General features: G+C 69.8%; 225 protein-coding genes, 4 tRNA genes, 5 pseudogenes and 4 riboswitches (1 of these 238 cut by a window edge). Of the genes and pseudogenes, 96 read left to right on the top strand and 138 right to left on the bottom strand.

Annotated elements, in window-relative coordinates; genetic code table 11:
• Positions 1-161: 161 nt before the first annotated feature.
• From ACIQWX_RS19265 to ruvC, 7 genes are all read right to left on the bottom strand, one after another.
• Positions 162-680: an adenine phosphoribosyltransferase gene (locus tag ACIQWX_RS19265; RefSeq protein ID WP_400872406.1), complete on the bottom strand. Its 519-nt coding sequence runs from the start codon at positions 678-680 to the stop codon at positions 162-164.
• Between the two features lies 1 nt (position 681).
• On the bottom strand, positions 682-1,911 hold the full coding sequence (gene secF / locus ACIQWX_RS19260; protein ID WP_400872403.1) for a protein translocase subunit SecF: 1,230 nt from the start codon (positions 1,909-1,911) through the stop codon (positions 682-684).
• 1 nt (position 1,912) lies between these two features.
• Positions 1,913-3,709 carry a protein translocase subunit SecD gene (secD, locus tag ACIQWX_RS19255; protein WP_400872400.1) on the bottom strand — a complete coding sequence of 599 codons (1,797 nt, stop codon included), beginning with the start codon at positions 3,707-3,709 and terminating at the stop codon, positions 1,913-1,915.
• Positions 3,710-3,929: 220 nt separating this feature from the next.
• The gene (yajC, locus tag ACIQWX_RS19250; protein WP_400872398.1) at positions 3,930-4,334 is read right to left on the bottom strand and encodes a preprotein translocase subunit YajC; all 405 of its coding nucleotides are present in this window, start codon (positions 4,332-4,334) and stop codon (positions 3,930-3,932) included.
• A gap of 119 nt (positions 4,335-4,453) precedes the next feature.
• Complete coding sequence (gene ruvB, locus ACIQWX_RS19245) at positions 4,454-5,521, bottom strand: Holliday junction branch migration DNA helicase RuvB (protein WP_400872396.1); 1,068 nt, start codon at positions 5,519-5,521, stop codon at positions 4,454-4,456.
• Between the two features lie 8 nt (positions 5,522-5,529).
• Entirely contained in the window at positions 5,530-6,123 is a 594-nt protein-coding gene (gene ruvA / locus ACIQWX_RS19240) for a Holliday junction branch migration protein RuvA (protein ID WP_400872393.1), read from the bottom strand.
• Positions 6,120-6,704, bottom strand: a complete 585-nt coding sequence (ruvC, locus tag ACIQWX_RS19235; RefSeq protein WP_400872391.1) for a crossover junction endodeoxyribonuclease RuvC — start codon at positions 6,702-6,704, stop codon at positions 6,120-6,122. Before ruvC ends, ruvA begins: the two co-directional genes overlap by 4 nt.
• Positions 6,705-6,778: 74 nt before the next feature.
• On the opposite strand from ruvC, the gene ACIQWX_RS19230 reads away from it, so the two are divergent.
• On the top strand, positions 6,779-7,219 hold the full coding sequence (locus ACIQWX_RS19230; RefSeq protein ID WP_400872388.1) for a cupin domain-containing protein: 441 nt from the start codon (positions 6,779-6,781) through the stop codon (positions 7,217-7,219).
• Here the strand turns inward: ACIQWX_RS19230 and ACIQWX_RS19225 are convergent.
• From ACIQWX_RS19225 to ACIQWX_RS19205, 5 genes are all read right to left on the bottom strand, one after another.
• On the bottom strand, positions 7,216-7,764 hold the full coding sequence (locus ACIQWX_RS19225) for a DUF4262 domain-containing protein (protein WP_400872385.1): 549 nt from the start codon (positions 7,762-7,764) through the stop codon (positions 7,216-7,218). The two genes, ACIQWX_RS19230 and ACIQWX_RS19225, sit on opposite strands and share 4 nt — an antisense overlap.
• 86 nt (positions 7,765-7,850) lie before the next feature.
• Complete coding sequence (locus ACIQWX_RS19220; RefSeq protein WP_086675256.1) at positions 7,851-8,606, bottom strand: YebC/PmpR family DNA-binding transcriptional regulator; 756 nt, start codon at positions 8,604-8,606, stop codon at positions 7,851-7,853.
• A 41-nt stretch (positions 8,607-8,647) separates the two neighbouring features.
• A complete protein-coding gene (gene pdxT, locus ACIQWX_RS19215) occupies positions 8,648-9,265 on the bottom strand; it encodes a pyridoxal 5'-phosphate synthase glutaminase subunit PdxT (protein WP_400872381.1) in 618 nt (205 codons plus the stop codon).
• 220 nt (positions 9,266-9,485) lie between these two features.
• Positions 9,486-9,806: an AzlD domain-containing protein gene (locus ACIQWX_RS19210; protein WP_400872378.1), complete on the bottom strand. Its 321-nt coding sequence runs from the start codon at positions 9,804-9,806 to the stop codon at positions 9,486-9,488.
• The gene (locus tag ACIQWX_RS19205) at positions 9,806-10,498 is read right to left on the bottom strand and encodes an AzlC family ABC transporter permease (RefSeq protein WP_400872375.1); all 693 of its coding nucleotides are present in this window, start codon (positions 10,496-10,498) and stop codon (positions 9,806-9,808) included. Before ACIQWX_RS19205 ends, ACIQWX_RS19210 begins: the two co-directional genes overlap by 1 nt.
• Positions 10,499-10,567: 69 nt before the next feature.
• Between ACIQWX_RS19205 and ACIQWX_RS19200 the strand changes: the two genes are divergently transcribed.
• Positions 10,568-11,131, top strand: coding sequence for a helix-turn-helix domain-containing protein (locus tag ACIQWX_RS19200; RefSeq protein ID WP_086675259.1), 564 nt, complete (start codon positions 10,568-10,570; stop codon positions 11,129-11,131).
• Between the two features lie 252 nt (positions 11,132-11,383).
• On the opposite strand, the gene pdxS is transcribed toward ACIQWX_RS19200, so the two are convergent.
• From pdxS to ACIQWX_RS19185, 3 genes are all read right to left on the bottom strand, one after another.
• Positions 11,384-12,307, bottom strand: coding sequence for a pyridoxal 5'-phosphate synthase lyase subunit PdxS (gene pdxS, locus ACIQWX_RS19195; RefSeq protein WP_400872371.1), 924 nt, complete (start codon positions 12,305-12,307; stop codon positions 11,384-11,386).
• Between the two features lie 90 nt (positions 12,308-12,397).
• Positions 12,398-13,381 carry a DUF5937 family protein gene (locus tag ACIQWX_RS19190; RefSeq protein ID WP_400872368.1) on the bottom strand — a complete coding sequence of 328 codons (984 nt, stop codon included), beginning with the start codon at positions 13,379-13,381 and terminating at the stop codon, positions 12,398-12,400.
• A gap of 31 nt (positions 13,382-13,412) precedes the next feature.
• Positions 13,413-14,855, bottom strand: coding sequence for an FAD-binding oxidoreductase (locus ACIQWX_RS19185; RefSeq protein WP_400872366.1), 1,443 nt, complete (start codon positions 14,853-14,855; stop codon positions 13,413-13,415).
• Positions 14,856-14,983: 128 nt separating this feature from the next.
• Between ACIQWX_RS19185 and ACIQWX_RS19180 the strand changes: the two genes are divergently transcribed.
• On the top strand, positions 14,984-17,092 hold the full coding sequence (locus tag ACIQWX_RS19180) for an elongation factor G-like protein EF-G2 (RefSeq protein ID WP_400872363.1): 2,109 nt from the start codon (positions 14,984-14,986) through the stop codon (positions 17,090-17,092).
• 59 nt (positions 17,093-17,151) lie between these two features.
• Here the strand turns inward: ACIQWX_RS19180 and ACIQWX_RS19175 are convergent, their stop codons facing one another.
• The 14 genes from ACIQWX_RS19175 to ACIQWX_RS19110 form a co-directional block, all read right to left on the bottom strand.
• On the bottom strand, positions 17,152-17,655 hold the full coding sequence (locus tag ACIQWX_RS19175; RefSeq protein ID WP_400872360.1) for an XdhC family protein: 504 nt from the start codon (positions 17,653-17,655) through the stop codon (positions 17,152-17,154).
• A gap of 13 nt (positions 17,656-17,668) precedes the next feature.
• Positions 17,669-17,935, bottom strand: a complete 267-nt coding sequence (locus ACIQWX_RS19170; protein ID WP_400872357.1) for a hypothetical protein — start codon at positions 17,933-17,935, stop codon at positions 17,669-17,671.
• 32 nt (positions 17,936-17,967) lie between these two features.
• Positions 17,968-18,225, bottom strand: a complete 258-nt coding sequence (locus ACIQWX_RS19165; protein WP_400872354.1) for a hypothetical protein — start codon at positions 18,223-18,225, stop codon at positions 17,968-17,970.
• Positions 18,222-18,491: a hypothetical protein gene (locus ACIQWX_RS19160; protein WP_400872351.1), complete on the bottom strand. Its 270-nt coding sequence runs from the start codon at positions 18,489-18,491 to the stop codon at positions 18,222-18,224. Before ACIQWX_RS19160 ends, ACIQWX_RS19165 begins: the two co-directional genes overlap by 4 nt.
• Position 18,492: 1 nt before the next feature.
• Positions 18,493-18,975: an NUDIX hydrolase gene (locus ACIQWX_RS19155; RefSeq protein WP_400872348.1), complete on the bottom strand. Its 483-nt coding sequence runs from the start codon at positions 18,973-18,975 to the stop codon at positions 18,493-18,495.
• Complete coding sequence (locus ACIQWX_RS19150) at positions 18,972-20,117, bottom strand: glycosyltransferase family 4 protein (protein WP_400875818.1); 1,146 nt, start codon at positions 20,115-20,117, stop codon at positions 18,972-18,974. The genes ACIQWX_RS19155 and ACIQWX_RS19150 overlap by 4 nt, the downstream gene beginning before the upstream one ends.
• Before the next feature lie 18 nt (positions 20,118-20,135).
• A complete protein-coding gene (locus ACIQWX_RS19145; RefSeq protein WP_400872345.1) occupies positions 20,136-21,053 on the bottom strand; it encodes a phosphatidylinositol mannoside acyltransferase in 918 nt (305 codons plus the stop codon).
• Positions 21,050-21,676, bottom strand: coding sequence for a phosphatidylinositol phosphate synthase (pgsA, locus tag ACIQWX_RS19140; protein ID WP_400872342.1), 627 nt, complete (start codon positions 21,674-21,676; stop codon positions 21,050-21,052). Before pgsA ends, ACIQWX_RS19145 begins: the two co-directional genes overlap by 4 nt.
• Before the next feature lie 89 nt (positions 21,677-21,765).
• Entirely contained in the window at positions 21,766-22,296 is a 531-nt protein-coding gene (locus ACIQWX_RS19135; protein WP_400872339.1) for a MarR family winged helix-turn-helix transcriptional regulator, read from the bottom strand.
• Between the two features lie 62 nt (positions 22,297-22,358).
• A complete protein-coding gene (locus ACIQWX_RS19130; RefSeq protein ID WP_400872336.1) occupies positions 22,359-22,901 on the bottom strand; it encodes an HIT family protein in 543 nt (180 codons plus the stop codon).
• Entirely contained in the window at positions 22,898-24,925 is a 2,028-nt protein-coding gene (thrS, locus tag ACIQWX_RS19125; RefSeq protein WP_400872333.1) for a threonine--tRNA ligase, read from the bottom strand. Before thrS ends, ACIQWX_RS19130 begins: the two co-directional genes overlap by 4 nt.
• A 133-nt stretch (positions 24,926-25,058) precedes the next feature.
• On the bottom strand, positions 25,059-25,673 hold the full coding sequence (locus ACIQWX_RS19120; RefSeq protein ID WP_400872330.1) for a malonic semialdehyde reductase: 615 nt from the start codon (positions 25,671-25,673) through the stop codon (positions 25,059-25,061).
• A 326-nt stretch (positions 25,674-25,999) separates the two neighbouring features.
• Positions 26,000-27,526 (bottom strand): sugar transferase, encoded by a 1,527-nt coding sequence (locus ACIQWX_RS19115; protein ID WP_400872327.1) that lies wholly within the window; start codon positions 27,524-27,526, stop codon positions 26,000-26,002.
• 702 nt (positions 27,527-28,228) lie between these two features.
• Positions 28,229-28,300 (bottom strand) — tRNA-Val (locus ACIQWX_RS19110).
• A gap of 393 nt (positions 28,301-28,693) precedes the next feature.
• Here ACIQWX_RS19110 and ACIQWX_RS19105 point away from each other — a divergent pair.
• The 4 genes from ACIQWX_RS19105 (at position 28,694) to ACIQWX_RS19090 (ending at position 29,499) form a co-directional block, all read left to right on the top strand.
• Positions 28,694-29,119, top strand: a complete 426-nt coding sequence (locus ACIQWX_RS19105) for an SsgA family sporulation/cell division regulator (protein WP_033293569.1) — start codon at positions 28,694-28,696, stop codon at positions 29,117-29,119.
• 136 nt (positions 29,120-29,255) lie between these two features.
• Positions 29,256-29,328: transfer RNA gene (locus ACIQWX_RS19100), tRNA-Gly, on the top strand.
• Positions 29,329-29,352: 24 nt separating this feature from the next.
• A tRNA-Cys gene (locus tag ACIQWX_RS19095) sits at positions 29,353-29,423 on the top strand.
• A 1-nt stretch (position 29,424) separates the two neighbouring features.
• Positions 29,425-29,499 (top strand) — tRNA-Val (locus ACIQWX_RS19090).
• A 49-nt stretch (positions 29,500-29,548) separates the two neighbouring features.
• Here ACIQWX_RS19090 and ACIQWX_RS19085 read toward each other — a convergent pair.
• Both ACIQWX_RS19085 and ACIQWX_RS19080 read right to left on the bottom strand, forming a co-directional pair.
• The gene (locus ACIQWX_RS19085; protein WP_400872324.1) at positions 29,549-30,883 is read right to left on the bottom strand and encodes a tyrosine-type recombinase/integrase; all 1,335 of its coding nucleotides are present in this window, start codon (positions 30,881-30,883) and stop codon (positions 29,549-29,551) included.
• A 36-nt stretch (positions 30,884-30,919) separates the two neighbouring features.
• Positions 30,920-31,246, bottom strand: coding sequence for a helix-turn-helix domain-containing protein (locus ACIQWX_RS19080; RefSeq protein ID WP_400872321.1), 327 nt, complete (start codon positions 31,244-31,246; stop codon positions 30,920-30,922).
• Positions 31,247-31,469: 223 nt separating this feature from the next.
• On the opposite strand from ACIQWX_RS19080, the gene ACIQWX_RS19075 reads away from it, so the two are divergent.
• Both ACIQWX_RS19075 and ACIQWX_RS19070 read left to right on the top strand, forming a co-directional pair.
• The gene (locus ACIQWX_RS19075) at positions 31,470-31,901 is read left to right on the top strand and encodes an Lsr2 family protein (protein WP_400872318.1); all 432 of its coding nucleotides are present in this window, start codon (positions 31,470-31,472) and stop codon (positions 31,899-31,901) included.
• Positions 31,902-32,070: 169 nt separating this feature from the next.
• A complete protein-coding gene (locus ACIQWX_RS19070) occupies positions 32,071-32,256 on the top strand; it encodes a hypothetical protein (RefSeq protein WP_400872315.1) in 186 nt (61 codons plus the stop codon).
• 189 nt (positions 32,257-32,445) lie between these two features.
• Here the strand turns inward: ACIQWX_RS19070 and ACIQWX_RS19065 are convergent, their stop codons facing one another.
• Positions 32,446-33,780 (bottom strand): helix-turn-helix domain-containing protein, encoded by a 1,335-nt coding sequence (locus ACIQWX_RS19065; protein ID WP_400872312.1) that lies wholly within the window; start codon positions 33,778-33,780, stop codon positions 32,446-32,448.
• Between ACIQWX_RS19065 and ACIQWX_RS19060 the strand changes: the two genes are divergently transcribed.
• A complete protein-coding gene (locus ACIQWX_RS19060; RefSeq protein WP_400872309.1) occupies positions 33,779-34,369 on the top strand; it encodes a DUF6919 domain-containing protein in 591 nt (196 codons plus the stop codon). The two genes, ACIQWX_RS19065 and ACIQWX_RS19060, sit on opposite strands and share 2 nt — an antisense overlap.
• A gap of 252 nt (positions 34,370-34,621) precedes the next feature.
• On the opposite strand, the gene ACIQWX_RS19055 is transcribed toward ACIQWX_RS19060, so the two are convergent.
• Positions 34,622-35,884 carry a helix-turn-helix domain-containing protein gene (locus tag ACIQWX_RS19055; protein ID WP_400872306.1) on the bottom strand — a complete coding sequence of 421 codons (1,263 nt, stop codon included), beginning with the start codon at positions 35,882-35,884 and terminating at the stop codon, positions 34,622-34,624.
• A 422-nt stretch (positions 35,885-36,306) separates the two neighbouring features.
• On the opposite strand from ACIQWX_RS19055, the gene ACIQWX_RS19050 reads away from it, so the two are divergent.
• Positions 36,307-36,471, top strand: coding sequence for a hypothetical protein (locus ACIQWX_RS19050; RefSeq protein WP_400872303.1), 165 nt, complete (start codon positions 36,307-36,309; stop codon positions 36,469-36,471).
• Here ACIQWX_RS19050 and ACIQWX_RS19045 read toward each other — a convergent pair whose 3' ends face one another.
• The gene (locus ACIQWX_RS19045) at positions 36,472-37,326 is read right to left on the bottom strand and encodes an NAD(P)-dependent oxidoreductase (protein ID WP_400872300.1); all 855 of its coding nucleotides are present in this window, start codon (positions 37,324-37,326) and stop codon (positions 36,472-36,474) included.
• A gap of 59 nt (positions 37,327-37,385) precedes the next feature.
• Here ACIQWX_RS19045 and ACIQWX_RS19040 point away from each other — a divergent pair, with 59 nt between their 5' ends.
• The gene (locus ACIQWX_RS19040; protein ID WP_400872297.1) at positions 37,386-37,907 is read left to right on the top strand and encodes a MarR family winged helix-turn-helix transcriptional regulator; all 522 of its coding nucleotides are present in this window, start codon (positions 37,386-37,388) and stop codon (positions 37,905-37,907) included.
• Positions 37,908-38,285: 378 nt separating this feature from the next.
• Here the strand turns inward: ACIQWX_RS19040 and ACIQWX_RS19035 are convergent, their stop codons facing one another.
• The gene (locus ACIQWX_RS19035) at positions 38,286-38,660 is read right to left on the bottom strand and encodes a class I SAM-dependent methyltransferase (protein ID WP_400872294.1); all 375 of its coding nucleotides are present in this window, start codon (positions 38,658-38,660) and stop codon (positions 38,286-38,288) included.
• Between the two features lie 66 nt (positions 38,661-38,726).
• A riboswitch (cobalamin riboswitch) is annotated at positions 38,727-38,839 on the top strand.
• A gap of 162 nt (positions 38,840-39,001) precedes the next feature.
• Between ACIQWX_RS19035 and ACIQWX_RS19030 the strand changes: the two genes are divergently transcribed.
• Together ACIQWX_RS19030 and ACIQWX_RS19025 are read left to right on the top strand one after the other, a co-directional pair.
• Positions 39,002-39,214, top strand: a complete 213-nt coding sequence (locus tag ACIQWX_RS19030) for a hypothetical protein (RefSeq protein ID WP_400872292.1) — start codon at positions 39,002-39,004, stop codon at positions 39,212-39,214.
• A 181-nt stretch (positions 39,215-39,395) separates the two neighbouring features.
• On the top strand, positions 39,396-39,671 hold the full coding sequence (locus ACIQWX_RS19025) for a winged helix-turn-helix transcriptional regulator (RefSeq protein ID WP_400872289.1): 276 nt from the start codon (positions 39,396-39,398) through the stop codon (positions 39,669-39,671).
• Between the two features lie 49 nt (positions 39,672-39,720).
• On the opposite strand, the gene ACIQWX_RS19020 is transcribed toward ACIQWX_RS19025, so the two are convergent.
• The 4 genes from ACIQWX_RS19020 to ACIQWX_RS19005 all read right to left on the bottom strand — a co-directional run bounded on the left by ACIQWX_RS19020 (position 39,721) and on the right by ACIQWX_RS19005 (position 44,392).
• Positions 39,721-40,677, bottom strand: coding sequence for a 3-hydroxyacyl-CoA dehydrogenase NAD-binding domain-containing protein (locus tag ACIQWX_RS19020; protein WP_400872287.1), 957 nt, complete (start codon positions 40,675-40,677; stop codon positions 39,721-39,723).
• Entirely contained in the window at positions 40,674-41,762 is a 1,089-nt protein-coding gene (locus tag ACIQWX_RS19015) for an NAD/NADP octopine/nopaline dehydrogenase family protein (protein WP_400872284.1), read from the bottom strand. The genes ACIQWX_RS19020 and ACIQWX_RS19015 overlap by 4 nt, the downstream gene beginning before the upstream one ends.
• A complete protein-coding gene (locus ACIQWX_RS19010; protein ID WP_400872282.1) occupies positions 41,763-43,136 on the bottom strand; it encodes a spinster family MFS transporter in 1,374 nt (457 codons plus the stop codon).
• A 371-nt stretch (positions 43,137-43,507) separates the two neighbouring features.
• Positions 43,508-44,392, bottom strand: a complete 885-nt coding sequence (locus ACIQWX_RS19005; RefSeq protein ID WP_400872279.1) for a LysR substrate-binding domain-containing protein — start codon at positions 44,390-44,392, stop codon at positions 43,508-43,510.
• A gap of 206 nt (positions 44,393-44,598) precedes the next feature.
• Between ACIQWX_RS19005 and ACIQWX_RS19000 the strand changes: the two genes are divergently transcribed.
• Genes ACIQWX_RS19000 through ACIQWX_RS18975 form a run of 6 tightly spaced genes read left to right on the top strand, consistent with a single transcriptional unit; the run spans position 44,599 to position 51,050 of the window.
• Positions 44,599-46,005: an APC family permease gene (locus tag ACIQWX_RS19000; RefSeq protein WP_400872276.1), complete on the top strand. Its 1,407-nt coding sequence runs from the start codon at positions 44,599-44,601 to the stop codon at positions 46,003-46,005.
• A gap of 32 nt (positions 46,006-46,037) precedes the next feature.
• Positions 46,038-48,014 (top strand): primary-amine oxidase, encoded by a 1,977-nt coding sequence (locus ACIQWX_RS18995; RefSeq protein ID WP_400872273.1) that lies wholly within the window; start codon positions 46,038-46,040, stop codon positions 48,012-48,014.
• Positions 48,001-48,393 carry a hypothetical protein gene (locus ACIQWX_RS18990; RefSeq protein ID WP_400872270.1) on the top strand — a complete coding sequence of 131 codons (393 nt, stop codon included), beginning with the start codon at positions 48,001-48,003 and terminating at the stop codon, positions 48,391-48,393. Before ACIQWX_RS18995 ends, ACIQWX_RS18990 begins: the two co-directional genes overlap by 14 nt.
• Positions 48,390-49,838, top strand: a complete 1,449-nt coding sequence (locus ACIQWX_RS18985) for an aldehyde dehydrogenase family protein (protein WP_400872267.1) — start codon at positions 48,390-48,392, stop codon at positions 49,836-49,838. The genes ACIQWX_RS18990 and ACIQWX_RS18985 overlap by 4 nt, the downstream gene beginning before the upstream one ends.
• A gap of 10 nt (positions 49,839-49,848) precedes the next feature.
• Entirely contained in the window at positions 49,849-50,406 is a 558-nt protein-coding gene (locus ACIQWX_RS18980; protein ID WP_400872265.1) for a nuclear transport factor 2 family protein, read from the top strand.
• Complete coding sequence (locus ACIQWX_RS18975; RefSeq protein WP_400872264.1) at positions 50,403-51,050, top strand: response regulator transcription factor; 648 nt, start codon at positions 50,403-50,405, stop codon at positions 51,048-51,050. Before ACIQWX_RS18980 ends, ACIQWX_RS18975 begins: the two co-directional genes overlap by 4 nt.
• Here ACIQWX_RS18975 and ACIQWX_RS18970 read toward each other — a convergent pair.
• The 4 genes from ACIQWX_RS18970 to ACIQWX_RS18955 form a co-directional block, all read right to left on the bottom strand.
• Entirely contained in the window at positions 51,047-52,270 is a 1,224-nt protein-coding gene (locus ACIQWX_RS18970) for an amidase (protein WP_400872261.1), read from the bottom strand. The genes ACIQWX_RS18975 and ACIQWX_RS18970 overlap by 4 nt on opposite strands.
• Positions 52,267-52,530: a hypothetical protein gene (locus ACIQWX_RS18965; RefSeq protein ID WP_400872259.1), complete on the bottom strand. Its 264-nt coding sequence runs from the start codon at positions 52,528-52,530 to the stop codon at positions 52,267-52,269. The genes ACIQWX_RS18970 and ACIQWX_RS18965 overlap by 4 nt, the downstream gene beginning before the upstream one ends.
• Before the next feature lie 13 nt (positions 52,531-52,543).
• The gene (locus ACIQWX_RS18960; RefSeq protein WP_400872256.1) at positions 52,544-53,056 is read right to left on the bottom strand and encodes a flavin reductase; all 513 of its coding nucleotides are present in this window, start codon (positions 53,054-53,056) and stop codon (positions 52,544-52,546) included.
• Positions 53,057-53,173: 117 nt separating this feature from the next.
• Positions 53,174-54,652 carry an ATP-binding protein gene (locus tag ACIQWX_RS18955; RefSeq protein WP_400872253.1) on the bottom strand — a complete coding sequence of 493 codons (1,479 nt, stop codon included), beginning with the start codon at positions 54,650-54,652 and terminating at the stop codon, positions 53,174-53,176.
• Between the two features lie 131 nt (positions 54,653-54,783).
• Between ACIQWX_RS18955 and ACIQWX_RS18950 the strand changes: the two genes are divergently transcribed.
• The 11 genes from ACIQWX_RS18950 to ACIQWX_RS18900 all read left to right on the top strand — a co-directional run bounded on the left by ACIQWX_RS18950 (position 54,784) and on the right by ACIQWX_RS18900 (position 64,276).
• On the top strand, positions 54,784-55,899 hold the full coding sequence (locus ACIQWX_RS18950; RefSeq protein WP_400872250.1) for an acyl-CoA dehydrogenase family protein: 1,116 nt from the start codon (positions 54,784-54,786) through the stop codon (positions 55,897-55,899).
• 19 nt (positions 55,900-55,918) lie between these two features.
• Positions 55,919-56,299, top strand: a complete 381-nt coding sequence (locus tag ACIQWX_RS18945) for a hypothetical protein (RefSeq protein WP_400872247.1) — start codon at positions 55,919-55,921, stop codon at positions 56,297-56,299.
• Between the two features lie 13 nt (positions 56,300-56,312).
• Positions 56,313-57,587: a Rieske 2Fe-2S domain-containing protein gene (locus ACIQWX_RS18940; protein WP_400872244.1), complete on the top strand. Its 1,275-nt coding sequence runs from the start codon at positions 56,313-56,315 to the stop codon at positions 57,585-57,587.
• Positions 57,580-58,086, top strand: a complete 507-nt coding sequence (locus tag ACIQWX_RS18935) for an aromatic-ring-hydroxylating dioxygenase subunit beta (RefSeq protein WP_400872241.1) — start codon at positions 57,580-57,582, stop codon at positions 58,084-58,086. The genes ACIQWX_RS18940 and ACIQWX_RS18935 overlap by 8 nt, the downstream gene beginning before the upstream one ends.
• Positions 58,083-58,823, top strand: coding sequence for an SDR family NAD(P)-dependent oxidoreductase (locus tag ACIQWX_RS18930; protein ID WP_400872239.1), 741 nt, complete (start codon positions 58,083-58,085; stop codon positions 58,821-58,823). Before ACIQWX_RS18935 ends, ACIQWX_RS18930 begins: the two co-directional genes overlap by 4 nt.
• Positions 58,824-58,836: 13 nt before the next feature.
• A complete protein-coding gene (locus ACIQWX_RS18925; protein ID WP_400872236.1) occupies positions 58,837-59,793 on the top strand; it encodes a PDR/VanB family oxidoreductase in 957 nt (318 codons plus the stop codon).
• 67 nt (positions 59,794-59,860) lie between these two features.
• The gene (locus ACIQWX_RS18920; RefSeq protein WP_400872233.1) at positions 59,861-60,415 is read left to right on the top strand and encodes a TetR/AcrR family transcriptional regulator; all 555 of its coding nucleotides are present in this window, start codon (positions 59,861-59,863) and stop codon (positions 60,413-60,415) included.
• 138 nt (positions 60,416-60,553) lie between these two features.
• Positions 60,554-61,657, top strand: coding sequence for a mandelate racemase/muconate lactonizing enzyme family protein (locus ACIQWX_RS18915; RefSeq protein WP_400872230.1), 1,104 nt, complete (start codon positions 60,554-60,556; stop codon positions 61,655-61,657).
• Positions 61,658-61,677: 20 nt separating this feature from the next.
• Entirely contained in the window at positions 61,678-62,532 is an 855-nt protein-coding gene (gene catA / locus ACIQWX_RS18910; RefSeq protein ID WP_400872227.1) for a catechol 1,2-dioxygenase, read from the top strand.
• Between the two features lie 16 nt (positions 62,533-62,548).
• Positions 62,549-62,827, top strand: a complete 279-nt coding sequence (catC, locus tag ACIQWX_RS18905; protein ID WP_400872225.1) for a muconolactone Delta-isomerase — start codon at positions 62,549-62,551, stop codon at positions 62,825-62,827.
• A gap of 42 nt (positions 62,828-62,869) precedes the next feature.
• On the top strand, positions 62,870-64,276 hold the full coding sequence (locus tag ACIQWX_RS18900) for an MFS transporter (RefSeq protein WP_400872222.1): 1,407 nt from the start codon (positions 62,870-62,872) through the stop codon (positions 64,274-64,276).
• A gap of 106 nt (positions 64,277-64,382) precedes the next feature.
• Here ACIQWX_RS18900 and ACIQWX_RS18895 read toward each other — a convergent pair whose 3' ends face one another.
• On the bottom strand, positions 64,383-64,547 hold the full coding sequence (locus ACIQWX_RS18895) for a hypothetical protein (protein ID WP_400872219.1): 165 nt from the start codon (positions 64,545-64,547) through the stop codon (positions 64,383-64,385).
• A 106-nt stretch (positions 64,548-64,653) separates the two neighbouring features.
• On the bottom strand, positions 64,654-66,192 hold the full coding sequence (locus ACIQWX_RS18890; protein WP_400872216.1) for a PucR family transcriptional regulator: 1,539 nt from the start codon (positions 66,190-66,192) through the stop codon (positions 64,654-64,656).
• Positions 66,193-66,282: 90 nt separating this feature from the next.
• Here ACIQWX_RS18890 and ACIQWX_RS18885 point away from each other — a divergent pair, with 90 nt between their 5' ends.
• The 3 genes from ACIQWX_RS18885 (at position 66,283) to ACIQWX_RS18875 (ending at position 69,832) form a co-directional block, all read left to right on the top strand.
• The gene (locus ACIQWX_RS18885) at positions 66,283-67,803 is read left to right on the top strand and encodes a CoA-acylating methylmalonate-semialdehyde dehydrogenase (protein ID WP_400872213.1); all 1,521 of its coding nucleotides are present in this window, start codon (positions 66,283-66,285) and stop codon (positions 67,801-67,803) included.
• Positions 67,804-67,820: 17 nt separating this feature from the next.
• Positions 67,821-69,209 carry an aspartate aminotransferase family protein gene (locus ACIQWX_RS18880; protein WP_400872210.1) on the top strand — a complete coding sequence of 463 codons (1,389 nt, stop codon included), beginning with the start codon at positions 67,821-67,823 and terminating at the stop codon, positions 69,207-69,209.
• Positions 69,210-69,274: 65 nt separating this feature from the next.
• Positions 69,275-69,832, top strand: a complete 558-nt coding sequence (locus ACIQWX_RS18875; RefSeq protein ID WP_400872207.1) for a DUF1707 domain-containing protein — start codon at positions 69,275-69,277, stop codon at positions 69,830-69,832.
• A gap of 12 nt (positions 69,833-69,844) precedes the next feature.
• On the opposite strand, the gene ACIQWX_RS18870 is transcribed toward ACIQWX_RS18875, so the two are convergent.
• The 15 genes and pseudogenes from ACIQWX_RS18870 to ACIQWX_RS18800 form a co-directional block, all read right to left on the bottom strand.
• Positions 69,845-70,432: a TetR/AcrR family transcriptional regulator gene (locus ACIQWX_RS18870; RefSeq protein ID WP_400872204.1), complete on the bottom strand. Its 588-nt coding sequence runs from the start codon at positions 70,430-70,432 to the stop codon at positions 69,845-69,847.
• 95 nt (positions 70,433-70,527) lie between these two features.
• Positions 70,528-72,108, bottom strand: coding sequence for a class I adenylate-forming enzyme family protein (locus ACIQWX_RS18865; protein WP_400872202.1), 1,581 nt, complete (start codon positions 72,106-72,108; stop codon positions 70,528-70,530).
• A complete protein-coding gene (locus ACIQWX_RS18860) occupies positions 72,105-72,647 on the bottom strand; it encodes a hypothetical protein (protein ID WP_400872199.1) in 543 nt (180 codons plus the stop codon). Before ACIQWX_RS18860 ends, ACIQWX_RS18865 begins: the two co-directional genes overlap by 4 nt.
• A 75-nt stretch (positions 72,648-72,722) precedes the next feature.
• Positions 72,723-73,493: an ABC transporter ATP-binding protein gene (locus tag ACIQWX_RS18855; protein WP_400872196.1), complete on the bottom strand. Its 771-nt coding sequence runs from the start codon at positions 73,491-73,493 to the stop codon at positions 72,723-72,725.
• Positions 73,490-74,473, bottom strand: a complete 984-nt coding sequence (locus tag ACIQWX_RS18850; protein ID WP_400872193.1) for an ABC transporter ATP-binding protein — start codon at positions 74,471-74,473, stop codon at positions 73,490-73,492. Before ACIQWX_RS18850 ends, ACIQWX_RS18855 begins: the two co-directional genes overlap by 4 nt.
• On the bottom strand, positions 74,470-75,327 hold the full coding sequence (locus tag ACIQWX_RS18845; RefSeq protein WP_400872191.1) for an ABC transporter permease: 858 nt from the start codon (positions 75,325-75,327) through the stop codon (positions 74,470-74,472). Before ACIQWX_RS18845 ends, ACIQWX_RS18850 begins: the two co-directional genes overlap by 4 nt.
• Positions 75,324-76,274: an ABC transporter permease gene (locus ACIQWX_RS18840; protein ID WP_400872188.1), complete on the bottom strand. Its 951-nt coding sequence runs from the start codon at positions 76,272-76,274 to the stop codon at positions 75,324-75,326. The genes ACIQWX_RS18845 and ACIQWX_RS18840 overlap by 4 nt, the downstream gene beginning before the upstream one ends.
• Positions 76,261-77,907: an ABC transporter substrate-binding protein gene (locus tag ACIQWX_RS18835; RefSeq protein ID WP_400872185.1), complete on the bottom strand. Its 1,647-nt coding sequence runs from the start codon at positions 77,905-77,907 to the stop codon at positions 76,261-76,263. Before ACIQWX_RS18835 ends, ACIQWX_RS18840 begins: the two co-directional genes overlap by 14 nt.
• Positions 77,908-77,944: 37 nt before the next feature.
• Positions 77,945-79,360: an amidase gene (locus ACIQWX_RS18830; protein ID WP_400872182.1), complete on the bottom strand. Its 1,416-nt coding sequence runs from the start codon at positions 79,358-79,360 to the stop codon at positions 77,945-77,947.
• A 116-nt stretch (positions 79,361-79,476) separates the two neighbouring features.
• The gene (locus tag ACIQWX_RS18825) at positions 79,477-80,670 is read right to left on the bottom strand and encodes an FAD-dependent oxidoreductase (RefSeq protein WP_400875816.1); all 1,194 of its coding nucleotides are present in this window, start codon (positions 80,668-80,670) and stop codon (positions 79,477-79,479) included.
• A 135-nt stretch (positions 80,671-80,805) separates the two neighbouring features.
• Positions 80,806-80,982, bottom strand: a pseudogene (locus ACIQWX_RS18820) (ferredoxin family protein); the annotation flags it as partial.
• Positions 80,979-82,319: a flavin monoamine oxidase family protein gene (locus ACIQWX_RS18815; RefSeq protein WP_400872179.1), complete on the bottom strand. Its 1,341-nt coding sequence runs from the start codon at positions 82,317-82,319 to the stop codon at positions 80,979-80,981. The pseudogene ACIQWX_RS18820 and the gene ACIQWX_RS18815, both read right to left, overlap by 4 nt.
• A 5-nt stretch (positions 82,320-82,324) precedes the next feature.
• The gene (locus ACIQWX_RS18810; protein WP_400872176.1) at positions 82,325-83,749 is read right to left on the bottom strand and encodes a gamma-aminobutyraldehyde dehydrogenase; all 1,425 of its coding nucleotides are present in this window, start codon (positions 83,747-83,749) and stop codon (positions 82,325-82,327) included.
• A 14-nt stretch (positions 83,750-83,763) separates the two neighbouring features.
• Positions 83,764-84,075, bottom strand: coding sequence for a cupin domain-containing protein (locus tag ACIQWX_RS18805; RefSeq protein ID WP_400872173.1), 312 nt, complete (start codon positions 84,073-84,075; stop codon positions 83,764-83,766).
• Positions 84,072-85,457, bottom strand: a complete 1,386-nt coding sequence (locus ACIQWX_RS18800) for an NAD(P)/FAD-dependent oxidoreductase (RefSeq protein WP_400872170.1) — start codon at positions 85,455-85,457, stop codon at positions 84,072-84,074. Before ACIQWX_RS18800 ends, ACIQWX_RS18805 begins: the two co-directional genes overlap by 4 nt.
• Positions 85,458-85,642: 185 nt before the next feature.
• On the opposite strand from ACIQWX_RS18800, the gene ACIQWX_RS18795 reads away from it, so the two are divergent.
• Genes ACIQWX_RS18795 through ACIQWX_RS18785 form a run of 3 tightly spaced genes read left to right on the top strand, consistent with a single transcriptional unit; the run spans position 85,643 to position 89,084 of the window.
• Positions 85,643-86,902 (top strand): flavin monoamine oxidase family protein, encoded by a 1,260-nt coding sequence (locus ACIQWX_RS18795; protein ID WP_400872167.1) that lies wholly within the window; start codon positions 85,643-85,645, stop codon positions 86,900-86,902.
• Positions 86,899-87,708 (top strand): MOSC domain-containing protein, encoded by an 810-nt coding sequence (locus ACIQWX_RS18790; RefSeq protein ID WP_400872164.1) that lies wholly within the window; start codon positions 86,899-86,901, stop codon positions 87,706-87,708. The genes ACIQWX_RS18795 and ACIQWX_RS18790 overlap by 4 nt, the downstream gene beginning before the upstream one ends.
• Positions 87,705-89,084, top strand: coding sequence for a M28 family peptidase (locus tag ACIQWX_RS18785; RefSeq protein ID WP_400872161.1), 1,380 nt, complete (start codon positions 87,705-87,707; stop codon positions 89,082-89,084). Before ACIQWX_RS18790 ends, ACIQWX_RS18785 begins: the two co-directional genes overlap by 4 nt.
• Here the strand turns inward: ACIQWX_RS18785 and ACIQWX_RS18780 are convergent.
• A complete protein-coding gene (locus ACIQWX_RS18780; RefSeq protein WP_400872158.1) occupies positions 89,017-90,558 on the bottom strand; it encodes an MFS transporter in 1,542 nt (513 codons plus the stop codon). The two genes, ACIQWX_RS18785 and ACIQWX_RS18780, sit on opposite strands and share 68 nt — an antisense overlap.
• Positions 90,559-90,630: 72 nt before the next feature.
• On the opposite strand from ACIQWX_RS18780, the gene ACIQWX_RS18775 reads away from it, so the two are divergent.
• Positions 90,631-91,158, top strand: a complete 528-nt coding sequence (locus ACIQWX_RS18775; protein ID WP_400872155.1) for a TetR/AcrR family transcriptional regulator — start codon at positions 90,631-90,633, stop codon at positions 91,156-91,158.
• Here ACIQWX_RS18775 and ACIQWX_RS18770 read toward each other — a convergent pair.
• From ACIQWX_RS18770 to ACIQWX_RS18745, 6 genes are all read right to left on the bottom strand, one after another.
• Entirely contained in the window at positions 91,152-91,490 is a 339-nt protein-coding gene (locus tag ACIQWX_RS18770) for a cupin domain-containing protein (RefSeq protein WP_400872153.1), read from the bottom strand. The two genes, ACIQWX_RS18775 and ACIQWX_RS18770, sit on opposite strands and share 7 nt — an antisense overlap.
• Before the next feature lie 27 nt (positions 91,491-91,517).
• Positions 91,518-92,894 (bottom strand): NAD(P)/FAD-dependent oxidoreductase, encoded by a 1,377-nt coding sequence (locus tag ACIQWX_RS18765; protein WP_400872150.1) that lies wholly within the window; start codon positions 92,892-92,894, stop codon positions 91,518-91,520.
• A 98-nt stretch (positions 92,895-92,992) separates the two neighbouring features.
• Positions 92,993-94,147 carry an MFS transporter gene (locus ACIQWX_RS18760; protein WP_400872147.1) on the bottom strand — a complete coding sequence of 385 codons (1,155 nt, stop codon included), beginning with the start codon at positions 94,145-94,147 and terminating at the stop codon, positions 92,993-92,995.
• 44 nt (positions 94,148-94,191) lie between these two features.
• Positions 94,192-96,279: an AMP-binding protein gene (locus tag ACIQWX_RS18755; RefSeq protein ID WP_400872144.1), complete on the bottom strand. Its 2,088-nt coding sequence runs from the start codon at positions 96,277-96,279 to the stop codon at positions 94,192-94,194.
• A gap of 139 nt (positions 96,280-96,418) precedes the next feature.
• Complete coding sequence (locus ACIQWX_RS18750; RefSeq protein ID WP_400872141.1) at positions 96,419-99,508, bottom strand: bifunctional cytochrome P450/NADPH--P450 reductase; 3,090 nt, start codon at positions 99,506-99,508, stop codon at positions 96,419-96,421.
• 20 nt (positions 99,509-99,528) lie between these two features.
• On the bottom strand, positions 99,529-101,073 hold the full coding sequence (locus ACIQWX_RS18745; RefSeq protein ID WP_400872138.1) for an MFS transporter: 1,545 nt from the start codon (positions 101,071-101,073) through the stop codon (positions 99,529-99,531).
• Between the two features lie 114 nt (positions 101,074-101,187).
• Here ACIQWX_RS18745 and ACIQWX_RS18740 point away from each other — a divergent pair, with 114 nt between their 5' ends.
• Positions 101,188-101,823 (top strand): TetR/AcrR family transcriptional regulator, encoded by a 636-nt coding sequence (locus tag ACIQWX_RS18740; protein ID WP_400872136.1) that lies wholly within the window; start codon positions 101,188-101,190, stop codon positions 101,821-101,823.
• Between the two features lie 16 nt (positions 101,824-101,839).
• Entirely contained in the window at positions 101,840-103,093 is a 1,254-nt protein-coding gene (locus tag ACIQWX_RS18735; protein WP_400872134.1) for a cation:proton antiporter, read from the top strand.
• A gap of 171 nt (positions 103,094-103,264) precedes the next feature.
• On the opposite strand, the gene ACIQWX_RS18730 is transcribed toward ACIQWX_RS18735, so the two are convergent.
• The 3 genes from ACIQWX_RS18730 to ACIQWX_RS18720 form a co-directional block, all read right to left on the bottom strand.
• The gene (locus tag ACIQWX_RS18730; RefSeq protein WP_400872131.1) at positions 103,265-103,543 is read right to left on the bottom strand and encodes a hypothetical protein; all 279 of its coding nucleotides are present in this window, start codon (positions 103,541-103,543) and stop codon (positions 103,265-103,267) included.
• 230 nt (positions 103,544-103,773) lie between these two features.
• Entirely contained in the window at positions 103,774-104,340 is a 567-nt protein-coding gene (locus tag ACIQWX_RS18725) for a CocE/NonD family hydrolase C-terminal non-catalytic domain-containing protein (protein ID WP_400875814.1), read from the bottom strand.
• Positions 104,280-106,043, bottom strand: coding sequence for a CocE/NonD family hydrolase (locus tag ACIQWX_RS18720; protein WP_400872129.1), 1,764 nt, complete (start codon positions 106,041-106,043; stop codon positions 104,280-104,282). Before ACIQWX_RS18720 ends, ACIQWX_RS18725 begins: the two co-directional genes overlap by 61 nt.
• 130 nt (positions 106,044-106,173) lie before the next feature.
• On the opposite strand from ACIQWX_RS18720, the gene ACIQWX_RS18715 reads away from it, so the two are divergent.
• The 4 genes from ACIQWX_RS18715 to ACIQWX_RS18700 all read left to right on the top strand — a co-directional run bounded on the left by ACIQWX_RS18715 (position 106,174) and on the right by ACIQWX_RS18700 (position 109,861).
• Positions 106,174-106,806 carry a TetR family transcriptional regulator gene (locus tag ACIQWX_RS18715; protein ID WP_400872126.1) on the top strand — a complete coding sequence of 211 codons (633 nt, stop codon included), beginning with the start codon at positions 106,174-106,176 and terminating at the stop codon, positions 106,804-106,806.
• A gap of 162 nt (positions 106,807-106,968) precedes the next feature.
• Complete coding sequence (locus ACIQWX_RS18710) at positions 106,969-107,271, top strand: hypothetical protein (protein WP_400872123.1); 303 nt, start codon at positions 106,969-106,971, stop codon at positions 107,269-107,271.
• Between the two features lie 456 nt (positions 107,272-107,727).
• Positions 107,728-108,633, top strand: coding sequence for a hypothetical protein (locus tag ACIQWX_RS18705; protein WP_400872121.1), 906 nt, complete (start codon positions 107,728-107,730; stop codon positions 108,631-108,633).
• A gap of 961 nt (positions 108,634-109,594) precedes the next feature.
• The gene (locus tag ACIQWX_RS18700; protein WP_400872119.1) at positions 109,595-109,861 is read left to right on the top strand and encodes a hypothetical protein; all 267 of its coding nucleotides are present in this window, start codon (positions 109,595-109,597) and stop codon (positions 109,859-109,861) included.
• A gap of 258 nt (positions 109,862-110,119) precedes the next feature.
• Here the strand turns inward: ACIQWX_RS18700 and ACIQWX_RS18695 are convergent, their stop codons facing one another.
• The 5 genes from ACIQWX_RS18695 to ACIQWX_RS18675 are packed head-to-tail and all read right to left on the bottom strand — an operon-like array spanning position 110,120 to position 116,025.
• A complete protein-coding gene (locus ACIQWX_RS18695) occupies positions 110,120-111,025 on the bottom strand; it encodes an anchored repeat-type ABC transporter permease subunit (protein WP_400872116.1) in 906 nt (301 codons plus the stop codon).
• The gene (locus tag ACIQWX_RS18690) at positions 111,022-111,744 is read right to left on the bottom strand and encodes an anchored repeat-type ABC transporter ATP-binding subunit (protein ID WP_400872113.1); all 723 of its coding nucleotides are present in this window, start codon (positions 111,742-111,744) and stop codon (positions 111,022-111,024) included. The genes ACIQWX_RS18695 and ACIQWX_RS18690 overlap by 4 nt, the downstream gene beginning before the upstream one ends.
• Positions 111,741-112,589, bottom strand: coding sequence for a TIGR03773 family transporter-associated surface protein (locus ACIQWX_RS18685; protein WP_400872110.1), 849 nt, complete (start codon positions 112,587-112,589; stop codon positions 111,741-111,743). The genes ACIQWX_RS18690 and ACIQWX_RS18685 overlap by 4 nt, the downstream gene beginning before the upstream one ends.
• A complete protein-coding gene (locus tag ACIQWX_RS18680) occupies positions 112,586-114,106 on the bottom strand; it encodes an anchored repeat ABC transporter, substrate-binding protein (protein ID WP_400872107.1) in 1,521 nt (506 codons plus the stop codon). Before ACIQWX_RS18680 ends, ACIQWX_RS18685 begins: the two co-directional genes overlap by 4 nt.
• Positions 114,106-116,025, bottom strand: coding sequence for a TIGR03773 family transporter-associated surface protein (locus tag ACIQWX_RS18675; RefSeq protein WP_400872105.1), 1,920 nt, complete (start codon positions 116,023-116,025; stop codon positions 114,106-114,108). The genes ACIQWX_RS18680 and ACIQWX_RS18675 overlap by 1 nt, the downstream gene beginning before the upstream one ends.
• 135 nt (positions 116,026-116,160) lie before the next feature.
• On the opposite strand from ACIQWX_RS18675, the gene ACIQWX_RS18670 reads away from it, so the two are divergent.
• Entirely contained in the window at positions 116,161-116,811 is a 651-nt protein-coding gene (locus tag ACIQWX_RS18670) for a choice-of-anchor M domain-containing protein (protein ID WP_400872102.1), read from the top strand.
• A 28-nt stretch (positions 116,812-116,839) separates the two neighbouring features.
• Positions 116,840-117,481, top strand: coding sequence for a choice-of-anchor M domain-containing protein (locus tag ACIQWX_RS18665; RefSeq protein WP_400872099.1), 642 nt, complete (start codon positions 116,840-116,842; stop codon positions 117,479-117,481).
• A gap of 45 nt (positions 117,482-117,526) precedes the next feature.
• On the opposite strand, the gene ACIQWX_RS18660 is transcribed toward ACIQWX_RS18665, so the two are convergent.
• The 3 genes from ACIQWX_RS18660 to ACIQWX_RS18650 form a co-directional block, all read right to left on the bottom strand.
• Complete coding sequence (locus ACIQWX_RS18660; protein WP_400872096.1) at positions 117,527-117,976, bottom strand: TIGR03943 family putative permease subunit; 450 nt, start codon at positions 117,974-117,976, stop codon at positions 117,527-117,529.
• Positions 117,977-118,198: 222 nt separating this feature from the next.
• A complete protein-coding gene (locus ACIQWX_RS18655; RefSeq protein WP_400872093.1) occupies positions 118,199-118,390 on the bottom strand; it encodes a copper resistance protein CopC in 192 nt (63 codons plus the stop codon).
• A 91-nt stretch (positions 118,391-118,481) separates the two neighbouring features.
• Positions 118,482-119,225, bottom strand: a complete 744-nt coding sequence (locus ACIQWX_RS18650; protein WP_400872090.1) for a class I SAM-dependent methyltransferase — start codon at positions 119,223-119,225, stop codon at positions 118,482-118,484.
• A 66-nt stretch (positions 119,226-119,291) separates the two neighbouring features.
• Positions 119,292-119,404: riboswitch (cobalamin riboswitch) on the top strand.
• Positions 119,405-119,483: 79 nt separating this feature from the next.
• Here ACIQWX_RS18650 and ACIQWX_RS18645 point away from each other — a divergent pair.
• The 17 genes from ACIQWX_RS18645 (at position 119,484) to ACIQWX_RS18565 (ending at position 137,683) form a co-directional block, all read left to right on the top strand.
• On the top strand, positions 119,484-120,995 hold the full coding sequence (locus ACIQWX_RS18645) for an ABC transporter substrate-binding protein (RefSeq protein WP_400872087.1): 1,512 nt from the start codon (positions 119,484-119,486) through the stop codon (positions 120,993-120,995).
• Between the two features lies 1 nt (position 120,996).
• Positions 120,997-121,947 (top strand): ABC transporter permease, encoded by a 951-nt coding sequence (locus ACIQWX_RS18640; RefSeq protein ID WP_400872084.1) that lies wholly within the window; start codon positions 120,997-120,999, stop codon positions 121,945-121,947.
• Positions 121,944-122,714 carry an ABC transporter permease gene (locus ACIQWX_RS18635; RefSeq protein WP_400872081.1) on the top strand — a complete coding sequence of 257 codons (771 nt, stop codon included), beginning with the start codon at positions 121,944-121,946 and terminating at the stop codon, positions 122,712-122,714. Before ACIQWX_RS18640 ends, ACIQWX_RS18635 begins: the two co-directional genes overlap by 4 nt.
• On the top strand, positions 122,711-124,159 hold the full coding sequence (locus ACIQWX_RS18630) for an ABC transporter ATP-binding protein (protein WP_400872078.1): 1,449 nt from the start codon (positions 122,711-122,713) through the stop codon (positions 124,157-124,159). The genes ACIQWX_RS18635 and ACIQWX_RS18630 overlap by 4 nt, the downstream gene beginning before the upstream one ends.
• A 173-nt stretch (positions 124,160-124,332) precedes the next feature.
• The gene (locus tag ACIQWX_RS18625) at positions 124,333-125,538 is read left to right on the top strand and encodes an IS701 family transposase (RefSeq protein WP_400872075.1); all 1,206 of its coding nucleotides are present in this window, start codon (positions 124,333-124,335) and stop codon (positions 125,536-125,538) included.
• A gap of 333 nt (positions 125,539-125,871) precedes the next feature.
• A complete protein-coding gene (locus tag ACIQWX_RS18620) occupies positions 125,872-127,182 on the top strand; it encodes a PucR family transcriptional regulator (protein ID WP_400872073.1) in 1,311 nt (436 codons plus the stop codon).
• Between the two features lie 119 nt (positions 127,183-127,301).
• Positions 127,302-128,597: a hypothetical protein gene (locus tag ACIQWX_RS18615; RefSeq protein WP_400872070.1), complete on the top strand. Its 1,296-nt coding sequence runs from the start codon at positions 127,302-127,304 to the stop codon at positions 128,595-128,597.
• Positions 128,598-128,638: 41 nt separating this feature from the next.
• Positions 128,639-129,445 (top strand): class I SAM-dependent DNA methyltransferase, encoded by an 807-nt coding sequence (locus ACIQWX_RS18610; protein WP_400872068.1) that lies wholly within the window; start codon positions 128,639-128,641, stop codon positions 129,443-129,445.
• Positions 129,438-130,142, top strand: coding sequence for an HAD family hydrolase (locus tag ACIQWX_RS18605; protein WP_400872065.1), 705 nt, complete (start codon positions 129,438-129,440; stop codon positions 130,140-130,142). The genes ACIQWX_RS18610 and ACIQWX_RS18605 overlap by 8 nt, the downstream gene beginning before the upstream one ends.
• Positions 130,143-130,158: 16 nt before the next feature.
• On the top strand, positions 130,159-130,599 hold the full coding sequence (locus ACIQWX_RS18600; RefSeq protein WP_400872062.1) for a discoidin domain-containing protein: 441 nt from the start codon (positions 130,159-130,161) through the stop codon (positions 130,597-130,599).
• A 23-nt stretch (positions 130,600-130,622) separates the two neighbouring features.
• A complete protein-coding gene (locus ACIQWX_RS18595) occupies positions 130,623-131,060 on the top strand; it encodes a cupin domain-containing protein (protein WP_400872059.1) in 438 nt (145 codons plus the stop codon).
• Positions 131,057-132,367, top strand: a complete 1,311-nt coding sequence (locus ACIQWX_RS18590; RefSeq protein WP_400872055.1) for an aspartate aminotransferase family protein — start codon at positions 131,057-131,059, stop codon at positions 132,365-132,367. Before ACIQWX_RS18595 ends, ACIQWX_RS18590 begins: the two co-directional genes overlap by 4 nt.
• A gap of 29 nt (positions 132,368-132,396) precedes the next feature.
• The gene (locus ACIQWX_RS18585) at positions 132,397-133,707 is read left to right on the top strand and encodes an acetyl-CoA carboxylase biotin carboxylase subunit family protein (RefSeq protein ID WP_400872053.1); all 1,311 of its coding nucleotides are present in this window, start codon (positions 132,397-132,399) and stop codon (positions 133,705-133,707) included.
• Positions 133,704-134,945 (top strand): MFS transporter, encoded by a 1,242-nt coding sequence (locus ACIQWX_RS18580; protein ID WP_400872050.1) that lies wholly within the window; start codon positions 133,704-133,706, stop codon positions 134,943-134,945. The genes ACIQWX_RS18585 and ACIQWX_RS18580 overlap by 4 nt, the downstream gene beginning before the upstream one ends.
• Positions 134,942-136,063, top strand: a complete 1,122-nt coding sequence (locus ACIQWX_RS18575; RefSeq protein ID WP_400872048.1) for an Ldh family oxidoreductase — start codon at positions 134,942-134,944, stop codon at positions 136,061-136,063. The genes ACIQWX_RS18580 and ACIQWX_RS18575 overlap by 4 nt, the downstream gene beginning before the upstream one ends.
• A 19-nt stretch (positions 136,064-136,082) precedes the next feature.
• Entirely contained in the window at positions 136,083-136,478 is a 396-nt protein-coding gene (locus ACIQWX_RS18570) for a VOC family protein (RefSeq protein WP_400872046.1), read from the top strand.
• Entirely contained in the window at positions 136,478-137,683 is a 1,206-nt protein-coding gene (locus ACIQWX_RS18565; RefSeq protein WP_400872044.1) for a pyridoxal phosphate-dependent aminotransferase, read from the top strand. Before ACIQWX_RS18570 ends, ACIQWX_RS18565 begins: the two co-directional genes overlap by 1 nt.
• A gap of 42 nt (positions 137,684-137,725) precedes the next feature.
• On the opposite strand, the gene ACIQWX_RS18560 is transcribed toward ACIQWX_RS18565, so the two are convergent.
• From ACIQWX_RS18560 to ACIQWX_RS18525, 8 genes are all read right to left on the bottom strand, one after another.
• Positions 137,726-138,760 carry a peptidase gene (locus ACIQWX_RS18560; protein ID WP_400872041.1) on the bottom strand — a complete coding sequence of 345 codons (1,035 nt, stop codon included), beginning with the start codon at positions 138,758-138,760 and terminating at the stop codon, positions 137,726-137,728.
• Positions 138,757-139,614 (bottom strand): ECF transporter S component, encoded by an 858-nt coding sequence (locus ACIQWX_RS18555; RefSeq protein ID WP_400872038.1) that lies wholly within the window; start codon positions 139,612-139,614, stop codon positions 138,757-138,759. The genes ACIQWX_RS18560 and ACIQWX_RS18555 overlap by 4 nt, the downstream gene beginning before the upstream one ends.
• A complete protein-coding gene (locus tag ACIQWX_RS18550) occupies positions 139,611-141,203 on the bottom strand; it encodes an ABC transporter ATP-binding protein (RefSeq protein ID WP_400872035.1) in 1,593 nt (530 codons plus the stop codon). The genes ACIQWX_RS18555 and ACIQWX_RS18550 overlap by 4 nt, the downstream gene beginning before the upstream one ends.
• Positions 141,200-142,321 (bottom strand): CbiQ family ECF transporter T component, encoded by a 1,122-nt coding sequence (locus tag ACIQWX_RS18545; protein ID WP_400872032.1) that lies wholly within the window; start codon positions 142,319-142,321, stop codon positions 141,200-141,202. The genes ACIQWX_RS18550 and ACIQWX_RS18545 overlap by 4 nt, the downstream gene beginning before the upstream one ends.
• Positions 142,321-143,259 (bottom strand): ABC transporter substrate-binding protein, encoded by a 939-nt coding sequence (locus tag ACIQWX_RS18540; protein ID WP_400872029.1) that lies wholly within the window; start codon positions 143,257-143,259, stop codon positions 142,321-142,323. Before ACIQWX_RS18540 ends, ACIQWX_RS18545 begins: the two co-directional genes overlap by 1 nt.
• Positions 143,256-144,101 carry an ABC transporter substrate-binding protein gene (locus ACIQWX_RS18535; protein ID WP_400872026.1) on the bottom strand — a complete coding sequence of 282 codons (846 nt, stop codon included), beginning with the start codon at positions 144,099-144,101 and terminating at the stop codon, positions 143,256-143,258. Before ACIQWX_RS18535 ends, ACIQWX_RS18540 begins: the two co-directional genes overlap by 4 nt.
• Positions 144,102-144,105: 4 nt before the next feature.
• Complete coding sequence (locus tag ACIQWX_RS18530) at positions 144,106-146,565, bottom strand: hypothetical protein (RefSeq protein ID WP_400872023.1); 2,460 nt, start codon at positions 146,563-146,565, stop codon at positions 144,106-144,108.
• A gap of 59 nt (positions 146,566-146,624) precedes the next feature.
• Positions 146,625-146,770, bottom strand: a riboswitch (adenosylcobalamin (AdoCbl) riboswitch).
• A gap of 58 nt (positions 146,771-146,828) precedes the next feature.
• Positions 146,829-147,131 (bottom strand): hypothetical protein, encoded by a 303-nt coding sequence (locus tag ACIQWX_RS18525; protein ID WP_400872020.1) that lies wholly within the window; start codon positions 147,129-147,131, stop codon positions 146,829-146,831.
• A gap of 171 nt (positions 147,132-147,302) precedes the next feature.
• A riboswitch (cobalamin riboswitch) is annotated at positions 147,303-147,367 on the top strand.
• Positions 147,368-147,667: 300 nt separating this feature from the next.
• Between ACIQWX_RS18525 and ACIQWX_RS18520 the strand changes: the two genes are divergently transcribed.
• Positions 147,668-148,444 carry a CbtA family protein gene (locus ACIQWX_RS18520; RefSeq protein ID WP_400872017.1) on the top strand — a complete coding sequence of 259 codons (777 nt, stop codon included), beginning with the start codon at positions 147,668-147,670 and terminating at the stop codon, positions 148,442-148,444.
• Between the two features lie 156 nt (positions 148,445-148,600).
• Here the strand turns inward: ACIQWX_RS18520 and ACIQWX_RS18515 are convergent, their stop codons facing one another.
• The 4 genes and pseudogenes from ACIQWX_RS18515 to ACIQWX_RS18500 all read right to left on the bottom strand — a co-directional run bounded on the left by ACIQWX_RS18515 (position 148,601) and on the right by ACIQWX_RS18500 (position 155,134).
• Complete coding sequence (locus tag ACIQWX_RS18515; RefSeq protein ID WP_400872014.1) at positions 148,601-151,951, bottom strand: hypothetical protein; 3,351 nt, start codon at positions 151,949-151,951, stop codon at positions 148,601-148,603.
• Between the two features lie 488 nt (positions 151,952-152,439).
• Positions 152,440-152,919 (bottom strand): annotated as a pseudogene (locus ACIQWX_RS18510) (HU family DNA-binding protein); the annotation flags it as partial.
• A gap of 287 nt (positions 152,920-153,206) precedes the next feature.
• Positions 153,207-154,265: a TRM11 family SAM-dependent methyltransferase gene (locus ACIQWX_RS18505; RefSeq protein ID WP_400872011.1), complete on the bottom strand. Its 1,059-nt coding sequence runs from the start codon at positions 154,263-154,265 to the stop codon at positions 153,207-153,209.
• Positions 154,266-154,294: 29 nt separating this feature from the next.
• Complete coding sequence (locus ACIQWX_RS18500; RefSeq protein ID WP_400872008.1) at positions 154,295-155,134, bottom strand: hypothetical protein; 840 nt, start codon at positions 155,132-155,134, stop codon at positions 154,295-154,297.
• A 318-nt stretch (positions 155,135-155,452) separates the two neighbouring features.
• Here ACIQWX_RS18500 and ACIQWX_RS18495 point away from each other — a divergent pair, with 318 nt between their 5' ends.
• The 9 genes from ACIQWX_RS18495 (at position 155,453) to ACIQWX_RS18455 (ending at position 167,197) form a co-directional block, all read left to right on the top strand.
• Entirely contained in the window at positions 155,453-156,394 is a 942-nt protein-coding gene (locus tag ACIQWX_RS18495; RefSeq protein WP_400872005.1) for a sigma-70 family RNA polymerase sigma factor, read from the top strand.
• A gap of 137 nt (positions 156,395-156,531) precedes the next feature.
• Positions 156,532-156,837: a pilin gene (locus tag ACIQWX_RS18490; protein WP_400875811.1), complete on the top strand. Its 306-nt coding sequence runs from the start codon at positions 156,532-156,534 to the stop codon at positions 156,835-156,837.
• A gap of 498 nt (positions 156,838-157,335) precedes the next feature.
• Positions 157,336-159,027 carry a hypothetical protein gene (locus ACIQWX_RS18485; protein ID WP_400872002.1) on the top strand — a complete coding sequence of 564 codons (1,692 nt, stop codon included), beginning with the start codon at positions 157,336-157,338 and terminating at the stop codon, positions 159,025-159,027.
• Between the two features lie 11 nt (positions 159,028-159,038).
• A complete protein-coding gene (locus ACIQWX_RS18480; RefSeq protein WP_400872000.1) occupies positions 159,039-160,076 on the top strand; it encodes a PrgI family protein in 1,038 nt (345 codons plus the stop codon).
• A gap of 5 nt (positions 160,077-160,081) precedes the next feature.
• Positions 160,082-161,905: a VirB4 family type IV secretion system protein gene (locus ACIQWX_RS18475; protein WP_400871997.1), complete on the top strand. Its 1,824-nt coding sequence runs from the start codon at positions 160,082-160,084 to the stop codon at positions 161,903-161,905.
• Positions 161,902-164,406, top strand: coding sequence for a type IV secretory system conjugative DNA transfer family protein (locus ACIQWX_RS18470; RefSeq protein WP_400871995.1), 2,505 nt, complete (start codon positions 161,902-161,904; stop codon positions 164,404-164,406). Before ACIQWX_RS18475 ends, ACIQWX_RS18470 begins: the two co-directional genes overlap by 4 nt.
• Before the next feature lie 18 nt (positions 164,407-164,424).
• Entirely contained in the window at positions 164,425-165,480 is a 1,056-nt protein-coding gene (locus tag ACIQWX_RS18465) for a replication-relaxation family protein (protein WP_400871992.1), read from the top strand.
• 18 nt (positions 165,481-165,498) lie between these two features.
• Positions 165,499-166,461, top strand: coding sequence for a C40 family peptidase (locus tag ACIQWX_RS18460; RefSeq protein WP_400871989.1), 963 nt, complete (start codon positions 165,499-165,501; stop codon positions 166,459-166,461).
• Positions 166,462-166,636: 175 nt separating this feature from the next.
• The gene (locus ACIQWX_RS18455) at positions 166,637-167,197 is read left to right on the top strand and encodes a hypothetical protein (protein ID WP_400871986.1); all 561 of its coding nucleotides are present in this window, start codon (positions 166,637-166,639) and stop codon (positions 167,195-167,197) included.
• A 57-nt stretch (positions 167,198-167,254) separates the two neighbouring features.
• Here ACIQWX_RS18455 and ACIQWX_RS18450 read toward each other — a convergent pair whose 3' ends face one another.
• Positions 167,255-167,635, bottom strand: a complete 381-nt coding sequence (locus tag ACIQWX_RS18450; RefSeq protein ID WP_400871983.1) for a winged helix-turn-helix transcriptional regulator — start codon at positions 167,633-167,635, stop codon at positions 167,255-167,257.
• 88 nt (positions 167,636-167,723) lie between these two features.
• Here ACIQWX_RS18450 and ACIQWX_RS18445 point away from each other — a divergent pair.
• The 3 genes and pseudogenes from ACIQWX_RS18445 to ACIQWX_RS18435 form a co-directional block, all read left to right on the top strand.
• Positions 167,724-168,203, top strand: a pseudogene (locus tag ACIQWX_RS18445) (SDR family NAD(P)-dependent oxidoreductase); the annotation flags it as partial.
• Positions 168,204-168,228: 25 nt separating this feature from the next.
• A complete protein-coding gene (locus ACIQWX_RS18440; RefSeq protein ID WP_400875808.1) occupies positions 168,229-168,468 on the top strand; it encodes an SDR family NAD(P)-dependent oxidoreductase in 240 nt (79 codons plus the stop codon).
• A 115-nt stretch (positions 168,469-168,583) separates the two neighbouring features.
• Complete coding sequence (locus ACIQWX_RS18435) at positions 168,584-168,739, top strand: heme-binding protein (RefSeq protein ID WP_400875806.1); 156 nt, start codon at positions 168,584-168,586, stop codon at positions 168,737-168,739.
• Between the two features lie 52 nt (positions 168,740-168,791).
• On the opposite strand, the gene ACIQWX_RS18430 is transcribed toward ACIQWX_RS18435, so the two are convergent.
• The 12 genes from ACIQWX_RS18430 to ACIQWX_RS18375 form a co-directional block, all read right to left on the bottom strand.
• Positions 168,792-169,226, bottom strand: a complete 435-nt coding sequence (locus ACIQWX_RS18430) for a hypothetical protein (RefSeq protein ID WP_400871980.1) — start codon at positions 169,224-169,226, stop codon at positions 168,792-168,794.
• A 26-nt stretch (positions 169,227-169,252) separates the two neighbouring features.
• Positions 169,253-169,888, bottom strand: coding sequence for a hypothetical protein (locus tag ACIQWX_RS18425; RefSeq protein WP_400871977.1), 636 nt, complete (start codon positions 169,886-169,888; stop codon positions 169,253-169,255).
• Between the two features lie 233 nt (positions 169,889-170,121).
• Complete coding sequence (locus tag ACIQWX_RS18420) at positions 170,122-171,069, bottom strand: hypothetical protein (RefSeq protein WP_400871974.1); 948 nt, start codon at positions 171,067-171,069, stop codon at positions 170,122-170,124.
• Between the two features lie 95 nt (positions 171,070-171,164).
• A complete protein-coding gene (locus ACIQWX_RS18415; RefSeq protein WP_400871971.1) occupies positions 171,165-171,443 on the bottom strand; it encodes a hypothetical protein in 279 nt (92 codons plus the stop codon).
• Between the two features lie 36 nt (positions 171,444-171,479).
• Positions 171,480-172,529, bottom strand: coding sequence for a hypothetical protein (locus ACIQWX_RS18410; RefSeq protein ID WP_400871968.1), 1,050 nt, complete (start codon positions 172,527-172,529; stop codon positions 171,480-171,482).
• 41 nt (positions 172,530-172,570) lie between these two features.
• Positions 172,571-173,806 (bottom strand): AAA family ATPase, encoded by a 1,236-nt coding sequence (locus ACIQWX_RS18405; RefSeq protein WP_400871965.1) that lies wholly within the window; start codon positions 173,804-173,806, stop codon positions 172,571-172,573.
• A gap of 49 nt (positions 173,807-173,855) precedes the next feature.
• Positions 173,856-174,158 (bottom strand): hypothetical protein, encoded by a 303-nt coding sequence (locus ACIQWX_RS18400; protein WP_400871962.1) that lies wholly within the window; start codon positions 174,156-174,158, stop codon positions 173,856-173,858.
• Positions 174,159-174,872: 714 nt separating this feature from the next.
• The gene (locus tag ACIQWX_RS18395; RefSeq protein ID WP_400871959.1) at positions 174,873-177,308 is read right to left on the bottom strand and encodes a transcriptional regulator; all 2,436 of its coding nucleotides are present in this window, start codon (positions 177,306-177,308) and stop codon (positions 174,873-174,875) included.
• Positions 177,309-177,379: 71 nt separating this feature from the next.
• On the bottom strand, positions 177,380-177,787 hold the full coding sequence (locus ACIQWX_RS18390; RefSeq protein ID WP_400871956.1) for a hypothetical protein: 408 nt from the start codon (positions 177,785-177,787) through the stop codon (positions 177,380-177,382).
• Between the two features lie 19 nt (positions 177,788-177,806).
• Positions 177,807-178,244: a pilus assembly protein TadG-related protein gene (locus ACIQWX_RS18385; RefSeq protein WP_400871953.1), complete on the bottom strand. Its 438-nt coding sequence runs from the start codon at positions 178,242-178,244 to the stop codon at positions 177,807-177,809.
• On the bottom strand, positions 178,241-178,693 hold the full coding sequence (locus ACIQWX_RS18380; RefSeq protein WP_400871950.1) for a TadE/TadG family type IV pilus assembly protein: 453 nt from the start codon (positions 178,691-178,693) through the stop codon (positions 178,241-178,243). The genes ACIQWX_RS18385 and ACIQWX_RS18380 overlap by 4 nt, the downstream gene beginning before the upstream one ends.
• Positions 178,690-179,562: a hypothetical protein gene (locus tag ACIQWX_RS18375; RefSeq protein WP_400871947.1), complete on the bottom strand. Its 873-nt coding sequence runs from the start codon at positions 179,560-179,562 to the stop codon at positions 178,690-178,692. Before ACIQWX_RS18375 ends, ACIQWX_RS18380 begins: the two co-directional genes overlap by 4 nt.
• Positions 179,563-179,673: 111 nt before the next feature.
• Between ACIQWX_RS18375 and ACIQWX_RS18370 the strand changes: the two genes are divergently transcribed.
• The gene (locus ACIQWX_RS18370) at positions 179,674-180,819 is read left to right on the top strand and encodes a DUF6236 family protein (protein WP_400875803.1); all 1,146 of its coding nucleotides are present in this window, start codon (positions 179,674-179,676) and stop codon (positions 180,817-180,819) included.
• 252 nt (positions 180,820-181,071) lie between these two features.
• Here the strand turns inward: ACIQWX_RS18370 and ACIQWX_RS18365 are convergent.
• The 8 genes and pseudogenes from ACIQWX_RS18365 to ACIQWX_RS18330 all read right to left on the bottom strand — a co-directional run.
• A pseudogene (locus tag ACIQWX_RS18365) lies at positions 181,072-181,254 on the bottom strand (TadE/TadG family type IV pilus assembly protein); the annotation flags it as partial.
• A gap of 1 nt (position 181,255) precedes the next feature.
• A complete protein-coding gene (locus ACIQWX_RS18360; RefSeq protein WP_400871944.1) occupies positions 181,256-181,450 on the bottom strand; it encodes a hypothetical protein in 195 nt (64 codons plus the stop codon).
• Positions 181,451-181,470: 20 nt separating this feature from the next.
• Positions 181,471-182,358 carry a type II secretion system F family protein gene (locus tag ACIQWX_RS18355; protein ID WP_400871941.1) on the bottom strand — a complete coding sequence of 296 codons (888 nt, stop codon included), beginning with the start codon at positions 182,356-182,358 and terminating at the stop codon, positions 181,471-181,473.
• Complete coding sequence (locus tag ACIQWX_RS18350; RefSeq protein ID WP_400871938.1) at positions 182,355-183,266, bottom strand: type II secretion system F family protein; 912 nt, start codon at positions 183,264-183,266, stop codon at positions 182,355-182,357. The genes ACIQWX_RS18355 and ACIQWX_RS18350 overlap by 4 nt, the downstream gene beginning before the upstream one ends.
• Positions 183,254-184,615: a CpaF family protein gene (locus ACIQWX_RS18345; RefSeq protein ID WP_400871935.1), complete on the bottom strand. Its 1,362-nt coding sequence runs from the start codon at positions 184,613-184,615 to the stop codon at positions 183,254-183,256. Before ACIQWX_RS18345 ends, ACIQWX_RS18350 begins: the two co-directional genes overlap by 13 nt.
• Positions 184,612-185,472, bottom strand: coding sequence for a carbon monoxide dehydrogenase maturation protein (locus ACIQWX_RS18340; RefSeq protein WP_400871932.1), 861 nt, complete (start codon positions 185,470-185,472; stop codon positions 184,612-184,614). Before ACIQWX_RS18340 ends, ACIQWX_RS18345 begins: the two co-directional genes overlap by 4 nt.
• Positions 185,472-186,170, bottom strand: a complete 699-nt coding sequence (locus ACIQWX_RS18335) for an SAF domain-containing protein (RefSeq protein ID WP_400871929.1) — start codon at positions 186,168-186,170, stop codon at positions 185,472-185,474. The genes ACIQWX_RS18340 and ACIQWX_RS18335 overlap by 1 nt, the downstream gene beginning before the upstream one ends.
• Before the next feature lie 1,095 nt (positions 186,171-187,265).
• A complete protein-coding gene (locus ACIQWX_RS18330) occupies positions 187,266-187,808 on the bottom strand; it encodes a hypothetical protein (RefSeq protein ID WP_400871926.1) in 543 nt (180 codons plus the stop codon).
• Positions 187,809-187,967: 159 nt separating this feature from the next.
• On the opposite strand from ACIQWX_RS18330, the gene ACIQWX_RS18325 reads away from it, so the two are divergent.
• On the top strand, positions 187,968-188,588 hold the full coding sequence (locus tag ACIQWX_RS18325; RefSeq protein ID WP_400871923.1) for a prepilin peptidase: 621 nt from the start codon (positions 187,968-187,970) through the stop codon (positions 188,586-188,588).
• Positions 188,589-188,604: 16 nt separating this feature from the next.
• Here the strand turns inward: ACIQWX_RS18325 and ACIQWX_RS18320 are convergent, their stop codons facing one another.
• Positions 188,605-188,940 carry a DUF6355 family natural product biosynthesis protein gene (locus ACIQWX_RS18320; protein WP_400871920.1) on the bottom strand — a complete coding sequence of 112 codons (336 nt, stop codon included), beginning with the start codon at positions 188,938-188,940 and terminating at the stop codon, positions 188,605-188,607.
• 337 nt (positions 188,941-189,277) lie between these two features.
• Between ACIQWX_RS18320 and ACIQWX_RS18315 the strand changes: the two genes are divergently transcribed.
• Both ACIQWX_RS18315 and ACIQWX_RS18310 read left to right on the top strand, forming a co-directional pair.
• Entirely contained in the window at positions 189,278-191,530 is a 2,253-nt protein-coding gene (locus ACIQWX_RS18315; RefSeq protein ID WP_400871917.1) for an ATP-binding protein, read from the top strand.
• Complete coding sequence (locus ACIQWX_RS18310) at positions 191,527-192,861, top strand: FAD-binding protein (protein WP_400871914.1); 1,335 nt, start codon at positions 191,527-191,529, stop codon at positions 192,859-192,861. Before ACIQWX_RS18315 ends, ACIQWX_RS18310 begins: the two co-directional genes overlap by 4 nt.
• A 192-nt stretch (positions 192,862-193,053) precedes the next feature.
• On the opposite strand, the gene ACIQWX_RS18305 is transcribed toward ACIQWX_RS18310, so the two are convergent.
• The 3 genes from ACIQWX_RS18305 to ACIQWX_RS18295 form a co-directional block, all read right to left on the bottom strand.
• Positions 193,054-193,227, bottom strand: a complete 174-nt coding sequence (locus ACIQWX_RS18305) for a hypothetical protein (RefSeq protein WP_400871911.1) — start codon at positions 193,225-193,227, stop codon at positions 193,054-193,056.
• A gap of 81 nt (positions 193,228-193,308) precedes the next feature.
• Positions 193,309-193,485, bottom strand: a complete 177-nt coding sequence (locus ACIQWX_RS18300) for a DUF397 domain-containing protein (RefSeq protein WP_400871908.1) — start codon at positions 193,483-193,485, stop codon at positions 193,309-193,311.
• Entirely contained in the window at positions 193,482-194,318 is an 837-nt protein-coding gene (locus ACIQWX_RS18295) for a Scr1 family TA system antitoxin-like transcriptional regulator (protein ID WP_400871905.1), read from the bottom strand. Before ACIQWX_RS18295 ends, ACIQWX_RS18300 begins: the two co-directional genes overlap by 4 nt.
• A gap of 179 nt (positions 194,319-194,497) precedes the next feature.
• On the opposite strand from ACIQWX_RS18295, the gene ACIQWX_RS18290 reads away from it, so the two are divergent.
• The 3 genes from ACIQWX_RS18290 (at position 194,498) to ACIQWX_RS18280 (ending at position 196,318) form a co-directional block, all read left to right on the top strand.
• Positions 194,498-194,728, top strand: coding sequence for a hypothetical protein (locus tag ACIQWX_RS18290; RefSeq protein ID WP_400871902.1), 231 nt, complete (start codon positions 194,498-194,500; stop codon positions 194,726-194,728).
• Positions 194,729-195,327: 599 nt separating this feature from the next.
• The gene (locus tag ACIQWX_RS18285) at positions 195,328-195,528 is read left to right on the top strand and encodes a hypothetical protein (RefSeq protein ID WP_400871899.1); all 201 of its coding nucleotides are present in this window, start codon (positions 195,328-195,330) and stop codon (positions 195,526-195,528) included.
• A gap of 19 nt (positions 195,529-195,547) precedes the next feature.
• On the top strand, positions 195,548-196,318 hold the full coding sequence (locus tag ACIQWX_RS18280) for a Scr1 family TA system antitoxin-like transcriptional regulator (RefSeq protein WP_400871896.1): 771 nt from the start codon (positions 195,548-195,550) through the stop codon (positions 196,316-196,318).
• On the opposite strand, the gene ACIQWX_RS18275 is transcribed toward ACIQWX_RS18280, so the two are convergent.
• Both ACIQWX_RS18275 and ACIQWX_RS18270 read right to left on the bottom strand, forming a co-directional pair.
• On the bottom strand, positions 196,315-197,436 hold the full coding sequence (locus ACIQWX_RS18275) for a helix-turn-helix domain-containing protein (RefSeq protein WP_400871894.1): 1,122 nt from the start codon (positions 197,434-197,436) through the stop codon (positions 196,315-196,317). The genes ACIQWX_RS18280 and ACIQWX_RS18275 overlap by 4 nt on opposite strands.
• Before the next feature lie 131 nt (positions 197,437-197,567).
• A complete protein-coding gene (locus tag ACIQWX_RS18270) occupies positions 197,568-198,008 on the bottom strand; it encodes an NUDIX domain-containing protein (RefSeq protein ID WP_400871891.1) in 441 nt (146 codons plus the stop codon).
• Positions 198,009-198,146: 138 nt separating this feature from the next.
• Here ACIQWX_RS18270 and ACIQWX_RS18265 point away from each other — a divergent pair, with 138 nt between their 5' ends.
• The 5 genes from ACIQWX_RS18265 to ACIQWX_RS18245 are packed head-to-tail and all read left to right on the top strand — an operon-like array spanning position 198,147 to position 201,175.
• Positions 198,147-198,905, top strand: coding sequence for a TauD/TfdA family dioxygenase (locus tag ACIQWX_RS18265; protein ID WP_400871888.1), 759 nt, complete (start codon positions 198,147-198,149; stop codon positions 198,903-198,905).
• The gene (locus tag ACIQWX_RS18260; protein WP_400871885.1) at positions 198,902-199,225 is read left to right on the top strand and encodes a hypothetical protein; all 324 of its coding nucleotides are present in this window, start codon (positions 198,902-198,904) and stop codon (positions 199,223-199,225) included. The genes ACIQWX_RS18265 and ACIQWX_RS18260 overlap by 4 nt, the downstream gene beginning before the upstream one ends.
• Before the next feature lie 37 nt (positions 199,226-199,262).
• Positions 199,263-199,721, top strand: coding sequence for a glycine-rich domain-containing protein (locus ACIQWX_RS18255; protein ID WP_400871882.1), 459 nt, complete (start codon positions 199,263-199,265; stop codon positions 199,719-199,721).
• A gap of 13 nt (positions 199,722-199,734) precedes the next feature.
• Positions 199,735-200,628, top strand: a complete 894-nt coding sequence (locus ACIQWX_RS18250) for a phosphotransferase family protein (protein WP_400871879.1) — start codon at positions 199,735-199,737, stop codon at positions 200,626-200,628.
• Positions 200,629-200,680: 52 nt separating this feature from the next.
• Positions 200,681-201,175, top strand: coding sequence for an NUDIX hydrolase (locus ACIQWX_RS18245; protein ID WP_400871876.1), 495 nt, complete (start codon positions 200,681-200,683; stop codon positions 201,173-201,175).
• On the opposite strand, the gene ACIQWX_RS18240 is transcribed toward ACIQWX_RS18245, so the two are convergent.
• Positions 201,165-201,779 carry a GNAT family N-acetyltransferase gene (locus tag ACIQWX_RS18240; protein WP_400871873.1) on the bottom strand — a complete coding sequence of 205 codons (615 nt, stop codon included), beginning with the start codon at positions 201,777-201,779 and terminating at the stop codon, positions 201,165-201,167. The genes ACIQWX_RS18245 and ACIQWX_RS18240 overlap by 11 nt on opposite strands.
• 40 nt (positions 201,780-201,819) lie before the next feature.
• Positions 201,820-202,524, bottom strand: coding sequence for a hypothetical protein (locus ACIQWX_RS18235; RefSeq protein WP_400871870.1), 705 nt, complete (start codon positions 202,522-202,524; stop codon positions 201,820-201,822).
• Positions 202,525-202,782: 258 nt separating this feature from the next.
• Here ACIQWX_RS18235 and ACIQWX_RS18230 point away from each other — a divergent pair, with 258 nt between their 5' ends.
• Complete coding sequence (locus ACIQWX_RS18230; protein WP_400871867.1) at positions 202,783-203,004, top strand: DUF2188 domain-containing protein; 222 nt, start codon at positions 202,783-202,785, stop codon at positions 203,002-203,004.
• A gap of 66 nt (positions 203,005-203,070) precedes the next feature.
• Here the strand turns inward: ACIQWX_RS18230 and ACIQWX_RS18225 are convergent.
• A pseudogene (locus ACIQWX_RS18225) lies at positions 203,071-203,334 on the bottom strand (SOS response-associated peptidase family protein); the annotation flags it as partial.
• 42 nt (positions 203,335-203,376) lie between these two features.
• The gene (locus ACIQWX_RS18220; RefSeq protein WP_400871864.1) at positions 203,377-203,760 is read right to left on the bottom strand and encodes an STAS domain-containing protein; all 384 of its coding nucleotides are present in this window, start codon (positions 203,758-203,760) and stop codon (positions 203,377-203,379) included.
• Positions 203,761-204,173: 413 nt separating this feature from the next.
• Between ACIQWX_RS18220 and ACIQWX_RS18215 the strand changes: the two genes are divergently transcribed.
• On the top strand, positions 204,174-205,001 hold the full coding sequence (locus tag ACIQWX_RS18215; protein ID WP_400871861.1) for a SigB/SigF/SigG family RNA polymerase sigma factor: 828 nt from the start codon (positions 204,174-204,176) through the stop codon (positions 204,999-205,001).
• A gap of 15 nt (positions 205,002-205,016) precedes the next feature.
• On the opposite strand, the gene ACIQWX_RS18210 is transcribed toward ACIQWX_RS18215, so the two are convergent.
• A complete protein-coding gene (locus tag ACIQWX_RS18210) occupies positions 205,017-205,118 on the bottom strand; it encodes an ATP-binding protein (RefSeq protein ID WP_400875800.1) in 102 nt (33 codons plus the stop codon).
• Positions 205,119-205,451: 333 nt separating this feature from the next.
• Between ACIQWX_RS18210 and ACIQWX_RS18205 the strand changes: the two genes are divergently transcribed.
• Entirely contained in the window at positions 205,452-206,249 is a 798-nt protein-coding gene (locus tag ACIQWX_RS18205) for a GAF and ANTAR domain-containing protein (protein ID WP_400871858.1), read from the top strand.
• Between the two features lie 387 nt (positions 206,250-206,636).
• A complete protein-coding gene (locus ACIQWX_RS18200; protein ID WP_400871855.1) occupies positions 206,637-207,083 on the top strand; it encodes a CBS domain-containing protein in 447 nt (148 codons plus the stop codon).
• Here the strand turns inward: ACIQWX_RS18200 and ACIQWX_RS18195 are convergent.
• Positions 207,070-208,368, bottom strand: a complete 1,299-nt coding sequence (locus ACIQWX_RS18195) for an SLC13 family permease (protein WP_400871853.1) — start codon at positions 208,366-208,368, stop codon at positions 207,070-207,072. The genes ACIQWX_RS18200 and ACIQWX_RS18195 overlap by 14 nt on opposite strands.
• Positions 208,369-209,000: 632 nt before the next feature.
• On the opposite strand from ACIQWX_RS18195, the gene ACIQWX_RS18190 reads away from it, so the two are divergent.
• Positions 209,001-209,252, top strand: a complete 252-nt coding sequence (locus tag ACIQWX_RS18190; protein WP_400871850.1) for a hypothetical protein — start codon at positions 209,001-209,003, stop codon at positions 209,250-209,252.
• Here the strand turns inward: ACIQWX_RS18190 and ACIQWX_RS18185 are convergent.
• From ACIQWX_RS18185 to ACIQWX_RS18160, 6 genes are all read right to left on the bottom strand, one after another.
• Complete coding sequence (locus ACIQWX_RS18185) at positions 209,206-209,724, bottom strand: chromate transporter (protein ID WP_400871847.1); 519 nt, start codon at positions 209,722-209,724, stop codon at positions 209,206-209,208. The two genes, ACIQWX_RS18190 and ACIQWX_RS18185, sit on opposite strands and share 47 nt — an antisense overlap.
• Positions 209,721-210,104, bottom strand: coding sequence for a VOC family protein (locus ACIQWX_RS18180; protein WP_400871844.1), 384 nt, complete (start codon positions 210,102-210,104; stop codon positions 209,721-209,723). Before ACIQWX_RS18180 ends, ACIQWX_RS18185 begins: the two co-directional genes overlap by 4 nt.
• Complete coding sequence (locus ACIQWX_RS18175) at positions 210,101-210,835, bottom strand: ArsR family transcriptional regulator (protein WP_400871841.1); 735 nt, start codon at positions 210,833-210,835, stop codon at positions 210,101-210,103. The genes ACIQWX_RS18180 and ACIQWX_RS18175 overlap by 4 nt, the downstream gene beginning before the upstream one ends.
• A 98-nt stretch (positions 210,836-210,933) precedes the next feature.
• Positions 210,934-211,164: a heavy-metal-associated domain-containing protein gene (locus ACIQWX_RS18170; RefSeq protein ID WP_400871838.1), complete on the bottom strand. Its 231-nt coding sequence runs from the start codon at positions 211,162-211,164 to the stop codon at positions 210,934-210,936.
• A gap of 14 nt (positions 211,165-211,178) precedes the next feature.
• The gene (locus ACIQWX_RS18165; RefSeq protein ID WP_400871835.1) at positions 211,179-211,304 is read right to left on the bottom strand and encodes a hypothetical protein; all 126 of its coding nucleotides are present in this window, start codon (positions 211,302-211,304) and stop codon (positions 211,179-211,181) included.
• A gap of 359 nt (positions 211,305-211,663) precedes the next feature.
• Complete coding sequence (locus ACIQWX_RS18160; RefSeq protein ID WP_400871832.1) at positions 211,664-212,260, bottom strand: hypothetical protein; 597 nt, start codon at positions 212,258-212,260, stop codon at positions 211,664-211,666.
• Between the two features lie 344 nt (positions 212,261-212,604).
• Here ACIQWX_RS18160 and ACIQWX_RS18155 point away from each other — a divergent pair, with 344 nt between their 5' ends.
• Positions 212,605-214,995 carry a molybdopterin-dependent oxidoreductase gene (locus ACIQWX_RS18155; protein ID WP_400871829.1) on the top strand — a complete coding sequence of 797 codons (2,391 nt, stop codon included), beginning with the start codon at positions 212,605-212,607 and terminating at the stop codon, positions 214,993-214,995.
• A 4-nt stretch (positions 214,996-214,999) separates the two neighbouring features.
• On the opposite strand, the gene ACIQWX_RS18150 is transcribed toward ACIQWX_RS18155, so the two are convergent.
• From ACIQWX_RS18150 to ACIQWX_RS18115, 8 genes are all read right to left on the bottom strand, one after another.
• Entirely contained in the window at positions 215,000-215,842 is an 843-nt protein-coding gene (locus tag ACIQWX_RS18150) for a helix-turn-helix domain-containing GNAT family N-acetyltransferase (RefSeq protein ID WP_400871826.1), read from the bottom strand.
• 48 nt (positions 215,843-215,890) lie between these two features.
• Positions 215,891-217,105: an ATP-grasp domain-containing protein gene (locus ACIQWX_RS18145; protein WP_400871823.1), complete on the bottom strand. Its 1,215-nt coding sequence runs from the start codon at positions 217,103-217,105 to the stop codon at positions 215,891-215,893.
• A complete protein-coding gene (locus ACIQWX_RS18140) occupies positions 217,102-217,455 on the bottom strand; it encodes an ArsR/SmtB family transcription factor (RefSeq protein WP_400871820.1) in 354 nt (117 codons plus the stop codon). The genes ACIQWX_RS18145 and ACIQWX_RS18140 overlap by 4 nt, the downstream gene beginning before the upstream one ends.
• A gap of 9 nt (positions 217,456-217,464) precedes the next feature.
• The gene (locus ACIQWX_RS18135) at positions 217,465-218,502 is read right to left on the bottom strand and encodes an anion permease (RefSeq protein ID WP_400871817.1); all 1,038 of its coding nucleotides are present in this window, start codon (positions 218,500-218,502) and stop codon (positions 217,465-217,467) included.
• Positions 218,503-218,538: 36 nt separating this feature from the next.
• On the bottom strand, positions 218,539-219,297 hold the full coding sequence (locus ACIQWX_RS18130) for a methyltransferase domain-containing protein (protein WP_400871814.1): 759 nt from the start codon (positions 219,295-219,297) through the stop codon (positions 218,539-218,541).
• Between the two features lie 14 nt (positions 219,298-219,311).
• Positions 219,312-220,424 carry a GTP-binding protein gene (locus ACIQWX_RS18125; RefSeq protein ID WP_400871811.1) on the bottom strand — a complete coding sequence of 371 codons (1,113 nt, stop codon included), beginning with the start codon at positions 220,422-220,424 and terminating at the stop codon, positions 219,312-219,314.
• Between the two features lie 32 nt (positions 220,425-220,456).
• Positions 220,457-221,692: a GNAT family N-acetyltransferase gene (locus ACIQWX_RS18120; protein ID WP_400871808.1), complete on the bottom strand. Its 1,236-nt coding sequence runs from the start codon at positions 221,690-221,692 to the stop codon at positions 220,457-220,459.
• Between the two features lie 64 nt (positions 221,693-221,756).
• The gene (locus tag ACIQWX_RS18115) at positions 221,757-223,010 is read right to left on the bottom strand and encodes an RCCLKC-tail radical SAM protein (protein ID WP_400871805.1); all 1,254 of its coding nucleotides are present in this window, start codon (positions 223,008-223,010) and stop codon (positions 221,757-221,759) included.
• Between the two features lie 345 nt (positions 223,011-223,355).
• Here ACIQWX_RS18115 and ACIQWX_RS18110 point away from each other — a divergent pair, with 345 nt between their 5' ends.
• Both ACIQWX_RS18110 and ACIQWX_RS18105 read left to right on the top strand, forming a co-directional pair.
• On the top strand, positions 223,356-224,393 hold the full coding sequence (locus ACIQWX_RS18110; RefSeq protein WP_400871802.1) for a permease: 1,038 nt from the start codon (positions 223,356-223,358) through the stop codon (positions 224,391-224,393).
• 80 nt (positions 224,394-224,473) lie between these two features.
• Positions 224,474-224,956: an arsenate reductase ArsC gene (locus tag ACIQWX_RS18105; RefSeq protein WP_400871799.1), complete on the top strand. Its 483-nt coding sequence runs from the start codon at positions 224,474-224,476 to the stop codon at positions 224,954-224,956.
• Here the strand turns inward: ACIQWX_RS18105 and ACIQWX_RS18100 are convergent.
• On the bottom strand, positions 224,842-225,882 hold the 3' portion of the coding sequence (locus ACIQWX_RS18100; RefSeq protein WP_400871797.1) for an MFS transporter. Its footprint extends 159 nt past the window's final position; only the last 1,041 of its 1,200 coding nucleotides appear in the window; its start codon lies beyond the right edge, outside the window — the gene reads right to left on this strand; its stop codon occupies positions 224,842-224,844. The genes ACIQWX_RS18105 and ACIQWX_RS18100 overlap by 115 nt on opposite strands.

Here is a 225,882-nt window from a genome sequence, read left to right as displayed (position 1 = left end):
CATCACCCCGATGCCCGATTGTGACTACGGCCGGCAGTACCGCGTCAAGGCGGGAAAGATGCCTTGACCCCGGCACCGCCGGCCGTGTTCTGGCTTCGGATCGGGGTGGTGGGGGCGGTCTGGGTGGGGTGCCGGTGCCGGCTGGCGTTCCGGCAACCCTTTCAGCAGGTCTGGAGCGCGTGGACCTTGCGGCCGCCGAGGACCTCACGGCCGCCCAGCGCGCCCAGTTCCAGGACCACGGACACGCCGTCGACCTCGGCTCCGGCGTCCTCCAGGAGCTTGCCCGTCGCCGCGACCGTGCCGCCCGTCGCGAGGACGTCGTCCAGGATCGCCACCCGCTGGCCGGCCTTCACGACGCCGGCGGGCAGCTCGACCGTCGCCGTGCCGTACTCCAGCGCGTAGTCGACCCGGCCCGCGACCTGCGGCAGCTTGCCCGGCTTGCGGATCAGCACCACGCCGAGGCCGCGGGCGTACCCGACGGCCGCGGCGAGGAGGAACCCGCGGGCTTCCACACCCGCGAGCGCCTCGACACCGGGCTCCAGCGTTTCCGCCAGCGCGTCGGTCACCGCCTTGAACGCACCCGCGTCCGCGAAGAGCGGGCTCAGGTCGCGGAACAGCACGCCGGGCTCGGGGAAGTCCGGCACCTCGGCGATCAGGCCGAGGGCGTCGTCCAGCTCCACGTCAGCGCTTCCGCTTCCCGGCCGGCTTGCCCTGCGGACGCTGCTTCTGGATCCGGGCGGGAACGCTGGCCGCGGCCGCGTACGCCTTCTCCTTGCGCAGCTCCTTGGCCAGCGCGTCGTCGTCACCGGCGTCGAAGTCCTCGTCGCCCGCCGCCTTGCGCTCCTGGTTGACGCGGCGCTGGCGGACCCGCTCGGCTTGCTGCGCGTACTTCGGGTCGCGCATCTTGAAGTCGACCAGCAGCGGCGTGGCCAGCGCGACCGACGACAGGACGCCGACGAGCGTACCGGTCAGCTGCACCAGCGCCAGGTCCTGCAGCGTGCCCGAGCCGAGCAGCACGTACCCGACGACCAGCAGGCCCAGGATCGGCAGCAGCGCGATGAACGCCGTGTTGAACGACCGCATCAGGGTCTGGTTGAGCGCCAGGTTGGCGGCCTCGCCGTAGGTCCGGCGGGTCAGCCCGAGCAGGCCGCGCGTGTTCTCGCGGACCTTGTCGAACACCACCACCGTGTCGTACAGCGAGAACCCGAGGATCGTCAGCAGGCCGATCACGGTCGCCGGCGTGACCTCGAAGCCGATCAGCGAGTACACGCCGGCGGTGACGAGGATGTCGTGCAGCAGCGAGACGAGCGCCGCCGCGGCCATCCGCAGGTCGAAGTAGATCGCCAGGAAGATGACCACCGCGACGAGGAACACGCCGAGCGCGATCAGCGCCTTCTGCGAGATCTCGCCGCCCCAGGACGCACTCACCGCGCTGTCGCTGATCGCCTGCACGCTGGGCTGGCCGTTGCTGCCCTTCGGCCCCAGGTCCTGGAACAGGCCCTGCTTGACCTTCGCGACGTCGGCCGCGTTCAGCGTGTCGGTGCGGATCTGGATGGTCGACGCCGCACCGGTGCCGACCTTCTGCGCCTCGGCCGCCGGGCGGCCCAGCGCCTTCTCGAACGAGTCCTTCGCCTGCTGCTCGGTGATCACGCCGTGCGTGCCGTCGGCCGGCATCTGGATCTGCGTGCCGCCCTCGAACTCGATGCCGAGGTTGAAGCCGCGGATGATCATCGACGCGAGGCACACCAGCACCAGCGCGCCGAAGAAGACGTACCAGCGCTTGCGCTTGCCGACGACGTCGAAGGCGCCCGTGCCGACGTAGAGCCGGTGGAAGACGCTTTCCCTCTTGCCGGGCTTCGCCGCGACCTTGGCGTCGCCGTCGGCGTCCGTGCCCAGTTCTTCGACCCCCACGTCAGGCCTCCTTCACGTTCGCGCGGCCGACCGAGGTCGACTTCTTACGCTGCGAACCCACTTGCTGCACGGCGCCGAGGCCCAGGTTCCTCGGATTGGACAGGAACGCGTTCTTGGACGTGGACACCATGGCCACCAGCGGGTGCGTCACCAGGTACACGACGACGAGGTCGAGCACCGTGGACATGCCGAGGGTGAACGCGAAGCCCTGGACGTCCCCGACCGCGATCACGTACAGGATGGCCGCGGCCAGGAAGCTCACCGCGTCCGACGCCAGGATGGTGCGCCGGGCGCGGACCCAGCCGCGCGGCACCGCGGACCGGAACGTCCGGCCCTCCCGGATCTCGTCTTTCAGTCGTTCGAAGTAGATGACGAACGAGTCCGCCGTGATGCCGATCGCGATGATCAGGCCGGCGATGCCCGCGAGGTCCAGCGTGTAGCCGATCCAGCGGCCGAGCAGCACCAGCACCGCGAACACCAGCGCGCCGGACAGGGCCAGCGACAGGATGGTGAGCACGCCGAGCAGCCGGTAGTAGAACAGGCAGTAGACGAAGACGACCAGCAGGCCGATGCCGCCGGCGATCAGGCCCGCCTGCAGCGAGGCGAAGCCGAGGGTCGCCGACACCGTGGTCGCGTCCGAGGACGCGAACGACAGCGGCAGCGAGCCGTACTTGAGGATGTCCGAGAGGTCCTTCGCCTCGGACTGGGTGAACTTGCCGGTGATCTGGGTGTTGCCGTCGAGGATGGCCACCTGGATGTTCGGCGCCGACACGACCTGCGTGTCGAGGACGAACGCGGCCTGCTGGTTGACGTTCTTCGAGGTGAAGTCCGCCCAGATCTTGGTGCCCTCGCCCTTGAAGCTGAGGTTCACCACCCACTGGCCGCGCTGCTGGTCGTAGCCCGAGGTCGCGTCGGCGATCTCGGTGCCCGGCAGGAACTCCGGCTCCAGCAGGTACTTGTACGTGTCGTGGTCACCGCAGGCGACCAGCGGCAGCTTCGGGTCGTCGTTGCCCTCGAGCGGGTCCTTGGCGTTCGGGGCGCAGGTGAGCGCCGCCATCGCCTTCGCGAGGAGGTCCTGGTTCGGGGTGCCGTCCGCGCCGATCAGGTCCTTGTTCTGGCGGACCGCCTTCGCGGCCTGGATCTCCTGCGCGGTCTGCGCGTCCACGGAGCCGTCCGAGGGCGCCGGGGCCTGGCTCGACGACGGCGGCGGCGTGGTGCTGCTCGGCGGGGCCGGCGTGGTGCTCTGCTGCGGCGCGAGGGCGCCCGCGGCACCGCCACCACCGGCGGCCGGGCTCGACGGCGGCGCGCTCGACGAAGCGGCCGGCGGCGCGGAGCTGCTCGGCGCGCCCGAGGTCGGCGCACCGGAGGTCGGGGTGCCGGTGGCCGGCGGCGGCGTGGTCTGCGGCGGCACGACCGGCTGGGTCGCGTTCGCGACGACCTTGCGGAAGCCGAGCTTCGCGGTCTTGCCCAGGTTCTTCGCCTGGTCGCCCTGCTCGCCGGGGACGGTGATGACGACGTTGTTGCCGTCGAGGAGGACCTCGGTGCCGCTGACGCCGATCCCGTTGACGCGGCGCTCGATGATCTGGCGCGCCTGGTTCAGGGATTCCCGGGTGGGCTGGCCGCCGTCGGGCGTGCGGGCGGTGAGCGTGACCCGGGTGCCGCCTTGCAGGTCGATGCCCAGCTTCGGGGTCGGCTTGTGGTTGCCGGTGAGGAACACCAGCGCGTACAGCACGATCACGATCAGGGCGAAGAAGGCGAGATAGCGTCCCGGGCGGAGATGCCCGGCCGATGATGCCACGGTGCTTCGGTCTCCTCGGACTGGGTTGCCCCAACTATGCGGTGCCCGCCCGGAGGGTTACCGGGAGGGACTGTGTGCGATTCACTCCCGGGCACGGGTATGACGGCGGACACGCACGCAGCACCGAGACAGTACTCGGTGCTGCGTGAGCCCGGCGTGCGAGGCCACACCGACTTTCGTCGGGCGTTTCCGCGGCCCCGCCCCAGGGTGCCGCGGGGGCCTACTTCTTGCCGTGCTCCAGCGGCGGGGCGACCTGAGCCGTGGTCTGCGGCTCCTCGTCCTTGATGCCGGAGCTCGACTCGATGATCGGCTCTTCGGCGGGAGCCTCCGCCTCGTCCGCGGTGTCCTCGTCGGTCTCGACGACCGGCTCGACCTTCTCGCGGACCGCCAGCCGCAGCCAGGTGGTGACGACGCCGGGGGCGATCTCGATGTCGATCGTGTTGTCGCCCGAAGCGTCGGCGACGGTGCCGTAGAGACCGGAAGTGGTCATCACGCGGTCACCGGGGGCGATGCTGTTCTGCAGCTCCTGTTGCGCCGCCTGCTGCTTCTTCTGCTTCCGCGTGCTCATCACCAGCGGCACGGCGAGGACGAGCACGAGCAGCAGGGGCAGCAATAGCTGTTGCATGATTCTCCGTTCGACGGACACCGGGCCCAGCCGAAATGTCCGGTTTTTGGGTATGTGCTCCTGTCAAGTGTGCCAGGTACCAGCGCGGACGCCAGCACCCACCCGGCGGTTCGGGCCGCTCAGTCCTGCTCGAACGGCGACGGCCCGCCCTGGTCCGGGCGCCCCGGGAGGTCCGCGGGGGGCACCAAGCCGAGGTGTTCCCACGCGGTCGCGGTGGCGACCCGGCCGCGCGGGGTGCGGGCGAGCATACCGGCGCGCACGAGGTAGGGCTCACACACCTCTTCCACGGTGGTCGCCTCCTCGCCCACGGCCACCGCCAGGGTCGAGATGCCGACCGGTCCCCCGCCGAACGACCTGGTCAGCGCGGTGAGCACGGCCCGGTCGAGCCGGTCGAGACCCAGCTCGTCGACGTCGTAGACGGCCAGCGCGGCGCGGGCGACCTCGAGGGTCACCTTGCCGTCGGCGCGGACCTCGGCGTAGTCGCGGACGCGCCGCAGCAGCCGGTTCGCGATCCGGGGTGTGCCCCGCGAGCGGCCGGCGATCTCCGCGCAGCCGTCGCGGTCGATCGGGATGTCGAGGATGGTGGCCGCGCGGCGGACGACCAGCTCCAGCTCGGCGTCGGTGTAGAACTCCATCTGGCCGGTGAAGCCGAACCGGTCGCGCAGCGGGCCGGTCAGCGAACCGGACCGCGTGGTCGCCCCGACCAGCGTGAACGGGGCGATCTCCAGAGGGATGCTGGTCGCGCCCGGGCCCTTGCCGACGACGACGTCGACCCGGAAGTCCTCCATCGCGAGGTAGAGCATCTCCTCGGCGGGGCGGGCGATCCGGTGGATCTCGTCGATGAACAGGACGTCGCCCGGCGCCAGGTTGGACAGCATGGCGGCGAGGTCGCCGGCCCGTTCCAGCGCGGGTCCCGAGGTGATCCGGATGGCCGCGCCCAGCTCGGCGGCGACGATCATCGCCATCGACGTCTTGCCCAGCCCGGGCGGGCCCGACAGCAGGACGTGGTCGGGCGGCACGCCGCGGCGGCGCGCGCTCTCCAGCACCAGCTCCAGCTGCTCGCGCACGCGCGGCTGACCGACGAACTCGTCGAGCTTGCGGGGCCGCAGCGTGCCCTCGACGGTCTCCTCGCCGGTCTGGGCCCACGCCGAGAGGGCTTCTTCTTCCTCCACGGCTTCATACTCCACGGCCGCGCCTACCGCTTCCGGCCGAGGGTCGCCAGCGCGGCGCGCAGCACGCTCGCCGTCGTGTGGCCGTCACCGTCGGCGAGGACCTTGTCGACCGCCTGCTCGGCCTGCTTGGCCGGGAACCCGAGGCCGGCCAGCGCCTCGACGACCTCCGAGCGCAGCGCGCCGGGCGCGGTGACCGCGGGCGCGTCGCCGGAGCCGAGCGCGGTGACCTTGTCGCGCAGTTCGAGGGTGAGCCGCTCGGCGCCCTTGCGGCCGATGCCGGGCACCGAGGTCAGCACGGTGATGTTGCCTTCGACCAGCGCGGCGCGCAGCTTGTCCGGGTCCAGCACGGCCAGGGTGGCCAGCGCGAGCCGCGGCCCGATCCCGGACACCGTCTGCAGCAGCCCGAACAGCTCGCGCGCGTCGGCGTCGGCGAAACCGAACAGCGTCAGCGAGTCCTCGCGCACCACCAGGGCGGTGTGCAGGCGGACCTCTTCACCGCGGCGGAGCGTGGCGAGGGTCGCCGGGGTGGCCTGCACGGCCAAGCCCACTCCGCCGACCTCGACCACGACGTGGTCCAAGGCGACGATGAGGACTTCTCCGCGTACCGACGAGATCATCGCGCTGCTCCAGGGTTCTTGGCTCGTTTCGCCGCCGCGGCGAGGCGGGCTTTGTGGGTGCGGGCCATCTCGGCCGCGCGGGCTTCGGCTTCTGCGAGCCGGGCCCGCATCGGCTCGCGCCAGAGGTGGCAGATGGCCAGGGCGAGGGCGTCCGCGGCGTCGGCCGGGTGCGGCGCGACCTCGAGGTTGAGCAGCCGCATCACCATGGCGGTGACCTGCGCCTTGTCCGCCCGTCCGGAGCCGCTGACCGCGGCCTTGACCTCGCTCGGCGTGTGGAAGACGACGGGCAGGCCCCGGCGCGCGGCGGCCAGTGCGACGACGCCGCCGGCCTGCGCGGTGCCCATCGCGGTCCGGACGTTGTGCTGGGCGAAGACGCGCTCGACGGCCACGGCTTCCGGCTTGTACCGGTCCATCCAGCGCTCGACCTCGTCGGAGATGCCGAGCAGGCGGTGGGCCAGGTCGGCGTCGGGCGGCGTCCGCACGACGTCGACGGCGACGCAGCGGACGGCCCGGCCCTTGCCGCCGTCGACCACCCCCAGGCCGCACCTGGTCAGACCGGGGTCGACCCCGAGCACCCGCACCCGCTTTTCCCTCCGCCGCGAACATCCGTTCGAGTTCGCAGGCTACTGGGCGCTCCTGCGGCAGGATGGAGGACATGCCGGAGCCGTCGGATTTCGTCACCCACCTGGGGCTCGAGCCCTTGCCGGTCGAGGGCGGGCGGTGGGCGCAGAGCTGGCGCTCGGCCACCGGGTCCGCGATCTACTACCTGCTCGAAGCGCCGGAGCGCTCGGCGCCGCACCGGCTGGACCGCACCGAGGTCTGGGTGCACCACGCGGGCGCGCCGGCCGCGATGCTGCTGCTGCACCCGGACGGCTCGGTCGAGCGGCCGGTACTGGGCACCGACGTCGCCGCCGGGCAGCGGCCGCAGGTCGTCGTGCCGGCCGGGACGTGGCAGGCCGCCCGCACGCGCGGGTCGTGGAGCTTGCTGGGCACGGTCGTGGTGCCGCCCTACATCGACGACTGCGTGGAGTTCGCGCCGCCTTCCGAGCTGGCCGGGCGGTACCCGGAAGCGGCCGCCGACCTGCGGGAGTTCTAGGGGCCGTCGACGCCCGGGGTCCAGCTTTCGGGGTCGCCGCTCTCGGTCAGCACGAGCTGCCACCGGTCGAAGCCCTCGGGCGCGTCCGGGTGCCACGGGAACTTGCCCTCCGGCGTCGCGACGATCAGCTGCAGCGCCGGGAAGTCGCCGTCCGGGTAGATCAGGAAGGCCGTGCCGAAGTACTCGGGGTAGTGGCCCTTGTTGACGCGCTCGAGGACGACGGGAACGCCCTCGAAGAAGTCGTCGTAGCGGCGGCCGACCTCGAAGATCTCGCCGTTGGCCGCGCGGTCGACGTAGGCGTCGAGCAGCACCTGGCCCATTTGGTCGGGCAGCCCGACCACGACGGCTTCCGGCACGTGGTGCAGCGCCCACGCGCAGGCGGTGAAGCAGTAGCCGGCGCCCTCGTCGTCCCCGGCGACCGTGATGACCGCGTTGCCGCGTTCCTTCGCCTGCGTCTCGATCCACTCGATGAGGCGCAGTTCTTCGGCGGAGAGTTCCGCGGTGATGTCGGCGGAGGCGGGGGTCGTCGAGGTCACGGCGCACATTCTGCCTGAGGATCCGGCGAGAACACAGGGCCCGGGCCGGAAAGTTTCCGGCCCGGGCCCCGATTCCCTGCCAGGCAAGGGAAAACTCAGCCGACCTCGGCGAGCACCTCGTCCGACACGTCGAAGTTCGCATAGACGTTCTGGACGTCGTCGCAGTCTTCGAGGGCGTCGATCAGCTTGAAGACCTTCTTCGCGCCGTCGGCGTCCAGGGGGACGCTGACGGTCGGGAGGAACGTCAGCTCCGCCGACTCGTACTCGAAGCCGGCCTCCTGCAGGGCCTTGCGCACCGGCACCAGGTCGCCGCCCTCGGAGACGATCTCGAAGCTCTCGTCGAGGTCGTTGACCTCTTCGGCGCCCGCGTCGAGGACCGCCATGAGGACGTCGTCCTCGGTGGCTTCGGCCTTCGGCATCAGCACGACGCCCTTGCGGTTGAACATGTAGGCGACCGAGCCCGGGTCGGCGAGGGAACCGCCGTTGCGGGTGAGCGCGGTGCGGACCTCCATCGCGGCGCGGTTCTTGTTGTCGGTCAGGCACTCGATCAGCACCGCCACGCCGTTGGGGCCGTAGCCCTCGTACGTGATGTTCTGCCAGTCGGCGCCACCGGCCTCTTCACCGGCGCCGCGCTTGCGGGCGCGCTCGATGTTGTCCTGCGGGACCGAGTTCTTCTTGGCCTTCTGGATGGCGTCGTAGAGCGTCGGGTTGCCGTCCGGGTCGCCACCACCGGTGCCCGTGCGGGCGGCCACCTCGATGTTCTTGATCAACCGCGCGAAGAGCTTGCCGCGCTTCGCGTCGAGGTTGGCCTTCTTGTGCTTCGTGGTGGCCCACTTGGAGTGGCCGCTCATCTCTCCTCCATCTGTTCCGTACCCCGGCCGGGCACCGCGTCTCAGGCTGCCTTCCGCGCGAGGTCGACGAACAGCCGGTGCACCCGCACGTCGGGCGTCAGCTCCGGGTGGAACGCGGTCGCCAGCACCGCCCCCTGCCGGACCGCGACGATCCTAGCGGTGTCGCCGTCCAAGCCGGGCACGCCGCTGACGGTGGCCAGCACCTCGACGCCGTCACCGGCCTTCTCGACCCAGGGAGCCCGGATGAAGACGGCGCGCACTTCTCCGTCGACCCCGGCGAAGTCGAGGTCGGCCTCGAAGGAGTCGACCTGCCTGCCGAAGGCGTTGCGCCGCACGACGACGTCGAGCCCGCCGAGCTGCTGCTGGTCGGGCCGCCCGTCGAGGGTCTGCCGGGCCAGCAGGATCATCCCGGCGCACGAGCCGAAGGCGGGCATGCCCTCGGCGATCCGCGCCTTGAGCGGCTCGAGCAGTTCGAACGTCTCGAGCAGCTTCGACATGGTGGTCGATTCGCCACCGGGCAGCACCAGACCGTCCACTTCGGACAGCTCACCGGCCCGCCGCACGGGCGTGGCGCGCGCACCGGCTTCTTCCAGCATGGCGACGTGCTCCCGCACGGCACCTTGCATGGCGAGCACACCGATGACCGGTTCCGACGACACCCGACCTCCCGAAAGACCTTCCCACCAGCCTAGACGCACTCCCCCGCCCGCTTCCCGGCAGGTCAGCCCGGTCGCGGCCGGCCGGACCCGGGCGCCCCGATGCGGCCTTGGTTGCGTCTCACGCACCCAAGGCGGCCTTCGGTGCGTCTGACGCACCGAAGGCCGCCTTGGGGGGCTGGCAACCGGCCAACAGCAGCGCGAACCGGCCCAGCCGGACGGCTCACGGAATCCCGGCCAGCCTCAGCAGCGCCGCCGTGGCCGCGGCGGCCACCACCACCAGCACGAACGGCGCCTTCCGCCACGCCAGCACCCCCGCCACCAGCACCCCGGCCGGCCGGGCGAAGCCGGCGAACCCGTGTCCCTCCGTCAGCGCGCTCACCGCGACCAGCGCCGCCAGCAGCACCACCGCGGCCAGCGCCATCAACCTCTCCGCCCGCGGCGACAGCTTCACCCGGCTGCGCAGCACCGGGCCGGCGAACCGGAACGCGAACGTCCCCAGCGCCAGCACCGCCGTGCCGATCAGCAGTTCCACCCCGTCCATCAGGCCACCTCCTGCGGTTCCGGTTCCTTCGCGAGCGCTCCCACCACGACGCCGGCCAGCGCGAGCAGCACCGGCAGCCCGGCCGGCAGGAACGGCGTCGCGGCCAGCGCGACCACCACCCCGACCAGCACCGGCAGCCGCGCCGCGCGGTCGCGCAGGGACGGCAGCACCAGGGCCAGCAGCACCGCCGGGAACGCCGCGTCGAGGCCGAACACGTCCGTGTCGCTGATCGCCGTCCCCGCGAACGCGCCCGCGACCACGCCGAGGTTCCAGCACACGAACAGGCCGGCCCCGCACACCCAGTACGCCGCCCGGCGCGCGCCCGCCTCGCGCTGGGCCAGCGCGAACGCCACCGACTCGTCGATCATCAGGTGGCTGCCCGCCAGCCGGGCGGCCCACCGCTCGCCCAGCGCGTCGCCGATCGCGAAGCCGAATGGCAGGTGCCGCGCGTTCGCCAGCAGCCCCGCGAGCACCGCGGCGAACGGGTTGCCGCCCGCGGCCACGATCCCGATGAACATGAACTGCGACGCGCCGGCGAAGACCAGCAGCGACATCAGCATCGGCAGCCACAGCGGGAAGCCCGAGCTCACCGCGATGGCCCCGTAGGACACGCCCACGAGACAATCGGCCAAGCAGACCAGGCCGATGTCGCGGGCCAGGCCCCGATCGAGTGTTCGCCATATCGAACGCATGTGTTCTATGGTGAACACAGGGACCCGTGTTCGTCAAGGCGAACAGAACGACCGATGGAGCGAACAGCAATGTCGCAGGAAACGACGGGTGCGCCGCTGGAGATCATCGCGGCGTCCCTGCGCCGCGAACGGACCCGCGCGGGCTTGTCCCTGACCGAGGTCGCACGCCGCGCCGGGCTGGCCAAGTCGACGCTGTCCCAGCTCGAGTCCGGCACCGGCAACCCCAGCGTCGAAACGCTCTGGGCGCTCGGCGTCGCCCTCGACGTCCCGTTCTCGCGGCTGGTCGAACCCGAACGGCCGAAGGTCCGCGTCATCCGGGCGGGCAAGGGCCCGACGGTGTTCGCCGAACACGCCGACTACGCGTGCACACTGCTGTCAGCGTGTCCCCCGTCCGCGCGGCGCGACATGTACCTCATCCGGGCGGAACCGGGCACGCCGCGACGGTCCGACCCGCACATGACCGGCGTGATGGAGCACATCGTGCTGTGCGCGGGCCGCGCCCGGGTGGGCGTGCTGGAGGCCCCGGAGGAGCTGAACCCCGGCGACTACATCTCCTACCCGGGCGACGTCCCGCACATCTTCGAAGCCCTCGAGCCGGGCACTTACGGCGTCGAGATCTCCGAGTACGTCTAGGAAGTCACCAGCCTTCCACAGGCCGCCGACTGAGATTGACTCGCCGGCCGCGGCGAGCACGTGCACTCCGTCGGCAGGCTTGTCGAACCGCGCCGTGCAATGGGCGTTGGCGACCGCAGCGCGGCAGAAGTCGTATCCGGGAGGGCGGCACCGACGGTGCGCCTGGTCACGGCGGCGGCCGGCGCCAAACTCAGCACGCAAGGAGGCCCCGTGGACAACCGTCCACGGGGCCTCTCGATCAACCGAACTGTCTCACCAGCCGCGCTCGGCGAGGCGGTGCGGTTCCGGGAGCTCCTCGACGTTGATCCCCACCATCGCCTCGCCCAAGCCGCGCGAGACCTTCGCCAGCACGTCCGGGTCGTCGTAGAACGTCGTCGCCTTGACGATCGCCTCGGCGCGCTGGGCCGGGTTGCCCGACTTGAAGATGCCGGACCCGACGAACACGCCCTCCGCGCCCAGCTGCATCATCATCGCCGCGTCGGCCGGGGTGGCGATGCCGCCCGCCGTGAACAGCACCACCGGCAGCTTGCCGTTCGCCGCCACCTCGCGGACCAGCTCGTACGGTGCCTGCAGCTCCTTCGCCGCGACGAACAGCTCGTCCTCCGGCAGCGAGGTCAGCCGCCGGATCTCCTGCCGGATCTGGCGCATGTGGGTGGTCGCGTTGGAGACGTCGCCGGTGCCGGCCTCGCCCTTCGAGCGGATCATCGCCGCGCCCTCGGTGATGCGGCGCAGGGCCTCGCCCAGGTTGGTCGCGCCGCAGACGAAGGGGACCGTGAACGCCCACTTGTCGATGTGGTTGGCGTAGTCGGCCGGGGTGAGCACCTCGGACTCGTCCACGTAGTCGACGCCGAGGGACTGCAGCACCTGCGCCTCGACGAAGTGGCCGATGCGGGCCTTCGCCATCACCGGGATCGAGACGGCCTCGATGATGCCGTCGATCAGGTCGGGGTCGCTCATCCGCGCGACGCCGCCCTGGGCGCGGATGTCGGCGGGCACGCGCTCCAGCGCCATCACCGCGACCGCGCCGGCGTCTTCGGCGATCTTGGCCTGGTCGGCGGTGACCACGTCCATGATCACGCCGCCCTTGAGCATCTCGGCCATGCCGCGCTTCACCTTGGCGGTGCCGGTGACGGACTGGACGGTGCCGCTGGTGGCGGTGGTCTGCTGCTCGGACACGACGGGGCCTTTCCACAAGGAGAACAGGGGGTGACGAATCCGAGGGTAGGTCCGTGGTGGACCCTTCAAGCAGGCCAGTACGCGGGTATCTCAGGAGTCCACTTCCGGCACGCCCGCGACCAGGACTTCCGCGGCCCGCGTGCGCGCGTAGAGCACGTGACGTCCGGCACGGTGCCCGCTGACCAGGCCCGCGGCCTTCAGGGCGCCCAGGTGCTGCGACACGGCCCCCGCGCTGAGCCGGGTCCGGCGGGCGAGCTCGGCGGTGGACGCCGGCGCGGTCAGCTCGGTCAGCAGCATGGCCCGGCCGCGGCCGATGACGGCGGCCAGCGCGCCGGGCGCGGTGGCCGTGCCGTCCTCCCAGAGCGTGGCGATCCCGCGCGGCGGGTAGCGCAGCACCGGCTGCCACCGCGGGTCGGTCTTCGAGAACACCCGCGGCCAGACGAACGCCGAGGGCACGAGCACCAGGCCGCGCCCGTCGAGCGGCACGGCCGCGTGCAGGTGGCGGTGCGCGACCGTGAGCGTGCCGCCCTGCCACCGGACCAGCGGCGTCAGGTCGTTGAACAGCTCCGCGGCGCCGCCCTGGGCCAGCATCCGCGACCGGTGCAGCACGTCGGCCTCGAGCAGCGCGCGGATGCGCGGCCAGTCGTGGGCGAGCACGAGGTCCCAGTAGCGCTCCATCAGCGTCGCGAGCCGATCGAGGCCGGCCTCGGGGTCGCGGTGGAAGCGGTTCAGCGCGGGCGTGCGCGGGCCGGCCATCGCGTCCAGCTCGCGCCGGGCGACGCGGGCCGGCACGTCGCGCAGGTCCGCCAGCTCGTCGGCGAGGTCGGGCAGCGGCGTCGACGGCGTGGCGGCCAGGAAACCGGGCAGGTGCCGCAGCGGGACGAGGTCGCGCAGCAGCCCGATGTCCAGCCCGGCCTCGCCGAGCGCCGCGTTCGCGCGCTTGACCCACGGCAGGTGCAGCGCGTGCTCCCCCGGCTGGTTCAGGACGCGGACGCTCGCCACGATCTCCCACGCCGGCGAGAACGCGAACCGGGTGTGCGCCAGGTCCTCTGTGGAGAATGCCAGGTCGAGCACGCGCTGCCTCTCTGCCGAAATTCCGCGCAGTCTACGTCTCTCCCAAGTGGACAGTCGAGCGGGGCGCCGAAAGCCCTTGCGGGAAAGCGAAAATTCCTCGCGCGTCATACTTCCGGGCGACAGTGCGCAGCCGCGGCAGGTTCACGCCGTAGTACGCCTCGGCCCAGTCCGGCATCTCCGGATCGAGGTAGTTGACGTAGCCGGTGCGCCCGAACTCCGGCCCGAGCCCGTCGCGCACCGCGGCGAGCGACCGCCGCGCGCCGGCCTCGCCGCCTTCCGCGGGCGCCGCGCCGTGCAGGAACTGGAGGCTGGCGAGCGCGCTCCGGTACGGGAACGCCGTTTCCCGGGCGCCGACGCGCGCGATCGCGCCGCCCGCCGAGTCGACGATCGTGCGGACACCCGGGTCGCGCGTCAGCACCGCGACGACCGCGCCCGGGTCGGCGAGCGGCCGGGTCAGCATCCGCGACGTGCCGATGTAGGTCCCCCGGTCGGCGGCCGCCGAGGGCCGGGATTCCTGGTCGTCGAACGACCGCATGGCCGTCAGGTGGTCCTGGACGCCCTCGTCCCACCTGGTCGGTGCCGTGCCGACGTGGCGGACGAGGTCTTCCAGCAGTGCGTGCAGCCGCGCCCGGGGCCCGAGGAACGTCCCGCCGAGCGTGGCTTCGTTCCACGCCAGCCCCATCCCCGACCACAGCTCGTCCGGCGCCGCCGGCTGCCACTCCTGCCACGCGGCGAGCAGCGCGGCCCCGGCGGCGGGCGGGAACTCGAGGGCGAAGGTGGCGACGTCGGCGACCGGCACCGTCCGGAAGGTGAAGCCGGTGACGATCCCGAAGTTCCCGCCACCGCCGCCGCGCAGCGCCCAGAACAGGTCCGGCTCCGCGGTCGCCGACACCGTCCGCACCCGCCCGTCGGCCGTCACGATCCGCGCCGCCTCGATGTGGTCGCACGTCAGCCCGTACTTGCGGTCGAGCACGCCGACCCCGCCGCCGAGGGCGAGCCCGGCGATGCCGACCGTGCCGCAGCTGCCCGCCGGCAGGACCCGGCCGGCCGCCGCGAGCGTCGTCGCGATCGGCTCCAGCCGGGCACCGGCGCCGATCACCGCGCGACCGTCCGGGCGCACCTCGATGCCGGAAAACCGGCTGAGGTCCACGACGATCCCGCCGTCCACTGTGGAATAACCCGGGTAGCTGTGCCCGCCGCTGCGGGCCGCCACCGGGAGGCGGTGCCGCGCGGCGAAGCCGACGGCCTCCTGGACGTCCTCGACGCGCGCGGCGCCGACGACCGCCGCCGGCACCCGGTCGTCGTACATCGTGAAGAAACCCTGTTTGGCTTCCGGGTAGCCCTGGTCGCCCGGGCGGAACAGCGGGCCGGAGAGCCGCTTCCGGAGCCGCTCCCAATCGTCCGGCGGCGGCCACCCCGCCAGGCCCGCCACCGGCACCGCTCCGGAAACCCGCAAGAAAGCCCGCCTGTCCACGTCACTCCCCCTGCCCGTGTCCCCCGGGCATTCGGCTGGTCCCGGGGACCTTGCCTTGCCGTGACCAGGGTAGCGGGTGTGTGATCGAGGACACATCCCGTCCACCAGCCGTTCGCCGAGGAGTCGTCATGGCAGACAAACAAGCCAAGAACGCCGACACCGGGGCCGCCGTCGCTGTAAACGACCCCGCCAAGGTGCGCAACGTCGTGCTCGTCGGCCCGTCCGGCTCGGGGAAGACGACCCTCACGGAGGCCTTGCTGGCGGCGTCCGGCACCGTCCCGCGCGCGGGCTCGGTGGTGGAGGGGACGACGGTGTGCGACCACGACCCGGCGGCGGTGCGCCAGCAGCGGTCGGTCGGCCTTTCGGTCGCGCCGGTGCTGCACCAGGGCCACAAGATCAACCTGATCGACACGCCCGGGTACGCCGACTTCGTCGGAGAACTGCGGGCCGGGCTGCGCGCGGCCGACGCGGCGCTGTTCGTCGTCTGCGCCGCCGAAGGCGTCGACGCGGCCACGGTCGCGGTGTGGGAAGAGTGCGCGGCGGTCGGGATGCCGCGCGCGGTCGTCGTCTCCCGGCTCGACCACCACCGGGCCGACGCGATGGCCGAGATCGCCGCCTGCCAGGCCGCGTTCGGCGACGGCGTGCTGCCGCTGTACCTCCCCGCCGGCGACGGCCTGGTCGGGCTGATCACCCAGCGGTACTTCGACTACTCCGGCGGGCACCCGCCGAAGCTCGGCGAGCCCGACCCGGCCGACCTCGAGCGGATGGCCGAGGCCCGCAACGAGCTCATCGAAGGGATCATCGCCGAGAGCGAGGACGAGTCCCTGATGGACCGCTACCTCGCCGGCGAGGAGATCGCCGAGGAAACCCTCATCGCCGACCTCGAAACCGCCGTCGCGCGCGGGTCGTTCCACCCGGTCATCCCGGTCTGCGCGACCAGCGGGATCGGCCTGGCCGAGGTGCTCGACGGGATCGTCCGCGCGTTCCCCTCGCCGCTGGAGCACAAGCCACCCGACGTCACCACGCCGGACGGCGCGGAGCACGCGGCCATCACGGCCGACCCCGCGGGACCCCTCGCCGCGGAGGTCGTCCGGACGGCCGTCGACTCCTACGTCGGCCGGGTGTCCCTCGTCCGGGTGTTCTCCGGGACGCTGCGGCCCGAGCGGCCGGTGCACGTGTCCGGGCACGGCCTCGCCGAACGCGGCCACGAGGACCACGACGCCGACGAGCGCGTCGCGCACCTCTACTCCCCGCTCGGCGCGAACCTGCGGGAAGTGCCCTACTGCGTCGCGGGCGACCTCTGCGCGCTGACGAAGGTCGGCTCGGCCGAGACCGGCGACACCGTCTCCTCGCCGGACGAGCCGCTGCTGATGGAACCGTGGGCGATGCCGGAGCCGCTGCTGCCGGTGGCGGTGGTCGCGAAGACCCGCAGCGACGAGGACACCCTCGCCCGCAACCTTTCCCGCCTCGTCGCCGGCGACCCGACGCTGCGGCTGGACCGCAACGCCGAGACCGCGCAGCTGGTGCTGTGGTGCATGGGCGAGGCCCACGCCGACGTCGTCCTCTCGCGGCTGCGCGCGGGCGGCGCCGACGTCGAGACCGAACCGGTGAAGATCAGCCTGCGCTCGACGTTCTCCAAGCCGGCCAAGGGACACGGGCGGCACGTGAAGCAGTCCGGCGGGCACGGCCAGTTCGCCGTCTGCGACATCGAGGTCGAGCCGCTGCCGCGCGGCGGCGGGTTCCAGTTCGTCGACAAGGTCGTCGGCGGCTCGGTACCCCACCAGTTCATCCCGAGCGTCGAGAAGGGCGTGCGGGCCCAGCTGGCGCGCGGGCTGGCCGACGGCCACCCGGTGGTCGACGTGAAGGTGACGCTGGTCGACGGGAAGGCCCACAGCGTCGACTCCTCCGACGCGGCGTTCCAGACGGCGGGTGCGCTGGCGTTGCGCGAAGCGGCGGCGAACGGGCACATCACGATGCTGGAGCCCCTGGAGGAGGTGGCGATCCGGCTGCCGGACGAGCACCTCGGCACGGTGCTGGGCGACCTGTCCTCGCGCCGGGGCCGGGTGCTGGGCACCGAAGCCGGCGACGGCGGCCGGACGGTGATCCGCGCGGAGGTCCCGGCGACGGAACTGGTCCGCTACCTGATCGACCTGCGCTCCATGACGTCGGGCACGGCGACGTTCACCCGCCGCCACGCGCGCTTCGAGCCGATGCCGGAAGGGATGGCGGTCCACTGACCCCGTCGTGAGTGGGAAACAGTGTTCTAATCCTGTTTCTCACTCACGACCGGGCCGCGTCAGAAGTCGAAGCCGCCGGGGCGGTCGTTGCGGTCGGCCAGTAGGCCGGCCAGGGTCGCGATCGCGATCTCCGGCGGCGTGCGCGAGCCGATGTTGAGGCCCACCGGCCGGTGCACGCGGGCGATGTCCTCGTCGGTCACGCCGAGGCCGCGCAGGGCGGCCACGTGCGGGCCCGGGTGCCGCGGGTTGCCGAGCACGCCGATCCAGCGCGGGTTCCCGCCGAGCGCGGCCTTCAGCACCTCGCCGAGCTCGGGCCGGTGGTGGTCGGTGACGACGACGTCCGCGGAGCCGTCCAGCGGCGGCAGCGTCGTGGCCGCCTCGATGCCGTCGGGCACGTCGGTGGCGCGCGCGGCGTCCGGCTCGAACAGCGCCACGTGGTAGCCGAGGTCGCGGGCGAACTTCAGCAGGTACCGCGAAACCGGCGACGCGAACACCGCCACCAGGGTCCGCACACCGGGGTCGGCCTCGGCCGTGCCGTGGGCGACGTCGCAGGTCTCGCTCATGCCGCCCAGTGTGTCAGCCGCCGCCCTGTTCGCCCACCGTCACGCGGAACTGCCACAGGTCGAGCTTGCCCTTGACGAGCACCAGGTACCCATCGGTCACGCGCAGCACGACCCGCTGCTGCGGCGACGACGGCCGCGGCGGCCGGTGCTGCTTGGCCAGCCGGTACGCCTCGCCGAACGCGGTGTCGCGGTCGGCGTACCCGGCCGCGTCGGCGACTCCCCAGCCCCGGTTGTCGCCCGCGCCGCCTTGTTCTTCGATGACCACCCACCACGTACTCATGCCCGTACGACGCAGCCGGAGGCCCCGGAGTTTCAGATTTCCTCGAGCACGCTCAACCGGAAGTGGAACGTCGACGTCCGGCCCTCGACGATCACCAGGTACCCGCCGACCCCGCGCAGGACCTTCCGCGACTTCGGCGACCACGGGTAGACGGGCTCGTACTCCCGCGCCAGCCGCTCCGCCTCGGCCTCGGCGGTCGCCTGATCGTCGTAGGGAAACGTCTCGGACAACGACCAGCTGCGCCCGTCACCCGCGCCGCGCTGCTCCTCGACGACCACCCACCAGCTCATTCGGGCGCCGTCACGGTCTCGCCGAGCGTGACGCGGAAGTGGAACGTCGCGGTCCGGCCGGTCGCGATCACCAGGTAGCCGTCACCGACCCGCAGGACCTTGCGCTCCTTGACCGCCGACGGGTGCACCGGCTCGTGCTCGAACGCCAGCCGCCTCGCCACCTCGTCGGCGTGGGCGCGGTCGCCGCCCGCCGGCTTCGTCTTCGTGACGTTCCAGGCGCGCGCGTCCCCGCCGCCGCGTTGCTCCTCGACGACCACCCACCACACGTCAGACCTCCGGCTCGGCGAACTCGAAGTACTCGGGCAGCGGCGCGGTCCCCGCCAGCCGGAAGTACCGCACCTTCCGCCGCCGCCGCAGGCGCAGCGTGTCGCGGACGGCGTCGTTGTGGACGCGCCGGGCGATCACCACCCGGTGCTCGGCGTCGGTGAGCTCCTCGGCCAGCTCGGCGGGCAGGCCCGTCCGGTCGACGCGGCTCAGCTGCAGCGTCAGGTCGCCCTCTTCGGCTTCGCGGTCCGCGCGCGGTGCCGCTTCGGCGCGTTCGGCCGACGTCCGCAGCCCGGTGTCGCCCAGCACCACCGCGACCGCGCGGGCCACCACCGCGCGGCGGGCCAGCGCCGCGTCGAGCGCGGCCCAGCCGGCGTCCATCCGGACGTGCAGGCGGTCGAGCCGGTTCGCCGTCGCCACCAGGAAGAGCCCGCCCAGCACGACGACCAGCGCCAGCAGGGGAAGCAGCCAGCCGAGCACGCTCACCGGGCCGGCTCCCGCTCCGGCGCCGCGACGCGCCGCGGGTCGGCGGCCACGGCCGTCTCGTAGACCCGCAGCACCTGCGTCGCCACCACCGACCAGTCGAACATCGTGACCCGCTCCCCCGCCGCGGCGGCCAGCGACGCCCGGCGCGCCGGATCGCCGAGCAGTTCGCGCAGCCCGTCCGCGAGGGCCTCGGGGTCGCCGGTTTCGACGAGCATCCCGGCGTGGCCGTCGTCGAGCACCCGCCGGAACGAGTCGAGGCCGCTGGCCAGCACCGGGGTCCCGGCCGCCATCGCCTCGGTGAGGATCATCCCGAAGCTCTCGCCGCCGGTGTTGGGCGCGCAGTAGACGTCGACGCTGCGCAGCGCTTGGGCCTTGACGGCGTCGTCGGCCTGGCCGAGCAGCTCCAGGTGCGGTGCCAGTTCGGGGCCGGCGTCGCGGCGCAGCTGCTCGGTGTCGCCCCGGCCGACCACCACGAGCCGCAGGTCCTCGAACTCCGGCAGGATCCGCCGCAGCGCCTCCAGCAGGACGCCCATGCCCTTGCGCGGCTCGCCGAAGCGGCCGACGAACCCGACCGTGCCGCCCGCCCGCGGATAGCCCGGCAGCGGGGTCGCCGAGGAGAAGAAGCCGACGTCGACGCCGTTGGGGATCTCGACGGCGTCGCCGCCCGCGTGCTCCACCTGGACCCGGCGGGCCAGCGCGGAGACCGCGATCCGCGCGGTGATCTTCTCCAGCAGGGGCCGCAGCACCGGCTGGAACGCCGACAGCGTGCGCGAGCGCGTGGTCGCGGTGTGGAACGTCGCCACGATCGGGCCGTCGGCGATGAGCAGCGCCAGCAGCGACAGGCTCGGCGCGGCCGGCTCGTGCAGGTGCAGGACGTCGAAGTCGCCGTCGCGGATCCAGCGCCGCACGCGCGCGTAGGACACCGGGCCGAACTGCAGCCGCGCGACCGAGCCGTTGTACGGGATGCCGAGTGCCTTGCCCGCCGGGTGGACGAACTCCGGGAGCTCGGCGTCTTCGTCGGCGGGCGCCAGCACGGACACCTGGTGACCGCGGGAGAGCAGGGCCTTGGTCAGGTCGATCACGTGCCCCTGGACCCCGCCGGGCACGTCGAACGAGTAGGGGCAGACGATCCCGATCCGCATCGGGCGCGCGGCCACGGCTCAGCTCGCTTCTTCGAGGCTGACCCGCTCGCCGGCCTCGAGGTCGGCGGGCCAGAACTTCTGCAGCATGTGCCAGTCGGCCGGGTGCGCGGCGATGTCGCCGGCGAAGATGTCGGCCAGCGCCTGGGTGGCGGCGGCGACCTCGGCGCGTGCGGTGACGCGGATGCGCGGGTGCAGCCGGATCTGCCAGCCGTCCTCGGTGAACCAGCAGCCGGCCGGGATCAGCGCGGCGCCGGTCGTGGCGGCCAGCCGCGCCGGGCCGCCGGGGAAGCGGGCCGGCTCGCCGAAGAACTTCACCGGGATCCCGCTCGTGGTCAGGTCGCGGTCCCCGACGAGGCAGACGGCCTTGTTCTCGCGCAGCCGCTTCAGCAGCACGCGCATCGCCGAGCTGTCGCCGGTCAGCGGCACGATCTCGAAGCCGAGCGACTCGCGGTACTCGACGAACCGGCGGTAGAGCGACTCGGGCTTCAGCCGCTCGGCCACGGTCGTGAAGCCGCCGAGGTAGTCGGCCAGCCAGACGCCGGCGATGTCCCAGTTGCCGCTGTGCGGCAGCGCCATCACCGCGCCGTTGCCCTCGGCGAGCGCGGCGTCGAGGTTCTCCACGCCGGTGATCGACCCCGCGACCTTGGCGCTGACCTCCTTCTGGTCCATCGACGGCAGCCGGAAGGTCTCGTGCCAGTACCGGGCGTACGAACGCATCGCGCGGCGGGTCAGCTCGTCCATCTCGACCGGGTCGGCCTGCGGGACGACGCGGGCGAGGTTGGCGCGCAGCTGCCGCACGCCGCCGCCGTCGCGCCGGACGGCGAGGTCCGCGCCGAGCGAGAAGACCGTGCCGCCGAACCCGGCGGGCAGCCAACCGGCGAGCTTCCACCCGGCCGCGTAGCCGAAGGCGCTCAGCCGCTCGCTCAGCGCACTCATGCCCGCTGCTCCCCGGCGGCCGCTTCCCGCGCCGCCTTCGCGACGCCGGCGAAGCGCTGCAGCAGCGTGATGACCGACAGGACGGCCAGCAGCCAGAGCGTCACGTCCACGGTGTACGGGACGCCGAAGCCGTGCAGGCCGGTGCCGACCAGGGCGATGATCAGCCGCTCGGCGCGTTCGACGAGCCCGCCGTCCACCGGCAGGCCGGAGGCGTCGGCGCGGGCCTTGACGTAGGAGATGACCTGGGCGAGCACCAGGCACAGCAGCGCCGCGGCGGCGGCCGGGTGGTTGTCGTCGACGACGAAGCACCACCAGGCGATCGCGGCGAACAGCGCGCCGTCGACCAGCCGGTCGCAGGTGGCGTCGAGCACCGCCCCGAACGGCGTGCCGTAGCCGCGGGCGCGGGCCATCGCGCCGTCGAGGAGGTCGAGCATGGCGAAGCCCCACACCGTGAAGGTGCCCCAGAGGAGGTAGCCGTTCGGGAAGAAGGCCAGGGCGCAGACGACGGCGCCGGCGGTGCCGAGCACGGTCATCGCGTTCGGGGTCAGCCCGACGCGGACCAGCGCCTGGCCGATCGGATCGGTGACGCGGGAAACGGAGGCACGCGCGAAGATATTGAGCATCGGTTCGTCTGAGGCACCTGGCTACGAGGGTCGGGTGGGCGAATGCAGCCTATCCACCCGCTCCGGCGAACCCGACGCGCCGCCCCGGCTCAGCCCGATTTCGGCAGCGCGACGACGTCGGCGCGGTACTCGCGCGCCTCTTCGGCGGCCTGCGCGGCGGCGCATTTCGGCGAGAGCCGCTGCCGGATCGCGGCGCTGATTTCCCCGAGCGCGGTGACCTGCTCAGGCGTCAGCGGGTCGAAGAGGCTCTCGCGGACGGCCTCGACGTGGCCGGGCGCGGCCGCTTCGAGCGCGGCGAAGCCTTCCTGGGTGAGCACGGCCCAGGCGCCGCGCTTGTCGGTCGGGCAGGCTTCGCGGCGCACCCAGCCGTTGGCCTCCAGGCGCGCGACGGCGTGCGAGAGCCGGCTTCGCGACGCCTGGCGGGCGTCGGCGAGCTCGCTCATCCGCAGCCGGCGGCCTTCGGCCTCGGAGAGCGCGACGAGAACTTCGTAATAGGTGTGCGGCATGCCCGAGTCGTGCTGCAGCTGGCCTTCGAGGTGCGCGCTGAGCATGCGGGTGGCCGCGTTGAACTCACGCCAGACGCGCTGTTCGTCGTCGCTGAGCCATCGGGTTTCGGACATACCCCCATCATACCCTCGGTTGAACACTCAATAAGGGTTTTCCGGCTCCGCCGAATTGGTGCTCACCAGGCGTCGGCCAGCAGGTCCCGCGTCTCGCCCAGCAATTGCGGCAGCACCTTCGTCTGCCCGATGATCGGCATGAAATTGGCGTCCCCGCCCCACCGCGGCACCAGGTGCTGGTGCAAGTGGGCCGCGATGCCCGCGCCCGCGATCACGCCCTGGTTCAGACCGATGTTGAAGCCGTGCGCGCCCGACACCGCGCGGATCACCTTCATGGCGTGCTGGGTGAACTCCGCGACCTCGCGGGTCTCCTCGACCGTCAGCTCGGTGTAGTCCGCGACGTGCCGGTACGGGACCACCATCAGGTGCCCCGGGTTGTACGGGTACAGGTTCAGCACCGCGTACACGGTCTCGCCGCGCGCGACGATCAGCCCAGTCTTGTCGTCCAGGGACGGGATGCGGCAGAACGGGCAGCCGGTGTCCTCGTCGCCGTCCGGCTTGTCCTGGCCCTTGATGTAGGCCATCCGGTGCGGGGTCCAGAGGCGCTGGAACGCGTCCTGGACCCCGACTCCCTGCTGCTCGACGAGTTCGGGACCCTCGCTCACCGAACGACCGTCTCCAGCGCGTCGGCCGACGGCGACGCGTTCTCCCGCCGCTCGACCCACGCCGCGATCGCCTCGACCGCCTTCGCCACCGGCACGCCGTTGATCTGGCCGCCGTCGCGGAAGCGGAACGACACCGCGCCCGCCTCGACGTCCTTCGCGCCGGCCAGCAGCATGAACGGCACCTTCTGCGTGGTGTGCGTCCGGATCTTCTTCTGCATCCGGTCGTCGCTCGCGTCGACCTCGGCGCGGATGCCCTTGGCGCGCAACGCCTTCTCGACGCCCTGCAGGTACTCGACCTGGTCGGCGGTGATCGGGATGCCGACCACCTGCACCGGCGAGAGCCACGCCGGGAACGCGCCCGCGTAGTGCTCGGTCAGCACGCCGAAGAACCGCTCGATCGAGCCGAACAGCGCGCGGTGGATCATCACCGGCGTCTGGCGCGAACCGTCGGGGGCGGTGTACTCGAGCTCGAACCGCTTGTTCTGGTTGAAGTCCAGCTGGATCGTCGACATCTGCCAGGTGCGGCCGATGGCGTCCTTGGCCTGCACCGAGATCTTCGGGCCGTAGAAGGCCGCGCCGCCCGGGTCCGGGACCAGTTCGAGGCCGGAGTCGACGGCGGCCTGCCGCAGCGTCTCGGTGGCCTCCTCCCACTCCCAGTCCTCGCCGATGAACTTGTCGGAGTCACCGCGGGTGGACAGCTCGAGGTAGAAGTCGGAAAGGCCGTAGTCGGCCAGCAGGTCGAGGACGAACTTCAGCAGCGACCGGAGCTCGCCCGGCATCTGCTCCTTGGTGCAGTAGATGTGCGAGTCGTCCATCGTCAGGCCGCGGACGCGGGTCAGGCCGTGCACCACGCCCGACTTCTCGTAGCGGTAGACGGTGCCGAACTCGAACAGCCGCAGCGGCAGCTCGCGGTAGGACCGCCCGCGCGAGCGGAAGATCAGGTTGTGCATCGGGCAGTTCATGGCCTTGAGGTAGTAGTTCTCCTCGTCGAACTGCACCGGCGGGAACATCGTGTCCGCGTAGTACGGCAGGTGGCCGGAGGTGTGGAACAGCTCGCCCTTGCTGATGTGCGGCGTGTTCACGAACTCGTAGCCGGCCTCCTCGTGGCGGCGGCGCGAGTAGTTCTCCAGCTCCCGGCGGATGATGCCGCCCTTGGGGTGGAACACCGGCAGGCCGGAGCCGATCTCCTCGGGGAAGGAGAACAGGTCCAGCTCGGCGCCGAGCTTGCGGTGGTCGCGGCGCTCGGCCTCGGCGATGCGCTCCAGGTAGGCGTCCTGCGCCTCGGTGGATTCCCAAGCCGTGCCGTAGATCCGCTGCAGCTGCGGGTTCTTCTCGCTCCCCCGCCAGTACGCGGCGGCGACGCGGGTCAGCTTGAAGGCCGGGATGAACTTCGTCGTCGGCACGTGCGGGCCGCGGCAGAGGTCGCTCCAGACCCGTTCCTTGGTGCGCGGGTCGAGGTTGTCGTAGATGGTGAGCTCGCCTTCGCCCACCTCCATGACCTCGTCGGTGTCCACTTCGGACTTGAGGTCGACCAGCTCGAGCTTGAACGGCTCGTCCGCCAGTTCCTTCTTCGCCTCGTCCACGGAGTCGAAAACGCGCCGCGAGAACTGCTGGGCGCCCTTCACGATCTGCTTCATGCGCTTTTCGAGCGCCTGCAGGTCTTCCGGGGTGAACGGCTTCTCGACGGCGAAGTCGTAGTAGAAACCGTCCTTCACCGGCGGGCCGATGCCGAGCTTGGCGTCCGGGAACTGCTGCTGCACGGCCTGGGCGAGCACGTGCGCGGCCGAGTGCCGGATGACGCTGCGGCCGTCTTCGGTGTTCGCGGCGACCGGCTCGACCTCGGCGTCGGCTTCCGGCGCCCAGGCGAGGTCGCGCAGCTTGCCGTCGGCGTCGCGCACGACGACGATCGTGTTCTCGCCCTTGGTCGGCAGACCGGCTTCGCGGACCGCCGCGCCCGCCGTAGTGCCCGCCGGTACCACCACGCGGGAGGCGGCCACGGGGGAAACGGGGGGCGGCTGCGACACGATCGGCTCCTCAAGCTGGAGTGACAGAGATGACGCCGTCGATGCTAGTCGGCGGCGCTCGCGTGCCTCACGCGCGTGGCGCGAACGCCGGACGGGCCGCCCCCGGTTCCGGGGACGGCCCGTCCGATCGAGGTCAGAGGGTTTCGACGACCTGCTCGAAGTCCAGCCGCGGCAGGCGGTCGAACCAGGGGTTCTCGCCCGGCTTGCCGACGTTGACGACGACCAGCGAGCGCCACTTCTTGTCCGCGAAGAACTCGTCGTCGACGCCCTGGGCGTCGAAGCCGGTCATCGGGCCGGCGGCCAGCCCGGCGGCGCGCACGCCGATGATGAAGTAGCCGACCTGCAGCAGCGAGTTGAGCTTCGAGAACTCGACGCGGCCCTGCTCGTCGGAGAAGTTGTCCTTCACCCCCGGGTTGTGCGGGAACACCTGCGGGATGTTTTCGTGGAAGTCGACGTCCGCGGCGAGCACGACGGTCAGCGGCGCGGCTTCGGTCTTGTCCCGGTTGCCCGGCGACAGGTGCGGCAGCAGGCGGGCCTTCGCCTCGGCGGTCCGGAGCACCAGCGCGCGCAGCGGCTGGGTGTTCATCGACGTCGGGGCCCACTTGACGAGGTCGTAGATCGCGCGGACCTGCTCCTCGGTCACCGGCTCGGAGCTGAAACTGTTGGCCGTGCGCGCCTCGCGGAAGAGGAGGTTCTGGACGTCCGCGGGCAGCTCGAGGGCCTCGGTCTGCTCGGCAAAGGTGGTCATGGGGCTGAGTTCCTTCCGTGGGTCGGGTACCCCGTGCAACCAAGTTGAGCGTTGAACTATTTCGCGTTCAACCGTGCCGGACCGGTGAAGTGGATCACAAGGGTGATGCGGTGGTCACCCGCTGCGACGAGCGGTTCGCCGTGACCTCGGCGAACGGCGTACCCCCGGCGGCGCGGCGGACGCAGGGGCCGCGTGGCGAACGGGCGCATCCCGGCGGCCGGCCCAGCGGGCTTTGCACCCCATCGGAGCCCCGGAAACGAACACGGCCGCCGACCCCCCTCGGCGGGGATCGGCGGCCGTGGTGCGCGATGCGCGGCGAGGACGGGTCAGTAGGCGCCCTGCCCGCCCATCACCGCGCGGAACGTCTTCCACAGGATCACCAGGTCGAGCGCCAGCGACCAGTCCTCCACGTAGCGCAGGTCGAGCCGGATGCTCTCCGCCCACGTCAGGTCGCTGCGGCCGCTCACCTGCCAGAGCCCGGTCAGGCCCGGCTTCACCAGCAGCCGGCGGCGGGCGTCGGGGGCGTACTGCGCGGTTTCCTCCGGGAGCGGGGGCCGCGGGCCGACGAGCGACATCTTCCCGGCCACCACGTTGAACAGCTGGGGCACTTCGTCGAGCGAATACCGGCGCAGGAAACCACCCACACGGGTGATCCGCGGGTCGCGCTTCATCTTGAACAGCGGACCCGCTCCCTCGTTGTCCTGCTCGAGGGTTTTCCGGATTTCGTCGGCGTTCGTGACCATCGTGCGGAACTTGAGCATGGTGAACGTCGCGCCGTCGCGGCCGACGCGGCGCTGGCGGTAGATCACCGGGCCGCGGTCGTTGAGCTTGATCGCGAGCGCGATCGCGAGCAGCAGCGGGGAAAGCAGCGTCAGCAGGAAGGCCGACCCGGCGCGGTCCACGATCTCCTTCACCACGCGGCGGCCGCCGGTGAACATCGGGGCCGTGACGCGCAGCAGGGGCATCCCCAGCACGCCGGTGACGTTGAGCCGGGGGCCGGCGACCTCCATCAGCACGGGCGCGACGACCATCTCCGCGCCGGTGCCCTCCATGTCCCAGGCCAGGCGCTGCAACCGCTTCGGCGTCCAGTACTGGTCCGCGGTGATCGCGACGACGCGGTATCCGCCGCGCCGCACGTAGCGGGACAGTTCTTCGAGCCGTCCGACGACCGGGACGCCGTCGATCTCGCCGCTGTCGCGGTCGGCGCCGTGGCCCGTGAACGTGCACGCCGCCTCGACGCGCCAGCCGACGTGGACCTCGGACTTGGTGCGCGCGATCAGGTCGGCGACGGTTTCCGGGCTGCCCGCGGCCATGACCGGCAGCAGGCAGAGTCCCTTGGCGCGCTTGCGGTGCAGCACCTGGCGCAGCAGGTACCGCTGCGGGAAGGCGACGAGCGCGATCGCCGGGACGACGACGAACACCCAGACCTGGACCTCGAGCGCGCCGAACAGCAGGCCGCCCAGCGCGACCAGGACGGCCGCGGTGATGAAGCCGCGGCCCAGCGTGCGGTATTCCTCCGCGCCTTCACCGAGCACGCGCGAGCTCCACGCCCGGCTGGCGGGCAGGGAGACGAAGACGGCGAGGATGGTGCCGAAGGCGTGCATGTCGTGCGGGGCAACGCGATCGATGACGAACGCGCTGATCGCGATCACCAGCAGCGTGATGAACACGTCGCTGCCGATGACCCAGGCTCTGTACCTCGCCTCCCAGGCCGCCGGGAGTGCCTTGGGGGACGGCGTGGCGGCCGGTTCGGCCTGCCGGTCGTCCCGCTGGGCGGGGCGGGGAATGGCCTGGAGGTCGATGTGCGGCGGTGGCTGGCTCACCGTGTACGACGGCCGCACCGACTCTTCCATCTGACCTCCCGGGACCAGGGATCGCGTTGGGTCCGCACGCACGCTGCGTCACCGGAAGTGATTTCGTAGAGTCACCACTACTGGATCTCGCGCTGTGCCCGCGGAGGGGCTTCACACGGCAAGGTATCGGCGACCCTCTCAGCATCGTTACAAGGATTTCCAGCCACATGCAGCGCCTCTTTCCCGCCAGAAAATGGCCGCAAGATAACAAGATGATGACGATGCGTAATAGCGCGTATCCCCGGAAAAACTACGGAATGTAGCCAAAGAGACGATGCCCGCACCCGGGTGGACCCACGCTCTTCCGAACGGCCGAACGAGGCCCGCGGCTCTACTGTGGACACTGCGCGCACCGGCTCGTCCACTGTGGACCTGAGCAGCCGGTTCGTGACGGTCGTCGCCGAAGCGTCACGCGCCTGGGTCGTTCCACAGAAGACTGCCGCGACGACGCGCATCAGAAGCAGTTCTGAGGCGCTTGTCGCCGCGGCCCGGAGAGGGTGTCTCAAGCAGATACGGATGATCCGAACGGACCGTTCACTCCGTTTGAAGGTGGGCGGCCTCACAAGGGTGGCCAACCTCACATCGCAATCGCGAAGGGGGTCCGGGGGCGTGCCCCCGACGGGAGCGTGCGGGCTCGGCTCCCACACAACAGAAAGCCCCTGTTCGCATCGGCTGCGAATAGGGGCTCTCTCTGCGAACTCGTGGGCGATACTGGGATCGAACCAGTGACCTCTTCGGTGTGAACGAAGCGCTCTCCCGCTGAGCTAATCGCCCGCTCGCGGTGTTGGACAGAACACTACCGTACGACTTCCGGGCGCCTGCAAACGGGTGGTCTCGGGTGACCACACTCCGCTTACCGGCGAGTACGGAACGAACAACCCCGAGCTAGCCGGGGTTGTGGCCGGTGGGGGCCGCCCGACACGACGTTCGACATCCGTGCGACGGTGCTATCGCCCGGCGACTAAACCGCGCAGTATGGAGCGGTGGGCTCACACGGGGCGCGCCGGTCGATCGCGCGCCGTGGGGGTGAACACGGGCGCGAACGGGGGCTGATGGGCCCGTACGGGTGATGTGCGGCGCACCTGCGACGGAATCGGCCTCCCGATGCGTCCCAGTGGTGACGCCCTCGGCCGGGCCAGGCCGGGAAGGGAGACGAAGGGTAGGACGATGCGCAACGATCACGTGACGCTCCGCTCGACGGCGGTCTTCGACCTGCTGGCGCCGCGGACGCCCGCGGTTCCGGTGAAGGTGGAGCTGCGCTACGACACACGCGACCCGTACGCGGTCGTCGCCGCCTTCCGCACCGGCCGCGCCGGCTGGGTCGAGTGGGTGTACGCGCGTGACCTCCTCGCGGACGGCCTCCTGGCCGACGCGGGTGACGGGGACGTCCGCATCCGCCCTTCGGTCGAGGACCCCGAGTCCGTGCTGATCGAGCTGAACTCGCCCTCCGGGCACGCCATGTTCGAGGCGTCCGCCCAGGAGCTGGCCGACTTCCTCGACCGCACGTATGACGTGGTCCTCCCGGGCAACGAGCACCTGTGGGTCGACGTCGACGACGCGCTCACGCACCTGATCCCGCACGATCTGGCCTGATGACGGGCTTGCAACGGCTCAGTGACACCCCGGTGTCGGAGCCGTTTCCGGGGTCCGATATGGTTTTCCCACACCACGGCGACGGGGTGAGCGACAGGGCCACGGCCCCGGAGCTCCCGAACCGCAGCCGGGAAGTGCGGATGTAGCGCAGCTGGTAGCGCATCACCTTGCCAAGGTGAGGGTCGCGGGTTCGAATCCCGTCATCCGCTCGGAAGGGCTCTCGGGCCTGTCACGGTGGAGTGGCCGAGAGGCGAGGCAACGGCCTGCAAAGCCGTGTACACGGGTTCGAATCCCGTCTCCACCTCGCGCGATTAGCTCAGCGGGAGAGCGCTTCCCTGACACGGAAGAGGTCACTGGTTCAATCCCAGTATCGCGCACCACATGTTTTCGCAGGTCAGAAGCCCTGTCCCTCCCCGGAGGGGCAGGGCTTCAGTCGTCAGATGGCGATGAAATGGCGATGGGTCCCCGGTCGGGTGGCAGGCCCCGCCGGGACCGCAGGTGCGGGAACCAGGACACCAGCTTCGCCCGCTCTCCCGGATACAGCGACGCCAGCGACCGCTGCCACCGCTCTTCCAGGACGCCCAGGATCTGGTTCACCATCGCCGGCGTCACGTGGTCGTAGACCCGGGCGATGCCCTTCATCTTCTGCCCCAGCCGCGCGCGGCGCGCGACCTCCGGGATCCCATCCTCGGTCAGCCACGTGGCGTGCGTGTGCCGTCCTTCGTGGAACGTGAACATCGGCAGGATCGGCGGACGCCGCTCCCCCGCCCCGGACTCGTCCAGATCGACCCCGTCCCACGCGGGCCGCCAGAACCGGATCCGGAAGTTCGACCGCCGCCACGGATGTCCCTCGGGCGTGCACATGACGAACGGCTCCCGATGGCTGTCCAGCAGCTCCTCGTAGAGGACCGCGATCCCCGGCGGCAACGCCACGAACCGAGTCCCCGCCGGAGTTTTGGTCCGGCCCTTCTTGGGCCGGGAGTTGCCCCGCCTCGTCGGTGGCCGGCTCCGGCTGTCCGGCTGGTGATGATCATCACTCTTCCGGCCTCCCTTGTAGACCTTCCCGGCAACCTCCTTCAGCGGCGTCCGGATCTCGATGCCGCGCTTCTCGGAGTCGTACTCATGCCGCTGCTGCCCGACAAGTTCACCCCAACGGGCACCGGTGTAGAAGTCCATCAGGCACAACACGAACCCCGACATCCCGAGACCCCGCTCGTAGAGCCGCATCGCGGCCCTCAGTGCCTGCGCAGGCGTGGCCACCAACCGGTCAGCATCGAATTCGCCTTTGGACACGCGGACGCCGTTGCACGGGTTGGCCGGGATCATCCGCGCCCGCACGGCGCCGTTGAGGATGGTGGAGAACAACGCGAAGTACGAGGACACCGACGACTCGGCATAGTCCTCATGCAGCTCCGAGAGCCACCGTTCGATCTCGACGTACCCGTTGAAGATCGCGATCAACGGCCACGCCTTCCACTGGGGAAGCAGCTGACGGTCGAGGAACGACCGATACTTCGCGACCGTGTTCAGCTCCAGGCGCGGAGCCACCGCACCAAGCCACTCCTCGGCAAAGTCCTCGAACTGGGTCTCGCCATCACGCGGATCAAGCCACAGGTTCCGCCGGATCAACGCCTCCTGCTCCAACCCCCAATCCTGAGCCGCCTTCTCGGTCGGAAACCCTGACTTGCTCCCCCACGTCCCATCAGGACGCTTGTACCGGGCACGCCACTCCCCCGTGCCGGGGCTTTCCTGGCCGTAGGCCATCTTTCGCTCCTCTTCTTCTCTGTTACTCCGCCCGCATCACGCGGCACGGAAGTCCTGGGCGACGTCCGCAACGGACACCCGCCGCCGCGCCAGCTTCACCGGCTCGGCGCTGATCCGCACGATCTCGGCGACATCGGCGCGGGTGAACCGGTAGTGCTTCCCAAACCGGTGATGCGGCAGCACGCCGGCGGCGGCCTGGTCCTTCAACGTCCTCGGCGACAGCTGCAGCAGCTCCCCGACCTCTTCCGCGGTCAGCAGCGCATCCGGATCCGCCGGCGGCTCCGGCACAGTCGCGCGGACCGCGGCCGCGAGCTCCCGAATCGCGGCCGCTACGACATGGTCCTCGCCGTGTTCGGTTTTCATCACGTACCTCCACTTTTTCGTCGACTGCCAGAGGCAGATTCAGGGAAGTGTTCGCAACAGCACATAGCCATCCATGCCGACGAACTCACGAGCCGTCAACAGGGACTCGAAATAAACCCAAAGAACCTCGTCAACACAGGTACCGCCAACGCCGGGCGATTTCGGTCACGCTACTATTCGCCAGACCAGTAGTAAAACATCAACAAAAAGAAAGGTTGTCCAGATGGCCAAGAAGGTCACCATCGAGATATCCGACGACACGGACGGCAGCCCCGCCGACCAGACTGTCCCGTTCGGACTCGACGGCGTGTCCTACGAGATCGACCTGTCCAAAGCAAACGCTGCCGCGTTGCGCACGGCGATGGAGCCCTATGTGACAGCCGCTCGCCGCACCGGTGGCCGCCGCATCAAGGTTGCCGTCGGCCAGTCGACTGAGAGCACGAAGTCAGAACCGAAGGCAGGCACCGACTACACGGCGGCCCACGACATCCGCGCATGGGCTCAACAGAATGGATACGAGGTAGCCGGTCAAGGACGCATCTCCAAGTCTGTTGTCGAGGCATTCCGTTCATCTCGTCAGGACAGCGCCCCGAAGGCCTCCCGCAAACCTCGGACCGCAACGAAGCCCAACCGACGAACTCGGCGGAGCGAATGAAATTCGGGCAGGGACGAATACGGCCTTTCACGGTTGCGACTCTGGGACACTCACGCCTCTAACTCCGCCAGGCGGCTCCGCTGGAGACAAGTGATGACACATGCGGCAGGCTCCCGCGTGAACCGCACGCCTCCGGTTGCGTCGACGCCACCCTGCTTATGCTCAGCACATGCCGAAGAGGCCAACTCCGTTCCAGGCGATCGTGCACCTGGCGCGACAGCAGCTCGCGGCTCAGGGAGCGACGGTTACGGAGTCCCAGCTCCTCGTCGACAACGTGCTGGGCATCGAGCGCGAGGTCGACGTCGTCATCGAAGGAGAGCTCGACGGGGATCCATCGTCATCAGCATCGAGGTGATCGGGCGCAGCCGACCCGCCGACGTGACCTCGCTCCGGCTTCCCATGTGCCTGCGCTGCCGACAACTGTTGGTCTCCGCCGCTGGCCGTCGCGTACCTGTGCTCATAATCGGCTTGACCGAGACTCCGATCCTGCCTCCGCTTTTGGCAGTTACATGGACGGCCGACGTGTGCTCGAGGACTAGCTGACCTAGCCGTCGACGCGTTCGCGCGGTCGGCCGAGGTGTCCGTCGTCTTCAAAGTAGTGGAGCACATCAAAGCCGCGGGCGAACCGCATCATCAGCCGGCGGGTCACCGCAGCCGGCGCCGTCCCGAGCTCGCTAGTGCTGGCCAGCGTGCCGACCACGTACTCGTTCTCGCTGTAGAGGGACAGCTCGTCCACGTCGACGAACTCGGGTCTCCGGTTCTCTACGGCGGCGGGGAGCAGGACCATGCCGACCACTCCGGCGGCGAGCTGCCACCGGCCGGCGTAGCCGAACGTGGCGCCGACCGTCGAGGCCAGTTGCACCACGCTGCGGACCAGACCCAGGATCGTGCCCACCCGCACGAAGTACGAGGGTTCGTCGACAGCGTCAGTGTTCATGTTCGTCAGGCCGTTGGCGAAGAAGGTGATTGTCCCGTCGTCGCACATCTCCAGGTCCGACTCCGCAGACGAAAATGGCCCCTCGGTTGCCGCCCTGTCCGCCCGACGCCCAGGCAGGTGCATCGACCGCCAACCCATCCCCCGTGCTCTCGGCTCGACATACCTCGTGCGCCTCCACACATGCGAAGCCCCCTGCGCCACGGCGTCGGCGATCAGCGGGGCAAGCTCGTGAGCGACTAGGTGCTCAGTGAGCAGATCCGGCGGGCTGGCCAGCGGGCGCGCAACCACGTAGAGACGGACGCCGTCACGGTCCCTGACCTGGAACGGATCGCGGGCGATCTCCGCGTCGATCAGGTCTTCCGCCGCAAGTTGGTGGGTGCGGCGCACGGCGTGCAGACGCTCCACCTCGGCGTCGCCCAGCACTCGCTTCACTGTGTCTCCCCGGCCGTGGTACTTGCCGTCGACCATGTGCGGCGCCAGCGGGCTGGGCGGCACTTCCACGATCAGCACGCCCCGGTTCGGGCCGGCCGGGTCGTCCAGGTCGATGACCCGGTGGCACTGCACGAACAGCGGCGGGTCGCAGTGGTGACCGACGACCTGCTCGATCATCTCGGGCAGGCCGTCCAGCGGCTGCGGCGCGAGGGAGAAGGTGCCGGTGTCCTTGTCCTCAGCGATGCCGATCAGCAGCGCACCGCCGTCGTTGGCGAAAGAGGCCAGGTCGCGGGCGAACTCCTTCTTCGATGTCTTGCTGGTGCCGATCTCCCGCTTGGCGTCTAGCCAGTGCCCTTCGGCCAGCAGGCCGTCGCGGAGCACGGTCCGGACATCGTCCAACGTGCGGGGCTGCCAACGGGAGAGCCGGGGGCCCAGGTACAGCACGGGCGGCATGGACTCGGTCATGATGTCATCATCGCCGGAGAGGTCGAGAAGGGACAGTGAGGTCATGACCGAGCTCGACGAACATGGCCGGAACCTGGCCGAGCGCCAGCTCTGGTTGAATGCCGAGGACTTGGCTGGCATTGGCGGGTTGATGGCCCGTTGGCTCGAAGGCAACCTCAGCTACCAACCCGCCTACTACGGGTCAGCACCCGACGAGGAAACCGCCGAGCTGGTGCCGGTCCTGGCGGCGCTCAACCGCGCCGGGTTCGTCACCGAGTTCTCCCAGCCCGGGATTCAGCTCACCAACGGGAGCGCGCAGCGCGCCGCTGTCGGCGGCTTCTGCGACGACGCCATGCTGTTGAACCTGAAGGTCGCCACCTTCGGCACCGACCTGGTGATGCTGCGCTTCGCGTCCGGCGACACCGGCGAAGGAAGCGTCGTGGTCACCCTCGACGAACGGGAGGAGTACACATTCCTCGGCAGGACGGAAGGACCGGACGATCTTGAGCACGGCTACGGCGAAGACCTTTCCCCAGCAGGGTTAACAGCGCTGATCGACGCGTGGCAGATCCACCTGTTCGACCCGGTCTGGGGACGTAACGACCTGCTCTGGCCGCTGCTCACCGACACCGTCGAATTGCTGACACCAAGGTGAAGCACGCACGGTGACATCTCGATGACACAGCTCACATTCCGCGCCGGTCGTCGGCGAGCAGCTGCGCGTGCCGGGGCTCGGTGCTCGACCAGTACGGCCTTTCCGCGCTCGGCAGCGGACGCGGCGTGCGACACGTTCGCGCGCCGCCCCGACCGACGACGACCTGTTCTCCACCGACATCGACGCGCGGCCCGACCGTGTCGCGGCCTGCCCTGCTCCGGTCATCACGTCGCGCTGTCGGACCAGTGGGCCCTACGTCTGGCTGGACGTCTGGTCGCGGGTCGGCGGGTGAATCATCTGCACGTTCGAGACGCCACCCTGATTCAAACAGTCCTCGGCGAGATCGTGCACGTGCCAGTAGAAGTCCACCGAAGACTCCGAAGCGCTCACCGTCGTCTCGACGGGCGTGTACCGGTGGAGAGGAGTCGACACATCGGCGTAGTCGTAGCCCATGTTGTCCCGCGTCAGGATCATGAGCGGCAGATCGCCACTCCACTCGATCCCGACCCGAATGTCGTATTCGTCATTGCCTGTCGCTTCCGCGGTCGTGCACAGGAGAGCCATCAGGTCTGCGATCGCGCACTCGACAGCGACCGATCTGACGTGTCGGCCTTCGAGCCATTCGCCGCTACGCGCCCGGTGGCCACCGACGACGGCTGCGAGAGTCACCGAGCCATCGTGATGGATGCTGATCCACGACTCCTTCCACGCCGAACTGCTCTCCGTCGCCGTGTTCACCGCGACCCACCGACGCAACCCGGGACGAGGGTTCCGTAGATCCACACTTTCCAGCGGATGAATCCCGCTACGCCCCGCATACACCAAGGCCAACTCCTCGGTCTTCGACAGAACCTGCCGAGCCTCGTCGCGCGTGATACGCGTCCGAAGAGCCGGGACACGCGGGTGCGCCACCGCGATCAGCCAGGCACGCATCGCGCTGCTACGACCGGTTGCAGCATCAGCGAACAAGGTGTCAAGAGCCTCCGTCGCGTGCCGGCGCTCGTCAAACCGAGCTCGGTACATAGCCTCGATCTGACGCTCTTTCATCCACACGGTATCGGCGTCGTTGCGTACCGGCGCACCGAAGTACTCGTTCCGGTAGATCAGATGCGGCCCGTCGACGCTCGCGGGGACCTCGACGATCACGGCCCGTTCACCCTCAGTGCCAAGGCGGTGCACCTTCAGACCGAAGACCGGCGGAGAGATCGCGGTGATTGCCACGCTGCGCAGCGAACGCTCATAGTTCTCGTCAAAGTCACCCACGTCGACCCGGCTGACCGCCGCCTTCTGCAACTCGCGCACGCCGAACACGATCACACCGCCACCGCTGTTAGCCATCGCCGCAACGTCTTTGGGGAAATCGGTCTGCGCCATTCCCTTCGCCGGCGGCAGTTCGGACTTCCAGTCGAGGTCACTCGACTCCGGGACACCTAAGGCCACAGCTCGGTTGAGGAGTGCGTCACTCAGCGGCTCGGGGTCAGCCCCGGCTGCCCGATGAAGAGCGGTGAAGGTCATTCGACAAGAGTAGGGGCCATGCCCGACGAGAAACCGGTTTGCCCCACGGCGAGTCCCTGGCGACAGGCGCGGATGCGGGCTGGTCCTCGCCGCTGAGGCGGGGCACGCCCCCAGCCGAACGGCCGCGACGCCGGGCGCGGCTCTTGTGCAACTCCACTCAGCTTCGATTTGACACCGCCGATCTCCTGACGCAGGATCAGTGCCACGTAGTCGTACTTGTGTTCGATTACGTCGCTGGCTTCCCACAGCGACTTTGGCGTGGCGGGGAAGTCTTTCGCGGCGTTCAACTTGTGTGTAGGCGGTCACTGACCGCGCCATCGTCAATCTAACGACAATCTTGGAACGACGGCGCTTCTACATATCGCTCGCGCAGCTGGAAGAGGCCATTGTCGGGGGTCACGGGTGGGCATCGGCTGGTCCGAGTGGCTGCGGTCGGCGCCGATGGTGGCAGGGGCCAGCATCAGCACCCGAACCTGTTCCTGGTCACCACCGTGGCCGCGCTCGGAGCGGCTGCCGCCGTGCTCGGCCTGGCGATGCGCCGGGCCGCGAGCGGCTCGGCGGAAACGCCGGCCGCCGCGGCCCGGTGATCACCGGGCGAGCACCTCGCGGACGGTGGCCAGGTCCCGGTCGCCGAGGCCGGCCTCCGTCGCGCGGTCGTAGACGTCCTGCAGCACGGCGAGCAGCGTTTCGGGGGCTCCCGCGGCATCCGCGGCGGCGCGGATGTGCCGGAGATCCTTGACCGCGGCGCGGACGGGGCTGAACACCTCGTCGCTCGCGCCGGTGAGCTGGGCGTGGCGGTAGTGCAGGTACGCACTGTCGACGTTCGATCCGGTGACCGCCTGAATGAACAGCGCCGGGTTCAGACCGAACGACTCGGCCAGCACGGCCGCCTGCGCGGCCATCGCGTTGGTGCCGAAGAGCCACGTGTTGCACGTCAGCTTCAGCAGGCTCGCCCCGCCAGGGCGGTCCGCGACGTCGACGACGTTCGACGCGAGCGCCTCGACCACGGGAGCCGCCACCCGCTTGTGCTCGGGCGCGCCGGCGACCATCAGAGTGAGTTCGCCGCGGCGGGCGGGGCCGGGGTTGCCGAGGAACGGTGCATCGACGAGCGCGAGACCAAGGCGCCCCGCGGTCTCCACGACCTTACTGATGTCCGGCCCGACGGTCGCACTCTGCAGCACGATCGCATCCGGTGCCAGGGCCGGCGCGACCTGGTCGAGGACGTCGAGAACCGCGGGTGCGTCGAACACGGTGACGAGGACGACATCGGCCGAGCGCACAGCTTCGGCCGCGGTCGGACAGACCAGCACGCCGTCGGCCTCGAGAGGCCGGGCTCGCGCTTCGGTCCTGTTCCACGCCCGGACCGCAAAGCCGCGCTCTCGTAGCCGCTGCGCCATCGCGAATCCCGCATCGCCCGTCCCGAGGACTGCCACGCTCTGCATGTCACCTCTCCTGACTCGTCAACTTGACACATCAACTTACTCGGCGCCACTATACCTCGATGGGAACCGACGCACGCCGCGCCGCCGGAGGCGGGGCACTCAACGCAGACGAAACCGAGCTCTGGCGGGCGTTCTTGCGCTTCAGCGGAGACGTGAGGTCCGCGGTCGAAAGCGCCCTGTTCGCCGCCACCGGGCTCTCCGGCGCGGACTTCCAGATCCTGGCCCGCCTGCACGAGGCCGAGGAGTGTCGGCTGAGCCAGAAGCAGCTGGGTGAGCTCATGGGCTGGACCGCGACGCGGTTGTCGCACCAGCTCGCGCGGATGCAGGGCAGGGGTTTCGTCGGCCGGGCTCCGACGGGACGCGGCCGTCTCATGACGATCTCGTTGGCGGACCGGGGACTACAGGCCTACGAATCGGCGCTGCCAGTCCACGCCCAGGCGGTGCGAGCGCATTTCTTCAGCCACCTCGACCCCGTCGACTTCGAGACCGGTCTGCGCTTCCTCGTCGGCGATGAACCCCATCCCGACGATCGTGATGGGAGCGGTGTGGTTCCAAGGCGAGGAAGGCGATCGGACAGCTGACTCGATCGACCAACTGCACACGTAGCGCTCGAGTCCGCGCTGCGCGGCGATTCTGCTTCCGTGCCGCTGGGTGCCCACTCACTCGGCGTAGTGATTGCTCGTGGCAGCAGGATGACAGGCGACCGCACATGGAAAGGTGTTGGAACGGGCGAAACCCCCTCTGTCCAGCGGACGGATGAGCCTTCGACGCCGGTCGGCGCCACGGCGGTCGCTGACTGCCTTTACCGACGACTTCCGCCCCCGTAGGCCCGCCGCGATCCAGAGGTATTGGGCTCCGTTGCTGATTCTGCCGACGTGGTCGGGTCGAGGGCGGCACAGGCGGCAGGGCACGCGGGCGAGCAGCACTTCCGTTGCCCGGCGAGCGAGGTTCCGCCGCCGTCACCGGAGGATGTGCAACGCCGTCGTCGACACAGCAGCGTCGACAGCGCCCTCCAGGAGCCAGCCGTCGTCACCGAGGCCGACGTGGAGGTACTCGATCTTCGCGTCGGCTGGGACGGACGCGCGGGCGAGCGCGAGCAGGAACGGGTCGTTGTCGATCCCGACGACCCGCGCGTGCGGCAGGCGCCCGGCGAGCCGGGTCGCCAGGGAACCGGGCCCACAGCCGAGGTCGAGCACCACCGGCTCGGCGACGTCCCGGGTGACGTGTTCGACGACGTCGATCAGCACGTGGAACCGTTCCTCGCGGTCGGCGATGTAGCGCTCCTGCTGCGCGTTCCACCGCCGGACCCACTTTTCCGCCAGTTTCCCGTCCACCCGGCCTCCCTCCGTGATCTTGATCCTGTGTAGCACACGGGAACCATGGGCTACCGTGTGTCCGACAACTGAAACAAGGCACCCAGTCGGGGGAAGCCGGTGTGAATCCGGCGCTGTCCCGCAACCGTGAACGGCCGTGGCCGTGAGCCGGAATGCCCGCCGGGTGCCTGCCAACCCGAGGTAGCCGATACCCCGAACCTGACCTCCGCTGGTCAAGCCAGCCTCGCTGCATAGGTCGTTATACATCGAGCTGTCAGCCGATTCACTGAGCCGATTGGGCGAACGATGTCGAATACGCCGTCATGAGGCGACGGCCTGGCGCGGTCGCGGAACTGCTTTCGGTGGCCGTCACCATCGCGCTGACCGGCGCGGCAAGCTTGCTCACCACGCTGCTGCTGCGCAACACCGTCACGAAAGGTGCGCGAATAACTGCGGATTCGGCAAGGGAAATACGTGAAGGCGAGAGATCCGAGGAAACCGAAGTAAATTGGTCAGATTTTCGCCGGAAGGACATCGAGCCGAAGCCGATACCTCCGGATTACCGCGTTGAGTGATCAAGACGCAACCGCATTCGGCCGATCAGTTATATTTCGGAACGTCGATTACATCGATTGCCGGGTGGACACCTCCCCCACCTGACATGGGATACTCGATCTCAGCCACGGGTGCCGGCAGGACACACACGACACCAAGGCCAACAGTTTTTCTATCGGCGCCGGCGGCGACCAGGTCACCGTGGCCACCCGCGGGGTAGGGCCGGCGCATCCAGGCAGTGCAGTGCGTCGGGACGCCGTCGGCGAACAGCTTGATCCCGCCCGCCCGCAGCATCTCGTCGCCCCCGAAGGACGCGCTGCCCAGTTCGCGTTCCAAGTCGACCGCCGCGCTGGTCGGTGGCGGCCGCGGGTGGCGTACCGCTTCACCCCGACCGGCGAGCGACTGCGTCCGGTCCTCGAAGTCATGGCGGACTGGGCGTTGACCGTCACCGATCAGCAGCCGGCGCACACGCCCTGAGGTGTTGACGGCCGCCCGACAGGCACTGGGCGTCAGGCGGCCGAGGGGTTCAGTCTCCTTCCGGCCGGGTCGGCACCGCGGTCCCGACCCGAAGCTCCGGTTCGCGCAGGTGGAACAGCTCGGCGAACTCCCGCATCCGCGCCGCGCGGTAGGCTGCGACACCCTGGGGATCGAACACGTAGAAGCCGATGCCGTCCTGCAGGCCGCGGTGGCCGGACGTCATGTTCTCCTCGATGACGTCGGGATGGCGGAACCGGTCGCCGAGCTGGGCGGCCAGGTAGCGGGAGGCGTAGAAGAGGATGTCGCCGCCGCCCCAGTCGATGAACTCCAGTGGCCCGAGCACCGAGAACCGCGGGCCGAGCCCGGCGCGCACGGCGAGGTCGATGTCGGCCGGGCTCGCCACGCCCTCTTCGACCATGCGAGCCGCCTCGTTCATCACCAGTGCCTGCAGCCGCGGCACGATGTAGCCCGCCGTTGGTCCGCACACCACCGGGATCTTGCCGAGGCGCTCCAGCAGGCCGGTCAGCCTCGCCACGGCGTCCGGCGCGGTGGCGTCGCTTCGGCTGACCTCGACCAGCGGCATCACGTCCGCCGGGTTGAGCCAGTGCGCGTTGACCGCCCGCTCCGGCCGCTCGACCAGTTCGGCGATCTCGGTGACCAGGAAGGTCGACGTCGTCGAGGCGATCACCGCGTCCCCGGCGACCTCGGCGCACACCCAGGCCAGCACCTCCTGTTTGACCTCCAGCACCTCCGGCACCGCCTCGAACACGACCGCCGCACCGGAGAGCGCGCCCGGCTCGCGGCCGCACACGGTCAACCACGCCAGCGCGTCCTCGTCGAGTCTCCCGGCGAGTTCCGCGCGGACCCGATCGGCGTAGGCACGTCGTTCGTCCTCGGTGCGGTCCTTGACGTCGGCCAGTACCACGGGAAAGCCGGCCGCGAGGCAGGTCAGCGCGATGCCCTCTCCCATGCGGCCGGCGCCGATCACGGCGATCTCGTCGTTCACGACAGGAAGCCCTCCCGCAGCAGGTGGGCCAGCTCGGGCCCGGACAGTCCGGCCAGCCCGAGGTTTTCGAGCGTGCGCCCCTCGGCGTAGAGGTCGCGCCCGGTGACCGCGGTGGCGAGGCTCAGCAGTCCCGCCGCGACCGGCGTCGGCACGCCGGCCCAGCGGCCGACCGACACCAGCAGCGACAGGCCCAGCCGCGTGTCCTCGAGCATGTACCGGTGGGTCATCAGGTCGATCTTCTCGCGCCAGTCGCCGCTGTCGGTGAGCTTCTCGTGCGCGGCCCGGCCGTACATCCACTCGTCACCGTCGGAGGCGTAGTGGTCGGCCAGCGGGAAGTGCGGCGCGCCGTAGCCCAGCGCCTCGCGCAGTGCGACGCGCTCGGCGTCCAGCGCGTCCGTGACACGCCGGATGGCGGGCTGGGTGCCCTCGTTGTGGATGTCCCACGCGTCGAAGTGCTCCAGCGGCCCGGCGTTCATCAGGATCAGCGGCGGGTGGATGACCGGACCGGCGTTCATCAGCGCGCCGCTCAGGCCGTCCTCGCTCTCCTCCACGCTTGGGTAGGTCGCACGCAGCACGTCGAACGCCTTGCCGGCCAGCCGCGCCGGGAACACGCCGGTGGGCAGCCGGGTCGCGTAGCCGCTGATCACCACTTCGGTGTCGCCGTGTCGCCGGGCCAGGTAGGGCAGCGTGCCGGTCTCGGCGAACGCGACGTCGGCCGGGTTGCCCGCGTCCGCAAGGGTCTTGCCGAACAGGACCGATCCGAACGTGCCCGGCGGCAGGAACACCACCTGGCCGTCGGTGAGCAGCGGGGCGAGCCGAGCGGCCAGGTCCTCGTGCGTGGTCGAAGGCAGCGGGATGACGATCAGCGCCGCGTCCCGCACCGCCTCGGCGAGGTCGGTGACCAGCGCGTTCACCACGACCTGGCGCGTGCCCCGGTGATCGCGCACCGTGATCGACCTGGCGTCGCGGAGAGCTTCGTGCGCTGCGGCATCACGCCGCCACCACCGCACGTCGTGCCCCTTCTCGGTCAGTTCGGCCGCCGCGGCCCAGCACCCGTGGCCACCACCCAGCACAGCAATCCGCATCTAGCGCGCTCCTTCCGATTGAACGATCGGTTCGCCAGCCTCGCGCTCGGCGGCCAGGCTGCGTCGGAAGTGACGGCATCCCCGCCACAAGAGCAGCACCGTCAGCACCGAGGCGAGACCGTAGACAATGGACAGTGACGACCCGACCATCTTCGGGTCGCCGAAGACGCGGTCGGTGACCAGCGCGACGAGCGTGGTGCCCAGCGCGAGCGCGATGAGGTTCGAGATCAGCAGGAAGATCGCCGACACCTGGGCCCGCATCTGGTTCGGGCTGAGCACCTGCATCGCGGCGGTGGAAGCCGGCATCGGGAAGGAGGCGAAGAACATCGCGACGGCCAGCAGCACCAGCGACACCCACAGCTGACCGACCTGCGTGAACGCGACGACCGGAACGGTCATGCCCAGCGCACCGATCACCCCGGCCCGCATGGCGGCGTCGGGGTGACCGCGCCGCGCGAGCCGGTCGATCAGCCAGCCGGCGAACAGCACGCCGCTGCCGTTGGCCACCAGCACCACGACGCCGAGCAGGTAGCCGGCTTGGGTGGAGGTCAGGCCGAAGGCACGGATGTAGAAGGCGGGGGTCCAGGCCATCATCCCGAGCAGCACCAGCGCGTAGAACGAGAACCCGAGGTAGTGGACGGCGAAGGTACGGCGGTGCCGTCCCAGGAAAGCGAACACGTTGCGCAGCGCGACCTTTTCCACGCCGCCGTCCGCATCGCGCCGGAGCCCGCGACGCCGCGGGTCGCGCACCGTGAGGAAGACCAGCACCGCCAGGACGATCCCGGGCAGCCCGACGATCAGGAACGTCAGCTGCCACGCACGGACCGCGCCGAGCACCGGCAGCGCGACCGCGTCGACCGACTTGAGCAGGTTGATGACGTACCCGCCGATGATGAACGCGGCAGCGCCACCGAGGAACGAACCCAGGGAGTAGATCCCGTACGCGCGGCCCAGCTTGTTCTTCGGGAACATGTCGCTGAACATGGAATAGGCGGCGGGAGACAGCGCAGCCTCCCCTACGCCGACACCGATCCGCGCGAGGAAAAGGTGCACGAACCCCTTCGCCAGCCCCGAGGCGGCGGTCGCCAAGCTCCAGAACGCGACCCCGATCGAGATGATCAGCGGGCGGGAACGCTTGTCCGCGAGGATCGCGATGGGCAGGCCCATCACCGAGTACAGCAGGGAGAACGCCAACCCGTTGAGCAAGCTGAACTGCGTGTCGGTGAGGTGCAGGTCGCGCTTGATCGGCTCGATCATCAGCGACAGGATCTGCCGGTCGACGAACGAGAACACGTAGGCGAGCATGCAGATCGCCACGACGTACCACTGGTAACGGTAGGACTTTCGTTCTACGAGGAGAGAATCGTCGATCATCCGCAGGCCTTCCGACTTCGTCGTCAGATGTGCCGATTCGGCGAGCACCGAACTGGGGTGGCTTGGCAAGTAACGTATTGCCCGACAGGCCACGCCCACCACTGGTGTCTTCCACCATCGATGCCCGGGTTTTTCCGGAGCCGACTGAAGAAATCCCCTACGCCGAGCCTCTGCAGCCCCGGCCACGGTGGCGAATCAAGTCACCTCGTCGCCGGCCAGGTGCTCTGCGGCGACCAGCCCTTCGCCGGCTCCGGCAGCGAGTCACCGGCAGCGGAGGACGAAGCCGCGGATCCCGCCTGACCACCTCGCAGCGGGATCGGACGAAGTGCGCGTTGCGCCAGGGAGAAGGTCTGGAAGCGAGAGCTCCGGTGTCACGCGGCCGCCAGTTCGGCATCCAACGCCGACATCACTGCAGACAAGGCCGGGTTTTCGTCGCCACGACGCCAGGCCAACGCCAGCTCCACCGAACCGGCGTTCTCGAGGTCGCGGAACACCGCGCCCTCGAACGGCACGGCGCGGACTCCGGCCGGAAGCACCGCCAAACCCAGTCCTGCCGCTACCAACGCCAGCAGCACCGCCGTGCCCTGGGCCGTGTGCGCGCGCCGGGGCGCGAAGCCGACTGCTTGACAGGCGTGGAAGACCGCTGCGTTGACCACCGAGTCCGGCGCCGCGTACGCGATGAAGTCTTGGTCGGCCAGGTCCTCGAGCCGAATCGACGCGCGAGCGGAGAGCGGGTGACTCGACGGCAGCGCGACCGCCAGCTCTTCCGTCGCGAACGTGCGGGCTTCGATGCCCTCCCCGACGACCGGCGGTCGGAGCACCGCCAGGTCCAAGGTGCCTTCGCGGAGCCGGTCACATTGGACCGGGGTGACCAGGTCAGCATGGATCTCGAGCGCGATCGACGGCAGGCTGTGCTGGACGGTCCGCGCGATCAGCGGCAGGTGCGTGTGCGCCGCCGTGCCGGTCAAGCCGAGGCGGACGAGGCCCACCCAGCCGTCCGCGATCTTGCGGACACCCCGGACACTCGCATCGACGGCTTCGAGGATCCTTCGGGTCTCGCCGAGGAAGAACTCACCCGCCGCGGTGAGGGAGACCCGGCGAGTCGTGCGCACCAGCAGCGTGGCCCCCAGCTCGTTCTCGAGCTGGCGGATCGCCTGGGACAGCGCGGGCTGGGCGATGTGCAGCTGGGCTGCTGTCCTGCTGAAGTGACAGGCCTCGGCGACCGCGGCGAAGTACCGCAGCTGACGTAGCTCCATCGCGGTCCTCCGGATTGATAAGAGCGGCGACTCGGTTGGAACCGGCATCTTATAACTGAAACTTTTCGATTGACAAGTTTCACCCTCCCGGCTGACTCTGGTCCACGTCACAGGCGGTGCCCCGCAACTGGCGCCGCCCCCTGGATCCCGCCTCGCGGGCCTGGCGGAGGCGCTCAATGTCGAACGCGGAAACACCCCGAACCAGCTTGAAGCGAGACGCCTTCGGCGTTCCCAGCATCCTGTTCTTCGTCCTGTCGGCTCAGGCGCCGTTGACCAGCATCGTCGGTGCAGCCTGCCTGGCCATCGCGATGGGCAACGGCGCAGGAGCACCAGGCGCCTACCTCGCCGTGGGCCTGGTGGTGATCCTCTTCTCCGTCGGCTTCACGACGATCACCCGCCACCTCGACACCCGCGGCGGGTTCTTCGCCGTCATCCGGGCCGGCCTCGGGCTGCGCAGTGGCGCCGGCGGCTCCCTGCTGGCCCTACTGTCCTACAACGCCGTCCAGTTCGCGATGTACGGCCTGTTCGGCGCCAGCATGGCCGGCCTCATCGGCCGCACCGCCGGATTCAGCTCGCCCTGGTGGGTGTGGTCCCTCGCGGCGATCGCCCTCGTATGGTTCCTCGGCTCGCGCAAGGTTGAGCTCGGTGCCCGCGTGCTCGCCGTACTCGTCGCGTTCGAACTGCTCCTGCTCATCGCCTTCGGGATCGGCGTGCTGGCCACCCGTGGGCTGAGTTCCCTGGACGTCGCCGGCAGTTTCAGCCCGACCGCGGTCCTGGCCGGTGCCCCCGGTGTCGCGATCATGTTCGCGATCGCCTCCATGTTCGGGTTCGAATCCACCGCGATCTACGCCGGTGAGGCCAAGGATCCGAAGAGGACGATCCCGCGCGCGACCTACATTGCGGTCACCCTCATCGCCGTGTTCCTGGCCCTCGTCACGTGGATGCTCGTCGCCTACTATGGTGCGGCGCAGGTCCAGGACCAAGCCACCCAAGTCCTGGGCAGCGACCCGGCCCTCTTCGCTTTGACCCCCCTCGAGAGCGTGCTGGGAGGGTGGGCGAGCACCGCCGCGGACGTACTGCTGTGCACGTCGCTGTTCGCCGGTGTGCTGGCCTTTCACAACATGATCACCCGCTACTTCCACGCGATGGCCGGCAGCTGCCTCTTCCCCGCCATCCTCGAACGCACCAACCGCCACCAGGCACCGGCGAACGCTTCGGCGGCGCAATCCTTCGCCGCCTGCGCGGCCATTGCCCCGTTCGCGATCCTCGGTCTGGACCCGGTGGCGAAGCTGTTCAGCTGGTTCAGCGGCCTGGCCGTGGCCACGCTCATCGTGCTCTACACCCTCACCTCTGTCGCCGTGATCGCCTACTTCAGGCGCCACCCGGTCGAGACCGGCCGCTGGGCCACCCTGATCGCGCCGGGGCTCTCCACGGTGCTGATGCTCGGCATCCTCGCGCTGGTGCTCAACAACTTCGGCGTGCTCACCGGCGGCGACGCCACCACCGTCGTCCTCCTGCTCATCACGATCCCGGTCAGCTTCGCCCTCGGCTGGAGCCGCGTGCGCGGCGGCACGCGCGCACCGGCCACGGCCGAAGTCGCCGACCTCGCCTGAACATTCGATTCACCGACGACGCAAGGAAGAAGATGTCCCTGCAGACACTGCCCACCACCGACGAGCTGCCGGCCGCCGGCGGTGCCCGCCATCCCCTCGGCCCTCTCGGGCCGGATGAAGTCCGGCACGCGCGGGCGATCGTCGACGCGGCGGGACTTACGAGCGCGCACAGCCGGTTCTCCTACGTAATGCTCCGCGAACCGGCGAAGACCGACGTCCTGGCGTGGGACGGAACTCACGAGCTGGCCAGGGAAGTCTCCCTGCTGATGACCGATGTGGACACTCTGAGGGTGATCGCCCTCGTCGTCGACTTGTCCGCAGACCGCGTGGCATCGAAGACCGAACTCGATCCCGCGACGGCGGGATTCGGGCCGTGTCTGGACGAGGACTACGAGTTGGTCGACCAGGTCGTCAAAGCGGACCCGGGCTGGGTGGCGGCGCTCGCCAAGCGCGGCGTCACCGATCTCGCCAAGGTCAAGCCGGTGCCGCTGTCGGCGGGCGTGTTCGGCTACGACGACGAGATCGGCACGCGGGTTTACCGGGTCCTCAGCTTCTACCAGGACCACCCCACCGACTCCGCGTGGGCGCACCCCGTCGGCGGCGTGATCGCCCACGTCGACGTCGCCAGCCGACGCGTGCTGCGGGTCGTGGAGACTGACGTCGAGCACGTTCCCCGGGAGTCCGGCGACTACGTCGACGAGGTGGTTCGCGGCCCCGAGCGCACCGACCTCAAGCCGATCTCCATCACCCAGCCCGAAGGCGTCTCCTTCACGGTCGAGGACAACGTCCTGCGCTGGCAGAACTGGTCGGTCCGCATCGGCTTCAACGGCCGCGAAGGCCTGACGCTGCACCAGCTCTCCTACGACGACCACGGAACCGAGCGGCCGATCCTCTACCGCGCTTCGATCGCCGAGATGGTCGTCAACTACGGCGATCCCGGTCCGACCCACGGCTGGCAGAACTACTTCGACCTCGGCGAGTACCAGTTCGGGCGGCTCGCCAACTCCCTCGAGCTCGGCTGCGACTGCCTGGGCGAGATCACCTACCTCGACGCCGTCGTCGTCGACGACCACTGCGCACCGGTCACCATCCGCAACGCGATCTGCATCCACGAAGAGGACTACGGCGTCCTGTGGAAGCACAACGACATCTTCTCCGGCTCCTCCGAGACCCGCCGGCAGCGGCGCGTCGTCGTATCGTTCTTCGGCACCGTCGGCAACTACGACTACGGCTTCTACTGGTACCTCTACCTCGACGGCACGATCGAGCTGGAGGCCAAGGCCACCGGCATCCCCTTCCCCTCCGGCTACGACGGGCAGGACCCGCACTTCACCGAGCTGGCTCCCGGGCTCGGCGCGCCGGCGCACCAGCACCTGTTCTCCGCTCGCCTCGACTTCGCCGTCGACGGCATCCGCAACCACGTCGACGAACTCGACGTCGCGCCGGTACCGATGGGCGAGGGCAACCCGTGGGGCAACGCGATCGCCCGCACGAAGACGCGGCTGCGGACCGAGCAGGCAGCGCGACGCCAGGCGGCCGGCCACCTCAGCCGCGTGTGGGCCGTTTCGAGCGCCGAGCGCACCAACCGCCTGGGCGACCCGACCTCCTACGTGCTCTACCCCGAAGGGCAGCCGGCGCTGCTGGCCGACCCCGCCTCGTCGATCGCCGCGCGGGCCACCTTCGCCCGGCACCACCTCTGGGTCACCCGCTACGACCGCGACGAGCTCTGGCCGGCCGGCTACACGGTCAACCAGAACCCCGGCGGCGACGGCCTGCCCGCCTACGCGTCGGCGGACCGCGACATCGACGGCCAGGACCTCGTCGTGTGGCACACCTTCGGGCTCACGCACTTCGTGCGGCCCGAGGACTGGCCGATCATGCCGGTCGACTACACCGGCTTCAAGCTGAAGCCACACGGCTTCTTCGACCGCAACCCGACCCTCGACGTCCCCGACCTCAACCGCGACCGGACCGACAGCTGCTGTACCGCCGACCATGACCACCACTGACCTCGCCCGTCGCACGGTCGCCGTCGTCGCGGCGGGCGGCGGCGTCGGCCACCTCGCCATGGCGGCGACCGGCGGGTGGGCGTTCGCCCTCATGGGGGTGCTGTGCCTGCCCTGCGCGGTCCACCTGTGGCGGCACGACACCCGGCGCTCGTGGAGCATGGTGGCCTTCGGCGCCGTCGGCATGGTCGCCGTCCACATCGGCCTCGTCGTGCACTCCCCCGCCGGCTCAGGTCATCATCACCTGGCCGTGACGGCGACGTCTTCCCACAGCCCCGCTCACCTCCTCGTCCTGACGATGCTCGAGGCGCTCGTGGTCGCCGGGGTGCTCTGGGCCGCACCGTCTCCGTCCCCCATCCTCCCGAGCAGGAGTACGCCATGACCACCACCATCGCACCGACCGAGCTGTTCCTCGCCGGCCGCTGGACTTCCGGCGGCGCCGGCACCCTCGCGACCGTCAACCCGAGCACCGGCGAGACGCTGGCCGAGGTCGCTTCCGCGAGTGCCGAGGACGTCGACACCGCGGTCGCGGCGGCCACGGACGCGCTGCGCGGCGACTGGGCGGCCGTCCCGCCGTCGCAGAAGGGGAACCTGCTCACCAAGCTCGCAGACCTCGTCGAGCGCGACGCCGAGGCCCTCGCCCGGCTGGAAGCCCTGGAGATCGGGGTTCCGTTCGGCTTCGCGAGCGCGCTGTTCGTACCCAACCTGATCGGCTCGCTGCGCTACTACGCCGGCTGGGCCGACAAGATCAACGGCGAACTGGTCGTCAACGACGGTTACTTCGGTGCCCCCACCCACGCCTACACCCGCCGTGAGCCGGTCGGCGTCATCGCGGCGATCGTGCCGTGGAACGCCCCGCTGATGATCCTCGGCTGGAAGCTCGCCCCGGCGCTGGCTACGGGCAACGCCGTCATCGTCAAGCCAGCCGAGGACGCTTCCCTGGCGATCCTGCACCTGGCCAAGCTGGTCGAGGAAGCCGGCTTCCCCGCCGGAACCGTGCAGGTGTTGCCGGGCGCCGGCGCGGTGGTCGGCGAGGCACTCGCCGTGCACCCGGGCGTGCACAAGGTCAGCTTCACCGGCTCGACCGAGACCGGCCGCCGGATCCTGCGCAACTCCGCGGGCAACTTCAAGCGCACCACGCTGGAGCTCGGCGGCAAGTCACCGCAGATCGTCTTCGAGGACGCCAATCTCGACTCGGCGATCCGCGGCGCCGCGATGGGCATCTTCTCGAACCAGGGGCAGGTGTGCGCCGCCGGCACCCGCATCTTCGTCCACCGCTCGATCCACGACGCCGTGCTCGACGGGCTGAAGATCGCGGCCGAAGCGCAGATCGTCGGTGACCCGTTCGAGGCCTCGACGACGATGGGCCCGCTGATCAACCGCGCCCAGCGGGACAAGGTGCTCGGCTACGTCGAGAAGGGCCAGGCCGAAGGCGCGAAGCTGGTCACCGGCGGGACGACGGCCGACGGTCCCGGCTTCTTCGTCAACCCGGCGGTGTTCGCCGGCACCAACGACCAGGTGATCGCCCGTGAGGAGATCTTCGGCCCGGTCGGAACGGTGATCCCCTTCGACGACGACGCAGAGGCCATCGCGCTGGCCAACGACAACGACTACGGCCTCGCCGCCACCGTCTGGACCACCGACCTGAGCCGGGCCCACACCGTCTCCGCCGCTCTGCAGGCGGGCGCGGTCGGGGTGAACGGCTGGTCCCCGCTCGGCCCGCAGCTGCCCTGGGGCGGGCTGAAGGCCAGCGGCGTCGGCCGCGAGCTGGGCTATGAAGGCATCCTCGCCAACACCGAGGCCAAGACCGTCACGATCGTTCTGTGAGGTGAACCCGATGTCCTTGGAAGAGACCGTCGCCGACCTGGCCCGCCGCGTCGGCGTCCTGGAGGCCGAGGCGGAGATCCGCCGGGTCCAGGCGCGCTACATGTTCCTCTGCGACACCCCGTGTCCCGAGTTCGGCGTGCTCGACGACGACCACCGCATCGACCTCATCCTGGAGCTCTACACCGAAGACGCCGTCTGGGAAGGCGTCGGCGAGTACTACGACGGCCAGTTCGGAAGGGCCGAAGGCGCCGACGCCATCCGGGCGCACTTCCAGCGGTTCTGGGGCGAGAAGAAGGACCCCGAGCTGCTGCTCAACGCCCACTACCTGACCTCGGAGCAGATCCACGTCGAGGGGGACGAGGCGGCCGGGCAGTGGATCCACATGCAGCCCTGGCTGTTCTCCGACGGCAAGGCGCTGCTGCGCTCCAGCCGCCTCAACAACGCCTTTCGCCGTACCGGCGACACGTGGAAAATCACCCGCACCCGCACCGAAAACGTGTTCATCGCTCCCCTGGCTCCCGGGTGGGCGAGCGACTACCCGTCGGCGTCGGTGCTGATGAAGCCATGACCGCCGCGATGTCCCAGGAGGTGGGCGAGGTGACGCGCGAGCCGGTGGTGCACGTCGTCGACGACGACGAGGACCTGCGCCAGTCGCTGGTGTTCCTCCTGGAAAGCGTCGGGGTGCAGGCGCTCACCTACCCCGACGCGAGGTCGTTCCTCGAGGAGTTCGATCCCGCCGAGCCGGCGGTGGTGATCGTGGACGTGCGGATGCCGGTCGTCAGCGGCTTCCAGCTGCAGGAGAAGCTGGTCGAGCTGGACTACCCGGCCCCTGTGGTGTTCTGCTCTGCGCACGGTGACATCCCGATGTCGGTGCGCGCGCTCACCGCGGGAGCGGTCGACTTCCTGGAGAAGCCGTACCAGCCGCAGCGGATGGTGGAGGTCGTGCAGGCGCAGCTCATCGAGGCGCGCCGCCGGTTCGCCGAGCACGCCGAGCGGCACGCCGTCGGCGAGCGGCTGGAAGCGCTGACCCAGCGGGAACGCGAAGTGCTCCGGCTGGTCGTCGAGGGGTTGCCCAGCCAGGTCATCGCGCACCAGCTGGGGACCAGCGTCAAGACCGTCGACGTCCACCGGGCCCGGATCAAGGCGAAGACGGGGGCGGACAGCCTCGGCACGCTCGTGCGGGACATCCTGACCCACCGGGTCACCGTCTAGCCCCGCAGCCGACCCTCCACCCAGCGAGCCGCGCCCAGCAACGCGGCTTCTTCTCGTACCCGGCCGACGAGCTGGATCCCCAGCGGCAGGCCGCCGTCGCTGCGCAAGCCCGGCACGGTGGCGACGGGCAGCCCGAGCGCCTGCCACGGGCGGCTCATCACGGGGTCGCCGGTGGCCGACAGCCCGGCCGGCGCCGGGCCCGGAGCCGCGGGGGCCAGCACGGCGTCGTAGGACGCGCAGAGCTCGGCGAGCCGCCGCCCACCCGCGGCGATCATCGCCTGGGCCTGTTCGTAGTCCTCACGCGGCATCGCGGCGCCGGTCCGGAGGAGGTTCGCCAGTTGCTCGCTCAGGCGGTCGGCCACCGCCAGCTCCGCGGCGCGTTCCCGAGCCGCCTCGTACGCCATGACGACCGGGTGCGCGGCCGTCAGCGAGGCGACCAGGCCCGGATCGGGGAACTCTTCGACCACGGCGCCGGCCGATCCCAGCCTCGCCGCGACAGCCTCGACAGCGGGCCGCACTTCGCCGCCTCCGTGCCACACGAGCAGGCGTGGCGGACGCGGCGGAACCTCGGGGTCGCCCGTCAACGCGGACCAGGCCAGCGCGGTGTCCGAGGTCGTCGCGGCGAGCAGGCCGTGGCTGTCGAGGCTGGGGCTGAGCCCGGTGACGCCGTCGACCGGGATCCGGCCGCGGCTCATCACCAGCGCCGCGACCCCGCAGAACGAGGCGGGCCGGGTGACCGACCCGGCGGTCTGCGATCCCAGCGCCAGCGGGACGTGCCCGGCGGCGACGGCCGCGGCCGAACCGCTCGACGAGCCGCCCGGCGTGTGTCCGGGCGCGGCCGGGTTCGCGGTCGGCCCGGGCGAGAAGAAGGCGAACTCGGTGGTGACGGTCTTCCCGATCGGCACGGCACCGGCACGACGCCACTGCTCGACGATCGCGGCGTCGGAAGCAGCCGGTGGCGCGTCGGTTCGCAGGGCGGAGCCACAGCGTGTCGGCAGCCCGGCCAGGTCGATGATGTCCTTCACCGCCAGCGGCACCCCGCCCAGCGGACCGGTCGCGGCGGGTTCCACCGACGGTAGCTGCGCCACCCAGGCGCGCAGCTCGGCGTCGGTGGCGACGATCCGTTTGCGCGCCCGGGCCACGGCAGCCTCGGGGGTAGTCCGGCCGGCGGCGAGGTCGGCGACCAGTGCGCGCAGCGACCAGGGCTGGTAGGCGGTCACGACCGGGCCCACTCGGCGTCGGCGATCCAGTAGTCCATGCCGCTCGCGCTGACCGCGTGCCGCCAGTCGGAGGTGCGCCGCAGCAGCGGTTCGACCCGGGCAGTCACGGCGTCAGCCGCGTCCGGGCCGTCGGCCGGGACCTGCCAGTGCACCCAGTTCAGCTCACGGCCTTCGGCGTCGTGGGTGAACAGGTCCACGTGCCGCCAGCCGTAGCCGTGGGTATCGTTGTAGCAGGTCAGGGTCATGCGGGCGTCGTCCACTTCGGCCTCTCCTTCACGCGCTCAGCTCGGCCGCGGCGAGGGCGTGGAACTTGCGCTGGAAGTAGACCAGCGCGCCGCTGCCCTCTTGCGTCAGCACCTTCTCGACCTCGACGAACAGCACGGAGTGCGAGCCCTGCGGCTGCTCGGCGACGATCCGGCCGACCAGCGACGCCGAAGCGCCGCGCAGCACGGGAACGCCTTCGGACTCGAGGTCCCAGTCGGCCGAGCCGAACCGCTCGGCGGTCGGCACCCGGGTCGCGCCGGCGAAGTGCATCGCCAGCTCCTCCTGCCCGGCGCCGAGGACGTTGACGCAGATGCGGCCGTTGGCCGCCAAGATCGAGTGGGAGCGGCTGGACCGGTTGACGCACACGAGCACCGTCGGCGGCGAGTCGGTGACCGAGCAGGCCGCACTCACCGTCATGCCGGCGAGGCCGTGCGGGCCGTCGGTGGTGACCACGTTGACCGCCGCGGAGAGGTTGGCCATGGCGGTGCGGAAGTCGCGCTGGGTCCGGGTCAGCTCGGACACGGTTCCTCCAAGGGGCGGGAGTGGTGAGCAGGGCCAGTACCGGAACTGCCTCCGACCGTACGGAGCCGGTCACCGTGGCGGATATCGAGAGTTCCCCCGGCCCGGCTGAAGATTTCCTTACGTGGCTTCGGCCGAGGGCAGCGAGAACCCGAACCGGGAGCCGCCTTCCGGCCGGTGCTCGGCCCAGATGCGCCCGTGCTGGCGGGTGATGACCCGGTAGCTCAGCGCCAGTCCGATCCCGCTGCCGTGTTCCTTGGCCGTGAAGGACTCTTCGAACGGGTCCCGGGGGAAGCCGCGACCGCGGTCGTCGACCGTGACCACCCCGGCGCCGTCGCCCGCACTGGTTCTGATCACCACCTGCCGCCGCTCCTGGGGGCACTCGGCCATCTCGTCGAGAGCGTTGAAGCAGAAGTTCAGCACCACCTGGCCGGTCAGCACGCGTTCGCAGCGGACCGGCACCGGCGCAGGCGAGCGCTCGAACCGCACGTCGACGCCCGCGGACTCGGCACGAAGGCGGACGAAGTACAGGCATTCCTCGACGACGTCGTTGAGGTCGGCGACCTGGCGCACGTGCTCGAGGTGCCCGACGAACGCCCGCACCGACTCCACGATCGTGCTCGCCCGTTCGATCTGGCGCACCGCGCTGTCGATGCCGTAAACGACACGCTCGGCGTCGACGGCCTGATCACGCGGCCGGACGCCGGCGAGGAAGTTCCCCGCGGCGGCCAGGGGCTGCCCGAGCTCGTGGGCGATCGCCATCGCCATGTCCCCCATCGCGGTGTACCGCGCCAGGTAGTTCTCGCGGTGCAGCTCGCGCTCCCGGCGCACCTCGCCGAGCACGCGTTCGGAGACGTCGTGCAGCAGCATCAGCAGCGCGTCGCCGTCCGCCTCCGTCAAGCGCTCCAGGCTGCCTTCCAGCCACACCGCCTGACGTCCGTCGCGAGCGGGGATCTCCAGCTGGACGCGGGTGACCGGGTCTGCTCGATCCCGGGCCGCCGGCCACGCGGCGTCCCGGCCGTCCAGCCGCAGCGTGGCGTGGTCGCTCAGCAGTCCGAGCGGCCGATCGGGGTCGGCGCCGAGCATCGACACGGCCGTGTCGGTGGCGAACCGCAGCGCGCCCGAGCAGTCGAGCATCAGCGCGACGGCCGAGGTGTGGTGGGCCAGCGCGTCGACCCACGTCGTGGTCAGCCGCAGGCGACGCTCGACTTCCTGCTCGCGCTCGATGTCGCGGAACTGCACCATGACCGCGGGCCCCTGGGCCAGGTCGACCCGCACGGCGACCGCGTCGGTGGGAATCACGCGGCCGGACTTGGTGCGGTAGTGCCACTCGATGCGGCTGGCGCCCTTCTCGACCGCCTCCTGAAGCCAGGCCCGGCCGATCACCCGGTCGTACTGCTGCGCGGAGCTGCTCATGTCGTTGGCCTTGAGCGGACGCAGCTCGGTGACGCTCCACTCGAGCATTTCGCACGCCGCGGGGTTGGCCCACAGGATGTTCTTCGTCGCGCCGTCGTGCACCAGCACGCACATCCGGCTGGCGTGCAGCATCGCCACGAAGTCGGGCGCCGTCAGCTCGGGTGAACGCGGGTCGACCGTCATCGGGCCAGCGTAAGCGCGGTGTCCGGGGCCTGCACTGAAGGAATCCCCTACGGCGGCAGAGGCAATACCAATTCCGCGCGACCGGGCCCGTTCGTACCGTCGGTAATCACCCAGCACAACGAGGAGCTGAGATGGCCACCTTCGACGAAGTGCTTTCCGAGCTCGCCGAGCGCCGGGAGCAGTTCCAGCAGCAGCGCTACGTTCCGCGTGACTTCATCGCGCGACTCAAGGAGATCGGTATCTACCGGTCCGCCACGCCCGCGAAGTTCGGCGGGGAGCCGCTGCCGCCGGCGGAGTTCCTCGACCGGATCGAGCGGATCTCGGCGGTCGACGGGTCGACGGGCTGGGTCGCCAGCTTCGGCTCGGCACTGGTCTACCTCGCGGCCCTGCCCGTCGAGACGCAGGCGGAGCTGTACAAGGACGGCCCGGACGTGGCCTTCGCCGGTGGGCTCTTCCCGATCCAGCCGGTCACCCCGACCGATCGCGGCTTCCGGGTCGACGGCCGGTGGAAGTTCGCCAGCGGCAGCATGGGCGCCGACGTCCTGGGCGTCGGCATCCCCGGTGACGAATCGACCGCCGGAAAGCCGCGCACCGCGGTGCTGCGGCCCGATCAGGTCGAGATCATCCAGGAGTGGGACGTCGTCGGCATGCGCGGCACCGGCTCGTTCGACCTGGTCGTCCACGACGTCGAGGTGCCGCGCGAGTGGACGTTCATCCGCGGCGGCGAGCCCACGATCGACGAACCGCTCTACCGCTACCCCACCATCGCCTACGCCTCCCAGGTCCTCGCGGTCGTCGGCGCCGGCGTCGCGCGTGCCGCGCTGGACTACGCCCGCGAGGCCGGCGCCGGGTACAAGGGCGTCACCGGCGCGCCGAAGCTGGCCGACCGCGCCTACTACCGCACCGCCGTCGCCACCGCCGAAGCCGCGCTGCGCTCGGCCCGCGCGTGGTTCTACGAGCTGAGCCACGAGGTCTGGGAAACCGTCGTCGCCGGCGACGATGCCAGCGATGAGCAGAACGCCCAGCTGCGGCTGGCTTCGGCCCACCTGGCGAAGACGTCGTCCGACGTCGTTTCCCAGCTGGTCGAAATCTCGGGCACCGCACCGATCTACACGACCCACCCGCTGCGACCGCTGCAGGGCGACGCCCTCGTGCCCAAGCAGCACGCCTTCCTCGGCCCGGCCATCTACGACGCCGCCGGCGCCGTCCTGATGGGACAGCCGGCCACCACCCCCGGCTTCCGCTGAGCGACGACAAGGAGATCCCGTGCCCACGCAGCCCCTGCGGGTGCTCTTCTGCATCGGCATCAACCAGAACTTCTTCGATTTGCCCACCGACGGGCTCACGATCAGTGATGTCTGGCAGGCGTTCGTGTCCATGATGGACCAGCTCAAGGCCCTGCCAGGCATCACCTTCATCGGCGACATCGACGACGACTCGCACCTGGTCGGCCCGTCCGACGGCTGGCCGTGGACCTGCTACATCCTCGCCGACGCCGACAGCCAGGAGACGGCCAAGAACGCCTGCAACCTGTTCCGCACGACGCCGGTCGGCGGCGGCGAGGTCAAGCTGTGGCGCTTCGCGAAGGTCGAAGCCCGCATCGGCCGCGCCCTGACCGTCCGCGACGACGTCGACCTGCCCGACTGACACGGAGACCGCGATGAGCCACGACACCACCACCGCCCCGGCCGAGCTGGCCGCCGGCGACCGGGTCGCCGGACGCCTCTACACCGACCCGGACATCTTCGAACGCGAGATCAGCCAGATCTTCGAACGGACCTGGGTGTGGGTCGCCCACGAGAGTGAACTCCCCGGCCCGGGCACCTTCAAGTCCACGCACGTCGGCCGCCAGCCGGTGATCGTCACCCGCGACCGGAAGGGCACGCTGCACACGCTGCTCAACCGGTGCCGCCACCGCGGCGCGAGCCTGTGCGAAAAGCCGAAGGGGCAGGCAAACGGCTTCACCTGCCCGTACCACGCCTGGTCCTACGGACTCGACGGCAAGCTGCGCGGGATCCCGTACCCCGAAGGGTACGAAGGGGTCATCGAAAAGGGCGAGCTGTCGTTGAAGAAGCTGCGCACCGAGTTCTACGGCGGCATGGTCTTCGCGAGCTTCAACGAGGAAATCGAGCCCCTCGAAGACTTTCTCGGCGACGCGAAGCTGTGGATCGACCGCTTCATGAAGCAGGGCGGCGGCTACCCGATCAAGGTGCTGGGCAAGCACCGGTTCAAGTTCCGCGGGAACTGGAAGATCCAGCTTGAGAACACCACCGACGGCTACCACTTCCCCATCGTGCACCGCTCGTGGATGGCGTCGGTCGACGCCGAGACCGCCGACATGATGTCGTTCATGACCGACCCGTCGGCGATCACCCACGCCCTCGGCAACGGCCACAGCGTCATGCAGATGGTGCCCGAGCACTCCGACCTCGACGCCGACGACGGCACCGAGCCGCTGCAGGGCCGGTTCGACCACCTCATCAAGGACCTGTCGCAGACCCTCGAGCCCGCGCAGGTGCGCAAGGTCATCCGCGCCATGCACGGCACCGGGTTCAACCTGAACCTCTTCCCCAACGTGTCCATGTCGGCCGCCTTCTTCCGCGTGCTGCGGCCGATCTCGGTCGACGAGACCGAGATCGAGCACATCGCCATCGGCCCCGACGGCCCGCCGGAACTCGACGCGGTCAACCGCGAACGGCTGCGCATCCACGAGCACTTCCAAGGACCGTTCGGCTTCGGCACCCCCGACGACGCCGAAGGCTGGGACCGCGTCCAGCGCGGCGCCCAGGGCGCACCCGACATGCCGATCCTGGTCAACCGCGGCCTGGCCCGGGAGAAGGCGAGCCCCGAAGGCTGGCCGACCTCGCACGTCACCGACGAAACCGGCATGCGCGCCGCCTACGACCAGTGGAAGGAGATGATGCGCGATGCCTGAGACCGCCACCACCCCGGTCCCGACGACCGACCCGCGCGTCGTCCGGGCCATCGACCTCGCCTGGCGCGAGGCCGAACTGCTCGACCGCAAGGACTACGACACCTGGATCGACCTGTTCACCGACGACGGCATCTACGTGATCCCGATCGACCCGGACACCGACGACTTCGCCGGCACGCTGAACATGGTCTACGACGACGCCCGGATGCGGCGGATGCGCGTCACCCGGATGACCGAGGGCTACGCCATCGCCGCGGTCGACGCCGCTCGCACCGTGCGGACCGTGTCGAGGTTCGTGCCGGAGTCGGTCACCGACGACGAGGTCGTGCTGCGCTCGGCGCAGATCCTCATCGCCTACAAGCGTGGCCACCACGACATCTGGGCCGCGGACCTGGTGCACCGGATCCAGCTGTCCCCGTCCGGTGACCGGATCGTCCAGAAGGTCATCCGGCTCGTCGACAGCGAAGAGGCCGTCCCGGCCGCGGGCTTCCTGCTGTGACCGCGCACGTCGCCGTGGTCACCGGCGGGGCCCACGGCCTGGGTGAGGTCATCGTGCGACGGCTGCACGTCGAGGGCTTCCGCGTCGCCGTGGCGGATCTCGACGGCGACGCCGCGGCCGCGCTCGCCAAGGAGCTCGACAGCCGTGAGGTGGTCCGCGGCTACGCCGTCGACGTCACCGACCGCGGCGCGCTGGAGCAGCTGAAGGACGACGTTGTCGCCGGCTTCGGCACGGTCCACGTGCTGGTGAACAACGCCGCACGCACCCAGGCCACGCCGTTGCTGGAGATCACCGCCGACGAACTGGCAGCCGTGATGGCCGTCAACTTCACCGGCACCTTCACCGCATGCCAGCTCTTCGGCAAGCATTTCGCCGGCCAGGGCTACGGCCGGATCGTGAACCTGGCGTCGCTGGCGGGCCAGAACGGCGGCACCGCCACCGGCGGGCACTACGCCTCCTCCAAGGGCGCGATCCTGTCCGCGACCAAGGTCTTCGCCCGCGAGCTGGCGCCGCACGGCGTCACGGTCAACGCCGTGTCCCCCGGCCCGCAGGACACCCCGATGGTCCGGTCGATCGTCGGCGAGGACAACGTCGACGCCTTCGCGAAGAACATCCCCGTCGGCCGGCTCGGCGACCCGGCCTTCATCGCCCGCATGGTGGCGCTGCTGGCATCGCCCGAAGCCGCCTCGGTCACCGGGGCCTGCTGGGACGCCAACGGCGGCCTCTACCTGCGCTGAGAACGGAGTGACGATGCCGAACACCCTGGTCAGGGTCGCCGAGGTGACCGACGAGACCCCCGCCGTCCGTGCGCTGCGGCTGGTTCGCGACGACGGAGCGCCCTTCGCGCCCTACCAGGCCGGCGCCCACATCGACGTCACCGGCCCGACCGGGGTCGTCCGGCAGTACTCCCTCTGCGGGCCGCCGGCCGAGTCCGGCTCGCTGCTGATCGCCGTCAAGCGCGAGACCGAGTCCCGCGGCGGGTCCGAAGCGCTGCACACCCTCACCGAGGGTGACAAGCTGGAGATCGGCGAACCACGCAACCTCCTGTCGCTCGCGCCGGACGCCGAGCGGCACATCCTGGTGGCCGGCGGGATCGGCATCACCCCGCTGCTGAGCATGGCCTACCAGCTGCACCAGGACGAGGCCGCCTTCGAACTGCACTACTTCGCCCGCAGCCGCGCCGAAGCGGCGTTCATCGACCTGCTCGAGCAACGCTGCGGTTTCGGCGACCGGGTGCACGTGCACCTCGGCGTCCCCCGCGCCGATCAGCCCGCCGTGCTCGCCGAGGTCGCGGCCGGGCTCAGCCCGGCGAGCCACGTCTACACCTGCGGCCCGGACGGCTTCATGGACCAGGTCACCGGCGCCTTCGCACCGGTCGTCGGGACCGACCACGTGCACATCGAGCACTTCACCGCCGCCGAGATCGACACGAGCGCCGACCGGCCCTTCACCGTCGAGCTCGACACTGGCGAGACCTATCAGATCCCCGCCGACCGTTCGATCCTCTCCGTGCTCACCGACAACGGCATCGACGTGTTCAAGTCTTGCGAGGAAGGCATCTGCGGTTCCTGCGTCTCCGGAGTCCTCGAAGGCAAGCCCGACCACCGCGACCAGTGCCTGTCCGCGAGCGACAAGGCGGCCGGCGCCCAGATGGCTCTGTGCGTCTCACGCGCCCTCACCGACAAGCTGGTCATCGAGCTGTACTGACCGGCCTGCCGGGACGCCGGGCCGACCTTAACTAGACTTCCACTCGACGAAGGTGGAGGTAGGGCGCATGGGCGGGGTGGCGTACGGGAGCGGCCGGCAGGCGCTTCTCGACGCGGCGGTGCGCGTCGTCTCGGCGCAGGGACTGCGCGGCCTGACCTACCGTTCGGTGGCCGCCGAGGCCGGCGTCAGCCACGGCTCGGTCCGCTACCACTTCGGCGACTGGGCGACCCTCGTGGAAGAAGCCCTCGTGTATTGCGCGTCGCGCAGCGTGGAAGGCGCCGAATTGTCGTCGGACGAGCCCGGATTCGAGCAGTTCGCGAGCGGGCTGGTTTCGCTCGTCTCCGCCGATCCGGACGCTCAGGCATTCCAATACGAATTGACTCTGGAAGCGCGTCGCCGCCCCGAACTGCGGCCGGTGATGGAACGGGTCAACGACATCTACCGTGACGCGGTCCACCGAGAGCTGGCGCGCAACGGTCTCGACGACCGGGCACTCGCCGAACTCGTCTTCGTCACCATAGACGGCCTGGTGTTCCACCAGACCGCGTTCGGCGACGACGCACGCACGGAGCGCGCGGTCGCCACCCTCCGCAGCCTGCTCGCCAGCTACGCGAAGCACTGACGAATCCACTTATAAGACCGGCTTATCAAACTCGCGAAAACCGGACTTTGTGCTGTCCCGGAACCAAAACTAGGCTGGGCTGATCCTGGACCGGAAATGGTCCGGCTCCGAAAATTCGGTCACGCGCGAGGGGATCCGGTGAAGATTACCGACGTGGAGGCGATCCCGTTCGCCATCCCGTACCGCAAGCCGCTGAAGTTCGCCTCCGGCGAAGTGCACGCGGCCGAGCACGTCCTCGTGCGGGTACGCACCGACGACGGCGTAGTCGGTGTCGCCGAGGCGCCGCCCCGTCCGTTCACCTACGGCGAGACCCAGACCGGCATCGTCGCCGTCATCGAGCAGATCTTCGCCCCGCAGGTCGTCGGCCTCAGCCTGCTCGAGCGCGAGGTCGTGGCACAGCGGCTGGGCCGCACGGTCGGCAACCCGACCGCGAAAGCCGCGCTCGACATGGCGATCTGGGATGCGCTCGGCCGCAGCCTGGACCTCCAGGTCACCGAGTTGCTCGGGGGCTACACCGACCGCATGCGAGTGTCCCACATGCTCGGCTTCGACGAGCCCGCCGCGATGGTCGCCGAAGCCGAGCGCATGCGCGATCGCTACGGCATCACGACGTTCAAGGTGAAGGTCGGCCGCCGGCCCGTCTCCCTGGACACCGCCGTGGTCCGGGCGCTGCGCGAGGGCCTCGGTGACGGCGTCGACCTCTACGTCGACGGCAACCGCGGCTGGACCGCCGCGGAGTCCGCGCGGGCGATGCAGGAGATGCGCGACCTCGGCCTGCTGTTCGCCGAAGAACTGTGCCCGGCCGACGACGTCCTGGGACGGCGCTGGCTGGTCGCCCAGCTCGACGTGCCGTTCATCGCCGACGAGTCCGCCGTCACCCAGGCCGACGTCACCCGCGAAATCCTCGGCGGCTCGGCCACCGCGGTCAGCATCAAGACCGCCCGCACCGGCTTCACCGGGTCGCAGCGCACCCACCACCTCGCCGAGGGACTGGGCCTGGAGGTCGTGATGGGCAACCAGATCGACGGGCAGGTCGGATCGATGTGCACGGTCGCGTTCGGCTCGGCGTTCAAGCTCACCTCCCACCGCGCCGGCGAGCTGTCGAACTACCTCGACATGAGCGACGACCTGCTGACCGAACCCCTCGACATCACCGATGGCGAGCTCGTCATCCGGCCCGGCGCCGGCCTGGGCATCGAGATCGACCCGGACAAGCTCGCCCGCTACCGCCAAGACGTCTGACCGAGATCAAGGAGGATCCCATGACCGCTACCCACCACGACGCGCCCACCGCGGCCGGCTCCGGCGCCAGCGCCACCGACCGCTTCAAGTCCGATAAGACCACCCAGGGCGCCGGCACCCCGCCGGAGCGGGTGAACCTGCTCGCCCGCGAAGTCCTCTCGGCCGTGCACGACACCATCCGCCGCCACAAGGTCACCTACGACGAGTACAACGCCGTGAAGGCGTGGCTGATCGACGTCGGCGAGACCGGCGAATGGCCGCTGTTCCTCGACGTCTGGGTCGAGCACGTCGTCGAAGACGTCGCCACCGAACACCGCGAAGGCAACAAGGGCACCATCGAAGGCCCGTACTACGTGCCCGACGCCCCGGAGCAGGGTGCGCACGGCTCCGTGCCCACGCGCGACGGCGAGCCCGGCACTCCCCTGGTGTGGACCGGCCAGGTGACCTCGACCGACGGCCGCGCGCTGGCCGGGGCGAAGGTCGAGCTGTGGCACGCGGACGCCGACGGGCTGTACTCGCAGTTCGCGCCCGGCATCCCGGAGTGGAACCTGCGCGCCACGTTCACCGCCGACGAAGAGGGCCGGTTCGAGATCCACACGATCCGCCCGGCGCCCTACCAGATCCCGACCGACGGCGCCTGCGGCAAGCTGATCGCCGCCGCCGGGTGGCACCCGTGGCGCCCGGCGCACCTGCACGTCAAGGTGTCGGCTCCCGGCCACGAACTGCTCACCGCCCAGCTGTACTTCCCCGGCGACGAGCACAACGACGACGACATCGCCTCGGCCGTCAAGCCGGAGCTGATCCTCGACCCGAAGCCCGCGGACGGCGGCGAAACCGTCTCCTACGGCTTCGTCCTCGACCCCGCCCAGAGCTGAGCAGGAGTACGCACCGATGTTGTTCCACGTCCGGATGGACGTCCGGATCCCCGCGACCCTCGACGCCGACACCCGGGCCGACCTCGTCGCCCGGGAGAAGGCCTACGCCCAGCAGCTGCAACGCGAGGGCAAGTGGCCGCAGCTGTGGCGCATCGCCGGTGAGTACGCCAACTTCTCCGTCTTCGACGTCGAGTCGAACGACGAACTGCACGACCTGCTCTCCGCGCTCCCGCTGTTCCCCTACCTGGACATCAGCGTCACCGCACTGGCGCGCCATCCGTCCAAAGTAGACTGAGCGGGAGCGCGGAGCCTCCGATCGCCTGCCGAAGGAACTCCGATGGCTTCCCAGCGCAACGACGCGCACCCACCCAGCGTTCTCCGCCTCGGCTTCGCCGCCGGTGTCGGTACTTCGCTGGAGATGTACGACTTCTCCATCTACGGAACCGCCGCCGCGCTCGTCTTCGGCCAGGTCTTCTTCAAGACCGGCGACGCCTGGCTCGGCACGTTCATGAGCCTCGCGACCTTCGCCATCGGATTCCTGATGGCACCGCTCGGCGCGGCGGCGTTCGGCTGGCTCGGCGACCGCCGCGGCCGCCGGACCGCGTTGTTCGCGGCGTTCACCCTGATGGGCTTGGCGACGCTCGGGATGGGCGTACTGCCCTCCTACGCCGTGATCGGTGTCGCCGCACCACTTCTGCTCGTCGGACTGCGCTTGCTGCACGGCATCGCGCGGGGTGGGGAGAGCGCGGGCGCGGCCGTCTTCGCGGTCGAGCACGCCCCCGACCGTCGCCGGGGACTGTACGGCTCCTTCGTGGCACTCGGCTCCCCGATCGGCACGGTCCTGGCGAACCTCGCCTTCACCTTCGTGCTGTTGCTGCCCGAAGACGACGTGACGAGCTGGGGCTGGCGCATCCCGTTCCTCGCCGGCGCGGTGGTGCTGGTACTGGGCATGTGGGTCCGCCGCGGCGTCGCCGAAAGCCCCGTCTTCGAGCGCATGGCCGCGACCCAAGAGCGCGCGAAGCGTCCCTTGGCCGAAGTCGTCCGGACGAACTGGCGCCGCCTGGCGCTCATCGCGGGCGTCAACATCGGCCTCACCGCGAGCACGTTCGCCCTGGTGACGTTCATGCTTTCCTACGCCACCTCGCGGGCGCCGGAAGGACTCGGCCTGCCCCGCCAGCCCATCGTCAACGGCTCCATGATCGCACTGCTGGGCCACGCGCTGGCCAACGTCGGCGCGGCCTGGCTGTCCGACCGCATCGGCCGCAAGCCGGTGATGCTCACCGGCGCCGCCCTGTCGCTGGTGTCGGCGCTGGCGATGTTCCCGATCGCCGCGACGGGCACGGTCGCCGCGGTGAACACCGCGACCATCCTCGGCTTCGCGGCCACCGGCATCCTGTTCGGACCGATGTACACGTACTTCTCCGAGCTGTTCCCGCGCGAACAGCGCCAGTCCGGAGTGGGCGTCGGCTACCACGTAGGCGCGGTCCTCGGCGGCGGCATCTCGCCGATGATCGCCAACCGCATCGTCGCCGGCACGGGCGACGCCCACAACGTCGGCTACTACCTCGCCGGACTGCTCGCACTGAGCCTGCTCTGCTTGCTTCTTTTGCCGGAGACCGCGCCGGCTCGCACGCATGACGTCTCGGGTACAACGGCCGATGCCCTCGCCCGTACAAAGCCAGTCGTCACGCCCGCGCGGCACGCTCACGGATCCAGCAGCTCCAGAGCCGACACGACAAGGTAGGCCGACAGGCGGTTGTCAGGACCATCGAGGTCATGCTGCAGACGCCCGACCGCCACCGCAGGCACCCATAGGCGAATGGGCGGCTGTTGCCGATCCGGTCGCATCTTCACATCCGCGACCACGGATCGGCGGACTCGACGTCGCCGGCCTCCGGCTTCCGCTCGACGGCCGCGCGAAGGCTCTCGGCGTCCGTGCCGAAGTCGAACTCCAGGCGCTGCGGCTCGTAGCCCAAGGCCGGCAGCACAAGCTGATCGCCGAATCGCCTCGGCATCAGTGAAAGCACGGATCAAGTTCCACGTCGCCAGTGTGTTGCGGACGTTGGGTGTCAGGTCCAGGGCGAAGCCGCGGTCGCTGCAGGGGAAGCCGGGATCCAGTAGTCACGGATCCAGCTGGTCCAGGGCCAGCAGGGCGAGATATGCGGACAATCGGTCGTGTGGCCTGTCGAGGTCGCGCTGCAGGACATCCGACAGCCAGCGCACGCGTGCATACGCAGACGGGCGGCTGGTTCCGATCCGGCGGGCGAACTCGGTCATGGCGCCGTCCGCGGCGACGAACGCGCGCAGTGTGGCCAGGGCACGGACCCGCTTCTCCTCATCGAGGCGAAGCACCGGTCCGAGCTGGTCGTCCACAAAGGCCAGCAGGTGACGGTCTTTGCGCAGCCGCCAGACCAGCCCACGCGCACCCAGATCACGTGGGTGCCACACGCGCGTCGCGCTCTGGTCGGGTAGGCGGGCGGCGACGTCCGCGGTGTGCAGCGCCGCCGACAGGGCTTCGGCGAGGTCGTCGAACGCGGTTACGAAATTCGCCGTGGCCACTGCCAAAGCACGATCGGTGCCGAGCGCTCGCAATATCGCCGGTTCGGCGTCACCGGAAACGAGCACACCGATCCGCCCCTCGCGCAGCCGTCCGGTCAGCGCGGGTTTGCCCAGCCGCTGGTTCAGCGTCCGCAACGTCTCGAAGGTCGCCTCCTCGCTCGCCGGTGTCGCGATCACGTAGGCGGCGAAGGGGCCGTTACCACTGAAGCCGAGGGCACGCGCACGCGTCCGCAGCGAGTTCTTTCGCGACGTCGAGCCATGGAGGATCTCTGTAAGCAGACCGCCGTGGACTTGCAACGCGATGTCGGGGGCAGCTCCGGCCGACCGGGCCAGCACCGTGATCGCGTCGGCCGCCTGGACCAGCACCAAACCGATCGCTTCGGCGTCCGGGCCGCGCCGAGGCGTGACGAGCCGGCCCCAGCGCTCGGCGCGAGGACCGACCGACGCACCGAACCAGCCCTCCGGGCCGGTCGGTGCGTCCGGTTTGACGACCGCGGCCTGGCGCGAGCGGGTCACCCAGTCGCGCAGGAGCGACTCCGGTGTCTCCCCCGCGAACGCCAACGCCCGGTGTCCGAGGTCCTCCAGGACGACCGGCAGGTCCAGCAGCCCAGCCGCCTCCCGCAGGACGGTGTCCACCTCGGCGGCGTCGACCATCAGAGCCCGGAACGTCTCCGTCACGCGCTGGGTGAAGCGCATGCGGGTGGACTGCTCGTCGAGGATGCGAGCGTGCACGACCTCGGTGACGTGCACGAACCGCACCGAGCTGCGCAGCTCGACCAGTGGGAAGCGCAACGCCCGTGCGGCCTGCACGAGCGACGAAGGCAGCTCCGCGAGGTGCTGGCCGAGTTCGATCACCAGCCCGACCGCGCCGGCGTCGCGCAGTGAGGTCAGGTACTCGCGGTGCTCGGTCGCGGGGTCGGCCGCCGCCGCGCCGATGGACAGCACCAGCTCGCCGCCGCTGAGCGTTCCGGCCGGCTGGCGCTGCTCGCTGACGTGCACCCAACGCACCTCGGTGCCGAGGTGGACGCGGCCGGATCGAACGACCGGACCGCCGTCCGCCAGGGCCGGCAGCGCAAGAATCTCGGCGATCGTTGGGTACATGCCCGAACTTTACAGTCCGTCAGATCAACCGGAAGTACCCGACAGTTTGTCAATGTCACTGGCGCGACGGAGTCGCCGATACTTCGCGTCATGGTCACCCCGACGCGAACGGACACGTCCGTTCCCATCCTCACCCACTGGGTCGCCGGCAAGCCGGTCATCGGCACCTCCGGCCGGTACTCCGAGGTCACGAATCCCGCGACCGGCGAGGTCACTGCCCTTCTGGCGTTGGCCGACGCCGACGAAGCAGCGGCCACCGTCGCCGCCGCGAAGGACGCCTTCCCGGCCTGGCGGGACACCTCGCTGGCCAAGCGCACCCGGATCCTGTTCAAGTTCCGCGAACTCCTCGATGCGCGCGCGGGCGAACTGGCGGAGATCATCACCGACGAGCACGGCAAGGTGCTCTCCGACGCCGCCGGGGAGGTTGCCCGCGGCCAGGAAGTCGTCGAGTTCGCCTGCGGCATCGCGCACCTGCTCAAGGGCTCGGCCACCGAGAACGCCTCCACCGGCGTCGACGTCCACTCCGTGCGGCAGCCGCTCGGGGTCGCCGCGATCATCTCGCCGTTCAACTTCCCGGCCATGGTGCCGATGTGGTTCTTCCCGATCGCCATCGCCGCCGGCAACACCGTCGTGCTGAAGCCGTCGGAGAAGGTCCCGACCGCCGCGCGCTGGATCGCCGAGCTGTGGCGTGAAGCCGGGCTGCCCGACGGGGTGTTCAACGTCCTCAACGGCGACAAGATCGCCGTCGACGCGCTGCTGACCGACCCGGACGTCAAGACCGTCAGCTTCGTCGGGTCAACGCCGATCGCCCGCTACGTCTACGAGACCGGCACCGCGCACGGCAAGCGCGTGCAGGCCCTCGGCGGCGCGAAGAACCACATGGTCGTGCTGCCCGACGCCGATCTCGACCTCGCCGCCGACCAGGCCGTCAACGCCGGGTTCGGCTCGGCCGGCGAGCGGTGCATGGCGATCTCGGCGCTCGTCGCGGTCGGCGACATCGCCGACACCCTGGTGGGCAAGATCGCCCAGCGCGCCCGCGAGCTGCGCACCGGCGACGGCCGTCGCTCGTGCGACATGGGCCCGCTCGTCACCCGCGAAGCGCAGGACCGGGTCATCGGCTACATCCAGGCCGGTGAGCGCGAGGGCGCGACCGTGGTGGTCGACGGCCGGAAGGCCGAAATCGACGCCGACGGCAAAGGCTTCTTCGTCGGCCCGACACTGCTCGACTACGTCACCACCGACATGACCGTCTACACCGACGAGATCTTCGGTCCGGTGCTGTCGGTGCTCCGGGTCGACACCTACGAGCAGGCGCTCGACGTCATCAACCGCAATCCCTACGGCAACGGCACGGCGATCTTCACCAATGACGGCGGCGCCGCGCGGCGGTTCCAGAACGAGGTCGAGGTCGGCATGGTCGGGATCAACGTGCCGGTGCCCGTCCCGGTGGCCTACTACAGCTTCGGGGGCTGGAAGAACTCGCTGTTCGGCGACACCCACGCCCACGGCACCGAGGGCGTCCACTTCTTCACCCGCGGGAAGGTCGTCACCACCCGCTGGCTCGACCCGAGCCACGCCGGGCTCAACCTCGGCTTCCCGCAGAACGCCTGACCCGGAAGGCCACGGACATGACCGCACTCGAGCAAAGCACCGCCCTGTCGCCGGCCGCGGCGGCCGCGGGCAAGCACCTGTGGATGCACTTCGCCCGCATGCACGGGCGCGACGAGCAGAACCCGATTCCGGTGATCACCCGCGGCGAAGGCGTGTACCTCTGGGACGACCGGGGGCGGCGGATCCTCGACGGGCTGGCCGGCCTCTTCGTGGTCCAGGCGGGCCACGGCCGCCGCGAACTCGCCGAAGTCGCCGCCAAGCAGGCCGCGGAACTGGCCTACTTCCCGGTCTGGGGGTACACGACCCCACCGGCCGCCGAGCTGGCCGAACGGCTCGCCCACCTGGCCCCCGGCGACCTGAACCGCGTCTTCTTCACCTCCGGCGGCGGCGAAGCGATCGAAAGCGCCTGGAAGGTGGCCAAGCAGTACTTCAAGCTGCGGGGCAAGCCGCTCAAGCACAAGGTCATCAGCCGGATGACCGCCTACCACGGCACCCCGCACGGCGCGATGGCCATCACCGGCCTGCCGATGATGAAGAAGGACTTCGAACCGCTCGCCCCGGGCGGCTTCCGCGTCCCGAACACCAACCTCTACCGGCACCCGGAGTTCGACGGCGACCCCGAAGCGCTCGGACGCTGGGCCGCCGACCGCGTCGAGGAGGCGATCCTCTTCGAGGGCGCCGACACCGTCGCCGCCGTCGTCCTCGAGCCGGTCCAGAACTCCGGTGGCTGCCTGACCGCGCCGAACTCCTACTTCGCCCGGGTCCGCGAGATCTGCGACAAGCACGACGTCCTCATGGTGTCCGACGAGGTGATCAACGCCTTCGGCCGGCACGGGCACACTTTCGCGTGCGAGAAGTTCGGCTACGTCCCCGATCTCATCACCTGTGCCAAGGGCATGACGTCCGGCTATGGGCCGCTCGGGGCGATGATCGCCTCGGAGAAGGTCATCGAGCCGTTCCTCGCCCCCGGCGTCACGTTCCCGCACGGCTACACCTGGGGCGGGCACCCGGTCTCGGCCGCGGCCGCGCTGGCGAACCTCGACCTGATGGAACGCGAAGGACTCAACCAGCGCGTCCTGGCCAACCAGGACGCCTTCGGCGACACGCTGCGCAAGCTGCTGGACCTGCCGATCGTCGGCGACGTCCGCGGCGACGGCTATTTCTGGGCCATCGAACTGGTCAAGGACAAGGACACCCGGGAGACCTTCGGCCCGGACGAGCGCGAGCGGCTGGTCAAGCAGTTCCTCCCGGGCGCGCTGTTCGACAACGGGCTCTACTGCCGCCCGGACGACCGCGGCGACGTCGTCGTCCAGCTCGCGCCACCGCTGACCGCGGGGCAGACCGAGTTCGACGCGATGGAGCAGATTCTGCGCGGCACCCTCGAGGAGGCGTGGAAGCTGGTCTGAGCTGCTCGGGGAGATCCGGGTTTTCCCCGGATCTCCCCGGGCAGCGTCCGGGCTACCGTGCGGACATGGGGATGCACGAAGCCGGGCTAAGGGTGTCGGACGTCGACCGTGAGCACGTCATAGGCCTCCTGGAAGCGGCCGCCGGACGCGGGCTGCTCGACTTGGAGGAATTCGCGAGCCGGGCCGATGCGGCGCTGCGGGCGACCGTCCGCGCCGAACTCAACCGGGTGCTGCTCGACCTGCCCGGCCTGGTGCACCACGGCAAGCCGGTGCCCGGTGAGCGGCTGGAACTGCGGGAAGCCGGCAGCACGGCCATCCGGCGGAGCGGCCGGTGGACGGTCCCCCAGAACCTTGTCCTGCGGCCGCGGGTACGCACGGCCGACGTCGACTTCACCACCGCGCGGATCGACCACCGCGAGATCGGAATCACCCTGCACGGCAGGAGCGCCCACGTGCGCCTCCGGCTGCCACGCGGCGCCACCGTCGACGCCTCCGGTTTGCGGACACCGAAAGGACGAACGGCCCGGGTCCGGGACCGGTCGGCGTTCGCCGGCGCCGGCGGCGCACCACACTTCGTCCTGACCGGCTGGAGCAGGGATTCGATGGTGACCCTCCTACCCTGAGGGCCGGGACCGTCACCTCGTGGTGACCGGCAGGTCGATGAGCTTCATGAAGTGCTTGAGCGCCGCGTCCTGCCGGTCCGGGGTCCACATCTCCGGATGCTCGACGGTCGAAAGCACGACACCGCTCGTCCACACGCGGATCAGGTCGACTGTGGACGCGATCTGATCCGGACTGATGAAGTCGCTGATCGCGGTCGTGATCAGGTTCCGCATCCTCGGCTCGAGGATCGCGAGGTGCCGTTCGATCGCCGGCGCAGTGGTGCGGTGGCTGACCAAGGCGACCCTCGCCCGCTCGATGCCCAGGGACTCCTCGTCGATGGGCAGGAAGTACCGCAGGACGGCCTCGAGCCGCTCGTGCGGGTCGGCGATCGCGATCAGCTCTTCCTGCATGGCCTGAGCGTCTTCGAGCGTCTGGGCCAGCATCCGGTCCAGCAGGGCTTCGCGGCTCGGGAAGTAGTGCGTCACCATCGTCACCGACCCGCCGAGCCGGTTGCTCACCGCGCGGAGGGTGAACTTGGCGAAGCCGACGTCGCCCAGCACCCGGATCGCCGCGTCCACGATCTTCTTCCGCCGCTCGTCGTGATCGACGAAAATCGGCACCGCGCCTCCCTCGACACCCGTTTTATAACAGCAAGCACATCATAAGCTCTCCGGCGGGACGGACGGTGCACCGACCGTCCGTCCCGCGTGGCCGCTCAGGGCCTGGTGTCCACCACGCCCGCGTGCAGCGGCTCCGGCTCGTCCTTGAGCGCAGCCTTGTGGATCTTGCCGCTGGCGGTGTACGGCAGCTCCGCGCGGAACTCCACGTACCGCGGCACCTTGAACGGCGCCAGTCCTTCGCGAGCCCATTCGACGACCTGGGCGGCGGTGAGTTCCACGCCGTCTTCCGGCACGACGATGACCTTCACTTCCTCGTCGCGGTCGGGGTCCGGCACCGGCACCGCCGCGACGTCGTCGACGCCAGGCATGGCGCCGAGGTGCATTTCCACCTCGGCGGCGGAGATGTTCTCGCCGTTGCGACGGATCATGTCGCGCAGGCGACCCCGGAAGTAGTGCTGGCCGTCTGCCTCCTTGACCACGACGTCGCCGGTGCGGAACCAGCCACCGGGCAGGAACAGCTCGGCGTTGACCTCGGGACGGCCGTGGTAGCCGAGCATCATGCCGCTGCCGCGGAAGCACAGCTCACCCGGTGTGCCGGGCGGAACCTCTTCGAGGTTTTCGTCGATCACCTTCGACTCCCGGTTGGGGAAGCAGAAGCCCATCGACCCGTTGCCGGCCAAATCGCCCCGGTCGAACGGGATCGCCGTGCCCGAACCGACCTCGGTGCTGGCGTAGCACTCCCGGGCGGCGATCCCGAAGCGTTCCTCCAGCTGCGCGTACGCCGCGCTCGGAAGGCCGGACACCGGAGCCCGCTTGAGCGACAGCGACTTGTCGCGGGGATCCTCCGGGAACTCCAGCATGCCCTCGTCGATCCACGCGAAGTCGATGCGGTAGTCGTGCAGCCAGTCCATGAACTTCCGCCGGCTCAGCCCCGGGGTGACGTACAGGGCAGCGCCCCGGACGATGGCGAGCATGAAGTAGGCCTGGTTCTGCATGTAGTAGAAGGGGTGGTCGGCCAGCAGCCGCACGGCCTCCTGGTCGAGGATCGCGCCGTAGATCCCCAGTTCCATCCAGTACTCGTGGGTGAGCAGGCAGCCCTTGGGCAGACCCGTGGTGCCGGAGGTGAACTGGATGTTGGTGACTTCCAGCGGGTCGATCTCGGTGCGACGCGGCGTCGGGGTCGACGTCAGGAGCTTTTCGTAGCTCAGCTCGGCCAGTTCGCTCTCGCCGATCGCGACGACCCGGTCGAGGCCGACCGGCCCGACGCGGCCGTCGGCGGCGTGCAGCTCGATGAGGTCCTGCGTTCCGACGAGCCAGGTCGCCCCGGCGTCCCCCAGCACGAACTCCATCTCGCGCTCGGTGTACTTCGGGTTGAGGGGCACGATCGCCGCTCCCGCCTCGACGATCGCGAGCCAGGAGATCGGGAACTCCAGCTGGTTGCGCGTGATGACCCCGACCTTGTCGCCGGGACGCAGTCCCGCCGCCTCGAGTCCCGAACGGACTCGGGTGACGACGCTGCGCAGCTCGCCCCAGGTCAGGGACCGTTGCTCGCCTTCGATCTCGTGCAGCGCCAAGTTGTCCGGCCAGGTGGCCGCGGCCGCGTCGAGCGCGTCGGGCATGGTCTTGCCCAGCAGGGCCTGCTGGTGCGCAGCCAGGTTGACGGGCAGCTGGGTCACGAGGCACTCCTGGAGTCGGTGGTGAGCCGGTCGCCGGCCGGACCGTGTTCGTCGTCGGTGACCCACAGCGCGTGCTGCGTCGCCAGGAACGCCGGCTTCTCCCGGCCTTCGACACGGGCGACGAGGTCGATCGTCATCAGGTGACCTTGCGGGCCGCGGTCCACGACCTTCTTCACGGTTCCGGTGATGCGGAACCGGTCGGTCACCCGCACCACGGAGACGAACCGGACGTAGTCGAGCCCGTAGTTCCACGGCACGCACGGGAACTTCGCCGTGATCACGTGATTGAGCAGGTAGTCGATCATCCCGAGAAGGTGGTAACCCTCGACCAGCCCGGCACCGTAGCGGTCGCCGTCGTCCTCCTCGTAGGGGTTCGGATAGCTGTCGAGATAGGTGGCGAACTCGAACTGGTCGGAGCGGTCGGGATCGACGCTGAACCAGGGAGTCGTGAAGGAACGGCCGACCAGCCCGGGAATATCGGCAGGCGAGTCGACGGTCAAGGCCACGACTTCGGAGTCGTCGGAAAGGTCAACGCCCACGTTTCAATCCATTCGTTATACAATAGTCGTTTTATTACCGGAGAAGAGAGAGGCCATAAAGGCCACGGAGGTCGTTCAGCGGCGTCGAGGCCGCCAGCCGGGCCGGGGAACCGCGTCGACCAGCGCCTGCGTATATCTCTCCTGCGGAGAATCGAGGACGTCGCCCGTGCGTCCCCGCTCGACGACTCGCCCCTTCTCCAGGACCACGCAGGTGTCGCTGACTTGCCGCACCACTCCCAGGTCGTGCGACACGAACAGGTACGTGATGCTGGTCAGCTCCCGGATGTCGGCCAGCAGGTTGAGCACCTGGGCCTGCACGCTGACGTCGAGTGCGGAGACCGCCTCGTCGAGGATCAGCAGCGTCGGCTCCAGCGCCAGCGCCCGGGCGATCGCGACGCGCTGGCGCTGCCCGCCGGAGAGCGAGTTCGGGTACTGCGCGCCGTGCCGGCCGTCCAGGCCCACCGAATCCAGCAGCTCCGCCACCCGGTCCGTGCGATCGGCTTTGCGCCGCATACCGTGCACCCGCAGCAGCTCGTGCAAGCCGGCCCCGATCGATTGGCGGGGGTCGAGCGAGCCATACGGGTCTTGGAAGACCATCTGCACGCTGCAGCGCCCGCCCCCCGCGAGATCGACCGTGCCAGCCGTCGCGGTTTCGAGCCCCGCGACGATCCTGGCCGCGGTGGTCTTGCCGGAGCCGGATTCGCCCACCACAGCCAGGCATGAGCCGCGTTCGACGGAAAAGCTGACGTCGGCCAGCGCTTCGTGCGCACCGCCGGCGCGGCTCTGGAACGTCTTGCACAGGCCTGTCACGTCAAGGACGAGGTCCCGATGGGCGACGACGGTCATGACGCACGCTCCGTCAGCTGGTCGGCGATCTCCTCGACGCGGTGGCACGCGACCGACCGCCCCTCGACGATGCGGCGCTCCGGCCGCCGCGTCCGGCAGTCGTCGGTGGCGAACGAGCACCGCGACGAGAACGGGCACCCCTCCCCCGCCTCGTATGCGGCGACCGGTCGCCCGGGAATCGCGGTCATCCGGCGGACCTCGGTGATGGACGGGCGAGAGGCCAGGAGACCGGCGGTGTACGGGTGCAAGGGACGCGCGTAGACCTCGGCGGACGTCCCGGTCTCGACGATGGTTCCCGCGTACATGACCGCGACCCGGTCGGTGACCGCGGCCGCGAGGTCCAGGTCGTGGGTGACGAACAGCATCGACAGCTGCCGCTCGCGGATCTGCTCGAGAAGGATCGCCAGGACGTCCGACTGGACTGTCACGTCGAGCGCGGTCGTGGGCTCGTCGGCGAAGACGAGCCGCGGCGACGGGAGCAGCGCGGCGACGATCATCACCCGCTGCAGGAGCCCGCCGGAGAGCTGGTGCGGGAATTGCTCCATGCGCCGCTGGGCATCGGGGATTCCGACGTCGTTCATCAGGGCGCACGCCCGTTCGACGGCCTCGTCGCGGGACATCTGTCCGGTGTGGACGACGCCCTCGGTGACGAACTGGGCGATGGTGCGGGTCGGGTTGATGTGGGCGCGGGGGTCCTGGTGGATGAGCGCGACGTCCCGCGCCCGGTACCGCGCGAGCTCGCGCCGGTTGAGAGCCAGGACGTCACGGCCGTCGAACTCGATCTTGCCGTCGGCGGTCATGCCCGGCGGCAGCAGGCGCATCGCGGCTTTGATCGACATCGACTTGCCCGAGCCCGACTCGCCGACCAGCGCGACGGATTCAGCGGCGTCGATGGTCAGCGACACGTCGCGCACCAGCGTGCGCTCGGTACCGCGGGTGCGCAGGCACACGTGCAGGTCCTGCAGCGTCAGAAGGGTCATGGTCGGCTTCCGGATCGGGACGAGAGCTGAGCGCCCAGGACGTTGAAGGCGACGACCGTCAAGACGATCAGCACGCCGGCGACGAGGCTTTGCTGGATGGCGCCGTCGAGCAGCTCCGCACGCCCCTCCGACACCATGACCCCCCACTCGGCCTCGGGTGGCTGGATGCCCAGGCCGAGGAAGGAGATGGCGGCGAAGTCGGCCAGCGCCGAGCCCAGCCCGTAAGTGCTTTGGGCGACGACCATGGGCAGCACGTTCGGCGCCAGGTGGCGCAGCGAGATCCGCCAGGAGGACAACCCGGCCAGCTGCAGGCTCTCGACGTACCCGCGATGACGCTCCCGCACGGCGACGCTGCGCACGACCCGGGCCATGTACGGCGTGTAGACCACTCCCAGCGCCAGCACCGGCGCCCAGAAGCCGGCACCGAACACCGCCGACGACAGCACGGCCACCAGGATTCCGGGAACCGAGAACAGGACGTTGAGGACCCGGTTGACCATGCGGTCCACCCAGCCCCCGTGCCAGGCGCAGAAGATCGCGAGCGCGGTGCCGAGGATGGAGCTGATCAGCACGATGACCGCCGGCCCGGCGAAGCTGAGCCGGGCCCCGGTCAGGGCGCGCGAGAGGATGTCGCGCCCGAGGGAGTCAGCGCCGAGGAGGTGGGCGCTGCTCGGCCCCTGCCCGGACGCGAGCAGATCGGTCGCGGCCGGATCGTAGGGCGCGATCCACGGACCGATGATCGCCAGCAGGGTCAGGGCACCGGCGAGCACGCCCGAGGCCACCAAGGCCGGCTGCCCCAGGGCCGCGTACCGGCGCCGGAGGGCGTCTCCGCCGAGTCTCCAGGTCACAGTCATGAGGACTTGGCCCTTTCCCTCGGATCCAGGAGCACCTGGACCAGGTCGATGATCGTGGTGACCGCGACGAACGCGGCCACGATGATCAAGCTGACCGCGGCCACCACCGGGTAGTCCTTGCTGGACACGCTGCGCACCAGCAAGGCACCGATTCCGTCGATCCCGAAGGTCTGCTCGACGACCACGGTGCCGGCCACCAGACCGGCGACCGCGAGTCCCGACGCGGTCAGGACGGGCAGGGCCGCGTTCCGCAAGGTGTGGTGGCGCAACACGGTCCCGGCGGGCACACCTCGTCCGTGCGCCGTTGTCACGTACTCCTTCTCGGCTTCTTCCGACACCGCGGCCGAGGTCAGCTGCGACACGTAGGCCCCGAAGCCGATCGCCAGCGCGATGGCGGGCAGGATCAGGTGCCACACCTGGTCCGGCAGGCCGTCGCCGGCGCCGTAGGTCGGGAACCACCCGAGCTTCACGGCGAAGATGCCGATGAGTGCGTTGGCAGCGACGAAGCCGGGGACGGCGACGCCGAGGCCGACCAGCACCGACACGGCCGGACGTCCTCGCCGGCTGACTCCACCGAACACGCCGAGCCCGACTCCGACCACGACCACCAGCAGCGCGGCCATGACCACGAGCAGGACCGTCGTGGACAGGCGGGGCCCGAGCAGGCTCGTGACGTCCTGCCGCGCGGTGAGGGAGCTGCCGAAGTCGCCGTGCAGCGCCCCGGTGAGCCAGTGCCAGTACCGCTCGAGCAGCGGGTCGTTCAACCCGAGCCGCTCGCGCATCGCCGCCCGTGCCTCGTCCGTGGCCTTCGCCCCCAGGATCTGGGCGACGGGATCACCGGGCGCGGCGGCCAGGCCCGCGTAGATCACGAAGGACGCGGCGACGATCGTCACGATGGCACCGGCCACCATCCCGGCGATCCGCCGCGTCAGATCACTGCGCGGCACCGATGTACGCCATCTGCGGCATCGACCAGTACGCGAACGAGGTGATGGCGCCGGTCAGCTTGTTGCTGATGAACGTCGGCTCGTTCATCGAAGCCAGCGACAGGACGGTCGACTTCGGCTCGAAGATCGCCTGCGCCTGCACGATCAGGTTCGCGCGCTGCTTCGGGTCGAACGAAGCCCTGGCCTCGTTGAGCAGTTTCGTGACCGCGGGATCGTCGAAATTGGTGTAGTTGTACGGCTGCTCCGGCAGGAAGTCGAACCCGAGTGGTTCCAGGGGGTTCTGCTGCGAATTGAAGCTCGCGCCGTACATGAGGTCGATGCCCGCGCGCTTGGTCGCGTCGTAGCCGGCCTGGTCGAACACCAGGGGCTGCATGGTCTGGATCTTGACTTTGACGCCGATCGCGGCCGCTTGCTGCTGGAAGAGCTGCGCGACGCGCGAGGACGCCTGGTCGCCGCCCTGGATCGCCAGCACCAGCTCGCTGCCGTCGTAGGACGATTCCTTCACCAGCTGCTTGGCGGCGTTCACGTCGAAGGACCGCGCCTTGACGAACTGGTCGTAGGCGGGCTGGTAGATCGCGCGCTCCGCGGTGGGCCAGGTAGAGGGGGTCAGATCGGTGTAGTTGGCTTGTGCCACGCCACTGAAAACCGCTTTGGCGATGCCCTCCCGGTCGACGGCTCGCTGCAAGGCGTCCCGCAGCTTCTGGTCCTGCAGCGGCCCGTCCGGACGCGCCACCAGGAGCGAAGTGCTCTGGGTCGACGGACCGAACACGACCCGGCCGGTCTTGGACGCGGTCAGCTTCGACAACGTCGAGGCGGGCAGCTCGTAGGCTCCTTCGATCTCGCCCGCCTCAAGCGCCTGGGCCAGCGCGGTGTCGTCGGTCAGGAAGGTGAAGTCGACCGTTTTCGCCCGCGGTTTCAGCTCACTGTTCCAGTACTGGTCATTGCGCTCGATGGTGATCCCGCTGCCCGCGCGCCAGGAACCGAACTTGTAGGGGCCGGTGCACATCAGGCCGCCGGTGGCAGTTCCGACCTGGTCGCCGGTCTTCTCCGCCCACGCCTTTTCGATGACGACGCCGGACACGGTCGCCAGGCTGCTGACGAACGTCGAGTCGGGTTGGCTGAAGGTCACCGTGACGTCGTGGTCTCCGGTGGCCGCGATGTCCTGGACGAATTGGAACGCGAACGCGACCGTGGAATCTTCGGCCGCGGAGCGCTGCAGGCTGAACACGACGTCGGCGGCGGTCAGGGGCGTACCGTCCCAGAACTTCACCCCGTCGCGGATCTTGAGCTTCAGCTCGGTCGGCGAAACCTGCTCGTAGGTGGCCAGGTTCGGGCTGACGGCGAACTTGGCGTCCATTTTGAGCAGACCCTCGCACATGTTGCGCGTGACCTGTCCCGACGCGTAGTTCACGGCGTTGCGCGGGTCCAGGGTGTCGGGTTCGCCGGCGACGTTCCAGGTGATCTTGTCGACGTCGGCCTTGGCGGGCGGCAGCGAATCGACCAGCTGCGACGCGTCGACCGGCTGGTTGCTCGCGGCGCCACCGCCGCCGCTGCAGGCCGCCAGCACGCTGCCGGCGGCGAGCACTGCGGCCGCGGCGGCGACGCCGCGTTTGGCCGAGGGGATGATTTTCATGCTTTTCCTCCATCGGGCCACGCTGCCCGGTTGGTGCTCAGAGTTCGGGGTGGCGGGTGTGCCAGGTGGTCGCGCGCTCGTACCGGGCGGCGACGGACACCACGTCGGCGTCGGCCCAGAGGCGGCCGATGAACTGGAGGCCGATCGGCAGGCCTTCGGGGGTGAACCCGCCCGGCACCGACAAGGCCGGCAAGCCGGCGTGGGCGGGCGGCTCGGTCATCGAGTGGATGAGCAGGCCCAGCGGCGGCACTTCCTGCCCGTCGACCAGCCGCGTCGGGCCGGTGTGGCCGCCGTGCGGGAACGCGGCGACGGGCGTCGTCGGAGTCACGAGGAAGTCGGCGTCGCCGAGAGCGGCCTGGAAAGCGTTGTAGATGTCGGTTTTGCCTTGCCGGAAGGCTCGGTGGACCTGCCGGCCGGTCACCGATTTCGCCCGCTCGGCCATTTCGGTGATCATGGGCCACACCTCGACATCGCCTTGCGCCATTTCCTCGGCGAATTGCAGGTAGTCGTAGCCGTTGATGTGGTCGAAGTAGATCGACGTGTCCGGCAGTTCGATGCCGACCTCTTCGACGGTGGCGCCCGCCGCGCGCAGGTCGTCGAGGGCGTCGTTGAACAGATTCCGCACATCCGGATCGAGTACGTGCTGCCCCACGTCCCAGCACGCGTTGATGCGCACCCCGGTCAGGTCGCCGGGGGCCAGGGCCGCCTCGGCGTAGCTGCGGGTGTCCCGCGGCACCGAGAACCGGTCGGAGGGGTGGTGGCCGTTCGTCGCGTCGAGCAACAGCGCGGCGTCGAGCACGGTACGAGCGATGGGACCGTCGGTTCCGTCACCATCGATGCTGTCGGCCGTGGGCACACGGCCGATCGACGGCTTGATCCCGACCGCGCCGCACAGCGCGGCCGGCACGCGGATGGACCCGCCGCCGTCCGAGCCCCAGGCGACCGGGCCGACGCCGGCCATCACCGCCGCGGCGGCGCCTCCGCTCGAACCGCCGGGGGTGTACCCCGGGTTCCACGGGTTGCCGGTCGTGCCGGTCAGCTTGCTGTCGGTGACCCCGAGCAGGCCGAACTCGGGCGTCGTGGTCTTGCCGAGCAGGATCGCCCCCTGCTCCTTCAGCCGCGCCCATCCGATCGCGTCGAAGTCCGGCACGTACTCCGCGAACGCGGTGCACCCGTAGGTGGTCCGCACGCCCGCGGTCTCCGCGAGGTCCTTCACCGTCATCGGGATCCCGAACAGGGCTGGCAGCTCTTCGCCGGCTCGCAGGCGCTTCTCGGCTTCCTTCGCCTGCGTCCGCGCCTGGTCTTCGGTCTTCGTGACCATGATGTTGAGTGCGGAGTCGGCCCGCTCCATCCGTTCCAGGGCTGCATCCACCGCTTCGACCGGCGATACCGCGCCGCTGCGGTAGAGCTCGGCGAGCTCCGCGGCGGTCTTCCAGTGCAGCTCATCCGGCATGGAAACTCCTTCAGTCGCGTAGGTGACGGCAGTATGTATCACGCTCGTTGTGTAACACAACACATACAACGATTTTGTTAGCTGCCGGAACTTTCAAGTCGATACCAGCCAGCCGCTCAGAGCCGACCGGTCCGCTCCATGCGCCTGCTGCGAACCAGTTCGATGAGACGATGGCCGCCGTGAGACGGCTCGGGCAGCAGTCCGTTCGCGACGTCTTCGAGCAGCGCTGCCACGGTCTCGGCCGCGTCAGCGCGGTTGGTACCGATGACGCCGCTCGGGCCCCGCTTGATCCAGCCGGTGCAGTACAGGCCGGGAAGCGGCACCCCGGTGCCGGGATCGATGACGCGTCCGCGCTCGTTGGGGACGACTGCGACTCGCTCGTCGAACGGCAACCCGGGTACCGCCTCACCGCGGAAGCCGATGGCCCGCACCACCAACGATGTCGCGATCGTCTCCGTCGTGCCGTCCCGGTGGGCGAACTCCACTTCGGACACCTCGTCGTCACCGCGAAGGGCGACTGGGGTGAGCCCGAATCGAAGAACCACTCTTCGTGGCTCGATGGGGATGCGAGACGCGGCGGCGCGGACGATGTCGAGCCGACGCGCGACCGGCGCTGGTGCGGCACGGAGAACCTCGTCGGGTATCACCGTTTCGCCGGCGACGGCCATCAAGTCGACGCCGGGCAACCGGGACAGCTCCAGCAGCTCGGCGGTACTGCAGGCGGCCGAGGCCGGGCCACGGCGAGCCACGAGCTGAACCTGCTCGATTCCGGAGCCGCGCAGTGCGGCCACTGCGTGACCGGCCATCGCGGTCCGCTCGAAGTCCGCGGCCGGCCGGGTCAGGATCCGGGCGACGTCGAAGGCGACGTTGCCGTTGCCGAGGACGACGGCACGGGAGCCGGAGAAGTCGAACTGTCGCTCGGCGAAGTCGGGATGCCCGTTGTACCAGCCGACGAACTCGCGGGCCGTCACCGAGCCGGGCAGGTCCTCGCCCGGCACGCCCAGGCGGCGGTCACCGGAGGCGCCGGTCGCGCAGATCACCGCGTGGTGATGACTCGCCAGCTCGGCCACGGTCACGTCACGGCCGAGCTCGGCATCGAACAGGCACGTGACGTTCGGTCTTCGGAGGACCCAGGCGAATCGATCGGCCATCTCCCGGGTGCGTTCGTGGTCCGGAGCCACTCCGGCCCGCAGCAGCCCGAACGGCGTGGGCAGCCGCTCGACGAGGGTGACCTCAACACCCCGCAGCTCGCTCAGCTCGGCCGCGGCATACAGCGCCGCCGGTCCCGTTCCGACGATGGCGACACGCAAGCGTCCCCCTGGCAGGCGCCGCCGAAGCAACGGCGGTGGTGCCACGTCCGGCTGTGGGTGCTCGGCGAAGTACTCCGCGTTGACAGCACGGAATTCGCCCAGATGATCGGGAAGGTCGGTTTCGTGGTGGATCGCGCCGACCGGGCACTCCGCTGCGCAAGCGCCGCAGTCGATACAGGCGGCCGGGTCGATGTGCAACTGCTCGGCTGCGAGGAACCCGGCGTCGCCGGGACGCGGATGGATGCACTGGACGGGGCACACGGGCACGCAAGACGCGTCGCTGCAGCAGCTTTGCGTGATGACGAACGTCATGGGGTGCGGCCCAGCACGCGCGCGGCGATCTCCTCCCCTACGCGGATGGCGCCGTCGACGTGCAGGAAACCGTGTCCGGCCACGTCGCTGCTGCCGAACTCCAGAGCTCCGACCGGGCGCAGCAGCGCCTCGCCGTAGCGGCTGAGCCCGCCCAGGTCGAACGTGCTGCCGTACGCACCGCCGGTCAGCTCCTGGTGCTGCCAGTCGGACTCCACGTAGTGCACCGGGTCGCGCGCCGCATCGCCGAAGTAGGCCGCCAGCGACCCGAGGACCCGCGCTCGGCGGGCCACCTCGTCGAGACGGTCCACCGAGTCGACGTTCACGTCGGAGACGAAGCCGACGAGGAACCCCCGGTCATCCCCCTCGGGCGTGTTGTCGTAGACCTCGTGCACCAGCTGGTACGGACCGAATCCCGTGCCGCTGAGCCCCTGTTCGCGCCAGAACGGCGTTTCGTAGGCGGCTTGCACCTTGATCACCAGCCCGAACGACTGGTGGTCCTGGGCCATCCGGCGCTCGGCGGGCAATCCCGGCGAGAAGCGGATCCGACGGAGCACCGGCGGCGGCACGGCCAGGACAACCTGGCGGGCCCCGACCACCGCGCCGGCCGCGTGCACCGTGGCGCTGTGCTCGTCCCAGTCGACGTGCTCGACGTCGACACCCAGCCGCACCCGCTCCCGCAGCCGCTCGGCCAGCGCCAGGGAGACCGACTGCAGGCCACCGGCGACCCGGCGATCGAGGATGAAGTCGGCGTCGACCAGGTTGCTGAACGAGCCGGCGCTCGCCGCCATCTGCAGCGCCTGCAGCGCCGAGAACGCGTGAGCCGGCTTGGTCAGCATCGCGGGACCGATGTAGAGGGCGATGTTGTCGCAGGCTTCTTCGTCGTCGCACTGCTGCTCGAGCCAGGCGCGGAAGGAGATGCGGTCCAGCCGCTCGGCATCGGGATGGTTCCAGGGGCGCTGGGGATCGACCTCGGCGGTGAGCGCGTCAAGGGCCTTGGTGAGCGTCTCGATCGCGACTGCCGTCGCTTCCGGCACCGGGAGCTCGTCGTCGAAGCGCCGGGCGACGCCTGCCTTGTCGAGGTACAGCGATTGCCCTGTCCGGTAGCGGGCGAAAGTCGGCAGGCCGAGCTCGTCGAGCAGGGCCAGCAAGGCCGTCTGGTCGGGTGCCAACCACTGCCCGCCCATTTCGAAGTCCGCCGGGCCGTGCCGCTCGGTGAGCAGCCGCCCGCCGACCCGGTCCCGCGCTTCCAGCACCACCACGTCGCGACCGGCCTCGGCCAGGCGCCACGCGGCCGTCAGCCCGGTCACCCCGGCCCCGACGATCACCACGTCGTGCATGTCGTTCACTCTCCGATCCAGGACATCACGTGCTTGACGCGGGTGTAGTCCTCCAGCCCGTACATCGACAGGTCCTTGCCGTAGCCGGAGTGCTTGAACCCGCCGTGCGGCATCTCCGACAGGTACGGGATGTGGGTGTTGATCCACACCACGCCGAAGTCCAGTTCCCTGGACGCGCGCATGGCGCGGCCGTGGTCGCGGGTCCACACGCTGGAGGCGAGGCCGTAGCGGCAGTCGTTGGCCAGCTGCAGCGCTTGCGACTCGTCGGTGAAGCGCTGGACGGTGATGACCGGACCGAACACCTCGTCCTGCACCAGGGCGTCGTCCTGGCGCAGGTCCGCCAAGATCGTGGGTGCGTAGAAGTAGCCCCGCTCGCCGACGGCATGACCGCCGGTGACCACCCTGGCGTGTTCGGGGCGCTCGTCGACCATCCGCGCGACGCGGGCGAGCTGGTCCGCGCTGTTCAGCGCGCCGTATGCGGCGGTGGCGTCGTCCGGTCCGCCGGTCACGGTGTTGCGCGCTTGCTCCGCCAGCGCGTCCAGGAACTCGTCGTGGATCCGCTCGCTCACCAGCACCCGGGTGGCCGCGGTGCAGTCCTGCCCGGCGTTGAAGAACCCCGCGCCGGCGATCCCGGCGGCGGCCTTCTCGACGTCGACGTCGTCGAACACCAGCACCGGGGCCTTGCCGCCCAGTTCCAGGTGGACACGTTTGACGTCGGCGGCGGCCGACCCGGCCACCTCCATGCCGGCCCGCACGGACCCGGTGATCGCCACCATGTCCGGCCGCGGGTGCGCGACGAGGGCGCGGCCGGTGTCGCGGTCACCGCAGACGAGGTTGAGGACACCGGGCGGCAGGAACTCCTGGCACAGCTCGGCGAGCATGGTGGAGGTGGCCGGGGTGGTGTCGCTGGGCTTGAGGACGACGGTATTGCCGGCGGCCAGCGCGGGCGCGATCTTCCAGACCATCATCGGCAACGGGTAGTTCCACGGCGTCACCTGGCCGACGACGCCGATCGGTTCGCGCCGGATGAACGAAGTGTGCTCGGCCAGGTACTCGCCGGCCGACTTCCCTTCGAGCAGGCGTGCGGCACCGGCGAAGAAACGGAAGTGGTCGACCGTCGGCGGCATCTCCTCCGACAGCGTCAAGTGGCGGGGTTTGCCGGTGTCGCGGCACTCGGCGTCCACGAACTCCTTCGCCCGCGCCTCCAAGGCGTCGGCGATGCCCAACAGGGCTCGTGACCGCTCCTGCGGCGTGGTCCGCCCCCACTGCTCGAATGCCCGCCCTGCGGCCGCGTAGGCGCGGTCGAGGTCGGCCTCCCCGGACAGCGCGGCCTGGGCGTAGACCTCGCCGGTCGCCGGATCGACAACGTCGTACGTCCGGCCGTCGGCGGCATCGACGACCTGGCCGTCGATCACGTTGCGGAAAAGCACGTTTCGTCCTCCAGTCACATCAAGTAGAGCTTGCGGAGCCGCTCGGTGACCCGCCACGTCGTGCGGTCTCCGGCGTGCAGCCGGACCAGCGTCCCCGGCCGCAGTCGCAGGACACTGCCGTCGGCGAACTCGACGCTGCCCGTTCCGGCCAGGACCAGGAAGACTTCGTCGGCCTCGGTGTCGGTGTCGGTGCCCGGAGCCATTTCCCACAGGCCGACTTCGGCGCTTCGGAGGTTCGTCAGTGCCAGGGAGGCGCCGTCCAGGGCGAGTTCGACCGCGCCCAGGTCGGCGCTGATCAGCCGGTCGGCCGCGATCGTGCCGGTCACGAGTCGAATCCCAGGCCGAGGCGGTCAAGCAACCGCAGCCACAGGTTGCGCTTGCCCGTGCGGTCCTCGCGGTTCAACGCCCAGCGGGTGATCTGGATGCCGAGCCACGCGATCGGCTCCGGCGGGAAAGGCAGTGGCTTCTCCCGGACCATCCGCAGCCGCGTCCGGTCGGTGTCGAGACCGGCCAGCTGGTCCAGCATGACGTCGGCGGCGAACCGCGAGGAACCCACGCCCAACCCGGTGAACCCGGTGGCATACGCGGTCCGGCCGCCGTGGGCTCGGCCGAAAAAGGCCGCGAAGCGGGTGGAGGTGTCGATGACCCCGGCCCAGCGGTGGGTGAACTGGATGCCTTCCAGCTGCGGGAAGGTCTCGGCGAAGTGCTCGGCCAGCTTTTCGAAGGTGATCCGGCGGTCCTGGTGCTCACCGCGGATGGTCCGGCCGAAGTGGTAGATCGCGTCGTAGCCGCCCCAGAGGATCCGGCGGTCCGGGGTGATCCGGTAGTAGTGGAACTGGTTGCCGGAGTCGCTGACGGCGACGGCGGGATCCCAGTTCAGCATCTGGAGCTGGTCCTCGGTGAGAGGTTCGGTGGCCAGGACGTAGTCGTAGACGGGCACCACCGACCAACGCGGCCGGCTCAGCGGTCCGGGGAAGACGTTGGTCGCGAGCACGACGTTCGCCGCGCGCACGGTGCCGCCGGGCGTCTTCGCCACGACCCGCCCGCCCTCGAGCCTCAGCGCGCCGAGGCGGGTGTGCTCGTAGATCCGCACGCCCTGCGACTCCGCCGCGTCGGCCAGGCCCCAGGCGAGCCGAGCCGGATCGACGACGGCGCAGTCACGGGCGTTGCGCCGGCCGGCCAGGTAGGTCGGCGAATCGACGATCGCCCGGGTGGCCGCTGCGCCCAGGAACCCTTCACGGCGGGGGGCCAGCTGCAGAACCTCGTGCGAGCGGGTCGCCACGGACAGCGAGCCGCCGCGCAGGAAGCCGCAGCCGATGGAGTAGCGGCCGACGGTCTCCTCGATCTCGTCGAGGTTGCGCAGGCCGAGGGCGTGCAGGCGGTCGTACTCGTCGGGCCACCGCTTCCGCCCGTTGGGTTCACCGTGGGTGAGGCTGGCCTCGCACATCCCGCCGTTGCGGCCGGTGGCGTGCTCGGCGATGCGATCGCCCTCGATCAGGACGACACTGCGGCCCGGCTCGCGTTCGACCGCGCGCAATGCCGTCCAGAGGCCGGTGAACCCCCCACCCACGACGAGGAGATCGACCTCGATGTCCTCGGTGAGCGGCAGACGTGGTTCGGGACGATCGGAGGTGTCCAGCCACAGAGGACGGAGCTTGGAGCCCTCGAGCGCCGCGAGGGGCCACTGGCCGGTGCTCAGCGTGCTCATCGGTCTTCTCCGCCCGGCCGACGACGGTCGTGGGGACGGGTGGTCATGGGGTCCTCCCGGAGTGGCGCGACCGGTCGGTCCGATCGGGCTTCCGACGACGGTAGCAGGAAATGTTTGTTGAGTTATACAACGTTTGTCATACATAATGCGAGGACAGCTCGAGCAGTACCTGAGGAGTGCGTCGGATGAACCGGACGGATGTCGTCGTCATCGGAGGTGGCCTGGCCGGCCTGGTCGCGGCCCGGGACTTGGCGGCGGCCGGGATCGGCGTAGAGCTCCTGGAAGCTCGTGACCGGGTGGGAGGCCGGACGTGGACCGCCCGCTTCGAAGCCGCCGGTGTCGATGTCGACCTGGGCGCGGAGTGGGTCGCGCCGGACTGTCACCGCGCGGTGGTGCGCGAGGCGGAGCGCTACGGTCTCGGGCTCGATGTCACCGCCGCGGCCGACGCGGACCCGTCGGAAGAGAACGCTGATTACGAGCGCGTTCTCGCTCAGCTCGACAAGGACGCCGCCGGAATCGACTTCGACCGTCCCGACTGGTACCGAGGTCTTGAGCACCTCGACATGACGATGGTCGACTACCTGGCTCCGCTGGGTCTCCCGGCGCAGGCCCGCGAACACGTCCTGGCGGACGCGTTCGCGTTGATGGGCGCCGACGAACACCGCTACTCGGTGCTCAACCTGCTGCACGAGGTCCGTGGCTTCGGCAGCGCCCGAGCGGCTTTCACCGGCGAAACGGCGAGGGTGGGCGGCGGGGCCGACGCGATCGCCCGCGCGATCGCCGCCGGGCTCGGTGACGCCGTCCGGCTGCAGCACGCCGTCGAGCGAATCGCGCCGCACGACGGAGGGGTCGTCGTAGCCGGGGCGGGCTTCTCGGTCGAGGCGCGGGCGGCCGTCGTTGCGCTCCCGGTCAACGTCCTGCGTGAACTGAACGCGGAGATCCCGTTCGGTCCGCAGGCTGCCCGGGTGCTCTCCGAAGGCCACGTCGGCCGTGCGGCGAAGGGCTGGGCCACGGTTTCCGGCGACGCGACGGGTGTGCATTCTGAGGGGTGGCCGGACGCGATCGAGGTCTACGCCGTGCCGGGCACGGCGACCGCGGCCGTGGCCCGGTTCAGCCTCGGCGAGCCCGGTCACGACGCGGCCCTCGAGCGAGCGCGTGCGGCGATGGCGCGCCGCCACCCGGAACTGGGCGCCGAGCTGGAGACCTTCTCCCACGACTGGATCACCGACGAGTACGCGCGCGGTACCTGGCACGCCGCCACTCCCGGGCAGGCCCCCGGCTGGCACGAGCTCGCGGCCACTCCGGGCCCCTTCTTCGTCGCCGGCGGTGACGTCTCCCGCCGCTGGTTCGGCTGGATGGACGGGGCCATCACCTCGGGGGCGGACGCAGCTGTCCGGGCGGCGGCCTTCGTGGCGGGACGCCCCGTGCCCGAAGTCCGCGGGTGACGGCGGCCGTCGGCTCGGTCGTCCGCATCGAGGTGACGGCCACCAAAGGCTTCGCGCTCCGCAGCGTGCCCGACGTCCGGATCGAGCGGACGGGCATCGTCGGCAACCGCGAGTTCTTCCTCGTCGACATCGACGAGCGGCTGTACTCCGTGCCGCGGGACCCGGTGTTCCTGGACCTCTGGACCTCCTATGATCCGGCGACCGGTGTGTTCGCGGTCGGCCGTGGCGAGACGACCGAGTGCGCGGCGCCGGTTCCGGCCGACGGCGAGCACCGCGACTTCCGCCTCGACGACCGGACCGTCGAAGGCTGGTGGGCGCCTGGCCCGTGGGACGAGCTCCTCTCCGACATCGCCGCGCGCGACCTGCGGCTGGTCCGTTGCGCCGAACCCGGCGGCGGCCACGACGCCTATCCGGTCACGGTCCAGTCGACGGCATCGCTCGCGGCGCTCGGCTCGGAGACCGACGGCTCACCGGTCGACCCGCGCCGATTCCGGCTCAACCTCACGCTCGACCTCGGCCGGATTCCGTTCCGGGAAGACACCTGGGAAGGCCGCGATGTCGTCGTGGGCGCCAGCCGGCTGCGGCTGGGCAACGGAGTCCCCCGCTGCCTGGCGGTCGAGCACCACCCCGACGGCGGCGATCGCTCGCTGAAAGTGCAGCGTCGCATCCGGGACGTGCGCGGGGCTACCCCGAGCGTATGGGGACCCGCGGTTCTCTTCGGGGTCTACGCGGAAGTCGTCACCCCCGGATCGGTCGCGGTGGGAAACGTCGTGACCCTGTTGCCAACTCAAGGAGAATGCTCATGAAGGCCGAGTTCCAGCCTGCCCTGCTTCCCGGCACCAACCGGATCTTCGACCGGGTGCGCGACCTGGTCGCGATCGGACCCCGCCGGACCGGCACGCCCGAGGGCAAGGCCGCGGCCCACTACGTCGCCGAGGCGTTCCGCTCGGTCGGAATATCCGATGTCCGCATCGACGAGTCCGCATCGACGAGGTGGGAAGCGGACCGCTGGCGCCTGACCGTCGATGGAGCCGAAGTCCCCTGCTTCCCGGTCACCCACTCGTTCATCGGCGAGGACGAACTCGGCGAGTTCTCCACCGGCGACGGCCGCACCGCGCGCATCGTCGATCTGGACAGCGGGGCGGCCGACGACGAGATGGCCGGCGCCATCGTCCTGTTCGACGTGCAGTTCCCCGGGATCGACGTGGCTGCCGAGCTGGGGCCCGAGCTGGCCGCCTGGATCCCCGAAGACCTCCTGCCCGGCGGGAAGTTCACCGATCCCTACCACTCCTCCCTGCCCGAAATCCTGCCCCGCTTGGTGAAGGCCGGCGCGGTCGGGTTCGTCGCCGTGCTGGCCGACTACTTCGACTCCGACCGGTACATCAACGAAGACGTCTGCGACATCCCGATCCCCGGCGTGTGGATCACGCGGCGGCGGGCCCAGCAGATGCGGGAACGACTGCATTCGAAGCCCGGCGCCGAAGCGACCCTCACCCTGCACGGGCGTCGCGTCCCGGCGACCGGGTACAGCCCGGTGGCGGTTCTGCCCGGTCGCAGCTCGGAAGCGATCTTGATCCACTCGCACCACGACTCGGTGTGGGACGGGGCGGTCGAAGACGCGAGCGGAACCGCGGTCGTGCTCGCGCTGGCCGAGTACTTCGCGGCCATCCCCGAGCAGGACCGGGCCCGCACACTGGTCTTCGCGACGATGGACACCCATTTCACCGGGTACGAAGCACACCAGAAGTTCATCGAGGACTACGTCGACAAGCACGACGGCGGCCGCGAGATCCTCATCGACGTCACCATCGAGCACGTCGCCCGCTCCGGCCGCATCGTCGACGGCGAACTGGTGATCGCCGACCAACCGGAACTGCGGGTGGTCTTGTACAGCGCCGGTGATCGGGTCCGGGACCTGCTCGTCGAGAAGGCCGAAGATCTCGACCGAATTCTGGCCGTTCCGACCTCCTTGCTCCCCACCGGGGAACTGCCCACCGACGCGGACTACAACCACCGCGCCGGCCTGCCGGTGATCAGCTTCATCTCCGCCCCGATCTACCTGTACGACGAGTCGGACACGCTCGACAAAGTGGACCGCGACCAGCTCGTCCCCGTCACGACGATGTTCGCCGAGCTGACCACCGAGCTGCTGACGATGCCGCGGGAGGACTTCCGCCCCTGAACCGCAACAGCACGAAAGCCAGAAGCGCGGTGGCGGCGAGGAGCACCGCGCCGGCGATCGCGCTTACCCGGAAGCCGTTGACGAACGCTTGCTTCGCGGTCTCCAGCAGGATTTCCCGGTGCGGCGACGGCATCCCGGCCGCGGTCGTGGTCGCGCCACCGAGGGTTTCGCGCGCGATCTCGCCCGCCTCGGCGGGGATTCCCGCCCGGTAGACCGCCGCGGCGACGCTGCCCAGCACCGCGGTTCCGAGCGCTGCTCCGAGTTCATACGCGGTCTCGGAAATCGCCGCCGCCGCGCCGGCCCGCTCCGGCGCGGCGGCGGACACGATGAGGTCGCTGGTGAGCGTCGCGGACAGCGACTCCCCGAACTCGACGAAGGTCATCGCGACGATCAGGAGAACGAGGCCGGCGTGGACTCCCACCCCAGCCAGCGCCGCGAATCCCAGAGCGGCCAGGAAGAGCCCACCCGCGATCAGCCGCCGTACCGGCATCCGGCGGGCGAGGCGCACGGCGCCGAGCGAGCCCACGATGCTCGCCGCCGTGGCCGGCAGCAGCCACAGCGCGGCAACCAGCGCCGGCAGCCCGAGGACCAGCTGCAGGTACTGCGGGACCAGGAACAACGAGCCGACCAGCGCGAACACCCCGAGCGTCTCGGTCAGCACCGAGGCGGCGAACGTGCCATCGCGGAACAACGCGAGATCCAGCATCGGGTTCGGCAGCGCACGCTGACGACGCACGAACCACACGCCCACCAGCGTCCCGGCGACCACCGACAGCACCGCGACGCGGTCGGCACCGTGCTCGGCGAACTGCTTGATCCCGTAGATCACGGGCACGGCCGCCGCGAGCGAGAGCAGCGCCGAAAGGACGTCGAACCGGCCGGGCGCCGGGTCGCGCAGCTCCGGAAGCACGAACGGACCGACCAGCAGCAGCACCAGCATCACCGGCACGTTGATCAGGAACACCGACCCCCACCGGAAGTGCTCCAGCAGCCAGCCGCCCAGCACCGGTCCCAGGCCCATCCCGCCGGAGAACGCCGCCGCCCACACCGCGATGGCCACCCGCCGCCGGGCGGGCTCGGTGAAAATCCCCCGGATCAGCGCCAGCGTCGACGGCATCAGCGTCGCTCCGCCGATGCCGAGCAGCGCCCGCGCGGCGACCAGAAAGCCCGCGGATGGCGCGATCGACGCCAGCACCGACGCCCCACCGAAGGCAGCGGCGCCCCACAGCAGCACGGTACGGCGGCCGAACCGGTCCCCCAGCGTGCCCATCAGCACGAGCAGCCCGCCCAGCACGAGCGAGTAGACGTCGACGAACCACAGCTGCTGAACCGCGCTCGGGCGAAGGTCCTCGCTGATGGCCGGGAGCGCGAACCCCAGCACGGTCACATCGACGCTGACCAGCAACACCGGCAGAACCAGCACCGCCAAAGCGAGCCAGTCACGGCGGCGCCCGGCGGTTTCACTCTTCCCCATTAGTTTACCGTCCAGACGGTATAGTTTGCTCGACATCGAAGCTAAACCGGCCGGACGGTACAGTCAACCGATATGGGGCGCCCTTCCGCGCGAGACCAGGTTCTCGACGCCTACCAGGAGATTCTGATCGCCGACGGCGTCGCCGCTGTCACGCTCGAGGCCGTGGCCGCCCGGGCCGGTGTTTCGAAAGGCGGGCTGCTCTACCACTTCGGTTCGAAGGATGCTCTCCTCGACGGCCTCGTCGAGCGGCTGCTGCACCTGACTGAAGCCGACATCGCCCGCGCGCACGAGGCACCCGAAGGGCCGCTGCGCTACTACCTGTCCACTTCGGTCACCGATGCGGACATGGGCAAGCCCGCGCACCGCGCCACGATCGCCGCCCTGCGTCTGCTCGGCACCGACCCCAAGATCAGCACCACGATGATCGAGATCGACCGGCGGTGGTCCGAGTTGCTGGCCGCGCACCTGAAAGATCCTGCCGTCGTCCAGGTGGCCGCCCTGCTCGGCGATGGGCTTTACCTACGGGCCACACTCGGCGAAAAGACACCCGAGGACTTTCTCCGGCGCCTGCCGGACATGCTCGAACAGCTGGATCAGTAGATCACATAGACCTTGCGCAGCGTCTCGGTGACGTCCCAGCGGCCGGTCCAGCCGACGGGGAGGACGAGGAGATCGCCGGCGCGCAGATCGTGGCGGGTCCCCGTTTCGCCATCGGTTATCGTGGCCGCACCGGAGAGGACGACGCAGACCTCGGTGTCGGACCGGTCGACGACGGGCCAGCCACCCGGCTGGCACTCCCAGACGCCGATGGTGCCGTGGGCGTCCGGGGCGATCGCGGCGACGCGCAGTTGCGGGTTTCCGCTGTCGGCTCCGGCCCGTACTCCGGCTGGGGAGAGGGGCCCGGCGAGCTCAGCGGCGGCAGTCAGAGTCAACGAAGGCACAGTTTCGGCTCTTTCGGGTCAGTGAGCGCCGGTGAGGCGTTCGAGGGCACGGGCAATCCGCGAGGCACGGCGGAGCAGGCGTTCTTCGGCGTCGCCGAGTCCGGCGGCGAGTAGGCCGGTGTTGACGCCGAGCCAGCGCAGTGGCTCCGGCTCCCACCGGGGCGAATGGTGGTCGACGATCGGCAGGTCGTTGACCGGGTCGTCCAGGCCAAGAATGAGGTTGCTCAGGACGCGGGCCGAGAGGTTGCTGGTGGCGACGCCGTCGCCGACGTACGGGCCGGCCCAGGCGTGGCCGGTCGTCCGGTTGAGCCCGACCGAGGGATGCCAGTCGCGCGGCACACCCAGCGGTCCGCCCCAGCGATGGGTGATGTCCACATCGGACAAGGAAGGGAAGAACCCTTTCAGGGTGTCGTGAATCCGGTTGTGGATCCTGAGATCGGCGTCGAACGAGTTCTTCACCGCCGACCCGAAATGGTAGGGCGCGCCCCGCCCGCCGAACACGATCCGCCGGTCCGCGGTGACCTGCGCGTAGACGCGCAGGTTCCGCAGATCGTTGAACGCGGTCCGGTGGGTCAGGCCCAGCTCGGCCAGCCGTCGCTCGCTCAGCGGTTCGGTGGCCAAGACCAGGGAGTACAGCGGCACCAAGGTGCGCCGGTGACCGGGCAAGGCCGGCGTGTAGGCCTCGGTAGCCCGCACGACGTAAGGGGCACGGACTCGGCCGTGCGGAGTTCGGACGCCCCCGGCCTCGATCTGCACGACCGGTGAACTTTCGTGAATGACCGCTCCCCGGCCCTCGACCACCGCGGCCAGCCCGTGGGCGAGCTTTGCCGGATGGACCACGGCGCAATGCTCGGTGAAGGTCGCCCCGAGCACACCGTCGGCATCGACCAGCTTGCTCGCCTCGTCACGGCTGAGCACGCTCCACTGGGCCGGCAGGCCGAAATCCGCGGCCGCGTCCCGGGAAGCGTGGACGCGGGCCAGCTGAGCCGGATTCCGGGCCAAGGACACGAACCCCTCGCGGGCGAAGTCGCAGTCGATCCGCTCCCGGGCAACGACTCGCGACACTTCGGCGACGGTCGCGTTCATCTCGTACTGCAGGCGCACCGCGGCTTCTCGTGAGGAGGACTTCGCCACCTGCTCCAGTGAGATCGGGAAGATGGCCGAACACCACCCGCCGTTGCGGCCCGAGGCGCCGAACCCGACCGATTCCTTCTCCAGCAGAACGATCCTCAAGTTGGGTTCGGCTTCGAGCAGGTAATAGGCGCTCCACAGCCCGGTGTAGCCCGCGCCGATGATCACGACGTCGGCGTCCCGGTCGCCGGGCAGCGCCGTCCGGGACACGCCCGGCGCGCCCCACAGCGGAGATGTGACCGATCGATCCAGCGCCTTGGACATCCCGTGCACCTTTCGATCGGTTCTGCTCGCGCTTGACGCTGCTTGGCTACTCGAAAACACTGCGAAACTCACTTCCCGGACTCGACCGGCCGGCCGCCTTACTCGCAGACGGGCCGGATGGTGCGCAGCAGCGGCACGCCCGCCACGGCGGTCGCGACCGCGAGAACGACCCCGAATGCCGGGGCACCGAAGGTGTCGAGGACCCAGCCGGCGGGCGCCGGCCCCAGGCCCGTACCGATCGCCAGGGCACCGCTGGCGGCGGCGACCCAGCGGCCGCTGCCGTCCGCGGCTGCGGCCACGGCCAGCACCTGGACGAGCAGCCCCATGAAGCAGACCTGCCAGACGATCGCGGCGACGAGGTAGCACGGTCCCGACGGAACCGCCGCGACCACCAGCTTGGCGACCGCTTCCACGGCGACGAGGACGGCGATGGTGGGCAACCGCCCCGCCTTGCCGGCCGCCATCGCGCTCAGCCCCACTCCGGCCAGGGATGCGACGGACGCGATCGCGAGGACCAGCGACACGGCACCGGCGGACATGCCCGCGTGCGTCTCTCCCAGTACCTCGCTGTAGGACCAGGCTCCCTGATCGGTCGCTCCCAGCAACGCCACCGCCAGCAGGAACACCACGGATACCAGAGTTGGCGGAACGCGCTCGCGGCTCGGTTCGGGCGCCTCCGGAAGAGCACGCACCAGCCAGAACGCCGGGAGGCAGCAGACCGCGAGGACGGCGAATCCCGCTGCGCCGCCCCAGGCGTCGTTGGCCTCGGGCAGGGCGATGACGAGGACCGCGATCACGATCGTGCCGCCCACCACGGCGACCGTCGAGGCCCGGTCGGTGTCGTCGGTCGCGGTGATCGCCGCCATGGCTGCGGCGTAACTGACGCCGAGACCCGCACCGGCCAGGACGTTGCCCACGGTCAGCAGAGCCAGGTTCGGCGCGGCGAAAGCGAGGCCGAAGCCGGCGACGGTCGTGACGAGACCGATCGTGGCGATGCGGACCCGTCCGGGGCGTGCCGCTCGGGGCGCCACGGCCAGCGTCGCCAGCGCGGTCGCGAGCAGCTGGAGGGTGGCGACCATGCCCGCGGAGGCGTTCGACAGGTGAAACCGGTCGGTCATTCCCGGCAGGAGGACGGGCATCAGGTTGGCACCCAGGTTGCCCAGCGAGGCGCCGGTGATCAGGGCGGCACTGACCCCGACGCCGATCGCGGGCGACGTCCCCTCTCCGCGCCACTGTGGACGACGACCTGACATCCGAACTCTTCTCTCGCGGTCAGCCGGCACGGAAATTCTCGCTGTCAGCTCGGTCTCCGGCCCTTTTCCACCGTCCCGTTCGGCAACACGAACGCCCACCAGTCGGCGACCATGGCCGGCCGCTCCTGCCCTTCGACGGTGAACGTGCAGCGGCGCAGCACCTTGAAGCCGACGTCCTTCGGTACCACCTCGAGGGTTTCGAACGACGGGACGATCGTGTCGCCCAGGCGGACCTGGGAAACGAACCGGACGCGGTCGAGCCCGTAGTTCAGGCCCCACACCTGGCTCCCGGCGTCCCGCTGCGCCAGCCGCGCGACCGCGTCGACCATCGACAGCAGCAGGAAGCCCTCGACGATGTTCTCCGGGTAGTCGGCCGGGTCCTGCGGGTAGGCCCGGTCGAGCCAGGTCGCCCGGTAGAACAGCTCGCGCTCCTCGTTTCCCAGCGCGAACGGCTCTCCGTGGACGACGGTGCCGACGGTGGCCGGCAGATCGGCGAACGCGCCGGCCGGTTTCGTCTCGGTCTGGCGATCCCACGCGGTGCGGGTGAGGTGTTCGCCGTCGACCTTCAGCTGGTTCTTCGGGATGCGCTGCGTGGGCGTGCGCGGGAAGGGCTCGGCGCGGTGTTCGAGATAGCGGGGGATCTTCTGGCGGCTCAGCCGTTCTCCGCAGAATTCCACCAGTGCGGCCGGGTCGAAGTGCGCCCCGGGTACCAGCTCGACGTAGGCCTTGACCTCTTCGCCCATCATCGCGTCGGCGACCGGCACGACCGCGGCGTCGAGCACGTCCGGGTGCAGGCGCAGCACGGCCTCGATTTCCGCCGGGGCGATGTTGATGCCACTGCGGCGGATCAGTTCCTTGCGCCGGCCGGCGAAGTAGTAGACCCCGCGCTCGTCGCGGCGCATGAGGTCGCCGGTGCGCAGCCAGCCGTCGTGCAGGACTTCGGCGGTGGCGTCGGGGTTGTCGAGGTAGCCGCTGAACTGGACCTCGCCGTCCAGTTCGAGCTCGCCGAAGCCGGCACCGGTCACCACCGTCCCGTCCTCGTCGACCAGCCGCGCCTCGACGTCCGGATACGGGATGCCCAGGGCTCCGGTGCCGACGAACTCGGCTCCGAACGCCTCGGGCATGGCGATCGCCGGGCCCGACTCCGACGACCCGTACGCCTCCCGCCACGGAAACCCGAACCGGCGCTCCAGTTCCGCGTGCCGGTCCGGCGGGATCGCGAGGGCGATCGCACCGCGGATGTGGTGGTCGCGGTCCGCCTCGCTTTCGGGCCGGCTGAGCAGCATGTCCGGAATGGACCCGATGGTCAGGATCTCGGTCGCGCGGGTTTGCCGGGCCACGTCCCAGAACCGGGAAGCGCTGAACCGCCGCATGAGGACGATCGTGGCGCCGGTGTAGATCGCGGTGAACAGCGCCATCAGCGGGTCGCCGTAGTGGAACTGAAGGGGCATGAGCAGGCGCCGCTCTTCTCCGTGCGGCGCCAGCCGGCTCCGGACGAACACGTCCATGTAGCGCAGGGTGTCCGGGTGGTTGCCCCCGAGCGCCTTCGGCAGGCCGGTCGTGCCGGACGTGTACCCGATGTCGACCAGGTCGTCCAGCTCGGCTTCGACCGTCGCCAGGTCGACCGGCGGTTCGTCGCCGAGCACGTGGGCGAAACCGTGCGGTTCCTCCCCGCGCACCGGGATGACCTCCTTCAGGACCGTCGACGTGGTCGCCAGCTCCTGGAAGACCGAGGTCGACAACTCGTCCGTGATCGCGAGGACGCAGCCGGAATCCTCGACGACGTAAGCAGCCTCGTGTGAGCCGATCTCGGGTGACAGGGACACGACGACGGCCCGGTTCGCCACGACGGCCAGGAACGCGACGACGAACTCGGCTCGGTTCCCGACCGCCAGCGCCACCCGGTCACCGGTCCCGATCCGGGTGGCCAGCGCCCCGGCGAACTTCTCGGCCTCGACGCGCAAGTCCCCGGCGGTGATCGAGTAGCCGTCGTCGAAGACGAGTGGCGTCCGGTCGCCGAACTTCTCGAATCCCTGGCAGAGGACCTGGAGCAACGGGATCCGGGGACAACCCGACCACGTCTGCGGGAAGTCCGCAGGCCAGGTCACGGGCGCGTCGATCGAGCCGTCCATCGGGACGACCTCCTTGTTCTCGGGTGGGGCATCTCGGAAGCAGCGCCCGCGTAGCGCAGTGATGTTCTGCGCGTTATATGACGACAAACATATCTAGCGGGTGCGTGAGCCGCAAGAGCTTCCTCATCGCCGAGGCAGGTCAGAACACGTCGGTGGCGTACCGGCCCGCCGCGCGGAGGTCAGCGAGGCATCCACCACTGATGCGCTGTACCGCCTCCTCCACCGCCGGTGCCATCCCCGAGGAGTCCCCGCACACGTAAACGTGGGCGCCGGCGTCGATCAGCGCGCGGACACGCGTCCGTTCCTCCGAGAGCCGGTCCTGGACGTAGCGGACGCCGCCTTGCGGCTGCCGCGAGTAGGCCCGGTGGATTTCGAGACGGCTCGCCGCGACGTGTTCCGCGAGCTCCTTGGCGTAGAGGTCGTCCCAGTCCGGATGACGGCACCCGAAGAACAACACGGTCGGACCCAGCTCCTCCCCCGCCTCGGCGCGCGCGACGCGCGCCTGCACGAACCCGCGGAACGGCGCGATCCCCGAACCCGCGGCGATCATCACGACCGGGGTGGCGTTGTCGGCCGGCGGCCTGAACGTGTCGGGTGGCGAGGTGACCGCCACCGTCAGCCGATCACCCGGCTGTATCCGCCGAAGGTAGCCCGACGCGGCGCCGACGTACGTGCCGTTCCCGGATAGCGCGGAGCCTTCGAGCACGGACACGGTGAGGGCGACGGCTTCTTGCTTTTCCGCGGCGGAGCTGATCGAGTACTGCCGCACCCGGGGCGCAGGGAGCAGTTCCAGGGCGAGTGCGAGATCCACCTCGCAGGAGCCGAACATCTCCATGAGGTCGAGCAGGGTCAGTCGGCGCGCGAGTAGGTCCGTGGCGTAGCCGGCGTCCGCGAGCCGCTGCAGCTCGGTCCGTTCCGGTGGGCATGTGGTGCTTTGCCCGAGCCGAGCGGCCACCCGCGGCGTGGCCGGTCCCGACAGGTCGACGTACCGGGTCAGCAGATCGTCGATGCGCATCGCGCGGCCGATCGGCACGAGCCCGGCGGGCGCGGTCGACTCGACGGTGACGATCTGTTCCGCTCCTACACCGAGCCGTTGGATCATCCGGGCGACCAAGCTGGGGTGGTTCTGCGGCAGGACGGAAAGGTAGTCACCGGTGCGGTAGGAAAATCCGGACGGCAACCGCACTTCCAGGTGACGCTTGGATCCCTCGCCTGGGGCGCGCACGAGTTCGCGGTTCTCCAGGACGACCGCGGTCGCCAGCTCGTGCCGATCACCGCCGTCGACAGCCTCGACGACCCGGAAGCGGGGCTCGGTCTCGGCGACGTCGTCGACACCGTACTTCTCGGACAGCATCGGCCACAGCGGCTCGTACCACCGGTCCCAGTCGCCGAAGAAGTCGGTGCGAGCATCGACCGCTCCACGTTCCCGGAGCCGCCGCGCGCCGGCGGCAGCCATCGCTTCGTCGATGACCGTGGGGATGCGCTGGTAGGTGGCGGCCCAGTCCAGGCTGCCGCAGCCGAGCACGAAATAGTCCACGCCGGACAGGTCAGGCCCGGCCGTGGTGAGCCAGTCGACGAACTTCCCGGCGTTGTCGGGCGGGGTGCCGTTGTAGGACGAGCTGACGATCACGACCGGCCCGGTCGTGGGCAGCGCGTCCACGTGGTCGTCCAGCGGCACGACGGCCGTGGCCCAGCCGCGGGCCTCGCCATCGCCGGCGATCGTCCGCGCCAAGCTTTCGCTGCTGCCGCCGTTGGAGCCGTACAGCACGAGCATCGGCGTTCCGTGACCGGTGTCAACCGGCTCGACCACGTCGGTCTGGGTGCGTGCCGGGCTGACCTGCGGGCTCTTCCGGCGAGGCGTCACCCGGATACCGAGGTGCTTCGGCTTGATCGTCAAGGTCTCTTGGATGACCAGTTCGTAGTCCGGATCGGCGAGTTCGATGTCGAACCGCTGCAGCATCATCGCGAGCACGAAGGTGGCTTCCTGCAGCGCGAACGGCCGTCCGATGCAGGCGCGGGCGCCGTGCCCGAACGGCATCCAGGCGTACTCGGGGATCCGGTTCATTCGCTCCGGCGCGAAGCGGTCAGGGTCGAAAGTCTCCGGCTCCGGCCACACTGCCGGATCGCGGTGCAGCGTGGGCAGCATGATCAGCACGTCCTCCCCCGCTTCGATCGCATAGCCGCCCAGCGTCGTCGCTTCGCTGGGCGACAGCGCGAACGCCGGCGCCGTCGGGTGGAGCCGCAACGTTTCGCGCAGGACCTGCCCCAGGTAGCCGAGCTTCGCGAGGTCGGCGAACTCCGGTGTCCGGTCGCCGAGTACCTCGTCGACGGACTCACGGGCGCGCCGCAGCACGTCGGGGTGCCGCAGAAGCGCGTGCGTGGCGAAGGAAAGCAAGCCGGACGTCGTCTCGTGACCGGCGATGAGAAACGTGGCCAGCTGGTACTGGATGTTCTCCGCCGACAGCCGCTCGCCGGTGACCGGGTCGGCCGCCGTGAGCATCCGCTCGAGCAGGTCGCGAGGGCGCACTTCCCCCGGCTTGGCGACCCGCGCGGCGACGATCTCCTCGGTGATGCGGCGCATCGCCGCGATGTCGTCCCGATAGCGGCGGTTCGTCCCGACCAGGAGCGGCTGGACTCCCGGCAGCCGGTCTCCCCGAGCGCCGGCCTCGACGAGGCTGCGCCCCATCGCGCCGACGAACGGATGCGGCTCATCGGAATAGAACGAATTGAACCGCACGTCGAACGCGCACAGCGCGATCGTGTCCAGCGTCAGCCGGGTCATGTCGTCGGTGACGTCGATCCGGTGACCCGGACCGAACCTCGCCCAGCGGGTGAGCATCTGGTCGGCGACGTCCAGCATCTCGGAGAAGTAGTCCTTCATCGCGACCGTTCCGAACGCCGGCATCAGCAGCCGGTGGGCGATCCCCCAGTTCGGTTCCTCGTTGTAGGCGGTGAACAGGCCGTCACCGGCGAAGTCGCGGATGTGCTCCAGACTCGTGTGCACCGATTTCGACCACAGAGGACTGGCGCACATCTCCGACACCAACGCCTGGCTCGACGCGACGATCTGGCGCTGGCCGGGAAAACTCAGCGCGAAGATACCGCCGTACTTGCGGTGATAGTCCTCCATGAATTCGATGGTCGTCGTCGCCGAGGTACCGAGGACGTCGAAGAGGTTTCCGACGAGCGGAAGCGGCTTCGGACCGGGCAGGCGCGCAGGGGTGGACACGGCAGTTCCTCCTGAACAAATCAGTGGTCGGGGGTTCGGTCGAGCCGGTGGTGGCGCAGGGCGGCCAAGACGGCGATCGCGGCCACACCGACGATCACTGCGGCGATGACGAATGTCTGGCTCATCGCCGCGACGAAGGCGTCGTCGACGACCGATGTGAAGCGCGCGGCCGCACCCGCGGGCAACTCGGCCGCGATCCGGTCCGCGGCGCCCACGGTTTCCGCCGCGGCGCCGGCGAGCGCCGGCGGTGTCTCCGGCGGCAATCCGGCCAGGACGTGGCCGCGGTAGAGACTGACGCCCAGAGTGCCCAGCACCGCCGTCCCCAGCGCGCCACCGAGCTCGTAGGCCGTCTCGCTGACCCCCGCGGCGGCGCCGGCCTTGTCGGCCGGAGCGGTCCCGATGATGACGTCGTTGGTGAGCGTGTCGGCCAGGCCGACCCCGCCGCCCAGCAGCACACCGCCGGCCACCGCCAAGACCATGAGCCCGTCCACACCCAGGTGGCTCATGACCACGTAACCAGTTGCGGTGAGGGCCAGCCCCGTGCCGACCACCCAACCCGCCGTGAGCCGCCGGGCGACCAGTGGCGAGGTGAGCGCGCCGATGATCGCGCCCGCGGCCAGCGGCAACGACCACAGCCCCGATTCCAACGAGCTGTATCCGAGGACGATCTGCAGGTACTGGGGAAAGAAGTACAGCATGCCGGTCATCGCGAACACGCCCGCGATGTTCGCCAGCACCGCGACCGTGAACGGGAGGGACCGGAAGAGCGAAATGTCGATCAGCGGGTGGGTACGGCGGCGCTGACGCACGACGAAGACCGTCGCAGCCGCCACACCGCCCAGCAGCCAAGCCAGCGGCACGAGGCCCCAACCGTGCGCACCGGTGCTCTTGAAGCCGAAGATCACCGCCAGCACGGCGCCGATCAGCAGCCCGGCGGAAAGCACATCGAACGTGCCCGGGTCACGGTCCTTGGACTCCGGCAGCACGAACGGCCCTGCGACGAGCAGCAGCACCATGATCGGCAGGTTGATCAGGAAGACCGAGCCCCACCAGAAGTGTTCGAGCAGGACGCCACCCACGACCGGTCCCAGTCCGGCGCCGCCGGCGAATGCGGCCATCCAGATCGAGATCGCACGCCGGCGCTCAGCGGGGTCGGGGAAGATGTTGCGGATCAGCGACAGCGTCGAAGGCATCAGCGTGGCGCCGCCGACGCCGAGCAGGGCCCGAGCGGCGATCAGCACCTCGGCACTCCACGCGAACGCGGCGAGCGCCGAGGCGGCGCCGAAGGCGAGGGCTCCGAGCAACAACAGGCGACGGCGCCCGACCCGGTCGCCCAGCGATCCCATCAGGATCAGCAGGCCCGCCAGGAACACCCCGTAGATGTCGATGATCCACAGCAGCTGCGTCCCGGACGGGGCGAGGTCCTTGCTCAGCGCCGGGATCGCCATCGACAACACGGTGACGTCGATGCTCATCAGCAGCACCGGAACGGTCAGCACGGCCAAGGCCCACCACCGGCACACACGCCCCGCGGCGGCGAGGCGGGGCTCGGGCAATGCGGACATCAGAACGCTCTCCTCGGCAGTCGGTATGCCCCGAGCGTAGAGTTGGTCATATGACCAAGTCAAACGACCTAGGCGTGCGACCTGGTCATCTGGCCAAGATGGTAAGATCGCGCAATGCCCACGGGACAGGACACCAAGGTCGCCAAGAAGCACGTCAGCGCCGATGTTCGGCGCGAGCAGCTGGTCACGGCCGCCCTGCGGGTCATGAAGCGAGACGGGATCGCCGCGGCGACCACCCGCGCGATCTGCTCCGAAGCGGGCATGCCGCACGGAGCCTTCCACTACTGCTTCCGCTCGAAGCAGGAGCTCTACACCGCCCTGCTGACCACGGACATCAACAACAGCCTCGATGCCGTCTGGCCCGTCATCTCCCCGAAAGCGGAGGCCGCCGACAACATCCGCACTCTGCTGCGTTCGTTCTGGTCGCTCGTCGAGGCCGATCCCGAAACGGAACTCGTCCTGATCGAACTCGTCAGCTTCGCCCTGCGCGAGCCGGAACTCCACGAGCTGCCGGTGTGGGAACACCGCGCCTACCTGGGGAAGGCCGTGGCCCACCTCGAGCGGCTCGCCGAAGAAGCGCGGCTCGACTACACCATCGATCTCCAGGTGCTGGCCGAAATGGTGATCGCCACACTGAGCGGGGTCACGTCGTCGTGGCTCTCCCATCGCGACGACGGGGTCGCCCGCGAAACCCTCGACCGCTTCGCCGACCTGTTCGCCGGCCTCACCCGCCCGAAGCAGTCTCGGTAACCGGCCATTCTCGACGATGAACTCTCTTCTGCTCGCGGCCGCACTCGCGCTCGCGGTCCGCTCGCTCGCGGCGTCACGGCTGGACCGGTGGAACCTCGGCGCCCCGGTCGTCATGGTGACGGCCGGCACCGTAGTCGGCCTGATCAACGAGGACTCCATTTCCGCGGTCCTCAACACCGAATCAGTGCAATACGCCGCGGAAGTCATCCTCGCTGTACTGCTGTTCGTCGACGCGACGGAAGTCCGCGGCGGACGCTTGTGGGGCAGCTCGCCCGGGCTGGTCGCCCGGGTGCTCTTCGTGGCGCTCCCGGTGAGCCTCGGACTGGCCATGCTCCTCGGCTGGGCACTCTTCCCCAGCTTGCCCTGGCCGGTGCTCCTCCTGGTCGCCGGGGTCGTCATGCCCACCGACTTCGCACCGGCCGAGCGCGTCGTCCGCGACCGCGGCGTACCCAATCACGTACGCAGCCTGCTCAACATCGAAAGCGGCTACAACGACGGAATCGTCTCACCCCTCTTCCTGTTCGCCCTGATTCTCGCCGGCGACCACAGCCAAGAACGCACACCGGTCGACGCGTTGCTGACCGCACTACCGTTCGCCCTCAAAGCCGTCGCCGTCGGTCTGGTGCTGGGAACCCTGCTGGCGTGGCTGATGGCGCAGGCCGACCGCGCGGGCTGGATGACCGGCCAGTCGCGCCGCGTCCTGGTCCTGCTCGCTCCCCTGCTGACTTACACCGTGACGATCACCATCGACGGCAACGGGTTCGTCGCCTCCTTCATCTGCGGAATCGCGTTCCGCTACATCCATCGGCTGATCAAGGCGCGCCGGCTCCACCAGGCACCGGCGCGCGGCCGTGAGGGCACGAGCGCGCTCACCGAGGACTTCCTGTTGCTGGAAGACGTGACGACCCTGCTTACGACGACGATGTGGTTCGTCGTCGGAATCGCCACCGTCCTCGCCTTCTCCTTTGGACTGCCCTGGCGGGTGATCCTCTTCTGCCTCGCGGCCCTCACCGTTCTCCGCGTGGTTCCCGTGTTGCTGGCGCTGAGCGGCACGGAGTTGTCCGGCCGCGAACGCGCGCTCGTCGGGGCGCTGGGCCCCCGCGGGACGACGTCCATCGTGTTCGGGCTCCTGGCGTTCAACCGGCTGCCCGAGGGCCCGGCGGCTGACACCATCCTGCTCATCACCGTCACGTGCGTCCTGGGGAGCGTGCTCCTGCACGGCATCGGAGCCGCTCCCCTGACCCGCCGGCTGACCGCACCCGCGAAGTAGCCGGAAGGCCCGGGCAGTATCTGCCCATGTCGACTCTTCACACCACGGGCGCGGGTCCAGCGGACCGACCGCTGGCTCGTCCGCCGCGCGGGCCCTGACGATGTGTCCCATCGCAAGAGGACCGAACTCCCCAAACGGCTCGTCAGCTTATTCGATCATGAGATGAGTCGATCACGTTTGGAGGCCGCGTTCGATTCTGTACTGCTCGATCAGGAAGTCGTACTCGTCCGTGTCGCTCACGACCGGAGACTGTCCTCCGACGCGCCGAGCCACGTCCGCGGCTGCCGACTGATCGGTGCACGCGACGACGAGTAGCACGTCCCCGTCGGCTCGGGACAGGAACCATGGCACGGGGCACGGCGAAGTGTGGTTTTCCTCGGGGCAAAGGGATCGCGTGACGAAGTCCGGCACCTCGTCGCCACCTGGTACGACAATCTCATAGACGTGCACCGGGCAGACGTTAGTTACACCTTGGAGCCGCGCACATCGGGGATTCACCCCTACGGGTCGGTTGAAGGCCGCGCGACTGACATAGCTCCTCGGTGCAGGTTCCGACCGCGCGGAACCCGTTCGACTTGGTGTTGCTCAACAGGCTCCAAGCCGTGAAGCTGCTGTTGATCCAGTTCCGCCACGCGCTGCTACCGCCTGGTCGGCGAGGGGATCTCGGCGCACGAGGGCTTTCAGCTGCCGACGTCGATAATCGGTAGCTGCACGTAGCCCAGGCGGGATGGACCCGTGTGCACCGTGTTGGAAGCCCCGTCGTGGTAAGAGGGGTCATAGGCGTGGTGCATACCGTGTGCGACCCCGTCGTAGGGCTGCACGTCGACGCGGATCCGGTGCCCCTTCTTCAGCAAGCCGGCGCTCGGAACCAGTTCGATCTCGACCTCCACCGCCTCACCCGGGACGAGTGGCGCGTAGTCGGCCTTCCGGTGGGTGTGCTTGACCGTGTAACCGGTGCTGCGCGCTTCGTCGATACGGCGGTGCGACGCCTTCAACCAGCCCATCATCAGCGGGATGGGCCGATCGCCGAACCCGCTCGTGGCGAATCCGGTGAAGTCGACTTCGTCGCCGCCGTCGTCGATGACCCGTACCGACACGTAGATGTCCATGTCGTGACTGGTCGACGAGACCACCATGCCGACTTTGCCGTACCCGGCGAGAACCGCATCAGCAGTCAACGGAGCGCTCAGGAACGAGATCCCGGTCGCACCGGGGTCGGAGCGGGCCGCCGTGGGATCGACGCGCAGAGCCGCTCCCGTGGCGGGACGAACGAGATCGACCTCCGCCGAGTACGACTCCTCCGCCGAGACGATCGGCTGGTCTGTTGTAAGCCGGAGAAACCGGCTTTCCCGGTCCGCTCGAGTGTCTCCGCGGTGGACGCGTCGAAGTACCACCGGCAGTAGTCGGTGCTCGCGACGGGCCACTCGTTCTCGTAGCGGACGACCGCGGCACCGTTGCCGGACCGGATTTCCAGGCGGACAGGCGGAACGTCCATGATGCCGTTGTCGATCCCCTTGAGCCAGTAGTCGAAGAACGCTTGGTGAGCGGCGACGGTTTCGGCGGCATAGGCCTTCTGGAACCAGTCGTCCCAGATGTCGAGCTTCTTGTTCGAAGTGGGCGTGGCCAGATAGGCGTTGCTGCCGCCGACCTGGTGGAAGTGGGCAGAGTGAGTCGCCGCGACGACCGCCCAGAGCGGAACGGTGACGCCGGTCAGGTCAGGGCTCATGAAGACCTTCGCCCGCGGCCCGAAGACGGCGTCCGGATCCGAGTCGCGGAACGGACTGTCCTGCAAGGTCCAGATGAAGTCGGCGACGTCGGGCTCCCCGACGATCGCCGGGTCGATCCCGGCGGCTTTCCACACGGACCAGAACTGCTCGTTGAAGATCCCGCCGTTGTAGGCGACCTCCTCGTAGAGGTCCACGTCCGTGCCGATGGCGATCATCGCCTTGAGGTGCTCCGGGTGGAGGCTGGCGGCCTGGTGCTGGCTCATCGCGAGGTAGGACATGCCCCAGGTGCCGACGTTGCCGTTGGACCACGGCTGCCCGCCCGCCCACTCGATGCAGTCGCGCAGGGCCTCGGCCCCGGCGATCCCCCAGGGGGCGAGCTGCCCGGGGTTGTTGCCGGCGCCCGGCATGTCGGTCCGCACGACCGCGTACCCGGCGGGAACCCAAGACGCGGTGTTGACCGTTTCGTGGTTCTCGAACGGCTGCCCGCCGGGGTTGCCGGAGAAGTAGTCGTCCTCCATCAGTTCGTGCTCTTCGAGGTCGGCCTCGGTCGCGATGGAGTGGTGGTTGAACGCCTTGCCGTAGGGACCTGAGCTGATGACGACCGGATAGCTTCCCGGCTCGGCGGGCCGGAAGACGTCCGCGAGAACGTGCTCGCCGTTCCGCAACGGGATCTTGACGTCACGGAAGCGCAGAATGCCCATGGCGTTGCGGCGGACTTCGTTGCGGGCGTTCGCCGGCGTGCACAGAGTCCGCGGCCCGGCGTCCTCGAAGACTCCGGCCTCATCCAGGTCGCGCAGAAGCTGAACGACCACCGGGTCGTCGGCGAACGCCTGGAGTTTGTCGCCGGTGCCGGCGCCCGCGAAATCGGCGTCATGCCGGAAGTCGATCCGCCGGTTGCCGATGATGTCGTGGACCTCCGGCGCGATCTCCGTCCCGTGGTCACGGACGGCTCGCCGGCCGAGGCTGAACACGAACCGGGCCACGTTCGTCAGCCCCGGGTCGCGCAGTTTGGCGATGTCGCCGTCGACCCGGGCGACGATCTGCGCCAGGTTGACCCGCGGGCCGGCGGAAACGTTACCGATGGGCGTCGCTCCCACGAGGAAGGCGATGCGCTCTCCCGCCTCGTACCGGAACTCACCCCGCTCGCCGGTGAGCCCTCGGTGCGTCGGGGTTTCGTACCTGAGACCGCTGATCGGACCGGCCAGCAGACCTGTGTGCGTCATCGTCTCCTCCTCCAGAGTCGCGGCCGGGTCCGCGTACGGATCTCGGATCGTCGGTCATGACGAGCTCGTTCCACCGGGGCCCAGATATCAACACATGTTTATATCCTAACGCTCACCGTACGCTGTTCACATGACCGAGCAACCCACGGGGCCCATGCCGCCACCGCGGCGCGGCCGCAGGCCCGGGCAGAACTCGACCCGCCAGACCGTGCTCGACGCCGCACGCAGGCGCTTCGCGACGGACGGGTTCAAAGGCACGACGATCCGCGCGGTCGCCGCCGACGCCGGCGTCAACGTCGCGCTCGTGATGCAGTACTTCCGATCGAAGGACGAGCTCTTCGGAGCCGTGATGTCGATCTCAGCCGATGCGCTCGCCCGCATCGCGGACGCGTTCGGCGGCCCCGTCGAGTCGGTCGGCGAGCGGGTCATCCGGGCGTACCTCGCCGTCTGGGAGGGCGACCAGCCGGACGCCGACGCGCTGCGCGCGATGCTCCACGGAGTGATCACCAACGAACAGGCGAACACGCAGCTCCGGGAGTTCATCGAATCGCGGCTGTCCGAGGACGTCCGGCACCTCGGACTGGACAGCCACGACGCCGCGGTCCGTGTCGCCCTCGCGACCTCCATGCTGATCGGCATCACCGTCGGACGGCAAATCGTGCAAGTCGCCGCACTCGTAGGAGAAGAGCGCGAGGCGATCGTCCGACGCGTAGGACCGGCGCTGCAAGCCGTGCTCGCACCTCCGCCGACGCCGTCGGAGTGAAGCCCACGCAACATGTCTGCATCTGGTCGTAGACGCGTCTCTACCCGCTCATGGGCATGACCGGACGTGCGCTCGTAGATCACTTTCATGGCAGGTGAAGCGACTCCGGAACGGGACCATCGGGCACTGCTGTCGCTGCTGGCCACCCAGTCGTAGCGCGAGGTGCTGCGTGCCCGCCACCGCGTCCTGGCCGCGATGCACAACCAGGCCACCCAGCAAGGCCGCTACCTCGGCGGACGCCCACCGTATGGCTATCAGCTCGTCGACGCCGGCCCGCACCCGAATCCCGCCGACGCACGCTGGGGCCGACGGCTACAGCGGCTCGCTCCCGACCCGCGCGCCAGCAGTGCGCTGCTCATCCGCGGCCAAGTCCAGGCCGCCGAAGGTGTCGTCACGCTGGTCGCCGACCGGATCGAAGCGCTCGACCTGTCGATGGTCACCGCGCCATCCCGCGACTTCCGGTGACCGCCGGCCAGCCCGCCGTCGGCGGTCCGCGCTCGGGCACGCGCGGCGAATTCGGCGACCTGATCCCCCTCCGCCCCGGCACCGGCATCCCCGTCAAGTGCCTGCGCGGGGACTTCCTCGTCCACCACGGCATGACCCGGCCCTTCAGCCACCGCTACCGGCTGCACAGCCGAGTGCGAAGTGGTCCGCGCCGAACGTGCCTTCGGTGACGACCTCACGGCGGGGTCCATGACCTCGTTCTCTATCTCCGACCCGGCGACACGCTGCTGGTTCCGCGCCCGGCTCATCTCAGCCCCAGCTCTGTCGTCGCGGCCCAAGCCGTCGCTCTCGTCGAAGCGCGCGGCAGCCGCGTCAGGTTCCTTCACCGCGACGAGCCAAGCACATCAGCCTAAATTCAGACGTAGTAGTGGTCTGTACACGGCGCGAAACCACGAGAACGCAATCTACGAGGTACACGTGGCCAACTCATCCAAGGCGCCAGTTCTGGGCGCGCTGGAGACCGCCGTTCAGCGATGGCGCGACCGTGGCGAGCCGTCGCAGCCTCCGTCCCGCTGGTCGCCGGAATCATGGCTCCGGCACTTCCCGCAGCATCACTCGTTCCTCAACGCGCTGCCCGAGCGCATCGACCGAGCCGAAGCCACACGCCGAGCAGCGCACGCTACGACCGCGGACGGTGCCGAGCGGGCATTCCTGGTTGCGATGATCTGGGGGTATGGACCGGTCGGTTACGGCCCGTGGCGAACGGCGCGCGTGCTGGCGGAAAATCCTCGAGCAGTCCAACGGCTGGCGGACGTGGCGCGTGTCGCGCAGGCTCGCGGCGGAGTCGCGGCGTTCCGTGACCTTGCCGGCAGACGGTTGCGGTATCTGGGTGTTGCTTTCGGTACCAAGTATCTGCGATTTGTGACTGTGGCTCTTTCCTCCGATCACGTCGGCCCTCCGATTTTGGACGCCGGGGTTCGCCGATGGCTGGTCACGCACGCCGGCGTGTACCTGAACATCGACGAATGGCGGCCGTCGGTCTACGAACGGTACGTGGCGCTGCTGGCGTCATGGTCGGCGGAACTTGCTCTGACCGCGGACACCGTGGAGGAGCTGATCTTCCGTTCGGCCATCAGCCAAACGGGCTCCGCCTTCTGGGGCGAGGAGTGGCTGAGGGCTGACGAGCCGGCGTCACAAGAGCCCGCGCGCCAGGCGCAAGCCAAGCTGCTCGAGCTTGAGCGGCTGTTCGAGAGCGCCGATCCTCAAGCCGCTCTGGAAGCCCGGCAGCACTTGGACGAACTGGCGCGCATCATCGACCGTCGCTGGGACGGATCAGCTACCCTGCCTGACAGCGCGCAGCCGATCGATGATCGCGTGGTGTGAAGGGCACAGGGACGTTCGTGACGGTGCAAGCCGACCAGCATGTCGGTGCTCGCCCAGCAGCAGACGACGCGACCGAAGGGCGCTGGCTCCGGCCACGCACACAGTGCGCCGTGGATCTTGACCAGGCCGGAGCCTCGCTACCCGGTCGTCCACGGGCGCGTCCGCAGCCGTGGCTCGCCGCCACCCCCGGCGATGGCGAGCGGCCGGCTGGGTGGAATCCGTGAAAGTTCGACAGCGACCGCGCCGAGCGCATGCAACGCGACGACCTCTGCCAGGTTTGCGGGACACCGCGGCAGGATGTCGTCTACGTCCTGGCGCTGGCAAGCCAGGTCGGCACGCTGGTCGAGATGTACGGCGGTGCCCTGTGCTCCCTGAGATGCGCGCGATTGACCGCGGCCGTGTGCCCGCACTACACCACGGCCGGCTCACCGACCCTGATCTACGCCGTACCCCGCCACGAACGCGTCGACCTGATCGGCTGCGACTTGGCCAACGACGACAAATACGACATCTCCGGTCTCGCACCTGCCGCCTCCATCTCGACATGCCGCGCGGCACACGACACGCCCGACAGCTCCGGGGCAGCGGGTCAGGGAGCGAGCGCCTCCGCCGTCACCGCCTCTCCCGAATCGCCGACAGTGTTCCGGTGCCAAGACTGCCGCGGCGACCTGGCGCACGACCCCGGCATGGAAGACTTACTCGTCTGCACGAACCCGCAGTGCTCTGCGGCTAGCCTGCCGGTCGCGCTGTGGCGAGCGCAGCGCGATCGGATATGTCGCGGCGACGACGTTCCCGCTCCGGGCGCCGGCTGGCCACGGCCTCTTCTCGACGGCCGCCCGCACCCGTGGCTGACGCCCGTGTCGAATGGGAAGCCGTGGTGGCGCCTTCTGGACGGTGTCCGGCAAGTGTTCGCTCAGAACGCGTGGCTGTGCCAGGTCTGCGGCGAACCGCTGTCCTCGTCGTGCTCGACGGCGACAAGGTGCTTTCCGACACCGCGATGCACCCACGCTGCCTCGCGGTCGCCGACGTGGTGCGCCCGCACCTCGTACACTCCGCCGCCCGCTACACCTACGCCGAGGTAACTCGCCTCGACCTCTTAGCCGACGGCCGCCCGCTTGCACCGCCACGCCCCGACGCCGCCGAAAGCGACGATGTTCTCTGGGTTCCCACCTGGACTGTGCCCGCGAACGCCGCCACATTCAATCAACGGCGCCCCAAGGCAGGCTGAGCAGGACCGTCGGCCCAGCTAGGTACAGCGAGCCACCGAGCATGACCGCGGAGCCTGGTAACCGTGTTCGGATCGACACCGACGGCACCGAGCACACCGTCGCCAAGCTCCACGACGTCAACATGCTCGCCCACGACGTCTCCGAGTGCACTGCGACCATCGGCCGGGACCTCGCCTGTGGCCGGCCATCCGCGGCCTTTTACCGCACGTGCTGCTCGACCTACCTCACACCCGAGGGGAGATCAAGCGATGCAGACGTCACCCGTCATTCACGACACTGCCTCGACGATCACCTGACGCACCATCGTCGCTTCCGCTCCAGGCGGGTGTGGGGCGCAGCCGGGCGACAACGCCATGGCGCGGAGCGAACACCCAGCACACCAGGAACACCGCGGTGGCGACCAGCACGATCAGCCCGCCCGCGGCGAGGTTGAGCGAGTAGGACAAGTACAGCCCAATCACCGCCGAGATCATCCCGATCGCCGGTGCCAGCACCATCATGACGCCGAGGCGGTCGGTGAGCAGCCGCGCGCACGCGGCCGGGGTGATGAGCAGGGCGAGCACCAGGATGTTGCCCACCGCCTGCAGCGAGATCACGATCGCGATCGTGACCATGGTGTAGAGCGCGATGTCGAACCAGAACACCCGTACGCCCAGCGCCCGCGCGGTTTCCCGGTCGAGGCTGACCGCGACCAGCTCCTTGTGCAGCGCGGCCGCGGCGAGCAGCAGGACCGCGCCGGCGATCGCGACGCCGCGGACGTCGCCGTCGCTGATGCCGAGGATCTGCCCGAACAGGAACGACTCCAGTGAGCCAGAGTAGCCGGGCGCGCTGGAAAGGACCACGATGCCGAGGCCGAACGCGGCGGCGAAGAATACCCCGATCACGGTGTCTTCCTTGAGCCGCTTGTTCTGCGCGAACACCGCGACGCTCAACGCGGTCAGCAGCCCGGCGATCGCGCCGCCGAGCGCGAGGTCGAACCGGAACACGAACGCGATCGCGACTCCGGGGAACACCGAGTGCGACACCGCGTCGCCGATGAAAGCCATGCCGCGCAACACGACGTGGCTGCCGATGACGCCGCAGACCACGCCGGACATCATCGCGACGAGGAATGCGCGGCGCATGAACTCGTGCTCCCACGGCGCGAGCAGGAAGTCGATCATCGGGCGATCCCCAGGGAGTGGATGAGTTGGTCGGAGCGGGTGACGCCGAACGCGCGCAGCCACACCTCGGGATCCCGCAGCTGCTCGGGTGGTCCGTCGGCGACGATGGTGCGGTTGAGCAGGCACAGCCGGTCGCACAGCGCTGCCGCCGCGGGCAGGTCGTGCGTCGTCATCAACACCGCGTTGCCCTCGTCCTTCAACGTCCGGAACAAGCCGGTGAGCAGTTCCTGAGTGGGCACGTCGAGCCCGGTGAAGGGCTCGTCGAGCAGCAGCAGCCGTGGCCGGAGGGCCAGGGCGCGGGCGACCAGCACTCGCTGCCGCTGCCCGCCGGACAGCTCTCCGATCGGGCGGCGGGCGAGCGCGGTCATGTCGACCCTGCGGAGCGCGTCGCGGACGTCGTCGCGGTCGTCCCGGCCTGCGCGGCGGAGGAAGCCGATGGCCGAGGTGCGGCCGGTGAGCACGGCTTTCTCCACCGAAATCGGGAAGTCCCACGCGAACTCGTGGCGCTGCGGGACGTAGCCGACCGTGCCGTCGAGCCGGATCGTACCCGCCGCGGCCGGGAGCAGACCGAGGACAGCGCGCAGCAACGTGGTCTTGCCCGCGCCGTTGGGGCCGATCAGCCCGACCAGTTCACGGTCACCCAGATTCAATTCCACATCGGACAGCGCGTCGCGGCCGCCGAGCCGGACGCTCAGCCCGGTGATTTCCAAGGCTGTCACGAGCCGCTGCTGCTACGCCGGGTCCGAGCCAGGACCGCGAACACCAGCGCGGCCAGGATGACCACGGCGCCGAGCACGTACCACCAGCCGCCCCAAACCGCGCTGTCTCCGTTCGTATTCGGAGTGGCCGCCCGCGTGGCCGGCGCGGGCGAAGGCGCGGTGGTCGCCGGTGCCGAGGGCGTGGCCGCCACGAAGGCGGCCGCCGGGTCGCCGTCGCCGACGTAGATCCGCAGCTGCTCCCGGTCGCCCATGGTTTTCCCGTCCGCGGTGGCGGTCAGCATCTCCACGTCCAGCGTGTACGCGCCAGGGGCCGAGAAGGCCCAGTTGCCGTGGACGTGGGAGGCCGCCTCGATACCGGTCTCCTGTGGGAAGGGCCGGGTGCTGCCGAAAACCTCCTGGGGTTTGCCGAAGTTCCCGTTGAGGAATAAAGAGAACCGGCCCGGCCCGGTGACGGCGTGCAGCCGCCAGGTGACTTCGCGGGCGACCACCCCGGCGATGGACGGGTCTTGCGTGTTCCATCCCGGCCACAGCACGCCGGGCCGCTGGACCTGCGGGAGCAGCCACACTGGCGCACCGGGCGCGCCGAGGAACGCGTACTCCGCCCCCGGGGGCACGTCCATCTTCGACGCCGACACGGCCTGCAGGACGACGTCGGGCAGCGGGCGCCAGGTCGCGGGCTGAGTGGTGTCGTCACGGACCTGGATCGTCCAGGCACCGTCGATCATCCGCGGGCCCATGTCGATGTGGCCGTCGGCGATGACGGTCGGCGGAGCGGGTGCGGCTGCGGCGGCCGGTGCCGTGGCGAGGGCGGCCGCGAGGGTGAGGACCGCGAGGCGACGGATCACGCGCCACCGCCGAGGCAGGTGCGCAGCTCGTCGGCGTTGTGCCGCATCATGGCCAGGTAGTCGCGGGCGTGCTCGTCGAACGCGTCGCCGTAGAGCAGGCACACCTTGACGTGCTGGTCGGTCGCGACCTGGGTGAGCACCGTTGCGCGCTGGGCGAGGTTGGGTTCCATGAACACCGCCGGGACGTGCAGGTTGCGGATGGTCTCGGTGAGCTTGCGGACCTGCTCAGCGCTCGGTTCCGAGGCTGGGTTCGGCACCACGAAACCGGCGACGGTCATGTCGTAAGCCTTGGCGAGGTAGCCGAACGCGTCGTGAGTGGTGATCAACTGGCGGCGGTCCTTCGGGATCCCGGCGATGCGCTGCCGGAGGTAGGTGTCGAGCTCGTCGAGCCGGCCGGAGTAGGTGCGGGCGTTCTCGTCGTAGGTGGCCGCGCCCTGGGGGTCGCGCTGCTTGAGGGTGTCGCGGATCAGCTGGACGTAGGCCTTGGCGTTGCGGGCGTCCTGCCACAGGTGCGGGTCGATCTCGCCGTGGACGTGCTTGCCGAGCACCGCCTGGGGCAGCTGGTGGATCGACGCGCCCGGCTTGCCGAGGAACGCGAACCGCGGATCGTCCGGGACTGTTTCCAACGCCCGGTTGGGCACGTCGACGACGACGTCGGTCGCGGGCACCGGGTGCTGTTGCCCGGTGCCGTTGTCCGTGAAGGCGTAGACACCGCCGGTGTCGAGGTCGACGGCCAGGTCGGTGTGCCCGACCCCGATGATCGTGGACTTGTCCGCAACGGTGTGCGGGTCGACGCCGACGGCGAAGGTGAACGTGCCTTCGCCGATCGGTACCGGGGCGGCCTGGCCGTTGACCAGCTGCGCCGCCAGCGTCAGCCGATACACCCCGGGTGCGCTGAAAGCCCAGTTCAGGTGGGTGTGCGCGGCCGGCGGCAGAGTCGTCGTGTCCTTCGCGTCGAGCCCGTCGGCGGAGTTGAAGTAGACGTCGGGCTGCCCGAGGGCTTCGGTCAGGTAAACCGCGACCGTGCCCGGCCCGTCGACCTTGGTCGCGGCCAGCCGGATGTCGGAGGTGCGGGTCGCGCCCCGGGCCTTGCCTTCCCCACGGACGGCGAGGCCGAGCCACGCAACGTCGAGGCCGATGTCCTCCACCAGCGGCATGACCGTAGCCCCGTAGGTCTCCGCGGCTTCAGCCAGCGAGACGTTCGGCGTACCGGGCCGGGCGTTCGCGTCGATCGTCTTGATCAACGCGTGCTCTTCGAGCAGCAGGTGGTTGGTGAACGTGACGTCGGCCTTCGCCACGTTCGTTGCGTCCCGCGGCGTCGGCTCGTAGGAGTGCGGATCACCGCCCGAGGGCACGATCGAGGTGACCGACACGCGCTCACCACCGACGTTGCGCACCAGATCGGCCAGGATTTCGGTGGTCGTGACCACCTGCAACTTCCCACTGGTCGCCGCGCCGCTGGAGCACGCGGACGCCAGCACGCCCACGGCCAGCAGCACCGAGACCGTTCGCCGCATCATCGGTCACCGTCCACAACGGACTCCCGACGGCGGACCAGGAGCAGGCAAGCGATGCCACCGAGCAACGCCAGCCCGGCCAGCGAAAGCGGTCCCGCAAACGAGAACCCCGTCGAAGCCAGCCCGGCTCCACGCGAGCGGGCGGCGACGTCGTCCGCGCAGGTGCCCGCGGGCGGCGTCGACGTCGTGACCGGCAGCGCCTGCTTCGGGTCGACAGGCCCGACGGCGAAGGTCACCGTCTGCTGGTCACTCGACTGGGCGCCGGAGGCGAGCTTCGCGCTGTGGGTGAAGGTGACGTGGTAGATGCCCTGCTTGGTGAACGTCCAGTTGCCATGGGCGTGCGTGCCGAGCCGGACGGCGTAGCTGTCCGGGACGCCGTCGCCGCTGTCGAACGCGAGCACCGGCTTGCCGAAAGGGTCGAACTCGAACACCGCGAGCGCGCCAGGACCGTCCACTTTGTCCAGCCGCCAGGTGACATCTCCGCTGACGTCGCCGCTCTTCAGCTCTTCGGTGTTCCAGCCCAGCCACAGCACGCCGGCCTGCTGGGTCTGCGGGATCTGCCAGATCCGGTCACCCGGCTTGCCGAGGAAGGAGAACTGCGTGCCCTCAGGCACGGTCGTGGCTGCCTTGTCCACGACGTGGAACACGACGCTGCCCGGTGTCCGCCAGGTCGTGGTGCCCGCAACAGTGCCGTCCTTGACCTGCGAGACCAGCTTCCCGCCGACCAGCCGCACGGCGTAGTCGACATGGCCGTCGGCCAGCACGACCCCGGTAGTCGAGGTCACCGGACCAGCCGGCACACACGGCTTGGTCGTCGGGACGGGCGCGAGACCGCCGCCACCCGGCGACGAGGGCGCGGGCGGCGACGTCGGCCGGGTGCCGGACGGGGCGGAGGAAGTCGGCGCTGACGTCGATGTCGGTTCCGACGTGGGCGGTGGCGGGGTGCCGTCGCCGGTCACGACGTGCTCGACCACCGCCGAGCGGGCCTCGGCAAAGTCGGTGGAAGACCGCGGGACGAAACGCGCGGTCAGGGAATGGGAACCGGAGGCCAGTGATGCGGTGTCCAAAGTGGCCTGTCCGCCGATGACGGCGGCGTGGCCGAGCACGGTGGCGCCGTCGGCGAACTCGACCCACCCGACCGCGTCGGCCGGGCTGACCGTGCCGGTCAGCTTAACGTTCTCCCCCACGGCCGTTGTCGCGGGGGACGTGGTGAGGGTGGCGGTCGTGGCGGTGGCCGGGATGTCGGCGGCCGACGTTCCGCCGACGTACCAGGTGTAGTCGACGAGCCCGGAACTGAGCTGGTGCCCGGCGGTGTCGGTCGCGGTGGCTTCGAAGGTCACCGTGTACCGGCCGAGCGCGCTGAACGCCCAGTTCGCGTGGACGTGACTGCCGACGGCCTGGTGCAACGACTTCGGGCCGCCGTCGCGGGAGCTGAACACCCGCAGCGGCAAGCCGAAGGAGTCGGTCTGGAACACCTCGAGCGCACCCGAGCCAGCGACGCCGGCGAGGCGGAGGTCGATCGCGTCCCCGGCGAATGTCCCGGCGCTCAGGCTTTCGGTGTCCCAGCCTGCGAACAGCAGCGAGAAGTCCTGGACCTGGGGCGCGACCCAGACCGGGGTGCCGGCGGCACCGAGGAACGAGTACTCCGGGACGTCCGGGACGGCGATCCGGGAAGCGTCGTTGTCCCGCAACTGGAACAGCACGTCCTCGGGCGCGAAGAACTGATGGGGTTCGTTGCCCACGCGCGTGCGCAGCGCCAGGCGCCCGTCGGTGTACTGCACGTCGACGGTGTCGGTGTGCACGTCGTTGAGCACCGTGCGCGGCCGCGCGGCCGGCACCGGCCCACTCTCGGCGTGCGCTGCCGGTGCGAGCAACGGGAACGACATCGCGGCGACGCACACGGCCAGCAACGCACGCACCGGTCTTGACCTACCCAGCATGGATCTTGCCACCCATCAGCGTGAAAACACATGCGCGAACCCTGTCTTGTTAACGAATATCATTGTCGTTAAGGTTCTGTCCAGTCCGTCCCCTTCCTCACCCAAGGAGTTCTTGTGCGTCCTCGTCCTGCCCTGCTCGCCTGCAGCGCCGTCACCGCGGCCCTGCTCGCCGGCCTCTTCACCGCTCCGGCCCACGCCGCGCCCGCGGTGGTCCTCGATCACGGCCACGTCGACGCGGTCGACGTCGAGTACGAAGACGGGGCCCTCGAGCTGCACGTCCACGACGAGTCGGTCGAACCTTCCGTCGAATACGACCCCGCACAGGTGGTGCTCAAGGCGCTGCCCGGCGCCCGAACCACCGTCCCGGCCGACGCCTCCTACCGATTCCTCGGCCCGGCCGGCGCACCGGTCTCGATCCTCCCGGAGACCCAGAACCCGGACCTGCTCTGGCCCGGCTTCAGCACCGAAGAACTGACCACCGGCGTCTTCGCGAACGACTCGATCAAGGTCACCCTCAAGTCCGCCCGCGGCCCCGGCAAGGCCAGCGTATTCACCACCGACCCGTTCGGCGCGGCGAACGTGCTGCTCAACAGCGGCGACGGCCTGCCCGACGCCCTGACCCTGCCGGCCGGGCTGCACGAACACGTCAACTGGGGCTTCACCAAGCCCGGCCTCTACAAACTGACCTTCCAGGCCACCGCGACGCTCACCACCGGCGCCAAGGTGTCCTCGGCTCCGGCGGTACTCACCTTCTGCGTCGACTGATCCCGTTCACCACCGAGAAAGGTTCGTCATGCGCCTGAAAACCGGTTCCCTGACCGCCGCGGCGGTCGCCGCCGCGCTCAGCCTCGTCACCGCCCTGCCCGCCGGCGCGGCGACGACGGTGCTCACCACCGGACACGTCGACGTCCTCGACGTCGACTACACCTCCGGCGCCCTCACCGTCCAGCTGCTCGACGGCACCAGCAGCCCGAGCGTCAGACGCGCACCGTCCACTGTGGAACTGGACGTGCTCGCCGCCGCGAAGACCACGGTGCCGAACAACTCGGCATACAGCTTCCTCGGCACCCCGGGCTCGACGGTGTGGATCCTGCCGCAGACGCAGAACGCGAACCTGCTGTGGGCGGGCTGGAACAGCACCGACGTTCCCACCGGTATCTTCCAGGGCAACACGTTGACGATGAGCCTGCTCAGCGTCAGCGGCGGCAACCTCAGCGTCTACACGCAATCGCTGGGCACGCCGACGGTCCTATTCAACTCCGGCGACGGGCTGCCGGACGCCAAGCCGCTGGCGGCCGGGGCGCACACGCACGCGAACTGGGCGTTCAGCGCCGCCAGCACGTACACGGTGACCTTCCGGGTCAGCGGCACGCTGGCCGCCACCGGCGCGACCGTCTCCGCGGACGCGACGTACACCTTCAAGGTCCTGCCCTGAGCGGTGGCCGGGCACGTCGGCTTGCCCGCGGCGCGCCCGGCCCTGCTATCCAAGCCCCTCGTACGGCTCGGCGGGCGCCACGACGGGCCGGACGTCCTTGACGTCGATGAACGGGATGATGCCGCCGTTGACCGGGTCCTTGGCTTGTTCGGCGGTGTAGGCGCCGGTGACCTCGAGCCACGAGTCGGGCTGCAGCACCGGCGGAATCTGCCCATCCAGTCCGACCTTGACGGGCTGGGCGTCGGCCGCGCAGCAGTTGAGCACCATCCGGACCAGGTACGGCGCGCCGGCGTTGTCGAAGGCGACGAAGCCGGTGATCGTGACGGTCCGGCCGCCGAGGGAACGTCCGTGGTCGTAGACCGCACGGGCCGCGTAGTCGTTCACGCCGAGCTGGACCGGGTTGCTGACCGGGAGGTCGCGGAAGGCGAACGGTGGCGCCAACGCCGTGCCGGTGCGCATGGCGCTGTAGGCGCCCAACGCCGGTGGCGCCGCCAAGACGAGCGCGAACGGATCAGGCTTTGGCCGCCAACTGTTCCATGATGTGGGCAGTTCAGCCGGTGACGTGCCGCCACGAAGATCGGCATGAACACCGGGGTGTCAAAACCCACGAGGTGATACTCCGGACCGGCCGACGAAGTGTCCGCGGCCGCGCTGGGTGTGGTCGTCGGCGAGTCGGGCGCAGTGCACGACGTTAAGCACCCGCCGGTCCCGACGGGTTCACCGCGGCGCTGATCGTCGCATCGTGACCGTCGGCATGGCGACGGTCCACGTCGCGCCGTCCGGTCCGGTCACCGCGATCGGCTCCGGTTGCAGGGTGACGGGTTCTTCGAAGGTCAGCTCGACCTTGCTGGACGCAGCGGTCAGGCTGGCGCCTTCGGCGGGTGAGCTCGACGTCAGCTCGGCGCGCACGGACGCCGGCCGGCGAAGGCCAGGACGCCGGCAAACGAGTGGTCGTTCGAACGACCGGAAAAGGTCCCGCGGTCCTACCGGGAGGTCCGGCTCAGCGAAGAGCGGCCAGGACGTAGTCGTCACCGTACTGCCAGACGGTCCCGACCTCGGCGAAGCCCGCCTCACGCAGCAGCGTCCCGTGTGCCTGCGGGCTGAGCCGGTTGCCGTACCCGGTCGACGTGCCGCCGAGCTCGTCGCCGGTGAAGACGGCCCGCAGGTCCGGGTCGTCGGCAGCCGCGGCCCACCAGCTCTTCCAGTCCTCGTTCGCCTCCACGCCCACCCGCGTGGCCCGGCGGTCCTTGATCGCCTCGGCGAGGTCGCGGACACCCGGCTGGTCGTCGTACAGGTGGTCGCCGTTGACCAGGGCACCGCCGGGCCGCAGGACTCCGGCGAGGTCCCGGTAGACGCCGGCCAGCCGCTCGGGCCGCAGCCAGTGCAACGCCGTCGTCGACACAGCAGCGTCGACAGCGCCCTCCAGGAGCCAGCCGTCGTCACCGAGGCCGACGTGGAGGTACTCGATCTTCGCGTCGGCTGGGACGGACGCGCGGGCGAGCGCGAGCAGGAACGGGTCGTTGTCGATCCCGACGACCCGCGCGTGCGGCAGGCGCCCGGCGAGCCGGGTCGCCAGGGAACCGGGCCCACAGCCGAGGTCGAGCACCACCGGCTCGGCGACGTCCCGGGTGACGTGTTCGACGACGTCGATCAGCACGTGGAACCGTTCCTCGCGGTCGGCGATGTAGCGCTCCTGCTGCGCGTCCCACCGCCGGACCCACTTTTCCGCCAGTTTCCCGTCCACCCGGCCTCCCTCCGTGATCTTGATCCTGTGTAGCACACGGGAACCATGGGCTACCGTGTGTCCGACAACTGAAACAAGGCACCCAGTCGGGGGAAGCCGGTGTGAATCCGGCGCTGTCCCGCAACCGTGAACGGCCGTGGCCGTGAGCCGGAATGCCCGCCGGGTGCCTGCCAACCCCAACTGTCGTGGAGTGCGGAGCGGGGTCCCGTTTCAGCGCCACGCGCGCCCGGGACAGTGCTCGATGTCCCGGAGGTCCTCATGTCGCGTCACCCGTTCACCCGCAGAGGGCTGCTCGCCGGCTCCCTCGGCCTCGCCGCGTTGGCCGCCTGCGGTACCGGCCAATCCTCCTCGAACCGGCTGCGCGTCGCGTTCTCGGCAGGCGGTTCGAAGGAAACCCTCGACCCCGCACTGGTTTCCCTGTTCGTCGACCAGGCCCGGGCCAAGGCGCTGTTCGACACCCTCGCCGCCTACAACGCCGACACGTCGTTGCGGCCGCGCCTCGCCGAGTCCTGGGAGAGCGACGCGACCGGGAAGCGCTGGCACATCCGCCTGCGGCAAGCGTCCTTTCACGACGGACGCGCGGTCACCGCCGACGACGTCCTCTACAGCTTCCGCCGCATCGCCGATCCCACACTGGCTTCGTCGTCACGGCAGTACTTCGTGAAGGTCGACTTCGGCCTCAGCAGAGCGATCTCGCCGACGGAACTCGAACTGGTGCTGACCGCGCCCGACTTCGAGTTCCCGGCCGGCTGGGCCGCACCCGGCGCCGAGATCATCCCCGCGGGGACGACGAACTTCGGCGCGCCGGTCGGATCGGGTCCGTTCCGGTTCGTCTCCTTCACTCCCGGCGGACCGGCGGTCTTCCGGAAGTGGGAGTCTCATTGGGACGGCGCACCGACCGTCGACGAGCTGGAGTTCGTTCCGGTCAACGACGAGACCGCGCGCGTGAACGCCCTGCTGTCCGGCCAGGTCGACTACGCGCACGACCTGGCGGCCGGCACGGCGGCACGGCTCGCGAACGACAACCGCGTCGCCCTGCTGGAAGCCAAGGGCACCACGATGCAAGGGCTGATCCTGCGGCTCACCCAACCGCCGTTCGCCGACCCGCGGCTCCTGCGCGCGGTCCTGTCCGGTGTGGACCGTGACGCCCTGAACCGGGTGGCGCTCGCCGGGCGCGGCGAGATCGGAAACGACCTGTTCGGCAAGGGGCTTCGCGGCTACGCCACCGGAATCCCGCAACGGACGCGCGACGTCGACCTGGCACGGTCGCTCGTCCGGGAAGCCGGTGCCGAAACCCTCGCGTTCGCCATCGAGACCAGCGACGTCGACCCCGGCTTCCCGACGGCGGCAACGCTGATCTCCCAGCAGCTGAAGGACATCGGCCTCAACGTCACTCCGAACACGCGCGCGTCGAGCACCTACTTCACCGAAACGAAGACCAAGGGCGTCGCCGCGCTCACCCGCACCGCCACGCTACCGGTTGCGACGTTCCTCAACCAACGCTTCCGCACCGGCGGCTCCAACAACATCAACGGGTTCACCTCGCCGGAGTTCGACGCGCTCATGGACCGCGCCGCGGCGACGGCGGACGAACCCGCGCGGCTGGGGCTGCTGGCCGACGCCCAGCGCATCGTCCACGACCGCGGCGGCCTGCTGGCCTGGGGCTTCAGCACCTGGACGATCGCTGCATCGAAGCGTGTGTCCGGGCTGGTCACCGCTCCCCCGAACACCTTCGACTGGGCCCGGTTCGACCGCGCCCGCCTTTCCTGACGTGCTGCCCTACACCGTGCGGCGGCTGGGATTCGCCGTGGTGCAGGCCGTCGTCGTCCTGGTGGCGACGTTCGGCGTCACGGCGCTGCTGCCCGGCGACGCGGCCTCGATCGTGCTCGGCGAGCAGGCCACCGACGACCAGCTGGCCCAGGTCCGCCACCAGCTGGGCCTCGACCAGCCGGTGCTCGACCTCTTCGGGCACTGGCTGGGCGGCCTGGTCACCGGCGACCTCGGCCGCTCGCTGGTCACCGGAGCGCCGGTGACCGACGAGCTGACCCGACGCTTCGCGGCGACGGCGTTGCTCGCCGCGGTGACCCTGCTCGTCCTGGTGCCACTGGCGTTGTTCGTCGGCGTGACGAGCGGGCTGCAGGAAGGATCGCGGGCCGACCGGTGGCTCACGACCGTCACGGTCTTCCTGCACGCGATCCCCGAGTTCGTGCTGGGCATGCTGCTGCTGGCGGGCTTCGCCGTCTACATCGGACTGCTGCCCGCGACCGCGGCCGGGATGACCGGCACCGAGCTGGCCGGCCGTCCGGAAGTGCTGGTGCTGCCGGTCGCGGTGCTCGTGGCTCGGCAGCTGTGCGACATCGCCCGGCAGCTGCGGATCGGCGTCGCCGAGCAGAATGCCGGGCCGGTCGCCGAACACCTGCGGCTGCTGGGTCTGCGCGAACGGACGGTAGTGCTGCGTCACCTGCTGCCGGGTGCCGCCGCCCCCGCGGTCCAGCAGCTCGCCCGCGCGGTCGAGGGGCTGCTGACCGGCACGGTCATCGTCGAGTCCCTCTTCGCGATCACCGGCCTGGGCACGGGGTTCGTCGAGGCGGTGCAGAACCGGGACATCCCGCAGGTGCAGGCGTACGTCCTGGTGTTCGCCGGGGTCGTCGTGCTGGGCAACCTCGCCGCGGACCTCGTCGCGCACCGGCTCACCCCGCGCCGGGAGCTGGTGACCTGGTGACCCGCTGGTTCCTGCTCGGCGTGCCGTTGCTGATCGCCCTGGCCGGGCCTCTGCTCGCCGGCCCGGTCGAGTCGGTCGCGGCGCCGTGGCAGCCGCCGGACGGGGCGCATCCCCTGGGTACCGATGTCCTCGGCCGCGACGCGCTGACCGTGCTGCTGTCCGGTGGGTTGCCGGTGATCGGCATGACCGTCGCCGCGCTCGCGCTCGCCTACCTGATCGGGGTTCCGCTCGGCCTGCTCGCCGCCGGTCGACGACGGCTCGTCGACGACGCCGTCATGCGCTCGCTCGACCTCCTCCTGGCGTTCCCCTCGCTGCTGGTGCTGATGGTGCTCGCGGCGACCGGCCACCGCGGGCCCGCCGTGCTCGTCCCGGCCGTCGCGGTCCTCCAGCTGCCGATGGTCACCCGCTTGGCGCGGACCGCGGCGCTCGCACCGGGCTGCCGCACCGCCGTCGAGGCGCTTTACCTGCAGGGGCAGCCGTGGTGGCGAGTGCAGTTCGGCTACGTCGCCCGGCACGTGACCGGTCCGATGGTGACCGACGCCGGCACCCGCCTCGGCGTGGTGCTCTACCTGCTGGCGTCGGCGAACTTCCTCGGCCTCGGCCTGCCGGCCGACTCACCGGACTGGGCCGTCGTCATCGAACGCAACAGCGAAGCGCTCTACACCCAGCCCGCGCTCGTCTTGGTGCCCGCCGTGCTGCTGATGGCCTTGTGCGTCGGGACGAACCTCGTCGCCGACCGATTCCTCGGCCGCCGGGAGACGCTGTGACCGTCCTGGACATCACCGGCCTGTCCGCCCGCTCCGGCGACACGCTTCTGCTGGACGACATCACGCTGAGCCTCGAGCCGGGCCGGGTGCTCGTGGTGCTCGGCGCGTCCGGCGCGGGCAAGACCACGCTCGGCCTGGCCGCCGTCGGCCGGTCCCACCCCGGCGTCGAGCTGACCGGCTCGACCGGCCCGGTTGCCCGCGCCGGTCACCTCCCCCAGCAACCGGCCGCCGTCCTGGATCCCGTCCGCCGGTGCGGCCCGGTCCTCGCCGAGCTGGCCTCGGTACGGCACCACGGCCGCGCGGCCCGTCTGGCTGCGGCCCGCGCGGCACTCGCGGACGCCGGGCTCGAGCAGTGCCTCTGGCGGCGGTTCCCACACCAGCTGTCGGGCGGTCAGCAGCAACGCATGGCCCTGGCGACAACGCTGGTCACCCGCCCGCGCGTCCTGGTCCTCGACGAACCCACCACCGGCCTCGACCCCGAAGCCCGGTCGGCGCTCACCCGCCGGCTACGGCACCTGGCCGACGACGGCACCGCGCTGTTGGTCCTCACCCACGACCTGGTGCTGGCCCGGGCCATCGCCGACGACATCGCCGTGCTGCACGACGGTCGCGTGATCGAAACCGGCAGCGCGGACGCCGTGCTGACCCATCCCGTGGATCCACGGACCCGCGCACTGCTCACCGAGAACAGCCCGGCTCCCGGTGCACCGGCTCCCTCAACCCCGGTGCTGACGGTCCGCGGGCTCACCGTCCGCGCCGGGCGCACGGCGTTGATCGAGGACGTCCACCTCGACCTCGGGGCGGGCACCCGGACCGCACTCGTCGGCGTCTCCGGCGCGGGCAAGACGACGCTCGCCCGCGCGATCGCCGGGTTGGCCCCCTTGGCGGCCGGAACGATCGAGCTCGACGGCGTCGAGCTGCCCGCGCGGATCCGTCGGCGCACGAAGGCCCAGCTGCGCGCCGTCCAGTACGTCCACCAGGACAGCCGGGCGTCCTTCGACGAGTTCCGCGACGTCCTGGACCAGGTCGCCGACACCGCCCGGCTCCTCCGCGGAGTCACTCGGGAGACCGCCCGCACCGAGGCCCGCGAAACGTTGACGTCGCTGGGAATAGACGCCGCCGACCGCCGACCCGGTCAGCTCTCCGGCGGCCAGCTGCAGCGCTGCGCCATGGCTCGCGCGCTCGTCGCCCACCCGCGGGTCCTGATCTGCGACGAGGTGACATCGGCCCTCGACACGGCCGCCCGCGCGCTGGTCCTCGACGCCCTCATCACTGCGATCTCCGACGACGGCACAGCGGTCCTGATGATCAGCCACGACCACACGCTGCTGTCCGCGGCGACCGACCGCACGATCACGATGACCGACGGGCGCATCACCTCCGGCAGCGATTCCGCTACGGCAGCGTTCACCGAGAAGCGGCCGCCGGCGTTCCGGCACTGGTGACCGGACCACACCGGGTGGTGTCCCACTCCGCGTGTTCGCCCGAACGCGAATTTCACTCATGGTGGCGTCCCCACCTGCGGATTCCCCACCTCTGTCCCGGCCCCACCTGGCTACGCACCTCCCGCTGAAGGACGGTGGGACTACGGGAACGGAGCCGGGAGACGAGGACGGTAATGCGTGCCAGCCACCACATCGAGCGAAGAACGAGCACGAGACCGGTGTGGGAGGACAGCGCCGCGATCGACGAGCTTTGCTCGGAGCTGCTCCGGTCGCTGCCGAGGGTCGATCAACGGATCAAGGGCGCGCGATACGTCCGAGGGCTGCTCCGCACTCCCGGGCGCAAGACGATGCGGAACATCGCCGCCGAGCTCGGCGGCAACGCAACGGAGCAGACCGTCCACCACTTCATCAGCGGTTCCACCTGGAATTGGGAGCCCGTCCGGCAGGCCCTGGCCGGCCACGTGCTGCGGCAGGCACGCCCGCAGGCGTGGGTACTCCGGCCGATCGCGATCCCCAAAGGCGGGCGCCACTCCGTCGGTGTGGGCCGGCGGTTCGAGCCGACGGCCGGGCAGGTACTGGACGGCCAGCACGCGGCCGGGGTGTGGGCGGTCTCCGAGCGGGCCACCGCTCCGGTCAACTGGCGCCTGCACCTGCCGAAAGCCTGGGTGGAAGACCGCGATCGGCGACTACGCGCGAGCATTCCCGACAGCACCTGCGTGGAACCGCTTTCCGGGTGCACGGTGAGCGCGTTCACGGCGGTCGCGAAGCCGTGGTCCCTGCCGGATCTGCCCGTTGTCTTCGACGCGCGGGAAGCGGACGCCGAATCCGCGATCCGGCGGCTGCGCGCGCTCGGCAGCCCGGTGCTCGCACGGATCGACAGCGATCTGCCCATCGTGGTGACCGACCCGGCGCTGCCCGCCCACAGTCCCCACCCGATTCCCGTGACCGCCGTTCTCGCCTCGGCCGCACACCTCAGCCGCGGCAGCGTCTTGCCCGGACCCGGACGCCCTCTTCGCTCCGGCCGGAGCCGGATCACCACCACGAGAGTGCGGGTGAGGATGCCGGCCGCGAGCGGGGGCGGCGACCTGATGCTGCTGGGCATCGGCGGTCCGGACGGCCGACCCGAGCAGGTGTGGCTGACCGACCTGGTCGCCTCCCCCACGGCCGACCTCCTGCGCCTCTCGCGCTTCGTCGACCGAGTCGACCGGGACGTCGCGTCGATCGCGACGCCGGTCGGCATTCGCGACTACGTCGGCCGCTCCTTCGGCGGCTGGCACCGCCATGCCACGCTCGTGTCGATCGCCCACACGATTCGCGCGCTGGGCACGGACCCCGTTCTCCGCAAAGAGCCCGCTTCCACGTCTCGGCGCCGCCCGTAAGGTCACCGCGGAATACTTCCGTTCGAGCGACAGGAATACAGCTCGGAACCGCGCAGTGACCGGTCGCGCGAAAGGCCGCAGCTCCTCCCCTGAACAGCCCAGCGGTACGGCCGGATCGACGGCATCTGCCACCCGAACGGGTCAATATTCCCGGTGTAGCATGGAACGCCGGGGAGCGCGATCAGGGGTGGGCCCGAGCGCTGGAGCCGTCGCGCGGGCTCGGCCGGGCACCGGAATTGGGGGAACGGCAGACTGATGTCCGCTGATCGAATCGAGGAAGATCCGAGCGCGACCGAGGCGGACCAGGTTCACCACGCCTCACCGGAACGGAGTGTGCTGAACTCGCTGGGGGACCTCACCGGAATTGCCGGGGAGAATGTCCGGAACCTCGAAAACATCACCGCGACGGCCGTGGAACTGAACGATCGGCTTTCCGCGTTGGAAACCGGCCTCCGCCGGTCCCGGCGCCTCAACGAAGAGCACGCCGAGATCCTCGACGAAGTGCTCGCCGAGCCCGACCTCGACGGCGTGGCCAAGCAGGTGGCGCGGCGGATCCACGGCGACGTCGTGATCTGCGGCCCCGACGGAGCCGTGTTGTCGGCGTCGGGTGAGCAACTGCACGAGATCGAGAAGACCGTGGCGGCCGGCGCGGTGGCCGCGCACACCGACCGCCGGCCCGTGTGGCTGGCCGACGCCCGGCTGGCGATCCCCGTCGTGGCCGGGAACGAAGGCGTCGGCACCATCGTCGCCCGGCCCGGCGGTACCGAGCAGATCGATCAAGAGCGCTGGCGGATGTTCGCCCAGGCGGCCGCGGTCGCGTTCCTGCTGCAGCGGAGAACCGGCACCGCCCGCGACGGGCAGCATCGTGACGAGCTGCTCGACGACGTTCTGGCCCGCGTGCCGATTCCCCCTGCCCAGCTCGACCGCCGCGCCCGCCGGCTCGGCATCAACCTCCGCGAGCCCTATCTCGTGGTGATCGCACGCCCGGAAGAGAAATCGCAAGGCCGGTTGCTGATCTGGGCATCGTCGTTCACCCACCGGTCCGGCGGGCTCCGAAGCATGCGGGACGGGACGGCCGTTCTGGTTGTCCCCGGCACCGACGCGAGCGCGACGGCACGGATGGTCCGGGACGAGCTGACGGCACTTCTCGACACGCCGGTGACCGTCGGTGCCGCGGGGCCGGCCTCCGACCCCACCTCAATCCTGCCCGAGTACCGGCAAGCGAACCGCTGCCTCGACGCGATCACCGCTCTCGGCGGCGCGGGGACCGCCGCCTCGACCCGGGAGCTGGGATTCGTCGGCCTCCTGCTTTCGGACACTCCGGACATCGACGACTTCGTTCAGAGCACCATCGGGCCGGTACTGCGCTACGACGACGAGCGCCACACCCGTCTGCTCGAGACGCTGACCGCATACTTCGGTGCAGGCGGCAGCCCCACCTACGCTGCCGACCGGTTGTACGTCCACCCGAACACGGTCGCACGGCGCCTCGAACGTGTCGCGGACCTCCTCGGCGACGACTGGCAGAAGCCGGAGCGGGTGGTCGACCTGCAGCTCGCTCTGCGGATCCAGCGAATCCGCACCCTGATGGCCCAGCGCTCCGAAGACGCCGAGAAGGCTGTTTTCCACGCTGGTCATGGCTGACCTGACAAACTGCCGCACGTGCAGTCGCACGGCCGTTCGGATCCGACGTAGTGTTTCCTCATCGCCATTGACCATTACGAGCGGCGTCCGGGTATTCGCCGGACGCTTGGGGGCGAAAAGTGGAATCCACCACGGACGGGAAATCCCTGGTTCTGGGCTGTGCGTCCACCGGCGCCAAGTTCACGCCGGCCAACCACCGCCTCACCGGGGATGCACTCCTGGACGAAATCTGCAGCGGCGGCACCATCAAGACGTCGCCGTCGGCGCTGCTCGCCGAAGCAGAAGCGTTGCACGGCATGGGATGCCGGTACTACCACTACCACGCGAGGAATCGGAGGACCCACGAGCAGACGACCAGCAACGAGGTCTACCAGAAAATCAGCCAGGAGCTGCAGCGACGGTGCCCGCAACTCCTGATCAGCTTCGGTGCGAGCCGAAACGGCGCCGAGGTCCGGGAAAGCATCGCCCGCTTCGGGGAATGGGAGCGCGTCAGCCAGTGCGGGCTTCCCCTGCACCTCGGTGGGGCACACTTCGTCACCATTCAATCCGCGGTCGAACTGCAGCTCATGTGCGAACTGGAGCGGCAGTTCGGCGAATGGGTGACCGATGCGGCCGACAGCCCGCGGTTCACGGAGGCGATCCTCGCCTATCAGCCGTCAGACCGGCTGACGGCGTCTCGCCTCGACACCTATTCGACGACCAAGGGCGCCGACTACGGCCGGACTTCCCCGGCCATCCAGTTCGAGGTGTACCGGAGTGCGATCGAGGCGCGCAGCCGGCTGGGTCTCTTCCACGAGGTGGAATGGGTGCAGTTCCCGCGCAGCCAAGCGATGTCGCGTTACGCCGTGGAACACCCGCTGCTGGGCCTCGGGGGCAGCGGGCAGCTGAACGTCACGATCCTCTTCGGGTTCTCCCCGAGACTGCCCTTCCCGCGTACCTACGCGGAGTTCAAGCGAGTCGTGGCCGCGGCGAAAAGTCTCGAGTACGACCTCGCCGAGCCTCATGTCCAGAAACGGCACGTGACGATCACGGTGGGCGCCGCGGTGCTGCCCCAGCAAGCCGCCGCCCATTTCACGCCACTGGACGTCGGGCCGCGAACCGGCCGCCGGATGTGCGCGCTGCGCAGACTGGCCAACTACGCCTGCCGACCTGACAGCGAGGTGGACATCCTGCGGTTCGGCATGGAGGACAGTCCGTACACAGTGGACAGTCAGGGTCGGCTTCGGCCGGCCGGCAACACCGAGCTCGCCGAAGCGGTTGTCGCCGAGATGACGGCGAACGGTGTCCGGGTGGAAACCGACCACCAAGTGGTCTCCGAACGGCTCGGCTTGAACTGGATCAGCCAGAGCGTCCTGCGCGAACAGCGGCGTCGACCACTCGGTCAGCCCGTCGACCGCCCGCTTCAGCCGGCCTGATCCACGACTACACCGGCACGAAAAGGAGAGCCGAGCTCGTCATGCCCTTCCACGACCCCGAGTTCTACGACGACCTCGCCGACACCTATCACCGGATGTACGAGGACTGGTGGGGGTTCGCCGTGCGCTACGCCGAACCCATCGCCGCGGCGCTTGCCGGTGCGGGTGTCGAGCCTCCGGCGGAGGTCCTCGATTGCACGTGCGGCATCGGTACGCAGGCCCTTCCGCTCGCGACCACGGGATACCGGGTCACCGGGTCCGACCTGAGCGGCCGCGCCATCGAGCGAGCCGGCCGGGAAGCCGCCACCCGCGGGCTTGACGTGCACTTAGTGACCAGCGACGTCCGCCGGATCGACGAACAGTTCGAGCGGACCTTCGACGCCGTGATCTCGGGCGCCAACTCCCTGACGCACCTGCTCACCGACCAGGACCTGCGGCGAGCACTGCGGGCCGTCCGCCGCTGCCTGCGCCCGGCAGGCGTGTTCGTCGCGACCATCCGCGACTACGACGAGGTCTTGCGGGACGAGGCTCCGGGGCTGCTTCCCGAGCTGTTCGGCAAAGGCGACGACCGAAGCGTCATCACCCAGGCCTGGGAATGGGCCGAGGATCGGCGGACTCTGACCACGATCCACATCCTGACCATCAAGAGGCGCGGCCGGCCGGGGTGGGACACCACCGTCCGCACTACCGATTACCGCGTCCTGCGGCGTGCCGAGTTCGACGCGGCGTTGTCCGCGACGGGCTTCGGCGACATCCGCTGGCGTTTCCCGGAAGAGACCGGGCACTACCAGCCGATGGTCGTGGCCCGCGTCAATCCCGAATGGACAGAGGAGATCGTTCGTGCCTGAGATCGACGGAATCTGTTTCGACCTGTTCTCGACCCTGGTCCACAAGAAGCCCGGCAATCCGTTCTTCGGGAAGGTGGCCGACGAGCTCGGTCTCGACCTGGCTCGTTGGAAACCGGCGTACGACGAACTCCACGACGACACCATGGCGTCGATCGTCCCGGGCATCGTGGCGCGCGTCGTGTTGTCCGCCAAGGCCGCCGACGTCCGGGTGGCACCGGATGCGGCGGAAGCCGCGGTCCACCGCCATTTCGGAGATTTCGTCGCGAGCATGGAGGTCGACGCGCAGGCGGTGCCGCTGCTCGAACGGCTCCGAACCGGCGGAACGTCACTCGCTCTGGTCACCAACGCCTCCGACCACGCCGAGTGGCTGTTCGACCGGCTCGGTCTCCGCGAGTGCTTCGACGTCACCGTTTTCTCGCACCGGGTCGGCCGCCTGAAGCCCCACCCCGGGATCTACCGGAGCGCGACCGATCGGCTCGGCATCGCCGCTTCGCGGTGCGCGTTCGTCGGTGACGGCCAGCACGACGAACTGCGGGGTGCCCGGGAAGTGGGGATGACCACCGTGCTCGTCGACCGCCGGCTGCCGCACACCGCCGCGGCACGGGCCCACGCCGACTTCGTCGTCCGCGACCTCGACGAGGTCGGCACCGTGCTCGACGGACTCACCGTCTCCCCCGACCTCAACAGCAGGATCTAGAAGGAGAACGCCGACCATGCACTTGATCGACAGCTGCCGCGTAACGGATTCTTCCGGCTGCCACCGCTACGACTTCTGGAACGAGCAGTTCCTCCTCGACGGCAGCCCGCACACCGGCTGGAGCTCGCCCAGCCGCAACGAGTCCCGCACCGAGCACCTCGACTTCGACCTCGGCGGGGTCCGCGTGCCCACGCGCATCCGCCTCCAGCGGAGGCCCGTTCCCGTCATCCGGACCGGTTTCCCGCGCGGGGTCCGGGTGATCGTGCTGCCGGATGACGGCGGGCAGAAGCCGGTGCTGGTCGCCGAAGACGTCGACGTCGAAGCGGGCGCCTGGTTCGAAGGCGATCTCGAACCGGTCGCGACCCGGCGGATCCGGCTGGAGACGTCCGGAGTCGAGATCCGGCCCAGCGGCAAGTACTTCACGCAGCTCATGCAGGTCCAGTTCCTCGAAGGCTGATCACGAACGGAAGGTGTTCAAGAATGACGTTGCGCACGTTCACCGTGCCGACCGAGCCGTGTGCCGACAGCGTGGCACGCAAGCTCGGCGTCTTCGCCAGCGATCGGATGCAGGCGGCGGCATGGCGGCTCGCCCCCGGACAGGACATCTCGGCGCGGATGCACCCCCGCGCCGACGGGCTGGTCGTCGTCTTGGCGGGACGGGGCGAATTCCAGGTCTTCGAGACGGCCGAGCCGGATCCCGCCGGTTGCTACGTCCCCTCGGCCCACTACCCCCTCGACGCACCGCCCAAGCGGCCGTTGCCGGAACCCGGGCGGCACGAGATCGGGCCCGGTTCGGTCGGTGTGGCCCCGGCCGGCCTGTACTACGGGCTGGTCAACACCGGGGACGAGGTCCTCGTGGCCGTCACCGTGACCGCGTCGGACACGAGCGGGACTTCGTGGACGGTGCGCGCCTCGTGACCGAAAACCTGCTGACCCGCACGGAGCGGGCCGAAGACGCCGACGACGCGTGGGTGCTGGAAACGCTGCGCCGCCACGAACCCGCCACGATGCACACCCAGCACCCGGTGGTGTGGCACCACGCCCGCGGCAGCCGGGTCTTCGACCGCCGTGGCCGGTCCTGGCTCGACTGGACGAGCGGGATCCTGACCGCCAACGCCGGGCACGGCCGGGAAGAGGTCGCCGAGGCGATCGCCGGACAAGCCCGCCAAGGTCTGCTGCACGCGTACATGTTCCCGACCGCGGTACGAGCGCGAGTGGTCCGGGCGCTGAGCGAACTCACCGGGTTCCCTCAGTGCGTCCTCTACACCACCGGCGCCGAAGCCGTCGAGGGCGCGTTGAAGATCGCCCGCCGCCATGCGAGGGCGAAGGGCCGCCGCGCCGTCATCGTCACGTTCGACGGTGCTTTCCACGGACGGACCCTAGGCGCCCAGCTGGCGGGCGGGCTCCCGGCCCAGCGCGACTGGGCACCGGAGTGCGACGACGTCTTCGTCCGGGTTCCGTTCCCCGCTGCGGGCGAGCCGTGGAGCCTGGCGGAGTTCGAAGGGGAACTGCACGCCGTCGGCGTCCGGCCCGGCGACGTCGCCTGCGTCATGGGCGAGCTGTACCAGGGGTCGACGCTGCGCGGGCTGGACCCTGCGGCCGCGGTGGCGTTGCGCGAATGGTGCACCCGGACGGGCGCGCTGCTCGTGTTCGACGAGATCCAGTCCGGCTTCGGCCGGACCGGCGCGCTGTTCGCCCACGAGCACACCGGGATCCGACCGGACCTCCTGCTCTGCGCCAAGGGCCTCTCGGGATCGCTGCCGGTGTCCGCGGTCCTCGTCGCGGACCCGCGGTTCACCGAAGGCCTCCGTCCCGGAGAGCTGACGAGCACCCACAGCGGCAATCCCGTCTCGCTCGCCGCCACCGAGGCCAACCTCGCGCTCTTCGCCGACGGACGCCTGGTCGCGCAGGCCGCCGAGCGGGGCCGGCAGCTCGCTGCCGGCCTGGACGGCTGGGCGTCGCGGCGCCCGGATCGCCGACGGGTGGTGGGCGCCTTCGGCATGGTCGCCGGCATCGCGTTCACCACGCCGGACGGAGCACTCGACCCGCCCGCGGCCCGCCGCGTGGTCACCGAATGCGTCGGCAACGGCCTGCTGGTGTGCGTCCCGTCCACGCTGGGCGGCGCCATGGTCAAGATCATGCCGCCGCTCACCACGACCGAGGCCGAACTCGCCGACGGCCTGGCCCTCTTCACCGCGGCTTCCGACGCCGCGCAACGCGACTGACCATTCCACGACGAGGGAGCGCAACGCCCATGGGTACCACCGGGAAGACTCGGGGTTTCATCGTCCTGAGCGACCTGTCCAAGATCGGCCCGTACCTGACCGACCTGCGGGCGCGCGGGATCGCCGTGCTGGCCGTCTCGCAGCCACGGGGCTCGGTCATGGTCCAGCGCGGCCTCGAGCTCCTCGGCACCGCCGGTCACCCGTTCTCCGAGCTGGCAGACGTCGCCCTGCTCGACGGCGGCGACCTGAGCGGCATCGTGGACCAGGCGAGCCGCTGGACCGCGGACTACGACATCACCGGGGTGCTGGTCGCCGCCGAGGTCTACGTCGAGGCCGGCCAGGTCATCAGCGATCTGCTCGGGTTGCCCGGTCCCGGCATGCGGGCCGCGCGGGTCTGCCGCAACAAGCTCCTGCAACGCCGGTACCTCGCCGAGTGGAGCCCGAAGTCGGTGCTCGTCAGCGCGCCGGCGACCACCGCGGGCTACGACGGGCCGTTCCCGGCCGCGGTCAAGCCGCTCGACCGCGAGTCGAGCATCGGAGTCCGGCTGGTGGACAACGCGGCGGCGCTCGCCGCGATCGTCGAAGCGCTGGCTCCGGGCAGCCGGATCCTGGTCGAGGAACGCGTGCGCGGGCGGGAGTACAACGTGGATTCCATCGTGCTCGAGGGCAAACCGATCGTCACCTTGCTGACGCAGAAGGGCACCAACGAGAACTCGACCGAGTTCTTCGTCGAACTGGTTCACACGACTCCTCCGGCCAACTTGGACGAGCGGGAGGCCGGCCTCATCGCCGACGCCCAGCACGGTGTTGTGGACCGGCTCGCCTTCGAAACCGGTTTCGCACACGCGGAGTACCGGCTCACCGACGACGGCCGGGTCGTGCTGATGGAGATCGCGGCGCGCGCACCGGGCGACGCCTGCCTGCCGCTGTACCACCTGGCGACCGGCCAGGCCGTCGAGCCGGTGCTCATCGACGCGGCGATGGGCCACGCGACCGGCTACCCGCCGGCCTTCCGCCGCCGGGGCCGCCAGGTCTACTTCGACCACGCCCCCGGGACTTTGCTCGACGTCCACGCCGAAGGCACCGGCGAGGTGCGACCGCGCTGGCTCGCCGACACCACCGGCATCTGGCCGCCGCTGCGGCCGGTCGACGAGCACGCCCCGGCCAAGCTGCACGAACTGTTCGTGCTCAAGAAGCGCGGCGACCGGTTGCTCCCGATCACCGAGTCGTCGAGCCGGGCCGTCACCGCCATCTTCGATGCTCCGCTCGACGTCGACATCGACGCCGTCGAAGCCGAGGTCAGGCGCGCCGTCACGATCGAGACCGAGCCGGCTCGATGACGGAGCTGAGCGTGGCCGCCGGGCGGGAGCGCACTGAACCGGTGGTCAAGGTGCTGGCGTGGGACAACCTGCTGGGCAGCCTCGGCCAGTACAGCGTGGTGCCCGCGCTCGGGGTCCTGATCGCGACCCAGGACCCCGGGGCCGGGCCGGGGGCGGTGGGCGCGGGGCTGTTCCTGTACTTCGCGACCGTCGGCCTGGCGTCGCTGGTGGTCAACCGCTGGGTGGCCCGGTTCCGCTACCGCACCACGCTCTGGGTGAGCTGGGCGCTGGCCACCGCGGGCTTCGCGCTATTGGCCCTGCTGCACACGTTCGCGCTGCTCGTGGCGGCCCTGCTGCTGGCCGGGTTCGGCGTGAGCGTCCACCACGTTCTGGCGCGCGTCCTCATCGCCGAGCGCACCACCGGCGACGTCGAGCGGAACCGGGCGTACTCGTGGATGAACGTCGCGCTCAACGTCGGCGGTGCGGCCGGCCCGTTCATCGCGAGCCTGCTCTACGTCGCCGGGGACGCGCGCCCGCTGATGGTGGCGGTGGCCGTCTGCTACCTGCTCGCCTCGGCGGTGCTGATCCGGTGGCTGCCCGCCGATTTGCGCCCGGCACCGACACCGACGGCGTGGCCGCTGAACCGGGCGGGCCTCAAGGTGGTCTTGCGGCACCCGGTGGCGTGGCGCACGGTCGTCGTCGCGACCCTCGCGACGTTCCTGTACGCCCAGTTCTACTCGGCGTTCGCGTTGCTGGTCGCGGAGCGGATCGCGGCTCCGCTGATGCGGGCCGTCCTGCTGTCGGGGCCGGCGATCGCCATCGTCGTCCTGCAGTCGGCCGTGACCGGGGTGGTCACCTCCCTCATGCGGCGCGGCGCGCGGCCGATGCCTCTGCTCGGCGGCGCCACCGTGGTCTTCGGCATCTCCATGGTGTCGCTCGGGTCCGGACTGCCGGTGCTGTCCGCGTGCCTGCTCGCAGTCGCGCTCTTCGCGCTGGCCGAGATGGTCTTCACGCCGATGCTCAACACGGCGTTCGCGGCCTTGCCGTTCCCGACGTCACTGGAGCGGCTGAACTTCCGGCAGGTGTGCTGGACCGCGGGCGAAGCGCTCGGCTCGCTGTGCGGCGGAACGCTGTTCCTCGTGCTCGCCGCGCGCGAACTGGACCGGTTCTACTGGCTCGGCCTCGCGGTGGTCTCGATCGCCGGGACGGTGCTCCTGCTCGTCACCCGGCCTCGCACCGCATCGAGGAGTGCGTCATGACCGACCCCGGCTTGCGCTACATCGGCGCCCACGAACTGTCCCGCTTCACCGGCGCCGCCCTGCGCGCGGCGGGAGCGCGTCCCGCCGACGCCGAGGTGACCGCCGACGTCCTGGTCGCCGCGGATCTGGGCGGCGTCGAGAGCCACGGTGTCGCACGGCTACGGCGCTACGTCGAAGGGCTTCGGGACGGCAGTATCGACCGGGACGCCGTGCCTGAGGTCATCCGCGACACCGGCGGGACGTGCATCGTGGACGCACACAACGGCCTCGGGCAGCCGGCGCTGCGCACGGCCGTCGACCTCGCCGCCGAGCGGGCCCGGACCACCGGGGTGTCCGTGGCGCTGGTGCGGCGGTCCAACCACATGGGCATCGCGGGCTGGTTCGCCGAGCGGGCGGCGCGCGCGGGGACGTTCGCCGTGGTGGCCACCAACGCGGTTCCCCAAGTGGCGCCGATGGACGTGCGCGAACCGATGTTCGGCACCAACCCCCTGAGCTACGCCGTGCCCACGAGCGACGGACCGATCTGCTTCGACGGCGCGACCAGCGTCGTGTCGCGGGGAAAGCTCGAGCAGCTCGGCCGGACCGGCGGGTCGATGCGAACCGGCTGGGCGCTCGATCCCACCGGCCGCCCGGCCACCGACGTCCTCGGAACCGTCGACGGTCTCATCGGCCGGGACGGGCACGCGCTGCTGCCCGTGGGCGGTGGCCGCCCGGAGCACGGAGGCCACAAGGGATCCGGGTTCGCCCTGCTCGTCGAGCTTCTCTGCGGGCCGCTCGCCGGTGCGCGGTGGAGCCGGCACACCTACGAAGACGGCGAAGCCGGCGTCGGCCATTTCGTGCTCTGCCTCGATCTCGGCGCGCTCGGAGATCCTGCCGAGGTGGACGCGGAACTGGCGGGGCTGGCGCGGGAGATCCGGGACGGGCGGCCGGTCGACGTCGCGAAGCCGCCGCGGCTGCCCGGAGACCGCCGTCGCCGGCTCGCCGAACGCCGCCGGACCTACGGCGTGCCGGTGCTCGAGTCCGTCGTGAACGACCTCCGCGACATCGCCACCCGGCTCGGCATCCAGCCGCCGTCGCCGGCGAACTACGACATCCCCGCGGTGACCGCACCGCGCTGACCGTTCCCGAGAGGAAGCCATGCACTACGAACGTCTGGACCACACCGTCCTCACCGTCGCCGACATCGACGCGACGGTCGACTTCTACGGCCGTGTGCTCGGCATGGAGGTGGTGACCTTCAGCAGCCTCGTCGCCAACCGCAAGGCTCTCCGCTTCGGCGACAGCAAGATCAACCTGCACGAGGCGGGCAACGAGATCCAACCGACGGCCGCGAACCCCGGCCCAGGGACCGAGCACCTGTGCTTCGTCGTGAAGGACCCCGTCGAAGGAGTCGCCGACCACCTGCGCGCGGCCGGGCTCGAGGTCGAAGACGGGCCGGTCGAGCGGGCCGGCGCGCTCGGGCCGATCACGAGCGTCTACGTCCGGGACCCGGACGGGAACCTCATCGAGCTCAGCAACTACGCGGACCGCTGATGCCGGCCTCCGAGCGGGTTTCCGCCCGCGTCACGGCCATCGCGGAATCCGCGACGCTGGCCGTCGACGCCCGGGCCAAGGCATTGGTCCGGGCCGGGCGGCCGGTCATCGGCTTCGCCTCGGGCGAGCCGGACTTCCCGACCCCGGAGCACATCGTCGAAGCGGCGGCCGCAGCCACTCACGATCCCCGGTACCACCGGTACTCCCCCACCGGCGGCCTGCCGGAGCTGAAGGCCGCCATCGCGGCGAAGACCCGCCGCGACAGCGGTCTGGACGTCGACGAAGGCCAGGTCCTGGTGACCAACGGCGGCAAGCAGGCGATCTACGAAGCGTTCTCCACTCTGGTGAACCCCGGCGACGAAGTACTGGTGCCGGCCCCGTACTGGCCGACGTACCCGGCCGCGATCGCGCTCGCCGGTGGCACACCGGTCGCGGTCCCGGGTGACGAGCAGGACGGCCTGCGCGTCACCATCGACCGGCTGGAGGCGGCTCGGACGGCGAAGACCACCATGCTGGTCTTCTGCTCGCCGAACAACCCGACGGGCACGGTGTACACGCGCGCGGAGATCGAGGCGATCGGTCGCTGGGCGGTGGCCAACGACCTGTGGGTCCTCACCGACGAAATCTACGAGCACCTCGTCTACGGCACGACGATCTTCCACTCGCTGCCCGTGGTGGTGCCCGAGGCGCGCGAGCGGTGCGTCGTCGTCAACGGGGTCGCCAAGGCCTTCGCGATGACCGGCTGGCGGGTCGGCTGGACTCTCGCTCCTGCCGACGTGACTGCGGCGATGACGAAACTGCAGTCCCACCTCACGTCCAACGTCGGCAACGTCGCCCAGGTCGCCGCGTTGGCGGCGCTGTCCGGCGGTACGAAGGAGATCCGGCGCATGCGTGCGGCCTTCGACCGACGTCGCCGCACGATGGTCCGGATGCTCGGCGAAATAGACGGCCTCAGGTGCGCCGAGCCGGACGGCGCGTTCTACGTCTACGTGTCGGCGAAGGACGTCTTGGGCAGGCAAATCGGCGGCAGGCGCCCGGGTACCACCGCCGAGCTGGCGGCCGTGTTGCTGGAGGCCGCGGAGGTGGCCGTGGTCCCCGGTGAGGCTTTCGGGGGTCCTGGTTACCTCCGCCTGTCCTATGCCCTGGGCGACGACGACCTGGCGGAAGGGATCACGCGGATCGGCAAGCTGCTCGCCGGCAGCTGATACGCTCGTCACCGGGACGCGGTCCCGGTGACGAGCTTCCCCTCACGGGCAGGTCAGCGTCGGCTCCGCAGACGACGAACCCGCCGAAGCCAGCTGGGCCAGGCCGCGGCCGCCGAGGCCGAGGACCGCCTGCGTCGTCGCCCGGACCACGGTGTCGGCGTTGTAGCCGGTGGCGTCGTAAGCGATCGCGCCGCGGTTCGCCGGGACGCCCGCGCAGCCGACCTGCAGGCCGGCGAGGAATGTCTTCGCCTTCTGGGCCGCTGCGAACCGCAGGCCCGCGCGGAACGCCTGGCCCGCGAGGCCGGTCGTGTTCGCGTTCGGGGCGACCGCCGGGTCACCGGTGCCGACCGAGATGCCGCCGCCCGTCTGCTGCTTGCCCGCCAGCCAGGTCAGGCCCTGTTGGGACTTGCCGATCCGGCCGGTCGCCTGCAGCGCCTGGGCCACCATCGCCGTCGAGTCGGTGTCGCTCACGCACGGCGTCGCGCCGAAGTCGAGCGGGAAGCCGCCGTCCGCGCACTGGGTGCCGGCCAGGAAGTTCACCGCCGACGCGGGTGCGTGACCGGGCGTGCGGTCGAGCGCGAGGATCGCGAGGGATTGGGAGAACGCGTTGCTGAAGTCGCCGAACGCCGACTTGTCGGAGAACCGGCCCGACGGCGTGAGCAGCCCGCGCAGCCGCGTCGGCAGGTCGACGCCGCCGAACGACGCCGGATCGAGTCCGCGGACTTCTGCGGCCAGCGCGGCCTTGGCGGTCGCGCCCGCGTAGGACTCGGTGGTGCCGTCGCCGATGTAGCCGGCCAGGTTCGAAGCGACGTAGGTGGTCGCGCGGCCCGCGGCGATGTCCGCGACACCAGCCGAGGCGAAGGCGAGGATGCCGTCGATGGTGAGGCCGGTGTCGGGGTAGGCGACGCCGCCGAAGACGGTGACGAGGTGGTCGCCGTCGATCAGCTGTCTGGCGAGCCAGCCGGCGGCGACGTCGGCGCTCTGCTTGGGCGGGGTCGTCGCGGATGCCGTTGCCGGGACGACGAGGGCGGCGGCGGTGACCGTGGCCAGGACGGCCGTGAGGTGGCGCAGTTTCACTGTTTCTGCCTTTCCTTCGGGAGTTCGGCGAAGCTCGGTGCGACGCCGTAGGAGGCCTTGCGCGAAGCACGCCGCAAGGTGGCGAGGACGGCGGGACCGAGGACGAGGATCGCCGCGGTGTTGGTGATCGCCCGGCCCGTGTCCCAGCCGGCCGTCGAGGTCAGCAGGGTGAAGACGGCGAACCGGTGGAGGTTGTCCAGTACCGGGTCGCCCGGGACGTAGGAGATGTGCCCGTCGTAGTAGGCGACTTCGGCGCCGGTGATGAACGGCCAGAACCACAGGTTCATCAGGAACCCGAACAGGTACGCGACGACGATCCCGTACATCGCGAGCATCGCGATTTCGGCCTTGCCGGTGATCCGGCGCGGCAGTAGCCCGGCGCCCATCCCGATCCACGCCGAGCACAGCATCTGGAACGGCAGCCACGGTCCCACGCCCGCTGTCAGCAGCGCCGAGGCGAACAACGACGTGCACCCGAGCACGAACCCGAACCCGGCGCCGAAGACGCGCCCGGCGAGGACGAGCATGAAGAACACCGTCTCGATCCCAGCCGTCCCCGCGCCGAGCGGCCGCAACGCCGCGTTCACCGCCGAGAGCACCCCGAGCATCGCAAGGGCTTTGGCGTCCATGCCGCCTTCGGAAAGCTCGGCCAGCACGATGACGATCAGGATCGGCAGGATGCCGAAGAAGATGAAGGGCGCGTCCGGCCCGTGCTGCATGCTCTGCGGCTCGACGCGCACGAGCAGCGGCCAGACGAACATCATCAGCCCGGCCAGCGACGCCAGCCCCAGCACGACCGCCGACCGCGGGCCGACCCGGACCGCCTGGTCAGCGCGCCCCCAGTGCCGGATCACGAGACGGCCGCCTCGACCTCGGCAACGGTCAGCCAGCCGTCACCGAGGATCTTCGCCACCTGCGTCGCGAACGCCGGCGAACCACCGAGCACCTCGGCGGTCGAGCCGTCGCTGACGATCTCCCCCTCCGCCATGACCACGACCCGGTCGGCGATCGTCGCGACGAACTCGACGTCGTGCGTGGCCACGACGACCGCGCGCCCTTCGGCGGCCATCGCGGCGATCATCCCCGCGAGCGCCGCCTTGGCCGGGTAGTCCAGGCCGCGGGTCGGCTCGTCCAGCAGCATGATCGACGGCGACGCCGACAGCTGCACCGCCAGCACCAGCGCCAGCCGCTGCCCTTCCGACAGGTCTCGCGGGTGCCGGTCCGGATCGATGCCGGGGGCGAGCCGGTCGAGCAGGCCCCGGCAGGAACCGGGCGCGGAATCGGTCTCGGCGTCGGCCGCGGCGCATTCGGCCGCGACGGACTCCAGGTAGAGCAGATCGCTCGCGGTCTGCGGAACCAGCCCGACGACCTTGCGCGCCTTCGCGCTCGACAGCTCCCCCGGGTCGACACCCGCCGCCCGAACCTTCCCGCCTTGCCGCGGGCCGGAGCCCTGCAGCGCCCACAGCAGCGAGGACTTCCCCGAGCCGTTGCGGCCCATCATCGCGACCACCCGCCCGGGATGCAGATCGAGGTCGAGCCCGCGGACGGCGACCACCGGCCCGTACCGCACGACCACGCCGGACGCGGTCAGCACCGGTTCCGCCGGCGCCTCGGGCACCGGCTCCGGACGGCGGCCGAGGCTGTCGCGCAGGGGCCGGGCGACGCGGCGGGCGTCGCGGACGGACATCGGCAGCGGGTTCCACCCGGCGAGCCGGCCGAGCCGCACGATAGGCGGCGCGATCGGGGTTGTCCGCAGGATCTCCGGCGGGGTCCCGTCAGCCACCGAGCCGTCGCCGGGGACGTAGAGCATGCGGTCGGCGAACGGGATCACCCGCTCCATCCGGTGTTCGGCCAGCACGACCGTGGTACCGAGGTCCTGTACCAGCCGCGCCAGCGTCGCGAGAACCTCTTCTGCCGCGATCGGGTCCAACGCGGACGTCGGTTCGTCGAGGACCAGGACCTTCGGGTGCACGGTGAGCACCGAGCCGACCGCGACGCGCTGCTGCTGCCCACCCGAGAGCGTCCGAAGTGGACGGCGACGCAGCTCGGCGATGCCCAGCAGATCGAGGGTCTCCTCGACCCGGCGACGCATCACCTGCGGCGCAAGGCCGAGCTGTTCCATCCCGTACGCCAGCTCGTCCTCGACCACGTCGGCAACGAACCCGGCCAGGGGATCCTGGCCGACGACTCCGACGAGGTGCGCGAACTCCCGCGGCGGACGTGCCCGGGTCGTGACGCCCTCGACCGACACGGTGCCTTCGAGATGGCCGCCGGTGAAGTGCGGGACCAGGCCGTTGAACGTGCCCAGCAGCGTCGACTTCCCGGACCCGGTGCGGCCGGCCACCAGCACCAGTTCGCCCTCCCCGATCGAGAGCGAAACTTCGGTGAGGACGGGCTCGGGTTGCCCGTGGTACCAGAAGGACACGCGGTCCAGCTCGATCATGCGGGGACTTTCTCGGGTTCGGGCACCGCGTCGAACGGCAGCGCGGGCGGCGGAGTCAGGAACGCGGGCAGCACGCCGAGAAGCACGCCGGCAAGAGGCAGCCAGGACAGCAGCGGCCACGACAGCGTGCTCAGCGACGGGTTGAGGTTCGTCGGGTCCACACTGGATGTCGCGAACAGCACCGCCGCCACGCCGATTCCGCTCAACGCGGTGACGAACTCGGCTGGATGCCACCGGTCGGGCCGGTATCGGCTGCGCTGCACGCGGCGGCCGGCGGTCCGGAAGCCGATCAGGCCGAGCACCACCCCGGCCACGAGGAACGGCGTCGCGAGGAACCGCGGGGTCGAGCCGTCGAGGGTCGCGTAGATACCGACGCAGATGCCGATCAGGCCGGTGATCATCAGCGTGCCGGTGAGCAGCCGGGCGCGGGCCTGCACAACCCCGGCCCGGCCGTAGCCGCGGGAGTCCATCGAGGACGCGAGCTGCAACGACCGGTCCAGCGCGTCCTCCAGCACCGGGATGATCACCGCGTGCAACGCGCGGAACCGTCGTCCCTTCGCTCCCCCGCGCAGTTTCCGCGCCCGGTGCACGCGCTGGACGCTCTCGGCCAGCTGCGGGAACACCGACAGCGCGACGATCACCGCCGTCCCCGCCTCGTACAGCGCCGGCGGCATCGCCTTGAGCAGCCGTTTCGGGTTCGCCAGGGCGTTGGCCGCGCCGAGGCACAGCACCATGGTCGCCAGCCGGAGGCCGTCGAAGAGCCCACCCAGCACCGACTCCGCGGAAACGGCCCCGAACAGCCGGATGCCCGCCGCCCACGCGGGCAGCGGGATTTCCGGCAGGTTCAGGACGATCGTCGTGCCTTCGGCGCCGCCGAACACGATCCGGAACACCACGCGCACCACGACGATCACCACGCCGAGGTAGACGTACATCCGGAACGCCATCGCCCACGGCGCGTCCGCCCGCCGCGCGACCACGACGTACCCGAGCACCGCGCAGATCGTCAGCAGCAGCCACGGGTTCGTCGTGCGGCCGGCCGCGACCGCCAGTCCCAGCGCCCACACCCACCACGCCGCCGGGTGCAGATCGCGCGGCAGGAACCAGGAGGCGAACATCACCGGTCCCGGGCGCGCTTGCGCTGCCGGGCGGTGAACCACGCCGCGGCGGCGAGCAGGACGACGGCCCCACCGGCCACCCAGGGCGCGTAGTCGCTGGCCCCGGCCTGCTCCTTGATCGCCTGGTTCACGTCCGGCGCCGCTTCTCCACCGGTGAACGCCACGTTCTTCGCGGGATCGGGCGCCCCCTGCGCACCCCCGCCTGGCCGTGGCTTCGGCGGCGGAAGCGCCCGCGAGGACGCCGGATCCTGCCCCGTCGTGGCCGTCTGCGTTTCCTCGACCGGTGCGCCGCGGGTCGCGGCGATACCGCCGCCCCGCTGTCCACCGGCCACGCTCCCCGGCTGCTTCTCGTCGACGTCGCCGGAGCTCGGTGCCGGTTCGGCCGCCGTGGTGCAGGGCCCGGCGGTGCCGGGCCGGACCGGCGCGATCCGCGGTACGGGGTTGGTGTCGGCGGTGGCGTTGAGCGAGAATGACCAGCCCTCGAAGCCGCCCGGGGTGAAGTCCCGGTTCTTCACGCCCCACTGGCTGTATTCCCAGGCGCAGTTGTTCCCCGCGTGCCAGTACGACCAGTACCCCGCCGCGGGCGGAGTGTCTACACAGGACTCCTTGTAGTGCTCGTCGCCCTTGACCGGAATCTCCTCCACTGCCGACGGGCGGTTCTCGATCCGGCAGATGAACGCCTCACCCCAGCGCTGCACACCGGCGATCTGGAAGCCGGCGTTCTTCAGCGCGTCCAGGCCGGTGCCGCGGCCTGCCTGCGGGTCACAGCGCACGATCGTCGTGCCGCCGAGCTGCTGGAAATCGATCACAACGGTGACGCCGGTGCCGTCGGCGCAGAAGCCGGGTTTGCCCTTGCTCTGGTCGATCGCGTGCGCCGGGCCCGCGGTGAGCGCGGCCGTCAGCAGGGCGACGGCCGCGCTCGTCAGGATCCGCCTCATTGCACCGTGAGGGTGGCCGTCGAGCTGGTGGAGCCACCGGCCCCGGTGGCCTGGATCGTGTAGGTGTAGGTGCCCTTGGCGGTCGGCGTGATCGTCTTCGTGCCGCCCGGCACCGCCAGCGAACCGGACCAGCTGCCGCCACCGGTGGCCGGGGACACCGACTGCGCGGTCAGCGTCGTCGAGTTGGTCGAGGTCCAGGTCAGCGTGGTGCTCTGGCCCAGGGTGATCTTGCGGTCCAGGTCGTCGACCGACAGCGACACCGTCGGCGTGCTCGCGCCGACCGCCGGGTTGCGTGGGGTCACGCGCGGGACCGGGTTGGTGCTCGCGGTCTTGTTCAGCGAGAACGACCAGCCCTCGAAGCCGCCGGGGACGACGGTGCGGTTGAGTGCGCCGTAGCTGCTGTAGGTCCAGGTGTTCCCGGAGCCGTCGGCGTTCCAGTACGACCAGTACGCGGACGCGGGCGGCGTCCGGATGCACCCTTCCTTGTAGGTCGGGTTGCCCGTGATCGGGATGACCTCGGTCGCGGACGGCCGGTTCTCCAGCCGGCACACGAATCCGAGTCCCCATTGCGCGGTGCCGGCGACTGCTATCCCCGCGTCCTGGATGGCCGCGATCCCGGTGCGGGCGGCGCCCGGGCTCGGGTTCGGCGAGCAGCGGGTGATCGTCGTGCCGCCGAGCTCCTGGAAGTCGACGACGACGGTGACGCCGGTGAGCGCGTCGGCGCCGGTGCAGATGCCGTCGTAGCCCTTGGTCGGGTCGATCGCCGACGCGGGCGACGCCGCGGCCGTGACCAGCCCGGCCGTCAGGACGGCCCCGGCGAGGATCGTACGGATGCGTCTCATGCTGTTACCCCCGGTTGTGTGGTGTGGTGCGACGGACGAGGTGGCGCAGGCCGACGGCCAACGCGAAGACGAGGACGAGCGCGGCGCCGGAGAACCGGGTCGCCAGCCAGAAGGCGGAATTGCTCGAGACCGGTTGCGCGATGACGGGCAGGCCTGCGGCGAGCGGCTGGACGACCGGTCGTGGCTGGGCGGTCGTCAGTGGAGAGCCGTCCGCGTCGAGCCAGGTCCGGCCGGCGACCCCGGTCGCCGCCGCGATGCTCGTGCCCGGGTCGCTCGGCCCGCCCGGCGACTTCGGGAACCCGCCGTCGGCAAGCGCCAGCCCGCCGAGTGTGCGCGCGGCCTTGCTCGCGTCCAGCCCGGCCACCTGGCGGCCCCCGGCGACGACGGCGGTCAGCGCGAGGTCCGGCTGACCGTCGGCGCCCGTCACGGTCCCGTCCTCGCCGGTCCGAGCGGTCAGGGCCGCGGCGGCGGTTTCCAGCGCGTGACGACGTTCGGACGTCGAGACCGCCGGAACGGAATTGCGCGGCTCGGCGGCCAGTGCCTGCACCGCGACGGCGGTCGCCGCGAGGTCTCCGGTGGCGCAGGACTCCGCGGAGAACGCCGCCGGGAAGAGCCCATCCGCGCATTGGTGGGCGATCAACACGTCGATGGACGCGGCCGGGTTGGCGCTCGTCGTGGTCGCCAGGGTGGCCCACGCGTGGCGCTGGAGCGATTTCGTGCCGTCGGCGAACTCGCCGGTGTCGGTGAACTCGCCGTCCGGAGTGCGCAGTGCGGCGAGGTCGCGGGTGAGGTCGTTGTCCCCGGACCCCGCGAACCGCGCGATGATCTGCAGCTTGGCCAGGGGCTCGGCGTAGGACGCCGCGCCCTTCTCGTAGGGCGCGCCGTGGGCGTAGGCCTTGATCGAGTCCGGGTTCAGCAGGAACCGGGACGCCCGCGCGACAGCGTCCGGCTGCTGGCCCAGAGTGCGCAGGCCGAGCACGAGGTCGGCGGTGAGGTCATAGTCGACGAACGTCTTGCCGTCCTGGGTGACCTCGACGTGGTCGCCGTCGACGAGTTGCCCGGCGAGGTAGCCGGCGAGCCGGCCGGCCGGGGTCGGGCCGGTGACCTGCGTCGGCGCGCTCGGAGGCGTCACCACCGTGCCGCGGGGTAAGCCGCGCCTGATGGCCGGGCTGCCGACCTTCTTGCTGACCGGCGGCGTCGACAAGTGCTCGCCCGTCGGCGCAGGTTTTTCGCCGGGCGGTGATGGCGGTGGCGGTGGCAGACAGCCAGGGTCCGGCGACGTCGGTGTCCCGGCGCGGCGCAGGGTGAGGTCGTGGAAGCCGACCTGGGACAGGCCGAGTCCTGCCTGCGCGCTGGCGCGGATCCAGGTGTCGAGCCCGGCGATCCCGTTCGTGCGCGCTGCCTGGTACTCGGCCGGGGTGTAGGCGATGGCACCGACCTGGTCCTCGAGCCGGGTGCCCAAGTCCGCTGCGGTCACCTGGGCGGACTCGAGGAACGCCGCCCCCGACGTCATCGCGGCGTCCACGCAGCCGGCGTCGGCGAGGGCCTGCAGGATCAGGCCGGTGCTGTTGGTGTTGGCCGCTTCGGTGCCGACGCCACCGCCCCAGCCGCCGCTCGTGGTCTGATGCGCCTTCAGCCACCGCACGGTCTTGGTGATGGGCGCGTCGAGACCGGCCGCACCGGCGTCGCGGGCGGCGAGCATCGCCGACAGCGCGATCCCGGTGGCGTCGCCGTCGGGCGCCGACTGGCCGAACGGCTTGCCCTCGTCACAGGTCGAAACCTTGTGCCCGTCCGGCGTCACCTGGTCGCCGGTCTCGGTCGTGGGAACGAGGCCGAAGAAGATCCGGAAGTAGCCCTCCGAGCACTGCTGGGACAGCATCGTGTCGAGCGCGAGCCGGTCGGTCAGGCCGACCCCGGCGAGCCCGATCACGGCCAGGGCCTGGCCGAACATGTTGGCGTTGTTGCTGACGAAGTCCTTGAAGTCGGGGTTCTTCGAGTAATCGCTGACCCGGCCCCTGTCCACGCCCGAACGCATGATCGCGCCCAGGGTTTCGGCGACCATGTCGTGCCCGCCGAAGTTCCGTGGGTCCCGTCCGGCGACTTCCGCGGCGACCAGCACCTTCGCCGCGGCGCCGCCGGTGATGATGGCGTCGTAGCCTTGGCCCGGGACGAGCCCGTCCCAGGTGTAGTAGTCGGTGGCGTGGTGGTCGAGGTACGCCACGATCGGCGCAGCCAGGGCGCCGTCGCCCGAGGCGTACATCGCGAACAGCGTGTCGATCATCAGGCCGTGGTCGGGCAGCTCGCCGCCCAGCGGGTTCTGCAGGGTCCCCTCGGGCGAGAGCTGCGCGGAAAGCCACTGCGACGTCGGCTTCGAGGCGGTTTCGCCGGCGAAAGCCGGGCTTAGCGTGCCTACGGCGACCACCGCAACAGCGGACACCAAAGCCGCAAGGCGCGTGCCGGCCAAGTCGTCCTTCCTCTCCCCAGGCGCCGACGCGCACGAGGGAGGGACCGGCCCTGAGGGCCGGGCGTCACTCACTGCTTACGCGACAGCGGATCGACAACACCTGCCCGAGGAGGTAGTCCGACTCGTCACCCAAGGTGACCCACGGTTGCGCGACAGTGCCGGATTTCGACCGGCTTCCCCCGCCACGGGCAGCAAATGATGAAGTTGTATTGGCCAAACGCCTTGACCGTAGCAGCTGTCCAGCCGGACGGAAACGGCAAAACTCACGTCTGCGTCACATCAGGGGCACCGCCGCGGCCCCGCCGTCCCGAGCGCGCCCCACTCCGAACGGCAAGGTCCCTACGAGCAGCGAGTGCAGCCTGGAGCACGTGCTTCGGACAGCACCCGTCGTCCGGCGCCGGTTCGCCGCATGCGGCCAGCGCGGGCAACTGCCCTTCGACAACGTCCAGCAATTCGGCCGCATCGCGCAGCAGCCGCTTGAGGGAGGCGATCTGCTCCATCTTCGCGCCGAGCTGTTGTCGGCTCGCGTCGAGCTGCGCGAAGGCAGCGGGATCGAGCACGACCACGTCGGCACCCGCTAGTCGCATCCGGCGCGGCACCGGTCCGGTCCCCATGGATCGACCTCCCCTGTCCGAGAAAGCGAAATCCGGCCGTTTCCCGACGAACAGCACGCTGACCGGCGGATCGGCGCCCTCAGCGCCGGCCCGTCCGTCATCCCCACGTGACAATTTCCCGAAGCCGGTGAGAATCCGGCGCGGTCGCGCCGCTGTGTGCCCATCGTGCCTGAGATGGGCGAGCCAGGTCGAGGAACCGTCACCAGCCCCAACGAACCAGGGACGCGAAATCCCCTAAGGAGGCCCGATCTGACCAGCATTCCCGCCGGCTCCGGCTCGCCCCCGGTCGTCCTGCCGGTGTCGAAAGCCGTGCTGTGGCTCGGCTTGACCGTGCTCGCCCGCGCTGATGATCTACTACTTCGTCGGCATCGACCAGGGCGCCACGTCCCTGTTCGGCGACGATACGCACGTGCACGAGTTCGTCCACGACGCGCGCCACTTCCTCGGCTTCCCCTGCCATCGAGCGCCCTCGGAACGGACAACCGGATATGGAAAAGAAACTCGTCCTGCGCGGGCCCCTCGCCGGCGCGCTCGGCGGCCTGCTCGCGTTCGTCTTCGCACGGATCTTCGCCGAACACCTGATCCAGTCGGCGATCGACTACGAATCGGGCCGCAGCGAGGCCGAAGCGGCACTCAACCAGGCCGCCGGGCTGCCTGTGGAATCCGAAGGCCCCGAGGTATTCAGCCGGGCGATCCAAGCGAACGTCGGCATCGGCGTCGGCATGATCATCTTCGGCGTCGCGATGGGCGCGCTGTTCGCGGTCGTCTACACGGTCTCGCTCGGCCGCGCCGGCCGCGTCCGGCCGCGAGTCTTGGCGCTGCTCGTCGCCGGCGCCGGATTCCTGGCGCTGTACCTGGTCCCGTTCCTGAAATACCCGGCGAACCCGCCGTCGATCGGGCACCCGGAGACGATCGGCGCCCGCGGCGGCCTGTACCTGACCATGGTCGCCGCCTCGATCCTCTTCCTCGCCGGCGCGGTGTGGCTGGGCAAGCGCCTGAGCACCCGCCTCGGCACGTGGAACGCAACGCTCGTCGCGGCCGCGGCGTTCGTCGTCGTCATCGGCGTGCCGATGGCGTCCTCCCAGCCGGGCCCGCACCCCCTCGCCGGAGCAGCAGGAAGTCCTCGGGTTCTTCATCGCCCTGCAATGGCAACGCACCACCCGACCGGCTTGCCCGACCCGGCCCTGCAGCGGGCGTTGCACGCCGACCTGCGGACGCAGCGCCACTGCCTTCAGATCGTCACCGCATCCGCGCGCTTCTTCTGAACGCCTGTCACCTTTCGACTGATGACCTTGTCCGCCGACCGGCGTCTCGCCGCCAAATCCACGAGCATACCGACAACGGCGCCTCCGGCTGCGCTGACGAGTCCGGCATCCGGCCGACCAGCACCAGCGGGACGCCGGACCGACTCTCTTGGCTCGTCACCGGCTCAGGTACGGATGCGGGTCAGGACCGCTTCCGGGTTCGGTGATGACCGGAATCGGCCTGCCGACGGGGTCTCCTGTGCGGTTGAACCGGAACGTGCCCGTTGCGCCCTGCACCTCGACGGTCGGAAGGGTCTCGCGCACAGTCTCGGCGGTCGGCTGCCGCCCCTTGATCGCTGTGAAGGCCGCCGCGGCGGCGTCGTGGTAGAGGAGCGCGAAACCGTCGTTCAACGGTTCGCCGAACCGGCCGGCGTATTCCTCTCGGAACCCCTCGAAGGCGGCTGGAGCGCGCTGGGGAGCCGCCGACCACCCGACTGGGTCCACGGAGATCGCGCAGATCACCCGAACGGCACCTCCAGCTGATCGGGATGCGAGCTCCGGCCGGCCGGTCGACACCGAACCGACGGTGACCGGAGCGCCGGGGCAGGTCGTCGTGAGGTAGTCCGCCACGTCGGTCAAGCCCGAGCTACGGCCGGCGTAAAGCGTCCCCGATGGGCAGCCGGGAAGGTACATACGTCCGCCGTTCCACACCTCCGGCACATGCCAGGTCGACAAGAACGCCTTCCGCAGAGATTCCACGTACACGTCCGGCAACCCGTCGCTGAGCACGTAGTCCGGCCCCTGCCCCGGCCACGACCGCCGCAACGCAGCAGCGAATTCTTGGTTGTCCGGGGTGATCCGGAAGAGGCCGTCGGCGTGCAGGGCATTGGCGGTCGCCGCGACCATGGGGATGCCACGCCGAGCCAGCGCCTGCACGCCCTGGACCGAATTCGTAGTGCTGACGCCGAGGCCGACGACCGCGACGAGCGGGTGCTCCTCCCCCGCCATCCTGACGAGCTGGTCGATCACCGGGCGCCAGTGCGCTTGGTTTCGCCCCTCGTTGGCCAGCACCAGCTCCACCTTGACCGTGTTGACGGCATTGGCATGCTGTTGCGCCAGGAAGACGCCTTGAAGCGCGTGGACGATCTGCTGGCGAGTGAACACTCCTGGTGCGAGTGGCGCGAGCAGCGCCACTCGCACATAGGGATCGGGCCCGGCGACGACGCTCTCGTTCTCTTTCTCGATCAGGCTGGAGACACCGCCGTCGGCGCCGGTGAAGTCGTAAGCGCCATCGGTCACCCCGACACATTCGTAGGTGAACCCGCCGGCCAGGTAACGAACATCCTGATCGAACGGCGTCAACCCGCAACGTGCTTGCAGACCACCAGCGACCGGCAAGCCGATTCCGAGACTGGCGCCCAGGAGAAGCACAATCGACGTCAAGGCGGCCGCATGGCGGACTCGTGAGCGCCCACCCGGACGTATCACGAGCGGCTCGGCTGATCTGGCCGGCGGTGCACCACCGGCCATCCGGTCCTGGAGCAGGTTGTGGCGGAACCGGTACGCACCACCATTGGCCCGCAGCACCCCGAGGCGGTGAGCTTCGGCGAGAAAACCCATCAGCCGCCAGGGCACTCGGCCTCGCCCGGCAAGGACGAGCCGCGCGACTTGGTACCCGGTCCACACATGCGGGCCGCGAGCCAAGCCGACCACCGCGCCGATCAGAGCGGCTCCGGCGCCGTCGACCAATCCCACGAACGGCCCTGCGACCAGTCCGAACACCAGCCCGGCAGCCAATCCGAACGGCAGGCCGAAGACGGCCAGTTGCACCAGTTTCACGGTTCGGTCGGCACGCAGGACCGCAGCAGGGCCGACCGTCTGCACGGAATCAGCGGTCATCTGCAGCCAGCCCAGCAGGCCGAACCCCATCCCGGTCACGGCCCCGGCCGCGGCCCCCATCAGCAACGCCGGATGGGCCGAGTCGGACGTCTCGAAAGCGAGCCAGTAAGTCACCTCTCCGACGGCACCGATGACGACGCCGGCAACCGTGCCTCGCACCACGCCCGCGCTCAGCCGGCCGATCAGATCGATCCAGCGGCCTCCGACTCGTGCGTATGTTCGCTGCGGCTCGCTCACCGCGGTCGTCGCAGCGATGGCGCCCGCAAGCACGCCCGCCAAGCAGCCGGCTGCCAGGCTCAGTCCAGCGGCGGCACCGGCGTCGGCCACGGTTGGCAGGACCATCAGCCACACCGCGACGACCGACAACGCCGCCGCAACGGCTCCGATGCCGATACCGATGGCTCGAGCCGGTGACGACAACGCCTGGCGCAGCCTCCACCAACGGAAGTCATAGGTTTCCTGGTGCAGCAGGTGGCCGGCGAGGAATCGCAGTGCCCGGCCGGCGGCATCCCTCTGGTCTTCGGGGTAGGCGGCAGGTATCAGCCCGTCGAGGAGAAACTCTTCGACCTCTGCGGGAGTCGACAACCCGAGTAGTCTCTCCGGGTCCGCGGCTCGGGCGAGGTCGATCATCAACGGCGTACGCAGGGCCTGCGCAAGGGCGCTGTCGGACCCGTTGCGCAGCCGGGCGAACACCGGAGCCCAACGCGAGTCGCCGTTCACCCGGCCGGCCGCTAGGTAAGCGACGGCGTCCGCGCGTTCGATCGCGCGCAACTCCACCACCAGAGCCGTCGCGGGCACTTCGCCCGTCTCCTCCACAGCCGTCTGGTACTCCTCGGCGCGCGAGGTCACCACCATGGCCAGACCGCTCTTCCCGAGCCGGCGCAGCGCTTCGGCGTGTAGGCCGCGCGGCAACTCGTCCAGGCCGTCCAGTACGGCGAACACGTGACCCGCGTCCACCAGGCGTTCGATATCGCCTGGGCCGTAGTCAGTGCGCAGTCTGCGCTTGATCCACTCCTGTGGTGATTCGGCGCCGACACGCCATGACGTCAAGGACAGCAGCACCGGCACCGGGTCGCCGGACGCGCGCGTCCCGCACATCGAAAGCGTGAGCCGCGCCGCCAGCACGCTCTTTCCCGCACCCAGCTCGCCCAAAACGATCACCTGCTGGTGGGGCAGCCGGAGAATCAGCGTCGCGAGGTCGTCCAGGTCTCCGTCGAAGTCGAGCTCGCCACGGGCCGACGCGCGATGCAGAACGTCGAGGATCGGTCCGTCGCCGCGACCGCGAACCAGGCCACGGCGAAACAACCGCCGCAAAACGGTGGCTCGCGGTGGAGCGGCGGCCGGTCCGAGGATGCCCGCAGGTGGTGGTAGTACCGGGCGATCGGTGGTCGACCACTGCTGCGGGAGAGCTGTTGCGGTCAGCAGCCTGGACAGTTCACCTGACCACTGCCTGCTGACCGCCAACGCCAGCGCCTCGGCGGCGTCCCGCAGCCGGACGTCCTCTCCCCGGCCGTCTTCTTCCCGGAGGCGGATGTATTCGGCTCCCATCGACAAGACGGCCAGCACACCGAGCGCAGGCCAGGACCACTTGTGCACCCAAGACGGGACTTCGTTCGACGCGAGGTTCACTGCGAGACCAACGACTACCGCCAGCAGCGGTGGAACCGCCCACGACATCCACCGCACTCGCGAATCCCCTCGTTCGTCCCGTCGGAAGTCGCTGACCACCAGATGGGTGTTACGCGACCAAGATCTGCTGGTTCACTCCCGCCATTCGGGCATCGCGGTCGCCGACGCCGGAGGGGTGACTAGGCCGATCATGCGCACGGTCGCCGATGTCGCTTCATCTGCACATGGCGAACAGGGACGGGCCCGCCTCTGTGAATGCTGGCGACGACTGGCTCGGCGTCGCCAGCGGTCGACAGCAGTACCGTTCGGCCCTCAGCGCTGCGCGCCGCGCGGCATCCAAGATGTCCTCTCTGGACAACGTCGGGTTTGGGCTCCGACGGACAGTGTTCTGCATAGGGCTCCGCATCGTGCAGGCTGGCGGGCTGGCCCAGGACGCGGAGAGGGCCCCGCACCAGGACGGTGCGGGGCCCTTCGCCGTGAAGCGGGAGTTACTTCTTCTTGGCAGCGGCCGAGGTGCGCTTGGCCGGGGCCTTGGTGGCGGCCGGCTTCTTCGCCGCCGTCGCGGTCTTCGCGGCGGCCGGCTTCGCGGCGGCCTTCGCCCGCGTGGTGGTCGCCTTCGCCGTGGTGGCCTTGGCCGCGGTGGTCTTCGCCGCCGCGGTCTTCGGGGCCGCCTTCGTGGCCGTGGCCTTGGTCGCGGTGGCCTTCGCGGCGGTGGCGCGGGTCCGCGTGGTCGTGGCCGGCTTGGCCGCCGCCGCACGCGTGGTGCGGGCCGTCGTCGCCTTGGCCGGAGCCGCGGCAGCCGCGGTCTTCGTCGCCGTCGCACGGGTCGCGGTAGCCGTGGCGCGCTTGACCGGGGTAGCCTTCGGGAGCTTCTTCGAACCGGAGATGACGTCCTTGAACGTCGTGCCGGCGCGGAAGGCGGGAACGTTGGTCTTCTTGACCTTCACGGCCTCACCGGTACGCGGGTTGCAGCAGCCCTGTACAGCACACCAGCCCTCACCGTCACGATCCGGCCGATGAACGCCGCCAAGCCCAGGACGACCAGAATTCCGGCGGGCCACAGGTACCTCTTCACTTCACCCCTCCAGCGCGGAGGACTCGTGTGTACGACGCGTTCACCTCCGACCAGCACACAGTCGCCACCGACACCGACGTTGTTACTCCAGCACTCCGGCTTTCGTGCTGAAGCACAGCAGCTCGACCGGCGCCTGGCACCTCGCATGCCCTATCGATGCGTCCGGGCGCAGTGATGTTCTCAAGCGGCCCAATGCCCCGGCCCGATCGCGCCGTACTCATTGCGGACCTGGCTCGGGCATTTCTTGTACGTGGTGCGCCGATCTTCAAGTCCGGCATCAGCCCGGAAAACGACCACGTCTTCGTGGACGATCAAATGCAGCGGCAGGCCAGCATCGCGCTGCTTTCGGATGAAGTCGCGCTGGAAGAAGCTACCGCGCGCGACCAGCTCCTCCTCCGCGACGCGGGCCAGCAGCGCGACGCACCGCTCGACCGGAATCAGGCCGGCCGCGACGCCGCAGGCGATGACCTGGGACGGGAGGTCGATCAGCTCGGCGTGCTCGCGCCACGGGCGGACCGTGATCGCCACGTGGCCGCCCGGGCGCAGGACGCGCGCGCAGGCGGTGAGGATGCGGGTGAAGCCTGCCAGGAGGCGGTGGTGGCCGATGTTGGCGAGGTTGCCGCGGTCGAGCGCACTGCCGTAGCGGTAGTGCCGCTTGCTGACCTTGTCGACGCCGGCCTCCCGGTTCGTATTGACCAGGCCGTGCACCGACGGGCCGTACGGCGGCGACGTGACGACCAGCGCAACCTGGCCGACGTACCCGGCCGGCAACAGCGTCTCGAGCTGGCGTGCGTCGCCGCGGACCACCTGACCGTCGTGGTCGTGACCGCGCTCGCGGGCGAAACGCAGGTTCGCCCGGGCGATGTCACCCCAGTGCGGCTCGTACTCGACACCAACCGCGCGGCGCCCGAGGTCGATCGCCTCGACCAGCGTGGTGCCGATCCCGCACATCGGGTCCAGCACCACCTCCCCCGGCTTCGTGTACTGCTCAATGGCGTGCGCGGCGACGGCGGGCAGCATCTTGGCCGGGTGCGCGGTCGACTCCGGCACGTACCGGCCCTTGCGCTGCGCGGCCGGCGAGGTCTGCGCGGTCGCCCACACCGACACCGGCAACTCGCCGAAGTCCGTCGGCGCGTCGGCGGCCGGGGTGGTGTCGAGGGCGTCGATGAACGCGCGGGACAGCGGCATAGTCGGCTCGTCGACCGGATGCTGCGAGGCCTTCGGCGGCGTAGTGGTCATGGCGGTTTCCGTGCCTTTCCTTCGGCTGGTCATCGGAGGTCTTCCAGCTGCGCGGCACCGGCGTGCGCTTGGGCGAAGACGAGGATGTCGCCGTGCGCCCGCGCTTGCGTCATCGGCGCGCCGAGTTCTCGCCCACCCGGCTCGACGCCGGATCGCTCTGTCGCGGTGAGCGGATGGAGGCGGCCGTTTCGGATCGGGGTGAGCAGGGTGACGATGTGCTGGAGGTAGAGCAGGTCGGCGTTTTGGGCGGCCTCGATCATCGGCCCGGTCGGGTCGGTCAGCTGGCCGCTCGACCAGTCGCTGTGGGTGTAGACCGCGAGGACGCCGCCGAACACGAGCGCCTGCGCGGCCGCGAGCGCCACGGCCTCCGCCGAACCGTCGGCTCCGCGGTCCGGCGGCAGCGACGTGATGACCAAGCCGACTCGGTCGCCGTCCGCTGCCGTGTGCGACGTCGCGGCTATCGGCCTGAGCTTCGTCACCGCGGGGTGGCGGCCGAGTGCGTGTACGGCGTCGAGCGCGGCATCCAGGTCGCCGGCACCGGCTGAACGGCTCCCGGCGCTGTCGACCGCCGGCCATGGCGTGAGCAGGACCTGGGCGCCGGATGTCGAGAAGCTGGTCGTGATGGTTTCGATGATCGGCACTGGCCACGCCGCGGCCGGGTCGATCGGGTCGAGACCCGCCGTCCATACCGTCGGCGGAGTCGGTGGGAACTCGCGCGTGAGGGCCGCTCGCTTGCCGGAGTGGACGGTGCGAGCGCCGGCGTGCGGCGCGCCCGGGTACGGGGCGCCGTTGACGGTTCGAGGACGCGGATGGGTCGAGTCGTCCCGATTGGACGGCCGGGTGGTCGAGGACGGCGGGCGTCGAGTCACGAGCGGAACCTCCGGAAGCGGGTCACCGGCCGATCGAGTCGGCGACTTCTGCGCGGGTCGCCGGCTAACTCCCGGAACGAGGTCGACAAGAGACACCGTCACTTCGAATTCGAGTTTCCGAGCGGCGGATGGACCTCCGAGTCCGAAGCCTGAGCTGGTCCGCTACTGAATCGCGTCCGTGATTTCCACGTCATGGTGCAGGCGTGAAACGGTTTTGAAGCGGCTTTGTCACGCCTCTGACCTGGGCTAGAAGCGATTTTGAGGCGCCTCGACGGGCTTCCTGGCGACGTCACCTTCCGCTCGCCAAGGAGTTCCGCCATGGACCAGACCTCGCCACCGAAAGACCCCACTTGCCGAGCGGCGCGTTCGCGCGGCGAGCCCGGTGTGTTCGACACCGCCCGCACCGCGTTCGTCTGGCTGGTCACCGGACCGCACCCGGTCGCCCTCGACGGCCGCACAGTGCACGGACTGCCGCCGCGGCTGGTGCCGCTGGACGAAGTCGGCAAGCTGACCGTCGCGAAAGGATGTCCACAAGCGACCCGCGACGCGGTATGGACAGCGCTGGTGACGCGGTCGCGCGCCGAAGGCGGCACGTGGACGGTCGCGTGCGTCGGGCTCGCGTTGCCGGTGCTGCTGCCGGTCGCGGCCAAGCTGACCAACCGGTTCCGCGGCGATGTCCACGACATCCACGCCGCCGTCTTGACCGGCTTCCTCGAAGCGCTCCCCCATGTCGACCTCACCCGGCCGGCCATCCTCGTCCGGCTGCGCTGGGCCGCCTACCGCGCCGGCCACCGCGCTCTACGCGAGGCGCTCGACGCCGCAGCGCCCGTAGCCGATCTCGGCGCTCGCGCACCCGGACCGGAGCGCGCCGGCGGACACCCCGATTTCCTTCTGCTCGCCGCCGTCGAGGCCGGCGTCTTGACCGCCGCCGAAGCCGCGCTGATCGGTGACACGAGGTTCGGCGAGCTGTCGCTGGCCGACGCTGCGCAGGCCCGCGGCCAGACCTACAAGGCGACGCAACAAGCCCGGCACCGCGCCGAGCGCAAGCTGGCCGACTACCTCAACGACAACGACTGGGAACCACACCGCAAAGGGCGGCGCAGCGGGGCCTCGACGCCCGACAAGTCACGTCGTCCGGTGTCTCCCCGCGCACCGAAATCCGGAGTTGGTGACCGCGGGACGCGACTGCCCGCGCGCCCTCGACCATCCCGGTCCACTTCGGAACCGGGCGCCGTTCAGGAGGCGTCCTCATGCGACTGATCTCGCACCGCCCCAGCCACCGCACCCAAGCGGCCATCGAAGCTTCGACGAACAAGTTGCGGACTGATTTTGTGCCAGAAGCTCCGACGTCTCCGGTGCGGTCGCGACGTCGCCCGGTCGTTCTTCTCGGCTCCGCGCTGGCCACCGCGGCGTTGCTGTTCGGCGGATCCACCGCGCACGCCGAGACCGTGCAGTACGTCGCGCTCGCGCAGTCGGTCGACCAGGTCCTGTCGAATATCCGGACGTGGATCATGGGCATCCTCGCCGGCATCGCGCTCGTGTTCTTCACCATCGGCGGGCTCCGCTACCTGATGGGCGCCAACGACCCCGGCGAAATCGAGAAAGCGAAGGGCGCGTTCAAAGCCTCCGGTATCGGCTTCGGTCTCGCCGCGCTCGCGCCGCTCGTCGTCGAAATACTCAAGACCATCGTCGGCGGGGTGTAGACGATGTCCACCCACGCCACCAACCCGAACGCGGCACGCCGGAGTCCGCGTCCAGATCGACGCGTTCTTTGGCTCGTCGTTCTGGCCGCGCTACTGGCGGCCGTGCTCAGCGCCATCGCCGTCAGCTCGGCGACAGCACGCCCGCAGCACGCCGCGGCCCAGCTTGATCCGGCGCAACCGCCACTGCCGCTGCCGCCCAACCCAGGCTGCACTTCGGGCTCCCCCGAGCCGGCCTGCCACCTCCCGAGCACAAGCTCGGCGCCGTCGATTCCGGCAAGCCCGCTGCCACCGATCACCACGCTGCCGTCACCGCCCTCGTGTTTCCCCGGCTCCCTGACGACTGACTGCGCACCACCGACCGGCAGCGAGGCACCGTGTCAGGGACCGAACTGCATCCCGCAGCCCTCCACTCTAGTCCCGAGCACGCCCCCGACGACGCCGATTCCGAACGGTCCAGGCGACGGCGCCGAGTGCGGGCTCAGCAGCCTCACCGGTTGCATGGTCGTCGCCGCGAGCGCGCTGTTCGCCGCAGTCGTCGCCGCCGGATTGAACCCTCTGCTGGACCTGCTCGGCAAGACGCTGCTGACCACGCCGGAGCCGGATCAGCTGCCCGGCCTCGGCGCGGTGTGGACCGGCTCGTGGCACATCCTGCTCACCGCCTACGTGATCCTCGTACTGCTGGCCGGCCTGATCATCATGAGCTACCAGACGCTGCAGGCCCGCTACACCGTCAAGGAAATCGCGCCCCGGCTCGTCATCGGCTTCCTCGCCGGCACCCTCTCGCTGTTCCTGATGACCAATGGCATCCAGGTCGCCAACGCGCTCTCCGCCGCTGTGCTCGGCGAAGGCACCGACCCGGCCGAGATGACCCGCAGCTTGATCACGATGGTGCAGAACTCACTGCACGGCGGCGGCATCTTCATCGGCATCCTCGGGCTCGGCCTGGTGGCGATGCTGCTGGTCCTGCTCGTCGTCTTCGTCGTCCGGGTCATGCTGACGATCCTGTTGATCGCCGCCGCGCCGATCGCCCTGATGTTGCACGCGCTCCCCCACACCGAAGGCATCGCCTACCTGTGGTGGAAAGGCAGCGGCGGCGTCCTGGCCATCCAGGTCGGACAGTCGTTGACGCTCGTGGTCACCGTGCGGGTGTTCTTCGCCCCCGGCGGGTTCACCATCTTCGGGCCGTCGCTCTCGTCGCTGATGAATCTGCTGCTGTGCATCGCGCTCATGTACGTGCTCATCAAAATCCCGTTCTGGTTCCTCACCCCGCTCCGCTCCGGCCGCCCCTCCCTCCTCGGGCGGATCGCGCGCGGCGTCATCGCCTACAAGACGATGGGCCTGCTGTCCGGCGCGGCAGCCGGCCGCGGTGCTTCGCGAGCACGCGTCAGCAGGCCGAGCGGCCCGCCGGATCCGCCGGCGACGCGGGCCGGTCAGTTCATGCTGCCGATGAAGCTCCGCCGTTCCACCACCTCAGGCCAGACCGCACGCCGAGGGTGGGACGACGTCCCCCGCGCCGGCGCGCTGGACGGAACGCCCGGACCGGGCCAGCTGTCGTTGTTCACGACGCGCACCGGTGACTCGAGGGTCCGGGCGAATCCGCGCGCGCTGCCGCTGAAAGATTTGCCGAACGCGCTGCCCGCCGACCAGCTCGGGTTGCCGATGACCGTCCGCCGCGATCCCGACCGGACTCCGCGACGCACGCTCGCCGACGACCTCGCCGCACCGCCGCCGACCGCCCGGCCAGCACGGCAACCGGGCCTGTTGACACCGGACGGGCGGATCAGCCGCAACGCGCGCCCGCCGGCAAAGCTGCCGAACGCACTGATCCCTCCGAGCGCGGGCATGCTGCCGATCCATCTACCCCCGCAAACTCCACGGCCCGCTCGACGCAGCCTCGCCGACGAGCTCAGCGATCCCGGCCGGACCAACCGCGCGCCGCAGACCGGACCGGGCTTGATCACGCCGTCCGGTCAGATCAACCGCGCGGCACGCGCTCATCGCCGTCCGGCGCCCGACGCGTTCAGCGGGAACCGGCCGCTCGCATCCGGGCAGTACCCGCTCCCCCTCGGTCTCCGCCGCCAGCCGAAACCCGAACCCCCAGCAGCACCGCCACCGGCGCGGAAGCGCGTCGGCACGCAGCTTTCCCTGCCACTGGCTCTGCCGCCGCGACGGCGCCGCCCGAAGAAGTGAGGAGCGAGGTCATGTCCCGTCCCGTGCGCATTCCCGCCGACGTCGACCGCCCCGACCGCGTGCTCGGCCCGCTCACCGCGCGGCAGCTGACGATCCTCGGCGTCACCGGCCTGCTGCTCTACGCCCTCTACAACGCCACCCACAGCTTCCTGCCGCTACCGCTGTTCCTGCTCCTCGCCATCCCGATCGGACTCGCCGTCACCGTGGTCGCGCTCGGCCACCGCGACGGCGTCCCCCTCGACCGCCTGCTGCTGGCCGCGATCCGCCAGCGCTGCACCCCGCGCCACCAGGTCTCCGCCCCGGACGGCGTCGGGCCGGTTCCGGCCTGGCTCGCCGCCGAAACCGAGCACACTGAGGTGGCGCCGACACCGCTGGAGCTGCCCGCGCGCGGGGTCGACAGCGGACAGATCGCCGGTGTCGTCGACCTCGGCGACGACGGTCTCGCGGTGATCGCCGCGTGCTCGACGGTCAACTTCTCGTTGCGCACGCCCGCCGAACAGGAAGCACTCGTCAGCGCGTTCGCCCGCTACCTGCACTCGCTGACCGCGCCCGTGCAGTTCCTCGTGCGGGCCGAGCGGCTCGACCTCGCCCCGCAGATCACCGAGCTGCGCGATCGCGCCGGCGGACTCCCCCACCCCGCCCTCGAAGCCGCCGCGCTCGACCACGCCGACTACCTCGCCCAGCTCGGCCAGCACGCCGATCTGCTGCGCCGCCAGGTGCTGCTCGTGCTGCGCGAGCCGACGCGTCCCGCCGTCTTCGACAACGTGAGTTCGACCTTGGGACGTTTACGGCGACGCCCCGCAGCATCCGCGGTCGACGGGGCGGCGCGGCAGGCCGCCGAGCAGCGGCTCGCCCGGCGGCTCAACGAGGCGGTCGAGCTGCTCACCGCGGCCGGGATCGTCGTCACCGCGCTGGACGCTGCGACCGCGACCGGCGTGCTCGCCGTGGCGTGCAACCCCGACACCTTCCTCCCGCCCTCGGCTGCGCTGGCCGGCGCCGGAGACGTCGTGACCGCCACCGACATCTACGACGAGTTCGAAGGCAGGTGAACACGATGCCTCGCAACCAGAACTCGGGCTCGGCCGCCGCGACGTTCACGCCGGACTCGCTGTCGATCGGCGCGCGGCATCTCGAGGTCGGCAACGAATGGGTCGCCTCCTTCGGCGTCACCGGCTACCCACAGGAGGTCTACCCGGGCTGGCTCGCGCCGCTGCTGACCTACCCCGCTCGTCTCGACGTCTCCGTGCACGTCCAGCCGGTCGATCCGGTCACCGCGGCCAGCGGTCTGAAGAAGCAGCGGGCGCGGCTGGAGTCGTCCCGCCGCCACCACGCCCGGCATGACCAGCTCGACGACCCGGACCTCGACACAGCGGCCGACGACGCCGCCGACCTGTCCCGACGGATCGCCCGCGGCGAAGGCCGGCTGTTCAAGTTCGGCCTTTACCTGACCATCCACGCCCCCGATGAGCAGGCGCTGGCCGAGGAGGTCTCGGCTCTGCGGTCGCTGTGCGCCTCGCTGCTGCTGGACGCCAAACCGGCCACGTACCGGTCGCTGCAAGGCTGGGTCACTACGCTGCCGCTCGGGCTGGACTCCCTCGGTCTGAAAAGGACGTTCGACACTGCCGCCGCGTCCGCCGCGTTTCCTTTCACATCACCTGACCTGCCCGCGACGGATCCGACGTCGACCTCGCCCAGCGGCGTGCTTTACGGCTACAACGTCGGCTCCCAAGGCCTCGTGCACTGGGACCGCTTCGCGTGCGACAACCACAACTCCGTGGTCCTGGGCAGGTCCGGCTCGGGCAAGTCCTATCTGGTCAAGCTCGAAACCTTGCGCAGCCTGTATCGGAATATTCAGGCGTTCGTCATCGACCCCGAGGATGAATACGCCCGACTCGCCGCCCAGGTCGGCGGCGCCTACGTCCACCTCGGCGGCGGAGGGGTCCGGCTCAACCCCTTCGACCTGCCCATCCACACCACCGCGACCGGCCGGCGCACCGCGCCACCGGACGCGCTGAACCGGCGCGCGCTATTTCTGCACACCGTGCTGGCCGTGTGCCTGGGCGCCGAGCTGACCGCCGCCGAGCGCGCGGTCCTCGACACCGCCCTCATCACGACCTACGCGAACGCCGGCATCACCGACGACCCGCGCACCTGGACCCGACCAGCCCCGCTGATGAGGGACCTACGCGACGTCCTGGCGCACACCGACGACGCCACGGACCTCGCGGCCCGGCTGCACCCGTTCGTCGACGGCGCCTTCGCCGAACTCTTCTCCGGCCCCACCACCACCGCGCCAGACAGCCACCTCGTCGTCTTCTCCCTACGGGACCTGCCCGACGAGCTCAAGGCGATCGGCACGCTGCTCACCCTCGACGCGGTATGGCGGCGAGTATCCAACCCGGCCGACCGGCGCCGGCGCCTCGTCGTGGTCGACGAAGCGTGGCTGCTGATGCAAACCGTCGAGGGCGCGAAGTACCTCTTCCGGATGTCGAAGACCTTCCGCAAGCACTGGGCCGGACTGACGGTCGCCACCCAAGACATCGACGACGTCTTGGGCAGCGACCTCGGCCGCGCGATCGTGGCCAACGCCGCGACCAGCGTGCTGCTGCGCCAGTCCCCGCAGGCGATCGACCAGATCGCGGCCACCTTCAACCTCTCCGAAGGCCAGCGACAGTTCCTGCTCACCGCCGACCGCGGCCAAGGACTGCTCGGCTCCGGCACCGAGTGGGTCGCCTTCCAGGCGCTCGCGTCACCGACAGAGAACGTCCTGGTCACGACCGATCCCGCCGAACTCGCCGAGATCGCCCACGACTTCGGCGACCCCGCAGTCGAGGACGTCATCGACCTCGGCCCAGCCGGGCCGGAGGTCGCACCATGATCTGGCGCCAGGGGTGGATCGGCGACTACCTCACCGACCCGTGGTCCGCGACGCACCACCTGCTCGCCAGCGTCATCGACGAAGCGTTGCGGTGGACGCCGATCGCGCTTCCGGTGCTGATGATCGTCGTAGCGGGCCAGGCGGTGGGTCGGCATTGGTGGCGAGGCAGGTGCCATGCCGCGCTGCTGGCTGACGCGCGGTGCGTCATCGTGCTCGCCCCGCCGACCGTCGATCCTGCTGGTGGCGTCCTGCTGTGGTCCAACCTCGTCGGCCTGCTGCGGCCAGGCTGGCGGCGGTGGTTCACCGGCCAGCCGCACCTTGCGTGGGAGTACCGGTTTTCCGAGCACGGCGTCAGCCTGCGGTTGTGGGTTCCAGGTGTCATCCCGCCGGGGCTGGTCGAGCGGGCGGTCGAAGCTGCTTGGCCCGGCGCCCACACCCGCGCGGTCGTGGCCGACCCGCCGTTGCCGGAGCCGAAGGCTGGTCTGCGCGCCATCACCGTCGGCGGTCAGCTGCGGCTCGCGCGGCCGGAAGCGTTGCCGATCCGGACCGGGTTCGACGCCGACCCGATCCGCGGCCTGCTCGGCGCGCCGGTCGGGCTCCGCCGCGGCGAGTACGCCAGCGTGCAGGTCCTTGCCCGACCGGTCACCGGCCGACGAGTCAGCCGAGCGCGCCGAGCCGCCCGACGGGTGCACGCCGGCGCCTCCGCCCGGCTCGGCGGCCGACTGCTCGACCTCCTCACGCCTGGCAGTGCGGCGACCCGGCCCGGACAGACGCGCGACACCCGCCGGATCAGCCAAGACCCGCAACTGTCGCTGGAGTACTCCGCGCAGAACCGCGCGATCGTCGGCAAACAGCGCGGCTCGCAGTACGAAGTCGTCGTCCGCTACGCCGTCACCACCCACCTTCCGGCCGACGCCACCGAGGCCGAGGTCCGACGGACACGGGACACCGCCCGCGGCCGCGCGCACGCGCTCGCCGCGAGCTTCGCCGCCTACACCGAGCACAACCACTTCCACCGCATCCGCCTCCACCACCCAGCCCGCGCCCTCGAGACCCGGCAGCTCGGCCGCGGCGACCTGCTGTCCGTCCCGGAGCTGGCCGTGATCGCGCACCTGCCGGTCGACGCCGAGATCCCGGGCATCGAGCGCGCCGGAGCCAAGGCCGTCGCGCCGCCTCCGGGCGTCGCGGTACCCGGTCCGGAGGTCAAGCCGCTCGGCGTCGCCGACACCGGACACGCCCGCCCGGTCGGACTGCGCGTGCCCGACGCGCGCCACCACCTGCACGTCCTCGGCGCCACCGGCTCGGGAAAGTCGACGCTGCTCGGGAACCTGATTCTCGACGACGCGGATGCCGGCCGCAGCGTCGTGCTCATCGACCCCAAGGGCGACCTGGTCACCGACGTTCTCTCCCGCCTACCGCGAGAGGCCGCGGATCGGGTCGTGCTCTTCGACGCCGACTCCCGGCAACGCCCGCCCTGCCTCAACCCCCTCGAAGGCGGAGAGACCGACCGCGAGGTCGACAACCTCGTCTCGGTGTTCCGCCGCGTCTACTCCGCATTCTGGGGACCGCGCACCGACGACCTCATGCGCGCCGCCTGCCTCACCCTCCGCGCCCAGGACGGCGTGCCCACCCTCGCCGACCTGCCCAAGCTGCTGACCAGCGAAGCTTTCCGGACCCGGATCACCTCCGGGCTGACCGACCCGGTGCTGGCCGGGTTCTGGGAATGGTACGACGAGCTCACCGAGTCCAGCCGCAGCCAGGTCATCTCCCCGCTGATAAACAAGCTCCGCGCTTTCCTGCTGCGCCCGTTCGTCAAGGACGCGATCGCCGGTGGCCGCTCCACCGTCGAGATGAGCCAAGTCCTCGACCAGGGCGGCATCTGCCTGGTCCGGATTCCCAAGGGGTCGCTTGGCGACGAGACAACCCGGCTCGTCGGCTCGCTGGTCGTCGCCCGGACCTGGCAGGCCACCACTGGCCGCGCTCGCGTCCCGCAGCGCGAACGGCCGGACGCCTCGCTGGTCATCGACGAGTGCCACAACTTCCTCAACCTGCCCTACCCGATCGAGGACATGCTCGCCGAAGCCCGCGGCTTCCGCCTCGCCATGACCCTCGCCCACCAGCACCTCGGCCAGCTCCCCCGCGAGCTCAAGGAAGGCATCTCCACCAACGCGAGGTCGAAGATCTTCTTCAACGCCTCCCCCGAGGACGCCCGCGAACTCGCCCGCCACACCGCACCGCGGCTGTCCGAACACGACCTCGCCCATCTCGGCGTCTACCACGTCGCCGCCCGGCTCGTCGTCAACGGCGCCGAAACCGAACCCTTCACCATGACCACCACTCCCCCACGCGCCGCCGTCCCCGGACGAGCCAAGGAGATCCGCGCGGTCCTTCGCCGTCGCGCGCCCGCCAGCCGGACGGCACCACCCGACCGGACAACCCGAGACAGCTCGAGGACGGCCGCCCACGGCCGCAAGACCGATCCGCGCCGAGCGCGGCTCTGAGATCGCGGAGGGTTCCCGTTGATCACCACCACTAGCCGGCAGCACCAGCTGCGCCAGCACCTTCCCGGAGGAACCACAGCCCGCGCCGCCAACTCGATCGAGCATCAGGCCGCGCTCGCCGCGCGCCTCACCCCGCGGGACAAGTGGCTGCTGGCCCTGCTTTACGAACACCGCGTCCTCACCTCGACCCAGATGCAGGACGCCGCGTTCCCGTCCGGCCGCTCGACCCGGCAGCGGCTGCGCGAGCTGTACCTGTGGCGGGCGGTCAGCCGGTTCCAGCCGTTTCGCCAGCTCGGCTCGGCGCCGATGCACTACGTCCTCGGGCCGGCTGGCGCAGCTGTGCTGGCCGCCGAGCACGGTCTGGAGGTCAAGGACCTCGGGTACCGGCACGACCGCGCGATGGCCATCGCTCACAACCAGCGCCTCGCTCACACCGTCGGCGTCGGCGACTTCTTCACCTCCCTCATCGCCCGCAGCCGACCCGATCGCCGTGGCGCGGGTCTTACGGCTTGGTGGTCGGAGACCCGCTGCGCTCGTCACTTCGGCGACCTCGTCATCCCCGATGCTTACGGCCGCTGGGCCGGCGCCACAGGCGAGCTGGAGTTCTTCCTCGAGTACGACACCGGCAGCGAGTCGCTGACCAAGGTCTCTCGCAAGCTGCTCGCCTACGCCCGGCTCGCCGACTCCACCGGCATCGCCACCCCAGTGCTGTTCTGGCTACCGACCAGCCGTCGCGAGGCCGGCGCACGCGCCGCGCTCGCACGGATCCACGCCGACCTCGACCAGGCCGCCGACGTCCCCGTCGCCACCGCGGCCACCGACCTCCTCAGCTCAACCACGCGGAGTCCGGCCGACGAGGTCTGGCTCCCCCTCGACAAGAGGTCCTCGAACCGGACGTCCCCGCGGTACTCGCTCGGCGAGCTGTCACACGCCTGGCCGGCCCTGGCAGCGACCTCCGGCCTCGACGAGGCAACCGGCCCGCCGTCCGACCACGCCGTGGCCTACCGGCTGCCACCGCCGTCTCCGGTGCCGCCGGAGACCACGCCCGGCCGGACTCGCCGCCCCGGGGCCTGATCACGCGAGGAGTCCGTCATGGGATCGAAGATCGCGATCGGGGTCGCGGTCGTGCTCACGATGCTGCCCGTGCTGCTCGGGGCCGTGCCGCAAGCTGTCGTCACCTCGCTCATCGGCAGCGGAGGCACGACCTGCACGCCCAGCGGAACAGCAATCGGCGAGGTGCCTGGCTACGGGCCTGATCAGCTCGCCAACGCCGCAATCATCACCTCGGTCGGCAAGCAGCTGCAGGTTCCCGAGCCCGGGTGGGTCATCGCGGTCGCGGTCGCAGTACAGGAATCCACCTTGCGCAACCTCGACCACGGCGACCGGGACAGCGTCGGCCTCTTCCAGCAACGCCCGTCCCAAGGCTGGGGCACGGCGGAGCAGATCATGGACCCGAGCTACGCGGCGACGCAGTTCTACCGGCACCTACAAGCTGTGCCCGGGTGGCAGCAGATGAGCCTCAACGACGCCGCGCAGGCCGTCCAGCGGTCCGGGACGCCAGACGCCTACGGCCGCCACCAGGCGGACGCCGAAGCCATCGTGGCCGCGGTCGCCGGAGTGGCCTGCGAACACTTTGACGGCCTGGACTGCGCGAATATCGCCGCACCAACACCTGCCGCGTTCACCGCCATCAACTACGCCTGCGGGCAACGCGGCCTGCCCTACGTCTGGGGCGGCAACGGCCCGCTGGACGGCGACGCCGGATTCGACTGCAGCGGCCTGACCCGCGCCGCCTACGGCGCCGCCGGCGTCCCGTTACCGCGAACCTCGCGCGAGCAGTACGCCGCCGGACCGCACGTGCCCGCCGGCGCCCCGCTGCTACCCGGCGACCTCGTCTTCTACGCCACCGCCGGACGCGTCCACCACGTCGGCCTGTACATCGGCGGCGGCAGCATGATCGACGCCCCCGACTTCGGCCAGGCCGTGAAGGTGGAGCCATACCGTCATCCCGGTGACGACTACATCGGCGCCACCAGGCCGACCACTTCCCATTAGGTTCCCACGTAAGCACTTCTGGGCGATACGCGTGTCTTGTTTGGACGACCGCTTGACATGAAGCGACCAATGGAGCGTCCATGTACACGTAGCCCGAACCACCGGAAGCGCACCGGCGGGCGAACGCCCCGGCCGGGGCATGACCATCTACCGCTTCTCCCGAACGGAGTCCGTCATGCCCGAAACCAAGTCGAACGACACCAAGCCCGAAACGACCGAATCGAAGGTACGCCGCGCGCTGGAAGCACATCCCGGCGCAACCGCCGCCCGGCTGGCCAGCGCGGCCGGAGTCGGGCGCTCCACGGCCACGAAAATCCTTTCCCGTTTGGCCACCGAAGGACACGTGACCAGGACCGACGGAAAGGACCAGTCGGTTCCCGTCACGTGGACGTGGGGCGTTCAGACTCCCGACGCCCCCGTCGAAGCAGCCGACGCCGACGACCAGGAAGCCACTTCCCCGACCCTGCCTGCTCCCGACCCCGTTACCCCCGAACCGGCGGCCACCGACACCTCGACAGCGGAAACATCCAAGAAGGACCGGCTTCCGAAGGGCGGACTTTATGAACTGGTCAAGGACTTCCTGCACAAGCACCCGGGCGAAGAGTTCGGCCCGGCCAAGATCGGCACCGAGCTGGTCCGATCCAGCGGTGCCGTGAACAACGCTCTCGAGAAGCTCGTCAGCAACGGCCTGGCAAAGAAGACATGTGAGGCCCCCAAGCGCTTCACCTCAAGCTGACTCACCGGCTGTCTGTGGACGCGGTCCGGTCGCTACTTCAGCGGCCGGGCCGTGTCGTCAGTCTGCGGCCACCCGGGAGTCCAACTCATACCGGCGACGTGCCTCGGCGATGTCGCCGACGTGCTGCTCGGCCCACTCCCGCACCGGCGTAAGCACCTCGAACAGCGAGCGTCCGAGCGGCGTGAGCGAGTACTCCACCTTCGGCGGCGTCGCATCGGGGGTCTCGACCCGGTCGACGATGCCGTCGGCTTCCAGGGTGCGCAGCGTCTCGGTCAGCGCCTTGGCGGTCACGCCCTCGACGATTTTCTTCAGCTCGGTGAACCGCAGCGGACCGGTTGAGAGGGCGTTGAGCACGGTCGGCACCCAGCGCGCACCGACCAGATTGAGCACCGCCGAACTCGAACACCGGGCGGCGAGCAGGTCGTGAGCGGCACCCATCGCCTGGCTCCTCCTGGTTTCGTTGAAGATACCGACATCTCGACGATACCTTCGCCCGCATGAGAGAGCGGACCGGAGGAGCATCGCCGTGGACCTCGAGCTGAAGGGCAAAACCGCCCTCGTCTGTGGCTCGTCGTCCGGCATGGGACTGGGCATCGCCGAAGTCCTCGCGGAGGAAGGGGCCAACCTCGTCATGACCGCCCGGCGCGGCGACGTTCTAGCCGACCACGCCGGGAGAATCGGCGCGCACGCGGTCCCGGCGGACTTGAGCCGGCCGGATGAGCCGACTCGCGTGGTCGAGGAGACGGTGGAGCGGTTCGGCGGGCTGGACATCGTGCTGTGGAACAGCGGCGGGCCGCGCCCCAGCACGGCACTCGGCTTGACGGCCGAGCACGTCGCCGAGGCCGCCGAGACGGTGCTGCTCCCCCTCGTGCGGCTCGTCCAGGCCGGCGTCCCATACCTGCGGCAGAGCTCGAGTGGGCGGATCCTGGCGATCACGACGACGGGAGTCCGGGAGCCCACGGCCGGTATGGCGGCATCCAACGCAGTTCGGCCCGGAATCCACGGCTATCTGAAAACCCCTCGCCGCCGAGCTGGGATCGGCCGGCATCACCGTCAATACCCTGGCGCCGGGCCGGATCGCCACGCCACGGCGCGACGAGGTGTACCCGGACGGGGTGCCGCCGCACCTCGCCGAGGAGATCCCGTTGCGACGGTGGGGAACCGTCCGCGAGTTCGCCGATGTCGCCGCGTTCCTGGCCTCGCCGCGAGCCTCGTACGTGACGGGCACGACCACTTACGTCGACGGCGGCCTGACCAGGAGTGCGTCATGACCGGAGTAAGCCTCGAAACCGCCGTCGCCCTTGTGCAGACGGCTCGCGCGGAAGCGGCGGCGCTGGGCGTACCGATGGCGATCGCCGTATCAGCGTGGCCACCGGCGGCCGGGTGATGCTCAGCAAAGGCGGCCTACCGATCATGGCCGACAAGAGGGTCATCGGCGGGATCGGCGCGAGCGGCGGCACCGGAGATCAGGACCTCGCCGTTGTCGAAGCAGCTATTGCTGCGGACGGCCTTCCCATGAGGCCACCGCGAAAGCCTCTGTGAACTACCCCCACGGGAGGGAAACCCAACTCTGGCCTGCCCCCGCTTCCGTTGCCTAGATGCCAGCCGACGGTACACTGAGTCCATGTATGCGGCTGTGTACCGGATTTCCTTTTCCGTCAAGAAAGAACAGCCGACCGGAGTACCGATCGAACATATCGAGCGGCAACTGGTCACGCCCATGCTTGTCCAGAACGGATAGGGTCTCGGTTGCTACCTCGTCGCATGCGGTCGCACTCTGCGAGTCGACTACTCCGGTGAACCGGATGTGCAGCAACCAGACGGGAGGCTCGCTTCCCCATAGAGGCGTGATGTTGGAGGCGCTGATCGTGATCTCGACGTTCGCGGCGATGCGCCCGGCGGTACGTGCGGTACGCAGATCCTCGTAGACGAGGTGAGCGAAAGTACCGAAAACGTCGCCGACCGTGGCGCTGCGCGAATGGTCGCCGTCGATCCACACGCCAGGCTTCCAGCCGTCTTCGATGAGCATGATTCTCTCCTTCGCCTGAATCAGAGTCAGCGCATGGCACGGCAGAGTTGTGCGGATAGGATACGCACGTCGTCTGTTGTGGCGAACAGTAAGCCAGTTCGGTCCGCCAGGCGCTTCTGCTGATCAGCGTGCGGTGCTTCGACTGGGCGTATCGGTTCGGCCGCGATCGGGTTACTGCGATCGTCGAGGATCAGAGCCCAAGGTTCGAGGTGGTGCGCGACCAGTTCTGCGCCTCGGGCTCTCAAGCTAAAGGTCTCGACCACCAAGAATGACTGGATTCCCGCGACCAGAGCGGCATAGTCCTCACCTCCGATGCGCGTCACCGACATCTCCCGACGTAGCCGGTCGTGTCTGCATATCAGCACGACCTCGTCGACGGGATCGAACACGGCTCTCTGCGACGGCGATTGTTCAATGAGCTGGACCAGGGCCGTGCGGGCAGGGCCGATCTCGTACGGTATCCACCAGGCCGCAGCTATCGTTCGAGGCCTGACAAACGTCAAGCAGGAAATGACTTCCCCACCAAATACCGCACTGATGAGCAGGGTGGGTGCGGCGTCACCGGGATGCCACCACGCGTTGGCGAGCGCACCAATCGCGGCTACTCCGGAGATAACAGTCAAGACGTCGCTGCCGCGAAGGATAATTGTGTGCATACGCATAAAGGCTCCTTCAACATTGATGTTTCCGAATCCCCAGCTTGGTTACCCTCACGAACTCCGCTCCGGAAGGGCACGGGTCAGTACCAACATCCGACAAAAGCGAGGTTTTTGCCCCTGGACCGCGCCGGCCCTCTCGCCCGGGTCGACTTCGGACAACCCACCCCGATGAACATGCCCTCCTTGACCTGTTGTCAGGCACACTCTTCCGGGTTCACCGCCGGGACGGAGGGTGGTCAGTCCACGAGGGTCACGGTGCCTGGAAAGCGTCCCCGGCGGCGATACTCGACCACGGCGTCATCCGGCACGACATGATCGGAGAACTTGAAGCGCCAGTCATCGAGGACGGTCTGGTTCCACCAGTTGTGAGCGCGGACGACCGACTCGATCTCCCGGAAAGCACGGCGAATCACGGCCGGATCCTCGCCGTCGACCCCGTACAGGCAGAGCGTGATCTCCCCGAAGGTCGTGTCGACGACCGCGCCGTAACGGACGTGCGGCCAGATCGGCGAGAAGTCACTGCGGCCGAGGGTGGTCAGCTCACCCATGATCCACACGGCGAGAGCTGGCAGGTCGAGTGCCGCGGTTGCAAGGTAAGACTCGCCGTACGTTCGTCCGGCCGGTGTGAGTTCGACGCGGGACGGAACTTCGGCGGAAAGGTGGATGGTGTTCCAGGCGTCCGCGTGCACGGTGGCGTGGTAGGCCCGAGGCAGGAAGCACAGCACCTGCCCGTCGTCGAACGCGTACCGGTACCAGGCCCACCGAGTCGGTTCCGGTTCCCGGTGGACCTGGCACTCGCCGCAGTCGTCCATTCCGAGGCAGTCCTCTTCCGGCAGTCCGTCGCGCGGCGGCACTCCCAGTGGGTCGGGGTCGAGTGGGCCGTCGTCGCGGATCCGGGCATCTCCGTAGCCCGCCGAGGTCCACGCGGTGGCCAGCTCGGCGAGGGCGCGGTCGAACTCGGCGGCGCTGGTCGCGCCCAGCAGCCGCCTGCCGACGGGCAGGGTCGCCAGCGTGAAGGGGTCCGGCGGGGCGCTCGGCGCGGACGAGGTGAAGACCGCCCGCGCGGTTGCGCCGGGACCCCGGCCCCGGAAGAATCCGGCTCGTCCGGTGATCGCTTCGGCTCCTACGGTCTCGTCCTTGAGGACTGGATCGGTGGCGGGTACGGCGGGCGTGTTCGCGAGCATGACTGTCTCCTTTGGAGTGTTGTGTTGGGGCGATGCGGCCGGTCGGATCCGAGCCGAGTAGTGGGCTCAAGGCCCTGCTCTGTCGTCGATGCGAACTACATGAAGAAGTCGTCTTCGTGTTCGATGTCTTCCCGTTTGAAGGGTTCGAGCCCGGCCGCTTCCGCTATGACGTTCAGCGTGAACAGGGCCGGGCCGTTGAAGTAGCCACCAGAGCCGACCTCTTCCAGTGCTTCGTCGTCCAGAGCCGACACCGCAGCAGTCAGCGCGGCTTTTAGCTGGACGAACGTCAAATCTCCTAAGCGTTCGGCGATCCGGTGGGCGGCGACGGTGGACATCTGCAAGATTGCGGGTTTCCCGTCCGTGGTTTCAGTCATCACTATCTCCTTGACTTGTTGGATTTCCGTGTACGGCTAGTGACGGGCGGCACGAAGTGCACTGGTGGCGGCATGTCCGATGGCGCGGGCGGCCATGGTCGGGTCGGTCAGCACGTGGACGGTGGCCCCGGCGAGCGGGGTGTCGGTGTCGCTGGTGGTCAGCCACAGCACCGCGCACCCGGATGCGCGCAGCCGGTCGAGCTTCGTCTGCCCGTCGCGGCGCGGTGTGCGGCGGTAATCTCCGTCGGACACGATGACCACCAGCCGGGCCGCACCGGGACGGGACAGGCCGAGCGAGCCGTCGAGGGCATCGAGCGCGCGGGGAATGTCCTCGTAGTTGTCGCGGGAGCGAAACTCGGTGACTTCCTGCCGCCCGAGGTCAAGCATCTCTTCGCCCGCGTCGTCGGCGGTCCGCAGCGCTTGCCGCCATACCGCCCGCAACTTGCCGAGAACGTCCGTCCCGAGCACGTCCTCGATGACCCGGGCGACGGGGTAGACCTCGGCGTGGGTGAGCACCCTGCCGTCGGCCCGTCCCAGCAGGAGCGCGGCGGTGTGCGCGGCGTCGGCCGGGGTCATCTTCGGGGCGGTCACGGGATCGGCGAACAAGTGCAGGTCGGTGGCGACGATGCCCTTCACGCATGCACGCAGCCAGTGCCGGTCGTCCGGGCGGCGGCGGATCTGGGCCGCTTCCATTCGCGGTTCTTCCAGCAGCAGGGCGGCGGCGACAACGGCGGGCGGGGCGCCGTCCGGCGGTTCCCACACGGTGTGTTTGGCGTGGCCGCACTCATGGGTCAGGGCACCCCATGCCGGGGCGTAGCGCGTGCGGTCGGACAGGTTGGCGGGGTCCACGGTCGCGGGGTCCACGCCGAGGTGGTCGCCGTCGACTTCGATCAGCGCGCGGTGCGGGTAGAAGCACGCGGGGGCATCGCCGCCCGCGCCGGGAGCGACGCTGACGACGAGGTCGTCGCGGTCGGCGATCACGGGTACCTCGTCGGCGAACGCGGCGGACAGGGCCAGCCATTCCAGCCGTGCGGGGAACACGGCGGCGCCGGTGGCGGCCGGGTCGGCGGTGAAGTGGGCGCTCATGGCTCGGGTCCTTTCGCGACGGTTCGCGGTGCGGCGGGGGTTCAGGGCTTGGTGGCGACGCGGGCCCCGAGGGCCAGCGGGGCGACGGTCTTGCCGAAGACGTCGCGCACGACGGCGGCGACGGTGGCGCGGTCCTCTTCCGGCGCGATGCCGACCAAGTTTCCGGCGGCGGCGTCGAGGTCCCACGCGTCGGCGAGCTTCTTGAACGCCAGCAGCTCGCGCAGCTGCGGAGCCCAGCCGATCTCGCCCTTCTCCTGCCGGGTCACGAGGTTGCGGGCCACCCGCACGGCCTTCCTGTCGACCCCGAGCTGTTCGGCGAGGGCGTAGTCGCTCGAGACCTGGATGTGCACGGAGAACCGGGAGGACAGCGCGTCGGTGAGGATGGCGCCGTGGACGCCGGGGTTGTGCCCGGCGACGACGTAGAACCCCGGTTCGGCCTTGACGACTTCGCTGGTGTTGGCCTTGACGATGATTTCGCGGCGTCCGTCCATCGCGGGGTAGACCACGGCGAGCACGGTCGGCGGAATCAGCGTCGCGTCGTCGATGAACAGCGGCACGCCTTCGCGCATCGCGCGGACCAGCGGTCCGTGGACGAACACGAAGTCGCCGTCGGGGGTTTTGGTGAAGTCGCCCACGAGGTCGGCGGTCACGGTGTCGCCGTCGCCCTGGACGGTGAGGCAGTCGTTGAACGCTGCCTCGACCACCGAGGTTTTCCCGGTGCCGGGCGGGCCGTAGAGCAGGGCGGCGACCCCGGCGTCGCGCAGCCGCGCCAGCGCGGTCACGTCGGGCATCCCCGACAGGAGCCGGGGGTGGTAGTCCATCCCGTTGGGTCGTTTCACCGGGCCGGTGACTTTGCGCGCCGGTCGTATGGTGGCGCTGCCGGTTGCGGACGGGGTCGGTGTGGAAGGGGGCGCGGCGGGGGCCGTGCTGGCGGATTTCGGCCGTCGCGTGCGGGGAACAGGTGCCGGGGCCGGGATGATGGCGGGCGCGGCGGCCGATGCCGTCGTCGCGGTGGCCCGGTAGCTCACCGGGGCCGTCGTGACGACTTCGGCGTGACCCCGGTCGGTCAACGCTTGGCAGGCGTTGCCGACCGCGCCGGATGACCGGTTCAGGGTGCGCGCGATGCTGCCGGGCGTGTGGGCCGCTGCGGGATCGTCGGCGAGGATTTTGGCGACCATCGCGCGAAGTTCGCCGTTGCGAAGCCGGGTCGCCGTCCCACCCGCTGGGGCGGTCGGCCCGGCGGCGGGTGCCGTGGCGGGCGGGGTGGGCGTGGTCATCGCGTCTGTCCTTTCAGGCGGGTTGCGCGTGGGTTGGGCATCGTGGTGATCAGCGCGGCAGCGGGGTCGTGTAGCAGAAAGCGGCGTCGGTGCAGTCGGGGCAGATTGCGAACAAGCCGTGGTATCCCATGGCCTGCAACGTCGCGTCTTGCGCGTATCCGCTGCCGCTGCGGCACGTGCGGGTCCGGGGGCCGTCCGGGCCGTGAACCGTGATTTTCCGGCCGTCGAACGTGACCCGGTAAGCAACCACGGCGACCCCGTTGCGGTTCCGCGTGGTGATGGGGCCGGTTCCCGGATCTTCCACCATGATGTTCCTCATTTCATCGCGAACCTGCACGGCGATCCGTGGCATTCGGCGTGATTTCCGGTTTTCCCGGCGACACAACAAAAGTAACTCGATCAACCAAACCCGCGCAATACTTTTTGGCAACCCATCCGGGTGACGCGACAAAAGCAAAAGGCCGCACCTAAAATTCACGGGTCGAAACAGTTCTCGCAGGTCAGCGACACCGCAGTACCACTGGCCGCCGGCACGACAATAGAAGTCCTTTAGATCGTTCGGAGTTGAAATAGCGATAAGGTGAGCCGGTGACGCAAGGTGAGGTATGCGTGCCAACAGGACCACGGGAAGAGAATCAGTACAGGTCGGCCGACGACACGGGCCCGATGTGCTTACCTGCTTGTCGCCAAGCGAGTCTGGGATACCTGAGGATCCCCGCATACACCGTTCGACCTGCTCGTATGCACGCTTCCGGAGGTTCCGCCTTAGCCGGCGCCCGGAACGCCGGGGCGGTCGGCAGGTGCGACGGCACTCCCAGTGCCGAGGGCTCTCGCCGGACGAGCAGCTCGACACGAGAAGGCGTTCAGAGTCGAGTCGGCGCGCCGGAAACCCATAGGCACTCCTGCCTGCGCGAGCAAGAGCGCGCAGGGACACGGCGGGGATTTCAAACGGGAACACCGAGTGACTTTTCTGTATGTGGCAACTGGCAGCACGTTGACACTAACATTTGCTGCGGCTGCTCAGCCATTTCAGCGTCGAGGTATTTCAGCGTAGTCGTCGCGGCAGCTACGCCGTTGAGTTCGCGTTGCCGATATCGAGCCCACAGAGGCTTTTGGCCAGCTTGATCGTCGCTGTGGTTGCTGATTCGTCGATCTCGGCGAGTCGTGCTTCGAGCAGGCGCAGCGTTCTTGCGACGGCGTCAGGTCGGCCGAGGTTGTGCTCGAGCCGCATGATGTCGCGGTAGAGGAGCTCGTTGTGCGGGTCGAAGTCGCGTGCGGTTTCCAGCAGCTGCAACGTGGCTTCGGGGTCGGTCTGGATTCGTGCGCGGGCGAGCGCGGCGACGGCGTCGAGGGCGTCGCGGCGGACGCCTTCGCGCAGCGCGGTGAGCCATTCGGTGTCGAAGCCGGCGGCCAGCTCGCCGCCGTAGCCGTCGACGATCTCACCTGCGGCTGCGGCGCGTGTCTGCTCGTCGGTCGTGGTGCGACGCCGAGCCACGGCGCCCGCGAACGCCCAGTAGTCGACCTCGATGAGGGCGGGTTCGAGCCGGTAGCGGCCGTGCTCGGCGACGATGACGTCGCCGAGGTCGGCGGAGGTCGCTGCTTCGATGGTGCTGCGGAGGCGGGACAGCACGGTGCGCAGCACGGCAGCGGGGTCCCGAGTCGGGCGGGCGGCCCCGAGGCTGTCGATGGCCGCGGTTCTCGGCGCGCCGTCCGGATGCAGGGCCAGGTAGATCAGCAGTTCCCACAGCCGACGGGACAGCCGGCCGGTGATTTCGACGACGTCTTCGGGTTGGTTCGGGTCCGGGCACCACGACAACGTCGGCGGCCCGAACACCGACAGCGCCAGCGGCTTGGCAGCTCCGTGCTGAAACTCCGCGCTCGGCTTCATTTCCGTCACGTCGGCGCGCTCCGAAGCCGGGCAGGTTGCGATTTCCAGCCCGTTGACCGGCTCGATTGGCTCCTCGGACGTGCCCTTGTGATGGTCGTGGGCGGTGTGCAGCAGGGTCAGGAGGTCGCGGGTCGCGGACTCGGGAAGCGAGAAGGCGTGGCGGCCGCGCAGCGGCTCTCCCGGGCCGGGCGAGGTCGCGGTGATCGCTCCAGCAGCATCTACGTAGGCCGTGACGCCGGGATGCCACTGGCCCAGTAGAAGGACGGTCCGCTCCCCACCACCTTCCTCGATGAGCCGCTGCAGCCGCGTGCGTTCGTCGTCGCCAGCCGGAGAGTTCGCGACGAGGATCGGCCCAGCTTGGTTCGGCAGGTCGAGGGTGTCGAGGTGTGCAAGTGCCGCGGCGAGGTCGTCGACGAGGTGGACGCGTTCGGGTAGCTCGGCGTCGGTTTCCGGGACGCCGAGCAGGGTGCGTAGTTCCGCGACCGGTACGACGACGTCCGCGTAGCCGGGCGCGGTCATCGCGGTGAGCAGCAGCGCGCGGGCGGCGGCGTAGCTGCCGGGACCGACGAGACCGAGTCCGTGCATTCGCGCGAGGTGCAGCGTCAGCTCCCCTGCCTCCTCATCGGGCGCTTCGGCAGATGCGATCGTCGCGGCGGGCTCGGCGACGGTGTCGAGTTCGGCTTGCGCGTGCTGGTGCGCCAGGTGCAGCTGGTAGACCACCGGGGCGATCCGCGGATCGTCATCGCGTAGCCCGCTGCCTGGTCGGTAGCGGGCGCGATGACGGCGCCGAGCGATCAGCAGCGCCGCGCTGACCGCGCCGGCCAGGCCGAGACCGACGTACACCTCCGGTTTCCACGTGTCTGAGCGCGACGCGGCCGACGATGGTGCGGCAAGGCTCGGCGGAGCTGAGGGCGCGGGTCTTCCGTGGGACACCGGTGGCGGCGGAGAGATCGGCCGCTGTGCTTTCGCAGGACTCGCAGTCGGCGGCAGCTGGATCCGGTCACCCGGGTGCACGAGGCTGGGCGAGGTCAGCGTCCGTCCGCCAGGCTGCGCGCTGGCGACGTTGAGACGCCAAATTTCCGGCCAACGGCTGCCGTTCCCGAGACGGCGTTGCGCGATTCGATACAACGAATCGTGGACACCGTCGCGTGGCGGGCGCACCAGCTCGACGTCCGTCGGCTCCCCTGCGGCCGGTGGCTCGGCAGTCAACGACGGACTCTGCGCGGTCTGCACGGCGCCTCCTCCGGCAGGCGCGGCGAGGGCGCTGCGGCTGAGGAACGAGACGACGACGGCGGTGACGAGCACCGCGGCAACTCGCCGAAGCGGGCTGTTGCACCGGCCGAGGTCGGGTCGACCGGCGGCGCGCACGAGCTCGCGCAGACAGCCGGCCAGCTCGGCGAGGAAACCAGCCCACAGCAGCCACGCGCCGCAGGCGAGGACATCGAGCAGCAGGCTCGTCGACAGCGGCGCGCTCAGGACATTTCCGAGCTCGGCGATGGTTGGCAGGTGGTCAGGCAGGGGCCAGCCGACGAACCGCACCAGCGCCCACGGCAGCCCGGCGCACAGCGCGGACAACACCGCGATCGCCACGCCGGCGTGCAGCAGACGTGCCACGCCGCGCCCGATCGAGCGACGAGCTGGCTGCAGACCGACCGAGGTCGAACGTTGGCGTGGCACGGAAGCCCTCAGCTTCGCTGGCTACTGATGTTTGGGTCCGGTGAGGCGGTCGCTGGCTGTCCCGGCGAGGTTGCCGGTGACGCGGAGGCTGGCACCGGCGCTGGGTGGGCGTCTGGCTTCGGCCGGCGGCTTCCTGGCGGTCGTCCTCGTCGGGGCCGCGGCTTGCCGGCGGCGAGCCAGGTGGTGAGGTCGGCGGCCGGGACGTCGGTGAACTCGGCCAGCTCGTCGAGGCTGATGACGTCGGCGGCTGCGGCGAGCACGCTGCCGAGCTTGCGTTCGACGTCTGCCAGCTGCTCGGCCAGCGCTACGCGGCGGCGGGCAAGCTCGCCGACCTCGCGGGCTGCGGCCGTCCTCCTGGCGCTCTTCTCCGCGTCAGCCTTCTCGACGCGGCGCTCGATCTCATCCGTCGCAATCATGGGTCAACTCCTTCCGTGGTCAGGGCTCAATTGCGGTGATGCCGCGCTGGGGGTGGGCGGCGCCGCTGCCGTGGGCATCGATCGCCGGGATACCGACGAGCGAGAGCAGCTGGGTGCGCTGGCTGGTGGTGACGGTGACGGCTACGGTGTCGGTCGTGGCGGTCACGCTGCCGGTGGCACCGACGTCGGCGAGGTAGCGGCGCGCGAGTTCTTCGGCGTGCGCGGGCGCCAGCCGGAGGGCGCCGGTCTCGCGGTAGGCAGCGAGGTCGATTGCTTGCGCGCCGGCGCGGGCGGCGGATTCGGCCTGGCCGGTGGCGCGGACTTTAGTGGCGAGCGCGAGGCCGCCGTCCAGGCCGAGGCCGGCCAGGGCCAGGAGCCCGATCATCAGCACGACGACGAAGACTGAAACGCGGCCTTCCTCTGTGCTCCACCAGTTCTTGTGCAGACGGCGGCTCATCGTGTCCTCCCGTCTGCCGGCTGGGAGCGGTACAGGTCGACGACCTCGCTGGCCGAGGCGGTCAGGGTCTTGGTGCCGGGTACGCCGAGGACAATCGCTTGGCCGAAGTCGACCGTGCATCGGACGCTGACGACGACGATGCTGCCCGGCCTCGCCGTGGTCGTGGTGCTGACCTCGACGTTGCGGCACGTCACGTTCGCGTGGGCGAGCGCCGAGGTGGCGACGGCCGTGGCCGCTTCGCCGGCGGCCGCTGTCGTGCGCTGGAGACTGGCCGCCCTCGCCGCTTGGTGCGCGGCGTCGTCGAGCCGAAGTCGCGCGTCGACACCGCGGTGCACGACCACGGCAACGAAGACCAGGAGCATCACCAGCACCGGCGTGACCAGGACCGCTTCGGCGGTCACCGAGCCGTCCTGCGCACGCCACCAACGGGCCCACCGCGTGACGGTCACCGGACCGACTCCCCTACCGAGATTTGACTTTCCCAGGGGAACGGCCCGGCGTTCGTGAGGTCCCGGGCGGCGGTGACGTAGGCGAACACCGTCGTCGGCAGCTCCCCGGCGAACGCCACGATCGGACCGATGGACGCGGCTCGCAGCTCACCGCGGACGGCTTCAGCGTGCTGGACGAACTCGGCGTGATCGAGCTTCGCTTCCCAGGCCCGACTGAGCGTCACGCAGGCCTGGAGCTGGAAGACCAGTTCGTCGAGTTCGTCGTCGAGCATCTCGACGGCGGCAGTCGTCGGCGACGCTACCTCCGCCTCGCCGGGCGCCTCCGCAAGCCGTTGGGCCTGTCGACGTGCCGCCCGAGAGCGGCTTACGTGGGACAACGCCTCCCACGCCAGCTGGTGCGCGCGCTCGGGCACGTCGAGAACGGACCACCTCTGGCCCGACGAGGCGTCCAGCTCACCGACCAGGCCGATCAGCTGCGCGACCGCCCGATGGACTCGGGGGCTGAGGTCGGCGAAGTCGCGAGTGCGGAAGAAGAACTCGCCGGGTCGGCGCTCCAGCCGGCACTTCCGGCCGCGGCGATGCCGGTGGTCGGTCCCTACACACCCCGCGGTGACGACCGCACCACAAAGGCAACTCAGCACGAGAAGGCCGGCAACACCGACCGTCAGAACGCCGACAACGGATTTGGCGATGCCTGGCCCCAGCGCCAAGACGGCCACGCCGACCGAGAGCGGGATGCTCCGGCAACACGAGGCGAAGGCACGAATGAGTTCTGCTCGCCAATGTTTCGCGGTGATGGCGGGGTTCCACAACATCACGTCCTGCCCGTCGGCGAAGGCGCCCTCGGTCACCGGATTCGGCTTCACCACGGCCTTTCCCCCTTCGAATCAAGATTCCGACTTGCTGAGCACTTCCTGTGGCATCCTGCGAACGGGCTGCAAACCAGGGAGAACTCGGTGGACTGCTTACGTGTGATCGCGATGTACTACCCGTACATCCACATACGGGACGACAGCTGGCTCAAGGCCGCAGCGTTGTACTGGCCGCGGCTCGCCCGCCTCACGCCCGACGGGTTCCCTCGATATGACTCCGAGGTCGCCAAAACCCTCGCCGGAGAACTCGACTTCTTCCTCAACATCGAGCCCCCGGCCAGCCAGGTGGAAGATGTGGCCGCCGAGTTCTTGAAGTTCGTCACCGACAACCACCATGCGCTTCAGCAGCGGTACGACCCCGCGACCGAACACGGCGGCGTCCCCCGGTGGCACGATGCTGTGGACGAGATGAGAGCCGCCTACCTCCATCCTTTTCACGGCTCGGTGCACGCTGGGAAGATGACCGCCGAGCTGCACCGCGAACTCGTCGACTACGGCCTCGGGAAGGTCGCGGACGACGGGACCTGGGTCACCACACACCCCGCGATCAGCGCGGCGTACGCCACGACGTTGGTCGATCGGATCGCGAACGCCAATCAGCTTGCCGTGATCACCGATCAGCCGAAACTCCATGCGCTGCACGGCGACGACGAAGGGTACTTCTCCAGCCTTCTCGGAGATACCGCCAAGGCGGACGGCGAACAGCCGCACGCGGCAAGTGATGTCGCGGCGCTCTACGCCCACCTCGCGGTCAAGACCGTTATCCCTAGGAACATCGAAGACATTCCAGTGCAGGAAATCGTGAAGGTGCGCAAGACACTGGCCAGCGAGTTCGACGCCTTCCGGGATCACCTCGGCACGCTCGCTGGAGAATTCTCGAACCTTGCCCAGGTGGAGAACCCGACCGTTCTTCAAGCCCGGCTGCAAATGCTCGTGGACCGGAACCTCCGTCGACCGACCGAGGCGCTGGAGCGAAGCCTCCGCCGGCTGGGCTTCGATCCGGCGGGCGCAATCCTGGACCTCAAATCGTCGGAACTGCCCGCCCTTGCTGCTGCGGTGACGTCGGCTGCTGGCGTCCCGAAGGTCGTCGCCGAGGCCGGGCTGGCGGCGGCTCGTCTGGTCGCGGGCGGCGCTCGGGCCCGTGCGACTCAACGCGACGCCCGTCAGAACAGCCCCGTGGGGTACCTGCTGGGATTGAAGCAGCAGTTCGGCCGACGCAGCGTCCGTGAGCGCGTCCGGCATCCGTTCAGCTAGCTCGTAAGTGTCTGGGACGAACCTTTCGACCTCACCTGCGGTTTCGGCGTGCACGTGCAGGTGCACGCCAGGCAGTACGGCGACGACCTCGCCCTGCACGCTCGCCGACGCCGAGGTCGCTGTGCGTGTCACCTCGACGTGCGAAGACCGCAACGGCCCTTCGGCGAGATCGTCGAGCAGGCTTTGGGCAGCGGCGTGGCCGGCCGCGGCCGTGCCGTCCTGGGTCCGCGCCGCCGCAAGTCCTTCGGCGGCGGCCGCCTGCGCGACGTGGGTCGAGTGCGACCACAGTGCGAACTGGACGATCGCCAGCAGCGCAAGCAAAAGCAGTGGCGTGGCGATCACCAGCTCGACGGTGACCTCGCCGCGCTCCCCCGCCAACGCTCGCCGGATACGCCGGCGGCATGCCGCGAGACGACCACGTGCAGCGGAGAACATGTCAGCTGCCGAGGTCGATGCTGTTGGCTTTCGCGGTCAATTTGGCGGCGATGATCGCGATCAGTGCGATGGCGAGCACCGCCATGAGCGCGGTGACGATGACCGTCGTGGTGATCTCACCGCGGCTGTTGTCCCTACGCAGCAACAGGATCCTTCCGGCGAGGATGTTCCAGAGGGTTCGGCAGTAGGTCAGCATGATGTCTCCTGTGGACGGTGTCATAGTCCGTTGAGGACCTGGGTGACGGCCGGGTAGGCGATGAATCCGAGGAAGCCGAGGAACAGCAGGGTGACCGGCAGCGCCATGCGTTCGGTCGCGGCTTGCGCGTCGGCTTCAGCGTCGGCGACCAGGTGGGTGCGCAGCGCGGCGGCTTTCGCGGCCAGGGAGGTTCGGACCTTGGCGCCTTCGGTGCCCGCGAGGGAGATCGACGCCGCGAGCTCGGCGAGTTCGCTGATGTCGAGTTCGTCGCCGAGGCGGCGCAGGATCGACCACGGTGCGGTGCGGGTCAGCTGGGCGGCGTCGAGGGCGCGGCGTAGCTGGTCGAATGCGCCACCGTGGCCGACGTCCGCGGCGGCCAGGAGCGCGGCTTCGACGCCGGCGCCGCCAGCCAGGGTGATCCAGACGAGGTCGAGGAACGCCGAGAGCGCGGCGCGGAACTCTGCACGTGCACGCGCGGCCTTCCCAAGAACCTCGAGGTCGGGTGCGAGGAATCCAGCCGCCGCCAGCACGGCCGCGAGGGTGAGCGGAACTTCGACGCCGAGGTGCACGAAGGCGAGGACGAGCAGGCCTTGAAGCACCAACGGCGTCAACAGGCCAGCGCAGGCCAGCAGCGCCTTCACGGCCAGGTGGGTGTCGGTACCGCGGCCGAGCACGCGGAGGTCTCGGGCCAGCTGGTCGCCAGGAAGTCCGAGGGCACGCAGGCTGGGTAGGAGGGGCCGGGCCAGCGCAGTAGCCCACGGGATCTCGGCGAACGTGGAGATCAGGACCAAGTCGTCCTTCGTGTTGATCAGGCGGCCGTGCAGGGAGGTCTGCGGAGGGATCGCCCAGGTCAGGACCAGCCACAGGCCCAGACCGGCTCCGGTGCCGAAGAGGATCACGGCGGTCATCCGCGCTCACCGCCTGATGACGCCGCCGCGGCGGCCGGATCGAGGTGAGGTGGGTCGCTGAGCGAGAGGACACGCGCGGCGGGACGGCCGGCGGCGATTCGGGTCAGCCAGGCGAATCCGCCGCTGAATAGCGCGCCGATGACGAGCAGGACGGCCTGACCGAGCGCGCTGTCGTAGACGTCGAGGTAGGCGCGGTTGAGTACCACGACGCCGACGGCGAAGGCGACCGTGGTGGCCACGATGACGCGCACCGAAGTGCGGGTGCGAGCACGTCCGGTCTCGACGCGCATCCGCATCGCCGCCTGCGCCCGCGCGGTCTCCGCCAGCGAGCCGAGCAGTTCGCCGAGCCGGCGAGCCTGGTGTTCGGCCGCCAGGACCAGCGATGCGATGACCAGGTCGGCGGTCGGGTCGGCCAGCTCCTCGGCCAGGCGCCGCAAGGCAGAAGCGAGCCGCTGTCCATTGCGTAGCCGCGCGGCGAGGCGGGCGACGTCGTCACGGATCGCCGTGGGCGCGAGCGGCGCGGTCGCGAGGATCGCCTGTTCGAGCCCGGCCGCAGCCGCGAGGGTGTCGCGCAGCATCTCCGTCCACGACGCCGCGGCTTCGATACGTGCAACTCGCCGCGCGTGCGCGCGGTCGGGCCCGACCAACGCGGGCAGGAACCAGGTCGCTGCCGCGGCCAGCATCCCGCCGACCACCCAGCCGGTTGCCACCATGGCCAGCAAGCCGGCGCCCAGCGATCCGCCCGCGCGGAGTGCGTGGGCTCGGTCGGCTCGCCACGGCGCCTGCCGGGCAGGGCGCGTGCGGGACGACGGGAGCGGCCGACGGGAGCCGAGGATGATCAGGAGCAGACCCGTGGCGGTGCCGAGCCCGGTGCTGCAGCCGATGAGCGTGCTGGTCACCTCGCCCACCACCCTTCGGGTTGGGTCAGGAGGTCGGGATCGAACCCGGCGTCGACGAGGTCGTTGAGGGTCTCCGCCCGGAGTGCCCCAGCGACCGGACGAGCTCGCAGGTCGGAGCCCGGGCGGTAGACCTCGTTGGAGACGACCGTTCCGCCGTCGGCGTCGACGACCTCGCGGATCGAGGACACGACCCGGGTCATGCGGTCCCCGCCTTTCGCCAGGTGCACGACGAAGTGCACGCTGGAGGCCACCAGCAACGCGGTCGCCTCCAGCGACAGCCGCTCGGCGCCTTGCGCGGCGTAGGACGCCAGCCGGGTGAAGGCGATCTTCGAGCTGCTGGCGTGCAGCGTCGCCATCGAGCCGTCGTTGCCCTGGGACATCGCGTTGCACATCGGGATGACCTCGGGCCCGCGGATCTCGCCGACGATCACGCGGTCCGGGGACATCCGAAGTCCCCAGCGGACCAGCTCGGCCTGGCTGATCGCGCCCGCGCCTTCCACGTTGGCCTGGCGGGCCTGAAGCGCCGTGACGTCGGCGTGCAGCCGCGGATCGAGTCCGAGGCCGAGCTCGAAGGCGTCCTCGATGGTGACGATGCGTTCCAGCGGGTCCATTTCGGCTGCTATCGCTCGCAGCAGCGTTGTTTTGCCGTACCCGGCGCCGCCGGTGATCAGGACGTTCTTGCGGGCGCGCACGAGCGCGCGCAGGAAGCGTTCGAGGCCGACGTCGAGGGTGCCACGGCGGCGCAGCTGAGCGAGGCTGGTCGTGAGGAAGCCGTGACGACGGATCGAGCACGCGGTGAGCCCGCCGGCGGTGAGCCCGAGGACGGCGAACAGACGCTCGCCGCCGGGCAGCTGGAGATTCAGCGCGGGCGAGCCGCGGTCGAAGCGGCGTTCCTCGGAGGACGCCCGCGCGGCGAGGGTGCGGACGAGGTCGGTCAGCTCGTCGTTCGATGCGGCGACCGGCGCGACCTGGGCGCGGGTGCCGTCGGCGTACTGGACGAAGACGCGGTCGAAGCTGTTGACGTTGATCGTCTCGACCGCCGGGTCGTCCAGCAGCGGCTGCAATCCGCCGAGCCCGAAGACCTCGTCCAGGACGGCCTCGACGAGCAGCGCCTCGGCCTCCGGGGAAAGCAGGATCCGGCCAGCCTGCAGCTCAGTCTCGCTGTGCGCGGCCACCGCCGCGCGGAGGACGTCGCCAGCCCAGTCGCGGCGCCGCGCCGCGGTCATCGGCTCCCTCGCCGCGCCGGCCCGGCTGGGCAGCTCGTCGGCGAGCGTACGTCGCAGGAACTCCCGTAAGCGCCCCTCAGGGCTGGGATCGGCTGCCGGATCGGGTCGGCGGTGATCGTCGAGAATCGTCATGACCGAACGTCCTTCCCGGAAGTACTGGTGTGAGGGTGGCCGTTGTGCAGGGCCGGCGGCGGGAGAACGCGGACGCCGGAAGCCGCCGTGGGCTGGGCGGGCACGCCCGGAACGTGCGGCATGAGGTCCGGGACTGCCCTGGACGCGTCACGAGCGCTTCCGCTGGACAGGGCCTGGGCGACGGTCTTCGCGACCCGGGTAAGCCCGCCAGTTCGCCGTCGGCCGCCTGCTCGCCCGGTGTAGCGAGCGGCCGCGGTCGGGTCGTCGGGAATCCGCGCCATGACCGGGATTCCCAGCTCGCGCTCGACGGCGTGGGTCGGGTATCCGTGGCCGGCCAGCAGCAAGCACGCCCGCGCGGCTGTGTGGCCCAGCTCGTGAATGCGGGTGGCGAGGTGGGCGAGCTCGTCGTTGTAGGTCCCGGAGATCAGCAACAGGACGTCCGCGTGACGAATCATCACTTCGGCAGGCGAGCCCGGGTCCAGGCGTCCGCAGTCGGCGAACATCGCCACCGCCGGTCGGCGCGCGGTGCCGTAGAGCGGCGAGTTCGGCGCGGTCAAGGTGCTCAGCGCGGCGCGTGCCTGCTGGCTTCCCGGAGGGCCTGGCAGGACCTGGATACCGTCGGGGAGCAGCTGCGTGTGGTTCCAGACGACGTCGGGTTCCACCGGCTGTCGAGCTGCGGCGGCGAGGCTGAGCAGCCCTGGCGATGTGGCCAGGCCAAATCGCTGCGCGAGGTCGCCGCCGGCAGGGTCGCACTCGACGACCACGCGACGGACATCAGCCGGCCAGTTCGCGGCCAGGGCGAGGGCGAAGGTGGTGACGCCCGGCGAGCCCTTCACACTGGCGAGAGCGATCAACATCAGCGCTCACCACCGGCGAGCATGACCAGCGAAACCTGGCCGACCGGTACCCGGGCGAGCGCAAGCGCGGCGTCGCCCAGGAGCTGCAGCGAGATCACCGTGGTCTGGTCGGACTCCGCCTTGGCCATTCCGGTCACGGTGGCCTGCCACGTCTGTCCGCTCTCCCGCGCGACTGACGAATCGGTGAGCGACGGCGCGGTGACCACGACGAGGGTGGGCGACCCGGCTGCGACTTCGAGCGGAAACTGTCCCGGCTTCAGCGCGACCGACACGATCGCGTGTCCGGCGGCAGGGACTGCTGCCGGGCCGACGCTGTGCGGGGTGAGCAACGCTCCCGGGGTGAGACTCGTTGCCATCGGCCGACCGAGCACGGTGGTCGCCTGCTCGGCCGGGACGGTCGCGATCGCGTCGGCAGCCGAGATCTCGACCTCGCGGACGTCCGTCCGCTCGAGGACGTGTCCGACGCTCACCGGCCGAGCGATGGCGAGGACCGGCACCCGGCCCTGCATGCCGCTCGCCCACCAGAGCGCTCCCCCGACGCACACCACGATGAGCAGGACGCCGACGAGCAGGTGCGGCAGGCGACGCCGCGACCGCCGACCGGCCGGTACCGCGGCCAGCCGGCCTTTCTTCCCCAGCCAAGCCACGGAACCGGATTCGGTTCCCACGTTGTGGTCACCGGTACGGATGCTGGTCACTAGATGCCTCCCAGGCATGGATCGACCGCGCCGTGCACCTCGTGGAACTGGTGCACAGCTCAGAACGGGAATGTGGATGCGCGAAGCAGTTGACGGCGGTCGGATCGGTCGGTCAGCGGTGCCCGGTACCGAGCGCCTGGATCTCGGCGACCCGGAACGCCGCCGTCGTCGAGGTGGTCAGGTCGGGGAAAGTGCCGCTCGCTCCGGCGCCGGACCAGGTCACGGTCCAATGGATCGTCGCCTCGACAGGAAGCTGCTGTCCCGGCGCTGTCGCTGACGACCGACGGTAGGTGTGGCCGCAGTCGGGGGACGCCGCCGAGGCGTCCCCTCCAGCGACGAAGGGGGTGCCTGGGCCGGAGCAGTCGACACTGTCCCCGTCGCCCATCGACCATGAGACGGATCTCGGCGTCGCGACCGCCGTCACCGAAACTCCCGGAACGGCCGCCGTTGCTTGCCGCGCTCCCCAGCTGCCGCGGTCGAGCCACAACCAGGTCGGCAGGCTCACCAGCTTGTCGCCGACCGGGTTCGCCTGGATACGTGGAGATGGTAAGCGCAACCGGGCGCGAGCCTGCTCGGCCAGCTCTTGCGGAGACGGCAAGGTCGCTTCAGCAGGGGCAGCTCCATCGGGAATCCAGAGCGGCGCTCGGTACAGGCCATCGCGAAAACCCGGGGTGGTACACCGGTAGACGTACCACGCCCCGCCCTGTTGGGCGGCGAACGGACTTGCGCGTCGTGGAAGCGGTGCAGACGCGAGAACAGCTTGTTGAACAGCACCGTGGAAGACCACAGTCTGCACACCGTTCGCCGGAGGCTGGAAGTTGCTCCGGACGTACGAGCAGTTCGCTGCGGGCGAGTCACCGCCGACGATCCGGTCACCGGGTGGCGGAACGGCCTTTCCACCGCCACCTTGCCGACCCGGCTCGTCCGGCGGACGGCTGCCGCTTCCCGGTGCTTTGCCGGTCTTCCCGGCTCCGAGATCGCAGTAGGGCGACGGCTCCTGGGCACAGTCGACGGAACCCCAGCCACCCGCCGAAGCACTCGCTGCCGAATTCAGCAGTACGGCGACGATCAAACCGCCGACAGCCGGAGCGCGCGTCAGCATGTTCCCACGTCCTGGATGGCGAAGTCGACGACCTTCCAGGAGCCGTCCACGGCCTTCTTGACCTTGGCGTCGATGTGGCGACGTCCGCTCGGCCCGTCGTCAGCCTGCTGGCCGGTATCGGCGCGGTACTTGAGCCACCGGCTGTCGTCCCCGCAGTCGACGACGTTGACCGTGGTCGGCGCAGACGTCGGCTCGACGGATTCGACCGTCGGGTGGTTGACCGGTTTCCCCTTGGTGACGAGCCCGTTGTAGTGGTCGGCGTAGAGGCCACGGGAAATCCTCGACAGGGCGTCGGCCGTGGCGTTCGATGCGAGCTTCGGCGATTGCCAGTCCGACGTCAATGCGGCGTCGGCCATGTCGTTCCACATACCCAGGTACGCCGCCACCGCGCGTTCCTTCGCTTGCTCCGTCGGCTGCGGTACCGCGCTCGTCGTCGTGACACTCGAAGACGCCGGTGGCCCGCTCGGGTCAGTGGAACTGCAGGCACCCAGCAGCAAGAGCAGTGAGGCACCGACAGCGCTGTGACGCAGATTCATGATGTCCCCTCCCATGGGAATGATCAGCTGACCGTCTGGCCCCACACACCACCAGAGTCGAAGTTCACTCGTTGGTAGGACGAGCAGTGCGCTCGACCCGCGAGCTGGCCAGCATGGCTCCATGGGGAGAGGCATCAGCATCAACTCGGCGGCGTTGCTGTGAACGGCTGGCCGGCCACGATCGGTGCCGCAGCGGGCTTGGCTCTCGGGGCCGCGGGAAGCCCGATCACCAAACAGCTCTCGAGTCGACCGGCCCAGATCGTGTCGTCGTGGTGGTTCGGCGCGATCGTCACCTCGCTGGTGCTCGCGATCCTCGCCTGGCGCCTGGGCTTCAAAGGCGAGCTGGTGATCTACGCGTTCGTAGTGGCGCTCGGGGTTCCGTTGTCGATCATCGACTGGCTCGAACATCGATTGCCTCGAATTGTCGTCGTGCCCCAGCTGGTGGGCGCTGCCCTCGGTCTCGCACTCATCTGCGTGGCACGGTCCGACCCCGGTCCTGGAGTCCGTGCACTATGGACGATGCTCGTGGGAGCGGGCTTCTACTTGCTGCTCGCGGTCCTCGTCGAAGGCGGTGTCGGCTCCGGAGACGTCGGTCTCGCGGCCGTTGTCGGCCTGGTGACCGGCTGGTCCGGCTGGACGGAGCTGGCCGGCGCAGTCGTGCTCGCGTCGCTCATCGCGCTGTCACTCCTGCTCGTACCGCGCTTCCGAGCTAGCCGTGCCGTGCCGTTCGGACCTTGTCTGCTCGCGGGGATGACGGCAATGATCGCCGTCGCTGCTTGAGACAAGGGCTGCGACTTCACGCGGGGCCGTAGTATCCCGGGTCGCAGCCGACGCCGCCGTTCCACCAAGCGCCGATCACGCGCCAGCGGATCACCGGCTGAAGGTTCGTGGTCCCCGGCCCGACGCAGTAGTGGTACAAGTTGAAGAAAATGTCCTGGACATCGAGCATCACGGTCGACCCGGAACCGTTGTCGCAGTGGATGTACTCACCTCCGCCGTCGTAGCCACAAGCAGCGATTTCGACCCCCTCCGAGATCGGCAGCGCGGAGGCTTCCACTGCCGCAGAACAGCCGAACGACACGACGATCGCCCCGATGACGGAAGCGCGCTGAAGACACGTCGAAATGAACATCGGAATCTCCAAGAAGTTGTCGGTTCGCCAAGGGCCGCACAGTCGTCAGTGCGACCAGACAGGTGGCCCCTCTCAGGAGCGAGGCAGAGCAGTCACGAAGCGCTAACCGTGCACCGCTCCAGACGTCACCCGTCTGGCGTCGCAGACGGGGTAACGATCACTTTCGGTACTCGATCTTCCACCTCGCGGACGATCTTGCTCGCAGCGTCCCGCGAGTTACCTGTCCCGAAGCTCTCGCGGCGTTACCCTCGTTGCCGAGGGGTACGTATCCGTCGCTCGGTGCTTCCATCCCAGGATCAGCCGGGTCGACCGCGATTACCAGGGGGTTTCTGTTTTCATGTACCAGAAACATGAAACGCGGAGAACAGAAGTCGAGAAACGAAAGACTTTCGGGTCCGAGCTTCGGGAAGTGCGCATCGCCCGCGGCCTTTCACTCACGGAGCTGGCCGCTCGCACGCACTACAGCCGAGCTCATCTCGCCAACGTCGAACATGGCCGCCGCACGGCGACGACGGAGCTGGCCGAAGCCTGCGACAACGCACTCAAAGCCGACGGCGAACTTCTGGCGTTGATTCCGCGTCCCCGCCAGAGTGACTCGCAGGCCGCGGTAACGCGTCCCGCGCAGCTGCCGGCGGCGCCGGGCCGATTCGTCGGGCGCAGCGCTCAGCTTTCCGCTCTCGACGCGGTCGCAGGGAAAACGGACCGGTTGTCGATCGCGACCGTTCACGGACCACCAGGAGTCGGAAAGACGACGCTGGCCCTCTACTGGGCTCACCGGGAAATCGACCGCTTCCCCGACGGCCAGCTGTTCACCGATCTTCGCGGTCACTCAGGACACCAATCACCGGCGAGCCCTACCGAGATCCTGGAAGACTTCCTGATCTCCCTGGGACTGACTCCCGCGGACGTGCCCTCCAGTGAGGAGAAGCGGGCAGCGCTGTTTCGCACGATGACGCACGGTCGCCGCATCTTGGTCGTGCTCGACAACGCGCTTTCTTCCGACCAAGTACGTCCCTTGCTTCCCGGCGCAGCCGGCAGCACGGTCTTGGTCACGAGCCGGGTCATGCTCACCGGGTTGGTCGTGCGCGCGGGCGCGACGCAGCTGGCGCTCGCGCCTTTCCCTGCCGGCGATTCTCTCCGTTTGCTGCGGGAAGTCGTCGGTTCGCGGGTCGACGACGAACCGGTGGCGGCACAAGCCGTCCTAGACCGGTGCGGTCACCTTCCGCTCGCCGTCGCCGTCGCGGCGGAACGCATCGCCGCTCACCCCATCCGGCTGTCCGAGCTCGCCGAGGACCTCGCCGAAGAGCGTCAGCGGCTCGCCGCCCTCGCATCGGACGAGGACGCCGACGTCCGGGCCGTCTTCTCCTGGTCCTACCGGGCGCTGCCGACGTTGGCTGCGCGAATGTTCCGAATGCTCGGCCTGCATCCCGGCAAGGAGATCAGCGTTCCGGCGGCCGCAGCCCTCGCGGAAATGCAAACCGGCCAGGCAGAGCACCTTCTCCGCACCCTCGCCACGTGCCACTTGGTCGAGGAGGCCGGCCGGGACCACTTCTGGCTGCACGACCTGCTCCGCGTCTACGCGTCCGAACAAGCACTCGCCATCGACGCCCCCCAAGACATCGAGCGAGCGCAAGTACGTGAGCTGTCGTGGTACCTCGACACTGCCGCCGCGGCGGCGCGTGCCCTCGAGCCGTTTCGGCCGTCAACCGCTGATACCGCACTACTCGGCTACGCCGAGGCGTTCGCCTGGTGCGAGCAGGAGCTGGCCAGCTTTCCTTCGGTGGTTGGGCTCGCTCTCAGGATCGGACACCTCGATCTTGCATGCCGCTTGGCCCAGGCGCTCTTCTCCTACTTCCACCTTCGCAAACCATGGACGATCTGGGAACGCACCTACCACCTCGGCCTGGAAGCCGCTGCCAAGCTCGGCGACCCTTGCCTGCAGGCTGACATGCTGACCGGCCTCGGCCTGGTCGAAGTCGGCTTGGGAAATCCGGAGAGCGGCCTCAACGCGTTTCGTCGGGGCTTGGACCTGCTGGAAATCGAGGGAGAACCGACCAGATCGGCGTGGTGCCACATCGGCATCGGGCTCGCGCACGCGGACATGGAGGACGTCGGCGCGGCCAAAAGCGCCCTCGAGCGTGGAATGGTCATCCACCGCGGGCAGAACGACCAGCACGCCGAATCGGTCGCCCTGGTACATCTCGCTGACCTCTGCCGAGGAGAGCAGCACACCGACGACGCGCTCCGGTTCGCCGACCGCGCGCTCTCACTCTGCAGGTCCATCGACGACAAGTACGGCGAAGGCCTTTCGCTCTACCAACTGGGCATGACCTACTTCGCCGCCGGCATGCTCGACGATGCGCTGAGCCAGCTCGAAGACGCCCTTGCCGTACAACGAGCCGCGCGTGATGACAAAGGTCAGGCCGACACGTTGTGGGCTCTGGCACGAACGTGGTCTGCTCGCGGCGACAGCGCTATGGCGCGCTGCCGGCTTGAAGAGGCCGCGAACATATTCGAACGGCGAGGCGATCCTGCCGAAGCCGCTGTGCGCGCCAGTATTGCCAACCTGAAGGACGGAGCCGCGAATTGACGAACGTCTTCTCTCACCTGAGCTTCGACGGCACGATGGTCATCGACCCAGCCGAGACAGCCTTCGCGGCAACCGACTTCGGCGGCATCGTCGGCTACCCGCCGCTCGCGGTACTCCGCGCCCGGTCCACAGCGGATATCGAGGCCGTTCTGCCCGTCGCAGCGGCCAACAACATATCCGTCGTGCCCCGGGGCTGCGGCCACACCAGCCTGGGACAAGCGCAGGCGCTCGACGGTCTGGTCATCGACCTGACCGCCCTGGACGAGGTGCACGATCTCACCGAAGACCAGGTGACCGTCGACGCCGGCGCGACCTGGAACTCACTTCTCGCACACACACTCCAGTACGGCCTGACCCCACGCGTCCTCACCGACTACCTCGGCACCTCCATCGGAGGCACGCTGTCAGCGGGCGGAATCGGCGGTACCAGCCATCGCTACGGAGTCCAGACGGACAACGCGCTTGCCCTCGATGTCGTCACGGCCGACGGCGCGACACGGCACTGCTCACCGACCGAGCTGCCAGACCTCTTCCACGCCGTACTGGGAGGATTCGGTCAATGCGGCGTCATCGTGCGCGCCACCCTGCCGTTGATCCCGGCACCAGCGCGCGTCCGACGCGTCAAGGTCTACTACCCCACCATCGACGAGCTGGTTGCCAACCAGCGCAGCCTGCTCGCCGAAGGCCGATTCGACTTCTTGCAGGGAGAGATCCTGCCGACCCCGGGCGGCTGGGTGTACATGCTGGACGTCGCTTCGTACTACACGCCGCCCCACGAGCCCTACGACGATGTGCTCGCTTCGGGGATCGGCTTTGTGGCTTCCCGCGACAAGATCGAGGACTTGACTTACTGGGAGTTCGCCACCCGCCTCGACGAGACCGTGACGTACCTCGAGGGCACCGGCGAATGGGAGACCCCGCACCCCTGGCCGAACTTGCTTTTGCCCGATGCGGAGCTCGATGCGTTCACGAGCGGGATCATGGCCGACCTCGAGCACGCCGACATGGGCGCGTCCGGGTTGATCCTCCTCTACCCGATGACCACCGCGGCGTTCGGCACCCCGCTCTTCCGGCTACCCGAAGGCAGCACGATCTACCTGGTCGCCGGCCTGCGCTTCGCCACGGACGCAGCGAAAGCCCAGGACATGGTCACCAAAAACCGGCGGTGGTACGACGCTGCTGTCAGCGTCGGGGGCACCAGCTATCCCACGGGAGCCATCCCGTTCACCAGCGCCGACTGGACCCGTCACCTCGGTACGGCACAGGCGGTGCTTGCCGAGGCAAAGGCTCGATACGACCCATCGAACTTGTTCCCTCGACGCTTCGCTTGAGGACTGCTGCCGGATCAGGCGATGAGTCCGACCGAGGCAGTCAGGAGGCACAGAACGCTACTGCTGCTCCACCGGGGCGGTGCCACACCCACGAGGGGGCGAACAGCCACAGCGACCTCTCCTCCCGATCGGCCCTGCGAGTCGATCATGGCAGGTTCGACCGGGGCCTGAAGTCAGCGCGGCGACGCCCCCTTACCGGCGGGTCGACACACCAGCGGGCACGCCGTCCGGGGTGCCGATGACGTCCTCATCGAGGACGTGAAGTTCGAAGCGCGCGGAGTCGTAGCCGCCGGCTTCCCACGCGAGGTCACTGTCGCCGACTCGCCACTCGCAGCCGGTCGCCCGTTCCTTCAGCAACCACGCCACGACGACCTCCCGGCTCAGCGTTCCCGACCTCGCGCGGCCAAGCTATCAAACCGTAGAACGTGCGTTCGACGGACCTGTCGGTCACGCGGTCGCGAGGCGAACCAGCAATGCGGTCCAGGCGGCTCGGTCGACCGAGAGCTGCCCGTCGGACGGCGCCTTCGAGTCACGCACGCCGACTTCGCCACCAAGACGGATCTCGACGCAGTCCTGCGTCTCGGAACTCCAGCTCGACTTGAACCAGCCGGTCGAATTCGTCACTTCTTCGCCTCCAACAGCTCGCCCTTCACCTTCGCGATGAGCTCGAGGCTCTTCTCCTTGCTCATCGCCTTACTACGCGCCGCCTCGGCTTTCTGCCGATGCGCAGCGATGTCCTCTTCGGCGTAGAGCATCAGGCCGCCGCGATGCAGCTCCAGGCTGATGATCGACGGAGCCTGGTCCGAATCGAACAGGATGAAAGACCCAGTCAGAACCGGCGTCCACCCGGCGTCGAACGGAATGATGCGCACCTGCACGTTGGGCAGCTCGATCATCTCCGCGAGGTAAGTGAGCTGCTCGGCCCACACCTCGGCTCCACCGATGGCGTGTCGGATCGCCGCCTCACCGAGGACGACGTCGAGCTTGGCCGGTGACTTGCGAGTGATCAGGTCGCGTCGGCCGATCCGAATCGCCACGCGTTCGTCGATCTCGTCCAACGGGACATCCGCATCAACCATGATGGCGCGAATGACCGCACTGGTCTGGAGTACGCCAGGGATCAGCAGCGGCGCCAGGTGCGTAACGGTCGTTGCCGTGCGCTCCGCCGCCAGCAACGCGTTCATCTGCTGGCGTCGCTCGGCGACTGTCACGGCGTGCCAACGCCCGCTCTGCCCCGCGTTCGTGGCCAGCGCCATCAGCTCGACGGCAACGTCATCGCCGATGTCGAGCGCCTCGACGATTGCCGCCACGTCCTCGGGCTTGGGGTTGCGCTCGCCGGTCTCCCACCGGGAGATCAGCCCGGAGTCCGACTCCTTGCGTCCGATGAGCACGGCCAGCTTGCGCAGCGAAATGCCCCGCGCCTCCCTCTCGCCCTTCAACGCTTCGCCGAGGTTCATCGGCGCCTCGCGGTGCTACCAGCCATGCAGCACATGCTAATGCAGGTCGACCGCGCCGCAGACATCACCTGATCAGGGCATTGCACAGTCGCGCTACCAGCGCTGACACTTGCTACCAACATTCGGTAGCACTGTCAGCGCGCAGCTCACGGCTCTGGCAGCGTAACGGGGAGGCGACCATGCGAGAACACCGCTGGCACGGAGCAGCGCTGATCGTCCCCGCGCGCACGCCGGCCGGTTCGGCGACCCAGGTAGCTCTGGGCCTGGTCGACACGACCGACGGACTCGTGCGCGCGATCCGGGTCGGCACCGACGGCCCGCCCGCGATCCTGCCCCGGCAGGCGATGGCCGAACTGGTCAGTCACGCCCAAGTGATGCTGGACCGCGATCTCCCCGGCGACCGGAGATAGCCGGCCGCGCACCGCTTGGGCAGTGCGCGCCACCTGATCAGCCCGGCCACTGTGCTTGCCGCGAACCAGCGCAGCGGCCGGGCACCCAACATCCGAGAGCAGATTCGATCGCGGAGATGCACGATGCCCACCGCACCTTCAAAACACCGGCTCCAGCCACGCTTGTTCTGGGTTACCGAGGCCTCGACCGGTACCAACCACCTCGTCACCGAGACAGCCTTCGTAAAGGGAATGAACTCCTCCGGCACGTATCAGGGGCTCTGCGGCAGTCAGTTCAGCGCGGCACCGATGATCGAAGCGCCGCGCGGGACGTGCGCGGCGTGCCGTGCAGTTCTCGCACCCGCGCGGACACGCTGCCGCAGCGAGAAACGAGGCCTCTACTGGTGGCGGCACCTACGTGGCCAGTTCAGCCGAAACCGATGCAAGCCGAAGAATCCCTCCGGTGGTGGACCATGGTGCCGTCAGCCGAGATCGCCTGGCCATCCGAGTCCGACCTGTGGCTGGCCGAAGACCCGAACTTCGTCCTCCTATGCCGGGTTCGCGACGGACTCCGCAGACTATCCACTTCGGACCGTCGCCGGACCGGAACCGGCGCTGGCATGACCCGGGCCACGCAGCAGCTCGTCAACCTGCTCGAAGCCACGCAGTGGCGGATCTTCCTGATCGTCACCCAGCTCCGGGACCGCACGGCGACGCCTGAGGCGCAGAACGAGGTCGCCGACGAGATGGCCGAGCTGGTCGAACTGCTGCGGTCCCACGCCGACGACACCGAGTCCGGCATCGTCCCGACTTCCTATTGACCCTGGAACGAGAACCACCATGACCAATCCACCCCCTCACCTGCCCGCCCTGCTCGCTCTGAGCACCTCGCTACGAGCGGCGAGGACCCAGCGAAACATGGGCTTGCGCCAGCTGGCGAACAGGCTGGGCATCCAGGCACAAATCTTGTCGTTGTGGGAAACCGGAAAACGACCGCCGACACTTGAGGACGTGGCGCACATACTCGGATTCCTCCGGGTGGATCCCACAGAGTACAAGCGCATCATGCTGATCCGTCGCCGGCTTGACAGCCTGAACCCCTTCGAAACGTCCGGCGCGGACTCGATCAGTCTGCAACGGATCTTCGAGGACGTCGCGATCCGCATCCTGGAGTGGGCGCCGCACATCATCCCGGAACCGCTGCAGACCCCTGACTACACCCACGCGATCCTCCAGGGCAGTGCGACTCAGCCGGACGACATCGACCAGGAGCTCTTCGCGCGTCAGGTTCAGCAGCTGGACCGGCGCTCCAGCTGCTCTCACTCCGTCTTGCTGGGCGAATCGGCCACAGATGGGAACTTCGGCTCGCAACTGAACGGCGCCGCCGCGACCCGCAGCCAGCTGAGCATTAAGATCGTCCCGACGAGCGCATGCTTTGCCGGGATGATCGAGCCTTTCAGAATCTACGAGACCGCGGGAAAAGTCTTCACCGTCGCGTTGCTCCACACGCACAACACCATCTTCGTCACCGAACCGGACGCGGTGAAGCGCTACCGGTCGACGTTCCGAAAGCTGGAGCAGGAGGCAGTCGACTACCACGCGCTCGGCTAGACCGCTGGGGACAGCAGACCTCGAAGGCGCTGCAGCGCGGAACGTCCGGCCCTGGCCACGCTTGGTAGCTGTCCATGTCCAGCGGCCCGAATCGCGCGCTGCAGCTGATGCGGCAGCCGGCGGTGTTCGGCGGCCGCGATGGCCTGGGTCAGAGCCTCTTCAGCGCCGGCGTGGTCGCCGGTGGCGGCGAGAACTTCGCCTGCGGTCACTCGCTCGATGACCTGCCACTGCGGTGCCGCCGGGTTCCCGGCCGCGCCGTCCAGGACGCGGCGAGCGTCGTGTGGCCGCTCCAGAGCAAGGAGCCCGCGCGCGTGAACTTCCCTGAGGGTGAAGGCGTTGAGCAGCAGCTCGTCCCCGGCCGCCGCGTCGAGCCGACGCCGGCATCCGTCGATGGCATCGGCGAATTGATCAGGCAGTCCGGCGTCGCCGGCGGCTCGAGCGAGCAGCGTGAGTGTGGCGCCGTGCGCTGCCGTTGTCGCCGGCAACGCGGCGGCGTGCTGCAGCCGGGCGACCGCAGCGCGAGGGCGACCGGCCTTGCGCAGCTCGTTGCCGTGCATCCGCAACGTGGTCACCAGGAAGACCTCGTCGTCGAGGTGCCGGGCCAGGACGAGCGCCTTGCCGGTCCACACCGCGGCGCCGGTCAGGCGTTCCTCGGGCAGCACCGTGCCGAGGGAAACGCCGAGCGCCAGACGTGCGGAGGCGAGCAGCAGCAGCGTTTCCCGCTCCAAACGACCTTCGACGGCGCGAGCTTCGAGGCGGGCGGCCAACGGCCACAGCTCGTTGACGGCTTCGACGACGCGACCGGATTGACGTGCGATTTCGGCGAGCCGGATCACGCTGTCGCCGAACTGTACGAGCGCGGCGAAGTCGGCGTCGTCCGGGTCGGTGACACCGAGCAGGTGAAACGGCAGCCCGAGTGCGCGGGCGATGTGCCGGCGCCCCGCGACGTCGCCGGGCGCCCGCTTCCGCGTCTCGATCATCGCCACGTAGGACTTGTCGTAGCCGAGCACGGCCGCCAAGGCTTCCTGGCTGAGCCGGTTCGCCGCGCGGTAGGCGCGCAGGATGGTCGCGAGGTCCCCGGACGTCAGTGCCGCCGCGGCGGCCGGGTCCGACCACATCCACACCGCGGGTGCGAGCCTCGGCGGCCGGGACGACAGCGCTGTGGTGCCGGCCTCGCAAGTCGGGCACACCGACGTGCGACTGTAGCGGCTCAACGCCGCGCCGCAGCGTTCGCACCCGGCCACGACGGCTACCCCGCCGTCGCCGACACGCGGAGCCGCTCGAACCACGTCGCGATCGAGCGCTTGTACCCGTCGGGCATGGGCAAGCCGGGAACGTCCTGCTCGGCGAACTCGGCGACCCGGCTGTGCTCGTGGCTCAGCACCGGCGCCGCGGTGGACGCGGTGGTGCAGCCGTACGTCACGATGAAGACGTTCTTACTGGCGACGGCGATGTGGTACATCCAGGAGTCGAGGATCTCGGCGACCTCGACCGGCAGTCCGGTCTCCTCGGTGATCTCCCGCGCGACGGTTTCCTCGGGCGTCTCGCCGGGTTCGATCCGGCCGCCCGGCAGCTCCCATTCGTCACGCTCGTTGTGCACCAGCAGCACGCGGTCATCCCGGATCAGGACCCCTTTGATCGACACCGGATATCCGGCCTCCGCCACCAGCACCAGCCTCCCGCTATCCATGCACCTCGTGTCACCGACCGTAGCAGCGAGATCCAGCCGCCTGCGACGCCGTGCGGTTGACTATCTGTCAGTGGACGCCATTGATCCCGGCCCGGTGTGCTGGTCGAACCCAAGCGCGGACTGGAGGAGGTCGTTTCCATGCCCGAGATCGTCCTGCCGGACTGCCGCGTCGATGTCGGCACGGTAGGCGGCGTCGGCGAGCTGGCCGCTGTGCTGGCCTGCGACGGTGTCGCCCTGTTCGACGGCGTGCGCACCGAGCAGCACCTGCTGCAGCTGACTGCCCGGCTGGGTCACCTGGTACCCCACCGCGACAGCACCGGATCAGGCCTCACCGTGATCACCGACCGCGGCTGCGCCCGCCTCCAGATGGGACAGGCCGGCTTCAGCCGGCACCCGCTGGCCGCGCACACCGACTGCTCGGACCTGCCGCGGCCTCCGCTGCTGGTAGCCATGACGTGCGCCCGACCCGCCGAGCGCGGCGGTGACTGCGTCCTGGTCGACGGCCGCGCGGTCCACCACGAGCTGACCACGACCATGCCGGAGGCGCTGGCCGATCTGTCGGCCAGGCGCGGTGCCTTCTTCGGCGGCGCAGCCGGGATCGTGGGGAACGTCTTCGAACCCGAACGTCGCGGCGTGATCGGTATCCGGCTTCGCCGCGACGAGCTGGCCCGGTTCTCCCCGCACGTCCAGCGCTGGCTGCCGGCGCTCGCCCAGGTCATCGACCGGCACACGATCACGATCCCGACCACGACCGGCAGCGGGTACGTCGTCAACAACCGCCGCTGGCTGCACGGCCGCACCGCGTTCACCGGCCCGCGGACGATGTACCGCGCCCTCATCGAACCGCGCCCAGCGTGGCGCATTCCGGCCGGTTTCACTCCGGTGATCGCGCCATGACGACCGTCGCCGCGCCCTACTGGGTCTCCGAGCTGCGTGACCTAGTGGTTGCCCTCCAGCGCGGACGATGGGCGATCGCGCGGTGGGAAGACCTCGGCCCAGACGAGGACCTCGCCCACTGGCAGGCCGCTGTGCGGGAGGCCTGTACCACCGACATCGACCCGCTGTTCCTCGACATACCGCGACGCAGCCTCACCATCGTGCTGAACGCGGCCGTTCCCGCGCCCGACGACGAGCAGATCCACCTTTCCATTGCTGCCGTCGAAGCCAGCCGCTTCACCGGACACCCGATCCGCCTGAAGTACGACCTCGACCAGTGAGCCGCCATTTACTGCACTGTCAGAAGGAGAACTAGCGATGTCGATCACGACCAGCGCTCATCGAACCGGCCGCGCCCTCGTCTCCGACGCCCTCTTCCGCCGGCTGACCGACCGCATCGTCCAAGCCGAAGGATTCGACCGTGACCTCGCCGACCGCATCATGGATCAGGCGTTGGCTTTCCTCGTCGCGTGCGTGGCGAACGTCGGTGATCCGCTCGCGCCGAGCGAGCTGGTCGACATCGGCTGGCACACTTTCCTGCTCGACACCGGCGAGTACGCGGCATTCTGCGACCGAGTAGCCGGTCGGTTCATCCACCACGTGCCCAACGACGACGAGGCCGCCGCCGAGGCGCCCGACGAAATCCTCGCCCGCAGCGTCACGGCCATGCGCACCCTCGGGTTTCACCTGGACGACGCGCTGTGGCCAAGCTCCGCGCTCGGCAGCTGCACCGGTTGTCACAATGGCTGTCACAACGACCCGCCGCCATCGAGCTAAAAGGACTGTCGCGATGCCCCGCAGCACCTGGGAAGCACTACCCGCCGCGGTCCGCGCGGCCATCGAGCATGAGGCTGGCGACGTCCGTGAGGCCGTGCTTCCCAGCGCGGGCCGCAACTCCGACTTCTCCGCGACCCTGTACACCGCAGCCGGTCCCGTCTTCTGCAAAGGTATTGCCGAAGCGGGCGGCAAACGCGGACGCATGCACCGCCACGAGGCCGCCGTCAATCCGATCCTTCCGGTTGCGGTCGCGCCTCGTTTGCTGTGGCGGCTCGAAGCCGACGGCTGGCTTGTCCTCGGCTTCGAGCACTGCCCCGGCCGCCACGTCGACCTCTCACCCGGCTCCTCCGACTTGGACCCAACGCAAGACGCCATCGCCACAATGTCCGACGGGCTCAATGCGGTCGCAGTCGACGCGCCGGTCTTGGCAGAGCAATGGGCGCGACTGGCGGCCTGGCGACGGCTTGCCAAGGACACCCCATCCGACCTCGACCTCTGGGCTCGAGATCACCTCGACCAGCTGACGACCTGGGAAGCTGCCGCGGCCGAACTCGTCGCCGGAGACACCCTCGCGCACACCGACCTGCACGCGCTGAACCTGCTCGCCCACGAAGGAAAGGTCCGAATCGTCGACTGGGCATGGTCCCGGCGCGGCAACCCCGCCGTCGACGCAGCATTCCTCATCACCCGCCTGATCGAGGCCGGCCATGACCCCGTTGCTGCCGAGGCCCGGGCTGAGACGATGCCGATCTGGCAGCAGGCTCCTCCTCGAACAAGAACGGCTTTCGCTGTCGAGATCTGGGGCATTTGGGAGTACCTCGAACGCCATCAGCCGTTGGCGCACCGCGCTGCTCTCACCGCGGCCGCGCGAAAATGGGCGCGCTACCGGCTCTCCGCTCTACGCTGACCGATTCACCCTTCGCCAATGACCGCCGATCCGACTGCAGGAGGATCGCCACGTGACCAGCGTTCGCGAACCAGCCCTGCGTGTCGGTGCCCGCGTCCTGCTCCTCAACCGCGACGATGAGGTCCTGCTCATCCACGCCCGCGACCCCGACGACCCCGGCCACCACTGGTGGGAAATGCCCGGCGGCGGCCAGGATCCCGACGAGAAGCTTGAGGACACCGCTCGCCGCGAGATCGCCGAGGAGACCGGCCTGGTCCTGGACGAGATCGGCCGCAAGCTGTGGACTCGCGAAAGTCGCTTCACCTACCGCGGCCGCGACCACCACCGCCTCGACCACGTCTACCTCGCCCACATCGATCACGACGCACCGCAGGTCGCCCTCCGGCACTCCGCCAACGAACGCGCCGGCCTGATCGAGCGCCGCTGGTGGTCGGCCGCCGCGGTCTCGACGTGCCACGACAAGCTCCTGCCCGCTGAGCTCCCGGATCTCCTGCAGACGCTCCTCGACGATCGCTTCCCGCACACTCCCCTGGCCCTCATCGCCTGAACTCCGCGCCTCCGACGTGGGCACACGGCGGGCCAGCGCGGCGCATAGCGATCCGGGCCCGGAACGATTGCGCCACCGGGCCGTCCGGCAGCGGCGACGTCCACCGATACGACGGCACCCGCGCCACCACGGCCGCCACCAGCGTGCGACCGAAGCCGAGGCGCCGGTACTCGGCGGCGACGTGGACGTAGTCGAGGGTGGCAGTCCGGCACCTCCCGCACGGGCTCGCCGTTACCGAGCCGACCTCGGTGCCGTCGAGACGAAGTTCGATTCGGCCGGCCAGCGTGCCGGCGGCCGGCGGATGGGCGACCAGGACGAGCCCGCCGCCCGGCGCCCCGTCGGGCGTGTGCTGGACGGTGACGTCGAGCAGCGCCCACTCAGCGAGGCGCCGAGCAGCGGGCTCGCACGCTTCCTGAGCGCGGCAGACCTCGCACAGCCAGCCATGCAACCGGTAACGCTGACTGAACGGCGCGAGCTTGTCGTAGAGATCCAGGGTGAGCCAGTGCCCACGCAAACACCTCTCCACCTTCTTCGCCGCCGGCCGGATCGGAACCAACGCACCGAACTCACCGCGCGCACCCGACCGGACGACTTCGCCGATCACCGAGCACCTCGCGACGGTCCGGACCCACTCGACGGGTTGCTCATCCAGCGACCTCGCGCAGCCCACGGCCAGCCGACTCCTCGCCAGCCGCGACAGCACCACCGGGGCCCGGCAGCTGCAGCGCGACGGTGCGCGGGCGTGCAGCGGCGCCGCGGCCGCGGCGGGCCGCGACGACGTCGCGGAAGTCCAGGTGGCCGAAGCCGTCATCGGTGAGACCGCGCCACCGCCGATTCGACACGCTCAGCTCGAGATCCGCGCCCGGCCACGGACCGGCGGCGAGCAGCACCGTACCTCGGTTGCGAACCCTTCCGGCCAGCCGGCGCGCCAACTGCGGATGCATCCCGCGGGCGACGGCCGGACCGAGCACGACCAAGTCGAACCCGTCGATCAACGCCGACAACACCGCGGCGACCTCGGCCCCAGGGTCGGGGATGAGGGCGAGCCGCTCAAGCTCGACGCCCAGCTCAGCGGCGGCGGCCACGCCCACCTCGGGCATGCCGGTGATCGCTGCCCACGATCCTTCCCGGGTCGCCTCGGCGAGCAAAGCCAGCACCAGCGCGGTCGAGCCGGAGACCGACACCGCTGTCCCACGCCGCAGACCCTCGGGCACCAGCTTGGCCAGCGCCAGCGTCACCGGGAGCGACCCGACGGACGCCGAAGGGTCCGGGCTCGGCTCGCCGAGCTGCGCGGCCGTGCGGACGCCGGCGATCGCCGCAAGCCCGGCCACCGCGTCCGGCACCGCCACCACGCACCTCCAGCACCACGAACACGCACCGGAGACGCCCACGAGGGGAAGCCGCGAGCGAACCCGAACTCATCGAACACTTGTTCGGATACTGCGAGACGGTGCGGGCACTGTCAAGTCAAGCCGCGCAACCTCACCCCGCCGTGACACTGCCGCAGCGTACGGCGCTCAGCTCCGTACCCCCTGTCACCGATCGAGGTTTTGACCAGCGCAAACACAGCTAAGTGTGGCAGCCGCTTCCGGCGGAAGGAGCGAGCCATGAAGGGCGACATCGAGACCTACCACGAAAACGGCCAGTGGAAGAACAAGGTCGAAGGCCGCAGCCGCGCCGCGAACACCGCCGCTACCAAGGCCGAGGCCACTGCCAAAGGCCGGGAGATGGCCAAGGACTGCAGGGCCGAGCACATCATTCGCAACCAGGACGGGAAGATCGGCGAGCGCAACAGCTACGGCAACGATCCTCGTAACATTCCCGGCTGATGAGCGGCCGTTACACATCCACCACGAGCGACAAGGACATCGCCGCCGCTTTCGGCGTCGGCGAGATCGACAGTAGCCGTCAGCGGGGATGAGGCAGCGGCGGCGAAGAGCGACAGCTTCGAACGTCGGCTTCTCGGTAATGGACTCGCTGCGGACGTTGACCAGGCGGCTGAGCTGACCTCCGCGGCCCACGACGGTGCCGGACGGGGTCGGCGTCCGGCACCCTGCGCGGAGCCCCGTTCGAGCACGACTCTGGCTTGCGTGGGCGACGTTCCAGGACGGCGGGCGTTCGTCGCCGGCAGCCGACCGCTGGCGCGCTGAAGACCTCATGCGGGAGGACGTGGACCACGATGGCACCGAGTAGGCCGCTTGTCAGGCTTGGGAGCTGCCGCGCGCGTCTGGGCTCGAATGACGGGCGCGAGCCAGCGAGTTCACGGCTTCCTCGACGCTGCGATGAACAGGCAGGACCTGGTCCAGGCCGAGTGCGGTGATCGGCCGCAGCAGCGCTCGGCGTCGGCCGGCGACAGCGAAGGGAACGCGGGCCACGGCGGCGTCGGCAACGGTGTCGATCAAGATGGTCAGGATGCGCGCGGCGCAGAACTCGACCGCCGACGCGTCGCAGACCAGAGCCGGTGGTTGACGGTGCAGTTCTCCGGCGAGCAGCGCGGCGAGCCGGTCGGTGACGGTCAGATCGAGATCACCTACCGCGGTGACCACGCACGTATCGGCTGTACGGGTCACCTCGAACGACGCCACCGGCCGCCGTCGCGGATCCCGCGGCCGGGGCACAGGCATCGACGACATGAGCATGGCCTCCTCGAACCAACCGTGAGACCGCAGCGCCACTGCTCCAGTTCGGCCACCCGTCGCCCCTACGCTCCGGGCCGGCGAGTCGCGACGCGACGGCCACCGAGTTGAACCGCTGCACACGACGGTACAACCGATGAGCAAACGACGCAGCATCACCGCGGTCTATTTCCGATGGCAAAACAGGCGAACCAACGGCCCGTAGCCCGTGCAGCCACGGAGCAGTCTCAAAGTTCAGCGTCACCGGCCGGTTTGCCCGCTTTGCCGCGGCAACCGTACTCAACTCTCCTTTCAGGACAGTAATCCTCCACGAAGGACCAGCCGATCGTGTGATTTCGACAGCAAATGGGTACCACGTGCTCATGGTTGTCCAAGCGCCCGAACGAAATCCGTCCGCCGAGACGCCTACCCTTCCTCTGTCTCCGCAGCGCCGTTCCACCGAGTACGCCCACTGCGCTCCGCTGTTCGCCGAGCAGAGCCGCCTCCCCAAGCAGGACTCTCGGTACAGCGAATTGCGGCTGCGGTTGATCACCGAACACCTGCCACTAGCCGAACACATCGCACAACGCTTCAGCGGCCGCGGCGAACCGTTCGACGACCTGCTGCAAGTCGCGCGGACCGGCCTCATCCGCGCCGTCGACCGCTACGACCCCGAGCGGGGCGCCGACTTCCTCTCGTTCGCCGTGCCGACCATCATGGGCGAAGTCCGCCGCCACTTCCGCGACACCGGATGGTCGATGCGCGTCCCCCGCGCGCTGAAAGACCTCAAGCAGACGCTCGGCACAGCGAGCGACACACTGGCCCACGCTCTGGGGCGAGCACCCACGCCGAGCGAACTGGCCGCACACCTGGATATGGACGTCGAGGACGTGCGCGAAGGGCTGCTTGCCGCGGAGGCCTACCGCACGCACTCGATCGATACTCCCGTCCGCGGCGACGAGGACCCGGTCACGGTCGCCGACCAGCTCGCAGTCGAGGAATCCGGGTTCGCACAGTTCGACAACCACGTCGCCTTGCAGGCCGCGATGGCCACGTTGCCGGCTCGGGAGCGCGCCATCGTCAAGATGCGGTTCGTCGACGAACTCACCCAGAGCCAGATCGCACGGCGGATCGGTGTGTCGCAGATGCAGGTGTCCCGGCTGCTGGCCAAGACCCTCGAGCAGCTTCGCGCTCGCATCGTCGCCGAATAGGCCGGTCGGCCACCTTCAGAAGGTCCAGGTCATGGCGACGGTGGTGCCGGCGGCGCTGGTCTCGATCACGGCGTGATCAGCGAGGGTGTGGATCAGCGGCAGGCCGCGGCCACCCAGGAGGCTGGAGCGAAGAACGGCCTTCCCTCAACGCCGCGAGCGCGCGGGCCGACCCGATTCCGCTGCTCAACCCTGGAGAAGAGAAGGCGACCCTGCCGGCCCTTGGTTTAGACCCGGCAGGGTCTAGATCCGAAGGAGCCCGTACGGGAGATCCGGATCCATGATCCCGTTACCCGGCCACCGCGCACCGAAACACGAATCGGTCTCGTCGCGCCGCCCCAGTATGTAATCCACGTGACGGTCTCGTGGCGGCCGGACGCCCCCGCGGGCTACGTTGGTCGTCGCGATGGTTGAAAAGGCAGCCGTCTTCCGCAGCAACTCAGGGAGACAGGCATGAGCAGCGACCAGGACTGGCAGCGCGACAAAGAGGGGTTCGTCGCCGACCTCGAGCCCCATCAGTTCGCGCCCGGGCCGTTGACCCAGCAGTTCGCCCAGCTGACGCGCACCCTGCTCACCGCCCCCACCGTGGAAGACGTCCTGCAGCGCGTGCTCGAAGCCACGACGGTGATGGTCCCGGCCGCCGACCTGGCCAGCTTCACCCTGCTCGACGTCGACGGTCACTTCCACACCCCCGCCGAAACCGACGAGGTCGCCATCGAACTCGACCGGCTGCAGTACCGGTTCCGCGAAGGTCCCTGCGTCGAAGCTGCCGACCCCGGCGGCCCGGCCGTGGCGATCGCCCCCGACCTCACGGCCGAACCGCGCTGGCCTCGGTGGGCGCCGGCCGCCACGCAGCTCGGGATGGGCTCGGTCCTCTCCACCGCTCTCATCAGCGGGCCGCCCTCCGGTGAGTCCAGCGGCGCGCTCAACGTGTATTCCCGCTCCCGGCACGGCTTGGACGCCGCCGACCGCGACGTCTTGCTGCTGCTGGCCACCCACGCCTCCCTCGCCCTCGCCGCCACCGACGCCATCACGCGCGCGGAGCTGCAGACCGCGCACCTGCAGAAGGCGATCGACAGCCGCGACGTGATCGGCCAAGCCAAGGGCATCATCATGGCGCGGCGAGGCGTCTCCGCCGACGACGCTTTCGACGTCCTACGGCGAACGTCCCAGGACCTCAACGTCAAGCTCGCCGAACTCGCCCGGACGCTCACCGACCGCCACACCGAGATCGATCTGCCCGCCCGCTGACCATTGATGGCGACCTGAAGGCCGTCCACTTACCGGCTCGATTTCAGCAGGCTCGGCGATCCCGGCCGACGGATCATGGGCGGCTGCGGAGATGCGCTGGCCGGCAGTCTGCTGGATGACCTCGGCCCGACCGCCGCGCTCGACCGACTCGACGCCGTCGCCCGGATGGCCAGAAGCGCAGCGCCACCGTCCAGCAGGTTGATCAGCGAAACCCCGTCTACGTGCTGGTAATGCTTCACGAATTCAAGCAGTCGCTGCCGACCGAATGGGCTGCTGAGCCCTCAAACGTCGCCGGTTGAGCTGCTGGCCAGCCGGCCTCGAATCAAGGATATGGAAAGACGGTCTGCTGACGGCCGCGGCCCGGCGATTTGGTCGTAAGCTGCGAGAATGCACGCCGAGCAGATGGCCGAGGAGTTCCCGGTCGTGGACGTCGACTCCGACGCGCTCGAAGCCGCGCGCTCGCTGGCCGGGCGGCGGCTGCCCGGCCTCGTCGTCACCGATAAGGACGGCAAGCCGTTCTCGATCCTGCCGTCCTCGCAGGTCGTGAAGTTCCTCGTGCCGCGGTACGTGCAGGACGACCCCTCGCTGGCCGGGGTGCTGGATGAGTCCATGGCCGACCGGGTCGTGGACAAACTGAGCGGCAAAACCGTCCGCGACCTGCTGCCCGACGAGCCGCAGGAACTGGCCGCGGTCAACCACGACGACACCATCGTGGAGGTCGCCGCCACCATGGCTCGGCTGCGGTGCCCGCTGGCCGCTGTCCTGAGAGATGGCACCCTCGTCGGTGTCATCACCGCGTCCCGGCTGCTCGAACTCGCCCTCACCCCACGCTGAAGGCGAAGTACCGCAGCCACAGGTAAGGCGCGGCGACGAGCACCGTGATCAGCGTGATGACCACGCCCTTCTTCGTGAACTCCCAGAACGAGATCGGGCTGCCCGCGCGAGCGGCGATGCCGAGCACGACGACGTTGGCGCTGGCTCCGATCGCCGTCATGTTGCCGCCGAAGTCCGCGCCGAGCGCGAGGGACCACCACAGGGCTTCGGAGTGCGTGGGGTCGGGGATGTCCTGGGTGAGCGCCAAGACCAGCGGGCTCATCGTCGCCACGTACGGGATGTTGTCGATGAAGCCCGACAGGACCGCGGAGACGCCGAGGATGAGCATGACGGCCAGCAAGGCGTTGCCACCCATGGCGTCGGCAGCGAGCTTCGCGAGGTCGCCGATCACGCCGGTCTTGACCAGGGCGCCGATCATGATGAACAGCCCGGCGAAGAACAGCAGCGTCTCCCATTCGACCGCGGCGAGGTAGTCCTTCGGCTTCGCGTGCGAGACGAGGACCAGCACGCCCGCGCCGAGCAGCGCGACCACCGACGGCTCGATGTGGAACAGCGAATGCCCGACGAAGGCGGTGAACACCGCGACCAGCACGGCGCCGGACTTGAGCAGCAACCGCTTGTCGCGGATGGCTTCGCGCTCGTTGAGCTTCATGATGTCGGCGACGCGGGCCGGGTCGGCGGTGAAGGAGCCGCGGAACAGCCGGGGCAGGACCAGGGCGAACACGACGATCTCGAGCAGCACGATCGGGCCCATGTTGACCAGGAAGTCGTTGAAGCTGAGCCCGGCGCGGCTGCCGATGATGATGTTCGGCGGGTCCCCGATCAACGTCCCCGCGCCGCCGATGTTGGACGCGAACACCTCGGCGATGAGGAACGGCGCCGGCTTGACGTCGAGCCGGTCGCAGACCAGCAGCGTCACCGGTGCCATCAGCAGCACGGTGGTGACGTTGTCCAGGAACGCCGACGCGATCGCGGTGATCAGGACGAGCAGGATCAGCACCCGCAGCGGCGATCCCTTGGCGCGCTTGGCGGCCCAGATCGCGGTGAACTCGAAGACGCCGGTCTTGCGCAGCACCCCGACGATGATCATCATGCCGAGCAGCAGGAAGACGACGTCCCAGTCCACGCCGGTCTCGTGGGAGAAGAACGCGTCCTCGGAGCCGACGACCCCGAAGGCGAGGACGACGCCGGCGCCGGCGAGGGCGGCGACCATCTTGGGGATCTTCTCGGTGGCGATGAAGACGTAGGCCACTACGAACACCACGACGGCGACGACGGTGCTCATGCCGGCACCGGCCGGCCGCGGTTCGGATCCAGCACCGGGTCTCCTCCACGTCGTCTCGGCCCGCGCCCCGGCAGGGGGCGGGCTGTGCCGACCAGACTTCCCGGCGCTCCGCGGCTAAACATGCCTCATCGGCCGCGTCGAGGCAAACCGGCACCAGACGCCGTGACTTGCGCCCCACCACCAGGTCGCGGTCGTACACTCGACGTCGACCCGAGTGAACGGGGATGAACGTGGCCGATCTGTTCAATGCGCTGGTGTTGATCGCGGCCTTCCTCGTGGTGGTCGTCGCGCTGCGGTACGCCCACCGGCACACAGGCCGCCGGTAGCGCCGGCTCGGAAGCCCACAGGAGCCGGCTGACGGGTGCGTCACCGCCCCGGCGGACTAGACTGGCTCGCATCAGCCGCACCGGCGCTCGCGTCGGGCGGCGGCGCACGTCCCGCCCCTGCCCCCGGCGGTATCCCCGAAAGTGGTCGATACCGGCGGAGGACCCGATGAGCACCGCGAGTTCCCGCGCAGCGGCTCGAGCGTCTGTAGACGCTGCGATGACGCACGACGTGCTCGATATCGAAGTCGCCGACGGAGTCGCCGGTTCCGCCGCCGTCGAGTCGCCCCGCACGAGCGAGGCGTGCTCATGACCAGCGGTAACGGCCTCCACCTGGAACCGCTTCAGCGCACGGAGTCGACCGTGGCCGCCCTAAGCGGAACGTTGACCCTGGACACCTATCCGGAGCTGCGCGACGGCGTGCTCCAGGTCGCCACGGACGCGCCGGAGAGCGTCATCGCCGACATCCAGGGCCTCGAATTCGGAGACGACACCCTGATGACGGTCTTCTCTGTCATCGCCATCCGGATCGGTGCTGGCCGGGAACCCGGCTCGTCGTAGCCGCGCGCCGCCAGCCCGCCGGGACGAGCCCGGCCCCGGCGTGCACCGCGACGGCCGCCACCGCGGCCCCCGCGCCCGCCCCCGCGCCGCGCACCCACGTCGGCGGCGACCCGGCCAGGAACAGCGCCGCCAGCGCGAGGATGACGACGAGACCCGGCACGATGAACGCCGCTCCTCCGGCCAGCGCGCCGGCCCGGCCGCGGACGCGCCAGGCGGTGAAGATCGCCAGCTGCGTCGACGCCGGCCCGGGCAGCAGGTTGCAGGCGGCGATCGCGTCCTCGAACTCCTGCTCCGACAACCACTTGCGCTTCTCGACGCACAACACGCGCAGCAGGGCGATGTGCGTGGGCGGGCCGCCGAAGCCGATACAGCCGATCCGGCCCCACTCCTTCACCACGGTACCGAGACCGGGCTGCTTATCCTTTGTGGACGACGGGTCGGGGATCGGCTCCCGCTCGGGGTTCGAGGTCATCGGGCGGCGGGCTGGAACACTTCGACCGGGTTACCGGACGGGTCGTCGAACACGATCTGGCGCCCGCCCGGGCCGGCGACGACGTCGCTGCGGAATTTGACTCCGGCTTCGCGCAGTCGCGCGACCTCGGCGTCGATGTCGTCGACGATGAGGTGGATGCGGTTCCAGCCGCCCGGGCCCGGCTTGGTCCCGTCCGGCATCGGACGTCCGGCGGAGCTGGCCGGGCCGCTCAACAGCAGGCGAAGATTCCCGCGTGTCACGTCGGCGAAGGCGGGGGCCGCGCTCATCCGGACGGTGAAGCCGAGTTTCGCGGTGTAGAAGTCAATCGCGGCCTCGACATCATCGACGAGATACCGCACGCTCACCAGTTCTGTGGTCATGCCGGGCTCACCTCTTCGGGAGTGGTTGCGATCAGGAATCCGATCCGGGTGTCCAGCTCCGCGGCGACGCGCTGGAACGCCGGAAAGCCGTCGGCGTCCCGCGCCGGGTCCGGAAGGCTCCAGTGGATCATCCGGGGCCGGCCGGGGAAGTCCGGGCTGACCTCGCGGACCTTGTCGCAGAGGCTGATCACCCAGTGGAAGCGGCGCCGGCGCATCGCGTCCAGGTGGGTTGGCTCGTGCGTGAGGGTGATGCCGTAGTCGGCCATCGCCCGGACGGCGTGCGGGTTCAGCGGTTTCGGGTGGCTGCCCGCGCTGACCGCGTCGGCGCCGGTGCGGTGCCGCAGCAGAGCCGCGGCCATCGGGGACCGGCCGCTGTTCCCGGTGCAGAGGAACAACACGCGCGGCTTCGCCGGCTTCCGATCGACAGCGCCGACACCGAGGGCGGGATGCAGCGCCGCGCCGACGTCGGCCAGCGCGTCGGCACACCGGCGCAGGTCGAGGTGGTAGTAGGTGTCGCGGCCGTCGAAGCTGCTGCGCCGCGCGGTGACCAGCTCGGCCGTCCGCAGCTTCCGCAGGTGGTAGGAGACCAGGTTCTGCGGCTGGCCGACCGCGTCGACCAGCTCCCGCACCCGGCGGTCGCTGCGCGCGAGCTCCCGCAGCAGCCGCCAGCGCAGCGGGTCACTCGCCAGCCGCACGAACGGCGGCGGCTCGGAGGCAGCTGGATCAGGCACGTGGCAGACGATACATCAATTCAGATTGATACATCTACCCTCGGAGGTCGCCGCATTCAGCCCTCACCGCAGCGCGGTGAGGGCTGAACTGGCGTGGCTTACTGACCTGCGGATTCGACGGTCGCGACGTAGCCCAGTTCGGCAATCGCCGCGATCACCTCGCCGGGGCCGGCCTGGCCGGGGTCGAGCTCGACCGGGGAACAAGCGACTTTGACGGTGGACTGCGCCGCCCGCACGCCGGGCAGGTCCTCCAGCGTCTCGTCGACCAGCAGCCCGCAGCTGCCGCAGAGCGATCCTTCGACGCGGAACACGTAGGTGACGGTGGCCATGGCGAGTGCTCCTTTCAGACGATCGTGAGGGTGCCGGTGCACATGCCCATGCCGCAGGCGTAGTCGAGCTGCCCGGCTCGCAGCACGCCGAGGTCGAAGCAGCCTCCACTGAACGCCGCGGAGCACCACATCCACGGCATCCCCGACCACGACTGCCCCCAGGCCGCTGGCGACCTCCACGTCCTCGGCGCACACTTCAGCGGTGGACAGGGTGGCGGTTCACGAGGAGATGGAGCGGACGCGAAGGAGCTTCCACGAGCTGCTCGACGCGGCGAGTGAGAACGACCTGCGGCGTACCAGCGCGGGTACGCGGTGGACCAACCGCCAGCTGATGTTCCACATGCTGCTCGGCTACTTGATCATCCGCGCACTACCCGACCCGGTGGGACCCGTCCTTCCAGGACTACATGACCTTGACCGACGTGTACCGGTTCCCTGCCCAGCACTTCGACTTCCACCGCGCCCAGCCGACCATGCCTCCGGTTAGGGGCATGTTGAGTCAGCTTGAATTGGCCGACCTCAGCAACCTGATCACAGAGATCACGACGATCCAGACGCCGACAATCGTCGCTGCGACGACCGCGGCGAACTCGAGCCCTCCGAGGACCCGAGCGTCCGAAGAGGCCAGGCTGGGGAACCTCGCCCACCAGTAGAAGGCGAGAACGAGCAGGACCGCCACAATACGGCCGAGCAAGGCCGGTCTCGATGCCCCGTTGGCGTCGCTCGACGCGATGTCCGAGCGGGCGGCTTGTTGGAACTTCTTCGCGCTCGCTTCGAAGGCTGTGTTCGTGCCGCCCTGGATTTTCCACGCCTCATAGGACTCGACGACCGTGCCGTACAGGTCGCTCGTCGTCTTGACTCCGACGATTTCGATGTGGGCCAGAGCTTCCAGCATCTTGTCGCGCAGCTTGCGATGATCTTCCGGCGTGTCGCAGCGGGGAATGCGCGCCAAGCAGGCGAAGCCGCGCGCGTAGGCGTCGCGCATGAGTTCTTGGCTTTTTGCGCGTCTAGCTTGATAAGAGGTAACAATCGGCGCCACCGTGGTACCGGTGAAGCCGACGCCCGCACCGATGAGCGCCGCGATCGCTGCATCCATCGTCGCTCCCCTCCGTCACGGGACTGGTGACGGTTAGTCGCAGATCAAGTTGCCGATGTTTCACAGAACTACGGAGATCCACTCGAAAGTGCCGCATCGCCCAGCCGGTGGGCGCCGATCGATTGCGACATTCGTTGCTATGCAGTGGTTCCGGCAGTCTCTAGTGTGGATCGACGCGTGTCGATGGAGTCGCGCGCTGTGTCCGTTTCGTCTTCTGGGGGTAGGTCCTTATGGACGATTTCACCGGTCTGTCACGCAGAGGTTTCGTCCAAGGCGCCGTCATCAGCGGCGCCTCCCTGTTCATCAACCCCGCCGTCGCTGCCGCGGATCCTGCGGTTGCCGCGGTGCCCGACGCCCGGAACGGCGGCCCAGCCGGCGGAGAGCTCAGCTTCACCACCGACTCGGCCGCCCTCCACCCGGACACCGTCGTCTCGACGGCCTGCCAGTTCTGTAACTCGAACTGCCGCCTCAAGGTCGGCATCCGGGCCGGGCGGGTCATCAGCGTCTCCGGCGATCCGGACGACCCGGTCCAGGCCGGCAACTTCTGCGTGAAGGCGTCGATGATGCCGGAGCTGGCCTACAGCCCCCTGCGGCTGACCACGCCCCTGCGCCGCGTCTCCGGCACCAAAGGCTCGAAGGACTCGAAGTTCGAACCGATCTCCTGGGACGCCGCCCTCGACCTGATCGCCGACCGGCTCCTGCAGCTGCGGGACAGCGGGCAGGTGAAGTCGATCGCCAACCGCACCACCGGGCGGCTGCCCCGCGGGACAGGTTCGCTGGTCGCGCGCCTGTTCGCGCTGCTGGGGAGCCCGAACAACACCGACGTCGGGCCGGTCTGCAACGACGCCGGCGGCAACGCGCTCGCCGCGACGTTCGGGCTCGGGAACTTCACCAACGGCTACGGCGTCGATGGCGCCACCGGCCGGGAGGACCTCGGTGCCGCGAAGTACTTCCTGTTCCTCGGGACGAACCAGGCCGAGACTCACCCGGTCACTTTCGACTACCTGCTCAGGTCCAGGAAGAAGACCCGCGCGAAGCTCGTCGTCGTCGACCCGCGCCGCACGCCGACCGGAGCCGCCGCGGACACATGGGTGGCGCCGAAGCCGCACACCGACTTCGCGCTCGTGCTCGGCATGCTCCAGCACATCATCGCCCGTAACCTCCACGACAAGGCGTTCGTGCAGCGTTGGGTGCTCGGGTTCGCCGAGCTGCGCGACCACCTCAACCGCTCCGGCTACACCCCGGACTGGGCGGCCGGCGTCACCGGCGTGCCGGCCGCGACGATCCGGCAGCTCGCCGAGGACTACGCCACGGCCAAGCCCGCCGCGATCTTCTGCAACGCCGGCATCTCCCACCAGCTCGGCGCCTTCGACACCTACCGCGTCCTGACGTTCCTGGCCGCGGTCACCGGCAACATCGGCGTCCCGGGCGGCGGCTGCAACTTCATGCACAACACCTGGCCCGGCGACCTGCGCCTGCCCGAGCTGACAGTGAGCACGCCGCCGCTGGATCAGGCGTTGCCGGTCGGGCCCGACTACTTTGCCGAGTCCATCCTCACCGGCCGGCCGTACCCGCTGAAGGCCGTCATCACCGAAGGCAACCCGCTCATCTCGTCAGCGAACACGAACAAGGTCCGCGAGGCGTTCAAGAAGCTGGACTTCTACGTCTACACCGGCCTGTTCATGGAGGAAGCCGCCTACTACGCCGACGTCATCCTGCCGGTTACCAGCGGCCTGGAGCTGGACGGCGTCTACATGCGACGCGACGACCGCGCGATCCGCTGGCAGCACGCCGCCGTGCCGCGGGTCGGGCAGTCCAAGCCGGACTGGGAGATCTGGATCGACCTCGCCCACGCCTTCGCCCGCCGCGACCGCAAGAAGCCGGCCAGCTACTGGACCGACGCCTTCCCTGAACAGTGGAAGGACTACTCCCAGCTCTGGGCGGAGTTCGTGCAGCACACCCCGGCGATGGGCGGGATGACGCAGCAGCGGATGGACGCCCGCGCCGAGCCGCTGCGCTGGCCGTGCCCGAGCCCGTCGCACCCCGGCGTGAGCACGCTCTACCTCGACCACCCGTCCTGGTACGAGGCGGCGGCCGCGCTCGGCGCGCCGGGCAAGCGGTTCCTCACCCCGAGCGGGAACGTCGAAATCTTCACCCCGGAGCTGGACCGCAAGCTCGCCGCGGCCGGCCACCGGGCCCTGCCGGTCTTCTACACCCACCCCGAGGTCACCGGCGCGAACCCGACGATCGCCTACGAGCCCGGGTTCGTCACCAACCCGGTCAACCCGCAGGCCGTGACGCACAAGGTGCGCCTCGGCGTCCCGGGCTCGGACGCGGTGCACCGGGACTTCCCGCTGATGGGTATGACCGGCCGGCCGAGCGTCGTCCACTTCGCGAGCGTGACGCACTGGACGCCGACCGGGGAGCAGCTCAACGGGATCCGCCTGGTCCAGGTGCACCCGGACACCGCACGCCGGTTCGGGATCGGCGACCGCGACACCGTGGTCGTGGAGAGCCCGCGCGGGAAGGTGACCGGGACGGCGTTGTTCTGGCCGGCGATCCGGCCGGACACGATCTTCGTGCCCAACACCTTCGGCCCGGCCCAGCAGGTCGGTGACCAGTTCGGCGACCCGCGTTACGAGGCCGCCAACGGGCTGGTCAACGACGCGTTCTACGACAACCTGTCCGGCCAGCAGGCGTACAAGTGCTTCGCCTGCCGGATCAGCAAGGCCTGAGCGTTCAGAGCTGGGAGGCGCGGCGCCGTTCGAGCAGGACGGTGTCGCGCCACCGGCCGTCGAGCTCGCCGATGCGTTCGCGGATGCCGACGGTGCGGAAGCCGGCGCCGTGGTGCAGGGCGACGCTGTTGCGGTTCTCCGGGAAGATCGACGTCTGCAGCGTCCACAGCTCGCCTTCGTCGGCGGCCGCGACCAGGTGGTGCATGAGGGCCTTGCCGACGCCGCGGCCGCGGAACTTCTCCCCCACGTACACCGAGGTCTCGGCGACCCCGGCGTAGCAGTCGCGAGTGGACACCGCCGCCGCGGCGGCCCAGCCTGCGATCTGCCCGTCGAGCTCGGCGATCCAACGGTGGCCGCGCAGCCACTTGGCCTCGAGCTCGGCGCGCGGCGGGACCTCGGTTTCGAAGGTCGCGTCGCCGGTGGCGATGCCTTCGGCGTAGATGCGCCGCACCGCCGGCCAGTCCTTCGCGCGCAGCGGCCGGATGGTGACGTCAGGGGCGAGGTCGCCGGGCTCGGTGGGCTTGGGCGCGAGAAGGCCCATGACGACGTCGGCGGCGTGCGGGAGGCTCACCGCGCAGGAGGCGTTGACCGACACGAGGGTGGCGGTGCCGACCTTTCGCAGCAGCACGAAGCCGACGTCGGCGAGCTTGCGGACGTGATGGGAGCAGTTGGACTGGCTGATCGCCATCTGCTCGGTGATTTCGCCGATGGTGACGGCCTTGCCCGCGGCCGCGACGGCGTGCAGGATCCGCACCCGCGTGGTGTCGGCGAGGCACGCGAACCATTCGGCGTAGGTTGCGGCGTCGTCGACGGGCAGCAGCGCGGCGGCGGGCACGGTGGTCGTCATGTCTCGATTGTGCCTCACCCGGTTGAGGGATCGACGGCCGTCGATGGTTCAGGTGCTCTGCAGCTCGACGAGCTCCTCGGCGGCAGCCAGGTCGGCGACCACCTGGGCGTGATCGTCACCGACGGCGATGACGTGCCCGTACCGGGCGAGGTACGCGCGCGGCGGGAGCGCGAGCTTGGTGCCGGGCCCGGCGGTGCCGAGGGCCTCGTGGGCGGTGGGCCCGAACCGCTCGGGGTGCACCTCGGTGGCGGTGACCTCACAGTCGTGGGCCGGGTAGAGGAAGCGGATCGCCGCGGTCTTGCGCAGCGCCCGCCGTGGGGTCGGTGGGAGGCCGACGGCGACCTGACCAGCGGCGACGACCGGGTCGGCGCCGCCGGCGAGGATGCCGAGCCGCGGGATGAAGTCGCCGCCGAGGCGGGCGTTGATCTCGACCAGGCGCGGGCCGCGCGGGGTCAGCTTGAACTCGGTGTGGGTGGCGCCGTGGGTGAAGCCGATGCCCTTGTGGACTTGGTCGAGCTGGTCGAGCAGGGCGGTGTCGTCGAACAGCGGGTCGTCCGCGTCGACGACGTGGCCGGTTTCCTCGAAGAACGGCTCGAAGCCGGTCTGCTTGCGGGCGATCACCAGGGGGTGGCAGACGCCGTGGTCGACGACGGCGTCGACGCTGATCTCCGGCCCGGTGAGCAGCTCTTCGACCAGCACGTCCGCCTCGTAACGTGGGACGCCGGGCCAGGACGCTCCGGCAGCTGCGGTGAAGGCCTCGGCGACCTGCTCGGCAGTGTCGGCGCGCAGGACGCCGAGGCTGCCGGCCAGACCACGGGCCTTGACCACCACCGGGTAGCCGATGTCCTCGGCCGCGGCGACGGCGTCCTCGGCGGACGCGACCGGTCGGGACGCCGGCTGCGGCACCCCGGCCTCGGCGAGCGCGGCGCGGGTCGCGGCCTTGTCCCGGCAGGCCTGGACGGCTTCGGGCGGGCTGCCCGGTAGACCGGCCTCTTGCGCGAAGGCGGCGACAGCGGTGACCAGCGACTCGTCGTAGGTGAGCACGCCGTCGGGCCGGAACTTGAGGTCGCGCACCGCCGACGCCAGCGCGTCCGGGGAACGGGTGTCGACGACGGTGACGCCGTCGACGTGCGCGGTCTGCCAGGTCGGCTCGACCGAGTCGAGCAGCCACAACCGGAAGTGCGGCCGCAGCGCGGCGAGGATGTATTCGCGGTAGCGGCGGTCCCCGCTGCCGACGAGCAACAGCGCCGGGTGGTCGGTCACGACGTCCTTTCCAGCGGAACCGCCTCACCGTTGCCGTCGCGGGTGGCCAGCAGGCCGAGGACGACGTTGGCGGCGGTGGGCAGGCCGACTTCACAGCTGTGGTTGATCGCGTAGAGGATGCTGGTCCCGGCCCGGCGACGGGTGACGAACCGGACCTGCGACAGGATCTTCAGGTGGTGCGAGACCGTGGGCTGGGAGATGCCGAGGTGGTCCACGATCGCGCCGACGGGAACCGGGTCACTCTGCTGGGCCAGGAAATGCACGATCATGACCCGGTTCGCGTCCGACAGCGCGTGGAACCAGCGGGCGTAGGACTCGGCGGTCTCCCGCTCCAGCTTGTGCTCGCTCACTTACCCAGGCTAGCGAGCCAAGATGAACACCAGCGCCGCGACGACCCCGGCGACAGGCGGGGTGACCAGCCAGGCGATCAGGAAGTTGCGGACCGTCCCGCCGGAGATCCGGCTGAGGTTCGGGCCGGCGGATCCGGCGATCGCCCCGGTGGACACGTGCGTGGTCGACATCGGCAGCCCCGCACCCGCGCCGACACCGACGAGGGCAGCGGTGGTGAGGTTGGCGAGGAAGCCTTCGCGGTGGTTCATCTTGACCACGCCTTCGCCGAGCTTCTCCGCGACCCGCATCCCGCCCAGCAGCGATCCGGCGGCCATGGCGGCCGTCACCAGGACCATGATGTGCCACGGCTTCATCCCGGCCGGCACCAGGGCGAACGCGCCGATGGCGACGATCTTCGGGGTGTCGTTGAGGCCGCGTGCGAAGCCGGTGGCGCCGCTGGTGAACCAGTGCGCCGCGGTCATGATCCGAGACGAGGTCTTCTCCGGCGTCACCGCGGGAGCGGTCTGCACGGCGACGTCCCCGCTGCCGGAGGACGTGACCGGCGGGGTGGCCGCGGCCCGGCGCTTGTTCGCGGCACCGGTGGCGACGGCGAGGATCAGCGTGATGGCGTAGGCGACGACGATGCTGACCAGCAGCGGCGTGACGAGCTTGCTGCCGACTGCGCTCCACGACACGCCGCCGGTGCTCATCAGCAGGCCGGCGCCGACCATGCCGCCGATGAGGGCGTGGGTCGTGGAGACCGGCAGCCGCAGGATGGTGGCCAGGCCGACCCAGAACGCGGCGCCGGCGAGCACGGCGACGGCGAAGGCGTCGGTGGTGGCGCCGGTGATGATGCCTTTGGAGAACAGGGCGGTCATCTTCGATGCGAGGCCGAGGGAGAAGACGCAGCCGATCAGCGTGGTGATCGTGCCCCACAAGATTGCCGTCTTGTACTTGGTGACCCCGGCCCCGGCCAGGGTGGCGACGCCCTTGGGGACGTCGTTGCTGCCGTTGACCGCCGCCAGCGCGGCGACGAGGACGAACACGACTATCGCGGTGAAGGACATGCAGGTACTCCCCTCAGTGGTCGAAAAACTCGGTGTTCAGCAGCAGCCGCTGTCGGGTCCGCACTCGTCGGCGCCCGGCTTGCGGGCGCGGATGATCGCGGAGTGCATGCCGTCGGCGGCGTCCTGGGTGAACACGACCTCGGCGTCGGTCAGCCCGACCTCGGCCAGCAGCGAGAGGTACTCGGCCTGGGAGAGGGCGCCGGCGATGCACTGGCTGACGCCGCCGCGCTCGGCCCGGTCGGCGGGCGTGAGGTGGTCTTCGGCGACGACGTCGGTGATCCCGAGCCGGCCGCCGGGCGCGAGCACGCGCGCCATTTCGGCGAACACCGCGGGCTTGTCCAGGGACAGGTTGATCACGCAGTTGGAGATGATGACGTCGATGGTGGCGGCGGGGAGCGGGATCTGCTCGATGGTGCCCTTGAGCAGGATGACGTTGTCGACCTCGGCGTCCTCGATGTTCTGTCGGGCGACGGCGAGCATCTCCTCGAGGAAGTCCAGGCCGAAGACCTGCCCGTCCGGTCCGACGCGGCGCGCGGACAGGATGAGGTCCAGCCCGGCGCCGGAGCCGAGGTCCAGGACGGTCTCGCCGTCGCGTAACTCGGCGACGGCGGTCGGGTTGCCGCAGCCGAGGCTGGCCAGCAGCGCGGCGTCGGAGGCTTCGTCGGCGCCGATGTCGCCGTAGGCACCGGGCCCGAACCGCGTCGGGTCCGGAGCGCAGCAGCTCTTCGCCTCCGCGGCCTCGGCGGCCTTCCCGCGGTAGTAGTCCTGGATCTCGGCGGTGGTGGTGTCGGTCATGGTCGTCTTTCGGGTCAGGCGCCGGTGGCGGCGAGCCGGTGAACCGGGGTGGGGTAGCCGGGTTTGAACGACACCGGCGCGGTGGCCGCGGAACGGGCGCCGGTGGCGGCGTTCGCCGTGGCCACGGCGTCGCGGACGGCGGCGTCGAGTTCGGCGGGCTCGCAGGCGACGCGGGCGTTGACGATCACCCGGGCCGTCGTGGCCGGCTTTTCGGCGGCCCGGTCGACCGTCGGTTCCGCGCCGGCGGCGGTCAGGCTCAGCTTGGCGAAATCGCCTTCCCCGGCCTCGACCGTGAGCTTGGCGTGCCCGACAACGGCGCCGGCGCAGTCCGCCCAGCTGCCCAGGGTCGCGAGCATCTGCCGGCCCCACGCGGTGAGGTCGAGCGGAGCTTCCGAGGTGAGCTGCACGTCCTGATTCATCCAGGCCAGCTGCGCCTCGGCCGCGGCGTAGCGGTCGTAGTCGACCTGCAGATCGACCGCCTGGTTGCCGGACGGGCCGTCCCACGCCTTGACCAGCTCGTCGACGCGGTCGCCCGACTTGGCGCTGTAGCCGACGACCGCCGCGTTCGGGTAGTCGGCGGCCAGCCGAGCCATCAGCTCGGTGGCGCGGTCCGGCGCGATGGTGTCGAGCTTGTTCACGGCGATGACGTCGGCCTCGGTCAGCTGCTGCCGGAACAGGTACGACAGGTCCGACTCCGGCTCGCCGCGTTGGGCGGCACGGTCGAAAGCCAGATACCGCAATGGGTCGATGACCGTCGTGAGTGGACTGACGACCATGCTGTCGCCGTAGTAGGCGCGCAGCGGCCGGACGACGGTCGCTTGCAGGTCGGTGCATGAGCCGACGGCCTCGGCGATCACTGTGTCCACCGGGGTGTCGCCGGCGCCATCGACGAGAGCGCGGATGGTGTCGACGAGGTCCTCGAAGCGACAGCAGAAGCAGCCGCCGGTGACTTCGGCGACGGAGTCGAGCTTGCTGCGCACCAACGCGGTGTCGACGAGCTCGACGCCCTGGTCGTTGGTAATCACCGCGACGCGGCGGCCCTGCTCCTGCAGCGCCTGCGCGGTGGCGATCATCGTGGTGGTCTTGCCGGCCCCGAGGAACCCGGTCAGCGGCACGAAGGTGATCACGAGCATGTCCTCCCAGTGGTGTCGTGCGCTGGTCAGCCGTCGGAGCAGCAGGCGCCGGAGCCGCCGGAGACGACCGGCAGCGGAGTGCGGGTGGCGGCGGGAGCGTCCCCGAACGCGACGCGACGGCTCGCGCCGAAGGCGTCCATCCACTTCGCGACCTGCGGGCGCAGCTCCGGATCGGACACCACCATCGCGGTGGTCACCGGCCGCGGGGTGCAGCCGCGCAGCACCTTCGCCTGGTGCGCGCCCGCGCCGAACTCGACGGTGCGCAGGCCTTCGGCGTAGGCGTCGCGGACCGGGGCGTCGAGGACGAGGGCGAAGTAGATGCCGCTGCGCTCGCCGATGGCGGCGTAGTCGAAGCCCGCCCACTTCGGGAACAGCCGGTGGTGTTTGCGGATCACGACGCAGGTGGCGACCAAGGCGCCGTCCTTGGTCCCGAGGTAGGCCCGAACGTCCGCGCGGGCGTCCAGCAGGGCGGTCAAGACGTCGACGATGTGCGCGGGTTCCTCGCCGGCGCCGTTCTTCTCCCGGTTGAGGCACGTCAGCTCGGCGATGCGCGTGACGTAGGGGCGGATGGCTTCGCCGTCGACGCGCTCGACGTGCACCCCGGCCGCCTCGGCGCGGCGGACGTCGCTCTTGATCCGCTGGCGCTTCTTCAGCGGCAGCGCGGCCAGGTGGCCGTCCCAGGAGTCGGCGTCGAGGCGCAGGTAGTCCTCGTAGCCCCAGAAGGTGCTGTGCCCGCCGACCTGCCCCAGGGCGGTGACGATGGCGTCGTTGCCGCTGCGGCCGGAGATCCACGGCGCGACGATGCACTTGATCCCCTGCTCAAACGCCGCCGGCACCAGCTCGGACACCATCTGCGCCATCAGGCTGGGCGTCCAGAAGTTGTAGGCGACCTCGGTGCGGTAACCAAGCGGGGAGCCGAGCAGCAGCGCCGGGAAGAACGGCTCGGTGCCCAGCGCGTCGACCTCGCCGCTGATGCACGCGTCGGTCTGCGCGCCGCAGCACACTTCCTCGCCCGTCGGCGCCTGCCAGCCCAGGTAGGTGCGCGGCTCGTGGTCGACGACCGGCGGCGTGGTCATCACGTACCCGGGCAGCAGGGCCAGCTCGCCCCGGGCGCGGGTCGCGATCGTGTGCCACGGCTGCAGGTCGGTCAGCGCCTTCTCGCTCGCCCCGAGCCACGTCGGGCCGAGGTAGGGGAAGACGTCGGTGAGGTCGGCCAGCTCACCTTCCCAGTCCAGGTCCGGCAGTCCCAGACCCGTACTCACCACGACGCGCGGTGCTCCACCCATTGCTTCCTGTCCCTCCCGATCGGTCCGGTTCCGGCCTGGCTCAGCACTTCACGCAGCAGCGGACCTTGCCGACGTCTTCGGCGTCGGCGCGGCGCTCGATCCACAGCTCTTCGACGCGGCGGTCCGGGTGGGTCCACTCGACCCACAGGCCGCGGTCGACGGTGGCGATGTCCTCCATCCACGGCGAGGACAGCAGCGGTGAGCCCTTGAACAGCAGCAGGCGGGTCTGCAGGGCGGTGGGGTCGGTGACCTTCGCCAGCCCGGTGTCGACGAGGAAGTCCTCGAAGGTGAGCAGCTCCTCGTACTCGATCCACGGGGTGAAGGGGATAAAGGTCGGGTACAGCACGAACCCGATCCGCTCGGCCTCGGCGATCGCGGCGCGCATGTGGTCGACGTCGATGTGCTTGTCGAAGATCCGCAGGATCCGGTTCGACGGGAACTCCAGCGCCGAGGTCACCTTCACCAGCCCGAGCGACACCAGCTCGGTGAGTTCCTTCTGGTAGCTGAGGATGTGGTCGACGCGCGTGGTGAACTCGAAGGTGATCGGGCCGATCTCGTCGACCAGGCGGCGGACGACGCCGGCGCCGATCGTGCGGGAGTTGAAGAATTCGGCGTCGATGAAGCAGAAGTGCCGCACGCCTTCCTCGGCCAGCTGCAGGCAGTCGGCCAGGACCGTGTCGGCGTTGTAGGCGGCGACTCCACCGTCGTAGGCGCCGTACACCGAGCAATAGGTGCACTTGTGGTGGCAGCCGCGGGTGACCTCGACGTTGCCCATCAACCCATACGGTGAATGGTGCGCCGGATAATGCACCAAGGACGGGAACAAATCACGAGCCGGAGCCGGGACGGTGATGCGCCGGTGCGGCGGTTTCGGCCGCATTCCCTGCGCGGTCATCGATGCCGGCACGGTGGCGACCTCGCGCTCGCCCCGGGCGACCTCGGCGAGTTCGGTAGCGACGAGCTCGGGTTCTTCCATCACGATCGCGTCGACCGTTTCGAGGAACCGGCGATGGTTCATCTGGGCGTACTGCCCGAACGCGACCAGCTTGGCTCCGCCAAACGATTCGCGCAGCCGGGCGGCGAGGTTCAGACCACGCTCGACACCCTCGAACTGCTGCACCGACAGCAGGACCAGGTCGAACTCGCCGTCCGGTACGGCGTCCGGGTTCTTGTGGGCGTCCCAGCCGACGACGTCGGCGTCCTGCGCACGCATCGCGGCGCCGGCGCACGCCGACGTGAGCGGCTGCAGCTCGGCTTCAAAGGCGGACGCGACGAGCACGCGCGCAGCAGACATGCTTCCCCCAGCTCCAAATCGGACAAAAAGGGTGCCGGTTCCCCCAGTGGAACCGGTGCGGTGAGCGCACGAGACTTGGCCCCATCCTCGTGCGAGGCATCACGATGTCACGCTTCAGCGATACATGTCAATGGATCGATAAACGCAGGTAGATCACGGTTTTCACGCTCGAAATTCATCCTTTCGGACGTTGCGATCACGCGCGCGCCGGACTCCGCGAGGGGGCATTCGCGACTATCGGCGGGTATGGACCGCACCCCTTTCATCGACTAGCATCGATGAAAGCTGGGGGAGCTACACCGTCCTCGGCACGCGAATCCGGTCCCCGATGTCAAGGATGGTGGCATGGACAAGATCCTCGAGGTCCTGCGCTTGGCCTGGGAGAATTTGGTCGACTTGAGCATCTTCTTCTTCATCGCCCTGGCGATCGCGGCGATGGTCGACCTGCTCTACCTCGACGTCGTCGCGCGCCGCTCGTTCCGCAAGCACGGGTTGCTGGGAGTCCTGTTCACCACGTGCCTCGGCGCGTTCAGCCCGTTCTGCTCCTTCACCGTCATCCCGTTGATCCGCAAGCTCCTGCGGGGCGGCGTACCGCTGTCGGCGGTGATGTCGTTCTGGATCGCCTCCCCCGCCATGGATCCGCCGATCTTCGCGTTGACCGCGAAGGAGATCGGCCTTCCGCTGGCGACCGCCCGCCTGCTGGGCGCGCTCGTGCTGGCGATCGGGGCCGGGGTCATCATCCTCTTGGTCGAGAAGCGCGGCGGGTTCAAGGACGTCCTGCGCCCGGAGAAGAAACCGGCCGTTGACGAACGCGAGCGCGCCGCCGCGCCCGCCGAAGTCGCGGTCGCCACCGGCGGCGGTACAACCGTGCTCACCGAGGCGCCCGCGACGACCGGCGGCCCGGCACCCGAGGACGACGATGACGACGGCGCCCCGTGGTGGCCGCAGGCGAAGGCGAGCCTGAAGTCGAAGCGGAACTGGCGCATCACCGGCCGGAACTTCCTGCGCGACACCGTGTCCCTGGGCAAGTGGCTGGTCTTCGCGTGCGTCTTCGAAGGCGTCATCCGCGTCTACGTCCCGAACGGCATCATCACCAGCATCCTCGGCGGCGACAAGGGCTGGCTGGCCATCCCGCTCGCCGCGGTCATCAGCATCCCGCTCTACCTCAACGGCGTCGGCGCGATCCCGATCGTCGGCGGCCTGCTGGCCAAGGGCATGGCCGAAGGCGCGGCGGTGACGTTCCTGCTCGCCGGGTCCGTCACGACCATCCCGGCGATGGTCGCCGTCCGCAGCGTGGTCAACAACAAGGTCTTCGCGCTCTACATCGCCTTCGGCATGATCGGCAGCATCCTGCTCGGCTTCCTCGCCCAGCTGCTCTTGTGATCTTGTGCCGGGCGGGCGGCACCCCCCTCCTTCCCGCCCGGCACATCCATCCCCATCCCCTTGGCTTGAAAGGGCTTCTCGTGTCCGTTCCCGAGGTTTTGTTCGTCTGCGTGCACAACGCCGGTCGTTCGCAGATGGCCGCGGCCTTCCTGCGTCACCACGGCGGAGACCGGGTCGTCGTGCGGTCGGCGGGCTCCGCGCCGGCCGACACGGTCAACCCGGCCGTCGTCGAGGTCATGGCCGAACGCGGCATCGACATCTCGGGCGAGCAGCCGAAGAAGCTGACTACCGAAGGCGTCGAACGGTCCGACTTCGTCATCACGATGGGCTGCGGGGACGCGTGCCCGGTCGTTCCCGGGACGCGCTACTTGGACTGGAAGCTCGACGACCCGGCCGGTCGCCCGGCCGAGGAGATTCGGCCCGTCCGGGACGAGATCGAGCGGCGGGTTCAGGACTTGCTGTCCGAGCTGGCCGGCGCCTCCGCGACGGCGGGCCGGGCCGCGAGCGACACCGGGACCGCGGCGACGGTGAGCGCGCCGAGCACGAGGAACGCCGTCGAGTAGCTGCCGGTGAGCGCGGCCAGCGCCGCACCGGTGTAGGGCGCAACGGCCGACATGGTCACCAGCGGCGCGGACAGCAGCCCGCTGAGCCGCCCATACCCGGCGGTGCCCCACCGGTCAGCGACGGCCGTCGCCTGCAGCAGCGTGAACACCCCACGAGCCATCCCGGCCAGGACCGAGGCGCAGACCAGCGCCACCGCCGACGTCAGCACGCCCAACAAGGTTGTCGTCGCCGCGAGCACGACGATGACGACGGCGGTGCGCGTCCGGACCCCGGTGCGGTTGACCAGCGTCGCGAACCCCAGCCGTCCGGCGACCTGGCCGGCGCCGCCCAGGCCGAGTGCGATCGCGGCCATCCCCGTCGAGAGCCCTCGCTCGGCGAGCAGAGCGACGAGGTTGACGACGACGGCGTAGGTGCCGAGCGCGGTGAGGCTGAACGCGGCGACCAGCGCGACGAACGCTGGACTCCGCGCTTCACTTCGCGACCTCGCCGGCTGCGCGGCGTCGGCGACGACCGGCGGCCACGAGCGGCGGAGCCCGGACCAGTGCCCCGGCACGGTGACGACGGCGAGCACGACCGCGAGGACGAGGTAGGTGCTCCGCCAGCTCAGGTGCTCGGCCAGCAGCGCGGTCAGCGGGGCGAACACCGTGCTGGCGAACCCGGCGACCAGCGTCAAGGTCGTCAGGGCCCGGACGCGGCGAGGGCCGTACCAGCGGGTGAGCGCGGCGAACGCCGGCGGGTAGAACGTCGCCGCCATCGCGAGCCCTGCGCAGAACCAGCCGACGAAGAACAACGGCAGCGTTCGCGCGGCAGCGATCACCACCACCGCCGCCACGCCGACGACGGACCCGGCGGTCATCAGCAGCCGCGGACCTCGCCTGTCGAGCACCCGCCCGACAGCGATGCCCGTCACCGCGGAAACGAGCAG

This window comes from Amycolatopsis sp. NPDC098790, from assembly GCF_044759945.1.
Taxonomy (GTDB): Bacteria; Actinomycetota; Actinomycetes; order Mycobacteriales; family Pseudonocardiaceae; genus Amycolatopsis.
This window is presented reverse-complemented; position numbering and strand designations above follow the sequence as displayed.

Coding starts and splice junctions, on each gene's coding strand:
- ACIQWX_RS18850 (WP_400872193.1), bottom strand. CDS start 74,473: ATGACCCTTCTGACGCTGCAGGACCTGCACGTGTGCCTGCGCACCCGC.
- ACIQWX_RS18565 (WP_400872044.1), top strand. CDS start 136,478: ATGCCGGCCTCCGAGCGGGTTTCCGCCCGCGTCACGGCCATCGCGGAA.
- ACIQWX_RS18430 (WP_400871980.1), bottom strand. CDS start 169,226: ATGCTCATCGAAGACGGCTGGAAGCCTGGCGTGTGGATCGACGGCGAC.
- ACIQWX_RS18370 (WP_400875803.1), top strand. CDS start 179,674: ATGTACTACCCGTACATCCACATACGGGACGACAGCTGGCTCAAGGCC.
- ACIQWX_RS18185 (WP_400871847.1), bottom strand. CDS start 209,724: ATGACCTCGAACCCCGAGCGGGAGCCGATCCCCGACCCGTCGTCCACA.
- ACIQWX_RS18580 (WP_400872050.1), top strand. CDS start 133,704: ATGACGGAGCTGAGCGTGGCCGCCGGGCGGGAGCGCACTGAACCGGTG.
- ACIQWX_RS18360 (WP_400871944.1), bottom strand. CDS start 181,450: ATGCTGACCTACTGCCGAACCCTCTGGAACATCCTCGCCGGAAGGATC.
- pgsA (WP_400872342.1), bottom strand. CDS start 21,676: ATGCTCAATATCTTCGCGCGTGCCTCCGTTTCCCGCGTCACCGATCCG.
- ACIQWX_RS18695 (WP_400872116.1), bottom strand. CDS start 111,025: ATGATCGACTTCCTGCTCGCGCCGTGGGAGCACGAGTTCATGCGCCGC.
- catC (WP_400872225.1), top strand. CDS start 62,549: ATGTTGTTCCACGTCCGGATGGACGTCCGGATCCCCGCGACCCTCGAC.
- ACIQWX_RS18925 (WP_400872236.1), top strand. CDS start 58,837: ATGCCGAACACCCTGGTCAGGGTCGCCGAGGTGACCGACGAGACCCCC.
- ACIQWX_RS18895 (WP_400872219.1), bottom strand. CDS start 64,547: ATGCCGAGGCGATTCGGCGATCAGCTTGTGCTGCCGGCCTTGGGCTAC.
- ACIQWX_RS19085 (WP_400872324.1), bottom strand. CDS start 30,883: ATGGCCTACGGCCAGGAAAGCCCCGGCACGGGGGAGTGGCGTGCCCGG.
- ACIQWX_RS18585 (WP_400872053.1), top strand. CDS start 132,397: ATGGGTACCACCGGGAAGACTCGGGGTTTCATCGTCCTGAGCGACCTG.
- ACIQWX_RS19045 (WP_400872300.1), bottom strand. CDS start 37,326: ATGCAGAGCGTGGCAGTCCTCGGGACGGGCGATGCGGGATTCGCGATG.
- ACIQWX_RS18170 (WP_400871838.1), bottom strand. CDS start 211,164: ATGGCCACCGTCACCTACGTGTTCCGCGTCGAAGGATCGCTCTGCGGC.
- ACIQWX_RS18250 (WP_400871879.1), top strand. CDS start 199,735: ATGCCCCGCAGCACCTGGGAAGCACTACCCGCCGCGGTCCGCGCGGCC.
- ACIQWX_RS18115 (WP_400871805.1), bottom strand. CDS start 223,010: ATGTCTGCTGCGCGCGTGCTCGTCGCGTCCGCCTTTGAAGCCGAGCTG.
- ACIQWX_RS18280 (WP_400871896.1), top strand. CDS start 195,548: ATGACCAATCCACCCCCTCACCTGCCCGCCCTGCTCGCTCTGAGCACC.
- ACIQWX_RS18745 (WP_400872138.1), bottom strand. CDS start 101,073: ATGTCCGCATTGCCCGAGCCCCGCCTCGCCGCCGCGGGGCGTGTGTGC.
- ACIQWX_RS18890 (WP_400872216.1), bottom strand. CDS start 66,192: ATGTACCCAACGATCGCCGAGATTCTTGCGCTGCCGGCCCTGGCGGAC.
- ACIQWX_RS19135 (WP_400872339.1), bottom strand. CDS start 22,296: ATGTCCGAAACCCGATGGCTCAGCGACGACGAACAGCGCGTCTGGCGT.
- ACIQWX_RS18990 (WP_400872270.1), top strand. CDS start 48,001: ATGACCACCACTGACCTCGCCCGTCGCACGGTCGCCGTCGTCGCGGCG.
- ACIQWX_RS18900 (WP_400872222.1), top strand. CDS start 62,870: ATGGCTTCCCAGCGCAACGACGCGCACCCACCCAGCGTTCTCCGCCTC.
- ACIQWX_RS18780 (WP_400872158.1), bottom strand. CDS start 90,558: ATGGGGAAGAGTGAAACCGCCGGGCGCCGCCGTGACTGGCTCGCTTTG.
- ACIQWX_RS18625 (WP_400872075.1), top strand. CDS start 124,333: ATGCGTGCCAGCCACCACATCGAGCGAAGAACGAGCACGAGACCGGTG.
- ACIQWX_RS18315 (WP_400871917.1), top strand. CDS start 189,278: ATGTACCAGAAACATGAAACGCGGAGAACAGAAGTCGAGAAACGAAAG.
- ACIQWX_RS18665 (WP_400872099.1), top strand. CDS start 116,840: ATGCGCCTGAAAACCGGTTCCCTGACCGCCGCGGCGGTCGCCGCCGCG.
- ACIQWX_RS19015 (WP_400872284.1), bottom strand. CDS start 41,762: ATGCGGATTGCTGTGCTGGGTGGTGGCCACGGGTGCTGGGCCGCGGCG.
- ACIQWX_RS18845 (WP_400872191.1), bottom strand. CDS start 75,327: ATGACTGTGACCTGGAGACTCGGCGGAGACGCCCTCCGGCGCCGGTAC.
- ACIQWX_RS18520 (WP_400872017.1), top strand. CDS start 147,668: ATGGAAAAGAAACTCGTCCTGCGCGGGCCCCTCGCCGGCGCGCTCGGC.
- ACIQWX_RS18875 (WP_400872207.1), top strand. CDS start 69,275: ATGGGGATGCACGAAGCCGGGCTAAGGGTGTCGGACGTCGACCGTGAG.
- ACIQWX_RS18955 (WP_400872253.1), bottom strand. CDS start 54,652: ATGACGGTCGACCCGCGTTCACCCGAGCTGACGGCGCCCGACTTCGTG.
- ACIQWX_RS18880 (WP_400872210.1), top strand. CDS start 67,821: ATGACCGCACTCGAGCAAAGCACCGCCCTGTCGCCGGCCGCGGCGGCC.
- ACIQWX_RS18320 (WP_400871920.1), bottom strand. CDS start 188,940: ATGTTCATTTCGACGTGTCTTCAGCGCGCTTCCGTCATCGGGGCGATC.
- ACIQWX_RS18420 (WP_400871974.1), bottom strand. CDS start 171,069: ATGCTCGCGAACACGCCCGCCGTACCCGCCACCGATCCAGTCCTCAAG.
- ACIQWX_RS18200 (WP_400871855.1), top strand. CDS start 206,637: ATGCACGCCGAGCAGATGGCCGAGGAGTTCCCGGTCGTGGACGTCGAC.
- ACIQWX_RS18110 (WP_400871802.1), top strand. CDS start 223,356: ATGGACAAGATCCTCGAGGTCCTGCGCTTGGCCTGGGAGAATTTGGTC.
- ACIQWX_RS18800 (WP_400872170.1), bottom strand. CDS start 85,457: ATGAGCACGCTGAGCACCGGCCAGTGGCCCCTCGCGGCGCTCGAGGGC.
- ACIQWX_RS18345 (WP_400871935.1), bottom strand. CDS start 184,615: ATGACGATTCTCGACGATCACCGCCGACCCGATCCGGCAGCCGATCCC.
- ACIQWX_RS19150 (WP_400875818.1), bottom strand. CDS start 20,117: ATGCGGATCGGGATCGTCTGCCCCTACTCGTTCGACGTGCCCGGCGGG.
- ACIQWX_RS18550 (WP_400872035.1), bottom strand. CDS start 141,203: ATGATCGAGCTGGACCGCGTGTCCTTCTGGTACCACGGGCAACCCGAG.
- ACIQWX_RS19040 (WP_400872297.1), top strand. CDS start 37,386: ATGGGAACCGACGCACGCCGCGCCGCCGGAGGCGGGGCACTCAACGCA.
- ACIQWX_RS18480 (WP_400872000.1), top strand. CDS start 159,039: ATGTCCCGTCCCGTGCGCATTCCCGCCGACGTCGACCGCCCCGACCGC.
- ACIQWX_RS18415 (WP_400871971.1), bottom strand. CDS start 171,443: ATGACTGAAACCACGGACGGGAAACCCGCAATCTTGCAGATGTCCACC.
- ACIQWX_RS18130 (WP_400871814.1), bottom strand. CDS start 219,297: ATGACCGACACCACCACCGCCGAGATCCAGGACTACTACCGCGGGAAG.
- ACIQWX_RS18985 (WP_400872267.1), top strand. CDS start 48,390: ATGACCACCACCATCGCACCGACCGAGCTGTTCCTCGCCGGCCGCTGG.
- ACIQWX_RS18450 (WP_400871983.1), bottom strand. CDS start 167,635: ATGGGTGCCGCTCACGACCTGCTCGCCGCCCGGTGTTCGAGTTCGGCG.
- ACIQWX_RS19230 (WP_400872388.1), top strand. CDS start 6,779: ATGCCGGAGCCGTCGGATTTCGTCACCCACCTGGGGCTCGAGCCCTTG.
- ACIQWX_RS18950 (WP_400872250.1), top strand. CDS start 54,784: ATGGCCACCTTCGACGAAGTGCTTTCCGAGCTCGCCGAGCGCCGGGAG.
- ruvA (WP_400872393.1), bottom strand. CDS start 6,123: ATGATCTCGTCGGTACGCGGAGAAGTCCTCATCGTCGCCTTGGACCAC.
- ACIQWX_RS18600 (WP_400872062.1), top strand. CDS start 130,159: ATGCACTTGATCGACAGCTGCCGCGTAACGGATTCTTCCGGCTGCCAC.
- ACIQWX_RS18505 (WP_400872011.1), bottom strand. CDS start 154,265: ATGACCACTACGCCGCCGAAGGCCTCGCAGCATCCGGTCGACGAGCCG.
- ACIQWX_RS18470 (WP_400871995.1), top strand. CDS start 161,902: ATGATCTGGCGCCAGGGGTGGATCGGCGACTACCTCACCGACCCGTGG.
- ACIQWX_RS18540 (WP_400872029.1), bottom strand. CDS start 143,259: ATGAGGCGGATCCTGACGAGCGCGGCCGTCGCCCTGCTGACGGCCGCG.
- ACIQWX_RS18400 (WP_400871962.1), bottom strand. CDS start 174,158: ATGCCACGGATCGCCGTGCAGGTTCGCGATGAAATGAGGAACATCATG.
- ACIQWX_RS18545 (WP_400872032.1), bottom strand. CDS start 142,321: ATGTTCGCCTCCTGGTTCCTGCCGCGCGATCTGCACCCGGCGGCGTGG.
- ACIQWX_RS18275 (WP_400871894.1), bottom strand. CDS start 197,436: ATGTGGTCGGACCCGGCCGCCGCGGCGGCACTGACGTCCGGGGACCTC.
- ACIQWX_RS18855 (WP_400872196.1), bottom strand. CDS start 73,493: ATGACCGTCGTCGCCCATCGGGACCTCGTCCTTGACGTGACAGGCCTG.
- ACIQWX_RS18610 (WP_400872068.1), top strand. CDS start 128,639: ATGCCCTTCCACGACCCCGAGTTCTACGACGACCTCGCCGACACCTAT.
- ACIQWX_RS18885 (WP_400872213.1), top strand. CDS start 66,283: ATGGTCACCCCGACGCGAACGGACACGTCCGTTCCCATCCTCACCCAC.
- ACIQWX_RS18785 (WP_400872161.1), top strand. CDS start 87,705: ATGAAGGCCGAGTTCCAGCCTGCCCTGCTTCCCGGCACCAACCGGATC.
- ACIQWX_RS18720 (WP_400872129.1), bottom strand. CDS start 106,043: ATGACGCACACAGGTCTGCTGGCCGGTCCGATCAGCGGTCTCAGGTAC.
- ACIQWX_RS18775 (WP_400872155.1), top strand. CDS start 90,631: ATGGGGCGCCCTTCCGCGCGAGACCAGGTTCTCGACGCCTACCAGGAG.
- ACIQWX_RS18740 (WP_400872136.1), top strand. CDS start 101,188: ATGCCCACGGGACAGGACACCAAGGTCGCCAAGAAGCACGTCAGCGCC.
- ACIQWX_RS19010 (WP_400872282.1), bottom strand. CDS start 43,136: ATGATCGACGATTCTCTCCTCGTAGAACGAAAGTCCTACCGTTACCAG.
- ACIQWX_RS18255 (WP_400871882.1), top strand. CDS start 199,263: ATGTCGATCACGACCAGCGCTCATCGAACCGGCCGCGCCCTCGTCTCC.
- ACIQWX_RS19080 (WP_400872321.1), bottom strand. CDS start 31,246: ATGAAAACCGAACACGGCGAGGACCATGTCGTAGCGGCCGCGATTCGG.
- ACIQWX_RS19210 (WP_400872378.1), bottom strand. CDS start 9,806: ATGGACGGGGTGGAACTGCTGATCGGCACGGCGGTGCTGGCGCTGGGG.
- ACIQWX_RS18680 (WP_400872107.1), bottom strand. CDS start 114,106: ATGCGGCGAACGGTCTCGGTGCTGCTGGCCGTGGGCGTGCTGGCGTCC.
- ACIQWX_RS18205 (WP_400871858.1), top strand. CDS start 205,452: ATGAGCAGCGACCAGGACTGGCAGCGCGACAAAGAGGGGTTCGTCGCC.
- ACIQWX_RS18645 (WP_400872087.1), top strand. CDS start 119,484: ATGTCGCGTCACCCGTTCACCCGCAGAGGGCTGCTCGCCGGCTCCCTC.
- ACIQWX_RS18575 (WP_400872048.1), top strand. CDS start 134,942: ATGACCGACCCCGGCTTGCGCTACATCGGCGCCCACGAACTGTCCCGC.
- ACIQWX_RS18260 (WP_400871885.1), top strand. CDS start 198,902: ATGACGACCGTCGCCGCGCCCTACTGGGTCTCCGAGCTGCGTGACCTA.
- ACIQWX_RS18755 (WP_400872144.1), bottom strand. CDS start 96,279: ATGGACGGCTCGATCGACGCGCCCGTGACCTGGCCTGCGGACTTCCCG.
- ACIQWX_RS18385 (WP_400871953.1), bottom strand. CDS start 178,244: ATGAGCCGCCGTCTGCACAAGAACTGGTGGAGCACAGAGGAAGGCCGC.
- ACIQWX_RS19225 (WP_400872385.1), bottom strand. CDS start 7,764: ATGTGCGCCGTGACCTCGACGACCCCCGCCTCCGCCGACATCACCGCG.
- ACIQWX_RS18190 (WP_400871850.1), top strand. CDS start 209,001: ATGACCAGCGGTAACGGCCTCCACCTGGAACCGCTTCAGCGCACGGAG.
- ACIQWX_RS18455 (WP_400871986.1), top strand. CDS start 166,637: ATGCCCGAAACCAAGTCGAACGACACCAAGCCCGAAACGACCGAATCG.
- ACIQWX_RS18835 (WP_400872185.1), bottom strand. CDS start 77,907: ATGAAAATCATCCCCTCGGCCAAACGCGGCGTCGCCGCCGCGGCCGCA.
- ACIQWX_RS18285 (WP_400871899.1), top strand. CDS start 195,328: ATGACCCGGGCCACGCAGCAGCTCGTCAACCTGCTCGAAGCCACGCAG.
- ACIQWX_RS18795 (WP_400872167.1), top strand. CDS start 85,643: ATGAACCGGACGGATGTCGTCGTCATCGGAGGTGGCCTGGCCGGCCTG.
- ACIQWX_RS18295 (WP_400871905.1), bottom strand. CDS start 194,318: ATGAACCTCGGCGAAGCGTTGAAGGGCGAGAGGGAGGCGCGGGGCATT.
- ACIQWX_RS18270 (WP_400871891.1), bottom strand. CDS start 198,008: ATGGATAGCGGGAGGCTGGTGCTGGTGGCGGAGGCCGGATATCCGGTG.
- ACIQWX_RS19200 (WP_086675259.1), top strand. CDS start 10,568: ATGTCGCAGGAAACGACGGGTGCGCCGCTGGAGATCATCGCGGCGTCC.
- ACIQWX_RS19180 (WP_400872363.1), top strand. CDS start 14,984: ATGGCAGACAAACAAGCCAAGAACGCCGACACCGGGGCCGCCGTCGCT.
- ACIQWX_RS19060 (WP_400872309.1), top strand. CDS start 33,779: ATGACCGAGCTCGACGAACATGGCCGGAACCTGGCCGAGCGCCAGCTC.
- ACIQWX_RS18815 (WP_400872179.1), bottom strand. CDS start 82,319: ATGCACGACGTGGTGATCGTCGGGGCCGGGGTGACCGGGCTGACGGCC.
- ACIQWX_RS18995 (WP_400872273.1), top strand. CDS start 46,038: ATGTCCCTGCAGACACTGCCCACCACCGACGAGCTGCCGGCCGCCGGC.
- ACIQWX_RS18160 (WP_400871832.1), bottom strand. CDS start 212,260: ATGGATGCAGCGATCGCGGCGCTCATCGGTGCGGGCGTCGGCTTCACC.
- yajC (WP_400872398.1), bottom strand. CDS start 4,334: ATGCAACAGCTATTGCTGCCCCTGCTGCTCGTGCTCGTCCTCGCCGTG.
- ACIQWX_RS18290 (WP_400871902.1), top strand. CDS start 194,498: ATGCGAGAACACCGCTGGCACGGAGCAGCGCTGATCGTCCCCGCGCGC.
- ACIQWX_RS18425 (WP_400871977.1), bottom strand. CDS start 169,888: ATGCGTATGCACACAATTATCCTTCGCGGCAGCGACGTCTTGACTGTT.
- ACIQWX_RS19165 (WP_400872354.1), bottom strand. CDS start 18,225: ATGAGCTGGTGGGTGGTCGTCGAGGAGCAGCGCGGCGCGGGTGACGGG.
- ACIQWX_RS18495 (WP_400872005.1), top strand. CDS start 155,453: ATGGACCAGACCTCGCCACCGAAAGACCCCACTTGCCGAGCGGCGCGT.
- ACIQWX_RS18760 (WP_400872147.1), bottom strand. CDS start 94,147: ATGTCAGGTCGTCGTCCACAGTGGCGCGGAGAGGGGACGTCGCCCGCG.
- ACIQWX_RS18150 (WP_400871826.1), bottom strand. CDS start 215,842: ATGACGACCACCGTGCCCGCCGCCGCGCTGCTGCCCGTCGACGACGCC.
- ACIQWX_RS18135 (WP_400871817.1), bottom strand. CDS start 218,502: ATGTCCTTCACCGCGATAGTCGTGTTCGTCCTCGTCGCCGCGCTGGCG.
- ACIQWX_RS18975 (WP_400872264.1), top strand. CDS start 50,403: ATGACCGCCGCGATGTCCCAGGAGGTGGGCGAGGTGACGCGCGAGCCG.
- ACIQWX_RS18570 (WP_400872046.1), top strand. CDS start 136,083: ATGCACTACGAACGTCTGGACCACACCGTCCTCACCGTCGCCGACATC.
- ACIQWX_RS18535 (WP_400872026.1), bottom strand. CDS start 144,101: ATGAGACGCATCCGTACGATCCTCGCCGGGGCCGTCCTGACGGCCGGG.
- ACIQWX_RS18935 (WP_400872241.1), top strand. CDS start 57,580: ATGCCTGAGACCGCCACCACCCCGGTCCCGACGACCGACCCGCGCGTC.
- ACIQWX_RS18475 (WP_400871997.1), top strand. CDS start 160,082: ATGCCTCGCAACCAGAACTCGGGCTCGGCCGCCGCGACGTTCACGCCG.
- ACIQWX_RS18195 (WP_400871853.1), bottom strand. CDS start 208,368: ATGAGCACCGTCGTCGCCGTCGTGGTGTTCGTAGTGGCCTACGTCTTC.
- ACIQWX_RS19170 (WP_400872357.1), bottom strand. CDS start 17,935: ATGAGTACGTGGTGGGTGGTCATCGAAGAACAAGGCGGCGCGGGCGAC.
- ACIQWX_RS18180 (WP_400871844.1), bottom strand. CDS start 210,104: ATGACCACAGAACTGGTGAGCGTGCGGTATCTCGTCGATGATGTCGAG.
- ACIQWX_RS18410 (WP_400871968.1), bottom strand. CDS start 172,529: ATGAGCGCCCACTTCACCGCCGACCCGGCCGCCACCGGCGCCGCCGTG.
- ACIQWX_RS19055 (WP_400872306.1), bottom strand. CDS start 35,884: ATGACCTTCACCGCTCTTCATCGGGCAGCCGGGGCTGACCCCGAGCCG.
- ACIQWX_RS18735 (WP_400872134.1), top strand. CDS start 101,840: ATGAACTCTCTTCTGCTCGCGGCCGCACTCGCGCTCGCGGTCCGCTCG.
- ACIQWX_RS19205 (WP_400872375.1), bottom strand. CDS start 10,498: ATGCGTTCGATATGGCGAACACTCGATCGGGGCCTGGCCCGCGACATC.
- ACIQWX_RS18920 (WP_400872233.1), top strand. CDS start 59,861: ATGGGCGGGGTGGCGTACGGGAGCGGCCGGCAGGCGCTTCTCGACGCG.
- catA (WP_400872227.1), top strand. CDS start 61,678: ATGACCGCTACCCACCACGACGCGCCCACCGCGGCCGGCTCCGGCGCC.
- ACIQWX_RS18830 (WP_400872182.1), bottom strand. CDS start 79,360: ATGCCGGATGAGCTGCACTGGAAGACCGCCGCGGAGCTCGCCGAGCTC.
- ACIQWX_RS18980 (WP_400872265.1), top strand. CDS start 49,849: ATGTCCTTGGAAGAGACCGTCGCCGACCTGGCCCGCCGCGTCGGCGTC.
- ACIQWX_RS19145 (WP_400872345.1), bottom strand. CDS start 21,053: ATGAGTGCGCTGAGCGAGCGGCTGAGCGCCTTCGGCTACGCGGCCGGG.
- ACIQWX_RS19065 (WP_400872312.1), bottom strand. CDS start 33,780: ATGACCTCACTGTCCCTTCTCGACCTCTCCGGCGATGATGACATCATG.
- ACIQWX_RS18460 (WP_400871989.1), top strand. CDS start 165,499: ATGGGATCGAAGATCGCGATCGGGGTCGCGGTCGTGCTCACGATGCTG.
- ACIQWX_RS18405 (WP_400871965.1), bottom strand. CDS start 173,806: ATGACCACGCCCACCCCGCCCGCCACGGCACCCGCCGCCGGGCCGACC.
- ACIQWX_RS18485 (WP_400872002.1), top strand. CDS start 157,336: ATGGTCGTCGCCGCGAGCGCGCTGTTCGCCGCAGTCGTCGCCGCCGGA.
- ACIQWX_RS18715 (WP_400872126.1), top strand. CDS start 106,174: ATGACCGAGCAACCCACGGGGCCCATGCCGCCACCGCGGCGCGGCCGC.
- ACIQWX_RS18215 (WP_400871861.1), top strand. CDS start 204,174: ATGGTTGTCCAAGCGCCCGAACGAAATCCGTCCGCCGAGACGCCTACC.
- ACIQWX_RS19070 (WP_400872315.1), top strand. CDS start 32,071: ATGCCGAAGAGGCCAACTCCGTTCCAGGCGATCGTGCACCTGGCGCGA.
- ACIQWX_RS18355 (WP_400871941.1), bottom strand. CDS start 182,358: ATGACCGCCGTGATCCTCTTCGGCACCGGAGCCGGTCTGGGCCTGTGG.
- ACIQWX_RS18940 (WP_400872244.1), top strand. CDS start 56,313: ATGAGCCACGACACCACCACCGCCCCGGCCGAGCTGGCCGCCGGCGAC.
- ACIQWX_RS19120 (WP_400872330.1), bottom strand. CDS start 25,673: ATGACCACCTTTGCCGAGCAGACCGAGGCCCTCGAGCTGCCCGCGGAC.
- ACIQWX_RS18265 (WP_400871888.1), top strand. CDS start 198,147: ATGCCCGAGATCGTCCTGCCGGACTGCCGCGTCGATGTCGGCACGGTA.
- ACIQWX_RS19175 (WP_400872360.1), bottom strand. CDS start 17,655: ATGAGCGAGACCTGCGACGTCGCCCACGGCACGGCCGAGGCCGACCCC.
- ACIQWX_RS18230 (WP_400871867.1), top strand. CDS start 202,783: ATGAAGGGCGACATCGAGACCTACCACGAAAACGGCCAGTGGAAGAAC.
- ACIQWX_RS18765 (WP_400872150.1), bottom strand. CDS start 92,894: ATGTCCAAGGCGCTGGATCGATCGGTCACATCTCCGCTGTGGGGCGCG.
- ACIQWX_RS18165 (WP_400871835.1), bottom strand. CDS start 211,304: ATGCCGTGGATGTGGTGCTCCGCGGCGTTCAGTGGAGGCTGCTTCGAC.
- ACIQWX_RS18435 (WP_400875806.1), top strand. CDS start 168,584: ATGCTCAGCAAAGGCGGCCTACCGATCATGGCCGACAAGAGGGTCATC.
- ACIQWX_RS18390 (WP_400871956.1), bottom strand. CDS start 177,787: ATGATTGCGACGGATGAGATCGAGCGCCGCGTCGAGAAGGCTGACGCG.
- ACIQWX_RS18595 (WP_400872059.1), top strand. CDS start 130,623: ATGACGTTGCGCACGTTCACCGTGCCGACCGAGCCGTGTGCCGACAGC.
- ACIQWX_RS18330 (WP_400871926.1), bottom strand. CDS start 187,808: ATGAATCTGCGTCACAGCGCTGTCGGTGCCTCACTGCTCTTGCTGCTG.
- ACIQWX_RS19220 (WP_086675256.1), bottom strand. CDS start 8,606: ATGAGCGGCCACTCCAAGTGGGCCACCACGAAGCACAAGAAGGCCAAC.
- ACIQWX_RS19075 (WP_400872318.1), top strand. CDS start 31,470: ATGGCCAAGAAGGTCACCATCGAGATATCCGACGACACGGACGGCAGC.
- ACIQWX_RS19115 (WP_400872327.1), bottom strand. CDS start 27,526: ATGGAAGAGTCGGTGCGGCCGTCGTACACGGTGAGCCAGCCACCGCCG.
- ACIQWX_RS19005 (WP_400872279.1), bottom strand. CDS start 44,392: ATGGAGCTACGTCAGCTGCGGTACTTCGCCGCGGTCGCCGAGGCCTGT.
- ACIQWX_RS18340 (WP_400871932.1), bottom strand. CDS start 185,472: ATGTTGATCGCTCTCGCCAGTGTGAAGGGCTCGCCGGGCGTCACCACC.
- ACIQWX_RS19105 (WP_033293569.1), top strand. CDS start 28,694: ATGCGCAACGATCACGTGACGCTCCGCTCGACGGCGGTCTTCGACCTG.